The 224,004-nt window shown below is 61.3% G+C and carries 231 protein-coding genes, 1 pseudogene and 2 riboswitches (1 of these 234 only partly in view); of the genes and pseudogenes, 118 read left to right on the forward strand and 114 right to left on the reverse strand.

Features of this window, described 5'->3' with window-relative positions; genetic code table 11:
- Both V0U79_RS02505 and V0U79_RS02510 read left to right on the forward strand, forming a co-directional pair.
- Window positions 1-1,023, forward strand: a pseudogene (locus V0U79_RS02505) (hypothetical protein); the annotation flags it as partial.
- A 133-nt stretch (window positions 1,024-1,156) separates the two neighbouring features.
- On the forward strand, window positions 1,157-1,891 hold the full coding sequence (locus V0U79_RS02510; protein WP_330197886.1) for a hypothetical protein: 735 nt from the start codon (window positions 1,157-1,159) through the stop codon (window positions 1,889-1,891).
- Here the strand turns inward: V0U79_RS02510 and V0U79_RS02515 are convergent, their stop codons facing one another.
- The 11 genes from V0U79_RS02515 to V0U79_RS02565 form a co-directional block, all read right to left on the reverse strand.
- Window positions 1,892-2,623, reverse strand: coding sequence for a TlyA family RNA methyltransferase (locus V0U79_RS02515; protein ID WP_330197887.1), 732 nt, complete (start codon window positions 2,621-2,623; stop codon window positions 1,892-1,894). It abuts the gene before it with no gap.
- Between the two features lie 2 nt (window positions 2,624-2,625).
- Window positions 2,626-4,542: a 1-deoxy-D-xylulose-5-phosphate synthase gene (gene dxs, locus V0U79_RS02520; RefSeq protein ID WP_330197888.1), complete on the reverse strand. Its 1,917-nt coding sequence runs from the start codon at window positions 4,540-4,542 to the stop codon at window positions 2,626-2,628.
- A gap of 19 nt (window positions 4,543-4,561) precedes the next feature.
- Entirely contained in the window at window positions 4,562-5,449 is an 888-nt protein-coding gene (locus V0U79_RS02525) for a polyprenyl synthetase family protein (protein WP_330197889.1), read from the reverse strand.
- Window positions 5,449-5,694, reverse strand: coding sequence for an exodeoxyribonuclease VII small subunit (locus V0U79_RS02530; protein ID WP_330197890.1), 246 nt, complete (start codon window positions 5,692-5,694; stop codon window positions 5,449-5,451). Before V0U79_RS02530 ends, V0U79_RS02525 begins: the two co-directional genes overlap by 1 nt.
- 65 nt (window positions 5,695-5,759) lie before the next feature.
- On the reverse strand, window positions 5,760-6,353 hold the full coding sequence (locus tag V0U79_RS02535; protein WP_330197891.1) for a histidine phosphatase family protein: 594 nt from the start codon (window positions 6,351-6,353) through the stop codon (window positions 5,760-5,762).
- 43 nt (window positions 6,354-6,396) lie between these two features.
- On the reverse strand, window positions 6,397-7,335 hold the full coding sequence (locus V0U79_RS02540) for a histone deacetylase family protein (RefSeq protein WP_330197892.1): 939 nt from the start codon (window positions 7,333-7,335) through the stop codon (window positions 6,397-6,399).
- A gap of 41 nt (window positions 7,336-7,376) precedes the next feature.
- A complete protein-coding gene (locus V0U79_RS02545; protein WP_330197893.1) occupies window positions 7,377-7,781 on the reverse strand; it encodes an SET domain-containing protein in 405 nt (134 codons plus the stop codon).
- A 136-nt stretch (window positions 7,782-7,917) separates the two neighbouring features.
- A complete protein-coding gene (locus tag V0U79_RS02550; protein ID WP_330197894.1) occupies window positions 7,918-8,790 on the reverse strand; it encodes an SDR family oxidoreductase in 873 nt (290 codons plus the stop codon).
- A 21-nt stretch (window positions 8,791-8,811) separates the two neighbouring features.
- The gene (gene lepB / locus V0U79_RS02555) at window positions 8,812-9,579 is read right to left on the reverse strand and encodes a signal peptidase I (protein WP_330197895.1); all 768 of its coding nucleotides are present in this window, start codon (window positions 9,577-9,579) and stop codon (window positions 8,812-8,814) included.
- The gene (locus tag V0U79_RS02560; protein WP_373696430.1) at window positions 9,579-9,881 is read right to left on the reverse strand and encodes a YbjQ family protein; all 303 of its coding nucleotides are present in this window, start codon (window positions 9,879-9,881) and stop codon (window positions 9,579-9,581) included. The genes lepB and V0U79_RS02560 overlap by 1 nt, the downstream gene beginning before the upstream one ends.
- A 14-nt stretch (window positions 9,882-9,895) precedes the next feature.
- Window positions 9,896-10,120, reverse strand: a complete 225-nt coding sequence (locus tag V0U79_RS02565; RefSeq protein WP_330197897.1) for a hypothetical protein — start codon at window positions 10,118-10,120, stop codon at window positions 9,896-9,898.
- A 102-nt stretch (window positions 10,121-10,222) separates the two neighbouring features.
- Here V0U79_RS02565 and V0U79_RS02570 point away from each other — a divergent pair, with 102 nt between their 5' ends.
- Window positions 10,223-10,600 carry a magnetosome magnetite crystal formation protein family gene (locus V0U79_RS02570; RefSeq protein ID WP_330197898.1) on the forward strand — a complete coding sequence of 126 codons (378 nt, stop codon included), beginning with the start codon at window positions 10,223-10,225 and terminating at the stop codon, window positions 10,598-10,600.
- On the opposite strand, the gene V0U79_RS02575 is transcribed toward V0U79_RS02570, so the two are convergent.
- Window positions 10,597-12,375 carry an acyl-CoA dehydrogenase gene (locus V0U79_RS02575; RefSeq protein WP_330197899.1) on the reverse strand — a complete coding sequence of 593 codons (1,779 nt, stop codon included), beginning with the start codon at window positions 12,373-12,375 and terminating at the stop codon, window positions 10,597-10,599. The two genes, V0U79_RS02570 and V0U79_RS02575, sit on opposite strands and share 4 nt — an antisense overlap.
- A 209-nt stretch (window positions 12,376-12,584) precedes the next feature.
- Here V0U79_RS02575 and V0U79_RS02580 point away from each other — a divergent pair, with 209 nt between their 5' ends.
- Genes V0U79_RS02580 through V0U79_RS02605 form a run of 6 tightly spaced genes read left to right on the forward strand, consistent with a single transcriptional unit; the run spans window position 12,585 to window position 17,835 of the window.
- Window positions 12,585-13,175, forward strand: a complete 591-nt coding sequence (locus V0U79_RS02580) for a cytochrome b (RefSeq protein ID WP_330197900.1) — start codon at window positions 12,585-12,587, stop codon at window positions 13,173-13,175.
- Window positions 13,176-13,178: 3 nt separating this feature from the next.
- On the forward strand, window positions 13,179-13,733 hold the full coding sequence (locus V0U79_RS02585) for a YceI family protein (RefSeq protein WP_330197901.1): 555 nt from the start codon (window positions 13,179-13,181) through the stop codon (window positions 13,731-13,733).
- A gap of 41 nt (window positions 13,734-13,774) precedes the next feature.
- Window positions 13,775-14,731, forward strand: a complete 957-nt coding sequence (locus tag V0U79_RS02590) for an L-threonylcarbamoyladenylate synthase (RefSeq protein WP_330197902.1) — start codon at window positions 13,775-13,777, stop codon at window positions 14,729-14,731.
- Window positions 14,728-16,131: an FAD-binding oxidoreductase gene (locus V0U79_RS02595; protein ID WP_330197903.1), complete on the forward strand. Its 1,404-nt coding sequence runs from the start codon at window positions 14,728-14,730 to the stop codon at window positions 16,129-16,131. The genes V0U79_RS02590 and V0U79_RS02595 overlap by 4 nt, the downstream gene beginning before the upstream one ends.
- Before the next feature lie 59 nt (window positions 16,132-16,190).
- Complete coding sequence (gene yaaA, locus V0U79_RS02600) at window positions 16,191-16,982, forward strand: peroxide stress protein YaaA (RefSeq protein WP_330197904.1); 792 nt, start codon at window positions 16,191-16,193, stop codon at window positions 16,980-16,982.
- A 52-nt stretch (window positions 16,983-17,034) separates the two neighbouring features.
- Complete coding sequence (locus tag V0U79_RS02605) at window positions 17,035-17,835, forward strand: 3-hydroxybutyrate dehydrogenase (RefSeq protein WP_330197905.1); 801 nt, start codon at window positions 17,035-17,037, stop codon at window positions 17,833-17,835.
- Here V0U79_RS02605 and V0U79_RS02610 read toward each other — a convergent pair.
- Window positions 17,832-18,434, reverse strand: a complete 603-nt coding sequence (locus V0U79_RS02610) for an SOS response-associated peptidase (protein ID WP_330197906.1) — start codon at window positions 18,432-18,434, stop codon at window positions 17,832-17,834. The genes V0U79_RS02605 and V0U79_RS02610 overlap by 4 nt on opposite strands.
- Window positions 18,435-18,500: 66 nt before the next feature.
- Here V0U79_RS02610 and V0U79_RS02615 point away from each other — a divergent pair, with 66 nt between their 5' ends.
- Entirely contained in the window at window positions 18,501-18,890 is a 390-nt protein-coding gene (locus tag V0U79_RS02615; protein ID WP_330197907.1) for an NUDIX hydrolase, read from the forward strand.
- Between the two features lie 32 nt (window positions 18,891-18,922).
- Window positions 18,923-19,351, forward strand: coding sequence for a TIGR02301 family protein (locus tag V0U79_RS02620; protein ID WP_330197908.1), 429 nt, complete (start codon window positions 18,923-18,925; stop codon window positions 19,349-19,351).
- On the opposite strand, the gene V0U79_RS02625 is transcribed toward V0U79_RS02620, so the two are convergent.
- From V0U79_RS02625 to V0U79_RS02635, 3 genes are read right to left on the reverse strand one after another with little or no spacing between them, the layout of a single operon-like run.
- On the reverse strand, window positions 19,348-20,112 hold the full coding sequence (locus V0U79_RS02625; protein ID WP_330197909.1) for a hypothetical protein: 765 nt from the start codon (window positions 20,110-20,112) through the stop codon (window positions 19,348-19,350). The genes V0U79_RS02620 and V0U79_RS02625 overlap by 4 nt on opposite strands.
- Window positions 20,112-21,455 (reverse strand): dihydroorotase, encoded by a 1,344-nt coding sequence (locus V0U79_RS02630; protein ID WP_330197910.1) that lies wholly within the window; start codon window positions 21,453-21,455, stop codon window positions 20,112-20,114. Before V0U79_RS02630 ends, V0U79_RS02625 begins: the two co-directional genes overlap by 1 nt.
- Window positions 21,452-22,411 (reverse strand): glycosyltransferase family 9 protein, encoded by a 960-nt coding sequence (locus V0U79_RS02635; RefSeq protein ID WP_330197911.1) that lies wholly within the window; start codon window positions 22,409-22,411, stop codon window positions 21,452-21,454. The genes V0U79_RS02630 and V0U79_RS02635 overlap by 4 nt, the downstream gene beginning before the upstream one ends.
- Window positions 22,412-22,475: 64 nt before the next feature.
- On the opposite strand from V0U79_RS02635, the gene ygfZ reads away from it, so the two are divergent.
- From ygfZ to V0U79_RS02665, 6 genes are read left to right on the forward strand one after another with little or no spacing between them, the layout of a single operon-like run.
- The gene (gene ygfZ, locus V0U79_RS02640) at window positions 22,476-23,249 is read left to right on the forward strand and encodes a CAF17-like 4Fe-4S cluster assembly/insertion protein YgfZ (protein WP_330197912.1); all 774 of its coding nucleotides are present in this window, start codon (window positions 22,476-22,478) and stop codon (window positions 23,247-23,249) included.
- 46 nt (window positions 23,250-23,295) lie between these two features.
- Window positions 23,296-23,886 (forward strand): DNA-3-methyladenine glycosylase I, encoded by a 591-nt coding sequence (locus tag V0U79_RS02645; protein WP_330197913.1) that lies wholly within the window; start codon window positions 23,296-23,298, stop codon window positions 23,884-23,886.
- 2 nt (window positions 23,887-23,888) lie between these two features.
- Window positions 23,889-24,128: a hypothetical protein gene (locus V0U79_RS02650; RefSeq protein WP_330197914.1), complete on the forward strand. Its 240-nt coding sequence runs from the start codon at window positions 23,889-23,891 to the stop codon at window positions 24,126-24,128.
- Window positions 24,129-24,141: 13 nt separating this feature from the next.
- Window positions 24,142-25,263 (forward strand): beta-ketoacyl-ACP synthase III, encoded by a 1,122-nt coding sequence (locus V0U79_RS02655; protein ID WP_330197915.1) that lies wholly within the window; start codon window positions 24,142-24,144, stop codon window positions 25,261-25,263.
- Window positions 25,260-26,378 carry a beta-ketoacyl-ACP synthase III gene (locus tag V0U79_RS02660; RefSeq protein WP_330197916.1) on the forward strand — a complete coding sequence of 373 codons (1,119 nt, stop codon included), beginning with the start codon at window positions 25,260-25,262 and terminating at the stop codon, window positions 26,376-26,378. The genes V0U79_RS02655 and V0U79_RS02660 overlap by 4 nt, the downstream gene beginning before the upstream one ends.
- A gap of 8 nt (window positions 26,379-26,386) precedes the next feature.
- Window positions 26,387-27,370, forward strand: coding sequence for a TolB-like translocation protein (locus V0U79_RS02665; RefSeq protein ID WP_330197917.1), 984 nt, complete (start codon window positions 26,387-26,389; stop codon window positions 27,368-27,370).
- 2 nt (window positions 27,371-27,372) lie between these two features.
- Here the strand turns inward: V0U79_RS02665 and V0U79_RS02670 are convergent, their stop codons facing one another.
- Together V0U79_RS02670 and V0U79_RS02675 are read right to left on the reverse strand one after the other, a co-directional pair.
- Window positions 27,373-27,747 carry a hypothetical protein gene (locus tag V0U79_RS02670; RefSeq protein WP_330197918.1) on the reverse strand — a complete coding sequence of 125 codons (375 nt, stop codon included), beginning with the start codon at window positions 27,745-27,747 and terminating at the stop codon, window positions 27,373-27,375.
- Window positions 27,748-27,798: 51 nt separating this feature from the next.
- The gene (locus tag V0U79_RS02675) at window positions 27,799-28,641 is read right to left on the reverse strand and encodes a universal stress protein (RefSeq protein WP_330197919.1); all 843 of its coding nucleotides are present in this window, start codon (window positions 28,639-28,641) and stop codon (window positions 27,799-27,801) included.
- Window positions 28,642-28,796: 155 nt separating this feature from the next.
- On the opposite strand from V0U79_RS02675, the gene V0U79_RS02680 reads away from it, so the two are divergent.
- From V0U79_RS02680 to nadC, 5 genes are all read left to right on the forward strand, one after another.
- Entirely contained in the window at window positions 28,797-29,381 is a 585-nt protein-coding gene (locus V0U79_RS02680) for a hydrolase (protein WP_373696431.1), read from the forward strand.
- Entirely contained in the window at window positions 29,378-30,331 is a 954-nt protein-coding gene (locus tag V0U79_RS02685) for an NUDIX hydrolase (RefSeq protein WP_330197921.1), read from the forward strand. The genes V0U79_RS02680 and V0U79_RS02685 overlap by 4 nt, the downstream gene beginning before the upstream one ends.
- 142 nt (window positions 30,332-30,473) lie before the next feature.
- Window positions 30,474-31,607, forward strand: coding sequence for a quinolinate synthase NadA (gene nadA, locus V0U79_RS02690; protein ID WP_330197922.1), 1,134 nt, complete (start codon window positions 30,474-30,476; stop codon window positions 31,605-31,607).
- Window positions 31,608-31,614: 7 nt separating this feature from the next.
- The gene (locus tag V0U79_RS02695) at window positions 31,615-33,105 is read left to right on the forward strand and encodes an L-aspartate oxidase (protein WP_330197923.1); all 1,491 of its coding nucleotides are present in this window, start codon (window positions 31,615-31,617) and stop codon (window positions 33,103-33,105) included.
- Window positions 33,102-33,947: a carboxylating nicotinate-nucleotide diphosphorylase gene (gene nadC, locus V0U79_RS02700; RefSeq protein WP_330197924.1), complete on the forward strand. Its 846-nt coding sequence runs from the start codon at window positions 33,102-33,104 to the stop codon at window positions 33,945-33,947. Before V0U79_RS02695 ends, nadC begins: the two co-directional genes overlap by 4 nt.
- Here the strand turns inward: nadC and V0U79_RS02705 are convergent.
- From V0U79_RS02705 to V0U79_RS02740, 8 genes are all read right to left on the reverse strand, one after another.
- Window positions 33,944-35,497 carry a hypothetical protein gene (locus V0U79_RS02705; protein WP_330197925.1) on the reverse strand — a complete coding sequence of 518 codons (1,554 nt, stop codon included), beginning with the start codon at window positions 35,495-35,497 and terminating at the stop codon, window positions 33,944-33,946. The two genes, nadC and V0U79_RS02705, sit on opposite strands and share 4 nt — an antisense overlap.
- 76 nt (window positions 35,498-35,573) lie before the next feature.
- Window positions 35,574-36,341, reverse strand: coding sequence for a cell wall hydrolase (locus V0U79_RS02710; RefSeq protein WP_330197926.1), 768 nt, complete (start codon window positions 36,339-36,341; stop codon window positions 35,574-35,576).
- 197 nt (window positions 36,342-36,538) lie between these two features.
- Complete coding sequence (ppdK, locus tag V0U79_RS02715) at window positions 36,539-39,211, reverse strand: pyruvate, phosphate dikinase (protein WP_330197927.1); 2,673 nt, start codon at window positions 39,209-39,211, stop codon at window positions 36,539-36,541.
- Between the two features lie 131 nt (window positions 39,212-39,342).
- Complete coding sequence (gene glyS / locus V0U79_RS02720) at window positions 39,343-41,550, reverse strand: glycine--tRNA ligase subunit beta (protein ID WP_330197928.1); 2,208 nt, start codon at window positions 41,548-41,550, stop codon at window positions 39,343-39,345.
- A 6-nt stretch (window positions 41,551-41,556) separates the two neighbouring features.
- Window positions 41,557-42,150 (reverse strand): glutathione S-transferase family protein, encoded by a 594-nt coding sequence (locus V0U79_RS02725; protein ID WP_330197929.1) that lies wholly within the window; start codon window positions 42,148-42,150, stop codon window positions 41,557-41,559.
- Window positions 42,150-43,031 (reverse strand): glycine--tRNA ligase subunit alpha, encoded by an 882-nt coding sequence (locus tag V0U79_RS02730; protein WP_330197930.1) that lies wholly within the window; start codon window positions 43,029-43,031, stop codon window positions 42,150-42,152. The genes V0U79_RS02725 and V0U79_RS02730 overlap by 1 nt, the downstream gene beginning before the upstream one ends.
- Before the next feature lie 237 nt (window positions 43,032-43,268).
- Window positions 43,269-43,997 (reverse strand): tRNA1(Val) (adenine(37)-N6)-methyltransferase, encoded by a 729-nt coding sequence (locus V0U79_RS02735; RefSeq protein WP_330197931.1) that lies wholly within the window; start codon window positions 43,995-43,997, stop codon window positions 43,269-43,271.
- Entirely contained in the window at window positions 43,990-44,301 is a 312-nt protein-coding gene (locus V0U79_RS02740; RefSeq protein ID WP_330197932.1) for a putative signal transducing protein, read from the reverse strand. Before V0U79_RS02740 ends, V0U79_RS02735 begins: the two co-directional genes overlap by 8 nt.
- Window positions 44,302-44,442: 141 nt before the next feature.
- Between V0U79_RS02740 and V0U79_RS02745 the strand changes: the two genes are divergently transcribed.
- Entirely contained in the window at window positions 44,443-45,378 is a 936-nt protein-coding gene (locus V0U79_RS02745) for a polyprenyl synthetase family protein (RefSeq protein ID WP_330198342.1), read from the forward strand.
- Here V0U79_RS02745 and V0U79_RS02750 read toward each other — a convergent pair whose 3' ends face one another.
- The 4 genes from V0U79_RS02750 to V0U79_RS02765 are packed head-to-tail and all read right to left on the reverse strand — an operon-like array spanning window position 45,379 to window position 50,677.
- Window positions 45,379-46,380, reverse strand: coding sequence for an MraY family glycosyltransferase (locus tag V0U79_RS02750; protein WP_330197933.1), 1,002 nt, complete (start codon window positions 46,378-46,380; stop codon window positions 45,379-45,381).
- Window positions 46,377-47,240 (reverse strand): 4-(cytidine 5'-diphospho)-2-C-methyl-D-erythritol kinase, encoded by an 864-nt coding sequence (locus V0U79_RS02755; protein WP_330197934.1) that lies wholly within the window; start codon window positions 47,238-47,240, stop codon window positions 46,377-46,379. Before V0U79_RS02755 ends, V0U79_RS02750 begins: the two co-directional genes overlap by 4 nt.
- Window positions 47,237-48,958, reverse strand: a complete 1,722-nt coding sequence (locus V0U79_RS02760) for a tetratricopeptide repeat protein (RefSeq protein ID WP_330197935.1) — start codon at window positions 48,956-48,958, stop codon at window positions 47,237-47,239. The genes V0U79_RS02755 and V0U79_RS02760 overlap by 4 nt, the downstream gene beginning before the upstream one ends.
- Window positions 48,959-49,006: 48 nt before the next feature.
- Window positions 49,007-50,677 carry an electron transfer flavoprotein-ubiquinone oxidoreductase gene (locus V0U79_RS02765; RefSeq protein ID WP_330197936.1) on the reverse strand — a complete coding sequence of 557 codons (1,671 nt, stop codon included), beginning with the start codon at window positions 50,675-50,677 and terminating at the stop codon, window positions 49,007-49,009.
- Window positions 50,678-50,789: 112 nt separating this feature from the next.
- Between V0U79_RS02765 and V0U79_RS02770 the strand changes: the two genes are divergently transcribed.
- The 4 genes from V0U79_RS02770 (at window position 50,790) to V0U79_RS02785 (ending at window position 54,837) form a co-directional block, all read left to right on the forward strand.
- Entirely contained in the window at window positions 50,790-51,614 is an 825-nt protein-coding gene (locus V0U79_RS02770; protein ID WP_330197937.1) for a uracil-DNA glycosylase, read from the forward strand.
- 302 nt (window positions 51,615-51,916) lie between these two features.
- Complete coding sequence (locus V0U79_RS02775; RefSeq protein ID WP_330197938.1) at window positions 51,917-53,044, forward strand: PA0069 family radical SAM protein; 1,128 nt, start codon at window positions 51,917-51,919, stop codon at window positions 53,042-53,044.
- Between the two features lie 81 nt (window positions 53,045-53,125).
- Complete coding sequence (rnhB, locus tag V0U79_RS02780) at window positions 53,126-53,689, forward strand: ribonuclease HII (RefSeq protein ID WP_330197939.1); 564 nt, start codon at window positions 53,126-53,128, stop codon at window positions 53,687-53,689.
- 119 nt (window positions 53,690-53,808) lie between these two features.
- Window positions 53,809-54,837 carry a site-specific DNA-methyltransferase gene (locus tag V0U79_RS02785; protein ID WP_373696432.1) on the forward strand — a complete coding sequence of 343 codons (1,029 nt, stop codon included), beginning with the start codon at window positions 53,809-53,811 and terminating at the stop codon, window positions 54,835-54,837.
- Between the two features lie 6 nt (window positions 54,838-54,843).
- On the opposite strand, the gene V0U79_RS02790 is transcribed toward V0U79_RS02785, so the two are convergent.
- Window positions 54,844-55,911: an A/G-specific adenine glycosylase gene (locus tag V0U79_RS02790; RefSeq protein WP_330197941.1), complete on the reverse strand. Its 1,068-nt coding sequence runs from the start codon at window positions 55,909-55,911 to the stop codon at window positions 54,844-54,846.
- A 47-nt stretch (window positions 55,912-55,958) separates the two neighbouring features.
- On the opposite strand from V0U79_RS02790, the gene V0U79_RS02795 reads away from it, so the two are divergent.
- The 9 genes from V0U79_RS02795 to V0U79_RS02835 all read left to right on the forward strand — a co-directional run bounded on the left by V0U79_RS02795 (window position 55,959) and on the right by V0U79_RS02835 (window position 64,140).
- Window positions 55,959-56,474: a DciA family protein gene (locus tag V0U79_RS02795; protein WP_330197942.1), complete on the forward strand. Its 516-nt coding sequence runs from the start codon at window positions 55,959-55,961 to the stop codon at window positions 56,472-56,474.
- A gap of 4 nt (window positions 56,475-56,478) precedes the next feature.
- Window positions 56,479-57,258, forward strand: a complete 780-nt coding sequence (locus V0U79_RS02800) for a DsbA family protein (RefSeq protein WP_330197943.1) — start codon at window positions 56,479-56,481, stop codon at window positions 57,256-57,258.
- Window positions 57,258-57,983 carry a thioredoxin domain-containing protein gene (locus V0U79_RS02805; RefSeq protein ID WP_330197944.1) on the forward strand — a complete coding sequence of 242 codons (726 nt, stop codon included), beginning with the start codon at window positions 57,258-57,260 and terminating at the stop codon, window positions 57,981-57,983. Before V0U79_RS02800 ends, V0U79_RS02805 begins: the two co-directional genes overlap by 1 nt.
- A 58-nt stretch (window positions 57,984-58,041) precedes the next feature.
- A complete protein-coding gene (gene smc / locus V0U79_RS02810) occupies window positions 58,042-61,476 on the forward strand; it encodes a chromosome segregation protein SMC (protein ID WP_330197945.1) in 3,435 nt (1,144 codons plus the stop codon).
- A gap of 113 nt (window positions 61,477-61,589) precedes the next feature.
- A complete protein-coding gene (locus V0U79_RS02815) occupies window positions 61,590-61,916 on the forward strand; it encodes an AtpZ/AtpI family protein (protein ID WP_330197946.1) in 327 nt (108 codons plus the stop codon).
- Between the two features lie 16 nt (window positions 61,917-61,932).
- Entirely contained in the window at window positions 61,933-62,718 is a 786-nt protein-coding gene (locus tag V0U79_RS02820; RefSeq protein ID WP_330197947.1) for a F0F1 ATP synthase subunit A, read from the forward strand.
- Window positions 62,719-62,765: 47 nt separating this feature from the next.
- Window positions 62,766-63,002 carry a F0F1 ATP synthase subunit C gene (locus V0U79_RS02825; protein WP_109260931.1) on the forward strand — a complete coding sequence of 79 codons (237 nt, stop codon included), beginning with the start codon at window positions 62,766-62,768 and terminating at the stop codon, window positions 63,000-63,002.
- Window positions 63,003-63,075: 73 nt separating this feature from the next.
- Window positions 63,076-63,633: a F0F1 ATP synthase subunit B family protein gene (locus V0U79_RS02830; protein WP_330197948.1), complete on the forward strand. Its 558-nt coding sequence runs from the start codon at window positions 63,076-63,078 to the stop codon at window positions 63,631-63,633.
- 9 nt (window positions 63,634-63,642) lie between these two features.
- The gene (locus V0U79_RS02835; protein ID WP_330197949.1) at window positions 63,643-64,140 is read left to right on the forward strand and encodes a F0F1 ATP synthase subunit B family protein; all 498 of its coding nucleotides are present in this window, start codon (window positions 63,643-63,645) and stop codon (window positions 64,138-64,140) included.
- A gap of 46 nt (window positions 64,141-64,186) precedes the next feature.
- Here the strand turns inward: V0U79_RS02835 and V0U79_RS02840 are convergent, their stop codons facing one another.
- Window positions 64,187-64,495 (reverse strand): hypothetical protein, encoded by a 309-nt coding sequence (locus tag V0U79_RS02840; protein ID WP_330197950.1) that lies wholly within the window; start codon window positions 64,493-64,495, stop codon window positions 64,187-64,189.
- Window positions 64,496-64,688: 193 nt separating this feature from the next.
- Between V0U79_RS02840 and V0U79_RS02845 the strand changes: the two genes are divergently transcribed.
- Window positions 64,689-65,747, forward strand: a complete 1,059-nt coding sequence (locus V0U79_RS02845) for an acyltransferase family protein (protein ID WP_330197951.1) — start codon at window positions 64,689-64,691, stop codon at window positions 65,745-65,747.
- A gap of 68 nt (window positions 65,748-65,815) precedes the next feature.
- Here the strand turns inward: V0U79_RS02845 and gcvPB are convergent, their stop codons facing one another.
- The 6 genes from gcvPB to V0U79_RS02875 form a co-directional block, all read right to left on the reverse strand.
- Window positions 65,816-67,396, reverse strand: a complete 1,581-nt coding sequence (gcvPB, locus tag V0U79_RS02850; protein ID WP_373696427.1) for an aminomethyl-transferring glycine dehydrogenase subunit GcvPB — start codon at window positions 67,394-67,396, stop codon at window positions 65,816-65,818.
- The gene (gcvPA, locus tag V0U79_RS02855; RefSeq protein ID WP_330197953.1) at window positions 67,396-68,739 is read right to left on the reverse strand and encodes an aminomethyl-transferring glycine dehydrogenase subunit GcvPA; all 1,344 of its coding nucleotides are present in this window, start codon (window positions 68,737-68,739) and stop codon (window positions 67,396-67,398) included. The genes gcvPB and gcvPA overlap by 1 nt, the downstream gene beginning before the upstream one ends.
- A 16-nt stretch (window positions 68,740-68,755) precedes the next feature.
- A complete protein-coding gene (gene gcvH / locus V0U79_RS02860) occupies window positions 68,756-69,121 on the reverse strand; it encodes a glycine cleavage system protein GcvH (protein WP_330197954.1) in 366 nt (121 codons plus the stop codon).
- An 18-nt stretch (window positions 69,122-69,139) separates the two neighbouring features.
- A complete protein-coding gene (gcvT, locus tag V0U79_RS02865; RefSeq protein ID WP_330197955.1) occupies window positions 69,140-70,228 on the reverse strand; it encodes a glycine cleavage system aminomethyltransferase GcvT in 1,089 nt (362 codons plus the stop codon).
- 46 nt (window positions 70,229-70,274) lie between these two features.
- A riboswitch (glycine riboswitch) is annotated at window positions 70,275-70,370 on the reverse strand.
- 3 nt (window positions 70,371-70,373) lie between these two features.
- A riboswitch (glycine riboswitch) is annotated at window positions 70,374-70,464 on the reverse strand.
- A 48-nt stretch (window positions 70,465-70,512) separates the two neighbouring features.
- A complete protein-coding gene (argS, locus tag V0U79_RS02870) occupies window positions 70,513-72,276 on the reverse strand; it encodes an arginine--tRNA ligase (RefSeq protein WP_330197956.1) in 1,764 nt (587 codons plus the stop codon).
- A gap of 4 nt (window positions 72,277-72,280) precedes the next feature.
- Complete coding sequence (locus V0U79_RS02875; RefSeq protein WP_330197957.1) at window positions 72,281-72,844, reverse strand: hypothetical protein; 564 nt, start codon at window positions 72,842-72,844, stop codon at window positions 72,281-72,283.
- A gap of 94 nt (window positions 72,845-72,938) precedes the next feature.
- On the opposite strand from V0U79_RS02875, the gene ispH reads away from it, so the two are divergent.
- From ispH to rnhA, 3 genes are read left to right on the forward strand one after another with little or no spacing between them, the layout of a single operon-like run.
- Window positions 72,939-73,898, forward strand: coding sequence for a 4-hydroxy-3-methylbut-2-enyl diphosphate reductase (ispH, locus tag V0U79_RS02880; RefSeq protein WP_373696433.1), 960 nt, complete (start codon window positions 72,939-72,941; stop codon window positions 73,896-73,898).
- On the forward strand, window positions 73,895-74,323 hold the full coding sequence (locus tag V0U79_RS02885; RefSeq protein WP_330197959.1) for a DUF1801 domain-containing protein: 429 nt from the start codon (window positions 73,895-73,897) through the stop codon (window positions 74,321-74,323). Before ispH ends, V0U79_RS02885 begins: the two co-directional genes overlap by 4 nt.
- Window positions 74,323-74,775, forward strand: a complete 453-nt coding sequence (gene rnhA, locus V0U79_RS02890; RefSeq protein WP_330197960.1) for a ribonuclease HI — start codon at window positions 74,323-74,325, stop codon at window positions 74,773-74,775. Before V0U79_RS02885 ends, rnhA begins: the two co-directional genes overlap by 1 nt.
- A gap of 9 nt (window positions 74,776-74,784) precedes the next feature.
- Here the strand turns inward: rnhA and V0U79_RS02895 are convergent, their stop codons facing one another.
- Genes V0U79_RS02895 through V0U79_RS02905 form a run of 3 tightly spaced genes read right to left on the reverse strand, consistent with a single transcriptional unit; the run spans window position 74,785 to window position 76,713 of the window.
- Entirely contained in the window at window positions 74,785-75,237 is a 453-nt protein-coding gene (locus tag V0U79_RS02895) for an NfeD family protein (protein WP_330197961.1), read from the reverse strand.
- 11 nt (window positions 75,238-75,248) lie between these two features.
- Window positions 75,249-76,208, reverse strand: a complete 960-nt coding sequence (locus V0U79_RS02900; RefSeq protein ID WP_330197962.1) for an SPFH domain-containing protein — start codon at window positions 76,206-76,208, stop codon at window positions 75,249-75,251.
- 22 nt (window positions 76,209-76,230) lie between these two features.
- A complete protein-coding gene (locus V0U79_RS02905; protein ID WP_330197963.1) occupies window positions 76,231-76,713 on the reverse strand; it encodes a peroxiredoxin in 483 nt (160 codons plus the stop codon).
- 111 nt (window positions 76,714-76,824) lie between these two features.
- Here V0U79_RS02905 and V0U79_RS02910 point away from each other — a divergent pair, with 111 nt between their 5' ends.
- Entirely contained in the window at window positions 76,825-77,391 is a 567-nt protein-coding gene (locus tag V0U79_RS02910) for a YqgE/AlgH family protein (protein WP_330197964.1), read from the forward strand.
- Here the strand turns inward: V0U79_RS02910 and V0U79_RS02915 are convergent.
- From V0U79_RS02915 to coxB, 10 genes are all read right to left on the reverse strand, one after another.
- On the reverse strand, window positions 77,382-78,518 hold the full coding sequence (locus V0U79_RS02915; RefSeq protein WP_330197965.1) for an EAL domain-containing protein: 1,137 nt from the start codon (window positions 78,516-78,518) through the stop codon (window positions 77,382-77,384). The two genes, V0U79_RS02910 and V0U79_RS02915, sit on opposite strands and share 10 nt — an antisense overlap.
- The gene (locus V0U79_RS02920) at window positions 78,511-79,092 is read right to left on the reverse strand and encodes a GNAT family N-acetyltransferase (RefSeq protein WP_330197966.1); all 582 of its coding nucleotides are present in this window, start codon (window positions 79,090-79,092) and stop codon (window positions 78,511-78,513) included. Before V0U79_RS02920 ends, V0U79_RS02915 begins: the two co-directional genes overlap by 8 nt.
- 44 nt (window positions 79,093-79,136) lie before the next feature.
- Window positions 79,137-79,823 (reverse strand): SURF1 family protein, encoded by a 687-nt coding sequence (locus tag V0U79_RS02925; RefSeq protein ID WP_330197967.1) that lies wholly within the window; start codon window positions 79,821-79,823, stop codon window positions 79,137-79,139.
- A gap of 13 nt (window positions 79,824-79,836) precedes the next feature.
- Entirely contained in the window at window positions 79,837-80,202 is a 366-nt protein-coding gene (locus tag V0U79_RS02930; protein ID WP_330197968.1) for a DUF983 domain-containing protein, read from the reverse strand.
- Between the two features lie 3 nt (window positions 80,203-80,205).
- Complete coding sequence (locus V0U79_RS02935) at window positions 80,206-81,069, reverse strand: cytochrome c oxidase subunit 3 (protein WP_330197969.1); 864 nt, start codon at window positions 81,067-81,069, stop codon at window positions 80,206-80,208.
- A gap of 87 nt (window positions 81,070-81,156) precedes the next feature.
- Complete coding sequence (locus V0U79_RS02940; RefSeq protein WP_330197970.1) at window positions 81,157-81,720, reverse strand: cytochrome c oxidase assembly protein; 564 nt, start codon at window positions 81,718-81,720, stop codon at window positions 81,157-81,159.
- A complete protein-coding gene (locus V0U79_RS02945; RefSeq protein ID WP_330197971.1) occupies window positions 81,698-81,943 on the reverse strand; it encodes a cytochrome c oxidase system small membrane protein in 246 nt (81 codons plus the stop codon). Before V0U79_RS02945 ends, V0U79_RS02940 begins: the two co-directional genes overlap by 23 nt.
- A complete protein-coding gene (locus V0U79_RS02950) occupies window positions 81,940-82,929 on the reverse strand; it encodes a heme o synthase (RefSeq protein WP_330197972.1) in 990 nt (329 codons plus the stop codon). The genes V0U79_RS02945 and V0U79_RS02950 overlap by 4 nt, the downstream gene beginning before the upstream one ends.
- A gap of 52 nt (window positions 82,930-82,981) precedes the next feature.
- Window positions 82,982-84,634, reverse strand: coding sequence for a cytochrome c oxidase subunit I (ctaD, locus tag V0U79_RS02955; RefSeq protein ID WP_330197973.1), 1,653 nt, complete (start codon window positions 84,632-84,634; stop codon window positions 82,982-82,984).
- An 11-nt stretch (window positions 84,635-84,645) separates the two neighbouring features.
- Window positions 84,646-85,494: a cytochrome c oxidase subunit II gene (coxB, locus tag V0U79_RS02960; protein ID WP_330197974.1), complete on the reverse strand. Its 849-nt coding sequence runs from the start codon at window positions 85,492-85,494 to the stop codon at window positions 84,646-84,648.
- Between the two features lie 228 nt (window positions 85,495-85,722).
- On the opposite strand from coxB, the gene V0U79_RS02965 reads away from it, so the two are divergent.
- The 4 genes from V0U79_RS02965 (at window position 85,723) to V0U79_RS02980 (ending at window position 90,995) form a co-directional block, all read left to right on the forward strand.
- A complete protein-coding gene (locus V0U79_RS02965; protein WP_330197975.1) occupies window positions 85,723-86,277 on the forward strand; it encodes a tetratricopeptide repeat protein in 555 nt (184 codons plus the stop codon).
- An 84-nt stretch (window positions 86,278-86,361) separates the two neighbouring features.
- On the forward strand, window positions 86,362-87,774 hold the full coding sequence (gene tldD / locus V0U79_RS02970; protein ID WP_330197976.1) for a metalloprotease TldD: 1,413 nt from the start codon (window positions 86,362-86,364) through the stop codon (window positions 87,772-87,774).
- 115 nt (window positions 87,775-87,889) lie between these two features.
- Entirely contained in the window at window positions 87,890-90,004 is a 2,115-nt protein-coding gene (locus tag V0U79_RS02975; RefSeq protein WP_330197977.1) for a TonB-dependent receptor plug domain-containing protein, read from the forward strand.
- 67 nt (window positions 90,005-90,071) lie between these two features.
- Window positions 90,072-90,995 (forward strand): aspartyl protease family protein, encoded by a 924-nt coding sequence (locus V0U79_RS02980; RefSeq protein ID WP_330197978.1) that lies wholly within the window; start codon window positions 90,072-90,074, stop codon window positions 90,993-90,995.
- A gap of 79 nt (window positions 90,996-91,074) precedes the next feature.
- On the opposite strand, the gene V0U79_RS02985 is transcribed toward V0U79_RS02980, so the two are convergent.
- The 3 genes from V0U79_RS02985 to V0U79_RS02995 form a co-directional block, all read right to left on the reverse strand.
- Entirely contained in the window at window positions 91,075-92,889 is a 1,815-nt protein-coding gene (locus V0U79_RS02985) for a peptide MFS transporter (RefSeq protein ID WP_330197979.1), read from the reverse strand.
- Window positions 92,890-92,983: 94 nt separating this feature from the next.
- A complete protein-coding gene (locus V0U79_RS02990; RefSeq protein WP_330197980.1) occupies window positions 92,984-94,357 on the reverse strand; it encodes a glutamate--cysteine ligase in 1,374 nt (457 codons plus the stop codon).
- A gap of 72 nt (window positions 94,358-94,429) precedes the next feature.
- Window positions 94,430-95,176 carry a 16S rRNA (uracil(1498)-N(3))-methyltransferase gene (locus V0U79_RS02995; RefSeq protein ID WP_330197981.1) on the reverse strand — a complete coding sequence of 249 codons (747 nt, stop codon included), beginning with the start codon at window positions 95,174-95,176 and terminating at the stop codon, window positions 94,430-94,432.
- Between the two features lie 75 nt (window positions 95,177-95,251).
- Here V0U79_RS02995 and ubiA point away from each other — a divergent pair, with 75 nt between their 5' ends.
- From ubiA to V0U79_RS03035, 8 genes are all read left to right on the forward strand, one after another.
- Window positions 95,252-96,184: a 4-hydroxybenzoate octaprenyltransferase gene (ubiA, locus tag V0U79_RS03000; protein WP_330197982.1), complete on the forward strand. Its 933-nt coding sequence runs from the start codon at window positions 95,252-95,254 to the stop codon at window positions 96,182-96,184.
- Between the two features lie 70 nt (window positions 96,185-96,254).
- Window positions 96,255-97,736 (forward strand): M16 family metallopeptidase, encoded by a 1,482-nt coding sequence (locus V0U79_RS03005; RefSeq protein WP_330197983.1) that lies wholly within the window; start codon window positions 96,255-96,257, stop codon window positions 97,734-97,736.
- Between the two features lie 10 nt (window positions 97,737-97,746).
- Window positions 97,747-99,162: a M16 family metallopeptidase gene (locus tag V0U79_RS03010; protein WP_330197984.1), complete on the forward strand. Its 1,416-nt coding sequence runs from the start codon at window positions 97,747-97,749 to the stop codon at window positions 99,160-99,162.
- A gap of 57 nt (window positions 99,163-99,219) precedes the next feature.
- Window positions 99,220-99,876 (forward strand): class I SAM-dependent methyltransferase, encoded by a 657-nt coding sequence (locus V0U79_RS03015; RefSeq protein ID WP_330197985.1) that lies wholly within the window; start codon window positions 99,220-99,222, stop codon window positions 99,874-99,876.
- Between the two features lie 40 nt (window positions 99,877-99,916).
- Window positions 99,917-100,351 carry a MarR family winged helix-turn-helix transcriptional regulator gene (locus V0U79_RS03020; RefSeq protein WP_330197986.1) on the forward strand — a complete coding sequence of 145 codons (435 nt, stop codon included), beginning with the start codon at window positions 99,917-99,919 and terminating at the stop codon, window positions 100,349-100,351.
- A 70-nt stretch (window positions 100,352-100,421) separates the two neighbouring features.
- A complete protein-coding gene (locus V0U79_RS03025) occupies window positions 100,422-101,198 on the forward strand; it encodes an enoyl-CoA hydratase (protein ID WP_330197987.1) in 777 nt (258 codons plus the stop codon).
- Window positions 101,198-102,106, forward strand: a complete 909-nt coding sequence (locus V0U79_RS03030; protein WP_330197988.1) for an aminotransferase class IV — start codon at window positions 101,198-101,200, stop codon at window positions 102,104-102,106. Before V0U79_RS03025 ends, V0U79_RS03030 begins: the two co-directional genes overlap by 1 nt.
- Window positions 102,103-102,837, forward strand: coding sequence for a sulfotransferase-like domain-containing protein (locus V0U79_RS03035; protein WP_330197989.1), 735 nt, complete (start codon window positions 102,103-102,105; stop codon window positions 102,835-102,837). Before V0U79_RS03030 ends, V0U79_RS03035 begins: the two co-directional genes overlap by 4 nt.
- A gap of 1 nt (window position 102,838) precedes the next feature.
- Here V0U79_RS03035 and V0U79_RS03040 read toward each other — a convergent pair whose 3' ends face one another.
- Complete coding sequence (locus V0U79_RS03040) at window positions 102,839-103,918, reverse strand: MBL fold metallo-hydrolase (protein ID WP_330197990.1); 1,080 nt, start codon at window positions 103,916-103,918, stop codon at window positions 102,839-102,841.
- Window positions 103,919-104,017: 99 nt separating this feature from the next.
- Here V0U79_RS03040 and V0U79_RS03045 point away from each other — a divergent pair, with 99 nt between their 5' ends.
- Both V0U79_RS03045 and V0U79_RS03050 read left to right on the forward strand, forming a co-directional pair.
- A complete protein-coding gene (locus V0U79_RS03045) occupies window positions 104,018-104,317 on the forward strand; it encodes a GNAT family N-acetyltransferase (protein WP_330197991.1) in 300 nt (99 codons plus the stop codon).
- Between the two features lie 27 nt (window positions 104,318-104,344).
- Complete coding sequence (locus V0U79_RS03050; protein ID WP_330197992.1) at window positions 104,345-105,685, forward strand: serine hydrolase domain-containing protein; 1,341 nt, start codon at window positions 104,345-104,347, stop codon at window positions 105,683-105,685.
- Here the strand turns inward: V0U79_RS03050 and V0U79_RS03055 are convergent.
- Window positions 105,682-106,737: a serine hydrolase domain-containing protein gene (locus V0U79_RS03055; protein WP_330197993.1), complete on the reverse strand. Its 1,056-nt coding sequence runs from the start codon at window positions 106,735-106,737 to the stop codon at window positions 105,682-105,684. The two genes, V0U79_RS03050 and V0U79_RS03055, sit on opposite strands and share 4 nt — an antisense overlap.
- A 102-nt stretch (window positions 106,738-106,839) precedes the next feature.
- On the opposite strand from V0U79_RS03055, the gene V0U79_RS03060 reads away from it, so the two are divergent.
- Both V0U79_RS03060 and V0U79_RS03065 read left to right on the forward strand, forming a co-directional pair.
- Window positions 106,840-107,403: a helix-turn-helix domain-containing protein gene (locus V0U79_RS03060; protein ID WP_330197994.1), complete on the forward strand. Its 564-nt coding sequence runs from the start codon at window positions 106,840-106,842 to the stop codon at window positions 107,401-107,403.
- Window positions 107,404-107,499: 96 nt separating this feature from the next.
- Window positions 107,500-108,999, forward strand: coding sequence for a UbiD family decarboxylase (locus tag V0U79_RS03065; RefSeq protein WP_330197995.1), 1,500 nt, complete (start codon window positions 107,500-107,502; stop codon window positions 108,997-108,999).
- On the opposite strand, the gene V0U79_RS03070 is transcribed toward V0U79_RS03065, so the two are convergent.
- Window positions 108,996-109,523, reverse strand: a complete 528-nt coding sequence (locus V0U79_RS03070) for a hypothetical protein (protein ID WP_330197996.1) — start codon at window positions 109,521-109,523, stop codon at window positions 108,996-108,998. The genes V0U79_RS03065 and V0U79_RS03070 overlap by 4 nt on opposite strands.
- Before the next feature lie 33 nt (window positions 109,524-109,556).
- Here V0U79_RS03070 and V0U79_RS03075 point away from each other — a divergent pair, with 33 nt between their 5' ends.
- Together V0U79_RS03075 and V0U79_RS03080 are read left to right on the forward strand one after the other, a co-directional pair.
- Window positions 109,557-110,036, forward strand: a complete 480-nt coding sequence (locus V0U79_RS03075) for a hypothetical protein (RefSeq protein ID WP_330197997.1) — start codon at window positions 109,557-109,559, stop codon at window positions 110,034-110,036.
- Between the two features lie 211 nt (window positions 110,037-110,247).
- Window positions 110,248-110,685: an FKBP-type peptidyl-prolyl cis-trans isomerase gene (locus V0U79_RS03080; RefSeq protein WP_330197998.1), complete on the forward strand. Its 438-nt coding sequence runs from the start codon at window positions 110,248-110,250 to the stop codon at window positions 110,683-110,685.
- Window positions 110,686-110,701: 16 nt separating this feature from the next.
- Here the strand turns inward: V0U79_RS03080 and V0U79_RS03085 are convergent, their stop codons facing one another.
- Window positions 110,702-111,013, reverse strand: a complete 312-nt coding sequence (locus V0U79_RS03085) for a type II toxin-antitoxin system RelE/ParE family toxin (protein ID WP_330197999.1) — start codon at window positions 111,011-111,013, stop codon at window positions 110,702-110,704.
- Complete coding sequence (locus tag V0U79_RS03090) at window positions 111,010-111,279, reverse strand: hypothetical protein (protein ID WP_330198000.1); 270 nt, start codon at window positions 111,277-111,279, stop codon at window positions 111,010-111,012. The genes V0U79_RS03085 and V0U79_RS03090 overlap by 4 nt, the downstream gene beginning before the upstream one ends.
- A gap of 136 nt (window positions 111,280-111,415) precedes the next feature.
- Here V0U79_RS03090 and V0U79_RS03095 point away from each other — a divergent pair, with 136 nt between their 5' ends.
- The 9 genes from V0U79_RS03095 to V0U79_RS03135 all read left to right on the forward strand — a co-directional run bounded on the left by V0U79_RS03095 (window position 111,416) and on the right by V0U79_RS03135 (window position 118,995).
- A complete protein-coding gene (locus V0U79_RS03095; RefSeq protein WP_330198001.1) occupies window positions 111,416-112,225 on the forward strand; it encodes a hypothetical protein in 810 nt (269 codons plus the stop codon).
- Window positions 112,226-112,377: 152 nt separating this feature from the next.
- Window positions 112,378-113,718: a dicarboxylate/amino acid:cation symporter gene (locus V0U79_RS03100; protein WP_330198002.1), complete on the forward strand. Its 1,341-nt coding sequence runs from the start codon at window positions 112,378-112,380 to the stop codon at window positions 113,716-113,718.
- A 49-nt stretch (window positions 113,719-113,767) separates the two neighbouring features.
- Window positions 113,768-113,992: a hypothetical protein gene (locus V0U79_RS03105; protein WP_330198003.1), complete on the forward strand. Its 225-nt coding sequence runs from the start codon at window positions 113,768-113,770 to the stop codon at window positions 113,990-113,992.
- Window positions 113,993-114,055: 63 nt separating this feature from the next.
- The gene (locus V0U79_RS03110) at window positions 114,056-114,718 is read left to right on the forward strand and encodes a DsbA family oxidoreductase (RefSeq protein WP_330198004.1); all 663 of its coding nucleotides are present in this window, start codon (window positions 114,056-114,058) and stop codon (window positions 114,716-114,718) included.
- Between the two features lie 57 nt (window positions 114,719-114,775).
- A complete protein-coding gene (locus V0U79_RS03115; protein ID WP_330198005.1) occupies window positions 114,776-115,165 on the forward strand; it encodes a hypothetical protein in 390 nt (129 codons plus the stop codon).
- Window positions 115,166-115,174: 9 nt separating this feature from the next.
- Window positions 115,175-115,567: an MAPEG family protein gene (locus V0U79_RS03120; RefSeq protein WP_330198006.1), complete on the forward strand. Its 393-nt coding sequence runs from the start codon at window positions 115,175-115,177 to the stop codon at window positions 115,565-115,567.
- 44 nt (window positions 115,568-115,611) lie between these two features.
- Window positions 115,612-116,973 carry a TldD/PmbA family protein gene (locus tag V0U79_RS03125; RefSeq protein ID WP_330198007.1) on the forward strand — a complete coding sequence of 454 codons (1,362 nt, stop codon included), beginning with the start codon at window positions 115,612-115,614 and terminating at the stop codon, window positions 116,971-116,973.
- A 14-nt stretch (window positions 116,974-116,987) separates the two neighbouring features.
- Entirely contained in the window at window positions 116,988-117,230 is a 243-nt protein-coding gene (locus tag V0U79_RS03130) for a DUF4170 domain-containing protein (RefSeq protein ID WP_330198008.1), read from the forward strand.
- A 97-nt stretch (window positions 117,231-117,327) separates the two neighbouring features.
- A complete protein-coding gene (locus V0U79_RS03135; protein ID WP_330198009.1) occupies window positions 117,328-118,995 on the forward strand; it encodes an ABC transporter ATP-binding protein in 1,668 nt (555 codons plus the stop codon).
- Here the strand turns inward: V0U79_RS03135 and V0U79_RS03140 are convergent, their stop codons facing one another.
- A complete protein-coding gene (locus V0U79_RS03140) occupies window positions 118,996-119,661 on the reverse strand; it encodes a protein tyrosine phosphatase family protein (protein ID WP_330198010.1) in 666 nt (221 codons plus the stop codon). It abuts the gene before it with no gap.
- Between the two features lie 84 nt (window positions 119,662-119,745).
- Between V0U79_RS03140 and V0U79_RS03145 the strand changes: the two genes are divergently transcribed.
- The 4 genes from V0U79_RS03145 to V0U79_RS03160 are packed head-to-tail and all read left to right on the forward strand — an operon-like array spanning window position 119,746 to window position 123,697.
- Window positions 119,746-120,495 carry a lysophospholipid acyltransferase family protein gene (locus V0U79_RS03145; protein ID WP_330198011.1) on the forward strand — a complete coding sequence of 250 codons (750 nt, stop codon included), beginning with the start codon at window positions 119,746-119,748 and terminating at the stop codon, window positions 120,493-120,495.
- Window positions 120,492-121,760 carry a 3-deoxy-D-manno-octulosonic acid transferase gene (locus tag V0U79_RS03150; protein WP_330198012.1) on the forward strand — a complete coding sequence of 423 codons (1,269 nt, stop codon included), beginning with the start codon at window positions 120,492-120,494 and terminating at the stop codon, window positions 121,758-121,760. Before V0U79_RS03145 ends, V0U79_RS03150 begins: the two co-directional genes overlap by 4 nt.
- Window positions 121,757-122,767, forward strand: coding sequence for a tetraacyldisaccharide 4'-kinase (gene lpxK, locus V0U79_RS03155; protein ID WP_330198013.1), 1,011 nt, complete (start codon window positions 121,757-121,759; stop codon window positions 122,765-122,767). The genes V0U79_RS03150 and lpxK overlap by 4 nt, the downstream gene beginning before the upstream one ends.
- 9 nt (window positions 122,768-122,776) lie before the next feature.
- Window positions 122,777-123,697, forward strand: coding sequence for a lysophospholipid acyltransferase family protein (locus V0U79_RS03160; protein WP_330198014.1), 921 nt, complete (start codon window positions 122,777-122,779; stop codon window positions 123,695-123,697).
- Here the strand turns inward: V0U79_RS03160 and V0U79_RS03165 are convergent.
- The 3 genes from V0U79_RS03165 to xseA are packed head-to-tail and all read right to left on the reverse strand — an operon-like array spanning window position 123,670 to window position 126,284.
- Complete coding sequence (locus V0U79_RS03165; protein WP_330198015.1) at window positions 123,670-124,542, reverse strand: M23 family metallopeptidase; 873 nt, start codon at window positions 124,540-124,542, stop codon at window positions 123,670-123,672. The two genes, V0U79_RS03160 and V0U79_RS03165, sit on opposite strands and share 28 nt — an antisense overlap.
- A complete protein-coding gene (locus V0U79_RS03170) occupies window positions 124,539-124,769 on the reverse strand; it encodes a DUF2093 domain-containing protein (protein ID WP_330198016.1) in 231 nt (76 codons plus the stop codon). Before V0U79_RS03170 ends, V0U79_RS03165 begins: the two co-directional genes overlap by 4 nt.
- Before the next feature lie 30 nt (window positions 124,770-124,799).
- Window positions 124,800-126,284, reverse strand: coding sequence for an exodeoxyribonuclease VII large subunit (gene xseA / locus V0U79_RS03175; RefSeq protein ID WP_330198017.1), 1,485 nt, complete (start codon window positions 126,282-126,284; stop codon window positions 124,800-124,802).
- A 97-nt stretch (window positions 126,285-126,381) separates the two neighbouring features.
- Between xseA and purD the strand changes: the two genes are divergently transcribed.
- The 3 genes from purD to V0U79_RS03190 are packed head-to-tail and all read left to right on the forward strand — an operon-like array spanning window position 126,382 to window position 130,031.
- Entirely contained in the window at window positions 126,382-127,662 is a 1,281-nt protein-coding gene (purD, locus tag V0U79_RS03180; RefSeq protein ID WP_330198018.1) for a phosphoribosylamine--glycine ligase, read from the forward strand.
- A 27-nt stretch (window positions 127,663-127,689) separates the two neighbouring features.
- Window positions 127,690-128,967, forward strand: coding sequence for a metal-dependent hydrolase family protein (locus V0U79_RS03185; RefSeq protein ID WP_330198019.1), 1,278 nt, complete (start codon window positions 127,690-127,692; stop codon window positions 128,965-128,967).
- Window positions 128,967-130,031, forward strand: coding sequence for a phosphotransferase (locus V0U79_RS03190; RefSeq protein WP_330198020.1), 1,065 nt, complete (start codon window positions 128,967-128,969; stop codon window positions 130,029-130,031). Before V0U79_RS03185 ends, V0U79_RS03190 begins: the two co-directional genes overlap by 1 nt.
- On the opposite strand, the gene V0U79_RS03195 is transcribed toward V0U79_RS03190, so the two are convergent.
- Together V0U79_RS03195 and V0U79_RS03200 are read right to left on the reverse strand one after the other, a co-directional pair.
- Window positions 130,032-130,448 carry a hypothetical protein gene (locus V0U79_RS03195; protein WP_330198021.1) on the reverse strand — a complete coding sequence of 139 codons (417 nt, stop codon included), beginning with the start codon at window positions 130,446-130,448 and terminating at the stop codon, window positions 130,032-130,034.
- 99 nt (window positions 130,449-130,547) lie between these two features.
- Window positions 130,548-131,765 (reverse strand): acyl-CoA dehydrogenase family protein, encoded by a 1,218-nt coding sequence (locus V0U79_RS03200; RefSeq protein WP_330198022.1) that lies wholly within the window; start codon window positions 131,763-131,765, stop codon window positions 130,548-130,550.
- 91 nt (window positions 131,766-131,856) lie between these two features.
- Between V0U79_RS03200 and V0U79_RS03205 the strand changes: the two genes are divergently transcribed.
- Window positions 131,857-132,588: a TSUP family transporter gene (locus tag V0U79_RS03205; protein WP_330198023.1), complete on the forward strand. Its 732-nt coding sequence runs from the start codon at window positions 131,857-131,859 to the stop codon at window positions 132,586-132,588.
- A 9-nt stretch (window positions 132,589-132,597) separates the two neighbouring features.
- Window positions 132,598-133,173 carry a GNAT family N-acetyltransferase gene (locus tag V0U79_RS03210; RefSeq protein WP_330198024.1) on the forward strand — a complete coding sequence of 192 codons (576 nt, stop codon included), beginning with the start codon at window positions 132,598-132,600 and terminating at the stop codon, window positions 133,171-133,173.
- Here V0U79_RS03210 and V0U79_RS03215 read toward each other — a convergent pair.
- Both V0U79_RS03215 and V0U79_RS03220 read right to left on the reverse strand, forming a co-directional pair.
- Window positions 133,170-133,511 (reverse strand): TfoX/Sxy family protein, encoded by a 342-nt coding sequence (locus tag V0U79_RS03215; RefSeq protein ID WP_330198025.1) that lies wholly within the window; start codon window positions 133,509-133,511, stop codon window positions 133,170-133,172. The genes V0U79_RS03210 and V0U79_RS03215 overlap by 4 nt on opposite strands.
- Window positions 133,501-133,950, reverse strand: coding sequence for a nucleoside deaminase (locus tag V0U79_RS03220; RefSeq protein WP_373696436.1), 450 nt, complete (start codon window positions 133,948-133,950; stop codon window positions 133,501-133,503). Before V0U79_RS03220 ends, V0U79_RS03215 begins: the two co-directional genes overlap by 11 nt.
- 62 nt (window positions 133,951-134,012) lie before the next feature.
- Between V0U79_RS03220 and V0U79_RS03225 the strand changes: the two genes are divergently transcribed.
- Window positions 134,013-134,759, forward strand: a complete 747-nt coding sequence (locus V0U79_RS03225; protein WP_330198027.1) for a pseudouridine synthase — start codon at window positions 134,013-134,015, stop codon at window positions 134,757-134,759.
- A complete protein-coding gene (gene rsmD / locus V0U79_RS03230; protein WP_330198028.1) occupies window positions 134,759-135,322 on the forward strand; it encodes a 16S rRNA (guanine(966)-N(2))-methyltransferase RsmD in 564 nt (187 codons plus the stop codon). Before V0U79_RS03225 ends, rsmD begins: the two co-directional genes overlap by 1 nt.
- Here rsmD and mutL read toward each other — a convergent pair.
- The 10 genes from mutL to V0U79_RS03280 form a co-directional block, all read right to left on the reverse strand.
- A complete protein-coding gene (mutL, locus tag V0U79_RS03235) occupies window positions 135,319-137,136 on the reverse strand; it encodes a DNA mismatch repair endonuclease MutL (protein WP_330198029.1) in 1,818 nt (605 codons plus the stop codon). The genes rsmD and mutL overlap by 4 nt on opposite strands.
- 31 nt (window positions 137,137-137,167) lie before the next feature.
- Window positions 137,168-137,452 (reverse strand): TMEM165/GDT1 family protein, encoded by a 285-nt coding sequence (locus V0U79_RS03240; RefSeq protein ID WP_330198030.1) that lies wholly within the window; start codon window positions 137,450-137,452, stop codon window positions 137,168-137,170.
- Window positions 137,453-137,518: 66 nt separating this feature from the next.
- A complete protein-coding gene (locus tag V0U79_RS03245; RefSeq protein WP_330198031.1) occupies window positions 137,519-138,043 on the reverse strand; it encodes a DUF3035 domain-containing protein in 525 nt (174 codons plus the stop codon).
- Between the two features lie 67 nt (window positions 138,044-138,110).
- Window positions 138,111-138,632 carry a signal peptidase II gene (gene lspA / locus V0U79_RS03250; protein WP_330198032.1) on the reverse strand — a complete coding sequence of 174 codons (522 nt, stop codon included), beginning with the start codon at window positions 138,630-138,632 and terminating at the stop codon, window positions 138,111-138,113.
- Window positions 138,633-138,654: 22 nt separating this feature from the next.
- Window positions 138,655-139,575 carry a bifunctional riboflavin kinase/FAD synthetase gene (locus tag V0U79_RS03255; RefSeq protein WP_330198033.1) on the reverse strand — a complete coding sequence of 307 codons (921 nt, stop codon included), beginning with the start codon at window positions 139,573-139,575 and terminating at the stop codon, window positions 138,655-138,657.
- Between the two features lie 5 nt (window positions 139,576-139,580).
- On the reverse strand, window positions 139,581-140,024 hold the full coding sequence (locus tag V0U79_RS03260) for a MaoC family dehydratase (RefSeq protein WP_330198034.1): 444 nt from the start codon (window positions 140,022-140,024) through the stop codon (window positions 139,581-139,583).
- 58 nt (window positions 140,025-140,082) lie between these two features.
- On the reverse strand, window positions 140,083-140,928 hold the full coding sequence (locus V0U79_RS03265) for a TIGR01459 family HAD-type hydrolase (RefSeq protein WP_330198035.1): 846 nt from the start codon (window positions 140,926-140,928) through the stop codon (window positions 140,083-140,085).
- Window positions 140,929-140,970: 42 nt separating this feature from the next.
- Window positions 140,971-142,179 (reverse strand): EAL domain-containing protein, encoded by a 1,209-nt coding sequence (locus V0U79_RS03270; RefSeq protein ID WP_330198036.1) that lies wholly within the window; start codon window positions 142,177-142,179, stop codon window positions 140,971-140,973.
- A 163-nt stretch (window positions 142,180-142,342) separates the two neighbouring features.
- Window positions 142,343-143,422, reverse strand: a complete 1,080-nt coding sequence (locus V0U79_RS03275) for a hypothetical protein (RefSeq protein WP_330198037.1) — start codon at window positions 143,420-143,422, stop codon at window positions 142,343-142,345.
- 161 nt (window positions 143,423-143,583) lie between these two features.
- Complete coding sequence (locus V0U79_RS03280; RefSeq protein WP_330198038.1) at window positions 143,584-144,255, reverse strand: YiaD family glycine zipper/OmpA-like lipoprotein; 672 nt, start codon at window positions 144,253-144,255, stop codon at window positions 143,584-143,586.
- 230 nt (window positions 144,256-144,485) lie between these two features.
- Between V0U79_RS03280 and groES the strand changes: the two genes are divergently transcribed.
- The gene (gene groES / locus V0U79_RS03285; protein ID WP_330198039.1) at window positions 144,486-144,773 is read left to right on the forward strand and encodes a co-chaperone GroES; all 288 of its coding nucleotides are present in this window, start codon (window positions 144,486-144,488) and stop codon (window positions 144,771-144,773) included.
- A gap of 51 nt (window positions 144,774-144,824) precedes the next feature.
- Window positions 144,825-146,471, forward strand: a complete 1,647-nt coding sequence (gene groL / locus V0U79_RS03290; RefSeq protein ID WP_330198040.1) for a chaperonin GroEL — start codon at window positions 144,825-144,827, stop codon at window positions 146,469-146,471.
- Window positions 146,472-146,537: 66 nt separating this feature from the next.
- Here the strand turns inward: groL and V0U79_RS03295 are convergent, their stop codons facing one another.
- Window positions 146,538-147,626 carry a glycoside hydrolase family 3 protein gene (locus tag V0U79_RS03295; RefSeq protein WP_330198041.1) on the reverse strand — a complete coding sequence of 363 codons (1,089 nt, stop codon included), beginning with the start codon at window positions 147,624-147,626 and terminating at the stop codon, window positions 146,538-146,540.
- A gap of 298 nt (window positions 147,627-147,924) precedes the next feature.
- On the opposite strand from V0U79_RS03295, the gene V0U79_RS03300 reads away from it, so the two are divergent.
- Both V0U79_RS03300 and V0U79_RS03305 read left to right on the forward strand, forming a co-directional pair.
- Window positions 147,925-148,866: a hypothetical protein gene (locus tag V0U79_RS03300; RefSeq protein ID WP_330198042.1), complete on the forward strand. Its 942-nt coding sequence runs from the start codon at window positions 147,925-147,927 to the stop codon at window positions 148,864-148,866.
- Between the two features lie 103 nt (window positions 148,867-148,969).
- Window positions 148,970-149,116: a hypothetical protein gene (locus V0U79_RS03305; RefSeq protein WP_330198043.1), complete on the forward strand. Its 147-nt coding sequence runs from the start codon at window positions 148,970-148,972 to the stop codon at window positions 149,114-149,116.
- A 162-nt stretch (window positions 149,117-149,278) separates the two neighbouring features.
- Here V0U79_RS03305 and pgi read toward each other — a convergent pair whose 3' ends face one another.
- On the reverse strand, window positions 149,279-150,904 hold the full coding sequence (gene pgi, locus V0U79_RS03310) for a glucose-6-phosphate isomerase (protein ID WP_330198044.1): 1,626 nt from the start codon (window positions 150,902-150,904) through the stop codon (window positions 149,279-149,281).
- Between the two features lie 38 nt (window positions 150,905-150,942).
- On the opposite strand from pgi, the gene V0U79_RS03315 reads away from it, so the two are divergent.
- Window positions 150,943-151,404, forward strand: coding sequence for a hypothetical protein (locus tag V0U79_RS03315; RefSeq protein ID WP_330198045.1), 462 nt, complete (start codon window positions 150,943-150,945; stop codon window positions 151,402-151,404).
- On the opposite strand, the gene V0U79_RS03320 is transcribed toward V0U79_RS03315, so the two are convergent.
- The 4 genes from V0U79_RS03320 to V0U79_RS03335 all read right to left on the reverse strand — a co-directional run bounded on the left by V0U79_RS03320 (window position 151,401) and on the right by V0U79_RS03335 (window position 157,334).
- Entirely contained in the window at window positions 151,401-153,491 is a 2,091-nt protein-coding gene (locus tag V0U79_RS03320) for a protein-disulfide reductase DsbD family protein (protein ID WP_330198046.1), read from the reverse strand. The genes V0U79_RS03315 and V0U79_RS03320 overlap by 4 nt on opposite strands.
- Window positions 153,492-153,596: 105 nt before the next feature.
- Complete coding sequence (locus tag V0U79_RS03325) at window positions 153,597-154,373, reverse strand: SapC family protein (RefSeq protein WP_330198047.1); 777 nt, start codon at window positions 154,371-154,373, stop codon at window positions 153,597-153,599.
- Between the two features lie 144 nt (window positions 154,374-154,517).
- Complete coding sequence (locus V0U79_RS03330; RefSeq protein WP_330198048.1) at window positions 154,518-155,138, reverse strand: OmpW/AlkL family protein; 621 nt, start codon at window positions 155,136-155,138, stop codon at window positions 154,518-154,520.
- Between the two features lie 117 nt (window positions 155,139-155,255).
- The gene (locus V0U79_RS03335) at window positions 155,256-157,334 is read right to left on the reverse strand and encodes a TonB-dependent receptor (RefSeq protein ID WP_330198049.1); all 2,079 of its coding nucleotides are present in this window, start codon (window positions 157,332-157,334) and stop codon (window positions 155,256-155,258) included.
- 102 nt (window positions 157,335-157,436) lie between these two features.
- Between V0U79_RS03335 and V0U79_RS03340 the strand changes: the two genes are divergently transcribed.
- Window positions 157,437-157,865, forward strand: a complete 429-nt coding sequence (locus V0U79_RS03340) for a transcriptional repressor (protein ID WP_330198050.1) — start codon at window positions 157,437-157,439, stop codon at window positions 157,863-157,865.
- Between the two features lie 17 nt (window positions 157,866-157,882).
- Complete coding sequence (locus V0U79_RS03345) at window positions 157,883-158,800, forward strand: thioesterase family protein (protein ID WP_330198051.1); 918 nt, start codon at window positions 157,883-157,885, stop codon at window positions 158,798-158,800.
- On the opposite strand, the gene V0U79_RS03350 is transcribed toward V0U79_RS03345, so the two are convergent.
- Both V0U79_RS03350 and V0U79_RS03355 read right to left on the reverse strand, forming a co-directional pair.
- Window positions 158,797-159,648: a tetratricopeptide repeat protein gene (locus V0U79_RS03350; protein WP_330198052.1), complete on the reverse strand. Its 852-nt coding sequence runs from the start codon at window positions 159,646-159,648 to the stop codon at window positions 158,797-158,799. The two genes, V0U79_RS03345 and V0U79_RS03350, sit on opposite strands and share 4 nt — an antisense overlap.
- 35 nt (window positions 159,649-159,683) lie before the next feature.
- Window positions 159,684-160,493: a hypothetical protein gene (locus V0U79_RS03355; protein WP_330198053.1), complete on the reverse strand. Its 810-nt coding sequence runs from the start codon at window positions 160,491-160,493 to the stop codon at window positions 159,684-159,686.
- A 143-nt stretch (window positions 160,494-160,636) separates the two neighbouring features.
- Between V0U79_RS03355 and V0U79_RS03360 the strand changes: the two genes are divergently transcribed.
- Window positions 160,637-161,815, forward strand: coding sequence for an FAD-dependent oxidoreductase (locus V0U79_RS03360; RefSeq protein ID WP_330198054.1), 1,179 nt, complete (start codon window positions 160,637-160,639; stop codon window positions 161,813-161,815).
- 1 nt (window position 161,816) lies between these two features.
- Here the strand turns inward: V0U79_RS03360 and V0U79_RS03365 are convergent, their stop codons facing one another.
- Window positions 161,817-162,707 carry a LysR family transcriptional regulator gene (locus V0U79_RS03365; protein ID WP_330198055.1) on the reverse strand — a complete coding sequence of 297 codons (891 nt, stop codon included), beginning with the start codon at window positions 162,705-162,707 and terminating at the stop codon, window positions 161,817-161,819.
- A gap of 89 nt (window positions 162,708-162,796) precedes the next feature.
- On the opposite strand from V0U79_RS03365, the gene V0U79_RS03370 reads away from it, so the two are divergent.
- Window positions 162,797-163,573 (forward strand): DODA-type extradiol aromatic ring-opening family dioxygenase, encoded by a 777-nt coding sequence (locus V0U79_RS03370; RefSeq protein ID WP_330198056.1) that lies wholly within the window; start codon window positions 162,797-162,799, stop codon window positions 163,571-163,573.
- On the opposite strand, the gene V0U79_RS03375 is transcribed toward V0U79_RS03370, so the two are convergent.
- Window positions 163,570-165,072: an amidohydrolase family protein gene (locus tag V0U79_RS03375; protein ID WP_330198057.1), complete on the reverse strand. Its 1,503-nt coding sequence runs from the start codon at window positions 165,070-165,072 to the stop codon at window positions 163,570-163,572. The two genes, V0U79_RS03370 and V0U79_RS03375, sit on opposite strands and share 4 nt — an antisense overlap.
- Window positions 165,073-165,135: 63 nt before the next feature.
- A complete protein-coding gene (locus tag V0U79_RS03380) occupies window positions 165,136-165,972 on the reverse strand; it encodes a class I SAM-dependent methyltransferase (protein WP_330198058.1) in 837 nt (278 codons plus the stop codon).
- A gap of 239 nt (window positions 165,973-166,211) precedes the next feature.
- Here V0U79_RS03380 and V0U79_RS03385 point away from each other — a divergent pair, with 239 nt between their 5' ends.
- The 3 genes from V0U79_RS03385 to V0U79_RS03395 all read left to right on the forward strand — a co-directional run bounded on the left by V0U79_RS03385 (window position 166,212) and on the right by V0U79_RS03395 (window position 168,433).
- The gene (locus tag V0U79_RS03385) at window positions 166,212-166,808 is read left to right on the forward strand and encodes a hypothetical protein (RefSeq protein WP_330198059.1); all 597 of its coding nucleotides are present in this window, start codon (window positions 166,212-166,214) and stop codon (window positions 166,806-166,808) included.
- A gap of 659 nt (window positions 166,809-167,467) precedes the next feature.
- Window positions 167,468-167,848: an endonuclease domain-containing protein gene (locus V0U79_RS03390; RefSeq protein WP_330198060.1), complete on the forward strand. Its 381-nt coding sequence runs from the start codon at window positions 167,468-167,470 to the stop codon at window positions 167,846-167,848.
- A gap of 129 nt (window positions 167,849-167,977) precedes the next feature.
- Entirely contained in the window at window positions 167,978-168,433 is a 456-nt protein-coding gene (locus V0U79_RS03395; RefSeq protein ID WP_330198061.1) for a hypothetical protein, read from the forward strand.
- 143 nt (window positions 168,434-168,576) lie between these two features.
- On the opposite strand, the gene V0U79_RS03400 is transcribed toward V0U79_RS03395, so the two are convergent.
- From V0U79_RS03400 to V0U79_RS03430, 7 genes are read right to left on the reverse strand one after another with little or no spacing between them, the layout of a single operon-like run.
- On the reverse strand, window positions 168,577-170,766 hold the full coding sequence (locus V0U79_RS03400; RefSeq protein WP_330198062.1) for a 3-hydroxyacyl-CoA dehydrogenase NAD-binding domain-containing protein: 2,190 nt from the start codon (window positions 170,764-170,766) through the stop codon (window positions 168,577-168,579).
- 3 nt (window positions 170,767-170,769) lie between these two features.
- Window positions 170,770-171,018, reverse strand: coding sequence for a hypothetical protein (locus V0U79_RS03405; protein WP_330198063.1), 249 nt, complete (start codon window positions 171,016-171,018; stop codon window positions 170,770-170,772).
- A 5-nt stretch (window positions 171,019-171,023) separates the two neighbouring features.
- On the reverse strand, window positions 171,024-172,232 hold the full coding sequence (locus V0U79_RS03410; protein ID WP_330198064.1) for an acetyl-CoA C-acetyltransferase: 1,209 nt from the start codon (window positions 172,230-172,232) through the stop codon (window positions 171,024-171,026).
- A gap of 37 nt (window positions 172,233-172,269) precedes the next feature.
- The gene (locus tag V0U79_RS03415; protein ID WP_330198065.1) at window positions 172,270-172,650 is read right to left on the reverse strand and encodes a hypothetical protein; all 381 of its coding nucleotides are present in this window, start codon (window positions 172,648-172,650) and stop codon (window positions 172,270-172,272) included.
- Window positions 172,650-173,816, reverse strand: coding sequence for an acyl-CoA dehydrogenase family protein (locus V0U79_RS03420; protein WP_330198066.1), 1,167 nt, complete (start codon window positions 173,814-173,816; stop codon window positions 172,650-172,652). The genes V0U79_RS03415 and V0U79_RS03420 overlap by 1 nt, the downstream gene beginning before the upstream one ends.
- The gene (locus tag V0U79_RS03425) at window positions 173,817-175,595 is read right to left on the reverse strand and encodes an acyl-CoA dehydrogenase C-terminal domain-containing protein (RefSeq protein ID WP_330198067.1); all 1,779 of its coding nucleotides are present in this window, start codon (window positions 175,593-175,595) and stop codon (window positions 173,817-173,819) included.
- An 18-nt stretch (window positions 175,596-175,613) separates the two neighbouring features.
- Window positions 175,614-176,102, reverse strand: coding sequence for a MerR family transcriptional regulator (locus V0U79_RS03430; protein WP_330198068.1), 489 nt, complete (start codon window positions 176,100-176,102; stop codon window positions 175,614-175,616).
- A 149-nt stretch (window positions 176,103-176,251) separates the two neighbouring features.
- On the opposite strand from V0U79_RS03430, the gene V0U79_RS03435 reads away from it, so the two are divergent.
- From V0U79_RS03435 to V0U79_RS03455, 5 genes are all read left to right on the forward strand, one after another.
- A complete protein-coding gene (locus V0U79_RS03435) occupies window positions 176,252-178,219 on the forward strand; it encodes a hypothetical protein (protein WP_330198069.1) in 1,968 nt (655 codons plus the stop codon).
- Between the two features lie 273 nt (window positions 178,220-178,492).
- The gene (locus V0U79_RS03440) at window positions 178,493-181,738 is read left to right on the forward strand and encodes a peptidoglycan-binding protein (protein ID WP_330198070.1); all 3,246 of its coding nucleotides are present in this window, start codon (window positions 178,493-178,495) and stop codon (window positions 181,736-181,738) included.
- A gap of 12 nt (window positions 181,739-181,750) precedes the next feature.
- Window positions 181,751-182,686: a sulfite exporter TauE/SafE family protein gene (locus tag V0U79_RS03445; RefSeq protein WP_330198071.1), complete on the forward strand. Its 936-nt coding sequence runs from the start codon at window positions 181,751-181,753 to the stop codon at window positions 182,684-182,686.
- Window positions 182,683-183,483, forward strand: a complete 801-nt coding sequence (locus V0U79_RS03450; RefSeq protein ID WP_330198072.1) for a TIGR02186 family protein — start codon at window positions 182,683-182,685, stop codon at window positions 183,481-183,483. The genes V0U79_RS03445 and V0U79_RS03450 overlap by 4 nt, the downstream gene beginning before the upstream one ends.
- Before the next feature lie 4 nt (window positions 183,484-183,487).
- Window positions 183,488-183,934 (forward strand): DUF3429 domain-containing protein, encoded by a 447-nt coding sequence (locus V0U79_RS03455; RefSeq protein WP_330198073.1) that lies wholly within the window; start codon window positions 183,488-183,490, stop codon window positions 183,932-183,934.
- On the opposite strand, the gene pdeM is transcribed toward V0U79_RS03455, so the two are convergent.
- Together pdeM and V0U79_RS03465 are read right to left on the reverse strand one after the other, a co-directional pair.
- Window positions 183,931-184,626, reverse strand: a complete 696-nt coding sequence (gene pdeM, locus V0U79_RS03460) for a ligase-associated DNA damage response endonuclease PdeM (RefSeq protein ID WP_330198074.1) — start codon at window positions 184,624-184,626, stop codon at window positions 183,931-183,933. The two genes, V0U79_RS03455 and pdeM, sit on opposite strands and share 4 nt — an antisense overlap.
- Window positions 184,619-187,078, reverse strand: a complete 2,460-nt coding sequence (locus V0U79_RS03465; protein ID WP_330198075.1) for a ligase-associated DNA damage response DEXH box helicase — start codon at window positions 187,076-187,078, stop codon at window positions 184,619-184,621. Before V0U79_RS03465 ends, pdeM begins: the two co-directional genes overlap by 8 nt.
- 149 nt (window positions 187,079-187,227) lie before the next feature.
- Here V0U79_RS03465 and V0U79_RS03470 point away from each other — a divergent pair, with 149 nt between their 5' ends.
- On the forward strand, window positions 187,228-188,178 hold the full coding sequence (locus V0U79_RS03470; protein WP_330198076.1) for a hypothetical protein: 951 nt from the start codon (window positions 187,228-187,230) through the stop codon (window positions 188,176-188,178).
- Here the strand turns inward: V0U79_RS03470 and V0U79_RS03475 are convergent.
- From V0U79_RS03475 to V0U79_RS03485, 3 genes are all read right to left on the reverse strand, one after another.
- Window positions 188,175-190,088, reverse strand: a complete 1,914-nt coding sequence (locus tag V0U79_RS03475) for a M23 family metallopeptidase (RefSeq protein ID WP_330198077.1) — start codon at window positions 190,086-190,088, stop codon at window positions 188,175-188,177. The genes V0U79_RS03470 and V0U79_RS03475 overlap by 4 nt on opposite strands.
- Before the next feature lie 152 nt (window positions 190,089-190,240).
- A complete protein-coding gene (locus V0U79_RS03480) occupies window positions 190,241-192,145 on the reverse strand; it encodes a M23 family metallopeptidase (RefSeq protein ID WP_330198078.1) in 1,905 nt (634 codons plus the stop codon).
- Between the two features lie 209 nt (window positions 192,146-192,354).
- Window positions 192,355-193,986 (reverse strand): AbgT family transporter, encoded by a 1,632-nt coding sequence (locus V0U79_RS03485; protein WP_330198079.1) that lies wholly within the window; start codon window positions 193,984-193,986, stop codon window positions 192,355-192,357.
- A gap of 141 nt (window positions 193,987-194,127) precedes the next feature.
- Here V0U79_RS03485 and V0U79_RS03490 point away from each other — a divergent pair, with 141 nt between their 5' ends.
- From V0U79_RS03490 to V0U79_RS03520, 7 genes are all read left to right on the forward strand, one after another.
- Window positions 194,128-194,958, forward strand: a complete 831-nt coding sequence (locus V0U79_RS03490; RefSeq protein WP_330198080.1) for a mechanosensitive ion channel family protein — start codon at window positions 194,128-194,130, stop codon at window positions 194,956-194,958.
- Between the two features lie 39 nt (window positions 194,959-194,997).
- A complete protein-coding gene (locus V0U79_RS03495) occupies window positions 194,998-195,333 on the forward strand; it encodes a DUF6460 domain-containing protein (RefSeq protein ID WP_330198081.1) in 336 nt (111 codons plus the stop codon).
- Between the two features lie 63 nt (window positions 195,334-195,396).
- Window positions 195,397-196,221, forward strand: a complete 825-nt coding sequence (locus V0U79_RS03500) for a response regulator (protein WP_330198082.1) — start codon at window positions 195,397-195,399, stop codon at window positions 196,219-196,221.
- A gap of 51 nt (window positions 196,222-196,272) precedes the next feature.
- Window positions 196,273-196,767, forward strand: coding sequence for a PaaI family thioesterase (locus V0U79_RS03505; protein ID WP_330198083.1), 495 nt, complete (start codon window positions 196,273-196,275; stop codon window positions 196,765-196,767).
- Window positions 196,760-197,176: a PaaI family thioesterase gene (locus V0U79_RS03510; RefSeq protein ID WP_330198084.1), complete on the forward strand. Its 417-nt coding sequence runs from the start codon at window positions 196,760-196,762 to the stop codon at window positions 197,174-197,176. Before V0U79_RS03505 ends, V0U79_RS03510 begins: the two co-directional genes overlap by 8 nt.
- 261 nt (window positions 197,177-197,437) lie before the next feature.
- Entirely contained in the window at window positions 197,438-197,803 is a 366-nt protein-coding gene (locus tag V0U79_RS03515) for a thiol-disulfide oxidoreductase DCC family protein (RefSeq protein ID WP_330198085.1), read from the forward strand.
- Window positions 197,778-197,918 carry a DUF2256 domain-containing protein gene (locus V0U79_RS03520; RefSeq protein ID WP_330198086.1) on the forward strand — a complete coding sequence of 47 codons (141 nt, stop codon included), beginning with the start codon at window positions 197,778-197,780 and terminating at the stop codon, window positions 197,916-197,918. The genes V0U79_RS03515 and V0U79_RS03520 overlap by 26 nt, the downstream gene beginning before the upstream one ends.
- Here V0U79_RS03520 and V0U79_RS03525 read toward each other — a convergent pair.
- The gene (locus V0U79_RS03525) at window positions 197,915-198,820 is read right to left on the reverse strand and encodes a histone deacetylase family protein (RefSeq protein ID WP_330198087.1); all 906 of its coding nucleotides are present in this window, start codon (window positions 198,818-198,820) and stop codon (window positions 197,915-197,917) included. The genes V0U79_RS03520 and V0U79_RS03525 overlap by 4 nt on opposite strands.
- Window positions 198,821-198,822: 2 nt before the next feature.
- On the reverse strand, window positions 198,823-199,842 hold the full coding sequence (ahr, locus tag V0U79_RS03530) for an NADPH-dependent aldehyde reductase Ahr (RefSeq protein WP_330198088.1): 1,020 nt from the start codon (window positions 199,840-199,842) through the stop codon (window positions 198,823-198,825).
- 438 nt (window positions 199,843-200,280) lie between these two features.
- On the opposite strand from ahr, the gene V0U79_RS03535 reads away from it, so the two are divergent.
- Window positions 200,281-201,609, forward strand: coding sequence for an MATE family efflux transporter (locus V0U79_RS03535; protein WP_330198089.1), 1,329 nt, complete (start codon window positions 200,281-200,283; stop codon window positions 201,607-201,609).
- Window positions 201,610-201,753: 144 nt separating this feature from the next.
- Here the strand turns inward: V0U79_RS03535 and V0U79_RS03540 are convergent, their stop codons facing one another.
- Both V0U79_RS03540 and V0U79_RS03545 read right to left on the reverse strand, forming a co-directional pair.
- Window positions 201,754-202,794 (reverse strand): quinone-dependent dihydroorotate dehydrogenase, encoded by a 1,041-nt coding sequence (locus V0U79_RS03540; RefSeq protein WP_330198090.1) that lies wholly within the window; start codon window positions 202,792-202,794, stop codon window positions 201,754-201,756.
- Window positions 202,791-203,141 carry a DUF952 domain-containing protein gene (locus V0U79_RS03545; protein WP_330198091.1) on the reverse strand — a complete coding sequence of 117 codons (351 nt, stop codon included), beginning with the start codon at window positions 203,139-203,141 and terminating at the stop codon, window positions 202,791-202,793. Before V0U79_RS03545 ends, V0U79_RS03540 begins: the two co-directional genes overlap by 4 nt.
- Before the next feature lie 121 nt (window positions 203,142-203,262).
- Between V0U79_RS03545 and V0U79_RS03550 the strand changes: the two genes are divergently transcribed.
- Both V0U79_RS03550 and V0U79_RS03555 read left to right on the forward strand, forming a co-directional pair.
- Window positions 203,263-203,889 (forward strand): S24 family peptidase, encoded by a 627-nt coding sequence (locus tag V0U79_RS03550; protein WP_330198092.1) that lies wholly within the window; start codon window positions 203,263-203,265, stop codon window positions 203,887-203,889.
- 178 nt (window positions 203,890-204,067) lie between these two features.
- Window positions 204,068-204,427 (forward strand): PRC-barrel domain-containing protein, encoded by a 360-nt coding sequence (locus tag V0U79_RS03555; protein WP_330198093.1) that lies wholly within the window; start codon window positions 204,068-204,070, stop codon window positions 204,425-204,427.
- On the opposite strand, the gene V0U79_RS03560 is transcribed toward V0U79_RS03555, so the two are convergent.
- From V0U79_RS03560 to V0U79_RS03575, 4 genes are all read right to left on the reverse strand, one after another.
- On the reverse strand, window positions 204,428-204,649 hold the full coding sequence (locus tag V0U79_RS03560; protein ID WP_330198094.1) for a helix-turn-helix transcriptional regulator: 222 nt from the start codon (window positions 204,647-204,649) through the stop codon (window positions 204,428-204,430).
- A 3-nt stretch (window positions 204,650-204,652) separates the two neighbouring features.
- A complete protein-coding gene (locus V0U79_RS03565; RefSeq protein WP_330198095.1) occupies window positions 204,653-205,069 on the reverse strand; it encodes a hypothetical protein in 417 nt (138 codons plus the stop codon).
- Window positions 205,070-205,169: 100 nt separating this feature from the next.
- Complete coding sequence (locus V0U79_RS03570) at window positions 205,170-206,753, reverse strand: lysine--tRNA ligase (protein WP_330198096.1); 1,584 nt, start codon at window positions 206,751-206,753, stop codon at window positions 205,170-205,172.
- A gap of 82 nt (window positions 206,754-206,835) precedes the next feature.
- Window positions 206,836-207,282: an ABA4-like family protein gene (locus V0U79_RS03575; RefSeq protein WP_330198097.1), complete on the reverse strand. Its 447-nt coding sequence runs from the start codon at window positions 207,280-207,282 to the stop codon at window positions 206,836-206,838.
- 427 nt (window positions 207,283-207,709) lie between these two features.
- Here V0U79_RS03575 and V0U79_RS03580 point away from each other — a divergent pair, with 427 nt between their 5' ends.
- The 4 genes from V0U79_RS03580 to V0U79_RS03595 are packed head-to-tail and all read left to right on the forward strand — an operon-like array spanning window position 207,710 to window position 211,313.
- Window positions 207,710-208,360: a TetR/AcrR family transcriptional regulator gene (locus V0U79_RS03580; protein WP_330198098.1), complete on the forward strand. Its 651-nt coding sequence runs from the start codon at window positions 207,710-207,712 to the stop codon at window positions 208,358-208,360.
- Complete coding sequence (locus V0U79_RS03585; protein ID WP_330198099.1) at window positions 208,350-209,285, forward strand: HlyD family secretion protein; 936 nt, start codon at window positions 208,350-208,352, stop codon at window positions 209,283-209,285. The genes V0U79_RS03580 and V0U79_RS03585 overlap by 11 nt, the downstream gene beginning before the upstream one ends.
- Before the next feature lie 4 nt (window positions 209,286-209,289).
- Complete coding sequence (locus V0U79_RS03590) at window positions 209,290-210,213, forward strand: ABC transporter ATP-binding protein (RefSeq protein WP_330198100.1); 924 nt, start codon at window positions 209,290-209,292, stop codon at window positions 210,211-210,213.
- Window positions 210,210-211,313, forward strand: a complete 1,104-nt coding sequence (locus tag V0U79_RS03595) for an ABC transporter permease (protein WP_330198101.1) — start codon at window positions 210,210-210,212, stop codon at window positions 211,311-211,313. Before V0U79_RS03590 ends, V0U79_RS03595 begins: the two co-directional genes overlap by 4 nt.
- Here V0U79_RS03595 and V0U79_RS03600 read toward each other — a convergent pair.
- From V0U79_RS03600 to V0U79_RS03610, 3 genes are read right to left on the reverse strand one after another with little or no spacing between them, the layout of a single operon-like run.
- Window positions 211,310-211,504, reverse strand: a complete 195-nt coding sequence (locus V0U79_RS03600; RefSeq protein ID WP_330198102.1) for a helix-turn-helix transcriptional regulator — start codon at window positions 211,502-211,504, stop codon at window positions 211,310-211,312. The two genes, V0U79_RS03595 and V0U79_RS03600, sit on opposite strands and share 4 nt — an antisense overlap.
- Window positions 211,501-211,935, reverse strand: coding sequence for a hypothetical protein (locus tag V0U79_RS03605; RefSeq protein WP_330198103.1), 435 nt, complete (start codon window positions 211,933-211,935; stop codon window positions 211,501-211,503). The genes V0U79_RS03600 and V0U79_RS03605 overlap by 4 nt, the downstream gene beginning before the upstream one ends.
- 9 nt (window positions 211,936-211,944) lie before the next feature.
- Window positions 211,945-212,184 (reverse strand): hypothetical protein, encoded by a 240-nt coding sequence (locus tag V0U79_RS03610; protein WP_330198104.1) that lies wholly within the window; start codon window positions 212,182-212,184, stop codon window positions 211,945-211,947.
- A 197-nt stretch (window positions 212,185-212,381) separates the two neighbouring features.
- Here V0U79_RS03610 and V0U79_RS03615 point away from each other — a divergent pair, with 197 nt between their 5' ends.
- The 7 genes from V0U79_RS03615 to V0U79_RS03645 all read left to right on the forward strand — a co-directional run bounded on the left by V0U79_RS03615 (window position 212,382) and on the right by V0U79_RS03645 (window position 219,859).
- On the forward strand, window positions 212,382-212,867 hold the full coding sequence (locus V0U79_RS03615; protein ID WP_330198105.1) for a SixA phosphatase family protein: 486 nt from the start codon (window positions 212,382-212,384) through the stop codon (window positions 212,865-212,867).
- A gap of 115 nt (window positions 212,868-212,982) precedes the next feature.
- A complete protein-coding gene (locus V0U79_RS03620) occupies window positions 212,983-214,482 on the forward strand; it encodes a glycosyltransferase (RefSeq protein ID WP_330198106.1) in 1,500 nt (499 codons plus the stop codon).
- 221 nt (window positions 214,483-214,703) lie between these two features.
- Window positions 214,704-216,173 (forward strand): efflux RND transporter periplasmic adaptor subunit, encoded by a 1,470-nt coding sequence (locus V0U79_RS03625; RefSeq protein WP_330198107.1) that lies wholly within the window; start codon window positions 214,704-214,706, stop codon window positions 216,171-216,173.
- Complete coding sequence (locus V0U79_RS03630) at window positions 216,173-216,856, forward strand: ABC transporter ATP-binding protein (protein WP_330198108.1); 684 nt, start codon at window positions 216,173-216,175, stop codon at window positions 216,854-216,856. The genes V0U79_RS03625 and V0U79_RS03630 overlap by 1 nt, the downstream gene beginning before the upstream one ends.
- The gene (locus V0U79_RS03635; protein ID WP_330198109.1) at window positions 216,853-218,085 is read left to right on the forward strand and encodes an ABC transporter permease; all 1,233 of its coding nucleotides are present in this window, start codon (window positions 216,853-216,855) and stop codon (window positions 218,083-218,085) included. The genes V0U79_RS03630 and V0U79_RS03635 overlap by 4 nt, the downstream gene beginning before the upstream one ends.
- An 18-nt stretch (window positions 218,086-218,103) precedes the next feature.
- Window positions 218,104-218,805, forward strand: coding sequence for a DUF4197 domain-containing protein (locus V0U79_RS03640; RefSeq protein ID WP_330198110.1), 702 nt, complete (start codon window positions 218,104-218,106; stop codon window positions 218,803-218,805).
- 22 nt (window positions 218,806-218,827) lie between these two features.
- Window positions 218,828-219,859: an NAD-dependent epimerase/dehydratase family protein gene (locus V0U79_RS03645; RefSeq protein WP_330198111.1), complete on the forward strand. Its 1,032-nt coding sequence runs from the start codon at window positions 218,828-218,830 to the stop codon at window positions 219,857-219,859.
- Here V0U79_RS03645 and rfbA read toward each other — a convergent pair.
- From rfbA to V0U79_RS03660, 3 genes are all read right to left on the reverse strand, one after another.
- The gene (gene rfbA / locus V0U79_RS03650; protein WP_330198112.1) at window positions 219,856-220,740 is read right to left on the reverse strand and encodes a glucose-1-phosphate thymidylyltransferase RfbA; all 885 of its coding nucleotides are present in this window, start codon (window positions 220,738-220,740) and stop codon (window positions 219,856-219,858) included. The two genes, V0U79_RS03645 and rfbA, sit on opposite strands and share 4 nt — an antisense overlap.
- On the reverse strand, window positions 220,737-221,795 hold the full coding sequence (rfbB, locus tag V0U79_RS03655) for a dTDP-glucose 4,6-dehydratase (RefSeq protein WP_330198113.1): 1,059 nt from the start codon (window positions 221,793-221,795) through the stop codon (window positions 220,737-220,739). The genes rfbA and rfbB overlap by 4 nt, the downstream gene beginning before the upstream one ends.
- 224 nt (window positions 221,796-222,019) lie before the next feature.
- Window positions 222,020-224,004 carry the 3' portion of a M13 family metallopeptidase gene (locus V0U79_RS03660; protein ID WP_330198114.1) on the reverse strand. The gene runs 118 nt beyond the window's last position, so only the last 1,985 of its 2,103 coding nucleotides appear in the window; the start codon falls outside the window, past its right edge; its stop codon occupies window positions 222,020-222,022.

The following is a 224,004-nucleotide window of genomic DNA, read 5'->3' on the forward strand; positions in this document are numbered from 1 at the left end:
AGCGGAGGAGGACGCCGGACGGTCGGTACGCTTCCCAATGAAAGCGGTGGTTTCAGCCGTCATGAAGGCCGTGGCGGTGGCGACGGACGGGGCGCACGCGGCGGCAATCGCGGCGGTGCCGGTGGCCCCGGCGCACGCGGCGGCAATCGCGGTGGACGTGATGGCCAGGGTGCCCGCGGTGGAAATCGCGGAGGCTATGGTGCCCGTGGTGGTAATCGCGGCGGTAACACATTCCGCGGCTCCGGCGCGAACGGCGGACGCAGGGATGCCTATCGTGACGGATGGCGCGATGGCCGCACCGGTCAGCGCAATGGAATTCGTGACCAGCGCAATGGTCGCGGCACGGCTTACCGCAACGGTGTACGTGATGGCCGAGATGCCCGGCGTAGTCGTCACAACGGCTACCGGGGCTATAATGGCCGTCGGGATGCCTATCGGAATGGTTATCGCAATGGCCGCTATACCAACAGGGGTGGCCGCGCCGGTGCCTATCGCCGCGGCTATGTGAACGGCCAGTACGATGCCCGGTCCTATTACCGGAACTATCGCCGGCCGGCCCGTACGTCATGGCATTACCACACGCGCTATTACGATGCCGGCTATAACCGCTACAATAACTGGCACTATTATGACCGGGGCTGCCGTTCCAACGGTGATCAGGTCCTGGCCGGTGCCATTCTCGGTGCCCTTTTCGGTGCCGCTGTAGCAGATGATGACGCCGCAGGCGCACTGATTGGCGGCTTCTTCGGAGCCGGCCTGGGTTCGGCCCTGAATGATTGTGACCGCGGCCAGCTTCATTATGCGGTCAGCTACTCCTTCACCAACGGCTCGCCCTATTACTGGCACAACCCGTACACCGGTGTGCGCGGTATCGTGACCGCCCGTGATTATTACAATTACGGTGGCCGCCGTTGCCGCTGGGGTGATGCCGAAATCTACATGCCGGACGGCAGCTACGTCATCGACGAAGTCCGCATGTGCCAGGATGCTTACGGACGCTGGCAGGTCGCAAGCCGCCAGTAGGTCTCAGCCCTGAGCGAGCAGAAAGCCGGTTCCTGAACAGGAGCCGGCTTTTTGTTCATGCTGGGCTCATCACGACTGGCATAGAAGTTGAAGCAACGCCGGAAATGTCCGGCTTTGAAATCGGAGAAGTCAAATGATCGGTATCCGCACCCTCCTCGTTTCTGCCGCTTCGGCGATCGTGCTTGTGCCGGCTGCCCAGGCGCAGACCCAGTATCAGTCCCAGGCCGATTGCGAGAACAACCGTCAGGGCCGTCAGGTCGCCGGCGCCATTGTCGGAGCCATTATCGGTGGCGTGCTCGGCGCCGAGATCGAAGACGAGATCGATGATCGCGACAATTACCGCGGCCGCCATCATGGCGGTTATCGGGGTTATCGCGGACGTGGTGGCCGTGGCTACCACCGGGGCCGCCGGTATGAACAACGCCATGACAATGATGTCGCCGTTGTCGCCGGTGCCGGTCTTGGCGCGCTCGTCGGTGCAGGCGTGGCCGGTGGTCAACCCTGCGGGCCGGACTATCGCAATCGTGATACCGGTTATTATGGCGACAATTACGGCTATCAGGACCCGTATTACGACAATAGCTACAGCCAGACGGATTACGGATATAACCAGCCCTACAGCAACAATGACGGCTATTATCAGGATCCGTACAATTACCAGGATCCGTACAATAATAACGTCTATTACGGTAATGAGGGCCTGGCCGGAGCTCCGGCAACCCAGCCGCGTGTCTACCAGACCGCTACGCCGCAAACCGGCAATTGCCGCTGGATGACCACGCGCAGCCAGAACCAGTATGGCTCGGTAACGGCCAACGAGGTCTATATGTGCCAGGGCATCGACGGCATCTGGCGTCCGGCCCGGTAACTATCCCTTGCGGGCGTGGATGAGAAACTCACGGTTTCCATCCCCGCCTTTTATCGGACTGTCGGTCACCTTACGAATTTCAAATCCGTAGCGGCCGTTCAGCCAGATACGGAACCTTTCCAGCGCCGCCTGCAGGGCGGCGTTGTCCTTTACAATACCGCCTTTTCCGACGGCTGACCGTCCGACCTCGAATTGCGGTTTGAACAGGGCGATCAGGTCACACGGATCGGCTGCCAGAGACAACGGAATTTCAATGACCTTGGCGAGGCCGATAAAGCTGGCATCGCAGGTGATGACCGCCGGTCTCCCGACCATCGATTCTGTCAGATCGCGTGCATCCTGAGCTTCCAGCGAGGTGACGCGTTCATCCTCGCGAAGACGGGGATGCAACTGGCCGGATCCGACATCAACGCCGATGACACGCGCCGCCCCCGCTTCCAGCAGGACCTCCACGAAGCCACCAGTTGATGTGCCGATATCCAGACAGTGCTTTCCAGCGACCGCGACATCAAATGTCTCCAGCGCTTTCTTCAGCTTCAGCGCAGCACGGCTGACAAAGGGATGCAGAGCTTCGGCCTCGACCCGCGCCCCGCCGGTAACCGGCGTGGACGCCTTGCGTACCACCTTGCCGTCAAGCCTGACAAGGCCCGCCTCAATGGCTTCGCGGGCACGTGCACGGCTTTCGAATTGGCAGTGTTCGACCAGATAGACGTCGAGGCGGGACTTGCTCACCGCTATTGGGCGGCACCGATGACCGCCGCAGCCTCTTCATTTCGGCCCAGCGCATCCAGTGCACAGGCCACGATGTGCGGCGCGTTCAGACCGGCCTCGTCATACATGCGCTCGGGCGTGTCCTGATCCTGGAAAACATCCGGCAGCGTCATGGTCCGTATCTTCAGACCCTGATCCAGAGCACCGCGTTCGGCATAGAAGTGCAGAACGAAGGCCCCGAAACCGCCGCGGGCGCCCTCTTCAATGGTAATGACAACTTCATGTTCGCGCGCCAGGCGGGTCAGAAGGTCTTCATCCAGCGGCTTGGCGAAGCGGGCATCAGCCACCGTCGTCGAGAGGCCTCTGGCCGCCAGTTCGTCCGCAGCCTTCAGCGCTTCCTGCAGGCGCCCGCCCAGCGACACCAGCGCAATCTGAGTACCTTCGCGGACAATCCGGCCCTTGCCGATTTCCAGCGGCGCGGCAATTTCCGGAATATCAAGGCCGATGCCGGAGCCGCGGGGATAGCGGAATCCGCTCGGCCGGTCATCGATTTCAACCGAAGTGGCAACCATGCGGGCGAGCTCGGCCTCGTCCGCGGCAGCCATCAGCACAAAGCCCGGCAGCGCGCCCAGATAACCGATATCGAAGGATCCCGCATGGGTCGCACCGTCAGCGCCGACAAGACCTGCCCGGTCGATGGCAAAGCGCACAGGCAGTTTCTGGATCGCCACATCATGGACGACCTGATCATAGCCGCGCTGCAGGAAAGTCGAATAAATGGCCGCAAACGGCTTCATTCCTGCTGCTGCGAGACCGCCGGCAAAGGTTACAGCGTGCTGTTCGGCGATACCCACATCAAAGGTCCGCTCCGGAAACGCTTCGCCAAACAGGTCAAGCCCCGTGCCACCCGGCATTGCGGCGGTGACGGCGCAGATACGCTCATCACGCCTCGCTTCCTTGATCAGCGACTGGGCAAAGACCTTGGTATAGCTGGGTGGCCCGCCAGCAGACTTCTTTTGCTCGCCAGTGATGACATTGAACTTGGAAACGCCGTGATACTTGTCGTCCGACGCTTCCGCCGGCGCATAGCCCTTGCCCTTCTGTGTCACCACATGGACGAGGACAGGGCCCCGATCGAATTCCTTCACATTCTTCAGCACCTGGGTCAGGGCTTCCAGATCGTGACCGTCGATCGGGCCGACATAGTAAAAGCCCATTTCCTCGAACAGAGTGCCACCAACCGCCATGCCATGGGCATATTCCTCGGCCTTGCGGATCGTCTTTTCGAGGCCCACAGCCTTGGCGACTGCTTTGCCCATCTTGCGGAAGGAACGATATCCGCGCGACGAGACCAGCTTCGCGAAATAATGGCTCATTGCACCAACGGGCGGTGCAATCGACATGTCGTTGTCATTGAGGATGACGACCATTTTCTTGGCCATCGCCCCGGCATTATTCATCGCCTCATAGGCCATGCCTGCCGACATCGAACCATCACCGATGACAGCGATAACATTCTGGTCTTCGGACTTCAGATCGCGCGCTACGGTGAAACCCAGCGCTGCAGATATCGATGTAGAGGCATGAGCCGCGCCGAAAGGATCGTATTCACTTTCCGACCGCTTCGTGAAACCCGACAGGCCACCGCCCTGCCGCAACGTCCGGATCCGGTCACGGCGTCCCGTCAGTATCTTGTGCGGATAGCATTGATGGCCGACATCCCAGATCAGCACGTCCTTGGGTGTATCGAAGACATGGTGCAGCGCGACGGTCAGCTCGACCACGCCTAGCCCGGCGCCCAGATGGCCACCCGTGGTGGAAACGGCATCAATGGTCTCGGCGCGCACATCATCAGCCAGAAGCCGCAAACGCTCGAGCGGCATCCCCTTGAGGTCGTCGGGCGTGTTCACGCCATCGAGGATCGGGGTTTCTACAGCCATTCGAATTCGTTTCCTTCGTTCACGAGCGCCGTTCAAGCACATAATCGGCCGCGCGTCGCAAAAGCTTTGCACTTTCACCGAAAGGTTCAAGGTGATCCTTGGCTTGCGCGGCAAGACGACGCGCCCTGTCTCGCGCGCCTTCAAGGCCAAGAATGGTCACAAAAGTGGCCTTGCCTTGATTTTCGTCCTTGCCGACCGCTTTGCCGGTTTCATCCAGACTGCCTTCGGCATCCAGGAGGTCATCGCGGATCTGGAAAGCAAGGCCAACATCGTGCGCATAGCCTTCGAGAGCACGCCGGTCATCCTTTGTCGCTCCAGACAGTATTGCCCCTGCTTCCGCCGCAAAGGCGATCAGCGCACCGGTCTTCATACGCTGCATGCGCGTAATGATATTGATATCGGCATCGATCCGGTCGGCGCTCATATCAATCATCTGCCCGCCGACCATGCCTTTTGCACCGGACGCCTGAGCCAGTTTCGTTATCAGCTCGAGGCGACGGTTGGGATTCGCGTCCGTATCCGGATCGGCCAGCAGTTCAAAGGCGAAGGTCTGCAGCGCATCGCCAGCCAGTACCGCAGTTGCCTCATCATATTCCTTGTGCACGGTCGGACGGCCACGCCGGACATCATCATCGTCCATGCAGGGCAAATCGTCATGCACCAGCGAATAGGCATGAATGCATTCAATCGCCGTTGCAACGCGCAAAAGACCCGTCTCGTCAGCGCCAATCATCCGGCCAGCCTCGATCGCGATGAAGGGACGCAAGCGCTTGCCCGGCCCCAGCGCGGCATATCGCATCGCCGAGATAACACGCGCTTCCGGCCCGTTTGCGCGCGGCAGCAAAGCGTCCATGGCGACAGTGACGCGGTCGGCGGTCTCAGCCAGCAGCGCGCGAAAATCGTCCATCAGGCAAGATCTGCATCTTCGGTGCGCGCATTGCCGCTATCGTCGAGAACGATCTTTTCGACCTTCAATTCGGCTTCGCGGAGCTTCTTCTCGCAATGCGCTTTCAACGCCGCACCGCGCTCGTAGATGGCAATGGATTTCTCGAGCTCGACATCACCGGATTCCAGCTGCTGGACGATCGTTTCCAGCTCGGCCAGTGCGGCTTCAAAGCTCATGTCTTCTATTTTTGGGCCAGCATCGGACAAGGGTCGGCTCCTGTTAGACGGACGTCACATTAGGCAGGCGCTATGCGGACCGCAATCCGGCGCACCTAGCGAATTTTTTCATAGCGGCGGTTGGACCAATAGGTGTCTCCGCCATCCTGCACGCATCTCCAGCCACGCCGTTTCAGAGCCGGACGCAGCATCCGGTTGAACCAGCCATGGGCACACAGGACAACATTGCCCTCTTCGGCGGCAATCACCAGCTTGTCAGCAGCACGTTCAGCCCGCAACTCGGCCTCACGCCGCGTTTCAAGCCCGCGTGAGAAACCCAGCCACCAGAATATCCGGGCATAAACGCCCCAGGTTCCGGGCTTCAGCGTTCCCGACATTTGCGGTGGCGGCAATGGCGCCTCGACAAAGTCCGGATCAATCACCAGCCGGCGATCGGGTGCGGCGGCGCGGGCGGTCTCGATAGCCCGTGGCAGGGAACTGGCAAACACGACGCGGGCCTCGGCAGCGGCCTGCACCAGCTCATCCGGTGGCTCCTGGCCCGGCGCCAGGCCCGCCGCATCATAGCCCTTCCACCAGTGCTCATAACCTTCCCAGTCAATTTTCACCGTGCGATCAGCATCGGGCATGCCGTGCCGCGCAATGGTGATGGAACCGCAAACCGGTTCGGTTGGATGATTCGGATCGGTCATAAGTTCAGATCGGGGGGCGGACGGGCCGTTACCGGCAAGCCCCCTAACTCGCCAGCAAGGTTTCGACAAAGGCCGTGGCGGAACGCCCCAGCGCGCCAAGTTCGTAACCGCCCTCCAGACAACACACAAGCCGTGAAGACGCTATGCGTTGAGAAAGCTGTGCAAGCGAGCGGGCCGCATGGGCAAAGTCCGCTTCCTCCAGCATCAGCCCGGCCAGCGGGTCCGCCTCGTGTCCGTCGAAACCGGCGGACACCAGGATCAGTTCCGGCTGCTGCGCTTCCACCGCAGGAATCAACTCTTCATCCAGCCTGCGCTGCCAGATTTCGCCTCCGGTGCCGCCGCCGACCGTGACGTTGATGACATTGCCGTTCAGCCCCGTCTCGTGCTCATGGCCAGTCCCCGGATAGAGCGGCGATTCATGAATGGAGCCGAAGACTACACGCGGTTCGGTTTCGGCCAGCTCCTGGGATCCGTTCCCGTGGTGCACATCAATATCGATAATGGCGACGCGCGACAGCCCATGCCCGTCCAGCGCATGCAGGGCAGCAATGGCGATATTGTTGAAAAGACAAAAGCCCATCGGCCGGTCACGTTCGGCATGATGGCCCGGCGGGCGCGTTGCGCAAAAAGCCGCTTCGGCCTCGCCCGCCATCACCTTGTCTACGGCCTGGACCGCGGCTCCCGCGCCGCACAGCGCGGCCTCCAGCGATCCGCGCGACATGAAGGTGTCAAAATCAAAACCGTGAAAGGCTTCATGGCTGGCGGGTTCACCATTGAAGACCATGTCGACATGCGCCGGGCTATGGAAACGGGAGATTTCCTCACGCGTCGCGCGACGGGCGTCGATCCTCGGCAAGCCGCGGATTGCCGCACTGGCTTCGAAAGCATCCAGTACAGCGCCCAGCCGCTCCGGAGATTCGGAATGCGGCGGCGGAACACGGTGCTGGAAACCGGCATGCGAGGTGAGGATGACCGTTTTCATGACCGCTGATCTAGCGGTCCTGCCGGTCAGGTCAAAGCGCTTTAAAGGCGTTTGGCCTGAAAATCCCCGACCCGTGACGGGAGGATCACCAGCTGCGGCATGAATTCACTGTAATTGCAGGTCAGTTCCTGGCCGCGGCGGATGGCCCGGCGAGCATATCCGTCGCCATCGCTGCGAAACTCGATCAAGGCATCATCGCTGTGATTGAGGAAGCGGGAATGATCGCCATCCAGCAGATATCCGCCAAGGCCGGCATCGAAATAGGCATAGCGCTCGACGAATTTCTGGAAGACCGGGCTGGCCCGTTCCAATTCCTCTGCAGAGATCAGGCGATCAATGCCGAGATCCAGGGTCCAGACACGCGCGCCTTTTCGGACAGGCTGGGCTGCAAAAACGCCAACGCCCTCAATATGGCTGGGGCCGGCATAGGTATCAATCAGTAACATGTCAGGTCGAACGCCAGGGCGTCTGCGTCGACAGACCCATAATGACCAGCGGACTCAAACGTCCGCAGAGTACGACGCTCCAGCGTCCATATTGACGGTTTTACAGAAAACGCAAATCACATTTTTGGACGGCAGATCAGTGCGTCAGCTGAATGTCCATGATCTTCACCCCCGGCGGCGCCGGCGGGTTGTCCGGTACGAAAAAGTCCGGCAGCAATTCCTCTCCGGGAGACACCGAATACTGGTCCAGATTGGTGACGCCTTCCGACACCAGGAAGCTGTCATCAATCAGGAAATTCCCGGTGAATTCCGCCGCCGGCTTGTTCAGCACATGCCAGGCCGTATCCGCAAGAATGTCCGGTTTACGGCAGTTCTTGAAGGCTTCTTCGCCTGCCAGCACATTGGCGATGGCGGCGGTTGCAACAGCGGTGCGCGGCCAGATCGCATTGGCCGCGATTTTCCCCTTGAACTCGCCGGACCAGCCCAGAATACACAGGCTCATCCCGTATTTGGCGCTGGTATAGGCGACATGCGGGGCAAACCATTTCACCTGCATGTCCAAGGGCGGTGAAAGGGCCAGAATGTGCGGGTTGGACGATTGTTCCAGATGCGGCAGGCATTTCTGGGTGACCAGATAGGTACCGCGCGCATTCACCTGGTGCATCAGATCCCAGCGCTTGACCGGCGTGTCCTTCGTGCTCATCGGGAAAATCGCCGAGGCATTGTTGATCACGGCATCAATACCGCCAAAGTGCTGGGCCGCCTTGGCCACAGCTTCCTCGACATTCGCTTCATCGCGGATATCGACCACCAGCGGCAGCGCCTTGCCGCCGGCCTTCTCGATGGCCTCGGCAGCCGTGTAGATCGTACCTTCCAGCTTGGGATGGGGTTCGGCCGTCTTGGCCGCAATCACCACATTCGCACCGTCTCGTGCGCAACGTTCGCCGATGGCCAGGCCGATACCGCGGCTGGCCCCCGTAATGAAAAGCGTCTTGCCTTCAAGTGACATGCGATCCTCCCCTGGGATTGGTTACAGCCCCCGCCAGATCCGTCCTGTCGGGCAGTAAAGCCCTGCATCATTGCGGCAACGATTGAAGGTGAACATCACGGTTTCCGCGCGGCCCACCACTTCCGTCAATCGGATATCGCCCGGTCCACCCCGGTAGCGGTCCACACGGCTGTCAGTCGAGCTGTCCCGGTTATCGCCCATGGCGAACACATAGCCGTCCCGAACCGTGACCGGTCCGTAATTGTCCAGACTTTCCTCGTCGGACCGTTCGTAGATTTCGTGCTGAACCCCTTCAGGCAGGGTCTCGACATAGGCTGTGACTTCCACGACCCGGTTCGGCTGGGCATGTGGACGGTAGCGCCGCTGTTCGATCTCTTCACGCTCCACCAGCTCGCCATTGATGTAGAGGCGCCCTTCCTGAACCTGGATGACATCTCCGGGCAGGCCGATCACACGCTTGATCAGGTTGCGGCGCTGGTCTGGCGTGCGAAACACGATCACATCTCCGCGCTCCGGCGTCCGCGGAAAGAGACGGAAATCGACACTGTCCGGCACGTAATAGCCCAGGCCCAGCGGCAGCGAATGCCGCGAATAGCCATAGGCCCATTTCGACACCAGAACGCGGTCCCCGACTTCAAGTGTCGGCTGCATGCTTTCAGATGGAATGTGAAAAGGCGCAAACAGGAAGGTAATGATGGTCAACCAGACGCCGGCAACCCCGGCAAAAAACCTGATCGTATCCATGACTTCGCCAGCCGCGCCGCCAGCCATCCGTTTCAAAAAAGACATCACTTGAGCTTGACCGCCGTTCCGTATGCGAGAATTTCCGACGACCCTTCCATAATGGCCGACGTCGAAAAACGAAAGCTGATGATGGCATCAGCGCCGAGGCTTTGCGCATGCGTCAGCATTCGCGCATAGGCTTCCTCGCGCGATTCCTCCAGCAAGCGCGAATATTCATTGACCTCGCCTCCGATCAGGTTGCGAAGCGCTGCAAAGATATCCCGGACGAAAAACCGCGCCTTCACGACGCTGCCGCGGGCAATGCCGATAATTTCCGCCACTTCGCGGCCCGGGATTTCATGCGCCATGGTCACCGGAATGCTCAACGCGGTTTCTCCCTTTCAACCGGCCGCTCCTCGATGGCTGTCAGGAAGATCAGCGCGATTCCAGCGGACGGGATTATCGCCAGGAAGAACCAGATAATTGACAGCGGAAAGCCGAGCATTGCCCCGGAAACAGCGTCGATAATCAGCGCAAGAGCCAACAGGACGGCACCACCGAAGACCAGCCCGTAACCGAGCCACAAGCGCCTCTGGATCCTTTGCATTGATACCCTTTCCTGCTGACCTTTTCTGGCCATACTTTCATGGTGCGGTGACACCGCAACGAAAACAAGCCGCTAAAGGCATGAACATCGATTGAGGCTGAAATGAAGAACGTCACCCCTGCTGCCGAAACCGGCAGCGAATCCAATGAGCGCCTGCTCGCTGTGGTTGGCTACGTGCTTTTCCTGATTGGACCGGCCAACTTCCTGACCATGATCATCGCCGCGCTGATTGCCTGGTTCCGCCGGGAAAATGCGCCCGAATGGATCGCCAATCATTATGAGTTCCAGCTGCGCACCCTGTTCTATGCGATTGTCCTGCTGGTCATTGCAGCCGCATGTGCGCTGACAGTTATCCTGTTGCCGGTAGCCTTCCTGATCTGGCTGCTCTGGACGCTATGGGTCATCATCCGTGTCGTGGTCGGCCTCATCCGCCTGATCGACGGACGCCCCAACCCGGACCCGAAGACCTTCTGGGTCTAGGCGCCCAGCGCTGTATCATCGGCCAGAAGTCCGGCACCGCACTGGATGCCGGACAGAGCGGTCGGTGCCTGCGACAGGACTGTTTCGGCGAAATGCCGCGCGAGGGTGATTTTGCCATGAGCAAAGGCCGGGTCGCCCTCACCCATTTTCAGGAAGCGTTGCGCCGACACTGCGCCCACGCATAAAAGCCAGCCGCCAGTCACTTCGCCGGCAAGCTGCTGGAAGGCCGTGGCACCTGCCAGCATGTCTGACCGGTCGCGGCCCGGCTCGATCAACCATTTCGCCGCCGCTTCCAGAGCATCAGCGGCCGGGCCCAGACGGCGCGCCAGCTTGGGAAGTTCCGGATTGGACGAGGTCGAACAATCCTCCACCGTCTGGCGGATATCCTCCAGCAACTCGGCTAGCGGCGCCCCGCCAGCCATAGACAGCTTCCGGCCAACCAGATCGATGGCCTGTATACCGTTCGTGCCTTCATAGATCGGTGCGATCCGGGCATCGCGGTAATGCTGGGCCGCACCTGTTTCCTCGATGAAACCCATGCCGCCATGCACCTGTATCCCCAGCGACGACACCTCGACACCAATGTCTGTCGACCAGGCTTTAGAGATCGGCGTTAGCAATTCCTCACGGCGCTTGGCATAGGCCCGGTCTTCCTCGTCTTCCTCATATTCCGCTTCGTCAGCGGCGACCGCGCAGCAATAACAGACCGCCCTGGCGGCCTCGATCTTGGCCTTCATCGTGGTCAACATGTTGCGGACGTCCGGATGGTGGATGATGGCGTGTGGCGGCTCTCCGTCTGCACCCGGCGCGCGGCCCTGCTTGCGGTCCATCGCATAGGCCAGGGCTTGCTGATAGGCGCGCTCGGCAATACCGACGCCCTGCACGCCCACAGCCAGACGCGCCGCATTCATCATGATGAACATGGCGGCCATGCCGCCGAACTCCTCACCGATCAGCCAGCCTTTCGCATTCGTCATTTCCATCACGCAAGTCGGACTGCCATGGATGCCCATCTTGTGTTCCAGCCCGATCGCCCGGATCGAATTGCGCTCGCCCAGCGAGCCAGCCTCATTCACCAGGATTTTCGGAATCAGGAACAGGGAAATTCCCTTCGTGCCCGGTTGCCCGTCCGGGGTGCGGGCCAGCACACAGTGAATGATGTTCTCGGCGCAGTCATGCTCACCCCAGGTGATGTAGATTTTCTGGCCCGAGATTGACCAGCTGCCATCGCCATTCGGTTCCGCCTTGGTGCGCAGTGCCCCGACATCGGAACCGGCCTGCGGTTCGGTCAGCTGCATGGTCGCGGACCATTCACCCGTCATCAGCTTTGGCAGATACATCGCTTTCTGTTCGTCGGAGCCCTTTGCGATCAGCGCCTCAATCGTGCCGAAGGTCAGCATCGGGCCCAGGCTGAACGCCATGTTCGCCGATTGCAGGGTCTCCATTACGGCGGCGCCCAGAGCGCGCGGCAAACCCATCCCGCCATGCTCTGCCGGAAATTGCAGGCCCTGCCAGCCGCCTTCGACAAATTTTGCGTAGGCCTCCCTGATCCCCGGCGGCGTGGTCACCACACCGTCTTCCAGCTTGCAGCCTGCCAGATCGCCGGGGCGGTTCAGCGGCGCCAGCTCGTCATTGGCAAACTTGCCGGCTTCCTCGAGAATCGCCGCCGTCAGGTCCGAAGACAATTCAGGAAAGGCGCCGGTCGTCTTGAGGCCGTCCATGACGGCAATCTCTTCCAGAGCGAAACGGATATCTTCGATCGGTGCGCGATACATGCAATTCCCTCCAGGCCCACGGCGAACAAAGATAACGCAGCATTCCGGGGCGTCGAGCATCATGGTGCATCTATTGGCGGGCCTTCTGTCGCACCTTACGGCGCCACTTTGTTCTGCATGGGAAATACCGCACTTCCCGGGAATGGGGATGCGTCAGCCGCGGAAAGAGATATTATCCATTCAAACAATGCGAATGCGGAGCCAGGAATATGAGTGCACAGAATCGCTATTCCACTGTCGCCCTGACCCTGCACTGGATTCTCGCCATTCTTCTTGTGGGAATGGTATTTTTCGGCTGGCAGGCTGACGATGCCCGCGCGGCCCTGCTGGCCGGCGACGAATCGGTGACGCTCGAAGAGGTCCTTTTCCTCTTTAACTGGCACAAGACGGTGGGCCTTCTGGTTATTGTGCTGAGTCTTGGGCGGCTGGGCTGGCGTCTGACGCATCCGGCGCCGCCCCTTCCCGACGGCATGAAGCCCTGGGAGCGGGTGGTCGCGAAGGCCACGCACTGGGCATTCTATGCTCTGATGATCGGCCTGCCGCTCGGAGGCTGGCTCGCAGCTTCTACCGCTTCAGACGCCGATACAGGCCTGTTATTCAATATGGCATCTCTGCCCATTCCGGCCTTGACCGGCGAGAATGAGAGCCTGCACGAGATCGTCGCCTTCATGCATTCCAAAGGAGCATGGGCACTACTCATCCTGTTGGGACTGCATGTGCTGGCTGGCCTGAAACATCATTTTGTCGATCGCGACGACGTTCTCGCCCGCATGGTGCCATTCCTCAAGGTCAAGGGATAAAGAATGAAACTCCTCCCCCTGGGGCTCGCCCTTCTGGCGACAGCTCCTGCCATCGCTTCGGACTGGACGCTAGATCCTGCCGCAAGCAGCGTGACCTTCACCACCGAGGTCTTCAGCCGCCCTCTGACGGGTTCGTTTGGCCGCTTCGACGCCGACATCACTTTTGATCGGGCCGACCTCGAATCGGCGCGGATCGAAGGGCGTATCTTTGTCGCCAGCGGTGCAACCGGCAATGCCCAGTATGATTCGGAAATGACAGGCATTGACGGACTCGATGCAGAGCATCACCCGGTCGCCGTCTTTGTTTCGACACAGATCAGCGAAAGCGACCTCTGTGCCGACGCTGAAGGTGACTGCTATGTTGCAGATGGAAGATTGACGATCGCCGGAACAACGAAAGCCGCCCAACTGCCGTTTCGTCTGGTTATCGATGGCGATCGGGCAGCGGCGGACGGCCATTTTACGATCCATCGCGGTGATTTTGATGTCGGATCCGGTCTCTGGGGATCGGAAGGCGAAAATGTCGAGGTATGGCTCCATATCGAAGCAATCCGCTGAGCGCTCTTGATCGATCCGCCCTTGCGGCGCTAGCTGACATCATGCTTGCGCCCATTCTCTCCGGATCGTCCAGCTCGACGCTGGACAAAGCGGTTCAGACCCTGTCCGACGGTGGTCTCGTCGCCATCCCGACGGAAACCGTCTACGGGCTGGCCGCCGACGCGACCAATGGCACGGCGGTTGCTGCGCTTTACGCTGCCAAGGGCCGGCCGGCCTTCAATCCGCTGATTTCGCATGTCAGCGGACTGGCCATGGCGGAACAACTGGCCGAATTTACTCCGCTGGCGCGCCAGCTGGCCCAGCGTTTCTGGCCCGGCCCGTTGACCCTGGTCCTGCCACGCAAGCCCGATTGCCCGGTCAGCGAGCTGGCGAGTGCCGGGCTCGACACGATCGCTTTGCGCTGCCCCGGGCACGACATGGCGCGCGAACTGATCAGCCGCTTCGGCAAGCCGCTGGTTGCGCCCAGCGCCAACCCGTCCGGCGGTGTCAGTCCGACCACGCCGCTTCATGTGGCCGACGGTCTGGGCGAGAAAATCCAGCTCATTCTTGATGGCGGACCCTGCCGGGTCGGCGTTGAATCCACCGTCGTGGGCTTTGACGGCGAAACGCCCCTGCTTTTGCGCAAAGGCGGGCTGGCGCGAAGTGATATCGAAGCCATCACCGGCCCGCTGGCCAAACCGCCTGAAGGTTCACCGAAAGCCTCACCCGGCATGCTGAAAAGCCATTACGCGCCGCAGGCACCGCTGCGCCTCAATGCGACCACCGCCTATGATGGCGAAACGCTTTTGGGCTTTGGCAAGGTCAGGGGCACGGATCTCAGCCTCTCGCCGGATGGCGATCTGGCCGAAGCAGCCGCCAATCTGTTTGCCTATCTGCGCAAGCTGGACAAACCCGGCATCCGGCGGATTGCCGTCGCGCCGATTCCCGACGAAGGTTTGGGAGAAGCCATCAATGACCGCCTTCAGCGCGCTGCCGCACCGCGAGACAACACCTCATGACCAGCGACGCCATTGCCGCCCTCAAAACCGCACTCGGCCCGAAAGGCTGGAGCGAGGATCCAAACGATATTGCCGCACACACCCGCGACTGGCGTGGCCGCTGGCAAGGTGAAACACCGATCCTGCTGAAACCGGCCAATACCGAAGAGGTGTCGCAAGCCGTCCGCATTTGCGCCAAGGCCGGCATCGCCATCACCCCGCAGGGCGGAAATACCGGCCTTGTCGGTGGGTCCATCCCGCGTGGCGAAGTGCTGATCTCGATGAGCCGCATGCGGTCCATCCGCGAAATCGACACCGCGAATGATTCCATCACCGTGGATGCCGGCTGTATTCTGGAAACCGTGCAGGAAACGGCGGCGGAACAAAATCGCCTTTTCCCGTTGAGCCTCGGTTCACAGGGATCAGCCAGTATTGGCGGGCTGATCTCGACAAATGCCGGCGGAGTACACGTGCTGCGTTATGGCATGATGCGGGATCTGATCCTCGGCATCGAAGCTGTCCTGCCCGACGGGCGGATCTGGAACGGGCTGCGCGGCCTCAGAAAAGACAATTCAGGCTATGATCTGAAACAGGTCTTCATAGGTGCCGAAGGCACGCTGGGCATTGTCACGGCTGCCACGCTGAAACTCTTTCCGAAACCGGCCGAGATGTGCGTGGCCTTTGCCGGCATCCCCTCACCTGAAGCCGCAGTGGACTTGCTGGGCATCGCCAAGCAGGCCTCTGGCGGCAGCCTGTCAGCGCTGGAAATCGTACCGCGCAATGCACTGGAACTGGTTCTGGCGCACATTCCCGGAACCCGTGACCCGCTAGAACGCCCGCATCCCTGGTATGCCCTGCTGGAAATCGGCGCCGGCCGCATCGGCGAAGGCCGCACCGCCATGGAAGCCGCACTCGGCGAAGGCTTCGAGGCCGGACTGGTCCAGGATGCCGTGATTGCCGAAAACGAAACGCAAGCGCTGGCCCTTTGGCAATTACGGGAACCGATCGCAGAGGCTGAAAAGGCCCATGGCAAGGCGGCCAAGCATGACGTCTCCATCCCGGTTTCGCGCATCGCCGCCTTTATCCGCGAGGCGACTGACGCCTCCGAAAAACTGGTCGATGGCGCCAATGTCATCGCCTTCGGCCATGTCGGCGATGGCAATGTCCACTTCAACGTCGCTCACAGAAACGAGGGCGCCGGAGACGATTTTCTCAAGATCTGCGAACCGGCGACAGAAGCCATTTACGACCTTGTCCAGAAATACGGTGGCTCCATCGCTGCCGAACACGGTGTCGGCACGCTGAAATCCGGTGATCTCGCCCAGCGCCGGCCGCTGGAAGTCGAGCTGATGAAATCGATCAAGGCCGCGCTCGATCCCAAGGGGATCATGAATCCGCGCGTGCTAATCCCGGTGCGCTGAAGCCGGGGCCTTTAAACGCCGCGCCAATCGACCTAAGTCTGGGCCTCAGGAGGTCACCCATGCTCGTTCTGCTTTCGCCTGCCAAGCTGATGAATTTCGACGATGTCGCCTCGCCGATGCCGACCCAGCCGGAATTGCTGGACAGAACCGCGACGTTGTCGAAAACCACCCGCAATCTGACCAAGACAAAGATCCAGCAGATGATGGGACTGTCAGATGATCTGGCGCAGCTGAACTATGAGCGGTTCAAGGCTTTCGACCCGGAAAACCGCCATGGCAAACCCGCCGCGCTCACCTTCGCCGGAGATGTCTATCGCGGGCTGAAGGCGGAAGAACTGGAAGCGAACGATCTGGAATGGGCGCAGGATCATCTGCGTATCCTGTCGGGTCTTTATGGCGTGCTGCGTCCGTTGGACCAGATCCAGCCCTACCGGCTGGAAATGGGCACGAAGATCCACACACGCAAAGGCGAGACCCTTTATGATTTCTGGGGCTCCGACATCGCCAAGGCTCTGAACGCTTCACTGGAAAAGACCGGGTCGGATACAATCCTGAACCTCGCCTCGAACGAGTATTTCAAGGCCGTCGACAAGAAAGCGCTGAAGGCCAACATCATCGATGTCGCCTTCAAGGAAGAGAAAGACGGCAAATCCCGCCCGCTCTTCATGTTCACAAAGCTGGCCCGCGGCCTGATGGCGCGCTGGATCATCGAGAACCGGATTACCGATCCGGCCCGCCTGCGCGAGTTCGATGTCGAGGGATACCGCTTCGATCCGGAGGCTTCGTCGGGCGGCAAACTCGAATTCCGGCGTCCGCAACCGGCCCCGAAGAGCGCGAAGAAAGCCGCCTGACCCGTGAGAAGGCGGATGGTGCATCGCAACAAAGTTTGCTAACGGCACCAGCATGAATGCGATTTCGACAGATCTTGGCGGCCAGACGGCCGTTATTACCGGTTCGACCAGTGGTATCGGCGCGGCACTGGCCGATGGGCTGGCGGCGGCCGGCGCCAATATCGTGCTGAACGGTCTGGGCGACGAGGGCGAAATTGAGGCCCTGCGGGCATCACTCGCTGAAAAACACGGCGTCGAGGTCCGCTATCACAGCGCCAACATGATGAAGCCGGACGAGATTGCCGACCTTGTTGCCTATGCGCACAGTGAATTCGGCCGCCTGGACATTCTCGTCAACAATGCCGGAATCCAGCACGTTGCAAAGATCGAGGACTTCCCGGTCGAGAAATGGGATGCGATCATCGCGATCAACCTGACCAGCGCCTTCCACACGATTCGGGCCGCTGTGCCGGTGATGCGCGGACAAGGCCGTGGCCGGATCATCAATCTTGCCTCTGCCCACGCCCTGGTCGCCTCGCCATTCAAGGCCGCCTATGTCGCAGCCAAGCATGGCATTCTGGGCCTGACCAGAACCGTCGCACTGGAAGTCGCGGAAGCCGGGATCACGGTCAATGCGATCTGCCCGGGTTATGTGAAGACCCCTCTGGTCGAGGGACAGATTGCCGACACGGCGAAAGCGCGCGGTATCAGCGAGGAAGAGGTCGTCCGCGACGTCATGCTGAAAGCCCAGCCGACAAAGAAATTCGTCGAATATGACCAGCTGGTGGGCCTCTTGCTGTATCTCGCCAGCGATGCCGGCGCATCCTGTAATGGCGCAGCCTTCCCCGTCGATGGCGGCTGGACCGCAGCCTAGGCAGCGTCCACCTTCAGAGTTCCATCAGGGGCAGGCGCTGCCAGCGCCAGCAGGAATTGCGGATCCGCCTCCGGATCCAGCCAGATCTTCTGGGCATTGTCATCGAGGATGACCGGCATGCGGTCGTGATAATCGGCGGCATCCGCATTTGGCGTGGTCGTCAGGATCGTAAAGGTCAGCTGTTTCTGGCCGTCACCCCGGTCACGCGCCTCCCAGAGACCGGCGAAGATCAGAAGGTTGCCGTTCGGCCGCGAAAACCGCCACTTTGTCTTGCTGCCCGGCTTGCCCGTCCATTCATAGAAAGCCCGCGCCGGAACCAGCGCCCGCTTTTTCCTGAAGGCCGAGCGGAACATCGGCTTTTCGGCCACCGTTTCCGCACGCGCATTGAACATGGGCCGGGTTGGCTTTTCCTTCATCCAGCTGGGTTCCAGCCCCCAGCGCATCAGCACCACTTTCGTCTGGCCATCAGCGCCAACCGCAATCACCGGACCTGTGTCACCCGGCGAGAAATCCGCATCTGCAATAAAGTCCGGAACCTCCAGCCCGAGCATGGCGCTCAGCGTCTTGGGATCGATCTCGATGTCATAGCGTCCGCACATGAAAGCTGCCTTTGACCGGTTTTCGCTCTAGCTTTGCTGCAGAATGCGCAAGGTCAAGGAAACGCGATGAGTAAACAGGAACGCCCGATTGCCTGCGTGGGAGTGGTCTGCCGCCGGGGCGATGACGTCCTGCTGGTCAAGCGGGGCCGTGAACCCCTGAAGGGGAAATGGTCAATCCCGGGTGGGAAGATGGACTTTGGCGAGACCGTCCGCGAGGCTGCCTTGCGTGAACTGAAAGAGGAAACCGGCGTCGAAGCGCGGATCACCCGTCTGATTGATGTTGTCGATTCGGTCATGGGTGACCGGCATTATGTGCTGATCGATTTCGAGGCGGAATGGATCAGCGGCGAACCCGAGGCGGCCGACGATGCCGACGCCGCTGAATTCGTAGCCGTCGAGGAGGCCATGCAAAGGGTCAGCTGGGATGAGACACGGCGTGTCATCACTCCCGCCTAGACCTCGCCGCAATCATGGGACATGAACCGGCCATGCGATTGATCCTTCCTATCCTGTTGTTGATACTGGCCGGGCCGGCTCTGGCTCAGACCAAGCCAGATACGACACAAGTGCAGGAAATGCTGGAAGAGGATGCCGAGGACCGGATCGACCCCTACCGTGATCCGGGGCGCACCCTGCCCTATCTTGCCTATACGATGGGGCAGCTGCACTTCCTCGATTATGCCTGCGGCGGCAATGAGCAACAGGACTGGCGCAACCGGATGATCGAGCTGTTACAGCTGGAAGCGCCAATTTCCGGTTTCCGGCGAGACCGGCTGATCGACGCCTTCAATGATGGCTATCAGGCCGAACAGCGTGCGCGGATCCGGTGCGGCGCGGAAGCCGAGGCCGAGCGGCGCAATCTGGCCCGCCGCGGTCAGCAGATGAGCCAGGCCCTGCTCAACGAAGTGCTGGACTAGCCGTAATAATCGCCCTCGGCGGCCCGCAACTTGGATTCATCCTTGTGCGGCGGGAAGACTTCAAGCTTCACATGCTGGCGGCGATTGGTCGAAATCACGAAGAAGCGCTTGTCCGGGTAGTCGATCTTGCATTCCAGCATGGCCGACGTGATGAGATCGACATTCTTCGGATCATCGTCCGACATTCCGAAACTGTGCGGCAGTTCGCGGCCATAGGCATCGAGCCCGCGTTCCACGCACTGGCGGATGGCTTTCCGCTTCAGCCCGGCCGTCGTCAGATGCGGGCCCAGCTCGTTGCGCACATCCGGGTTCGACACACCGAAGATCGAGACATAGTTCGGGTTTTCGGGAATCTCGCCCGCCTCGCAAAGAAGATTGATCCCGGCCTTGATCGTGCTGCGCGAATGCTGACGCGCCGTGATCACTGCAATCGGACGCTTTTTCAGCACGGCATAACGGAAAATATCCCAGGACGGGCCCTTCCAGCTATCGCCCTTCAAGGCCTTGCGGATATCGCGGTGCAGATATTCCTCGCCATTCCGGTCCTGACCATCGGCGAACTCGCGGAAGGCCCGCTCGGGCGGGGCAGCCCAGTCTTCCCAGTCGCCAGCAACACCCAGATAGGCACGAATGCCTTCAAACTCGCGCTGTGACATGGATTTTTCTTCGCCCGTCACCGTGTTCAGCAGGTGAACCTTTGTCGGGAGGTGCAGGATGTTTTCGTCGATATCGAAGAAATAGAAACTGGTCCGATCGCTCATCAGACGGCCTCCTCCGGCAAGGTCTCCATAAAGCGGACCGGTTTGCCGGCGCCTTCGGTCACCAGCTCATCATCGCGCATAACGGTCTGACCGCGAATGATCGTCGCCATCGGCCAGCCTTTGACGGTCATGCCGGTAAAGGGCGACCAGCCACATTTCGAGGCCACCCAGTCCTCGGTGATTTCACGCTCGGCCTTAAGGTCGACAATCGTGAAGTCGGCATCCCAGCCGATCGCCATACGGCCCTTGTTGGCGATCGCGAAGACGCGTTGAGCGCCATGGCTGGTGAGATCAATGAAGCGCTCCAGGCTCAAACGGCCTTCCGCCACATGGTTCAGCATGATGGGCACCAGTGTCTGCACGCCGGGCATGCCGGACGGGCTTTGCGGATAGGGTTTGGCCTTCTCCTCGCGCGTGTGCGGGGCGTGATCCGAACCCAGCACATCGAACAGGCCCTGCTCGACGCCTTTCCAGAGGCCGGCGACATGATCGGCCGAACGGATGGGCGGGTTCATCTGCGCGAAGCCCTTCAGGCTTTCATAGGCTTCTGGCGCCGTCAGCGTCAGATGCTGGGGTGTTACCTCGCAGCTGGCAATGTCGCGGTGCTTTTGAAGGAACTCGACCTCTTCCTTGGTCGAGATGTGCAGCACATGGATGCGCTTGCCCGTTGCCCGCGCAATCCGCACCAGGCGATGCGTCGACATGATCGCCGCTTCGGCATCCCGAACGACTTCGTGGCTGGTCCAGTCGCCATCGACAGCAAGGCCACGGCGGTCGGCCAGACGATATTCGTCCTCGGAATGGAACGCCGCGCGGCGCTTGATCGCGCGCAACACACGCTCGACGCCCGCATCATCCTGCACCAGTAGCGAGCCGGTCGAAGCGCCCATGAACACTTTCACACCGCAACAGCCCGGCATCTGCTCCATGATGGTCAGAAGTTCGGCATTCTCGTTTGTGGCACCGGCATAGAAGGCATGATCGCAATGCATGCGCCCGGCGGCCCGCGCCAGCTTGTCATTCAGCATGTCGGGATTGGTGGTGGCCGGCTCGGTATTGGGCATTTCAAACACAGCGGTCACGCCGCCCATCACCGCTGCCAGCGAACCTGATTGAAGGTCTTCCTTCCACTCCAGACCCGGCTCGCGGAAGTGGACCTGGCTGTCGATCACGCCCGGCAGAACGGTCAGACCCGTGGCGTCGAAAACCTCGCCGGCATCGGCCTGGGACAGATCGCCAATCTGCGCGATCTTGCCGTCTATGACGCCGATATCGCCCTTGCCGCGCCCTGAATGGTTGGCGATTTCCCCGCCACGAATAATGAGGTCGAATGTCCGGCTCATTCCGTTTCCGTCCGTTCCAGTAATTGGGTCGCCGCCCCGATCACGGCTTCAACGCGCAGATCATCAAGCAGGCTCGAAGGATGCTGCCGCCAGTTCGGGAATTCCTTCTTGATCGCCTCAAGGCCGCGCGGCCCCCTGACCGTGGCGCATTGCTCGCCATAGGGACCATACAGCATTTCATCCGATGGCCCGAACAGGCCCAGCGTCGGCGTTCCCATGGCCGCTGCGATATGCATGACCCCGGAATCATTGCCGATGAACAGGCGCGCGCGCTCAACGACTGCGGCCACGTCTGACAGGTAAAGCTTTCCGGTCAGATCCAGAATGCCCGCATCGGGCAGGCAGTTGAGGATCGGCACTGCATGGTCTTCATCGCCCGGCCCGCCGACAATCACGACACCGGCCCCCGCCATTGCGCCATCCGGCGAGACCAGCGCTTTCACCATGTCGGCAAAATTAGTGGCCGGCCACATCTTGAACGGCAAGCTGGCCGACGGGCAGACCACCAGATAGTCCCGGCCGGGCGGCATCCATTCCATCGCCCGCTCGCGGGCATCTTCAGCCAGATAGATTCGCGGCGCAGGTGGCGGATCCAATCGCAGAACGCCAGCCGCCTCGCGGACCTTGTGCATCTTTACCTTGGTGCTCTTCAGCACTTTCCGCTCGCGGGCAGGCAGCAGGTAGACGATGGCCGACCCACGCAGATCAACGACCATATCCCAGTAGGTCGTCACAACACGGCGCCAAAGGCCCAGCCAGTGGAGGCCGAACGGCTTCTTGCGGACAATGATCATCCGTTCCAGACCCGGCGTATTTTCCAGCATGGGCTGGGCCAGTGGTCCGCAGGCAATGGTAATCCGGGCTTCCGGGTATTGCCGTACGAGATGATCCAGGACGCCGGAATTGATCACGGCATCCCCGATTCGCGTCGAGGTGATGAAGAGAATGCGCTTCATTGTCTGCGGATTAGCCCATGCCTGCCCCCTTGGCCAGCGGCAGGCTCAATGCCATATGGCAGGCATGACACAAAAGCCTTCCATTCTGGCCGACCGCGCCGTGATCTCTGTCCTCGGTTCCGAGGCCCATGAATTCCTGCAACGCGTGATCACGACCGACATGAAGTTGGTGACCCCGGGAATCATCCGGCCTGGCGCCTTGTTGACCCCGCAGGGCAAGATTATCTGCGATTTCCTGATCCACGGAACAGACGACGGCGTCATGATTGATATCCACGCCGATGCGGCCGAAGCGTTGGTGAAACGGCTAACGCTTTATCGTTTGCGCGCCAAAGCCGAGATTGCCTTGCGCCCGGATCTGAAAGTGATCGCCGGTGACGGCGCCACGGATCCGCGCTCCCCAGACCTGCCCTTACGGAAGATTGCTTCGGCAGACGGTGACGAGGCGGAAATTCCGAATCTTGCCAGTGACGAGATTACGGCGGGCATTCCCACCTTCGGCCGCGATTATGGTGAGGCCGAGGTCTTCCCCACCGACGTCAATCTGGACCTTTATGACGGTATTGGCTGGCGGAAGGGCTGTTTCATCGGCCAGGAAGTGCTCTCGCGCATGAAGCGCCGCGGTACGATCCGAAAACGTTCGGTCCGGGTCACAGCAGACAATAGCCTCGAAGCCGGTCACGACATCCTCGCTGGCGACACGCCGATCGGTACGCTGACCTCGGCCTCCGGCAATCAGGCGGTCGGGCGCATCCGGACAGATCGTCTGGAAACAGCGCAGGCGACGCCCACGGTCAACGGCCAGCCGGTCACGATCATTGTGCCAGAGCGCGACTGACTTCCACCACTCGCCAATCCGGTTTGCCGCCGTTAAAGCGGTGGGAATGTCATCCACGACGCTGACCCGCTGCCCCTGGGCCCCCGATTCAGACCCGCTCTATGCCGCCTATCACGACACCGAGTGGGGTGTGCCGGAGTATGATTCCCGGGCGCTCTGGGAAAAGCTTGTCCTCGACGGCATGCAGGCCGGGCTGGCCTGGATCACCATCCTCCGCAAGCGCGACACGATTCGCGAAGCCTTCGACCAATTCGATCCGGAAAAAGTCGCGAGATACGGCGACGCCGATATTGCGCGACTGCTGGCCAATCCCGGTATCATCCGCTCGCGGGCCAAGATTGACGCTGCTATCGGAGGCGCCCGGATCTTCCTTGATATGCGCGATGCAGGCGAGGATTTCTCTGATTATCTCTGGGCTTATGTCGACGGCCGGCCACTACAGAACCGCTGGAATTCCATGTCCGAAGTCCCTGCAAAAACAGCGCTGAGCGAGACCATCGCAAAGGACCTGAAGAAGCGGGGTTTCAAATTCTGCGGACCTGTTATCGTTTATGCCTTCATGCAGGCCGTGGGCATGGTGAACGACCATCTGGTAGATTGTCCTCGTCACGCGGCTGTCCGCGAACCGGGAGTTTGACCATGCGTCGTGTCCTGATGATCAGTCTGATCGCGCTAGGTGCTGCTTCCTGTTCCACGCTCGAATGGCCCACCAGCCGTGATGACGATCTGACCGCGCAGGAACTGGGCGAGCGGCATTGCCGCCAGTCCCGGCCCGGCGATCCGGTGGCACGAGGCGAATGGGTTTGCGAAAATCCGAGAACCGGTGAGGTCGAGCGCCAACGTGACAATCCGATCCACGATCCAGACAACCGCCGATAGGAACATCCGCGACATGAACACTGCCATTATCCGTTCAAGCGGCCTGTGGACGCCTCCCGAAAGCGTTTCCAACGATGAACTCGTCGCCTGCTTCAATGCCTGGGTCGAAAAATGGAACGCCGAGAATGCCGATGCCATTGCCGCTGGCGAACTGGAAGCGAAAGCGCCCTCCTCTTCCGGCTTTATCGAGAAGGCATCGGGCATCAAGTCCCGCTACACGATCGACAAGGCCGGCGTGCTCGACATTGGCCGCATGCGGCCGGAAGTCCGTCGGCGCAGCGATGACGAGGTTTCCGTCATGGCAGAGGCCGGCATCGCCGCCGCGCGGCAGGCACTGGAAGCGGCCGGCCGGGATGCGGCAGATGTCGACGGCGTGATCTGTTCCGCCACGACCATGCAACGCACCTATCCCTGTATCGCGATCGAAATTCAGGACGCGCTCGGGATTGACGGTTTCGGCTATGATATGAGCGTTGCCTGTTCATCCGGCACGTTCGGCCTGATCAATGCGATCAATTCCATCCAGACCGGTCAGGCGGATTCCATTTTGCTGGTCACGCCGGAAATCACCACGCCGCAACTGAATTTCCGCGACCGCGACAGCCATTTCATCTTCGGTGATGTGGCGGTCGCCCTGCTGATCGAGCGCGATGATGGCCAGGCCGATGGCTGGTCTATCGTCAATGCCCGGATGAAGACGTCCTATTCGAACAATATCCGGTCGAATTTCGGATTTTTGAATGCCTGCGAGACCCCCGAGCCGGTGTTCGAGGACCGTTATTTCGTCCAGGAAGGCCGCAAGGTCTTCAAGGAAGTCTGCCCCATGGTGGCCGAGTTGATCCTTGATCAATTGCAGGCGAACCAGCTAACAGCAGCAGACATGAAACGTCTCTGGCTCCATCAGGCGAATATCAACATGAACATGATGATTGCCCGGAAAGTCTACGATCGGGATTTCACCCCGGACGAAGCCCCGGTCATTCTCGATGAATTTGCCAATACGGCGGGGGCCGGGTCGCTGGTGGCCTTCCACCGCCACTCGGACGGGTTCGAGAATGGCGAGAAAGGCCTGATGTGTTCCTTCGGCGCCGGCTATTCGATAGGCTCGGTCATTCTGGAAAGACGCGCAGCATGAGAGATTGTATTATCCGCTCGGTGGGCTGGACGGTCCCTGACAATACCATTTCCAACAAGGAACTGGTCGAGGCGTTCAACGCCTATGCCGACAAGTTCAATGCCGAGAATGCCGCCGCCATCGCGGCCGGCACGCTGGACGCCAAGCCGCATTCCAGTGAGCAATTCATCGAACAGGCCTCCGGCATTCTGAATCGGCATGTTATCGACAAGGACGGGCTTCTCGACATCAACCGGATGCGCCCGCGCCTGCCGAGCCGCGGCAAGGACGCCATGGGGTTGCAGGCCGAATTCGGGCTGAGCGCAGCGAAAAAAGCACTCGCCAAGGCCGGGCGCACTGCCGCCGATATCGATGGTGTCATCGTCGCCTCATCGGCCCAGCAACGGAATTTCCCGGCGGTTGCCATCGAGATCCAGGAAGCCCTCGGCATCGAAGGCGGCTGGGCGTTCGACATGACCATGGCCTGTGCCTCGGCGATTTTCGCCATGCAGCAGTCGCGCGAGCTGATCCGCAACGGTCAGGCGGATGCGATCCTTATCGTCTGCCCGGAAATCATGAGCGCCATCAATGATTACAAGCGTCGCGATGTGCATTTCATCTTCGGTGATGCGGCAGCGGCCGTCCTGCTGGAAGCCGGCGATCGTGAGCCCGGCGGCTGGGAGCTGAAGGGCGTCAAGCTGCAGACCAAATGGTCGAATGCGCTGCGCTCGGATTTCGGCTTCATGAACCACACCGAATTCGAGGATGGTGAACATTTCGAAGCGCTGGTTGACCAGGATGGTCACCGCGTCTTCCGCGATGTCATCCCGATGGCATCCGCCCTATCCTCTCAGCTGATCAGCGAACTGGGCTACACGCCGCAGGACATTCGCCGCGGCTGGCTGCACCAGGCCAATATCCGCATCGTCCAGGCCGTCGTGAAAAAGGCCCTGGAACGCGAGCCGGATGCCGATGCGGCGCCGATCATTCTCAACGAGTACGGAAATACGTCCTCTTCCAGCGTGCTGATGACATTCGATCTGAATTCGGATGATATGGCCGCCGGGGAACGGGGACTGATGTGCGCCTTTGGTGCCGGTTATGGCTGCGGAGCTGCCATCGTCGAAAAGAGATAGGGGCTACCATGCGTAATCTGCTTTTGTGTTCGACCATTCTGTTGGGCCTCGCCGCCTGTAGCGCGCCGGAAGCCGCGGATGAGGCGATGGATGAGGCGGCGGAGAACGCAGCCGGAACACCAGCGGAAGACACCGCACAAGCCGATACCGGCGACGACGATGCCGCCGGTCTGCCGGATACCGATATCGCCGTTGCGCGTATCAGCTGGACAGACGGAATGCCGGAGATCACCACGCCGGTCGTGGTCACCATGCAGGGCCTGTACGACAACCAGCCCGCCTATGATGCCGCTGGCGGTTTCTATTTCACGACCGAGAGCGCGGATGGGAATACCGACATCCGCTACATGGATCGCTCCGGTTCGGTAAGTGTGATCACCAATACGCCGGGTGAAAGCGAATATTCACCGCGCCCCTCGCCGGATGGCCGCTCGGTCACCTATATCCACCAGCCGCCCGGTCAGGTCGGCGGTCAGGCCTGGCGCCTGATGCTCGACGGATCGAATTACGGCCCGATCCATGGTTATGGTCCCGCCGGCTATTACGCCCTGTCCGGTGACCAGACACAGATGCTGCTCTTTGCCCTGACCGATCCGTTCAGCCTGCTCTGGCTGGACCTGGAAAACGGTATCGAGGGGGAAATCACCACAGGCATTGGCCGCGCACTCTATTCAGCGCCTGACGGGCAATCAGCCTATTTCACCCTGCAGAACGAAGATGGCAGCTGGACCATCCATTCCTTCAGCTTTGAAGGCAATGGCGTCGGCGAAGTCATGGAACTGCCCGGTGAGACCGAGGATTATGCGGTCTTCACCACACCGGCTGGCGAGCTCGGCTGGTTTGCGTCATGGGATGGCGAATTGCTGTTCGCGACCGGCATGGATGGCAACTGGAGGCCGGTGGCCAATCTGTCCGGCCTCGGCGATGGCGGAGTTTCCCGCCTCGCCGTAGCCGCTGATGCCGATCACATGGCGATCGTCTTTACCGAATAGGCTCAGACTTTCACGACATCCGTGATCTTGTAAGTCAGGTCCTCGCCATCGGCTTCGTGGATGGTGAGATATTCACCCTGCCTGAGCAGGTGATCGCCGAGACGGAAGACCGGTTCATCCGGACCTTCATCCTCCTCGTCATAGCGGAAATACCAATGGCTGCCGCGATGGGTCAGCCAGCCATCAGCCTTTTCATCCTCATCGGGGGAAAAGCGCAGCACAGTGCACTTTTCCTTTTCCGCTCTCCAGAGTTCCAGATCGAGATGGCCTGAAGCATCAAGCGGCGCCACGACCGTATAACCGCGGTGATCATCACCGTCGGGATGGCTGGTACCCGGATTGCGGGACAGGCGCATGACAACGCGATAAAGGCTCATTCAATCCTCCCAGAATTGTCGTATGATTTAAGGGCGTTCCAAATGCCGACGTCAATGCGCCAGCAACATTGCCGGACCATCTGACGCAGACAACAGCGTGCGCGTCACCCCGCCAAAGACAAACTCTCTCAGCCGCGAATGCCCGTAGGCACCGGCGATCAGCAGATCCATGCCTTCAGCGCCCTTCAGGAGCCGCTCGCCGACGGTACCGTCGAACTGGTCGATATCCACCGTGTCCGACCTTTTGCCGCGCACCGACAGCCAGTCATACAGCCGGTCGACGGAAGCTGCGCGGCGGTCCCGGTATTCGAGACCGCGATTCGATTGCAGGATTACGACTTTCTCGGCTGCCGAAATCAGGGGCGCGCCGGCATAGATGGCGCGGGCTGCCTCGCGCGATCCGTCCCATGCGATCGCAACACTGGCCGGGGGCTCGTCATTGTCGCTGGCGATATAGACCGGCGTCTGCTCGTCTATCAGGACCGACGTCACCAATTCCGCCAGCGGGCCATTGCCCTCTGCGGCAAACCGCGACGTCACAACCAGTCGCGAGAGCCGGGTTTCCGCGGCTGCATCAGCGGGTTGGTCGGAGATCCGCAAAAAGCGTCCACGGACCGCCGTCAGTTCGGCATATTCCAAGGCATCAACAAACGTGTTCTTCGCCCGTTCGGCGCACTCATCCGATTCCTGCTGGATCGTGGACAGGGCGCCCGCCATGACCGATGCAGCGGCCCCGCTGGGGCCGGCCCACATCATGAAATCGCTGGGGTCGGGTTCGAGAAGAACGGCATCCAGCGTCGCATCAAATCGCGCTGCCAATCGTGCAGCCACACGCGCAGGAACAATATCAACCTCATCACCTTGTAAAGTAATGATAATTCGCTCTTTAGCCATCAAATTTCCTCAAACCCTACCGCTTTACCCCGCTTGATATGAGCACTATCAGGCGTAGGACTTAAAACTGTTCATAGCGACACTTAAATCAGGGATAAAGGGAATTGACCAAGCGGACACCCGTCAAGGATGCAAAGCCGCGCGCCTGGCAGAGAATGCTGTCAGGACGCCGGTTGGACTTGCTGGATCCATCACCGCTCGACATCGAGGTCGAGGACATTGCTCATGGCCTTGCCAGAGTGGCGAGGTGGAACGGCCAGACCAGGGGTGCGCACGCTTTTTCGGTGGCCGAGCATAGCGTTGTGGTCGAGCAGATTGTCGGCATTCTCTATCCCAAGTTGCCGGTGAAATGGCGGCTGGCGGCGTTGCTGCACGATTCTTCGGAATATGTGATCGGCGACATGATCAGCCCGTTCAAGGCCGCTCTCGGCGTCAATTACCGGGCCTTCGAGGACCGGCTGGAAGGTGCCGTCCACATCCGTTTCGGCCTGCCGCCGAAAACGCCTGTGGAGGTCAAGCGCAAGATCAAGAGGGCCGACCGGATCTGCGCCCATCTGGAGGCAACGCAGATCGCCGGCTTCAGTGAGAAGGAATCCCGGCAGTTCTTCGGGCCGGTACCGCCAGAGATCGATATCTCCATTGCACCGCTACCGCCGCGCAAAGCCCAGGCTCTCTTTCTCGAGCGCTTTAACACGCTGCTGGAGGAATTTGACGGCGCCAAAGGAAAGAAGGCCGCATGAGCCTGCCACCCGTCGCCGTCGGTCTGAACGCCGTCGTCATGGCGGCGGGTGAAGAGGCGCCTCAGGTTCTGGTCGTCTCGCGGAAAGGAGAGTCCCCGGCCCTGCCCTTCGGACCATTCGATCCGGCCCGGCACAGGACGTTCGAGATCGGCCTTCGGGAATGGGTCAACGAGCAGGCCCGTTTCCAGCTGGGATATGTCGAACAGCTCTACACCTTCGGTGATCAGGGGCGCGAGGCACCGCTGGCCGACCTGCCTGCGTCTGATGAAGCGCGGATCATCTCGGTCGGCTATCTCGCCCTGACCCCGGAAGCCGCAGAATTGCCATCCGGTGGCGGAGACTGGCAAAGCTGGTACAGCTTTTTTCCCTGGGAAGACTGGCGTCAGGGCAAGCCGGCAATCGTCAGCGAGATGATCGAACCCGCGCTGCGCCGCTGGATCGATGAAGCCGAAACCGAAGGACGGCGCGATTCCCGCCGCGACCGGGCGCGCATCGTCTTCGGACTTGATGGCCGCGGCTGGAATGAGGAGCGCTGCCTTGATCGTTATGAATTGCTCTATAGCGCGGGCCTGATCGCCGAAGCCGCACGTGACCGGGGCGACGCGCCGCCCGAAGCCGTTCCGGGGCGTACGATGGCATCCGATCACCGGCGGATCATGGCCACAGCGATCAGCCGGTTGCGCGGCAAGATCAAATACCGGCCTGTTGTTTTCGAACTGATGCCGGAAACCTTCACCCTCTCCCACCTTCAGAAAATCGTGGAAGGCATTGTCGGTTTCTCCCTGCACAAGCAGAATTTCCGGCGTGCGCTGGATCGCACCGGCTTTGTCGAGGGGACCGGCAAGATGCTGGCCCAAACAGGCGGTCGGCCTGCCGAGCTGTTCCGTTATCGCCGCGAGGCACTGCGCGAAGCCCAAGCGGCCGGCATTTCCACACCCCGCTCAAAATAACGTGACAGCGTGAGGTAGCAGCTTGACGATCGTCATGCCCACACCTATTTAGGCTCATATGGAGCAAAAGGTGGCCATCCTAGTTGGTCGCCTTTCTCTGGCCCCTATTAATGCTCATTTTGAGCATATATGGAGAAGTGTCATGGACCGCATGGATTGGACGAGCCCCACCTGGACAAGCGAAGGCGGGGTGACCACCTCGCCGGCGAACGACACGCTGGTCTATGATGATGCCGTAAGAGCCGAGACCGATCATCTCTATGAACGCGTGAAGGACGTCATCCTTCCGGAAGAATGGCCGGCGCATGCACCGCTGATCGCAGCCATCAACCGTCTGAAGAAAGAGCGCGGTGCCATCATTCTGGCCCACAATTACATGACGCCGGAAATCTTCAATTGCGTCGGCGATCTGTCGGGCGACAGTTTGGCCCTTGCGCGCATGGCGGCCGATGTCGAGGAGGACATCATTGTTCAGGCTGGCGTCCACTTCATGGCGGAAACGGCCAAGATCATGTGCCCGGACAAGACGGTCCTGATCCCCGACATGCAGGCCGGCTGTTCACTCGCTGAAAGCATTACCGGCGAGGATGTCGCAGCCATCAAGGCGAAATACCCTCACCTTCCAATCATCACCTATGTGAACACGTCGGCGGCCGTGAAAGCCGAGGCTGATGTCTGCTGCACCTCCAGCAATGCCATTCAGGTCACCGAATGGGCCGCGAAGGAATGGGGCACCGATACGGTCATCCTGATCCCGGATGCTTTCCTCGCAAAGAATGTCGCGGCCAATACCGATATCCGCATTCTGACCTGGAAAGGCAGCTGCGAAGTCCATGAACGATTCACCGCCGAAGATGTCGACGCGTTACGCGAAGGTCATCCCGGTGTCGTCGTTTTGACACACCCGGAAAGCCCGGTCGATGTGGTGCAAGCTGCCGACTTTGCCGGCTCCACCGCTGCCATGGCGCAATACGTCCAGGACAAGCAGCCCGAGAAGGTGGTGCTACTGACCGAATGTTCGATGAGTGACAATGTCGCCGTCGAGAATCCGGGCGTGAATTTCATTCGTCCCTGCAATCTGTGTCCGCACATGAAGCGGATCACCCTGCAAAACATTCATGACGCGCTCCGCTACAATCAGTTCGAGGTCGAGGTAGACGAAGACACCGCCGCTCGTGCGCGCGTCTCTATCCAGCGGATGCTGGATCTGCCCAAGCCGGATAAGCCGGCACACTTTGATCGTCACCAGCCGGCAGTCACGGTCGACTGGGTCTAGCCCGCCCATGACCGCGCCTGTCATCATCGTCGGGGCCGGCATTGCCGGCCTCTGGACAGCGCTCGAGCTGGCGCCGCATCCGGTTACCCTGCTGACCGGTGCACCGCTGGGGACCGGCGCCGCAACCGGCTGGGCGCAGGGCGGGATAGCCGTTTCGGCAGGTGATTCAGACTCCATTCATTCACATACGAAAGATACGCTCGCCGCGGGCGCAGACCTTTGCGATCCGGCTGCCGCAAGAACGCTGGCAGCGGATATCGAACCGCAGGTCCGCGCCTTGCAGACACTGGGCGTTCCCTTCGATCTGGATGGTCAGGGCGCGCTTTCGCTCGGCCTGGAAGCGGCCCACAGCCATGCCCGTATTGCCCATATCAGCGGCGATCAGGCCGGGGCTGAAATCCTCGCCACGCTGGTCAGAGCCGTCAGAAAGTCCGCTCACATCGACATTCGTGAAGGCTGGCGGGCCGTAGCGCTGCTTCCTGACGCCACAGGTGGATGCGCCGGTGTCCTGGCCCGTAATCACAACGGCATCGTGCAGGATATCTTGGCCTCCCGGACCGTTCTGGCTACTGGCGGTTTTGGCGGCATATTCGCGGACACGACCAGCCCGCCGGGTGCTATCGGATCGGCGGTCGCCATGGCCCACCGGCTCGGCGCCGAGATCGCCAATCCGGAATTTGTCCAATTTCATCCGACTGCCATCCGCACCGGCGCTGATCCCCTGCCCCTCGCCACTGAGGCGTTGCGCGGCGCCGGCGCAAGTCTTGTGAACAAGAACGGCCAGCCCATCACCGACGATGATCTGGGTCCGCGAGACAAGGTTGCCCGCGCCGTGCATCGTGCGGCCCGGTCGGACGATGGCGCCTGGCTGGACTGCCGGGAGGCGGTCGGTGATCGTTTCCCGGAAGCCTTTCCCGGAGTGTTCGCTGCCTGCATGGCTGCCGGAATTGATCCACGGACTACACCCATTCCGATCGCGCCAGCCGCGCATTACACGATGGGCGGCATTGCCACCGATCTGGAGGGGCGCACCAGCGTGGACGGGCTCTGGGCCGTCGGAGAATGTGCCTGCAACGGGCTTCACGGCGCCAACCGGCTGGCCTCCAATTCGCTGGCAGAAGGCCTGGTCTTCGGCCATCGCGCAGCAGCGGCGCTGGCTGCCGCACCCGTGCGGCGTGTCCGGCCCGGCCGGGCAGAGATCCCGCCGGCCCTGCCACCGATAGTGCTGCAGGGGCTGCGCCTTGCCATGTCACAGCTCGCCGGCGTGGAGCGCAATGCCTATGAGCTTCAGGATTTGCTGGCGCGGATTGACCGGCTGACGCGCCGCTTCGGGGAGTCAGACGCCATTCTAACGGCGCGCTTGATTGCCGGAGCCGCGCTGGATCGCCGGGAAAGCCGGGGCAGCCATTTCCGGACCGATTACCCGGATCGCTTGCCCAATGCCCGGAATACGATTATCCGGCAGACCAATCCGCAAGAACTGGTCGCCGCCGAATGATTCCGATCCTGCCCGCCCAACTGGTCCGCGACATCGTCCGCCGCGCCTTCCAGGAAGATATCAGCGGCGCGGGCGATATCACCTCGCTCTGTGTCATCCCGGAAGGGGCGACTGGTGAATTCGAGATCCGCGCCCGCGCCAATGGCGTGGTTTGTGGCATGCAGGCTGCCATTGAGGCCTTTACCCAGGCCGGCCCCGGCCTGTCGCTGGATGTCCTGGCCAGTGATGGCGATCCGGTTGAACCGGGCGAAAGCATTCTGGGCGTATCCGGCCATGTTCGTGACATCATGCTGGCGGAACGCACGGCATTGAATTTCCTGGGCCGGATGAGCGGTATCGCGACGCTGACGCGCCGCTATGTCGATGCCGTTGTCGGCACGAAAGCAAAAATAGTTCACACACGAAAGACAACGCCCGGTCTGCGCGCGCTGGAGATTCAGGCGGTGCGCGCCGGAGGCGGTTCAGCCCATCGCTATAACCTCTCCGATGCCATTCTGATCAAGGATAATCATATTGCCGCTGCCGGCAGTCCGGCGTCGGCCGTCCGCGCCGCCCGCGCCGAAGCCGGCCACATGGTCCGGATTTCCTGCGAGATCGACCGGCTGGAAGACCTTTCAAGCGTCATGAAGGCGGGCGCAGATGTGGTGCTGCTGGATAATTTTTCGCTGGATGATCTGCGCGCCGCTGCCGTGCAGGCCGCCGGCCGCATCACCCTGGAAGCCTCAGGCGGTGTTACGCTGGACAGTGTCGCCGACATCGCTGCCACCGGAGTCGACATTATCTCGGTGGGCGCGCTGACCCACTCGGCGCCGAATTTCGATTTCGGACTGGACGCGGCCTAGTCCGGCGGGCTGACCGTTGTTACGGCGATCGAGGTCATGCCCCTATTGTCGCCCTGGCTATCGATAAAGTCGACAAATATCCGGTTGTTGGCCGGATTGTCGGCAATCTCGCTGCCATTGCCCTGCACAAAGATCGAATAGGTTCTGACGTCATTGCTGGCGAACGCCGATTGCACCGACGCTGACGGTGCCGCCAGACAGGTACCGGCAATTGAGTTGGTGGTTTCGCAGATCAGCACGCTGGCATCGACGGTTTGGGCGGATTGGGGCGCTGACAATTCGGGACTGCTGGCGGTGGTTGCCAGTCCGGCCCGTGGCTGAACGGTGACGGTCCCCGCCGCACCGATGTCGAGGCCGGCCACCCCGAATGCTGCCACACCGTCTGCATCACCGAGCCGCACATATCCGTCGCCGGATGCGCTCGCTGTAATCGCAATCACATCAATGGCCTGCGTGGTGTCCGCCGAGAGAAGGAGCGTATTCACGCCGGGATAGGTCGGCGCCGGTGTTGCACCGGTGCAGGAGAAAAGAAACTCCACTTCAATCGGCGGGAAGGCCTGGGCATCACCAAAGAAGGTCTCCTCGATGGGTGTCAGCGCGATCAGGAAGCTCTGCGATCCACCCGCCGGAATGCTGACGGGCGTATCAATGCTTCCCGTCAGCGCATTCGTGGACGGATCTGTTGTCTGATAGGACAAGGTTGCGGTCAGCGAGGAGGCCGGGCTGATCCCGCAACCGTTCAGCACGCTGGCACCGCTATTGCTGATCGTTGCGAAGGCCGTAGCTGGCTGGCCAAAAACCACACTCCGGCTGGTCGGCAGCACCGCAGCTCTCAGGGGCGAGTTGGCGATCGACAGGGTTTGCTGGACCTGCAGCATTTCAGGACCTTCGCCGGCATTGTCATTGGCGCCATCCGTATCCGGGTCCACCGAGGTGAAATCAGCCGTCACCACATAGTCGCCAGCTGTGCCAGGGTTGGTCAGAAAGCCACTGAACAGCGAAAGTATGATCCCGGAATCAAAGAAGGCGGTAATGGTACCAGCCGATCCGTCCCCACCGAGCGGGATAGTCGCCGTCAACAAATGGTCGCCGTTCTGGGCCTGGGAATAGTCGATCACAGCGTCGGTATCGGCCTCATATGCTCCACTCAGGTCTGTGTCGGCATAAATCTGCGTCGCATTGACCGACCGGAGCGGAAGCACACGGTCCGGTACGCCGGGCGTCGAATTGTCAAAATCGAAGCCATAAGAGCCAACCCGGCTTCCAGCGGGACCCAGCGCATCGAACCCGTTGAAGGTAAAGGCCTGCGGAATGGTCAGAACAATCTGGTAGGTCTCCAGCTGCCCGAATGTCATTTGCGTGGTCGCACGAAAGCCCGTCGGTTGACCGGGCGAGTAATTCGTCAAAGTCAGCGTCCGCTCTGCCGGCAGATCATAGGGCTGTGTGGCCTGTGGTGGGGCCGTGTCACCATCCCTTGGCAAGCGCCTCTTGGGCGCATCGGCACAAGCGTTCAGCAAAAGCAAGGACGACAGGACCAGGGCCTTGCGCATGGCATATCTCCAGCAGACGAGCGCTGGCAGGGTAACACTTCAGGCTTGGAATTTTGAGTCTGGTCCCGAAACGGGTCTAGAGATTGCTCTCGCGCTCACGCATTTCCTGGCGTTCCCGGCGGTTCGGGAAGCGGTAGAAAACGTGGGTGCCGATCTGGCCGGTCTGGACCAGCGAGTCATTCCAGTGCGGATCAACCGCCGTGGTGTGATAGTGGGTGGCACGGCGCGTGCGCGGCGGGGCAAAGCCCAGCGCAACGTGCTCAGCAACCAGTTGCGAGCGGCGCCAGGCGCGGCCACGCGGGGCACGATCCATGGACCCGTCGCAGGTAAAGCTGAACTGACAGCCCGTCGTGCGTTCGGAACCTTCATAAACCACGCCACAGATCGTATCCGGATAGACCCGGTGGTTCACGCGGTTCATGACGACTTCGGCTACAGCCGCCTGACCGGAAAAACTCTCGCCGCGCGACTCGTAATAGACAGCTTCCGCGAGGCAGTTCACTTCCGCCGCACTGAAGCGCGCGCGGGTGATATGTGAGGCATCAAAGGTCCGGAGGTCTTCGCTGATCGGACGCATAAGCACCCGAGCACCTTCCAGCTCGTCTGACGCCACGCTCAGCGAAGCCGCCTTGAGACCGTAAGGTGCAGACCAGCCGAGCAGATCATCCGCCTCGATATGGCGCTGTGCCAGTTCCTGCCAGTAGGCGGCGTCGTTCTGCACGCTGGCGCGCATACCCGCCATCGGCAACAGGGCAGCAAACAGGACAAGACACGCCACGGCAAATCCGCCGCGCGCAATCTCCGGCCAGCGGCCGGTCAGCCTGTTTGTCTTCATGGCGCTCATCAATCGCCCCTGAATAACTTCGTGCCGTCCCGGAAACCAGCGGAACAGTTGAACTGCTCCGTTAATGCAAGTTCCAGACCGGGCGCGCTCGATTATAGGCCCCTTATGAGGCCGTCAAGTAATAGTCGCGATTACAAATGGGTTAGCTATACGATACTTTCAATATCGCATCAGTATTCCAGCCTTGATTCAAATGCTTAGCCCCGGGCGTTCAAAGCCGCCTGGGCCGCCGCCAATCTCGCAACAGGCACGCGGTATGGCGAACAGGACACATAATCGAGACCGACCGAATCACAGAAGTGGATCGAAGCGGGATCGCCACCATGCTCTCCGCAAATACCCAGCTTCAGCCCATTGCGGGTTCCGCGGCCCCGCTCGGCGGCAATGCGGACCAGATCGCCAACACCGGACTGGTCCAGCGTCACGAACGGATCCTTCTCGAAAATGCCCTGCTCGATATAGTCCGGCATGAATTTCCCAGCATCGTCACGCGACAGGCCGAACGTGGTCTGGGTCAGATCATTCGTTCCGAAGGAGAAGAACTCCGCCTCTTCGGCAATCTCGTCGGCACGCAGCGCGGCGCGCGGCAGTTCGATCATGGTCCCGATCAGGTATTCCGGTGCCTTGCCGCTCTCGGCCTCGACTTCGGCTGCCACTTTCGCAACGGCGGCCTTCAGGATGGCCAGCTCCTTCGGCATGGCCACCAGCGGGATCATCACTTCGGCGACCGGCTTGATCCCGGTCTTCTTCTCGACATTGACCTGCGCCTCGAAAATCGCGCGCGCCTGCATCTCGTAGATCTCCGGGAAGCTGATGCCCAGACGGCAACCGCGATGGCCCAGCATCGGATTGGACTCAGCCAGTGCGCCGGCGCGCTCCATCAGCGCAGCGGCAGACAGGCCTGTGGCCTCGGCGACAGCGTGAACATCCTCCTCGGTATGCGGCAGGAATTCGTGCAGCGGCGGGTCCAGCAGGCGGATCGTGCACGGCCGGTCCTCCATGATCTCGAAGATCGCCTCGAAGTCCGAGCGCTGCATGGGCAGGATTTTGGCCAGCGCCGCAACACGGCCCTCTTTGGCATCCGACAGGATCATTTCGCGCACGGCGGCAATCCGGTCGGCATCGAAGAACATGTGTTCGGTCCGGCACAGCCCGATGCCTTCCGCGCCGAAATCGCGCGCGGTCTTCACATCCGCCGGGGTTTCGGCATTGGTGCGGACCTTCATGCGGCGCACCTTGTCGGCCCATTCCATCAGGCGGGCGAAATCGCCGGTCACTTCCGGCTGGATCATCTTCACTTCGCCCGACAGCACCTCGCCGGTCGCGCCATCAATGGTGACGAAATCGCCTTCCTTCACCGTGCGGCCACCGGCGGTGAACTGCTTGGTCGCGTAATCGATCCGAATGGATCCGGCTCCCGACACGCAAGGCCGGCCCATGCCGCGCGCCACCACGGCCGCGTGAGAGGTCATGCCGCCGCGTGCGGTGACAATGCCTTCGGCCGCATGCATGCCGTGAATATCTTCCGGGCTGGTCTCGATACGTACCAGGATGACCGGATCGCCCTTGGCAGCGCGCGCTTCGGCATCATCGCTGTCGAACACGACAACGCCGGCCGCCGCGCCGGGCGAAGCCGGCAGGCCGGTTGCCAGCACGTCGCGCCTGGCGTCCTCGGCGATCATCGGGTGGAGAAGTTGGTCCAGCTGGGACGGATCGACCCGCATTACCGCTTCTTCCTCGGTGATCAGGCCTTCGCTGGCGAGATCGACCGCAATCTTCAGCGCCGCCTTGGCGGTGCGCTTGCCATTGCGGGTCTGCAGCATCCACAGCCGGCCGCGTTCCACCGTGAACTCGATATCCTGCATGTCGCGATAATGGCGCTCCAGAATGTCGAACACCCGCGCCAGCTCGTCATAGCTGTCGGGCAGGGCTTCCTGCATGGAGGGCTGGGTGTCGCCCATCTCCTCGCGCATCGATTGCGTCAGGCATTGCGGCGTGCGGATGCCGGCGACCACGTCCTCGCCCTGCGCATTGATCAGGAATTCGCCGTAATAGCTGTTCTCGCCGGTCGACGGATTGCGGGTGAAGGCCACGCCGGTGGCCGAGGTTTCACCCATATTACCGAAGACCATGGCCTGCACATTTACCGCCGTGCCCCAGCTTTCCGGGATGTCGTGCAGCTGGCGATACTTGATCGCGCGCGCCGTCATCCAGCTATCGAACACGGCGCGGATGGCGCCCTGCAGCTGCTCGCGGGGGTCGGACGGGAAGTCGCGTCCCAGCGCTTCGGCCGCCGCGCGCTTGTACTCGCCGACAATCTCGACCCAGTCATCGGCCGACAGCTCGGTATCGAGCATGTAGTCGCGCTCTTCCTTGAAGGTCTCCAGGATTTCCTCGAAGATCGAATGATCGAGGCCCAGCACGACATCGGAATACATCTGGATGAAGCGGCGATAGCTGTCATAGGCAAAGCGCTTGTCACCCGCCAGCTCAGCGAGGCCCGCCGCGGTCTCGTCGTTCAGACCCAGATTGAGCACCGTATCCATCATGCCCGGCATGGAGGCACGCGCGCCCGAGCGCACCGAGACCAGCAGCGGGTTGGCCGGATCACCGAATTTTTTATCCGTGGTGGCTTCCAGCGCGCCCAGCGCCGCCTCGATCTGGGCTTCCAGGTCCGACGGCCAGGTCTTGTTGTTGGCGTAATACGCCACGCAGACCTCGGTGGTGATGGTAAAGCCCGGAGGCACGGGCAGGCCCAGCTTGGCCATCTCGGCGAGATTGGCTCCCTTGCCGCCGAGCAGATCGCGCATATCGGCATCGCCTTCGCTCGATCCGCCGCCGAAAGCATGGACCCACTTGGTTGCGCTCATGGCCTGTCCCTTTTTCTTCCTATCCTTCGAGGCATTCGTGCCGAATGCACCTCAGGATGAGGTAGAGCCTGATTTCCTTTTCACCTCATCCTGAGGAGCCCGCGCAAGCGGGCCTCGAAGGACGAGGTGCACTATCCCTCGATGCGGCTGAAATCCGCCACGGTGTGCGCTGCCTTGCGGATCATCGCCAGAAGGCGCAACCGGTTGCGGCGCAGCGTCTCGTCTTTATCGTTCACGGTGACTTTGTCAAAGAAGGCATCAACGGGTGCGCGCATTTGCGCCAGGGCCGCCATCGCGCCTTCGAAATCCTCAGCCTCGACGGCTTTCGATGCGGCAGGCCGCACCTGATCCAGTGCCGCGATCAACGCCTTTTCCTCGGCCTCGACCGGTGCGTAATCACCGTCGAGATCGCCCTCGAACGCGCCCTCGCCGTCTTTCTTTTCTTCCGCTTTCAGAATGTTCGCCGCGCGCTTGTAACCTGCCAGCAGCGCCTTGCCGTCTTCCGTATCGAGGAAGCCCTGCAGGGCGCGAGCGCGGTTGGTGACACGCACCAGATCATCATCGCCGAGAGCGAACACGGCATCGATCACGTCATGCGAGATGCCATCATCCTTGAGATGGACTTTCAGACGGTCGGCGAAGAAGGCGAGGAGGTCGCTAGTTTCGTTTATTTCAAAAGAGAACTTGGCCTTTACAAGGCCAACTTTCCGCTCTTGCGAAGAAACTGCTATCTCTAAATGAACAATACCATTGTCGATCGTCGAATCTAACAAGGTGATGTTCTCAAAAGCCGCAAAACGCGACGCGATATGTATGTATTGCTTTCTGAAACCTTCTAGCAGGATTGTTCTCAAGCTGATCGCTGAATCCGTGCCTGATACAATCCGGATCACCCCCAACGCCGCCCGGCGCAGGGCAAACGGGTCTTTCGAGCCGGTCGGCTTTTCATCAATCGCCCAGAAGCCGACCAGCGTGTCCAGCTTGTCGGCGAGCGCCACGGCGGCACTGACCGGCGCGGTGGGGACGGCATCGGACGGGCCCTGCGGCTTGTAATGATCGCGGATCGCATCGGCGACTTCCGCCGGTTCACCCTGTTCCAGCGCGTAATAGCGGCCCATCACGCCCTGCAGCTCGGGAAATTCATAGACCATTTCCGAGACCAGATCGGCCTTGGAGAGACGCGCGGCCTTCTCCGCCAGATCCGGATCAGCGCCGACCGACGGCGCCAGTTCGCGTGCCAGGGCGGCGACGCGCTCCACCTTGTCGGCGACCGTGCCGAGTTTCTGGTGGAAGGTGACCTTGCCCAGCTCACCCGCCATATCCGACAGCGGCGTCTTGCGGTCATTGTCCCAGAAATGGCGTCCATCCGACAGCCGCGCCGAGAGCACGCGCGCATTGCCCGCGGCAATCGCCGCACCGCCATCGGGCGCTTCCTGGTTGGCGATGACCACGAAGTTCGGCGCCAGCTGGCCCGTCTTCGGATCGCGCACCGCGAAATATTTCTGGTGCGTTTTCATGGACAGCTGGATGACTTCCGGCGGCAGGTCCAGGAAGTCCGGGTCCATCTGGCCCAGAAGCGGCACCGGCCATTCCGCCAGCCCGGCGACTTCGGTCAGCAGGCCCGCATCCTCGATCAGTTCCAGACCGGCTTCGGCGCAGACCTTTTTCGCCCCCGCCAGAATGATCTCTTCGCGGCGCTTCCGGTCGAGCAGAACATGCCCCTCGCCTTCCAGCTGCGCGGTGTAATCGGCAAAATCATTCACCGTGAACGGGCCCGGCCCGTGAACGCGATGGCCCTCGGTGACATTCCCGGCGGTCAGGCCGAACACTTCGACGGGCACCACCTCGCCGCCGAACAGGCAGACGATCCGCTGCAGCGGCCGCACCCAGCGCTGGGCCTTTTCATCCTCGCCGAATTTCATCGATTTCGGCCAGGGGAAGTTCTTCACCATGTCGGGCACGACATTGGCGATGACATCGGCGGTCTTCACGCCCGGCTTTTCAATCACCGCGACGTAGAAGGCGCCCTTCTTGTCCTCGCGCACCTCGCATTGATCGATGCTGTCGATCCCCGCCCCGCGCATGAAGCCGGCCAGCGCCTGTTCCGGCGCATCGGTGCGCGGACCCTTGCGTTCCTCGCGCACGGCATCGGTCTCGGCCGGCAGGCCTTCGATCACACAGCCCAGACGGCGCGGACCGGCGAAAGTCCTGAAGCTGTCCCAGCCCAGCCCCGCCTCTTTCAGCGCAGCCGACAGCAGGCGTTCGAGGTCAGCCTCGGCCCGCGGCTGCATCCGCGCCGGGATTTCCTCGGAAAAGAATTCAAGCAGCAGCTGGGGCATCTTATCCTAACCGGCAAAGACTTTCTGGAAGGCCGGGCGCGATTGCACCGCCTTGAGGTAATTTTCAAATCCCGGACGCATCTCGAACAGGCCGAACTGGACCGCCCAGCCCAGCGTGCCGCCGACCAGCACATCCGCCGCGGTGAACCACTCGCCCAGAAGATATGGGCTGGCCTCGGCCAGACGCGTATCCAGCACATCCATAACCAGCTCGACATTGCCCCAGCCAGCCGACTGGCGCGGAATGTCGACCTTGGTCGAGGCCTGCATCATTGCCGGATCGATCGCCCCGGCCTGGAAGGCGATCCAACGCAGATATTCCCCGCGTCGCGGATCATCGATGGCGGGCGCCAGATCGTGCGGTGTCTTGTATTTGTCAGCCAGATAGATCGCGATGGCGGTCGATTCCGTAACAATGGTCTCGCCATCCCTGATGGCCGGGATCTTGCCCATCGGGTTGATCGCCAGGAATTCCGGCGAGCGCATCGAACCGTCATCATAAGCAACCGGCTTGATGGTGTACTCACAGCCGATCTCTTCCAGCAGCCAGTGCGTCATTGCCGCGCGCGATTGCGGATTGTGATAGAATTCAAGCGCCATCAGGCCGCCTCTCCCTTTTCCTGGGCAACCCAGGCTTCCGCGCAGCCCTTCGCCAGATCGCGCACCCGCGCAATCCAGCTGGCCCGCTCGGCAACCGAGATCGCGCCGCGCGCATCGACCAGATTGAACAGGTGCGAGGCCTTCAGGCAGTAGTCATAGGCTGGCAGCGGCAGAGGTTTATCCAGCGACAGCAACGCCTTGCACTGGTTTTCCGCGTCCGAGAACTGGCGGATCAGCATGTCGACATCGGCATGCTCGAAATTGAAGGCGGAATACTGGCGCTCGGCTTCCTGGAAGACATCGCCATATTTCAGACCGGCCCCATTGAAGTCGAGATCATAAACGTTTTCAACGCCCTGAACATACATGGCAAGACGTTCCAGACCATAGGTCAGCTCGCCTGAGACCAGGTCCACATCCAGCCCGCCAACCTGCTGGAAATAGGTGAACTGGCTAACTTCCATCCCGTCACACCAGACTTCCCAGCCCAGCCCCCACGCTCCGACTGTGGGGTTCTCCCAGTCATCCTCGACAAAGCGGACATCGTGTAGCTTGCGGTCAATCCCGATCGCATCCAGCGAGCCGAGATACAATTCCTGCAGATTGAACGGGCACGGCTTCAGCAGGACCTGAAACTGGTAATAGTGCTGCAGGCGATTGGGATTTTCGCCATAGCGGCCATCCGCCGGGCGGCGCGAGGGCTGGACATAGGCGGCGCGCCAGGGCTTCGGACCCAGCGAACGCAGCGTCGTCGCCGGGTGCAGCGTGCCGGCGCCGACCTCGACATCATAGGGCTGGAGAATCGCACAGCCTTGCTCGCCCCAATAGCGTTGCAGGGTGAGGATCAGTTCCTGGAAGGAAGGTGCGCGCTTGGCGGTCATGGAATTGTCGGCCCCGATGGCCGGGAAATCGGCCGGAAATCTGTTGGCCGGACACTAGAAAAGCCGCCTTGCGCAATCAAGCAAGGATGGCGGTAAAACTGGTTTCTTCTTGGTCCTTCGAGGCTCCCCCGGATCAAGTCCGGGGTCGCACCTCAGGATGAGGTTTAATTTGAATCATCTCAGTTACCTCATGGTGAGGCGCTTTCCGTCAGGAAAGCCTCGAACCACGCAATCAAATTACCGCAACTCGATCCGGTCGGACCCGCGCAGGATCGATTCGGCTTCCTCGGTGTATTTGCGGTCCGAGCCATCATGCAGGACCAGCGGCGGCAGGATTTTCATGTCGCCAAACGTGCCCTTCTTCGCCGAGACCAGGATCCGCTTGGCGGGCCGGTCGGCATAGGGGCTGATGGGCTTGATCACCACATCGCCGAACCATTTCTTCGAGATACCCAGAATATCGCCCAGCCGGTCGGCCCGGTGAATCAGGGTCATCCGCCCCTTCGGGGTCAGCACCTTGTTGGCCAACCTGATCCAGACTTCCAGCGGCGCATCGCCAGACATGTAGGCGGCATGTTTCTGGAATTTTGGCGGCACCATCTTTTTCGGGTCGTCATAGAAGGGCGGGTTGAAGAAGACCTGATGCGCCATGCCCAGATGACCGGGATTGCCGACATCGGCCTGGAAGGCGACCACGCGGTCACTCCAGCCATTGGCTGCAATATTGTCCTCGGCAAAGCCCACCAGCGCCGGCATCTTGTCGAAGCCCTGAAAGCGGCTGACCTTGTTGTGATGCGCTGCCACCAGCATGGCCGCGCCCGACCCGCAGCCGAATTCGATACCGACATGCTCGGGCTTGATATCGATGGAGGCGCCCAACAACACCGCATCCAGACCCGAGCGGAATCCCGCATCGGCCTGATTGGCAATCACCTTGCCATCCAGCAGCGTGACCGGCTCACTCATCCGGCAAATCCTTGAAGGCTTCTTTCAGGACGGATTTGGCCAGATGCGCCTCTTCATCAATCACCATGATCCGCCGCTTGATGAAGGGCAGCGCGCCGCCATACATGTTGGCGGTCTCGCCATCCAGAATGATCGGCTCCAGCCCCGCCTCGCGCAGCACGGTCTCGGCGAAATTCAACTGGATGGGATCATTTGTACGGAAGACCTCGATCACGGCAGGCTTTCTCCTATCTGGTGCATGTGCGACGATCAGCGCAGCGCTCTTGGCTTGCAGCAGCATCGGCGCGTTTCTATTGTCGCTCAAGTCTTCGAGTGACAAGGGCTGTCAGAGGAAAACGGCTTGGATATCAGCGCCATTGCCAACCGCGCGCTCAAGAGCGCAGGCGAAGCGGTCGCGTCCGAACCCAATGCGGCCGAGAAACTGGCCCATCTGGCGGCGGGCGAGATGCGCGCCGTCAATGCGCTCATTCTTGAGCGTATGGGCAGTCCCGTCCCGCTGATTCCCAAGCTCGCCAAGTATCTTGTCGAGGCCGGCGGCAAGCGCGTGCGCCCGCTGGTGACAATCGCGGCCGCCAAGATGATCGGCTATTCCGGAGATGCGCATCTGAAGCTGGCGGCGGCCGTGGAATTCATCCACACCGCCACCCTGCTGCACGATGACGTCGTCGATGAGAGCGATCTGCGCCGCGGCAAGAAAGCGGCCAATCTGGTCTGGGGTAATGCACCCAGCGTGCTGGTCGGCGATTTCCTCTTTGCCCGTGCCTTCATGCTGATGGTCGATGCCGGTTCGATGGATGCGCTGCATTCGCTGTCGCGCGCGTCCAGCATCATCGCCGAGGGCGAGGTGCGCCAGCTGGCCGCCAAGGGTGACATCGCCGCTTCGATCGGCTCCTACATGGAGATCATCGAGGCCAAGACCGCTGCCCTGTTTGCGTCCGCTGCCGAGGTCTCGGCCATTGTCGCCGACCGACCGCAGGCAGATATCACCGCGCTGGATACCTATGGCCGCGAACTGGGCCTCGCCTTCCAGCTGGTCGACGATGCGCTTGATTATGGTGGCCTTTCCAAGGATCTCGGCAAGAATACCGGCGATGATTTCCGCGAGGGCAAGATCACCCTCCCGGTCGTGATCGCCTTGCAGAATGGCGACGAGACTGAAAAGCGCTTCTGGTCGCGCGTCATGACCGACGGCGAACAGGACGACAGCGATTTCGACACGGCGATGGAATTGCTGGAGAAACACGGCGCACTGAAAGCCACGCTCGCCATGGCGGAAGAGAAAGCGCAGATCGCCAAGGACGCGCTCTCAGGTTTCCCGGATAATGAGTGGAAGTCCGCGCTGGAAGAACTGGCCGACTTCGTCGTCAGCCGCGCCAGCTGATCAGTTTTTCAGATCGATCCCGGAGGCCGCCGCCCGGCGGCGCACCAGCGTATGTAGCACGGTCAGTCCGATGACCGCGCCCCAGAACGCCGCGAACGCGTTCAGCCAGCCAGCGGGTCCCGCGAGGATCACCAGAACCGCGCAGACCGACGATAGTCCCAGATAGACCAGCGCGACCTGCCAGTGCGGCCATCCCATCCGTACCAGCAATTGGTAGGCATGCGTGCGGTGCGGGGCGAGAAAGCCGATCCCGTTGCGCAGCTTGCCGGTCAGCGTCAGCAGCACATCGGCCAGCACCGGCAGGATCAGCAGTGGATAAAGCCAGACATCCAGCCCGTCCTGAATACCCATAAGCGCGGCTGCGGCGAACACCGCGCCGATCGCCAGCGAGCCGACATCGCCCATGAAGAGTGAGGCACGCGGAATATTGAACACGGCAAATCCGGCCAGACCGGCCGCCAGAGCCAGCCCCGTCAGGGCGACCGCTCCGGGCTGAAGCACCAGCAGCGCCAGTCCTGCCGGCAGGAAATTCGCAATGGTCAGCCCGTCCGACCCGTCCATGAAATTGGCAGAGTTCGCCACCACGAATATCCACAATACCGATCCAGCAAAACCGGCCCAGTAAGGCAGGCTGGCCGACAGGCCGTCCGTCATGGCGATGGCGCCGACCGGCCCGGCCAACCAGGTGATCACGCTGCCCAAAAGCACGACAGTCAGGAATTTGAGTTTCGTACCCAGCGCCAGCAAATCATCCGCCAGGCCCAGAAGGCCGAACCCCATCGCTGCCAGCACGACCGGGCGCGCATCAATATTGAACTCCGGCACCAGGGCCGGCGTCAGTCCGATCCCGATCGCCGCCAGAATACCCAGCCCGCCGCCTCTTGGCGTGGGTGTGGAATGGCTGGAGCGCGCATTGGGATGATCCAGTATCGCAGCGCGGCGGACCATCCAGCTGACGCCGGCGGCCGCGATAAAGGCTGCGAAGACCAGGACGATGATCATGTCGGCGTTATCGCCGATACACCCCGGAAAACAATCGGAAAGACGTGCCAGCCAGGCTGGACCTGCCTGATAGCGCCTGCGGCGGCATCCCGCGCAGCCTCATCGGGATAGATCGCAAAACAGGTCGCGCCTGAACCGGACATGCGAACCAGCTGGGGGTCTTTCGTCGCCGCCAGCGCGGCCAGCACGTCGTCGATAACCGGGGCAATCGCACAAGCCGGCGCCGTCAGATCATTGGTCGCAACCTGGAGCGCTCCGATCAGATCGCCCTGCGGCCGGAAGGCAGCACCCGTCTGTGGCGCTTCATCGAATTTCGCAAATACCGGCCCGGTCGCCACACTGACCCCCGGATTGACCAGCAGGGCCGGAAAATCCGGCCAGTCATCAATCAGGCGGATGCGCTCACCCCTGCCGGTCATGCGCAAGGGCTGCGACCAGACGCAGGCAGCGATGTCCGAGCCGATCTGCGATCCCAACCCGGCCAGCATGTCCAGCGGCCAGTCGAGTTCCCAAAGCCGGTTGAAGGCCCGCAGCGCCGCAGCAGCATCGGCAGAACCCCCGCCCAGACCGGCGCCCGCCGGAATTTCTTTCACAAGCGAAATATTGCCTTTGGCATCCTGCCCGGAGGCTTGCGCCAGCAAGCGGACGGCGCGCAGTACGAGATTGTCTTCACCGCCGGGAATGGCTTGCGACATAGGGCCGGACACCTCCAGCGACAGCGCATCAGACGGCGTAACCGTGAGCGCATCACCCCAGTCCGCGAAAACGACGATGGAATCGACGGGATGATAGCCATCCTCGCCCAGGGCTCCGACGCGAAGGCTCAGATTGACCTTCGCGGGCGCAAATTCCGTGATCAATTGGCGTCGGCCGCGTCAGCCATCTGCGTGGCAGGCGTTTCCGGCTCTTCCCCTGCGAGGCGCGCCATCAGGCCGACGCGCTCGTCTTCATCCGGATCAAGCGTCAGGGCTCTTTCCCACTGGAAACGGGCTTCAAGGTGCCGGCCCACCATCCAATAGGCATCGCCCAGATGGTAATTGATGGTCGGCGCTTCCGGCGAGTATTCAACCGCCTCCTCGAGATACTGGACAGCCAGCTCGTAATTGCCGCGCACATAATGCGCCCAGCCCAGACTATCGAGGATATGCCCCTGCTCCGGTGACAGGGCGGCCGCCCGTTCGATCATGTCGAAGGCTTCGGCGATATGCTCGCCGCGGATTACCCACATATAGCCGAGATAGTTCAAAACCTCGGCCTCATTCGGCGACAATTCCAGCGCCGAGCGGAAATCCGCTTCGGCCAGCGCCCAGCGATTGGTCTGCTCATAGCTGATGGCGCGGAAATAATAATACCGCCAGTCCGGGACCATGCCCTGAGCTTCGCGGGCCGCCAGCGCTTCGGTGTAGACTTCTGCAGCCCGGCCAAACTCACCCGATGCGCGCAACAGATCGGCATAGACCAGCTGGGCTTCGACCGCGTCATTGGTCTGGTAGAGCTGGCGGGCTTCAGCCAGGGCTGCCTCGAGCTCGCCCTGACGGGCCTGCAGCCAGATCCGGTCGATCCGGGCCGGCAGCCGGAACGGGCCGGAGGGCACGGAGTCATAAGCCTCGATCGCAGCATCAACCAGGCCGGTCCGGTCCAATGACCCTGCCAGCAGTACAACACCCGGCGCGTACGCCTCGTCCAGCCGCTGGGTCAAGCGGAGATAAACGACAGAGAGGTCAATATCGGCTTGTGAAGCCAGCGCCGCAGAAGGGCCGAACACAGCCCTTGCTGCCATCTGGCTGACCGATGGCCGGCGTGGGATCCGCCGGGTTTCGGCGGCAATCCGGCGCGCTTCGGTAATGCTGCGCTCGAGCGGTTGTTGTTGCAGATAGCGGTCATAAAGCGCGATCGCATCTTCACGCCGGCGCTCGCGCAGCAGGAAATCGCCATAAAGGGCGATCGCGATCCGGGTGAACGGGCTTTCGCTGACCGCGGCCTGATAGGCGGCATCAGCCTGCACGGTTTCACCGGCAAAATCGGCCAGAAGCGCACGATGCACTGTCAGATACGCGGCGGCATATCCCGGCACCGAAGCCGCTCTTGCGCGTTCCAGCGCTTCGGCGGCATTGCCCTGTCCTGCTTGCGCCCAGTCCATCAGCAACTCGGCGATGAACTCGTTGAACGGGCCCAGCTGATCACTGGACAGATAGGTTTCAGCCTCGGAATAGCGGCCGCGCGCCATGGCGTCGGCTGCCAGGTAAAGCCCGGCCAGTCTGGTTTCGTCACCGGCAGCAACCGACACGCGCCCGGCATTGACGGCCCGTTCGACATCGCCGGACAGAACAGAGGAGAGAAAGGTGCGCTCGGCCAGGATGGCGCTGTCCGGGCTCTGCTCAAACGCCGTCGCGAAATAATCCGACGCCCCGTCCGCATCCCGGGAAGTTCCGGCGAACCGCCCCGCAAGGAAGGCGCCATAGGCGGACGGACCTTCATCCTCGGCATTGATGACCGGAAGAGACGGGTCGCCGGACGTGGTCTGGCAGGCCGCCAGCAGCAGGGCTGACAGGAATAGGAGGCCGAGACGAACAATCATGCAGACAACGATACGCCTCTATGTCTTACGAACAAGTCAGCACAACTGTTACATATTGGAATAGATCGGCCCCTGCCCGCCTTCCGGCGTGGTCCAGTCGATGTTCTGGTTCGGATCCTTGATGTCGCACGTCTTGCAGTGAACGCAGTTCTGCGCGTTGATCACGAAGTTCCGCTCGCCGGAATTCTCATCCTCGACCCATTCATAAACGCCGGCCGGGCAATAGCGGCTGGACGGGCCGGCAAAGACCTCCCATTCGCTGGATTTCTGCAGCGCGGGATCCGCCAGTTTCAAATGGATGGGCTGGTCTTCCTCGTGATTGGTGTTCGAGATGAACACCGAAGACAGCCGGTCGAACGTCAGCACACCGTCCGGCTTGGGATAGTCGATCTTCTTGTACTTGTCGGCAGGCTCCAGAGAGGCGGCATCGCTCTTGCCGTGCTTCATCGTCCCGAACAGCGAGAAGCCGCCAAGGATGTAATTCATCCACATGTCCATCCCGCCCAGCATGATGCCAAGGAAGGTGCCGAATTTCGACCAGAGCGGCTTTACATTGCGGACCAGCTTCAGATCCTTGGCCACCCAGGAATTCTCGTAAGCTGTCTGGTATTCGGACAGTTCATCGCCCTGACGGCCTGACTGGACGGCAGCAAAGACACTTTCCGCCGCCAGCATGCCGGTCTTCATGGCGTTATGACTGCCCTTGATACGCGGCACATTCACGAAGCCGGCCGAACACCCGATCAGCGCCCCGCCCGGGAAAGCCAGTTTCGGCACCGACTGGAACCCGCCTTCGGTAATGGCGCGCGCACCGTATTCAAGCCGCTCGGCGCCTTCGAACAGGTCGCGGATTTCGGGGTGGGTCTTCATCCGCTGGAATTCCTCAAAGGGCGAGATCCAGGGATTCTTGTAGTTGAGGTGCACCACAAAACCGACCGACACCAGATTATCACCCCAGTGATAAAGGAAGCTGCCGCCACCGGTATTATTGTCCAGCGGCCAGCCCATTGTGTGCTGGACCGTGCCCGGCTTGTGCTTCTCCGGCTTCACGCGCCACAGCTCTTTGAGCCCGATGCCGAATTTTTGCGGATCACGCCCCTCGCCCAGATTGAAGCGATCCATCAATTTCTTGGCGACCGACCCGCGCGCGCCCTCGCCGATCAGCGTATACTTGCCACGCAGCTCCATGCCCGGCTGATAGCCATCCTTGTGGCTGCCATCGCGGGCAACACCGAAATCGCCGGTGACCACGCCTTTGACGACGCCATCTTCCTCGATGAAGTTCGCCGCCGGGAATCCGGGATAGATCTCCACGCCCAGCGCCTCGGCCCGCTCGCCCAGCCATTTGCAAACCGCCCCCAGCGAACCGGTGTAGCAGCCATGATTGGTCATGAAGGGCGGGAAGGCGAAATTCGGGAAGCGGAAGCTGGAATGTTCCGATAGCGCCAGGAAGATATCGTCCTTCACCTCGGTGGTCAGCGGACAACCCTGCTCCTTCCAGTCCGGAATGAGCTCGTTCAGCGCCTTGGGATCGACAACCACGCCGGACAGGATATGCGCCCCGACCTCGGCGCCCTTCTCCAGAACGGCGACCGATATCTCGGCCCCGGCCTCAGCGGCCAGCTGTTTCAGCCGGATCGACGCGGCCAGTCCGGCCGGCCCCGCTCCGACGATAATGACGTCATATTCCATCGACTCGCGCTGAATATCGTCTGACATTTCCTGGCTGCTCCCTTGCCCCGCAGTCTTTCGCTTTGTGATGTTTCTGTCTTAGCTTAGCTCTTCTGTCACAGCTAGGGCGCGATGAAGCGCCATCCAGGGTCCACACCGAATGCCTGCCACCGATACGCGATCCGAGGCGATGAAAGCCCTCACCTCCTGGTGGGAGGATATGGGTATCGAGGCTGAATCTGTGGTCCCGGAAAAGAAGGCGGCAAAGCCGGCCCTGCGCCAGCCCGACCCGCTGAAGGACCAGCCCAAGCCCGCCATCGCCACACCGCAGGCGGCCCAGGCCGCCGGCTTCGGTCAGGCCGAGGGCGATCCGATGGATGCCCGCAAAGCGGTCGCCAAGGCCAATTCGCTGGACGAGCTGAAAGCCGCAATTGAAGGCTTTGATGGCTGCGCCCTGAAACGCACCGCTCGCAACACCGTCTTCGCGCGAGGCAATCCGCAGGCCCCGATCATGATTGTCGGCGAAGCCCCGGGCCGTGACGAGGACGAGCAGGGCAAGCCTTTTGTCGGCAAGTCCGGCCAGCTGCTGGACCGGATGATCCGCGCCTCCGGCCTCGATCCGGAAACCGATGTCTATATCTCCAACATCCTCAACTGGCGCCCGCCGGGCAATCGCACCCCCTCGACCGAGGAGATTGCCGTCTGCCTGCCGCTGATCGAGCGGCATATCGCGCTGGTTCATCCCAAGGTGCTGGTCTTTGCCGGCGGCGTCTCGGCGCAGGCGCTGTTGCGGGCCACCACCGGCATCATGAAACTGCGCGGCCGCTGGTCGGAATACCGCATCAAGGATGCCGAGGGAGAACCGGGCGAGCATGTCGACGCCATGCCCCTCTTCCACCCGGCCTATCTCCTCCTCCGCCCGCAGGAAAAGGGCCGCGCCTGGCGCGACTGGCTGGAAGTGGTGAAACGCGTGGAGGGGGCGTAACCCCCTCACCCTGACCGCTCATCGCTTCGCGAATTCGCGCTCCTCCCTCTCCCTCGAGGGAGAGAGAAAGGGTGCGAGGCAAAGCGAGACAAACCAAAAAGGCCGACCCCGCCTTACAATCCATGCCGGCCAGTCTTTCGTGCGCGCAATCGGCGTGGCGGTGACGCTTGCGGCTGATTGGCTCGGGGCGTGCCGGTGGAAATTGCGCAACTGGGTCCCTGCTTTCGCAGGGATGACGGGTGTGTGGATATCAACATCACAAGTTCTTGATTTGTTCTTTTCCTAGGAACATAATCCTGAGCATGACCAAAGCCCCCCGCACGCCCCCTTGCATTCACACCGATCTGGTCGGTGATCCGCTGCCCCAGCCCTTGCAACCCAGGGGCAGAGGCGCGCGCTCGAACCGGACCAACCGCTTCGAGGACAAGGCCTATGAACCCTTCGACGATGGCTGGCGCGACAGCGACCCGGAACCGCAGCAGCTGCGCACGGTGACCCTGATCGATGCGTCCCGCTCCATCGTCACACGCAATCATTCGCCGGACATTTCCTTCAATCTCTCGATCAATCCCTATCGCGGCTGCGAGCATGGCTGCGTCTATTGCTATGCCCGCCCCAGCCACGCCTATTGGGGCTATTCGCCCGGCCTCGATTTCGAGAGCGTGATCTTCAAGAAGCCCGAGGCCGCGCGCCTGCTGGAGCGCACCTTCCTCGACCGGCATTACCGGCCCGAACCGATTGTCATCGGCGCCAATACCGATTGCTATCAGCCGATCGAGCGTACCGAAGAGATCACCCGCGACCTCCTCAAGGTCTGCGCCGCTTTCAGCCATCCGGTCAGCGTGATCACCAAGTCGGCCCTGATCCTGCGCGATCTCGATATCATTGCGCCTATGGCCAAGAAGGGCCTGTTCCGCGCCGCGATCTCCATCACCACGCTGGACCGCCGCCTGGCGAGGGACATGGAGCCGCGCGCGGCCACGCCCGGCCGCCGGCTGGAGGCAGTCAAGCAGCTGGCCGAAGCCGGCGTGCCCGTCACCGTCATGGCCGCCCCGATGATCCCGGCGCTGAATGACCGCGAACTGGAAGCGATATTACAGGCCGCCGCCGAGGCCGGTGCCATCTCTGCCGGCTATGTGCTTCTTCGTCTGCCGATGGAGATCAAAGGCCTGTTCAAGGAATGGCTGGCAACCACACGGCCGGATGCGGCCTCGCATGTCATGTCGCTGGTGCGTCAGACCCGTGGCGGCGAGGAATATGATTCAGCCTTTGGCAAACGCCAGCGCGGCGATGGCCCCTATGCCCGCCTGCTGGCCAGCCGCTTCCGCAAGGCGATCGAGCGTTTCGGCCTGAAGACAAAGGGCCCCGGCCTGCGCTGTGATCTGTTCGAACGCCCCCTCGCCCGCGGCAATCAGGGGAGTTTGTTTTGACTTTTCTTCCCCTCACCCTGCACATCCACCTTCCTGTCGGAAGCTGAATGCGCTTCCCTCTCCCTCGAGGGAGAGGGGGAAATGGCAAACACCATCGCCGGCATCGATGAAGCAGGCCGCGGGCCGCTGGCCGGGCCGGTCGTGGCGGCAGCGGTCATCCTGCGCGAGCCCATCGACGGGCTGAATGATTCCAAGCAATTGAGCGAAAAGCGCCGGCTGGCCCTGGCCGCACAGATCCGTGAGACCGCACTTGTCGGCGTCGGCATTGCCGAGCCGGAGGAGATCGACCGGATCAACATCCTGCAGGCCACCATGACCGCCATGCGCCGCGCCGCGCTGAATCTTGGCGAAGTACCGGCTGAATTCCTGATCGATGGCAATCGCACACCCGAAGGCCTGCCGGCAGCCGCCCGCTTCATCATCGGCGGCGACGCGCTGGAACCGGCAATTTCCGCCGCCTCCATCATCGCCAAGACGCTGCGCGATGATCTGATGATCCGCGCTGCCGAGCGCTATCCCGCCTATGGCTTTGAAGGGCATAAGGGCTATGGTGCCCGCACCCATCTGGACGCGATTGCCGCCCACGGACCCTGCCCGATCCACCGCATGAGCTTCTCGCCCATGCGCCAACCCGCACTTGTTTAACCCGTCATTAGGGCTGCACAGGCGATTCTTGGCTGCTAAGGTGGTCCTATGGGTGGAGTATAGCGGTGCGGGAAAAGCTACCGGTCAACCAGATTTTGCAAGGCGAATGCGTGGAAATCATGCGTACGCTGCCGGACGAGTGCATCGATCTCATCTTTGCCGATCCGCCCTATAATCTGCAGCTTGGCGGCGATCTGCATCGCCCCGACAATTCAAAGGTTTCGGCTGTCGACGCCGAATGGGACCAGATCGGCGATCACGACGATTACGACCTCTTCTCCTGTGCCTGGATGGAAGAGGCGCGCCGCATATTGAAGCCGAATGGCGCCATCTGGGTGATGGGCGCCTATCACAATATTTTCCGGCTCGGCACCTTCCTGCAGGACATGGGCTTCTGGATCATGAATGACGTGATCTGGCGAAAGACCAATCCGATGCCGAACTTCAAGGGCACGCGCTTTACCAACGCGCACGAAACCCTGATCTGGGCGGCCAAGACCAAGGATGCCAAGCCGACCTTCAACTATGCCGCCATGAAGGCGCTGAATGATGGTGTGCAAATGCGCTCCGACTGGGTGCTGCCAATCTGTTCAGGCGGCGAGCGCATCAAGGCCAGCGATGGCAAGAAGGCGCACCCGACCCAGAAGCCGGAAGCCCTGTTGCACCGCGTCCTGCTGGCAACCTCCGATCCGGGCGACATCATCCTCGATCCCTTCTTCGGCACCGGCACGACGGGCGCGGCGGCCAAGCGGCTGGGCCGGAAATATATCGGCATCGAGCGCGAAACAGACTATGTGCAGGTGGCGACCGAGCGGCTGGAAGCGATCCGCCCTGCGGCCGATCAATCCCTCGCCGTCACCCGTTCCAAGCGCGCCGAACCACGCATTCCCTTTGGAAACCTGGTCGAGCGCGGCATGGTGAAGCCGGGCGACATGCTCTACGATTCCAAGGGCAAGCGTACGGCACGCGTCCGCGCCGATGGCTCCATCATTTCCGGCCGGGTCGAAGGCTCTATCCACAAGGTGGGCGCCGAAATCCAGAACGCTCCGTCCTGCAATGGCTGGACCTTCTGGCACGTCCGCAAGAAGGGTGGTCTGATGCCGATCGACACGCTGCGGGCGGAAATCCGCGCCGCGATGGAAGCCTAGAGCCCGCTACAGCGCTCCCAGCACCGCTTTCTTCATCAGGCTCGGCAAGGCCAACTGATCGACATCCCCGAGCGCATGCCACCCACCCTCATCGGGCTCCCAGCCTGTGGGCGCTTCAGCACGCCACATCGCCATCTCCAGCGAGAAATGCGTGAAGACATGGCTGATAATGGCCCGCTTCGCCCATTGAACATCCAGTGGCGCGGCAGCACGCGCTCTGGTCAGTGACCATTTTTCCGTGCGCCATTCGGTTGAGGGCACTTCCAGCATCCCGCCCAGCAGGCCCCTGGAGGGCCGTTTGCGCAGCCAGATCGTTTCACCCCGGAAAACCGCAAAGCCCACCGCGTGCTTGTGCGGTTTCGCCACTTTCGGTGCCTTGACCGGGTAGGCTTCCGGATGGCCCTCCGCCCGGGCCGCACAAGCAAAGCTCCACGGACAGCCCGCGCAATCCGGTTTGCGCGGTGTGCACACTGTGGCACCCAGATCCATGATCGCCTGGGCATAATCACCGGGCCGTCCGGGGTCCGCGATCTCTGCTGCGATCTGCCGGATCTCTGGCTTCGACGTCTTCACCGGTTCGGGGATGGTGCACAGCCGGGTGATCACCCGCTCGACATTGCCGTCGACAACGCTGGCGGGCAGATCAAATGCCGCCGCCCGGATGGCCGCAGCCGTGTAGGCACCAATACCCGGCAAGGCGAGCAAATCCTTTTCCGCTTCCGGAAACACACCGCCTGCTGCCGAAACCGCCCTGGCACAGGCGATAAGATTACGGGCGCGGGCGTAATATCCCAGCCCCGCCCAGGCGGCGAGCACCTCATCTTCATCCGCCGCGGCGAGATCATGCACGCTCGGCCAGCGGTCGAGAAATTTGAAATAATAGGGCGTCGCATGCGGAACTGTGGTCTGCTGCAGCATGATTTCGGACAGCCAGACAGCATAGGGATCGGCAATCTGCCCGGCCGCGCGCGCTTCGGGCCGGATCCGCCACGGCAGATCGCGTCCTTCGGCATCATACCAGTCCAGCAGCGAGTGGCGCAGCTTTTCGATGGGCAGGTCTCTCACCGGTTTCATGGCGATGTAACTTGTCTTCGATTGCCCGTCAGGCAACGATAATTCACATGAGCCGATCGAAAGACACTTCGCTGGAAACCCTGGCTGCGCGTTATCTACGCGACCGGCGCGGGCGCGCCGCCATCAAGGGTGCGCCGCCGGCGGGCCGGGCCGCTGCGAAAGTGCTGAAGCCATTGTCGGACAAATTCGGGCCGAGCACCGACCGTCTGGCCGAGAACTGGAAAGATATTGTCGGTGAGCGCCTGGCAGACTGGACAGCGCCGGAAGCCATTCGCGGCGGCGTGCTCTATGTGATCGCCCGGGGGCCGGCCGGCACGCTGATCGAGGCGGACGCACCCCGCATTCTCGAGCGGATCAAGCCGCTGGCGGGCCGCTCCGCTCCCACACGATTGCGGGTCAGGCAGGGTGAGCCGAGAAAGCTGACGGGTGCCGGACACACACAGTCGAACCGGGAAGTGCCGTCAAACGTGCAGGAAAAGGTGGAGATCGACCCGGATGCGCGTCTATCTTCGGCATTGAACAGATTTGAGCGGGCGCGGGAGCGCCGCGAACGGGGAGAATAACAAGATGAAGTTTTCGCGTCGGGTATTTACAGCGTCCGCGATTACCGCTGCGGCATTCCTTTCGGCCTGCGGAGGCGGGTCCTCGTCCGGCGGTGGCGGCGCCACGCAGTATGAACGTTCCGGCGATCGCGCCATCGGTTCGGCCGAGGCTCCGGTCACGGTGATCGAATATGCCTCGACCTCCTGCCCGCACTGCGCCGAGTTCCACGAAGAAGTCTATCCGGCCATCGAGGAGAATTTCATCGAGACCGGCCAGGTCCGTTTCGTATTCCGCGAGATGCTGACCGGCTCTCCCAGCCTGGCCATGGCGGGTTTCATGCTGGCGCGCTGCGCACCGGAAGACCGCTATTTTGATACGATCGACCTTCTGTTCGAACAGCAGCAGGCCATTTTCCAGTCCGCACAGAGCCCCAACGGGCCGCGCGGCGAGTTCTGGAATATCGCCCAGACGGTCGGCCTGTCGCGTGACGAATTCAACGCCTGCATCACCAATGCCGAGCTGCGCCAGGCGGTCAGCGAGGCTCACGATCAGGCCATTGCAGACGGCATTGACGGTACGCCGCGTTTCATCATCAACGGCCATGTCCTCGATGCCGACCGGTCGGGTAGCCAGCTGGTCTATTTCTGGAATGGCGAGCCGCTCCGGATTGATGGTGAAACCGTGCCGGCAACGGTAGATGAGCCGACCTTCATTGCGATCCTCAACCATTTCGTGAGCGAAGCCGGTGGCGAAGCATCCATGGAGGAGCCCGCTGAAGACGCTACTTCGGAAGGCACTGAATAATGAAATTGTTGCGTATTCTTGCCCTGATCCTTCTGCCCGCCGCCCTGTTCTCCACAGCCCAGGCGCAAACGCCGCATCCGGGAGAGGAAAGAGAGGGCGACCGGGCCGTTGGCAATGTCGATGCGCCCATCCGCATGGTGGAATACGCTTCAGTGGCCTGCCCGCATTGCCGGTCATGGTATGAAAGCGTCTGGCCGGTTGTGCAGGACGAATTCATCAGCACCGGCGAGATGCGCTTCATCTACCGGGAAATGCTGACCGGTCATGTCCAGCTCGCGGCGATCGGCTTCATGATCGCCGACTGCGCGCCGGATGATCAGTATTTCAACGCGTTGCACCTTCTGTTCGAGACCCAGCAGGAGGTTTTCGGTCTGGTCCAGGAACAGCAAAGCCCGGCGCCGGTTTATTACCGCGTGGGCGAGGCTCTGGGCCTGACCCAGGAAAATGTCGATGCCTGCCTGGCCAATCCCGAGGTCCAGCAGGGCGTCATTGCCCGCCATGAACAGTCGGTCGCTGATGGCGCAGACGGCACACCGGCCTTCTTTATCAACAATTATTTGCTGACGACCGACCCGACTCCGGACGGTTTAGCCTATGTATATCATGTAGATGGCGAACCTCTGATGTTTGACGGCGAACTCGTCCCATCCACCCATGATGCAGACATGTTCCGCCGAATCATTTTGTATCTGGCCTATGAGCACGGTGAAAACACCGGCGATTAGGATGGTTTGGAACGGCAGCGACAACGCGTAGGACCGTTCTTTTGCTGACGGGGACTGCGTGGAGTTCAACTCACTCAGGCTGACAGGCTTCAAGTCTTTCGTGGATTCGACCGAGCTTTCGATCGAACCCGGCCTGACGGGCGTTATCGGGCCGAACGGCTGCGGCAAGTCCAATCTGCTTGAAGCCCTGCGTTGGGTAATGGGCGCGACATCCGCCAAATCGCTGCGCGGTTCCGGCATGGAAGACGTGATCTTCTCGGGAACGGATGCGCGTCCCTCACGAGAGCATGCCGAGGTCAAGCTGGTCATCGCCAATGACGACCGCACGGCACCGGCGCGCTTCAACGAGAACACCATTATCGAGGTTGTCCGCCGCATCGTTAGAGGCGCCGGCTCCACCTACAAGGTCAATGGCGAGGAGGTCCGGGCCAAGGATGTCCAGCTGCTGTTCGCCGATGCCGGTACCGGTGCCAATTCGCCGGCACTGGTCCGCCAGGGTCAAATCAGCGAGCTGATCAATGCCAAGCCGGAAAACCGCCGCCGCGTGCTGGAAGAAGCCGCTGGCGTTTCGGGCCTGCGGGCGCGCCGTCATGAAAGCGAGCTACGCCTGAAAGCGGCCGAATCAAATCTCGACCGCTTGCAAGATGTGATCGACGAGCTGGAAAGCCGTCAGAACGATCTTCAGCGCCAGTCCCGGCAGGCTGCCCGCTATCGCAAGCTCTCCGCCGATATCCGTTCGCTGGAAGCCGCGCTCTGGCTGCGCCGCTACCGCGATGCCGAAACCGCCGTTGAAACGGCGGTCGAAGCTCTGCGCGCGTCTGATTCGGTGGCCACCGAGGCTGCCGAAAAAGCCGCCGCTGCCAGCGTTCAGGCCGAACAGGCCGCCGCCGGACTTGAACCGGCCCGTCAGGCGGAAGCCGAAGCCAGCGCTGCCCTGCGCCGGATCGAACGCGAACGTGACACGCTGGACCGTGATGCCGCTGATGCCGAACGCCATGTCGAATCGCTTGAACAGCGCTTGCGCGATCTGGCCGCACAGATCGAACGCGAAGGCCTTATCGGTGAGGATGCAGAGGCCGCAATCGAACGGATTCGCGTCGCCATTGCCGCGCTTGAAGCTGAAGCCGAGGGTGAAACCGCTGCTCTGGAAGCTGCGGCAACGCGTCGGGACGAGGTTGCTGCGGAACTGGATGCCAGACGGACCGAATTCGATGCGGCAGCGGCAGCTTTCGCAGAGATTCGCGCCGAGCGGGAAGCGGCCACACGAAACCGCACCCAGGCCGAGCAACGCGTCTCTCGCCTGTCGCTGGAGCGCGACCGCGCCAACCAGTCCTTTGCGCTTCTGGGGTCAGGTGATGAAGGCGAACTCAACGGCATCATCACAGCCGCCGAGCAAGCCGAGAAAGATGCCGAAACCGCCCGCCAGGCCCGCGAAGCCGCCGAGGCTGATCGCCTGCTCAAGGAAGCCGGAGAGCGTGCCGCCGCCGAACCCTTGAGCGCGCTGAAAGCCGAAGCCAGCGCTCTGGAACGCGAGATCGCAACGCTGACCCGCATGCTGGAACAGGATGAGGTCGAGGACCGCGCGCTCGACAAGCTGCGCGCGAAAGCCGGTTACGAAAAAGCCCTCGGTGCGGCCCTTGGCGATGATGTCGAAGCCTCGCTGAACCCTGACGCCGCCCGGCACTGGTCGGCCAATAGTGTACGCGCCGAGGCCCTTCCGGCAGGCTGCGAGCCGCTCGGCAAGTTCGTCGAGGCGCCCTCTGTTCTGACAGCGCGTCTCGAATCGATTGGTGTCGTCGAGGCTGAACACGCGCATGAGATCGCGGCACAGCTCAAGCCCGGCCAGCGTCTGGTGACACGGGAAGGGGATCTCTGGCGCTGGGACGGTCTGGTTTCCGGAGCCGATGCACCCACGGCTGCCGCCGCTCGCCTTGAACAACGTAACCGGCTGGAGGCTGCCGAGGCCGAGAATGCCGACCTGCTAAAGCGGGTCGCTGCGGCCAATGATGCGCTGGATGAAGCCTCCATGGCGCTGACGCAGGCCCGTGAACATGAGCGCGATATCCGCCGCAAGGCGAGCGAGGCCGAACAGGCGGCGCGATCGGCCCAGTCGGCAGCCGCGTCAGCCCGGGAAAAGGTGGCGCGCGACAATGAACGTCGCTCCGCCCTGTCGGCCGAAATCGACCGTCTGACATCCGAGCTGGAAGAAGCCCGCGCGGCGCTGAAACAGGCCGAAGATGCGCTGAAGGATGATGCCCGTCTTGCATCGGCTGAAACCGCTCGTGACGAGGCCAAATCGGTCGCGGATGCTGCTCGCGAAGTCTCCGACGAAGCCCGTCAGGCCTATGACGATATCGCCCGCGCGGCGGCCATGCGTACCCGGCGGATCGCCGAGCTGACCGCCGAGCGCGAGGACTGGCAGAAGCGTTCCGGCGAAGCCCGGGAGCGTCTGGATGCGCTTGCCGGGACGCGCACAGAGATCGAGACCCAGCTGGAAGCTGCCCGCTCCAGGCCGGGAGAAATCCGCGCGCGTCTGGCGAATATTGCGGAAACCCTGACCGAAGCCTCCCGGCTCGCCGATGAAGCCCGCGACAAGGCCCTCGCCGTGGAAGCTGCCGCCAAGGGCTCGGACGCCGAAGCCCGGGCAGCCGAACGCGAAGCCTCGACGGCGCGCGAACGCCGCGCCGCTGACGAAGCCCGCCTGGCCGGTGCCCGCGAACGACTCGATGAAACCGATTCCCGCCTGCGCGAAGCCACCGGCGAAACCGCGAAAGTGCTGGCCGAAAGGGTCGATGAGAAATTCGAGGAACTCGATCTCGATTCGCTCGATCAGAAACTGGATTCGGCCCGCCAGTCGCGTGAACGCCTGGGCGCAGTGAATCTGCGCGCTGACCAGGAAGCCGAGGAATTGCAGGCCAAGCGCGAGGAGCTGACTACAGAGCGGGACGATCTGCTGGCCGCCATCGACCGGCTTCGCAAGGGCATTGATGCGCTTTCCCGCGAAGGCCGCGCCCGCCTGCTGGAAGCCTTCGAGCAGATTGATGCCAATTTCCGGCAATTGTTCGAAACCCTGTTTGAGGGCGGATCTGCCGAGCTGGCCCTGACGGAAAGCGATGATCCGCTGGAAGCCGGTCTGGAAATCTTCGCCTGCCCGCCGGGCAAGAAGATGGAGCGTATGTCGCTGATGTCGGGTGGCGAGCAGGCGCTGACTGCTTCTGCCCTCATCTTTGCCGTCTTCCTGTCCAATCCGGCCCCGGTCTGCGTACTCGACGAGGTTGATGCTCCACTGGACGATGCGAATGTCGACCGTTTCTGCCGGATGCTGGATGAAATGCGCCGCCTGACGGCCACGCGTTTCCTCGTGATCACCCACAACCCGCTGACCATGTCGCGCATGGACCGGCTCTATGGCGTCACCATGGCGGAACGCGGTGTTTCGCAGCTGGTTTCGGTCGATCTCGCACGTGCAGAACAACTGATTGCCGCAGAATAATATTTTCTGTTTAATATCAATAACTTGACATCCGCACAGGTGCGCTTGACTTGCCATCCCCCCTTGTCTAGCTTGCGCGCGCTTTCCGGGGGTCCGGGGAGCACCTGATCACTATGTCTGACAACGACGATCCAGACCGGAGCCAACCTGACGCTCAACTTGCCGAATTCGAGAAGCGGCTGAACGCCAAACTCGAAGCCCGGCGGGCACAGGAAAGCAAGTATGACCGACCCAATTCGAACGGATGGGCCATCGGTTTTCGTTACGGTACGGAATTCATTGTCGGGGTTCTGGTGGGCGCCGCGCTTGGCTTTCTGGTCGATCGCTTTCTGGGAATCGCCCCCTTTGGCATCCTGATCGGGACACTAATCGGATTTGGCGCAGGCACGCTCAACGTGGTCCGCGCCGCGAAGGAACTGGGCGAGCGCTCACAGCGCTGAAATCAAGGGGCCGGACGTGGCAGACACGAACCCGATCACACAGTTTGAAATCCACGAAGTCGCCCCGCTCGAAGTGGCGGGCTTAAATCTGGCTTTCACCAATTCGGCCTTTTTCATGGTGCTGGCAACGGTTTCCGTGACGCTGCTGATGGCTCTCGCCACCAACAAGCGCGCCCTGGTGCCGGGCCGCGGCCAGTCGGTCGCCGAGATCCTTTACGGCTTCGTTGCCGACATGGTCCGCTCGTCGGCCGGAAATGAAGGCCTGCGCTTCTTCCCGTTCGTCTTCACGCTCTTTATCTTCATCCTGGCCGGCAACATGTTCGGCATGTTCCCCTACCTGCCACTGCCGATCCACGGCGTGGACAATCACGGCTTCACAATTACCAGCCACATCATCGTGACGCTGACCCTGTCCATGCTGGTCATGGCGATCGTTGTGGGTTTCGGCGTGTACAAGAACGGCTTCAACTTCCTGAAGCTCTTCGTACCGGCGGGTGTGCCGCCTGTTCTCTACATCATCGTGACGCCGATCGAGGTGATCTCTTTCCTCTCGCGTCCGATTTCGCTCTCCGTTCGTCTGTTTGCGAACATGCTGGCCGGTCACATCCTGCTGAAAGTGTTCGCCGGCTTTATTGTGATGCTGATTGCCACCGAATCCGCCATGGGTCTGGTTGGTATCCTTCCCTTCTTCATGGTTGTTGGCCTGACGGCGCTGGAATTCCTGGTGGCATTCCTGCAGGCATACGTCTTCGCCATCCTGACCTGCATCTATCTCAACGACGCGCTTCACCCGGCACACTAGGGCGAGGCAAGAACTTCTCACCGGACCGCTTATCAAGGAGCTCCAAAATGGAACAAGGTCTTATCGATCTCGGTAAATACATCGGCGCTGGCCTGGCTTGCCTCGGCATGCTCGGTGCCGCTATGGGCGTGGGCAACATCTTCGGATCGTTCCTGCAAGGCGCCATGCGCAACCCGGCAGCTGCCCAGCAACAATTCGGCACGCTGATCTTCGGCTTCGCCGTGACCGAAGCCCTGGGCATCTTCTCGCTGCTGATCGCCCTGCTGCTGCTGTTCGTCGTCTAATCAACGACACTTGAAATTGCCGCGGGCATCCGGCCCGCGGCACCCGGCTTTAGCTAACGGAAAGAGTCGTCCCATGACGCTCATATCCCTGATGAGTCTGGCGGTTGCGGCCGCGGAAGAAACGCACGGTGAAGAAGCCGGCGCCTTCCCGCCCTTCGACCCGACCTATTTCGCTTCCCAGATTTTCTGGCTCATCCTTTCCTTTGCGGCACTCTACTTCCTGATGTCGCGCTGGATCCTGCCGCGCATCGGCGGGATCATCGAGGAACGCCGGGACCGGATTGCCGACGACCTCGACGTGGCCCAGCAGGTCAAGACCGAGGCCGAGGAAACCCGGACCGCCTATGAGAAGGCACTGGCAGACGCGCGGGCTCGGGCTCACGCTCTGGCGGCGGAAGCCAAAGCCGAAGTCGACCGCGAGATCGCCGACGAGACCGCCGAGGTGGATGCCGAAATCGCCGCCAAGTCGGAAGAGGCCGAAAAGGCTCTGTCCGAGGCGCGCGAGAAAGCGCTGGCAGAGGTCCGCACAATTGCTGCGTCGAGCGCTGCAGAAGTGGCCAACCATCTGGCTGCCCTGTCGCTGACCGATAAGGACGCGGAAAAAGCCATCGCTGCGATGGACAAGGACTAGGGGGCCGTCATGATCGGATATCTTCTCGCCGACACCTCCTTCTGGGCCATGCTGGGCGTGGTTATCTTTTTCGGGGTGATCATCTACTTCAAGGTGCCGGGCATGATCACCCGGCAGCTGGATGATCGCGCCAGCAAGATCAGCAATGATCTAGACGAAGCGCGCCGTATGCGTGAGGAAGCCCAGGAATTGCTGGCCAGCTTCCAGCGCAAGCAGCGCGAGGCCGAAGCCGAAGCGGAAGCCATCATCGAACAGGCCAAGGCGGACGCCAAGAATCTGCGCGAGGAATCACGCGCCGAGCTGGCCGCCCGCCTCGAGCGCCGCACGGCCATGGCCGAGCAGCGTATCGCTCAGGCCGAAGCGCACGCCGTCGCAGAAGTGAAAGCGTTGGCCGCCGATCTGGCGACTGATGCCGCTGCCAAGCTGATTTCGGATAATCTGAAAAAGGCCGATCACGCCAAGCGGATCAAGGATGATCTGGCGGATCTTGAAGGCAAGCTGAACTAGGCCTCACCATCAGAATTGACAAAGCCCCGCGAAAGCGGGGCTTTTTTTATTCCGGGCGGGTCGGGTTTTCGTCCTCGTCCTTGTCGCCGAACAATTTGCGGACCCTTTGCCAGAGACCGGGGTGGCGCTTGAGGAAGCCTGTGATCACGCGATGAGCTCTTGCGGAACTGCCTGCCAGCATCAGCAGGCCGAACACGAAGAGCGGCAAGCCCACCGGTACAAAAGGCGTCACGATTGCCAAGGGCAGGGAGATGAACATCAACGCCAGTCCGAGCGCGACGCCAATCATGCGCAGGACGGTGACGATCACACCACCGATCGGCCCCCTGCTCATATTGTTCAGCGTCTCATTCATCTGGCGACATAACTCCCGGACCTCAGATGTGGGTCTGATTAGTCGAAGCTCAAGCCCCCCGATAGGGCCTCACCGACACAATGGCAGTGAAAAACGGCGAAATTCTGTGGGTTTCAAGACTTTGTCATCGGCGGAATCACAGCTTAACTGCTAGCAGTGGTGACGGGCAAAGCCCGGTCGCAGGAGTTTTTCGATGGCTGCACGCCAACTGACCTCGATCCAGGTCCTGCGGGGCCTTGCCGCTCTGGGCGTGGTAATCGGCCATCTCTGGCAGATTGAGGTCCGGTTTCTCGGGGACGAACTGAGTTCATCCACTTTCCTCATCGGCTTTGCCGGTGTGGATCTGTTTTTCGTTCTGTCCGGCTTCGTCATGGTGCATGTGACACGGGATTTCGTGCCCGGCCCGCGGAATAATGCCTATTTCCTCTACAAGCGGATCACGCGGATCTACCCGCCCTACTGGGTGTTTACGGCGCTGATGCTGCTGGCCATATTTCTGGGCCCCAACACGAGTGGTGAGCCTTTCGATCCTTCGGTTTTGCCGCCATCACTCCTGTTGCTGCCGCAGGCGAAACTGCCGGTTCTGGCCGTTGGCTGGACGCTGGTTCACGAGATGTATTTCTATCTCGTCTTTACTGCCTTGCTGTTTCTGCCCCGACATTGGCTGATCCCGGCGCTCGCGGCCTGGCTCGGTGTGATTGTGGCAGGCACCTATTTCGGGCTTCTGCGGCAAAACCCCACCACCATCCTCCTGCTCAACCCGTTGACCGTGGAATTCCTGCTGGGAGCCGCCATTGCCTATTTCCAGCCGCGGCTTCCTGGCTGGGCGTCCCTGGCAGCGATCGGGGCGGGCATTCTCGGCCTGGCGGCCACCGCTATCACCCTCTACCCCTTTGCCATCGAGACCTTCCCGGCCTACTGGACGCGCCTTCTGGTCTTCGGGCTTCCCGTTACACTCATCGTGCTGGGCACGGTCCAGTTCGAGCCTGAAACCCCCTCACCGCTCTATCAGGCCCTGGTCAAGCTAGGGGACTGGTCCTACAGCCTCTACCTCGGACACCTGATCTTCCTCGCCGCCGGTGCCTATATCTGGAATCTGCTGATTCCGGATATCGGCTGGATCGACAATCTGGCGATGATGGTGCTCGGCGTTGCCGGCTGCATCATTGCAGCAGGGCTGACCTACACCTTCATAGAGCAACCCCTGCTTGCCGCCACCCGGCGGCTCGGCCACAGGCTATTCCGGAACTGATCTGTGCGCGGGCAGTTAAGCCCGATCAGCAGGACTGACGGCGCCAGTTTACGGCGCCGTCATCATTCCTATTCCGCAGCGTCCGCGACCGGCGGTGTCCAGCGCAGAACCGGCTGACGGGCCGCCAGCGTTTCATCCAGCCGCCGCATCGGCGCGTGGACCGGTGCCGCACGGAAACGATCGGCTTCACCGGCCTTTGCCGCTTCTGTCAGACCCCGCAGCACATCGCAGAACCGGTCGAGACCCGATTTCGACTCGGTCTCGGTCGGTTCGATCAGCATTGCCCCGTGAACAACCAGCGGGAAATACATGGTCATCGGGTGATAGCCCTCGTCGATCATCGCCTTGGCGAAATCGAGCGTGGTGACACCGGTATCCTTGAGGAAACGGTCGTCAAACAGGGCTTCGTGCATGCAGGTACCTTCGAACGCCGGCGTCATCACATCCTTCAGCGAAGCGAGGATGTAATTGGCGTTGAGAACGGCGTCCTCGGAAGCCTGCTTCAGGCCATCCGAGCCATGGCTCATCATGTAGGTCAGGGCGCGAGTGAACATGCCCATCTGACCGTGGAAGGCGGTCATGCGGCCGAACGGCGTGGCGCCCGTCCCGTCCACATCGCACTCGTTCTCGGCCATTTTCAGCGATGCACCATCCTTGGTCTTCACCACGAAGGGCAGTGGTGCGAAGGGCGCCAGCGCTTCGGAGAAAACCGTCGGACCGGAACCCGGACCGCCACCGCCATGCGGGGTGGAGAAGGTCTTGTGCAGATTGATGTGCATCGCATCAATGCCCAGATCGCCTGGGCGCACCCGGCCGACAATGGCGTTGAAGTTCGCGCCGTCACAGTAGAAATAGCCGCCCGCCTCGTGGATCAGATCGGCAATCTCGCGGATATCCCGCTCGAACAGGCCACACGTATTGGGGTTGGTCAGCATGATGCCGGCGACATCATCGCCCAGCTTCGCCTTGAAAGCCTCCATGTCGACCCGGCCGGTTGCATCTGCCGGAATGGCATCACAATAAAAGCCGCACTGCACAGCCGTCGCCGGATTGGTCCCGTGAGCCGATTCCGGCACCAGGACGCGGCGGCGGTTCTTTTCACCTCGCGCATCCAGAGCGGCACGTATCGCCAGCATGCCGCACAGCTCGCCATGGGCGCCGGCTTTCGGGCTCATCGCCACCGCCGGTGTGCCCGTCAGCACCATCAGCCAGCGGGCCAGCTCCTCGATCAGCTTGTAGGCGCCCTGCACCGTCTGTTCCGGCTGCAGGGGATGAACATCGGCAAAGCCCGGCAGGCGGGCCATTTTCTCGTTGAGGCGGGGATTGTGCTTCATCGTGCACGAACCCAGCGGATAAAGGCCCAGATCGATCGCGTAATTCTTGCGCGACAGGCGCACATAATGGCGCATCGCCTCCGGCTCGGAGAGACCCGGCAGTCCGATAACGCCTTTCCGCTCGACATTGCCGAGGCGCGATTGCGTACCTTTCGGTTCCGGCAGATCGACACCGGTCACATCCAGTGAGCCGCGCTCGAACAATAGCGGTTCAGCCTGTTCCAGGCCGCGCGAACCCGAGAGCGTGTCATCATAAGCGCCTGGGTCGACATCCTGCGCCAGGCGCGTCGGACGGCCTTGTGTGTTCATTCCCATCACAACACCTCCCGCAGGGCGGTCTCGAAGGCCGCGAGGTCATCATCGGAATTGGTCTCGGTCGCCGCGACAATGAGGATATCCTCCAGTTCGCCCGGATAGAGGCGCGAAGCGGCAATCCCGCCCAGAACGCCCTTCTCGACCAGTGCATCCAGCACGCCGGCGGCCGGCTTCGGCAGGCGCAGCGCAAACTCGTTGAAGAAACTGTCTGTCACCAGTTCGACACCATCGATGGATGACAGCCGGTCCGCCAGATCGCAGGCCGTTTCGTGGTTGATCCGGGCCAGACGGGTCAGCCCTTTCTCGCCCAGCAGCGTCATGTGGATGGTGAAGGCCAGCGCGCACAGGCCGGAATTGGTACAGATGTTGGACGTCGCCTTGTCGCGGCGGATATGCTGTTCCCGCGTCGATAGCGTCAGCACATAGCCGCGGCGGCCATCGGCATCCACCGTCTCGCCGGCCAGACGGCCCGGCAGATTGCGGATAAAATTACGATCATTCTTGCAGGCAAACAGTCCAACATAAGGCCCGCCGAAATTGAGGCCGACACCAATGCCCTGGCCTTCGCCCACGGCAATATCCGCGCCCATCTCACCTGGCGACTTTACCAGGCCCAGCGATACCGGCTCGGTAAAGACGGAAATCACCAGCGCGCCATGCTGGTGCGCCTTCTCGGCAATGTCGGTCAGATCGTGCAGGCGGCCGAACACATCCGGCGTCTGGATCACCACACAGGCGGTTTCATCATCGATCAGCTCGGCGATCCCCGCGAGACCGGAAAGGTCCGGCGCAGAGGATACGATATCGATGTCCATATACTTCGCGGTCGTCCGCGTCGTGGCGGCATAGTGCGGATGCAGCGAACCGGCCAGAACGGCCTTTTTGCGCTTGGTCACGCGGGCCGCCATCAGAACCGCCTCGCCGCAAGCGGTCGAGCCGTCATACATGGAGGCATTGGCCACATCCATGCCGGTCAGGAGCGCCACCTGGGTCTGGAATTCAAACAGGGTCTGAAGCGTGCCCTGGCTGATTTCCGGCTGGTAAGGCGTATAGGCGGTCAGGAATTCCGACCGCTGGATGAGATGGTCCACCGTCGCCGGCACATGGTGCTTGTAGGCCCCTGCCCCGACAAAGAAAGGCACGCTGGACGCCGGCGTGTTTTCCGCCGCCATTTTCGACAGGGCGCGTTCAACCTGCAGCTCGGTCTGGTGAGCGGGCAGGTCCACCGGCCCGTCCAGGCGCGCGGCTTCCGGCACGTCGGTAAACAAAGCATCGATCGACGTAACGCCAATCTTGCTCAGCATGGCCTGCCGGTCTTCCGGCGTCAGCGGGAGATATCTCATCCGGTAGTTCCTTTGATCAGGAAATGTGCGCCTTGTAGGCGGCTTCATCCATCAGCGCGTCGAGCTGGGATTTATCCGACAGCTTCAGCTTCACAAACCAGCCCGCACCATCCGGGCTTTCATTGACCTTTTGCGGTTCACCCTCGAGGTCGCCGTTGACGGCGGTCACTTCGCCGGAGACCGGCGCATAGACTTCCGAAGCAGCCTTGACCGATTCAACGACAGCCATCTCGTCGCCCTGGCCGAAACTGGCTCCGACTTCCGGCAATTCGACGAAAACGACATCGCCCAGCTGCTCGGCCGCATAGGCGGTGATGCCGACTGTGGCCTCATCGCCCTCGACTTTTACCCATTCATGATCCTTGGTGAATTTCACGCTCATGGCGTCCTCCCCTGAAAGCTAGTTGCCCCGGTAATAACGTTGTTCGACGAATGGCATTTTCGCGATCCTGGCCGGGCGGGCCTTGCCGCGCAGCAGGATTTCAATCTCCGTGTCCGGCACGGCCAGTCCGGTATCGACATAGGCCATGCCCACCGGGCCGCCCACCGTCGGGCCGAAACCGCCGGATGTGACCACGCCGACGGTCTTGCCGTCCTTGATAATTTCCGCGCCTTCACGCGCCGGAGCGCCGTCCATGACAAAGCCGACGCGCTTGCGCGCCGGCTTGTCGGCAAACATCTGCATAACGCGCGCAGCCCCCGGGAAATCCATCCGCTCGCGGCGCGGCTTGGCCACTGCCCACATAAGCGTTGCCTCGGCCGGCGTCTTTGTCTCGTCCATGTCGTGGCCATAGAGGCAGAGCCCGGCTTCCAGGCGCAGCGAATCACGCGCGCCGAGGCCGATCGGCTTCACCCGTCCGTCACTCAAAAGCTTGCGGACAATGGCCTCGGCCTGGCCCGCCGGAATGGAAATTTCATACCCGTCCTCGCCGGTATAGCCGGAGCGCGAGACATAGATCTCGACACCATCCAGCTCGAACACGCCGCACTGCATGAATACCAGATCGCCCGCGCCCGGGACCATGGCGCTGAACACGTCAGCCGCCTGCGGGCCCTGCAGGGCCACCAGCGCCCGGTCCTCGATCACGTTCAACGGCCCACCGGTCTTTGCTTCGATATGGGCAAAGTCATTGGCCTTCATTGCCGCGTTGACCACCAGGAACAAGCCATCATCGCCGAACGGGCGCGAGACCATCAGATCGTCCATGATGCCGCCCTGATCATTCAGCAACAGCGTGTATCTCTGCTCGCCCGGCGCCAGTGCCGACAGATCCGCCGTGATCAGCTTTTCCAGCGCGGCTTCATCACCGGTGTAATGCGCCTGGCCCATGTGCGAGACATCAAACAGGCCGGCCGCATCCCGCGTGTGATTATGCTCGGCCATGATGCCTTCATACTGCAGCGGCATGTCATATCCGGCAAAAGGCACGATTTTCGCGCCCAGCTCGACATGAAGGTCATATAGCGGTGTCCGCAGCGTATCGGTCATGTTGGCGTGCCCCGTTGCCGGCTTGTCCGGCGTACCGGACGGCCCCCGCTGTCGGATGGACCTGAGAGATTCCGCAAGAGGAAGATGACCCTCCCTTGCTTGCTCCTTCGGTGGAGCAGCCTGCGCTGCCCGCTTTCCAGCGTTTCGTCATCCCGCGGTCCTTCTGCCTGAGCGTTTCCGGGGCGGTTGCGCCTTCGGCGCCGGCCTTATTCGCCGGTCTCTCCCGCGGGGACGGGATTTGTCGAGGTTTAGAGTGCGCGCAATAAGAGTCAATCGCGATTGCGCTACATCTTCTCCGGAGCATCCAGCCCGATCAGCGACAGGCCCAGCTCAAGCTGGCGCAGCGTGGCTTGCGCCAGTGCCAGACGCGAAGCACGGATGGCAGCGTCCTTTTCCGGCAGGATCGGACAGGCCGCATAGAATGACGAAAAGGCCTGGGCGAGCGAATAGACATGCTCGCAGACATGGTTGGGCGCACGCTGTTCATAGGCGCGTTTCAGCGCCGCATCGAACCCGTCCAGCTTGCGCACCAGCGCCGCCTCGGCGGCTTCGCCGACAATGATTTCGCCCGGCTTCAAGCCTTCCGCGTCAGCTTTGCGCATGATCGATTTCACCCGCACTGCCTGATACAGGAGATAGGGGCCGGTCTTGCCCTCGAAGGACACAAACCGGTCGAGCTCGAAAATGTAGTTCGTCGTCCGGAAATTCTGCAGATCGGCAAACTTGATCGCCGCATTGGCCACCATGCGCGCCACGGCGTCGAATTCGCCCGCCGGCAATTCCTCGCCCAGCCCGGCCTCGTGCAGGCGGGACTTGGCGCGCTCGAAGGCCTCGCCGATCAGATCGGCCAAACGAAATGTACCACCAGCCCGGGTCCGCAGACGCTTCCCGTCCGGCCCGTTGACCGTGCCGAACTTGATATGCTCCAGCGTGTCTTCTTCCGCGAGGCCGGCCTTGTAGGCGGCGCGGAAGACCTGTTCAAAATGGTCCGACTGGCCGAGATCAACCACATACAGGATAAGATCCGGGTCCTGGTTCTGCCGGCGATTGAGAATGGTCGCCAAATCGGTCGTGCCGTAGAGCGCGGAACCCTGCGACGAAACGAGGATCAGCGGCGCCAGCTCCTTCTTGTCATCCTCGCGGGCGACGCGGACGACCCATGCCCCCTCGGACGGTTCGGCAACCTTGCGCGCCTTGAAATCCTCGACCAGTCCCGGGATCAGATCATTGACGTCGCTTTCGCCCTTCCACAGGTCGAAATGCACGCCCAGCGCGTTGAAATCCTGTTTCAGCGCCTCGATCGAAACCGCAATGAAATGCGCCAACAGGGCGCGGTAGCCGCGGCGTCCGGCCTGCAGCTCCGCCGTCGCTTTACGGGCTTTCGCGGCGCGCTCCTCGTCTTCCTTCGCCGCAGCGGCCGCTTGCGGGTAGAGCCGCGAGAGATCCTCGATCGTTACCGGCGGCTCGGTCGGGTATTCACCCTGAAAATCCGCATCAAAATAGGGAAGGTCCGGCTGTTCGGACTGAAGCTCGGTGACCAGCAGGCCCATCTGATAGCCCCAGTCACCCAGATGGATGTCGGAGATCACCGTATCACCGCGGAAACGGAAGAGGCGTTGCAGGCTGTCGCCGATCACCGATGAGCGTAGATGCCCGACATGCATCGGCTTGGCCACATTGGGACCACCGAAATCAATCATCACCGTTCGCGGCTCGGCGACAGCAACCGCCCCGGAGCGATCATCGGCAGCGATTTCATTGGCCCGGCCGGAATAGACAGACGCAACCGGCGTGAAGTTCAGAAAACCGGGCCCGGCAATCTCGACCGTTTCCAGCAGCGGATCGCCGGCGAGCTGCGCCAAGACCTCCTCGGCCACAGCCCGCGGTGCCTTCTTGGCCAGCTTGGCGGCCGCCATGGCACCATTGCACTGATAGGGCGCCAGATCAGGCCGGTCTGATTCCAGGCATTGTCCCAGCTCTTCCGGCAGTCCGATGGCCGAAAACGCCGCGCCAACCCGCGCGGTGAGCTGTTCGACAATGCTGGTCATGCCATTAATCCTGGGATTGGCCCGCATTCACGCGGAAACGCTGGCCGGACCGGTTCCAGGCCAGCTGTTCGTCGGTCAGAACAAAACCGACGATGATCTCGAAATTTCCGCCGGATGTGGTGGCCGTCGCACGGGGAATGGTGATGCGATCGATTGTCTCGGTCATGTAGACGCGGTCCTGCCCTTCCGGGAATCGGACACGGATCGGGAATTCCTCGCGATGGATCACAACGCGGTCACGGCGTGTGACGGCAACGAAATAGGTATAGGTATGTTCCGAACCTGCGGCAGCCTGTCCCCGTCCGAAGCCGAAATCGATCTCGAGATTGGAATTGATCGGCTGTTCCTCGAAGTAGCGGCAAAGCGAACGCACGCCATTGATCTCGCCTGTAAAGGCAACCGACTGGATGGTGGCCGGCTCCTCTGTCACCTCGACAATGCGGTGCGCATCATAAAGGGTCAGGGCAGACGGGCATGGGCCCGGATTGTCCGGAGCGGACGCGATGATATCGGAAGCAGTGCTGCACCCGCCAAGAATTGCTGCAACACAAAGAACAGACCAACGCATGGATGATGACTCCGGACAGACGGTTTATTATGTGAGGGTCTTACGATGCCTATAGGCATGCCGCAACGGCATGACAGCAGATGATGGACCGGAAATGACGTCTCGACGCAAAATGAACGTTGTCCTTGCCGCCCCGAGGGGGTTTTGCGCGGGCGTGGATCGGGCCATCCAGATTGTTGAACAGGCCATCGCCAGGTTCGGGGCGCCCGTCTATGTGCGCCATGAAATTGTCCATAACCGGCACGTTGTAGAGCGCTTGCAGAAAATCGGCGCTGTCTTTGTCGAGGAACTGGATGAGGCGCCGACCGACCGTCCGGTCGTGTTTTCCGCACATGGCGTGCCGAAATCCGTGCCCGCCGAAGCCGAACGGCGGAACATGATCTATGTCGACGCCACCTGCCCGCTTGTGTCCAAGGTCCATGTTGAAGCCCAGCGCCATTATAACAATGGCGCTGAAATCGTGCTGATCGGTCATGCCGGGCACCCTGAAGTCGTCGGCACGCTGGGGCAATTGCCGGACGGTGTCATCCAGCTGGTCGAAACGGTCGAGGACGCACGGAATTTCCAGCCAAAGCAGCCGGACAAGCTGGCTTTCGTGACCCAGACAACGCTGTCAGTGGACGATACGGCCGAAATTGTCGGCATATTGCAAGAACGCTTCCCGGCGATTGCCGCGCCTCACAAGGAAGACATCTGTTACGCCACCACAAACCGCCAAGCGGCCGTCAAGGCGATGGCGGAGCGATGCGATGTGGTTCTGGTGATCGGCTCTGAAACCTCTTCCAATTCCAAGCGCCTTGTCGAAGTGGCAGTGCGCGCGGGTGCGCGCCATGCGGCTCTGGTCGAGGATGCCGATGCTGTTGACTGGCCGATTCTTGATACCGCCGGAACGGTCGGCATTACCGCCGGAGCCTCGGCTCCCGAGACGCTGGTCGAAAATCTCATCACAGCCATCGGCGAGCGCTTCGAGACCTCGGTTGAAGAACTGCGCGTCACCGACGAGGATGTGGTCTTCAAGCTTCCGAGGATTCTCTCCAGCGAGGCCGCCGAATGAGTGAAAACAAGACGCAGAAGACAGATGTGACACCGCGCGATTTTCTGGCCGGAATCGAACCGGAAAAACGCCGCGAACAGAGCCTTGTTCTGCTGGAATTTTTCGAAAGAGTCACAGGTTGGAAGCCCCGCATGTGGGGACCCTCCATCATTGGTTTTGGTGAGTATCACTACAAGTATGACAGCGGCCGGGAAGGCGACTTCATGGCCACCGGCTTTTCCCCGAGGAAAACCAGCCTCACGGTTTACATCCTGCCGGGATATCAGGATTACGGACCGATCCTGGCGCGGCTCGGCAAACACAAGCTGGGCAAGTCCTGCCTCTACATCAACAAGCTGGAAGATATCGATATGGACGTGCTCGAAGAGCTGGTGAAAGCGGGGATTGCCGATCTATCGAAGAAATACCCTGTGAAGGCCAGCTGATGGGCCTGATCACCATCCACACGGACGGGGCCTGTTCCGGCAATCCCGGCCCCGGCGGCTGGGGCGCGATTCTGGAATGGAAGGGCCACCGCAAGGAAATCTCGGGCGCCGAACCGGAGACGACCAATAACCGGATGGAATTGATGGCCGCGATCCAGGCGCTGAAAGCCATCAAGGGCAAAGGAAAGCCGGTCAGGCTGGTCACCGATTCCACCTATGTGAAGGACGGCCTCACCAAATGGATCCATGGCTGGAAGAAGAATGGCTGGAGAACAGCCGCCAAAAAACCGGTCAAGAATGCGGATCTCTGGGTGGAGCTGGAAGAGGCCGCCGCCCGGCATGATGTGACCTGGGAATGGATCAAGGGCCATTCCGGCCATCCTGAAAACGATCGCGCCGATGAACTGGCCCGGCTGGCAATTGCCCAGATGCGCGATGCCAGCCTGATGTAGGTTCGGCCGCTAGGCCTTCACCACCAGACGCGTTCCATCCAGCGCATCGACGATCGCGCTCGTGCCTTCGGCTAGGTCCGACCCGTCATGGGATTTGGCCGCCCATTCCGTGTCGCCATGACGAACCCTGCCCTTGCCTTCCGTGAAGGCGCTGACAATGGTCACCCGTTCACCGACGAGATAGGTCGCACGGCTGTTCAGCCCGCTATCGGAACCGCTTTTCAGACGGGGTTTCACAAAGCGGTCGCCGAGCACAAGGAAAGCAACGCCCAGACCGGCAAAAATGAAGAGCTCGACCGGCCAGCCGACAAAGCTGGCAATCAAGGCTGTCACAAAAGCCGAAGCCGCCGGCCAGAGGATATAGGTGGTCCCGGTGAGCAGTTCCGTAATCAGCAGAGCTGCGGCAATGCCCAGCCACCACCAGAGATTCAGGCCTTCAAGAAACCCGATAAGAATATCCATTCAGACCTCCCCTACTCGGTTGGCGGAACGCTGCCGCGGCTCTGCTGAGCCGCATCCTTGGCTGCATCGCGCGCCGCCTTGGCCAGCTCGCCAACACCCATGACGGTAGACACGATGTTCGAGAATTCCGCCGGAATGATGACGGTTTTCTGCTGATCGCTTTCCGCCAGCTTGGCGAAAGCCTCGACATATTTCTGACCCAGAAAGTAGTTCACCGCGTTCAGGTCGCCCTCCGAGATCGCCTTCGAGACGGCCTCGGTGGCCTTTGCTTCCGCTTCGGCCAGGCGCTCACGCGCCTCGGCGTCCCGGAAGGCGGCTTCCTTGCGGCCCTCGGCCTCCAGGATCTGGGACTGTTTCTGACCTTCAGCGCGCAGGATTTCCGATTGCTTCTCGCCCTCGGCTTCCAGGATTTCCGCACGCTTCAGGCGCTCGGCTTTCATTTGCCGGGCCATGGCCTCGGTAATGTCCGGCGGTGGTGACAGGTCACGGATCTCGATCCGGGTGACTTTCACACCCCAGGGATTGGTCGCCGCATCGATCACTGACAGCAGACGTGCATTGATGTCATCACGGTTGGAAAGGACCTGGTCGAGATCCATTGATCCGACCACGGTCCGTACATTGGTCATCGCCAGATTGACGATTGAGAAGTCCAGATTGTCGACCTCATAGGCGGCCCTTGCAGCCTCGATCACCTGGATGAACACCACGGCATCAACCGAAACCATGGCATTATCCTTGGTGATCACCTCCTGCTTGGGCACGTCGAGCACGCGCTCGCGCATGTTGATCTTGTATCGGACGTCATCGATGAACGGCACGATGAAGTGAAGCCCCGGCGTCAGCTTTCGCGTGAAGCGTCCGAAGCGTTCCACCGTGTATTCCATGCCCTGAGGCACCGATTTGATCGTTCTGGAAATAAGAACCAGCGCCAGAACGACGATAACACCGATAAAGATCAACTCACCCATGAGGTCTCTCCCCTTCTGTCTTCTAGAGCTGGCTCAGCATGTGTTCCGCGCTCGAATTGCGGAAATCACCCGGCTCTTCCGTATTCAGGATCTCGACGACCCCGTCCTTGACCAGCATGGAAAAGCGTTGCGACCGCAGGCCCATGCCGAAACCGGAACCGTCCATCATCAGGCCGGTGGCCTTGGCGAAATCGCCATTTCCGTCCGCCAGCATCACAATATCCTCGCCAACGCCCTGGTCCTTGCCCCAGGCATTCATGACGAACACATCATTCACGGACACGCAGGCGATCGTATCGACGCCCTTGGCCCGCAATTCATCGGCTTTTTCCACAAAGCCCGGCAGGTGCTTGGCCGAGCAGGTGGGCGTGAAAGCCCCCGGCACAGCAAACAGCGCCACGGTTTTTCCGGTAAAGATGTCGCCGGTCGAAACCTGTGTCGGCCCATCTGCTGTCATTTTTCCGAACTTGACGTCCGGCAGCTTGTCACCCTTGGCAATCGTCATGGGAGAATCTCCTCGCAATCTCGCGTTTGAATTGATCTTGCCTGATCACTTCTTGTCTGAATAGCGGGAACACGGCTTTACGTGTCCCCTTTTTCGGTGGAGCATGTGGTCATGCCCGGCGAAGGATATCTCACTGGAAAGCTGCTGATCGCAAGCCCTGCGATCGGTGATCCGCGCTTTGATCGCGCCCTGATCTATATTTGTGATCATGACGACGAACACGCGATGGGCATCGCCGTCAATAATCCGGTCGAGGATTTACGCCTGCCCACCCTGTTCGACCAACTGGGCATTGAAAGCGATATCGTTCTGCCCGACCGCGCCGTCCTGAATGGCGGTCCGGTCGATGCCGATCGTGGCTTTGTCCTGCACACACCGGATTTCTCTCATGAAGCCGCCACAATGCGGGTATCCAGCAATATCTGCCTGACCGCCACGCGCGAGGTTCTGGATGCCATGGCGTCCGATCATCCACCACGGCAGGCCGTTCTGGCGCTGGGCTATGCAGGTTGGGGGCCTGGTCAGCTGGAAGATGAATTGCAGGCCAGCGCCTGGCTGGTAGCCGACCCGGATGAGGGCCTGATTTTCGATGACCGGTTCGAGAACAAATGGGAGCGGGCGCTGGAGCAGATCGGCGTCAATCCGGCCCATCTCTCCGCGATATCAGGTCATGCCTGACCGGCGGGCGGCCTGATCCGCCCTGTCAGTCCCGATTTCACGATTTCTGAAGCCAGTTGCGGTGCCAGCGCTCCGGCAAAGCGGAATCCCTGCCCGTAATCGCAGCCCATATCGGCGAGGAGGCGAGCTGTTTCTTCATCCTCGATGCCTTCGGCGACCACGGTCATGCCGAAATGGCGCGCCAGCTGCAGGACAGATTCGACGACTTTCGTGGCACTCGGCGAGGACGCCATGGCGCGCACGAAATAGCGGTCGATCTTGACGGTATCAAAGCTGAATTCATCCAGCCGCGACAGTGAGGAATAGCCGGTACCAAAATCATCCAGCGCCAGCGTGATGCCGGCCGCCTTCAGCTCGGCCATCACTTTTTCGGCCGCTTCGGGCTGTTTCATGATTTCCGTCTCGGCGATCTCCAGCTTGTAGCTGCCTGCCCGCAGATCCGCCTGTCCGACGGCGTCGATCAGGGCCGCTGCAAAACCGTCCGACAGCAATTCACTGACTGTCGCATTGGCCGCAATGAACAGGGGTGCTTCGGGTGCGGCGGCTTTCCACGCGGACAAATCATTGGCGGCCGTGCGGCGCACCTGCGCACCGATCTTGCCCAGAAGATCGAGATCATCGGCCAATGGTATGAAATCATCCGGACCGATCAGGCCGACACCCGGCCGGTCCCAGCGGGCCAGCGCTTCGAAACCGGCCAGCTCGCCGGTCTCCAGCGAAACGATGGGCTGGTAGTGCGCCAGGATCTCTCCGTCCTCGACGGCGGCGGCCACCCGGTTCTCGCGGTTCAGCTGGTCGCGGGCATCGAGCGAGAACAGGCCAGCCGGCAGCACCAGCCCGGTCAGCGGGCCATCACCCTCCCGCCGGCCAATAAAGCGCAGATAGCGAACAGCCCCCTTGTCCCCGACAAGGCGGACACGCAGGTCAATCGCGCCGGCGGCAATCGCATGTGCGAAATCCGCCCGCTCTGCCGGCGCCAGCTTTTCCGCCAGGGCTGCCAGCGCGTAATCACTTTTGAGAAGTCCCAGGCTCTGGATATTGCCCTCGAATTGCACCCTCTCCCTGTCGATCAGGAAGGCCACGGCCCCTGATGCCCAGGCGGCTGCAACGAGGATCGGCTCAGCCATCGCCGCGGTCCCTCGCCAGATAGGAGAGCCGGTCATGATCACGCCATTCGCCAGCGATTTTCAACAGGCCGCGCGCGCAGCCCTCATACTGGAAGCCGATATCCTCCAGCAGCTTGCGCGAGGCGGCGTTCTGAGGCTGCACAGCCGCTTCCACCCGGTTCAGCGCCAGCTCGTTGAAGGCAAAGGCCAGCACACGGCGGATGGCCTGACGTGCATAGCCCTTGCGCACATAGGGCGTGCCGATCCAGTAGCCGATATCGGCTGATTGCATAACGCCGCGTCGGATATTGTTGAGATTGCACGCCCCGATGAGGATCTGGCCCTCCTTGCGAATGATGAAGAAGGGCGCCCCGCGCCCGTCCTTCCAGTCGAGATCATACCGCCGCAACCGGCCGCGATAGGCGGTGCGCGTCAGCTCGTCCTCGGTCCAGGCCGGTTCCCAGGGTTCGGTATTGCGGCGGCTCGCCGCCCGCAACTTCGCCCAGGCCTCATAATCATCAGCTCTGGGCGCTCTCAGCACCAGATCACGGGTCTCGAGTTCGATCGGGGAATATTCCTCGCGCCACAGCGCCATGAGCCTGCCTCAGGATTGGAGAAGCCGCTTCTAGCAGAAACCCGCTAACGCCGGGTGAAGCGCAACCGGCCCTGCTGCACATGCAGCACCAGATAGACGCCCATCAGGCCGAGCGCGATGCCCCACCACGTCAGCGCATAGCCCAGATGCTGGCCCGGCGGCACCTGCGCCAGCTCGGCGGGCAATTCATCCGACCCTTCAATCAGCCAGAAAGTGGTCTCGATATTCTCGACACCAAGCGCTGCGCCCAGCTCGTCCGGTTCAAACCGGTAGAATATCCGCGCCTCGACCTCGTTGGGCGGCGTGAATGCGCCGGCTGCTGACGGCGTGGTAATCGTCAGCGTCTCCGAGATTACCGTCTCGCCGCCCCGCAGGGGCTCGAACCCCCATTGCACCAGAACAGGCGCGCCCATCCCGTCACCAAAGCACGCCGGAAGCGGCACGGCATGAACCAGACGCCAGCCCGGCTCACCGGATAGCGATCGTCCCTGGTATCGGATAGACCGCTCATCAGCCTCGCGCGGCGGCAGAACCAGACGGCCAATAACTGGCCCCGCATCGCCGCATAACGCTTCTTCAAGCGATACCGGCGCGCTGATCGCCCGCATTTCCCAGGCCGCGATCGCCTCGGCCTTGTCACCCATGCGCCCCCATTGCCAGGCCCCCAGCCAGATCAGCAGGGCCAGCGCAGGCAGGGTGACAGCGGTCAGGACGGGGAGCGGCCGGAACATCGTGTTCCTTGTGTCAGTGCTCGTCGTTGAAGCGGGCTTCCTCGGCAGCGTGCTTGTACTGCAGCGCGAAGAGGACGCCCTTGAAAGGACGCAGCAGCAGGATGCAGATCAGCAGCGTCAATGGCAGCCATAACAGCATGTGAACCCAGATCGGCGGGCGCACCGAGACTTCCAGCAACAGTGCCGGGATCACCACGGCAAATCCGGCCGGAAACATCACGAAGACGGCGGGGCCGTCGCCGGCATCTGCAAAGCCGTAATCGAGGTCGCAGACCTCGCAGTGATCAGCGATTTTCAGGAAGCCATCAAACATCTGTCCTTCGCCGCAGCGCGGGCAGCGGCCCTGCAAGCCTGCGGCGAAGGGAGAGACGTTGGTCATGCCTTACTGGAAGGTGACGTAGACGAAGGCAAACAGGAACAGCCAGACCACGTCGACAAAGTGCCAGTACCAGGCCGCAGCCTCGAGACCGAAATGCTTCTGCGGTGTCATGCCGCCGCGCAGAAGGCGGATCAGGCAGACAGCGAGGAACAGCGTTCCGATGATCACGTGCGCACCGTGGAAGCCAGTCGCCATGAAGAAGGTCGCACCATAGAGATTGCCGTCAAAGGCAAAATGGGCGTGCGTGTATTCGTAGAACTGGACGCCGGTAAAGCTGAGGCCCAGAAGAACGGTCAGGATCAGGCCCTGGATGGCACCCTTGCGGTCACCATGCTGCAGCGCATGGTGCGCCCAGGTCACCGTCGTGCCGGACAACAACAGGATCAGCGTGTTCATCAGCGGCAGATGCCAGGGATCAAAGGTCTCCACGCCCGGCGGCGGCCAGCTTTCCCAACCGGAGAAATCGGCGCCGATGGCGATGGCATCCCAGCTGCCGCCCGCGCGGACATCGTAGAACAGCGCCGCCTCGAAGAACATCCAGAACCAGGCCACGAAGAACATGACTTCCGACAGGATGAAAAGGATCATGCCGTAGCGCAGACCGATGTCGACGACCGGCGTGTGGTCACCCGCGCGCGATTCCTTGATCACGTCGCTCCACCAGCCATACATCGTATAGAGAACGCCCAGGAAACCGATCGCGAACACGATCGGCTGGCCTTCTCCAAACCAGAAGCTGCCTTCCACCAGGCCCTTCATCCAGATGACGGCGCCCAGCATCATGATGAAGGCGAACATCGATCCGACAAACGGCCATGGGCTCGGATTGACGAGATGGTAATCGTGTTTGACGGCGTGACCGGCCATGTCCTTGTCTCCTGCGAGTCGTCGTCCCCGGACGATTTGAAAGTCTGATACCTGCGCTCTGGTTACGGATCAATGCCCGCTTGCCGCCTAGCGGCGACCTGTCGCGGATGATTCGTCCGATTCCTGTTCAAAGAAAGTATATGACAACGTGATGGTGCGGACATCGTCCATGCGGCGCTCCTCGTCGATCAGCGGATCAACGAAGAACAGGACCGGCATTTCAATGCTCTCACCGGGTTGAAGGGTCTGCTCTGTAAAACAGAAGCATTCGATCTTGGAAAAATACGGTGCCGCCTTGAACGGCGTCACATTATAGGTCGCCATGCCGGTGATCGGATGGTCCGAATTATTGGTCGCGCGGTAATAGGCCAGCGCGGTTTCACCAACCTGCACCGTCATCGAGGTCTGCATCGGCTCGAACGTCCACGGCAGATCGCGCGCGCGGCTGGCATCGAAGCGCACCTCGACCGTCCGCTCGATCACATGATCGGCGCCGGTCTCGGCCACCTGCGTGGTGCCGCCATAGCCGGTCACCTGACAGAACAGATTATACAGCGGCACCGCCGCATAAGCCGCGCCGACCATGGCAATCGCGACGCCGGAAAGCGTTATCAGCAGGCGCGAATTCTTATTCTGCAGCCAGCGATTCATCACTTTCCTCCTCCACGATTGCGGCCTCACGCGCCGCCATGTTTTGCGTCAGCCGGATCGCCGTGATCGAGAACACGATCACCATGAAGGCCACCAGTGACCACGCGATCATCACATTACGGCGGCCACGCGCCTTGATGAAATCCTGACGGGCCTGCGCGTTGTTTGCCGGGGGCTTTTCCGCTCCGGTTTCCTCGACGGTCGGGGGCGTGGTCTCGCTCACAGCAGGCCTCCCAGTGGCGTCGCCGCATAGGCACCCAGCGCGTGCTCGGCGATCAGCGCCGCAAACAGCGCGGCGAGATAGCCGATCGAATAGGCAAAGAGATCGCGGGCCGCCTTGTCCCCGGCGCGCACCGCATAGAGCGCGCCCTCTTCCGCAGAACCGGCCTCACCCGCACGGGACACAAAGATCCGCCAGGCGAGAAGGAGGAAGATCGCACCGCCAAACACGGCAACGGCCCCATAGAGCCATCCGCCCAGACCGGTCAGAACCGGAGCCAGCGCAAACGGCGTCAGCACCAGCGAATAGACCAGGATTTCCAGACGGGTCCGCTTGGCGCCCTTGGCGACGGGCATCATCGGCACTTCCGCGGCGGCATAATCACCGGCCTTGTAGAGCGCCAGCGCCCAGGAATGTGGCGGCGTCCACAGGAAGATGATCGCAAACAGGATCACCGCGTCCAGCGTGACCGTGCCACTGGCAGCAGCCCAGCCGATCATTGGCGGGAACGCGCCGGCGGCACCACCGATCACGATATTCTGCGCGGTGCGGCGTTTCAGGATCATCGTGTAGATGATCGCGTAGAAGAAGATCGAGAAGGCCAGCAGGCCGGCCGCCAGATAGTTCGACGCCAGCGCCATCAGCAAGACAGAAATGGCCGCCATGACCAGGCCGAAACCGTAGGCGTCTTCCTGGCGCACGCGGCCCAGCGGAACGGGACGCAGGCGGGTCCGGCGCATGGTGGCGTCAATGTCGGCATCATACGCCATGTTCAGCGCGCCGGCAGCTCCGGCTCCCATGGCCAGCGCCAGAAGCGAGATCACCGCCATGACCGGGTGCAGGCCTGTTGGCGCAGCGATGTAGCCGGCAAAGGCCGTAAACACGACAAGCGTCATCACGCGCGGCTTCATCAGCGCGATATAGTCCCGCCATTCAGCGGGGGAGGACGCGGTATTACCCGTCACAGCGATGTTTGTTCGCGTGGCCATAGTAGGTTCAATGACAGTCCGGGGCGAGATTGCCCTCGCCCCGGTTCCGTTTCTAGTGATTGTCCGACTTCACCACCGGCAGTTCATTGAACTGGTGGAAAGGCGGCGGAGAAGACAGCGTCCACTCCAGCGTGGTGGCACCCTCGCCCCACGGATTGGCGACACCCTTGCGGCGGCGCAGGAAGATATCTGCCAGCATCACGAAGAAGACCAGCGTACCCACAGCGGTGATCAGATATCCCACCGAGGAGACATGGTTCCACAGCGCATACGCGTCAGGATAGTCAACATAGCGGCGCGGCATGCCCTGCAGGCCCAGGAAGTGCTGCGGGAAGAAGATCAGGTTCACACCGATAAAGGTGATCCAGAAGTGCAGCTGTCCGAGGAATTCGGAATACTTGTAGCCGCTCATCTTCTCGATCCAGTAGTAGAAACCGGCAAAGATGGCGAAGATCGCACCCAGCGACAGCACATAGTGGAAGTGCGCCACCACGTAATAGGTGTCGTGCAAGAACTGGTCGATACCGGCATTGGCCAGCATCACACCCGTCACACCGCCAACGGTGAACAGGAAGATGAAGCCGATAGACCAGACCATCGGGGTCTTGAACTCGATCGAACCGCCCCACATCGTCGCAATCCACGAGAAGATCTTGATGCCCGTCGGCACGGCAATGATCATCGTGGCCGCCACAAAATAGGCCTTCAGGTCAACCGCCATGCCGACCGTGTACATGTGGTGCGCCCACACGATGAAGCCGATGAAGCCGATCGCGATCATGGCATAAGCCATGCCCAGATAACCGAAAACCGGCTTGCGCGAGAAGGTCGATACGATGTGCGAGATCATGCCGAAGCCCGGCAGGATCATGATGTACACTTCCGGGTGACCGAAGAACCAGAACAGGTGCTGGAACATCACCGGATCACCGCCACCGGCCGGATCGAAGAAGGTCGTTCCGAAGTTGCGGTCGGTCAGCAGCATGGTGATGGCGCCTGCCAGAACCGGCAGAGCCAGTAGCAAAAGGAAGGCGGTAATCAGCATCGACCAAACGAACAGCGGCATTTTGTGCATGGTCATGCCTGGTGCACGCATGTTGAAAATGGTCGTGATGAAGTTGATCGCGCCGAGAATGGAAGAGGCACCGGCGAGGTGCAGCGACAGGATCGCAAAGTCCATCGACGGTCCGGGGTGTCCCGATGTCGATAGCGGCGGATAGATCACCCAGCCACCGCCAAAACCGTTACCGGCACCATTGCCCGGAACGAACAGCGAGATCAGCAGCAGGGCGAAAGCGAACGGCAGCAGCCAGAAGGAAATGTTGTTCATCCGCGGGAACGCCATGTCCGGCGCGCCGATCTGGATGGGAACGAACCAGTTGCCGAAGCCGCCAATCATGGCCGGCATGACAACAAAGAACACCATGACCAGGCCGTGGCCGGTCACGAACACATTATAGGAGTGCTCATTGGCCGCCAGCTGTCCGAGGATGGACGTGCCGTTGAACACCTGGATGCCTGGCTCTGCCAGCTCCCAGCGGATGACGCCGGACATGGCAAAACCGATAATTCCCGCGACGATCGCGAACACCAGGTACATCGTGCCGATGTCCTTGTGGTTGGTGGAGAAAAGCCAGCGGCGGGGGTCCCACATGCTGGGCGTGTGATCGTCGTGCTCGTCGTGATGAGTTACAGCGTCAGACATATCTCTTCTCCTCAGCGCGCGGCCATTTGCGTTTCGCGAACGCCGGACTGGTATTCGGCAATCAGAGTGCGGCCGGCATCAACATCTTCAGCCGCCGCCTCTGCCCAGGCATCAAAGACGTCCTGGGGAACAACATGAATTTCGATCGGCATGAAAGCGTGGCGCAGCCCGCACAATTCCGAACACTGGCCGTAATAGACACCTTCCTGCTCGGCGCGGAACCAGGTCTCGTTCAGACGGCCCGGAATGGCATCCATCTTCACGCCGAAATTCGGCATCGCCCAAGAGTGGATCACGTCAGCAGCGGTAACGTTCAGACGCACCGTGGCATTGACCGGGACCACCAGCGGGTAATCCGTCGATAACAGGCGCAGCTGACCGGCCTCTTCGTCGATTTCCTCATCGGGAACCATGTTGGCGTAGAATTCGCCGATACCCAGATCAGCGTATTCATAACCCCAATACCATTGGTAACCGACCGCCTTGATCGTCAGATCCGCCTCGGGGATCTCATCCTGCAGGTAAAGCAGGCGGAAGGACGGCACGGCAATGACCACCAGGATCAGCACCGGGACAGCCGTCCAGATGATTTCGATCAGCGTATTGTGGCTGGTCTTCGACGGGTTCGGATTGGCCCGGCGGTTGAAGCGGATCATCACGAACAGCAACAGCGCCAGAACAAGAATGACGATCGCCGAGATGATGTACATGACCAGGCTATGGAAGGCGACGGCCGATTCCATGACCGGTGTCACGGCTTCACGTATATGAATGGCGTCCGGTGTCGGTGCTCCGGGTTGGGCCAGCGCTACAGCTGCCAGACCTGTCCAAAGAGCAAAAAGTGCGGTGAGAAATCGCATGGCTTCCCCAAGATTTTGCTTTGCCACGAGTGCCCCCTCGCGGAATGTGGCGGAATATAGAGACCTCGACCGGCCCTGTCAGGCCGATTTCAGCGCTTTTTTGTCGCATACGTGGACCAGCCGGAAATGTCGATGGAAAACATCTGTTTCATCCGCCAATTTCCAATTGCACGCAGGTCTGCTAGGTTCGGAATGTCTATTTAGGTACTCGTTAGCGGAGACACCGTCATGATCCGGTTCGTGATCGCGGGAATCGCAGCTTCTGTCATCTCTGGCGCCGCTATGGCGCAGTCCATGGTCGTGATCGGCAACACGCCCGCCAGCCAGTGCTATGAGAATGCGCTCTGGCAGCGCGCCTACAGCTCGGCGCTTCAACCGTGCGATCTGGCGCTGGCCTCCGACGAGCTCAGCGCCCGCGACCGTCACCGCACTCTGGTGAACCGGGCGGTGATCTTTTTACATCTCGAGCGACCGGAAGAAGCCCTCGCCGATCTCGACCTGGCCCATGATTCGGGATTCGTCGCTCCCGAGATCGATATGAACCGCTCCGCCGCGCTGATTCGCCTCGAACGCTATGAGGAAGCGGTCGAGGCCGCGACGCTGGCGCTGGAAGGTGGCCTGCGCGACGAGGAGAAAGCCTATTTCAACCGGGCTGTTGCCTATGAGCGCATGGGCCGCATCGCTCAGGCCTATGACGATTTCCGAGCCGCGACCGCCCGGGCACCCGACTGGGACGAGGCCCGCGAACAACTCGAACGCTTCCGCGTCAGCAACGGAATCTGATCTTTCCTGCAAGTTGTGCAGTGGCAGGCTCGCAAGCGCGGGCTGGCACGGCTATGTCTGTAGGAGACTGTCAGGAGCCAACCCATGTCCAGCGATCCGTTCTCGCCCTTCGAGTTTGATGCCGACAGCGCGCGCAGCGCTTTCGCCGATGCGCTCGACGGGGCCGATGACGGCGAACTTTTCCTCGAACACGGGACATCGGAAACCCTGGCCTTTGATGATGGCCGCCTGAAGACGGCATCCTTTGATGCCATTCGCGGATTCGGTCTGCGCTGTGTGTCGGGCGAGGCCGTCGGCTATGCGCATTCAAGCGACCCGACGCTCGACGCGGTAAAACGCGCCGCCGGCGTTGTCGGTGCTGCACGGGAAGGCCGCTCGGGCCAGATGGCCGAGGCGCCTGCCCGGACGAACCGCCATCTCTACGAGGCACTGGATCCGGTCGGCGAACCGGGCTTTGAAGCAAAATCGGCCCTCTTACAGGAGATCGACGCCTATCTGCGCGCTCGCGACAGCGAAGTTGTCCAGGTCACCGCGTCTCTTGCCGGCTCGCGGCGGATCATCGGTATCCTGCGGCCTGACGGAGACCTTCGCACCGATGACCGCCCGCTGGTGCGTCTGAATATTGCCGTCACCGTGGAGCGTGCCGGCCGGCGCGAATCGGGTTCGGCCGGGGCCGGTGGCCGCGATGCGTTCGAGGTCTGGCTGAAGCCGGAAAGCTGGAAGGCCATGGCCGAGGAAGCCCTGCGGATTGCCAAGGTCAATCTGGACGCTGTCGACATCAAGGCCGGCCAGATGGATGTGGTGCTCGGCCCGGGCTGGCCCGCAGTACTTCTTCACGAAGCCGTCGGGCACGGGCTGGAAGGTGATTTCAACCGCAAGGGCACGTCTGCCTTCGCCGGCAGGATCGGCCAACAGGTGGCGGCCAAAGGCGTCACCGTCATTGATGACGGCACGCTGGAAAAGCGCCGTGGTTCGCTGACGATTGACGATGAGGGCACGCCGACCGAGCGCACCGTGCTGATCGAGGATGGCGTCCTGGTCGGCTATATGCAGGACCGGCAGAATGCCCGCCTGATGAATATGGCGCCGACCGGCAATGGCCGCCGCGAATCCTATGCCCACATGCCGATGCCTCGCATGACCAACACCTATATGCTGGCCGGCCAGCACGATCCCGCCGAGATGCTCGAAAGCCTCGACGATGGCCTTTACGCTGTCGGTTTTGGCGGCGGCCAGGTCGACATCACCTCCGGCAAGTTCGTCTTCCAGTGCACCGAGGCCTATCGGGTCCGTGACGGCAAGGTCGCCGAGCCGGTCAAGGGCGCCACGCTGATCGGCGATGGGCCGACGGCGCTCACCAGGGTCTCGATGATCGGCAATGATTTTTCCATGGATCCCGGCGTTGGCGTCTGCGGTAAGGCCGGACAGGGCGTACCGGTGGGCGTCGGTCAGCCCTCGCTGAAGATTGGCGGCCTGACAGTCGGCGGCGCAGGCTGATCACGGCCTCTCGCAGCTTGGTGATTGAAATTACCGGCATTTAATCCAGTTCCCGGCGAAAGCCCCCTATGTTCCCTTCCATTCGGGCGGGGGGCCTGAAAAGGGATAGGGTTTCATGCGAGGGAAACTTCTAACCGGCGCATTCGCGCTGGCCACGGCGTTTGGCTGTGCCGGCCTGGCGGCCGCTCAGGACACCGCTCCGGACATCGACATGTCGCGGTCCAATCCGGTCACCAGCACGGCGATTGTCGGCTTCGGCGCCGAGTTCTTTTCCGCCTACAATCCGGTCACCGCGATGGACATGGTAAGCCGCGTTCCCGGCTTCTCACTGTCTGCAGGCGACACCGAACGCCGCGGTCTGGCCGACAGTTTCGGCAATCTGCTGATCGACGGACGGCGCCCTTCGAACAAGACGATTTCTCCGGAAACCATCCTGCAGCGGATCTCCGCTGAAGATGTCGAACGCATTGAACTGATCCGCGAGCCGGTGCCCGAATACGAGATGCGCGGCCATGCGCGGCTGGTAAATGTCATCCTGCGCGAAGGCGCCGGCTCCGCCGCATCCTGGCGTTTGCGCGCCTCGCATTTCGACGGTTCACGCATCGGCGGTATTGGCGAACTGGCCTATTCTTTCACCCGAGGCGAAACCGACATCAATCTGGGGCTGGAGACGGATGTCAGAGGCCCGCGCATCCGCCGCTATGAATCGCTTTTCGATGGCGCCGGAAACCAGATTGAATCCCGCTATGATAATGAACAGCGCCGTTACGCGGAAACGATCGCCACCGCCTCGCTTGCGCGTCATCTGGGCGACAATACGCGCATCCAGATCGACGGCCGCGCCTACACCTGGGTCTGGCAACGCCATCAGACATCCGAGGTCACGGGCTTTGCCGGCAACATGCCGTCTCTCATCCGTTTCGAACAATCGCAGACCACGAATTACGGCAGCGGCGGATCACTGACCGGCACGCTGAACCATGATTTCAGCGACCGCCTGTCCTCGACATCGACCGTGCTCTGGCGGCGTTTCTTTTACGATGACGGACCCGAGCCCTTCGAGACCTATGATCCGGGTAATTTCGTCGACGCCATTATCTATGTCGCCAATGCGCACAATTCCGAGACGGTTTTCCGGCAGAGCTTCAACTTCACCGCCAATGACCAGCACACGATCGAGTTCGGAGCCGAAGCCGCCGTCAACTGGCGCGATACCTATCTCGACCTGCAATACGATGACGGCAACACCGTCACACCGATTGCCCTGCCGGTGGCCAGCACCCGCGTCGAGGAACGCCGCGCCGAAGCCTTCATCAATCATGTCTGGGCCATCAGTGACAGCCTCAATCTCGAATCCGGCCTGCGCTATGAATTCTCGCTAATCGAGCAGACCGGCGATGCCGTTCAGTCGCGCGAGTTTTCCTACCCCAAACCATCCATCACGCTGACCTGGCAGGCCAGTGAGCAGACCAGCTTCCGCCTGGCTACACAGCGCGATGTTGCCCAGCTCGATTTCGGGAAATTCGCCAGCTCGCTGGACGTCGCCGATAACAATGCCGTCGTTGGCAATCCCGATTATGAGCCCCAGCGCATGTGGTCGCTGGAGGCCGAGGTGGAGCGCCGCTTCGGCGAGGCCGGCTCCTTTACCTTCCGCATCGGTCAGGACTGGATCGAGGGCGTTGATGACTTCGTCTCGATCACCACACCGAACGGCGTCTTCGATGCGCCGGGCAATATCGGAGACGGCACGATTTTCCGTCTGACCTGGGAAACCTCCCTGCCGCTGGATTCCATTGGTCTGTCCAATGCGGTGCTGGATGGTTTCCTCGAATGGTTCGACACCAATATTTTCGATGATCTGACCCAGCAGGACCGGCATCTCTCCAACTTCCGGGAATGGGAAGTGCGGATCGATTACCGCCAATCCTTCCCGGACCTCAACCTGGCCTGGGGCTTTGACTATTCATGGCTGACCGATGGCGAAGTCTACCGCGCACGCGAATACCGGCGTGAGGGTTTCACCGATGGCGATCTCGACATTTATGTCGAAACCACGCGCTGGGCTGGCCTGACTGCGCGCCTGGGTATTGATGGTGCGCTGGATCGTGGTCACACACGGGAACGTGTTTTCTATAACGGCTCACGCGCGCTCGGTATTGTCGATACGGTCGAATACCAGCGCCGCCGGCAGGGACCACTCGTCTATCTGGAACTGCGTGGGACGTTCTAACGCTGACGTTTTTGTGTTTTCGACTTGATCCGGGGCTGAGCGTAGCCTGAGGCAAATGGAGGTCGACATGCGATTATCTGCAGCACTTCTTGGAATCGGTCTGATGGCCAGCGCCCCGGCTCTGGCCGGAGACGTCATCGAGTTACGTCAGTCCTATGCGGGCCACTATGTGGTGCCGACCACGATCGGCGGGCGAGGCCCTTTCCCCTTCATCCTCGATACCGGGGCCAACCACACCGCCATCCTCGAAGCCCTGGCCTATCAGCTGAACCTCTCGTTCGAGGACGGCATCCCCGAGACCTATCACGGGCTCACCGGTTCGGCCTCGACCGTGATCCTGGGCCTGTCTGCCCTCGATTTCGGTGCCGGACCGTCGCCCATCGACCGCGCCATCACCATCGATGCCGAGATCAATGCCGACCTGGTCGCGTTCGGCATTCTGGGAACAGATGTCTTCGGCGACAGCCGTGTCGAGATCGACCTCGCCGAATACACGCTGGAAATTGATCCATCCGAGGATTGGGGTCAGGGCCGCTTCAACGGATATATCGACCGGCTGGGCATGATGCGGGTGAACGGATCGGTGAACGGGATCGAGACGGTCTTTGTCGTTGATACCGGCGCTACCCGCAGCTTCATCAATGAAGCGCTCGCCGAAGCCATCATGACCGACCGGCAGTTCCGCAATATCGAGGTGATGGGCCTTGGCCCGCAGACCGGCCGGGCCGGCGAAGTGCATGTCGGCACGATCCGCTTTTCAGACCTTTGCGTGCGCAATGCCCGCGCCCTCGCCACGGATTTTCCGATCTTCGAGACCTTCGGTCTGCATGAAACACCGGCCATGATCATCGGCCTGGATCTTCTGGATCATGGTCAGATCAGGATCGATTTCGGCGCGGGCACTTTCAATGTCGACAGCTCGGCTGCCTGCCGCCGCCGCTCGACCAGCCTGTTCGAGCGCAACGCCGTGATAGACCAGTGGCAACGCTGACCCGGCAAAACATCCGGTAAAGAAAAACCCGCCGCGGAGTGATCCGCAGCGGGTTTGTTTTGGTTGGTGACAGCCCTGATCAGGGCGCGTCGGACGATCGGTCCATGGACGGACCTCCGGCCTCGGTTTCCGTGGGATGTGGCTGACGCGTATCGTCGGCATCGCCCATCAGCTTCTTGATGACCGGAGACAGGATCAGCATGCCGACCGCGATCGCCATCGCGATCAGGCCCACCTGCGTGTAGACCTCGGTATAGGTCGCCTTCGCAGCGGCCACATCAGTCACTTGTCCGCCGATTGTTTCCGCCCCCGTAGTGGAGGCAATAATGCCTGCCAGGAAGTTGGACAGACCGGAATACAGGAACCAGGCGCCCATCGTCATACCGACGACGCGCGCAGGGGCCAGCTTGGTCACGGCCGACAATCCGACCGGAGACAGCATCAGCTCACCCATGGTGTGGATCCAGTAGATCAGGAAGATGAAATAGACGGCCGTCATTCCGGCTGTCCCACTCACATTCATGCCCAGAACCAGCGCCAGGAAGCCCAGACCGACCAGGAAAACGCCGAAGGCGAATTTCACGGGTGTCGAGGGATTCATGCGGCGCTTGGCCAGCCAGATCCAAAGCCAGGCAACCAACGGTGCAAAGATGAAGATGAAGCCGGCATTCAATGCCTGGAAGACCGGCGCCGGCACTTCCCAGCCGAACATGCTGCGATCGACCAAGCGGTCAGTGAACAGGTTCAGCGACGAACCGGCCTGCTCGAACAGCGCCCAGAACGGGATCTGTGCCAACACGAAGTAGATAGCGGCGAACATCTGGCCGCGTTCCTTGCCGCTCGTCTTGATGAAGGCATAGAGAACCAGGAAGGCCAGCATGATCAGGCCCAGCGGACCAAGAATACCGCCCATATATTGAGGGTTCATCACGGCCAGCATGGAAATCGCGATAATGCCGAGCCCGGCGAGATAACAGGCCCACTCGACATTGATCGGGCCGAACACCTTCTTTTTCAGCTTTTCGGCATCGGGCGGATCCGCCCGGCCTTCAAGCCAGCCCTGGAAGAAGAGGAAGGTTAGCAATCCGACCAGCATACCGATCCCGGCGAGCCCGAAACCCCATGCCCAGCCATAGACAATGCCGATAATCCCGACGGTGATCGAGGACAGGAAGGAGCCCAGATTGATACCCATGTAGAACAGGGTGAAACCGGAATCCCGCCGCGTATCACCAAGCCCATAGAGCGTTCCGACAATGGTCGAGATATTGGCTTTCAGAAAACCGACGCCTGCAATGATCAGGGCCAGAGCAAGGTAGAGGATATTGACGTAGAGCTCTTCCTGCTCGACCCGCGTCATGTCCTCGGAGAAGGAGAAACTGCTCGGCAGGCCAACCGCATCCGGGTCGGCAACATTGATCGTCGAACCGCCATCGCCATAGGTGATGATCGACTGACCGGTCTCGGAAATGATGATCGCGTTGACGTTCTCGCCGCTGCCACGACCGTCCAGCGTCAGCTCGTATTCGGCGCCTTCATAGGTGAGTATCTGACGGGATCCGGACCCTTCGAACGCCATCATGCCATGACCCAGGACGAGTAGAATCGCCCCGAATGTCACGGCCTTTCGCTGCCCCAGATACCGGTCGGCCAGCGTGCCGCCGATGATCGTCATCACATAGACCAAGGCCGTATAGGCACCGTAGATGATGGTCGATTGCTGATCCGAAAACAGGAAGTGCTGGGTCAGGTAGATGATCAGCAGGCCACGCATCCCGTAATAGGAAAAGCGCTCCCACATCTCGGTGAAAAACAGGATCGCCAGCCCCTTCGGGTGGCCAAAGAAACTGGTGTCACGCGAAGCCGGTGACGTCGCAACAGGTGTATCGGTCAAATTTTCCTCCCCGATACCGGTAAAGACCGGTGTGTCGGGCGGCACTTGACCACGGCGTTAACCGTCACTCAAGCCTCAACCTGTCACGAAGTTGTCAGTAAGCGCAGTCGGTAAAAGCCGGTTCCACAGAGTGCTCCCAGCCCGAATTATAGCGCTGCAGCAGCTCCTCCGCCGGGCTGCGGCCACTGGCAGCGATGGCGTCAAGATCATCCAGGAAGATGGCTTCGTTCTCGCCATGTCCGTTCAGCTTCGACCGGGCCCGCAGACCATCGCGGGAGATCGCCAGCGCCTGCTTGGCGAGGTCCTGGATCGTACCGTTGCGGAAGGGCGCTTTCAGCGCGAACTTGGCCGCGGCCAGGCGCAGACAGCTGCGCTCCTCACGCGACCAGTCCTTCACCATCTGCCAGGCCGCTTCCAGCGAGGCATCATCATAGAGAATGCCCGCCCAGAAGGCCGGCAGCGCACACAGACGGTTCCACGGACCGCCATCGGCACCGCGCATTTCCAGGAAGGTTTTCAGCCTCACCTCCGGGAAGATCGTCGAGAGGTGATCATCGAAATCCTCCAGCGTCGGGCGCTCTCCCGGCAGGGCCGGCAGCTTGCCCGCCATGAAGTCGCGGAAGCTCTGCCCGGTGGCGTCGAGGAAGACGCCCTTGCGCTTGACGAAATACATCGGCACGTCGAGCGCGTATTCGACATAGCGCTCGAAACTCATCCCGTCCTCGAACACGAAGGGCAGCATGCCCGTCCGGTTATTGTCTGTGTCGGTCCAGATATGGGCGCGGTAGGAAAGGAAGCCGTTCGGGCGGCCATCGGCAAAGGGCGAATTGGCGAATAGTGCCGTGGCAATGGGTTGCAGCGCCAGCGAGACGCGGAACATCTTGACCATCGTCGCTTCGCTGTCGAAATCGAGATTCACCTGCACCGTACACGAGCGGAACATCATCTGATGGCCCAGCGAGCCGACCTTGGGCATGTAGGCCTTCATCAGCCCGTAGCGCCCCTTCGGCATCATCGGCGTTTCTTCCAGCGACCATTTCGGTGAAAAGCCGAGACCCAGGAAGCCTGCGCCGATCTCGTCGGCAACTTCCTTCACTTCCTTGAGGTGGCCATTCACTTCCGAACAGGTCTGGTGAACGCTTTCCAGCGGCGCGCCGGACAGTTCGAACTGGCCGCCGGGTTCCAGGCTGACACTGGCGCCATCGCGTTTCAGGGCGATCGGATTGCCATTTTCCAGCACCGGCTCCCAGCCGAAACGGGTCAGGCCCTCCAGCATCTTGCGGACGGTCGGGCCATCGCCTTCATAGGGCAGAGGGCCGTGATCGCTCAGCCGGAAACCGAATTTCTCGTGTTCCGTACCCAGCCGCCATTGCTCGCGCGGCTTACAACCCTTTGCCAGGTGCGCCGCCATCTGTTCGACAGATTCGATTACCGGCCCGCCGCCGCCATCAGAATAGGATCCGCTCAAAAGCTTGCCGCTCCCCTTGTCCGTTCCGCCTAGTTAGGCAGCTGATACCGGCTCGGCAAGGCGAAGCGCGGATTATTCACGCGGTTGTGCATCACCGGCCCAGTCGCCGCAAATGGCCTGGAACAGGGTCAGGGCAGCGGCTGCAGCCGTATCCGCGCGCAAGATGCGCGGGCCCAGCGAAACCGGAATAGCCGAGGGAATGGCGCGGATAATCTCGCGCTCTTCCGGCGTGAACCCGCCTTCCGGACCGGTCAGGATGGCGACCGGCCGGCCGCCCAGCCCGGCCAGTGCCTGTGCCATGGGCGCCGCATCCCCGGCTTCATCGCAGAAGATCAGCACACGCTCTTCCGGCCAGCCGGCCAGAACGCGCTCCAGCGCCTCAGCCTCGGCAATCTCCGGCAGATCGAAACGCTCGGTCTGTTCGGCCGCCTCACGGGCCAGCGCCGCCAGCCGGTCGGTGCGCACCCGCTCGGCAATGGTGCGCCGCGTGATCACCGGGCGAAGGCGGCGTACGCCCAGCTCGGTGGCTTTTTCCACAATGAAATCGGTGCGTGCCTTCTTCACCGGAGCAAACAGCAGATCGACATCCGGAACGCCCGCCGACGCCCGTAATCGGGCCTGCACGGTCAGCAGCGCGCCCTTGCGGTTGGCGGTGCTGATCTCGGCCGTCCACTCACCATCCTTGCCATTGAAAAGACGGACGGTTTCGCCTTCACGCCGGCGCATGACGGAGACCAGATAATGGCTGGCATCCTTGTCCAGCGGAATGCTGGCACCCTCGCTGAGGGCCAGGTCACAATAAAGGCGCGGATCGCTCATGACTTGCGGGTAGGCGGTGCGGGAGGCGGCGTCAACACTCTTGCCTCGCCGCGCCGGAGCAGGGCAATTAATCGCATGACCACTGCTTCCGATCGCCGCGTCGCCGACAGCCTGCCGACCAGCTGGGTCGACCGGGCACCGTTGCGGGTTCGTCCCTTCCTGCGTCTGGCACGTTATGACCGGCCGATCGGGTTCTGGCTCCTGGCCATTCCCTGCTGGACCGGGCTGTTGCTGGCGCGGCTGGCCAGCGGTGATCCGGCGACCCTTGCCGATCTCGGCTGGGCGGTGCTGTTCGGCGTGGGCGCCATCGCCATGCGCGGCGCCGGCTGCACCTATAACGACATTGTCGACCGCGATCTGGACCGGCAGGTGGCGCGCACCGCCGATCGTCCGCTGGCCGCCGGCACGCTGAGTGTCCGCTCGGCCTGGCTGTTCCTGCTGGCCCAATGCCTGGTGGGTTTCGTGGTGCTGATGCAATTGCCGGATCTGGCCAGATGGGTGGCGCTGGGATCGCTGGTTCTGGTGGCCGCCTATCCCTTCATGAAGCGCATCACCTGGTGGCCGCAGGCCTGGCTGGGTCTCACCTTCAACTGGGGGGCGCTGGTCGGTTATGCGGTCATTGCCGGCGAAATCGATGGCGCGGCGATCGCGCTCTACATCTCCAGCCTGTTCTGGACGCTCGGCTATGACACCATCTATGCCTGCCAGGACATGGAGGATGACGCCATGGTCGGGGTGAAATCCACCGCCCTCGCCCTCCGCTCCAATCTCGAAACCTGGCTCTGGGTCTTTTATGCGGTGGCCGCCATGCTCGCTGCGCTGGCGGGCGTGCTGGCCGATGCGCCGCTCTGGTTTGCCCTCCTCATTCTGCCATTCACCTTCCATCTCTTCGATCAGATCCGGAAGGTGGATGCTGCTGACGGACCTGCCTGTCTGGCGGTCTTCAAGAGCAACCGGACGACCGGCCTTCTGCTCGCATTGTCATTTCTTATCTGTTCATTCATTTGACCTTTCCCCGGACGCATGGCGGGATATGTCCCGGGCTGCGTCGAGGGGACGCAAAGTGAGGGAGGCTTTCATGGCAAGACGGCTCTGGGCCGTATTGGGCGCGTGCGCACTGGTGGCGTGCGGCGAACCCGCCAATCCGCCGGGCGATGATAATGTCGTCATCACGGATAATGTTTCAGGCAATTCCGTTCCGGCCGGCATCGAGGTCGATGTCAGCTATCACACGCTGGATAACGGGCTGCGCGTCGTGCTGTCAGAGGACCATACCGTTCCGACGGCAACCGTCGCCGTCTATTACGGTGTTGGGTTCCGCAATGAGCCGCGCAACCGCACCGGCTTTGCCCACCTCTTCGAACACCTCATGTTCCAGGGCTCGGAAAATCTGCCCAAGGGCGATTTCGATGCGCTGATTTACGGATCGGGCGGCGTCAATAACGGGTCCACCCGCTTCGACTTCACCAATTACTATGAGGTCGTACCCTCGAACGCGCTGGAAGCCATACTCTGGGCCGAAGGTGATCGCATGCGCGCGCCGATCATCGACCAGGAGGTGCTGGAAAACCAGCAGGGCGTGGTTACCAATGAAGTGCTGGTGAATGTCATCAACCAGCCCTATGGCGGCTGGATCTGGATCGACCTGCCCATGCTGGCCAATGAAAACTGGCACAACGCCCATAATTTCTATGGTGATCTGTCAGACCTTCAGGCCGCCAATCTGGAAGACGTCCAGGCCTTCTTTGATACCTATTATGCGCCGAATAACGCGGTAATCGTCGTGGCCGGTGATATTGATTCCGCGCAGACGCTGGAATGGATCGAGCGCGAGTTCGGCAGCATCCCGGCCAGCGAACCTGCCCCGCCGGTGGATATTTCCGAACCGCGGCAGGAAGAAGAGAAATTCGGCGAGATGTATGACCGCCTCGCACCGCAACCGGCGCTGGGCTTCGGCTATCACATGCCAGAACGCGGCACGCCGGAATATTATGCCATGGCCGTGATCGACCAGATCCTGATCCAGGGCGATGACAGCCTGCTCAACCAGCGTCTCGTGAATGAGGAGGGCTATGGTTCCAGCGTCTTTGGCGGGATCAACCTTCTTGGCAACATGTACAATTACAACGGTCCGATGCTGTGGTCGGTCGGCATGATCCACGATGACGATTATTCGCACGAGGACATCATGACCACGGTCGACGAGGTCATAGAAACGCTGCGCACCGAGCCCGTCACCCAGGAACAGCTGGACCGGGCCATCACCAAGCTGCGCTCGCAATTCTACGGTTTCGTGGATTCCTCGACCCGCTTCGGCCTGGTCGATCTGCTCGCCGTCTTTGCGCTCTTTGATGATGATCCCGGCCGGATCAACCGCATCGAGGAAGGCTTCGATCAGGTCACGCCGGAACTGGTTCTGGCCACGGCGCAGGAATATCTGCGCCCCACAAACAGGTCGGTTCTCCGGGTGATCCCGGATCCGGACGGCAGTCTATCCGGCGACGAAGCGGACGAGGCATCCGACGAGCCTGCAGACGTTTCTCCCTACGCAGATCAGTGAGGCTAGAAAAATGACGATCATGACATTGAAGTCGATTGTTTGTGCCGCCGCCTGCCTGCTCATTACGCCGGCCGCCATCGCGCAACAGAGCACGCGCCCGGAGATTGGCCCGGCCCCGTCCTTTGAATTACCGGATACCTCGACGGTCACGCTGGAAAACGGGCTGGAGGTGACCTTCATCGATTTTGGTCTTGCACCGAAGGTCAACATCTCCATCCGTGTCATGGCCGGCAATGTCTTTGACGGCGAGGCCACCTATCTGGCGGATGTTGCCGCGGCAATGATGGAAGAAGGCGCTGGTGGCGAAAGCCCGGATTCGATTGCCCGCGCCTTTGCATCCATGGGCGGCGACATGAATGTCGGCGTCGGCATGCACACCACGAATTTCTCGGCCAATGTGCTGTCGGAATTCGGACCCGAGGCGATCGCCCGCATGGCCAGCGTCATCCGCGAGCCGGATTTCCCTGAATCCGAGTTCGACCGCATTCTCCAGAACCAGATCCGCAATATGACCGTGGCACGCTCCCAGCCGGGCCCGGTCGCAACCGAAGCCTATGTCGGCCTGCTCTACGGAACCGATCACCCTTACGGTCAGGGCATGCCCGATGTCGGCCAGATGGATGGATACACGCTCGATCAGGTTCGCGAATTCTATGACGACAATTTCGGCGCCGGCCGTACGCGCATCTACATTGCGGGCCGTTTTGACCATGCCGAGATGGAAGCGGCTATCCGCGAGGCTTTCGGTGACTGGGAGGGCGGGCCGCAGGTCGACATTCCGCCGGCGACGCCTCGTTCCGGCCCGATTGTCCGGCTGATCGATCGTCCCGGTGCACCCCAGACCACGATCCGGCTTGGGGCCCCGGTTGCGGCCATTGGCAGTGATGATGCCTATTCCATGGCGGTCATGAACGCCATTCTTGGCGGGTCCTTCACCTCGCGTCTGGTCCGCAATCTGCGGGAAACCAATGGCTGGACCTATTCCCCCGGTTCCGGCGTCTCAAATCTGATGGGTTCATCCTACTGGACCTTCAATGCAGACATCATCACCGAGCACACGATCGAAGCCTTCACCGAGATCTTCAGCGAGATCCAGCAATTGCAGCTGGCGGCCCCCTCCGATGAGGAAGCCGGCGGCATGAGGACCTGGCTGGGGGGTATTTTCATCCTCCAGAATGCCTCGACGGGCGGTCTGATCGGGCAGATTGCCAATCAGGACCTCTATGGTCTGCCCGGCGATTATCTCGACACCTATGTCGAACGGATCAATGCGGTCAGCAATGCGGATATCTCCGCCGTTGCGGAAGAATACCTGCAATCTGACCGGCTGGTACTGGTGGTCGTTGGCGATCTGGCCCAGATCGAGGACGGCCTTCGCGCCTTCCCGCAGCTGGCCGATGCGGAATTCATCACCGACGCCGACTAGGCTGCGTCTGACAGGTCAACGGGGCCGGGCCCATCGCCCGGTCCCCGTAATCTTGCCATGCTGAAATCGAACGAAAGCCATGCCGGTTTCATCCGGCGCACAACGCGGGTCCTTTCTCCGCCCCTCGTGCCGGAGATGAATCTGCATCTGGCCGAGGAAAGTATTGGCCTTTGGTCACAGACCGAGGAAGCGCTGGGCGAAGCCGGTCTGCCACCTCCCTTCTGGGCTTTCGCCTGGGCCGGCGGCCAGGCGCTCGCCCGCTATGCACTGGACAATCCGGACCAGTTCAGCAGGCGCAGCGTGCTCGACTTTGCAGCCGGCGGCGGTATTGCCGGTATCGGCGCCGCCATGGCCGGGGCCAGCCAGGTGGAGGCAGCCGAGATCGATGATTTCGCGGTTGCCGCTATCGATCTGAATGCCGCACTGAACGGCGCCAGCGTAACCGCTGCCAACCATGACATCATCGGTGAGGACCGGGGCTGGGACATCGTGCTTGCCGCGGATGTCTTCTATGAAGACCGGCTGTCGCGCCGTATCGAATCCTGGCTGCGCGGTCTGCACGATCGCGGTGCGCTGGTGCTGATCGGAGATCCGGAACGCCACTTCCTGCCGAAAGCGACGCTCGACTGTCTCGCCGAATACACGGTGCCGGTGACCCGGGACCTCGAAGACCGCGAAATCCGCAACGCCAAGGTCTGGACTTTCCGCGCCTGATTTTCTTTCGGAACCGAAGGAATCATGACACCAGACTGGCATGGCAAAAGTTCGGGCCGTTGACCGGCGATTATTCCTGCTGATCGAGATTGCAGCGCGCAAGCTGAACCGCGATGCCGACAAGCGGCTGAAAGCCGAGGCTGGCGTTTCAGCATCGCAAGCGAGCGTCCTGTTCCTGCTCTTGCGGCGAGGCGATCGGCGCATGGGCGATCTCAGCCGGACCCTTTCGCTCAATCCGCCAGCCATGACCGGTCTGGTCGACCGCATGGCCAAGGCCGGCCTGGTCAGGAAAACCACCGACAGATCCGACGCCCGTGGCGCGATGGTGGCTTTGACAAAGGCGGGGCAAACTGCCGCCGAGCAGGCCGACGCCACGCTGAAATCGCTGAATGCCGAGCTGGAACAGCGCCTGGGTGATGACGTGTCAGATGTGCTTCATGACGCTTTGACGCGGATCGCGATCGAGGAAGGTTGACGTCAGCGCGAACTGGATTTGCCCCGGCTTCTTGCCTACAGAGTGGGCAGATCAGTTGCGGAGTCACGCCATGAGCCAGTTTGTCACCATCGAGACGTCCGATGGCGTACGTACCATTCGCTGGAACCGCCCCGACAAGAAAAACGCCCTGCTGCGCGAAATGTACACCGCCGCGGCCGAGGCGCTGGAAAGCGGCGAGACCGAGAAAGACGTGAAAGTCTTCATCCTCGGCGGCACGCCGGGCCTGTTCACGGCCGGTAATGATCTCGTCGATTTCATGGAGGCCCCGCCGCATATCGGTTCCGATGACACGCCGCCGGTCGAGCGCTTCATGCGCGCACTGATGAATGCCAAAAAGCCGGTGATTGCCGAAGTCGACGGGCTGGCCATCGGGATCGGCACGACGCTGCTGATGCATTGCGACCTCGCCTATGCTTCCGAGAACGCCGCTTTCAAGACACCCTTTGTCGATCTGGCGCTGGCACCGGAATTTGCCTCCAGCCTGCTCTTCCCGACCCGGCTGGGGCGCGCAGCAGCCTCTGATCTCCTGATGCTGGGCACGGTCTGGACCGGCGAGCGCGCCAAACAGGCCGGCCTCGTCACCGATGTCTTCCCGTCCGCCAGCCTGTCGGAAGAAGTCCGCAAGCGGGCCCTGGCCCTGGCTGCGAAATCGCCGGGCGCCGTGCGCATGGCCAAGCAATTGATGCTGACACCGGAAGAGCCCGCCGAACAGCGGATGACACGCGAAGGCGCTATCTTTGCCGAAATGCTGCAATCGCCGGAGTTTGCCGAAGCCGTGACAGCTTTCATGGAGCGCCGCGCTCCGGATTTCTCGAAGTTCGGCTGATGGGCAAGGGCGCGCATTCCTATCTGGACGATCCGCGCAATGCGGATGTGAGAGTCTGGATCAATGGCGAGCTTTTCCCGCGCGCCGAAGCCAAGGTGTCGGTGCTGGATTCCGGCTTCGTCCTGGGCGATGGCGTCTGGGAAGGCCTGCGGGTTCACAAGGGCAGGATCGCCTTCCTCGATCGCCATCTCGACCGGCTGGAAGAGGGGGCCAAGGCGCTCGATTATGATCTCGGCCTGTCCCGCCAACAGCTGACCGACGCCCTTTATGCCACGCTGGAAGCCAACGGCATGTTGGAGGGCGATGGCGTCCACATCCGGCTGATGACAACACGCGGCCTCAAGGCCACGCCCTATCAGGATCCGCGTGTGACCATCTCGCCGGCCACCATCGTGATCCTGCCGGAATGGAAGACGCCCGATCCGGCCGTTGCAACGAAGGGCCTGCGCCTGTTCACGGTTCATGTCCGCCGCGGATACCCCGACATACAGGACCAGAAGCTGAACTCGCATTCCAAGCTCAATTGCATCACCGCCTGTATCCAGGCCACCAAGGCTGGCGCGGACGAAGCCCTGATGCTGGACCCGCACGGTTTTGTCGCGACGTGTAACTCCACCCATTTCTTCATCGTCCGCAAGGGCGAGGTCTGGACCTCGACCGGCGATTACTGCCTTGGCGGTGTGACACGCGGCGTGATTATCGAGCTTTGCCGCGAAGCCGGCATTCCGGTGTTTGAAAAGAACTTTTCCCTGACCCAGGTCTATTCGGCCGACGAGGCGTTCACCACGGGTACTTTCGCCGGCCTGGTTCCGGTGATCGAGGTCGATGGCCGAAAGATCAGCGAAGGCCGCGGTGAAATGGTCGAACGCCTGCAACAGCTCTATGCGGCCCGGATCGCTGCGGAGTGAGTGAGACGATCCGCATCTGCCTGTGGTCGGGACCGCGCAACATCTCGACGGCCACCATGCGTTCCTTCGAGAACAGGCACGATTGCGAGGTCTGGGACGAGCCCTTCTACGGCCCCTATCTGGTGAAGACCGGGCTGGACCATCCGGGCCGCGACACAATCCTCGCCAATGTCCCGAAAGACGCCGCAGAGATCGCCTCACGCTGTGCCGGTGAAGCGCCAACCGGCGCGCCGCTCTTCTTCCAGAAGCATATGTGCCAGCACATGCTGGATGATATCCCGCGCGACTGGATGGCGGCTTGCCGCCATGTCTTCCTGATCCGCGATCCGGCCGAAGTCGCCGCCAGCTGGATCGCGACAACAGGTTCCGTCACGCAGGATGATCTCGGCGCGATCCGCCAGTCAGAACTCTACGAATATGCCTGCCAGCTGACCGGCCGCGCCTGGCCGGTGATCGAGGGCGCCGATGTTCTCGCCGATCCGCAAGCCATGCTGACGGCCTTGTGCGCCGCGCTGGAGATCCCCTTCGATGCCGCCATGCTCAGCTGGCCCGCCGGACCGCGCGACAGTGACGGCGTCTGGGCGCCCTTCTGGTACAAGCGCGTGGAAGCCTCGACAGGGTTTGAACCGCCGCAACCCAGCCCGCATGACCTTCCCGAAACCGCCCTGCCCGTTGTCGCGGCCTGCCGGCCGCACTATGAAGCGCTGAAGGCCCGCAAGCTGACAGCGTGATCTACTGGCCCTGGATGATCGGATCGCCGGTCGCCTCCTGATAGGCGACGCCAACAAAGGGCTGCACCCACCAGGCATTGAAACGGTTGGCAATCCAGTCATTGCCATTGGCGAACAGCGCCTGCTGGTCCGAAAGATCAATGGCGGCGCGGACCTCCTCTAGGCTCATGCCGGCATCCGCCAGTGGTGCGACTTGTGAGCGGACTTCCGCAATCAGGGCGATGAGCTGATCCACATAAATGGTATCGGTCTGAACGGCGCCATGGCCCGGGATCAGATAGGCATAATCCAGCGCATTGATTTCGCCGAGCGTTTCAATCCAGTCGGCCGGATAGCTGCCGAAACCGAAGGGCGTCGGATTCACGACCAGATCGCCAGTGGCAACAACGCGCTGTTCCGGCAACCAGATCACCGTATCACCATCGGTATTTCCGCGGCCGAAATAGTGCAATTCCACCGGGCGCTCGCTGTCCTCCAGCACCAGGATGTCGGCATAGCCACGCGACGGCGCCACGATCTCGACCGCCGAATTCGCCGCTATCAACACGTCCAGATCACCGGCTAGCAGCGTATAGTATTCCGCCAGTCCTGCCGGCACCTCTGTTCCGTCTGGCAGGGCACCGGTTTCAGCCACCGCCTCGACCACCGGCCGCGCGCCTTCCAGCTGTTCGGCAGCACCATGGATGTAATCCATCGCTTCACCGCCGATATGCGTGATCGTGTTTTCCTGCGCGATGATCTCGGCATCGGGCCAGGCGGCCAGGAAGGCGGCATTGCCCAGATGATGATCACCATGCCAGTGCGTGTTCACTAGATAGCGGACCGGCGCATCGCTGATTTCGCGGATCTGCGCGATAATCCGCTCGCCGGCCATGGCACTGCCACCGGAATCCACAACCACCAGCCCGCCGGACTGTTCAATCACCACAATGTTGGCTTCAACAGGCAGACGTACCGGATCGACGCGGTAGATGAGGTGTATCCCCTCGGCGACGGTCTCATGCCGGTATTCAAACGGATCCGCGAACGCAGCAGACGCGCAAACCCCCGTCAGGACCAGGGCCGGAATAAATTTGTACATGACACTCCCCTCATAAAGTCCCGGATTGATGCCATGGCCAGCGCCGCTACGGTGTGAAACTCCGGAAAGCCGCTTCAACTCTCTGTGAAAGGATCTTCCATGAAACCGGCGGAAAATCACCCTGTGAGGCATGAATCGTCTGACGGAGGTGGCCGGTTCGTGATTGATTTGGGCATGGGCGTCTTTGCCGAATTGCTCTACCGCACGCGGCCCGGGAATGTCTGGGATGCCTACCGGACCTATGTGCCGGAGGCCTCGGAGGGACAGGGTTTGGCCAGCCAGCTGGCCACGGCACTGGTGGACGCGGCGAAGGCAGAAGGTGTGAAGATCAAGCCAGCCTGTTCCTACATTGCCGCATGGGCTAAACGCCATATGGAGCACGCCGACCTGTTCGTCTGAACCGGGCGGCCGCATGGAGGGAATGACATGACAATTCTGCGCTGGATAGGGGCCGGCCTGGCCGTCATCATCATCGCCGGACTGGTCTGGCTGAACACCTCCACGATCGGCCGCATCTATCTGCCCACCGCCACCGGAATTACCGCCAAGCAGATCTGCTCGCTGACTTTCGTGTCGGGCATGGATCCCGACCTGGCGCGCGAGCTCTACATCGACCCGCTGCTGGGCGGCGCGTCTGTTCTGGTCAGCGCAAATGTCGACCGCGACGATCATTCCGTTCATTCGCGTGTCCTCGGTCTCTGGCACAATGAGGCCGTCTGGCGCGAGGGTCTGGGTTGCACGCTCACGCATGGATCGCGCGACTTCGACCGCGATCTGCGCATGCCCTGGCAACACGCCCCGGAATACTACACGCTCGACACGGTTCATCGCGACGAAGCCTTTGATACCGCAGCGCTGGATGCAGCGATCGACGGCGCTTTTGACGAGAGCTTCAGCCCCCGTAACACGCTGGCAGTTGTCGTCCTGCACGATGGCCGGCTGGTCGCTGAACGCTATGCGCCGGGCTTTTCCCGCGAGAACCGCCTGCATTCCTGGTCAATGGCCAAGTCGGTCGCCGCCACTCTGGCCGGCGCCATGACGCTGAACGGCCAGCTGGACGTTTACGAGCCCGGCACGATCGAGCTCCTCGACGGTCTCGGCGCAGAAGGCGAAGCCACAACGATCGACGACCTGTTGCGGATGACTGGCGGCCGGGCGGCGCACGAGATCAATGATGGCACGGATCCCAATTCCGACATGCTGTTCACCGAGACCGACATGGCGCGCTTTTCCGCCACGCGCGAACGTCTCTTCGCGCCCGGCGAGCACTGGGAATACATGTCCGGCGATACGGTGCTGGCGACCTGGGAAATGCAGTCCCGGCTGGGCGAAACACTGGAACAGCAGGTCCGCGCTGTCCGCGCGCTCATTTTCGAGCCGGCCGGCATCCATTCACCCGTTTTCGAGGCGGATGCCTCGGGTACGCTGCAGGGCTCATCCTATGTCTATGCCACCCCGCATGACTGGGCCCGGCTGATGCAAATCTATCTCGATGACGGCATGGCCAATGGCCAGCGCATCCTGCCCGAAAACTGGCGCGATTATGTCACCACGGAAACACCCGGCTCGGACGGGATTTACGGCTCCGGCTTCTGGCTGGCACCGGAAATCACGCCGCAGGCTTTCTACATGTCCGGCTTTCAGGGCCAGACCACTCTGGCCATCCCCGAGCACGGCCTGGTCATCGTGCGCATGGGCGCCACCACCTACACCGGAACCGGCACCTGGACGATGGCCCGCAGCGTGATGGCCGCGCTGAACGATTAGCCGCCAGCGCATTGCGGATAGTCCGCAAGCACGGCCCGCACGTCAGCCACCAGCTCGCTGAAGCCGGATTCGTCATACGCATTGCTGGTGATGGTGAAGAAGCAGTCGCTTTCCGGCCACCACTCGGCAAAGGCGACAAACACCATATTGCCGCCGGAATGGTTGATGCGGACAGTGCTGCCACTGGTGTCGACATTCCAGCCATAGCCATAAGACCGCGCCCGTTCTGCATCGCGGACGACATGGGGCTGGAACAACATGACCGTGTGTTCTGCATCCAGGACACTGCCGCCGGTCAGGGCCACGACCCAGTGATAGAGCGTCTCAGCCGACGCCAGCAGGCCACCATTGCCGCGCAGATTCCAGGATGGACCGTCCGGCAGCCAGGCCTGTTCGCGCGGACGCCCCATGGCCTCACCGCCATAATAGCCCACCGCTTCCGGCACTTCCGACGGCAGGCCGGTATAGCCCATCGCTTCGATACCGGCGGGTTCGAACAGGGCTTCGTGCAGATAGGCCTCGAAGTCTTGGCCGCTGCGCATCTCGATGATCCGCGCCAGGATGGAATACCCCGGATTGGAATAGTGGAACCGGCCCGCTTCTGCTTCGCTGGAAGCGGCCTGCATCAGCCATTCATCAAAGCCGTCACGGTCCAGCAAGTCGTAATCTTCCCCGGAATATTGCGGCAAGCCGGCAAAATGGGTCAGCACCTCGTGGACGCTCCGCTCAGCGAATTCGGGCGGAATGTCCTGGAAGAAAACCGACAGGGTTTCATCCAGCGACACCTGCCCGTCCTGGACCAGACGCAGCACCCCTGCGGCCGTGACCTGCTTGGTCAGGGAGCCGATATCGAAGAGGGTTCCGGTGGTCACAGCTTCGCCCGCCTCTCGGTCGGACAGTCCGTAGCTTCCGGCCAGCAACACCTGCTCGCGCGTGCCGAGAACGATCTGACCGGAAAAGCTTGCGGCCGGCTGTAAGTCTACAGCCGCCGCCTCGGGCCTGTCGTCTCCGCCTGCCATGGCCAGTCCGATCGCCGCGATTATACCCAGCATGAAAGTCTCCCATTGCATGGCCCGTCCCCCGATATTGATGGACAGGAGCATTTGTTCATATATTTCGTATTATATGAACATGAGTCAATTCACGAGATCGCGATGACCAACGCCGACAGCTACTGGATCGAAAAACCGGAGCAGCTCGCCTGCCTTGCCTCCAGCCGAAGGCAGGCCGTGCTGGACCTTGTCGCGACCTTCGGCCCGATGTCGGTGACGGATCTGTCCAGATTGTCACGCCTGCGGCGCACGACGCTGTATCAGCATATCGGGAAACTTCTGGAGACCGGCCTGGTCCTGCCGGCCGGGCAGCGCGGCAAGGGACCGCGTGCCGAACAACTCTATCGAACACCCGCCCGCCGGATGCGCCTTGCCCGGGCACTGGCCGAGGACGCCAATGCCGTCCCGGTCGGAAAGATCGCCGGCGCCATGCTCCGCCAGGCCCAGCGCGATATCGATTCGGGCATGATCAGCGAGCGCAAGCAGGTTACCGGCCCGCAGACCAACCTGCTCTTCCACCGCCTGGCCGGAGCGCCGCCGCCTGAAAAGCTGGAAGAGATCAATCGCAAGATCGATGAGCTGAAATCGCTGTTGATGGACGCAGGCCCGGATTCAGGCGCGCCAATCGCTATCACCATCGCCATGGCGCCGGTCGATCAGGCCTGAACGGCACCGCTGCCATCCGGCGATTGGCCGCAGGCGCAGCGCTGGACTTTCCCGGCCAGAACAGCAGATTGTCACGCAGACTGGAGGAAGCCCGGCATGGCGTACAAATCCCTGCGTGATTTCATTGATATGCTCGAGGCCAGAGGCGATCTGAAGCGGATCACCGCCCCGGTCTCGACCGACCGCGAGATCACCGAGATCCACCGCCGTGTGCTGGAGGCCGGTGGCCCTGCCCTGCTGTTTGAAAATGTCGTCAACGAGAAGGGCGAACCATCCTCCATGCCGGTGCTGGCCAATCTGTTCGGCACGGTGGAACGGGTGGCCAATGCCGTCACCCTGGGTGGAGAGCCGCGCTCCACCGCCACCGATCTGCGTGAGGTGGGCGAGCTTCTGGCCTTTCTGCGCCAGCCCGAACCGCCGCGCGGCATCAAGGACGCGCTCTCCATGCTGCCGCTGGCGAAAACGGTGATGAGCATGCGCCCGAAGACGGTACGAAATGCACCCTGCCAGCAAGTCGTGCTGACCGGCGATGACATTGATCTCGACAAGCTGCCCATCCAGACCTGCTGGCCCGGAGAGCCGGCGCCGCTGATCACCTGGCCGCTGGTGGTCACCAAAGGCCCCTCGGATTCGCGCGAGGATGATTACAATCTCGGCATCTACCGCATGCAGAAGCTGGGCAAGGATAAAACCCTGATGCGCTGGCTGAAGCATCGCGGCGGCGCCCAGCAATATCAGCGCTGGAAGAAGGAAAAGCCCGAGCCCCTGCCCGCTGCCATCGTGCTGGGCGCTGATCCGGGCACCATTCTCGCCGCCGTAACGCCGGTGCCGGACACGCTCTCGGAATACCAGTTCGCTGGCCTGTTGCGCGGTGCCAAGGCCGAGCTGGTGGACTGCAAGACCGTGCCGCTGAAAGTGCCCGCCGAGGCCGAGATCATCCTGGAGGGCCATGTCCTTCTGGATGAGTATGGCGATGAAGGCCCCTATGGCGATCACACCGGCTATTACAATTCGGTCGAGCCCTTCCCGGTCTTCCAGATCAGCGCCATCACCATGCGTGAAAAGCCGATCTATCTCTCCACCTATACCGGCCGCCCGCCGGATGAGCCCAGCGTTCTGGGCGAGGCGCTGAACGAGGTCTTCATCCCCCTCTTCCAGCAGCAATTTCCCGAAGTCGTGGATTTCTGGCTGCCGCCGGAGGGCTGCTCCTACCGCATCGCCGTGGTGTCCATGAAGAAGGCCTATGCCGGCCATGCCAAGCGGGTGATGCTGGGCGTCTGGTCCTATCTTCGCCAGTTCATGTACACGAAATGGGTGATCGTCGTGGATGACGACATCAATGCGCGCGACTGGAAGGATGTGATGTGGGCGGTCTCGACCCGCATGGACCCGGCGCGCGATTGCACGATCATCGAAAACACGCCGATCGATTATCTCGACTTTGCCTCACCCGTCTCCGGCCTCGGCTCCAAGATCGGGCTGGATGCGACCAACAAGCTGCCCGGCGAGACCAACCGTGAATGGGGCGATCTCCTCGACATGGACGAAGCGACGAAAAAGCGGGTGGATGAGATGTGGGCGGAGTTGGGGCTTTAGCTGATTTCAAAAATCAGATTACGGATTGAAGGGTCGTTTTCATCTACTGCGTATGCTTTCCAACGATCATATGCCGCGACCGGACCAAGAAGTCCTCGTGAAAGCAGTCTTCCAGAAGTCAAAAATTTTCCGGAATCTCCAGTAATCCGGGTCGATGAAACTTCAAAATAGCTTCGATGGGCAATCGTATAAAGAGCAGATGGATTGTGGGCATCCACATAACTTCGCTCGCCAATTTTCATCGAGGAATAATCAACTTCAATGAACACATTTGGGAAAGTTACGGATGGAAGCGTTCCCCAGTCGTGTTCTCCGTCAGTCGCATGAACCCAATAGGGCCGAACTTTCTTATCGTCTTCCCGCATTTTTCCGAAAATGACTGCGATCGGCATACTATTGCTAGTGCCGGCATCCGCCCTCATTACCAAGCAAACCTCTTTATTCGAGGGATGAATCGCTAATCCAAATTCACCTAGACCCATCTCGTGAATCGATTTTGTAATGCCGTGATTGGATGTAATCATCGATTGTAAGTCCAAAAATCGTCACAAAGTCAGATGCTTCAAAAGTGGACCCTAAAATATCTATCTGATTCTACGCCAGATGCCACCTTAACGGAGGACGGACAATTCTGGTTCAGGCGCTTTTTCACAAGTTTATCAATTGGTAATGCCGCCGCCATTTTGGCTCTTGGTGCGTACCTCAATTCATCTCAAGACCAAGCCTTAGCGGCGAGCCAAATAAAGTTGCCATTCGTTGTATTTTCGCTCGGATTGGCTCTCGCTGCCTTTACACCATTGACGCTATGGATTCGCTTTGAAGCGAAAAAAGCTCCCGAAAGGCTAAGTTTCGCAAAAAGCACAGACGATGGGTCGGGCGAAGACAAGTTGCCCGAATCCGTAGGCTATGATCATCCGATATTTTGGGCGATTTCCCATTTCATACTGGTCAATGCGCATTATCTGATCGCATTGATCTCATCCGCCTGTTTTGTTTGCGGGTTGGCAATATTAAATCTCGGCGTCTCGGCTTTATAGGTATCAAATAGGCTTCGCGGGCAGTTGAAACTGGACCAATCTTTGCCGATCATCGCACGGCGTGCCGAGTTTACGAAGCGCTCCTAGCCATCCCCTCAATTTGACTCCCTCGCCTCCTCTTGCGACCAATGGCGTCTAACGGCGTCACCTGAACGCCCATGCCGCCGCGCGATGACGCGCCCGATCTTTTCACGCCCAACAGGATAATTTCATGCCAGCTGCAAAGAAGGGCGACACCGTCCTTATCAACTACACCGTTCGTATCGCTGATGGCACGGTGGTCGGAAAAACCGAAGACGACGCGCCTGTGTCCCTGACCATTGGCGACGCCCAGATCTTCCCGGAAGTCGAAGCCGCGCTCGACGGGATGGAAGTCGGCCAGGTCGGCGAGGCCGTGGTGAGCTCGGATAATGCCTTCGGCCCCCGGCGCGACGACAGGATCATCGAGATTCCCCGCACCCAGCTGCCCGGTGACATGACACCCGAGCCCGGCATGACGCTGGGCGCCCAGCAACAGGACGGCTCGACCGTGCAACTGACGGTCACGGCAGTGGGTGAGGAAACGATCACCGCCGACGGCAATCACCCGCTGGCCGGCCAGGATCTGCATTTCGGGCTGAAACTGGTCGAGATCAAGACAGCGGCCTGAGGCGATATCGCCCCTGCTACCGCGCGCGTCTGCGCGCCATCCAGTCCGCCCCCGCATAGGTGACGGCGTGGATGAAGACCTCGCGGGCCGCGTCATCTACACTAAAGGCGATCACCGCCTTGCGGCCCGCCGGAATGGCGCGCAGGCCCGGCGCGATCTCGTCCCGGACACTGCCCTTGTGCGGAAGGTCGGCCAGGCTGGCGATAGCGGTTTCGATCTCGTCCAGCCGCCGGGCTGCGGCGTCCGGGCCGGCATAGTCGATCAGCCATCGGGTGATTTCATCCAGATCATCCGCGACCGCCGGATGAAACCGCAGGCGATAGCTCATGCTTTGCGCGCGTCTTCAAGCCGGGCCCGTGCCCCGGCAAAGGCGTCATCGGCCGATACATAATCTTCACGCGGCGTTTTCATTCGCGCGCGGATCTCGCCAGCCATGGCCTGAAGCGACAGTTCGCGCTCTTCTTCATCGCGGATCATCTGTTCCAGCGCTGACGCCACCGCAGCGCTTTGTGAGGCGAAAACGCCCTCGCCCACCTTGTCGAGCAGAAATTTGTGATGGCGCTCGGTAAAGCTGAGTGTGGTTTTGACTGTCATGACCGCCTCCATGGTATGACTTGATCATACCATTCTGATCGCCTGGCAGCAAGGCGGCGCCCGCCACCGGAATTGCCATCATCCAATCCCGCCTGCCGGCGCATCACAGGATCAACGACGCTTTTCGGAGATCCTCATGCCAGTCCGCCCCATTGCCCTCTTGTTCGCCTTTGCCTGCCTGACACCGTTTGCGATTGCCGACGACGCCTTTACCCGCAATCCGGATCGCGACGCGGTCGGCCGCCTTCTCACCTATGAACGGTCCAACCAGGACGGAACCCGGCCCGAGCGGATCGACGTCTATCGCGCCAGCGAGACCCGGCTGGAAGTCATGAAATCCGTCGCGCCGTGCACAAACGCCGCCCTGGTATCCGCCGAACTCGACTTCGAAACCTGGAGCGCCGACACCATAACCGGAGGCGCGCTCCTGCCCGGCGCGGAGGTGATGGAGTTTGCCTTTCTCACGCATGACCGCGCGGCAAACCGGCTGGACGTCGAGGTGCGCCTGCCGGACCAGACGCTGACGTTCGAGATGGAAACCGGAGGTGGCACGCTGCACGTCTATGATTTCGATCTCGCGAGCCTGACCGCGCTGACGCCGTATCTCGCCGATCCGGAAGCCGGCTTCTTGACCCGCTTCGCGCTGATGTGGCCGGATCCCGAGGATCCCGGCATATCTATGATGGGCGAAGCGGTCTTCGCTTTCGACGAACGCGGCGTCGAGGGCGGCCGCGAGGTTCTGACCTACACGACGAGCGGGAACGCGCTCGGCGACGGTTATCTGTGGCTCGATGCGGAAGACGGCTACATCGTCGAGGCCGCCTTCGAAGCCCCCAACCATCCAGGTTATGATGATTTCCGGCTGCGCCTCATCGGCGCGAGCGATATCGGCGCCGAGGGCTGGCGCGGCCATCTCGCGGCTCACTTTGAAGGATGCGGCGGCTAATCCGCTCCTTGCGATAACCGGTTAGACTCCCGCCACTGCGGCATTGCTGCGCCTTCATCCGCGCCGCAATCGGAGTAGTAGTCGTAGTAGTAGGAGACGCCGGGCTCTGGAAAAACCGGAATCTCCGGCAAGCGAGGAAAACAGACCCGCAAATGACCGAAGCCAGGCGCATCCGAACCCGAGAGCTCCGCAAGAAGCTGGAATCCTGGATCCGGGCGCGCCTGTGGGCACAGGTGATCGCGGCCCTGCTGATCGGCGGGGTAACCGGCTTTCTGATCGGACCGGATACCGGCTGGATCACTCCGGAAACCTCCGAACTGGCAGGCCGCTTGCTGGCTCTGCCGGGCGGCATTTTCCTCAACCTGATCCAGATGGTGCTGATGCCGCTGGTTGCCGCCTCCATCGTGCTGGGCCTGGCCGCAGGGGCGTCCGACCCGGAAAAACTGCGCCGGCTGGGCGGTCGGCTGGCTCTCTATATCGGTGCCACCACCCTGTTTGCCGCTTCGCTGGGCGCGGTCATGGCGCTGTGGCTGCGGCCGGGCGCTTCGGTGATCGAGCCGGACTGGCCGATGCCGCGCCTGCGGCCCGATCCGGACAGCCTCACCGACCCTGTCATGCAGGCCGCGACACAGGCACCCGACCTGATTGCCCGGGTCGTGCCTTCCAACCCGCTGGCGGCGGCGGCCGACAGCGAAATGCTGGCCGTCGTCGTCTTTGCGGTTTTCGTCGGCATGGCTTTTGTGGCCTCTGGCAACCGGGAACGGCTGGAACCGCTGAAGAAACTGTTCGAGGCGATGCTGGAAGTCGCCATGACGGTGGTGAAATGGGCAATGCATTTGACCCCGCTGGCCGTGTTCGGACTGACCGCACAGCTGGTTGCGCGGATGGGCCTGTCGGCCATCACCACGCTGGCCGCCTATGTCGGCCTGGTTCTGGCCGGACTGGCCATTCTGCTGACCCTTTATCTCGGCCTTGTCGCCATTCTCGGGCGTATGAGCCCGCTTGCCTTTCTGAAAGCCGTCTTCCCGGTTCAGCTGCTGGCCTTCTCCACCTCGTCCTCTGCCGCCGTCATGCCGCTATCACTGGAAACCGCCCGCAACCGGCTCGGCACGCCGGGTGACACCGCCAGCTTCATCATTCCGCTGGCGGCCACCATGAACATGGCCGGCACCGCCCTTTATCAATCGATCGCCGTGGTGTTTGTCGCCCAGGTCGCCGGGGTCTCGCTGGCCCCGCCGGAAGTGGCGCTGATCGTGATGAGTCTGGTTGCGGCCTCCATCGGCGCGCCGGGCGCACCGGGCGTTTCCGTGGCCATTCTCTCGGGCATGCTGGCGACCTTCGGCATTCCCGCTGAGGGCCTCGTCTTTGTGCTGGGCGTCGATCGCCTGCTCGACATGTCCCGCACGGTTGTCAACGTCACCGGCGATCTGGCCGCCTGCCGGATTCTCTCGCGCAGCGAGGTCAATGAGGAAACCGCAGCAACCCGGGATTAACCCTGTGGCGCAATTTGGCTCGCAATTTCCTGCGCTTGCGGCAGGATTGATGCTGATGAATACCGCCTACAACATATCCTTGGCGGCGATGCAGGCCGCCCATGCGCAAATCGCCAATGCTGCGCGGCAGATCGCCAATCCGCGCGCCGATGAGAGCAACATCATCGACGCCGTGATCGCCATCAAACAGGCCGAACAAACCCATGATGCCGCGACGGCGGCCATGCGCACCGCTTCGGACATGAGCGAACAGCTGATCGACATCCTCGCCTGATCGCTTGACCCGCATGCCCATCCTGTCACGCTGACCCCAGCCAAGACAGGAATCAGCGCCATCATGACAACTCCCGTCCGCATTGATCTGGTCGCCGACTTTGTCTGCCCCTGGTGCTGGCTGGGCTGGCGCAATTGGCTGGCGGCGAAGAAGATTGCCAATGATATCAAGACCGAAGTGACCTGGCGCCCCTACGAGCTCGACCCCAGCCTGCCCGAAGAGGGCGTGCCCTATCGCGACTACATGAAAGCGAAATTCTCCGGCGAGAATGAGGAGCGGTGGAAAGCCATGCGCACCCATCTGGAAGCTGCCGGCCCCGGCGTGGGGATCGATTTCCGTTTCGATTCCATCCAGCACCGGCCCTCCACCGTGAACGCTCACCGGGTGATCCGCTGGGCGCGCGGCCAGAGCGCCAAAAAAGCCGACGCTGTCGCCGAAGGTCTGTTCGAGGCGTTCTTCCGGGATAATCGCGACATTGGCGACATGGATGTTCTGGTTGGCATTGCCGAAGCTGCCGGGCTCGACCCGGTGATCGTTCGGGACCTGCTGGCAACCGATCGCGACAAGGCCGAGGTCCGCGAGGAGGAAGCCTTTTTCCATCAGATCGGCGTAACCGGTGTGCCGACTTTCATCTTCGAGGGCCAATTTGCTGTGCCGGGCGCCGCCGACCCGCAAGTGCTGGCCAATGCGCTGAGGGAAGCCGCCAGCCTGCCGGGACGGGAATAGGCTTTGCCTTCGCGATTTTCGCTGTCCATACTCGCCCTGACGGGACAGGAGACCGACATGAAATGCTTCGCACCAATTGCCATTCTCGCCGCTTTCGCACTGGCCGCCTGCAACAACAGCCCGGCCGAAGACGCTGGCGATGACCCCGCCGAAACGCCGTCCGGCGCAACCGAAACCGCCGCAGCCGGCGCAGATGGATCTGAAGACCTGTTTGTTGCGGCTTGCCTCGAAGCGTCCAACAACACCCCGAACATGTGCGAATGCCTGTCTGAAAAGGCGCAGGCCGATCTGACCGATACGGGCCGCGATTTTCTTGTCGCCTCCATGCTGGACCAGGAAGACCGCTTGATGTCCTTGCGGGCGGATATGGATGGCGAGGAAGTCATCGCGACCAGCCGGTTCCTTGTCGACGCCTCGGTCGAATGTGCCCGTGAAGGCCGCCAATAGGAGAACACCATGACCGCCATGCAAGCTGTTGCGCTCTATGCCGGCATCAATCTGCTGATCCTCGCCCTGCTGTCAGTGCCGATCGGACTGAACCGGAACAAGAAAAAGATCAGTCTGGGCGATGGTGGCGACACCGAAATGAACACTTTGATCCGGGGACACGGAAATGCGGCGGAATGGATTCCGGGCGCACTTTTCGGTCTGTTCCTGCTCGCCACTATGGGCCTTGGCAACCTGGTGATTCACGGGCTGGGTCTGGCGTTTTCGCTAGCCCGGGGCGCTCACGCCTATGCGTTCATCAGCGGACAGACAACCGGCCCGGCACGGGTTTTTGGCGCCAGCATTACATTTCTTGTCTACCTGGTGATTGTCGGATTGCTGTTCTGGAAAGCGCTGACCTGAACGAGTGATTGCCCCCACGGGCCGGGGCAGGCTAGTTGAGGGCCATGAGCACACCTGCCGAACCAATAGATACCAACGCCCTGCTTGATATTGCCGCCGGGCTTGTAAAACGCGCCACCCGGCTGGGAGCGGAAGCGGCTGAAGCTTCCGTCGTCCAGTCCCGTTCAACGGAAGTCGCGGTTCGCGATGGCCATCTGGAAGCTGTTGAAGGCTCGGAAAGCCGCGATGCCGGCTTGCGGGTGTTCTTCGGAAAGCGGCAGGCCGGTGTCAGCTTTTCCGATCTGTCGGAAGATGGCATGTCCCAGGCCGTAGAGCGTGCCATCGCCATGGCCAAAGCTGCGCCGGAAGACAAGTGGGCCGGTCTCGTCGATGAAGCGCGGTTGGCCACCGAATTTCCGGACATTGCGCTCTACGAACACCCTTCCTGGTCCAGCGAGGAAATGGCTGATATCGCACGCGGTGTCGAAGCTGCGGCGCGCAGCGTCGAGGGTGTCTCCATGACGGAGACAGCCTTTGCCAGCAATGGTGAGACCGCCTCTGCAAGTGTTGCAACAAATGGTGTGTCACACACGGCTCGGCGATCGAGTCACGGATATGGCGTGAGTGTGATTGCTGCGCGCGACGGAGTCATGGAGCGCGACTATTCGATGACCAGCGCCCGCCGGCTGGCAGATCTTCGCGCACACGACGAGATCGGCGTCGAGGCAGGGCAACGCACGATCGCCCGCCTCGGCGCAAAACAGATGGCGTCCGGCATACGGCCGGTCCTGTTTGACCGCAGGGTATCCGCGCGCTTCCTGGGTGCGCTGGAAGGGGCCATCGCTGGCCCCGCCATTGCCCGTGGCGTCTCTTTCCTCCGCGACAAGCTGGGAGAGCAGGTGTTTGGCGAGCATATCAACGTCATCGACGATCCCCATCGCGACTGGGGTCTGGGCTCGCGCCCGGTCGATGGCGAAGGTGTCGCCAATGCAAAGCAGCACATCATCGAAAATGGCGTTCTGACAACCTGGCTCCTCAACTCACCCTCGGCACGGCAGCTGGGACTGGATGTCAACGGATACGCCACCCGGTCTCTTGGCGGATCGCCGGGTGTTTCCACGACAAACCTCCATGTCGAACCGGGTTCGCGATCGCGGGAAGCGATTATTGCCGATATTCAGGACGGGTTGCTGATCACCGAGATGTTCAGCCCGTCGCTTAATGCGAACACCGGCGACTGGTCGGTCGGGTGTTCGGGTTTCGCCATCCGGTCAGGGACGATCGCCGAGCCGGTCAGCGAGATCACGGTTGCCGGAAATCTGCTAGATATATTCAAACGACTCGAACCGGCGGATGACCTCAAATTCTGGTCATCCGTGAATTCACCCAGCCTGCTGGTCGATGGCCTGTCCATCGGCGGCGCATGACAAGAGATGTTGAAATGAGCAATCCACAACTCCTTCACCTCGTCATTGGCGGGGAATTGACCGATCTCGGACCCAAGGCCACCGAATTCAAGGATCTGGATTCGGTGCATTTTGTCGGCGCTTACCCGAACTATCAGGAAGCGCGCAGCGCCTGGAAGTCAGCCGCGCAAAGCACGGTGGATAATGCCCATATGCGTTATTTCATCATCCACGCTCACAAGCTGCTCGATCCTTCAACTGACGGGCACGATCATTAGCCAGGACGTCACTGCCCCGCCTGCGAAAGCAGCGCCGTCTGTCCGGACACTGATCGGACGCTTCTGGCGCGACCGGATAGCACCGCGCTGGCGGCTTGTGACATTGGCCGTCATTCTGTCAGCCACGACTGCGGCTGCAGCCTCCAGCTATGCTTTCATGATCCGCTGGGCCGTCGATCTGCTGGAGCAGCAGGACGCCCGCGTCATCTGGCTGGCACCCATCGTCATCATCGCCATCACCGCCATCCGCGGCGGGTCCTTGTTCCTGCAGACGGTTCAAACCAACCGGCTCGCCCTACGCGTCATGCAGGATTTGCAGGAAATTCTTTTTGCCCGGTTGGTGCGTGCAGATTATGCCCGGATTGTCGCTGAGCCGGTCGGCTCGATCGTCTCGCGTTTTACCAACGACATCACCATTCTCCGCGACCTGCTGGTTCGCGCTTCAAACAATCTGTTGCGCGATACGCTGACCATTGTCGGCGCAGTCGCAGCAATGTTCGTCTTCGACTGGATGCTGGCGATCCTGGTCCTCGTGGTTTACCCGCTTGCCGCGCTGCCTGTCATCCGCATTGGCAATCGGCTGCGCAAGACATCTGGTGAAGCTCAAGCCCAGATGGGTCAGGTCACCAGCTTCCTCGAGGAAAGCTTTTCCGGCGCCCGCATGGTGAAAACCTACCAGCTGGAAGACGAGGAGATCGATCGCTCACGCAGCGCTTTCCTCCAGCGCTTCCGCCTTGCTTTGTCTATTGCCGCATCGAAAGCCCGGGTCGATCCCATCCTCGAAGTGGTTGGCGGGGCAGCTTTCGCCGGCGTACTGGGATTTGCCGGTTGGCGTATCTCGCAGGGCGCAGCCTCGATCGCCGACTTCACCGGTTTCATCGCCGCCATTGGCGTCATGGCACCCGCCGTGCGGGCTGTCGGAACACTGGGGGCCGCGATGCAGGAGGGCGTCGCCGTCCTCAATCGCATCTACGACGTGCTTGATGAAAACGATCAGGTAACAGAAGCGGAGAACGCCAAAGCCTTGACCATCGGCAAGGCAGAAATCCGGTTCGAGGGTGTCTGCTTTGCTTACGGTGATGGCGAAACAGCGCTGGACCACATCGATATCGTCGCTGCCCCCGGCAAAACCACCGCCATCGTTGGCGCGTCCGGGTCGGGCAAGACGACGCTGCTGAACCTCATTCCGCGGCTATACGATCCCACGCGCGGACGCGTTCTGATTGACGATCAGGATATCAGGAAGGCCACCATCGCTTCGGTACGAAACGCATCCGCTCTGGTCAGCCAGGATGTCGTTTTGTTCGACGATACGATTGCGGCGAATATCGCCTTCGGGCGTATGGATGCCAGCCATGACGAAATCGTCGCCGCAGCGAAAGCCGCCGATGCGCACGGCTTTATATCGGAGATGCCCGACGGGTATGACTCCCATGTCGGACCACGCGGCAGTCAACTCTCCGGTGGTCAACGCCAGCGCATAGCCATTGCGCGGGCCATCCTCGCCGATGCGCCCATCCTGCTCCTCGACGAAGCGACCAGCGCGCTGGACGCAGAGGCAGAAGCCCGCGTCCAGGCCGCGCTGAAAACCCTGTCGCAGGGCCGCACCACGATTGTCATTGCTCACCGTCTTTCGACCGTACGCGATGCCGACCGGATTTATGTGATGGAGAAGGGCCGCGTCGCGGAAACCGGACGTCACGATGAACTGTTGGCGCAGGACGGGATTTATGCCCGCCTCTCACGCCTGCAATTCACCGACTGATTATTCGCGGCGCAGGATTTTTTCTGTCAGCAGACTGCCCCACCAACCGGCCATGAAGCCATCATGGACAGCCTGCCGGTCATAGCGCGTTCGTACCCAGTCGAGGAAAGCGATCGGCTCTGATTCATTCGCCAGCCGGTATTGCTCGAAGAAATAATCCAGCATGCCTGTCTTGCCCTGCTTCACATGCAAGTACTTGAAAGAGAGATGTTCGATGGCTTCCTCGAACGGGGCGCCCTCATGCAGCAGCATATACATGACAGCAACAATGCCGGCCCGGTCCGCCCCTGACTTGCAGTGCATGATTGCCGGATATTCGATCGTATTGAACACTTCGATCAGGTGCTCGATGCGCTCGACATAGGGCGCCTCACGAGACCCCCACGGCAGATCGTGAATCGCCAGCCCCAGGCGGTCGCAAGCCTCATGTTCGAGATCGTAATAGGACCGGCCCGGCTGAACACCGCGCAAATTGAGAATGGTCTTGAAGCCCTGATCCTTCAGCCAGGCCAGACGATTGGGCGAAGGCTGATTGGCTCGCCACATGCCCTTCGTGCCGACCGGATGCATATTGTGGAATTTCAGGCGGAGCACGCCATGATCCTTCCACAGATAGTGGTTCCAGGCGCGTTTGTAGTCCGCAGGATTGCTCAGATCATAACTCATCCGCATCGTTTAGGCGGGCTTCGCGATTGCAGCAACCGCGACGAACGCTTGACGCCTGCGCCAATCGAAGCAAGCAAAGGTGAAATGCTGCGTTCGCTGACATCTTCCGCTGTTTTGCAGACCGCCCTTTCCTGGGTTCTGGCAAAATACATGCAGGTCTGCGCGGCTTCCAAACGATGGGAGCGGCGCGGGACGGAGCACCGCGACGTCTGTACTCAGACCGGTGATGGTTTCATCGCGGCATTCTGGCACTCGCGCATTACACTCAGCTTCATGGGATGGGACCGCAAAGCGCCTCAGACTCCCACCATGTTGATCTCGCGATCGAAAGAAGGTGATTTCATTGCGCGCTTTGCCCGCAATCTGTCGATCGCCACGGTTCGAGGGTCGTCACGAAATACACGCAAGACCAAACAGAAGGGCGGGTTGACGGCCTTCCGCGACATGGTCCGGGCCATCGAGAACAGGGCCTGTATGGGTCTGACCGTCGACGGTCCCCGCGGACCACGGCAACGCGCCAGCATGGGCGTGATCCAGCTGGCCCGAACGACCAGTAAACCGATCATGATTTTTTCCTTGTCGGTCTCGAACAAGAAAGTCTTCAACTCCTGGGACCGTTTCATCCTGCCTTTTCCGTTCGGCAAGGGTGTCGTCATCTGGAAGGAGCCGCTCTACGTGCCGCCCGACGCCGATGACGACATGATGGAAGCGCTTCGCCTTGAACTGGAGATGCGCCTGAACGATGCGACGAGGGAGGCAGATGAGGCGGTGGGCGGTCCATTGATCGAGCCGGCAGAACCGCGCCTTTCCCGCAAGGCGGAGACAGGCCGTTGAGACTGCCGGTCGCCTTACGTCTCTATCGCTGGCTGACCGCGTTCAGCGCGCCATTATCAGGATGGCTGCTGAGCCGCCGGGCCTCGCGTGGAAAGGAAGACCGCCAAAGGCTTTCCGAACGTTTCGGGCGCAGCAGCACAAAGCGGCCTGCCGGAACTCTGCTATGGTTGCACGGAGCCAGCGTGGGCGAGTCCCTGATTTTGCTGGAACTCGTGCGGCGACTGTCGGAAACGACGGGTTGGCGCTTCCTTGTGACCACGGGCACAACCACTTCGGCCGGGCTTATGCAGCGCGAATTGCCCGATGGCGCCATTCATCAGTTTGTGCCGATCGACCGCCCTGCCTGCGTCAAACGGTTCCTGGATCATTGGCAGCCGGACGCTGCGGTTTTTGTCGAATCCGAGCTTTGGCCCAACCTGCTTATCGAAATCAGGCGCCGGGCCATTCCGGCTACGCTGGTCAATGCGCGCATGAATGCCAAATCTCTGGATAGTTGGCGGAAGCGCCGGTCCAGCGCCCGGTACCTGTTGGCGGCCTTTCGATGGATCGGAGCGGCCGATCAACGCACTGCGGCAGGCCTGTCTGCAATCCTCGGTGAAACTGTGGCACATCCCGGCAATCTGAAGCTCCAGATTGGAAGCAGCGGCGCGCAACCGGACAATCTGTCAGCGCTTGTCGAAGCCCTCGGCAACCGGCAGATCTGGCTGGCCGCCAGCACACATGACGGCGAAGACGAGATTGTGTTGGAGGCCGCCCGGAATTTCAGGGAAGCACACGGGAACGCGCTGCTGATCCTGGCGCCACGCCACCCCGAAAGGGGAGACGATATTGCCCGCCTTATCACCAGCCGGGGCGAAACTTTTGCGCGGCGCTCGAACGGCGAAATCCCTGCTCCGGACGATCAGGTCTGGCTGGCCGACACGCTGGGTGAAATGGAGCTCTGGTATGGTCTGGCCGCCACGTCTTTCATCGCCGGCAGTCTGATTGACGGGATTGGCGGTCATAATCCGATTGAGGCCACCCGCGCGGGCAGCGCAGTGGTCACGGGCCCATTCACCGCAAGCTTTGATGACATCTACACCGCATACAGGGAAAATGGCGGCGTGATGATTGCCCAGAATGCAGATCATATAGCCGAGGCCCTCGTATCCGACAGCCAGACGCTTGTGGCGGGCGCACGCGCAGCGCTCGCACAGTTGACCTCCGGCGCCATGGAGGAAACGCTGACCGCCATCGAGGCACTGCTTGTGGAGCCGGGCAAATGAAACCGCCGCAATTCTGGTATGGCGAACCGGCCTCGCTAATGGACCATCTGACCGCGTTTGCGAGCCGGGCATTGTCGCCGATTTACGCCGCCATGGGCGCCCGAAGGATAGCCAAAGCTCAGCCCGCTTTTGCCGAGCCGGCTGTCATCTGCGTCGGCAATCTCACGCTGGGCGGAACCGGTAAGACGCCCGTCACGATCGCCATCCTCAAGGAAGCCCTGTCCCGCGACATCAATGCCCAGGCGCTCAGTCGTGGTTATGGTGGCAAGCTGGCAGGCCCCGTCTGTGTAGACACAACCCGCCACTTTGCGCGCGATGTCGGAGATGAACCACTGCTGATTGCCAGCGCTGCGCCTGTCTGGGTCAGCCGGGACCGCGTTGGGGGCGCCCACGCTGCTCAGCTTCACGAGGCCGATCTGATCATCATGGATGACGGTCACCAGAATCCGGACCTCCACAAGGATGTGTCTGTTGTCGTCATTGATGCCGCCGCTGGATGGGGTAATGGCCGGGTTTTTCCAGCCGGACCTCTGCGTGAACCGGTCGATCGCGGCCTGCAGCGGGCCGATGCCGTTGTCCTCATGGTTCCGGAGCCGGACTTTGAACCTGATTACGCAGGACTGGGTCTGGCAGATATTCAAATACCGGTCCTCAGGGCCTGGCTGAAACCAACAGCGCCGGCACCGGACGGTCCAGTCGTCGCGTTCGCCGGCATCGGGCGTCCAGAAAAATTCTTCAACGCTCTCACAGCAGCCGGTGCCCGGCTGGCCGAGACTTATAGCTTTCCGGATCACCATGAGTTCACCCGTGCCGAGCTGGATCAGTTGCGCCAGGAGGCCGCTCGGCATTCAGCAAGTCTGGTCACAACCGAAAAGGATTTCGTACGCATCCCGGCGACCGGGAGAGATGGTGTTCTTGCCTGGCCCGTCAGAGCCGTCTTTGCTGAACCGGCCCGGCTGACAGCGCTGGTCCAACAGGCATTGGACGCCGCTGCAGAGCGGCGCTAAACCGCCAGCATGAGCGCAAATATCTTGCAGCATATCGGCTGGCGGCTTGAAGCCTTGGCCTGGGACATGTTCCAGGGTTCATTTCAAGCCATGGGGCTGGAACGAGGGTCGGCTTTCGGCAGTGCCGCCCTGCGCCGCATCGGTCCGCTGACGCCGGTCCACAACGTGGCCCGCATCAACATGCAGCGATGTTTCCCCAACGCCAGCGAGCCGGAAATCAATCGGCTGCTGGACCGGATGTGGGACAATTTCGGCCGCCTTGTCGGCGAAAATGCCAATATGCGCGATTATCGTCCGGAAGTGTATGACGAGCGCGGCGAGATCGCCGGTGAAGATATTGTTCTAGATCTGGAAAAGCAGGGGCAGCCCTATGTGCTGGTCGCCGGCCACTTCGCCAATTGGGAAGTCATGGGCGCAGCCATCGCCAAGCTGAACCTGAACTGCAACATCACCTATCGGCATGCGAATAACCCGCTGGTCGACAAACGAATTCTGGATTCCCGCCATGCCTACGGCATCAAGCTGCTGACCGCCAAAGGCGGTGTCGGCGCCAAGCAATTGCTGGCCAATCTGCGGGAGGGAATGTCGGTCGCGCTGATGAACGATCAGAAGATGAATGACGGCATTGCCGCCCCCTTTTTCGGGTATGAAGCCATGACTGCATCAGGCCCGGCAAAGATGGCGATGCGCTTTGGTGCTCCTATTGTGCCAATCGGCGTAAGGCGGCTCGGCGGCACCCGGTTCCGGGTGACCTTCTATGAGCCGATCCCGCATTCAAAGCTGGAAGACAAGTCGGCCGCCCTGCTGGAAACCGTGACCCTGATCAATCAATGGGTCGAGGCCCGCATCCTTGAAGCCCCTGAACAATGGTTCTGGGTGCATCGCCGCTGGGACAAATCGATTTACCGCAAGGAAGCCGGGTCCAGCTGAAGCACCAGCGCTGGATCGATATAGCGATTGCGCCATTTGATCCGCCAGTCGAGATGCGCGCCTGTCGCCCGGCCACCGGAACCGATCTCGCCGATCACATCACCCTGGGCAACCACATCGCCGACTTCGACATGCACGGCCCCCAGATGAAGAAAGGCGCTGGTAAAGCCCTGACCATGATCGATGAAAATCAGACCACCTTCATAATACATGTCCGGATGGGCCAGGGTGACGATGCCTGCAGCCGGGGCATGGACAGGCGTTCCGGCATCATTGGCATAATCCAGCCCGTAATGCGGACGGCGCGGCTCACCATTGTAAAAACGCTGTGAGCCGTAAACACCGGAAATAATGCCCTCGGCGGGCGCTATGAAGCCGCCGGCAAACCCTGCCTCTTCCCAGCGGCTGGTATAGGCTGCCGCTTTCATGCGCGATTGCTCTCGGATGAGCGCCAGCGCTTCTTCCGGCGGCGTCACAGTGCGTGGCGGCACGCCATCGACCCGCTGGATATCGTATTCGCGTTGCTCAACCGGATGAACCTGGCGGATTTCTTCACCCGATGGCATGCGAGCACTCAATGTCATCTCTGCATCGGCGTCGCGATTGATCCCGAGGATCAGCCAGCCTTCATCATCAGCCGTTGCAGACTGATCGCCCAACGCCATCACAGTACCCGGTGTTGCGCGGCAAATGATGGCAGCACCTTCAATGTACTCGCCAATGCAGGAGAACGGCTCCATGGCCTCCTCGACCGCACCGGCAACCGGAAATTCCGAATCCTGCGCCAGAACATCGGCAATCGGATCGCCGGCCTGCAACGCCATGGCCATCAGAAATCCAATCATCGGCCGGGCTCCGCGTGAACCGATTTCCAGCGTTCAGCCGACGCATAGCCATCCTTATAGGCTTCCTGCAATTCAGCGCTCCAATAGCGCAGATCCTGCAAGGGAATTTCCTCACCGGTTATGGCGCATCGGACGAAAGCGCCCGGCTTGAGGATCATGAAATCCGCGTCGCCGAATTCAAGCACGGCTTCGCCGGAAAACTCACTGCTGAATGGTGTTTTCATCATGGCGTCAAATCTAGCACGGCTTTCGCCCGCCTAGAACAGGCGTCCCTGCTTTTCAGGCGACGCCGGCTGCCGAGGCTTTGCCTTTTTACGGACCGGTCCACCAGAGCCAATGACGGCCTCCGTTTTTCCGTCTGCGAACTGGATCGATACGGCCTCGCCGGGATGAGCCTGGCTGGCTGAGCGCACCAAACCGCCATCCACATTCCGCACCAGCGCATACCCTCTCTGGAGAACGGAATCATGGCCCAGCAATGCGTGCCGGGCCGCAACAGAAGCAAGATCGCGTTGCTTGCGGTCCATTAGCTTGGCGCCCGCCCGTCTCAGGCGGTCGGTCAGCTTTCCGATATCCCCCGACGAGCGCTGCATCTGCCTTGTCGGGCTGGCCCGGCGAAGGCGCTCCATGATGCGGGAGAGATTCTCGCTTCCCAGCCGTGACTGCCGGCGCAGACTGGATTGCAGCCTCTGCCCATTCGCGGACACCCGTTCTGTCTTGATCAGGATATCCCGCCGCAGGGCCTCCGGCCGCAGACCGGCAGCGGCCAGATCCAGACGCTGGCGCGACGTTCCCAAGAGGTTTTGAGGTGTCGGAAAGGCCCGCGCTGTTGCCCGGAACTCCGAACTCCGCTGTGAGATGAGACGGGTCAGGGACCGCGTCAGACGCTCTCCCTGGCTCCGGACATCCTGCATCAAATCCGCCCGCACCGGCACCGCCATTTCGGCAGCTCCCGTCGGGGTCGGCGCCCGCCTGTCTGACGCAAAATCGATCAGCGTGGTATCGGTTTCGTGACCGACGGCGGAAATCAGCGGGATATCCGACTCCGCGGCGGCACGAACCACATCCTCGTCATTGAAGCACCACAAATCCTCAACAGATCCGCCGCCCCGCGCGACAATCAACACGTCCGGCCGCGGAATGCTGCCGTTTCCGTCTAGCGCATTGAAACCACGGATCGCGGCTGCGATCTGGCCTGCCGCGGCATCGCCCTGCACCAGGACGGGCCAGAGAAGGACATGACGCGGAAACCGGTCCTCCAGCCTGTGGAGGATGTCCCGGATGACCGCACCGGTCGGCGAGGTGACGACGCCGATGACTTTCGGCAAAACGGGGATGGCTTTCTTGCGCGAGGCTTCGAACAAGCCCTCAGCGGCAAGCTTCTTTTTGCGATCTTCCAGCAATGCCATCAGCGCGCCGGCACCGGCAGGTTCCATCCGCTCGATGATAATCTGGTATTTTGACCGCCCGGGATAGGTGGTCAGCTTGCCTTCACAAACGACTTCCAGGCCTTCCTCGGGCTTGAAATTCAGCCGTTCGACCATGCCTTTCCACATGACCCCGTCGATCACGGCCTTGTCGTCTTTCAGGTCCAGATAGGCATGGCCCGAACGCGCAATGATAACCCGGCCAAGCTCTCCGCGCACGCGCACATGTCCATAAGCGTCCTCGACTGTGCGCTTGAGGGAATTCGCCAGTTCGGAGACCGAAAATTCCGGCGTATTGGTTTCGGCAGAGCTCATGACCTGTTGGTAAGCGCTTGTTGGCGCAGCAGCAATGGCGGTGGCGGACTCGCCAACAGCTTTTCAATGCGCTAGCCGGAAGAACAGGAGGAAGGCCATGAAGATTCTGGTTGTCGGCGGTGGCGGACGCGAGCACGCGCTCTGCTGGAAAATCGCAAAAAGCCCTCTGGTCGAACAGCTCTGGTGCGCGCCGGGCAATGCCGGAATCGCTGACGTGGCAGACTGCGTGGCGATTGCCGCTGACGATGTTCCCGCCCTGGTCGATTTCAGCATCGAGAACGCCGTCGATATGGTGGTGATTGGCCCCGAAGCCCCTCTGGTGAAGGGGCTGGGTGACCGGCTGCGGGCCATTGGCATCGCGGTTTTCGGTCCGGACGCCGCCGCTGCGCAGGTGGAAGGTTCGAAAGCCTTCACCAAGGCATTGTGCGACAGGGCGAATATCCCGACCGCGCGCTATGGCACATTTACAGATCCAGCGAGTGCCAAGGCCTTTCTTGACGGACTGGAGCCACCCTATGTCCTCAAGGCCGATGGTCTCGCGGCGGGCAAGGGTGTGGTCATTCCTGAAACCCGCGAAGAAGCCGAAGCCGAAATTGATGACATGATGTCCGGCCGCTTCGGCGACGCCTCCAGAACGCTGGTGATCGAGGAGTTTCTGAACGGCGAAGAGGCATCGGTTTTTGCGCTTTGCGACGGCAATACCGCCATTCCCCTGACTGCCGCGCAGGATCACAAGCGGGCTCATGATGGAGATCAAGGCCCCAATACCGGGGGGATGGGTGCCTATTCGCCCACCCCCATTGCTGGCAACGCCATCATCAGGGAAACCATGGACCGGATTATTCTTCCGGCCGTGAAAACTTTGAAAGCGGAGGGCATGCCCTATTCCGGCGTGCTTTATGCCGGGCTGATGATCGGCAAGGACGGACCAAAGCTGATCGAGTTCAATGCCCGATTCGGCGACCCGGAATGCCAGATACTGATGATGCGGATGTTGAGCGACATCGTGCCGTATCTGAAAGCCTGCGCTGATGGCAAAATCGATCAGATGCCCCCCATCTCCTGGCATGCGAGCGCGGCCGTAACAGTGGTATTGGCTGCCAAGGGTTATCCAGAAACCTACAAAAAAGGCACGGAAATCAGAGGTGTGGACGCAGCCAATGAGCTGGCACAGGTAGTGGTCTTTCATGCTGGAACGAAGCGCAGCGATGATGGCCACCTGCTGGCCAATGGCGGCAGAGTGCTGAACGTCACCGCCATGGGATCAAGCTATCGCGCAGCTATCGACCGGGCCTATGAGGCTGTGGACCTCATTGACTGGGCAGACGGCTTTTGCCGCCGAGATATCGGCTGGCGTGCGCTGGAACATTCGGGTTAGGTTTCGGGAAATTCCGGGGAGGATGTCATGAGAGTGCTTGTTTCAGCCATTGTAGCGCTGGGCTTTGCGTCGCTGGCGAGCGCGCAGGACGATATCACGGTCATTCACGCTGGCTGGCTGCTGGCTGTGCCGGGTGAAGCGCCCGCCGAAGAGCAGTCGATTGTCATTTCCGGCGACCGGATCGAGCGGATTGAAGACGGTTTCATCGAGATCGATGGAGCAGAGATTATCGACCTTTCCGATCAGTATGTTCTGCCCGGCCTGATCGACAGCCATGTGCATCTGCTTTCCGAACTGGGCCCTGACAGCCGGCTCATGGAAGTCACCATGTCTTCGGCTGACTGGGCGATTGATGGTGTCAGAAATGCACGAACAACGCTGATGGCCGGCTTTACCAGCGTTCAGGATGTTGGCGGCGACCTGGATGCCATCGTCGCGCTGCGCGACGGCCAGCGCGATGGCGATATTGTCGGGCCGCGCATGCGTGTCTCGGGGCCGGCTGTCACACCGACCGGTGGTCATGGTGATATCAATGGCTTCAGCGACGACATCATGCATGCCTTTACCAGCCCGGCGGCATGCAATGGCCCGGCCGACTGCCGCCGTGTGGTTCGCGAACTGATCCGCGCCCGCGTGGATGTCATCAAGATCACGGCAACCGGCGGGGTGCTGTCCCAGACAGCGGCCGGAACCGAACAGCAATTCTTCAATGACGAGCTGGAATCCATCGTCGAGGCCGCCCGTATGATGGGCCGCTACGTCACCGCGCACGCACACGGTGTGACGGGCATCAATTCGGCACTGGACGCCGGCGTGCACTCCATCGAGCACGGAACCTATCTCGATCGCCAATCCATCCGCCTGTTCCGGGAGAATGGCGGTTATCTGGTTCCGACCCTGCTGGCTGGAGCCACGGTGGCGGAGATGGCCGAGACCGCTGACTGGATGACCCCGGAAATCCGGCAGAAATCCATTGAGGTCGGGCCGCGCATGCTGGAAATGGCCCGCATGGCGCACGAAGGCGGCGTGATGATCACTATTGGTACGGACAGCGGCGTTTCCCTGCACGGCGATAATGCCCGCGAATTCGCATTGCTGGTGGCCGCCGGCCTGTCCCCGATGGAGGCGATTACATCGGCGACCGTGACCGCTTCGGAACATCTGCAGATGTCCGATGACATCGGCACGATCGAGCCAGGCAAATACGCCGACATCATTGCGGTATCCGGCAATCCGCTCGAGGACGTCACCGAGCTCGAAGACGTTGATTTCGTCATGCAGGGTGGCGAGGTTTATTCGGACTGATGGCTGATCTCGACGAAACCTTTTCCGGCACAAAAGATGTTGCCGAAGCGCTGCGTTTTGACGAGGCCGCGCTGGCCAGCTGGATGAACGACAATGTCCCCGGGTTTAGCGGCGACCTGAATGTCAGCCAGTTCAAGGGCGGCCAATCCAATCCGACATATCGGTTGGAGGCCGGCAGCAAAGCCTATGTTCTGCGACGCAAGCCGCCGGGAAAACTCCTGCCGTCGGCACACGCCGTGGACCGCGAATTCCGGGTGATGAAAGCTCTGGGTGAGAACGGTTTCCCGGCACCGGAAATGTACGGGCTTTGCGAAGACCCTGACGTCATCGGCACAGCATTCTATGTCATGGATTTTGTCGATGGACGGATCTTCTGGGACCCCTACCTGCCCGGCGTCGACGGTGAAGAACGCGCCGCCATCTATGATTCGATGAATGCCACGCTGGCCGCGCTTCATGCCTTCGACCCGGACAGCATTGGCCTCGGCGATTATGGCAAGTCCGACGCCTATATACCGCGCCAGATCGCCCGCTGGTCAAAGCAGTACAAGGCCTCCGAAACCCGCAAGATCGCTTCAATGGATCGGCTGATTGAATGGTTGCCGGAAGCCGCTCCGGAACAGGACCGGTCCAGTATCGTGCACGGTGATTTCCGCCTCGATAACATGATCTTCCACAGGACCGAGCCGCGGGTCATTGCTGTGCTCGACTGGGAATTATCGACGCTCGGCGATCCGCTAGCCGACTTCACTTATCAGCTGATGCAATGGCGGACACCCAAGGAGATGCGCAACGGTTTCCTGGGAGCCGATCTGGCAGCGCTGCAGATTCCCGACGAAGCCGCCTATGTCGAGGCCTATTGTCGGCGCACCGGCCGGGAAAGTCTGCCCAAGCTGGACTTCTACTTTGCCTATAATCTGTTCCGGCTCGCCGCCATCGTGCAGGGCGTCTATCACCGCTCCACACTTGGCAATGCCTCGAACGCCAAGGCAAAGGAATACGGCGCGATGGTCGAGCCAATGGCCGACTACGCGTGGTCATTCGCAGAAAACATGGGCAGCTGATCAGCGGCCGATGTGAGCCAGAAATGGCGCCCAGAGCGCCAGCCCCATCAGGGATTCAAAACCGACCGCCACATAATTGTAGGCGGTCCGCGTTTCGTATTCCCGGTCATCGGCAACCATAGACACCACCCGGCCGATCGCCATACCCATCCACAATGCGCCCATAGCAAAGCCCGTGCCCATGAGCGCCGCTTCACCAGCCTGAAAACGCATGGCGTAGGTTAGAAGCACGGCAGCATGGCCCAGCAGAAACGCTCCGCCATAGCTGGCGCGGAATTCAGACCATCCACCTTTCCAACGTGGATCGGGCTGCAATCGCACGACGGACGCGCCCCAACGCGGCACCAGCAGGCTGGCACCGCCCATGGCACACCCGACCAGTGCCGCCAATACGGTCGGTAACAGGACCATTTCCATTCACCTGTCTCCTGCAGATCTCTCTGATCGGAATCTAGAGCGACTTACGCACAAGTCAGGTGTCTGGATGTTTCCGGGGGTGATTTAATTGTCGGTCGATCAGGCCTCGTTGGACAAACGCTTCATTTCCAGACGCGCAATCGCCCGTTCATGTACCTCATCGGGACCATCGGCCAGACGCAGTGTGCGGATGCCGGCATAGGCGCTGGCCAGCGGCGTATCCGCCGAAACCCCGGCACCGCCAAAGATCTGGATCGCATCATCGATCACCTGCAGCGCGACACGCGGTGCCGCCACCTTGATCATGGCGATTTCCTTCTGGGCAACCTTGTTGCCGACCGTGTCCATCATCCAGGCGGCTTTCAGCGTGAGAAGACGGGCTGATTCGATATCAATCCGCGCCCGGGCAATCCGGTGATGCCAAACCGACTGGTCAGCCACGCGCTTGCCGAAGGCCACACGGCTCATGCCGCGCTTGATCATCAACTCCAGAGCCCGCTCGGCAGCCCCGATCGTGCGCATGCAATGGTGAATACGGCCCGGTCCAAGCCGGCCCTGGGCAATCTCGAAGCCCCTGCCCTCACCCAGCAGAATGTTCGAAGCAGGCACACGGACATCCTTCAGCTCGACCTCCATATGGCCATGCGGTGCATCGTCATAGCCGAAGACCGGCAGATGCCGCTTGACCGTAATGCCCGGTGTTTCAGCCGGCACCAGGATCATGGATTGCTGGACATGCCGTTCGGCTTCCGGGTCGGTCTTGCCCATCAGGATGTAGATCTTGCAACGCGGATCACCCGCACCCGACGACCACCATTTGCGGCCATTGATGACGTATTCATCGCCATCGCGTTCGATCCGGCACTGGATATTCGTTGCGTCGGACGATGCCACGTCCGGTTCGGTCATCAGGAAGGCCGAGCGGATTTTGCCGGCCAGCAACGGCTCCATCCATTCCTTCTGATGCTCGGGCGATCCATACCGCGCCAGAACTTCCATGTTTCCGGTGTCGGGCGCAGCGCAGTTGAATACTTCTGACGACCAGGGCACACGGCCCATTTCCTCGGCCAGCGGCGCATAATCCAGATTGCTGAGCCCCGCGCCCTTGTCCGATTCCGGCAGGAAGAGATTCCAGAGGTCCGCCGCTTTGGCTTTCTCTTTCAATTCCTCGATGATGGGGATCACCTGCCAGCGATTCTGGCCGAAACCGGCCAGCTGTTCCGCATAGGTCGATTCATTCGGATAGATATACGCGTCCATGAACGCCCGCAGACGATCCAGATAGTCCTGACAACGCGGCGAATAGGAAAATTCCATAAGGGCACCCCTCCCGGTCCGATCCCTCGAGTTTTGCAAACGATCCAACACGGACTATAGCGCGGTCAATCCTTTTGAGGGGATGATTCACATGATCTGGCCGCTCATCCTGCTGGCAACACTGGTGACCGCTTGCATCTCCGGCATTTTCGGAATGGCAGGCGGGCTGATCCTGATGGGCGTGCTGGTCCTGCTGCTGCCGGTCTCGGCCGCCATGGTCACTCATGGCGCCATCCAGAGCGTTTCCAATGGTTGGCGCGCCCTGCTCTGGCGGGATTTCATCTACTGGCGGGTGCTGGCAATCTATCTGGCCGGATCCCTTGCCGCTTTCCTGATCCTGATTGGCCTTGCTTTCGAGCTCTCCAAGCCATGGCTTTATATCATTCTCGGCCTCGTCCCGGCTCTGATCTGGATTCCCCGCAGGCGGCTGGCGCTGGATGCACGCAAGCCAATCCATGCCGTGATCTGCGGGTTTGCCGTAACGGGATTGAACATCATTGCCGGCGTTTCTGGCCCGCTGCTGGACATTTTCTTCATTGCCGATGGCATGGATCGCCGCTCGATTGTTGCCACCAAGGCCGCGACGCAGGTCGCCGCCCACGCGGCCAAGATCGCCTTCTACATCATGCCGGCCCTCGCCGCAGGGTCGCTGAGCCAATGGCCATGGCTGCTGGCAGCCGCCCCGTTGGCTATTATCGGCACGACGCTTGGCGCCCGGGTCCTGAAGCTGATCAGCGATGCGGATTTCCGCAAATATACGAAATGGATCGTGACGGGTGTCGGCATGATCTATGTGGTACGCGGCGTCCTCCTGCTCAGCTGAGGATCATCCATGCAACTTGTCCCCAAGACGCTCGAGAATGACTGGCTCCGTCTGGAACCACTTCAGGAACACCACCGCGAAACCATGCGTCCACTCGCAGATGATCCGGCAACCTGGGAATGGACGACGCTACGCGGAGATGGAGACCATTTCGACACCTGGTTCGATTTGATGCTTTCCGAACAGGAAGTTGGCCGCCAGATCAGTCATGCCATCTACCGCAAGGAGGATGGCGAACTGGTGGGCCATTCTGCCTATCTCGTCATTTCTCCGCGCAACAAGCGCGCCGAAATCGGCTGGACCTGGTACACGAAGGAAGCGCGCGGCACCAAGGTGAACCCGGCGGCCAAGTTGGCCTTGCTAAGCAATCTGTTCGAAAGCGGAGCTGAACGAGCCGAGCTGAAAACCCATGGAAAGAACCTTCATTCGCAGGCTGCCATGCGGAAAATGGGCGCCCAATATGAAGGTACATTCCGCCGCCACACCCTCACCTGGAAGGGTGATTTGCGCGATACGGTCTGGTTTTCGGTGTTGAAGGAAGACTGGCCCGGCGTCCGGCGTGGCCTGTTGGCCCGGCTGAGCTAGGCCTGCTTCTTTGGTGGCAGGGTCCTTACAAAGGCAAACGCCTTCTCTGCCCATTCCGAAAGAGCCGCCTCGGAGAGGTCAGCGGCCCCTTCGATCGTCACCCAGCCCGTCATGACACGGCCTGTCATGTCCATAGGACCTGCATCCGGGTGAGCGAGCGTCTCTTCATAAGCATCCAGCCCGACCCTGACATGAATCTCGTCCCGCAGTGTGCCAAAGGCCATATGCCCCTCGATCATGAAGGCGATACCGCCGAACATCGGCTTCCGGACCGGATCGGCACCAAGGCCGCGCAAGGCAGTTTCCATACGATCGGCAAGATCCGGATCAAAGGCCATCCTTGATTCTCCTCGCCTTGAAGAATGATTTCAGCAATAGGGACGCGTCCTCCGCCATGACACCGCCGGTCACGTCCGGCCGCCAGTGACAGGTCGGCTGCTCGAAAAAGCGGGGCCCGTTGATGATCGCCCCGCCCTTTTCGTCGGCGGCACCGAAAATCACACGGCGGAGCCGGGCAAAGCTGATCGCTCCGGCGCACATCGCACAGGGCTCCAGCGTCACATAGAGGTCGAGCCCGGTCAGGCGGTAATTGCCCAGCGCCGTTGCGGCTTCCCTGATCGCGCGGATCTCCGCATGAGCCGTCGGGTCATGGCCGGCAATCGGCGCATTTCCGGCAGACGCAATGATCTCGCCGCTGGCCGGATCGACAATCACGGCACCCACAGGAACCTCGCCAGCTTCAGCTGCCGCTTGCGCTGCCTCCAGCGCCGCGCGCATATAGGGGATCATTTCCTCCGTCATGATCTGGCGGTAGGCGCAGCGCGCTGAAGGGTCAAGCCTTGTCGAACGAACAAAAGAGCGGCGAACGCATCGCAAAAGTCCTGGCACGGGCCGGGGTGGCCAGCCGCCGGGGGGCCGAAAAGCTGATCGAGGAAGGCCGTGTCACGGTCAATGGACAGAAGCTGGCCAGCCCGGCGCTCAATGTCACCGAACGCGACAGGATCACTGTCGACGGAAAGCCGGTCGGCGAACCGGAGAAGACGCGGCTTTGGCGCTATCACAAGCCAACCGGTCTTGTGACCACGCACAAGGACCCGGAAGGCCGCGAAACCGTCTTCGACAAATTGCCCAAGGAGCTGGGCCGGGTGATTTCCGTCGGCCGTCTCGATCTCAATTCCGAAGGCCTGCTGCTGCTGACCAATAATGGCGAGTTGTCGCGCGCGCTGGAACTGCCTTCAACCGCCTGGGTGCGCCGTTATCGGGTGCGCGCCTTCGGCAAGGTGGGCGAGCCAGAACTGAACAAGCTGCGCAAGGGCATCACCGCCGAAGGCGTGAAATACGGCCCCATTGAAGCCGAGGTGGAACGCGAACAGGGCGGCAATATCTGGCTGAATGTGGCGCTGAAGGAGGGCAAGAACCGCGAGGTCCGTAAGGCTCTGGCCGCCGTCGGCCTCACCGTGAACCGGCTGATCCGTATTTCCTATGGTCCCTTCCAGCTAGGCCATCTGGAAAAGGGTGAGGTCAAGGCCGTGCCGGAACGCGTGCTGCGCGATCAGTGCGCCCACCTGCTCAAGGAATTGCGCTGATGCGCATTGTCGCCGGCCGCTTCAAGGGCCGTCCCCTCGCCGCTCCCAGGGGCGACAGGACACGGCCCACATCCGACAAGGCCCGCGAAGCCCTGTTCAATGTATTGACTCATGCCGAATGGGCGCCGGAGCTTGATGGCGCGCGCATTATTGATCTGTTTGCCGGATCAGGTGGGCTGGGCTTCGAAGCCATCAGCCGCGGCGGCGCCTTTTGCCTGTTCGTCGACATTGATGCCGGTGCACGCGGTGCAATCCGCGACAATATCGAGGCCTTCCAGCTGTTCGGGAACACCCGCCTGCACCGCCGTTCGGCGACCGATCTGGGTGAAAAACCCGCCAAGTTGGGCAATCCGTTCGATCTCATCTTCCTCGATCCGCCCTATGGCAAGGATCTGGCACCACCTGCCCTGGCGGGCCTGATCGAAGGCCACTGGGTCACCGAAGATGCGCTGGCCGCGCTGGAGGTTGCTGCAAACGAAGCCGTGCCGGATTTTCCTGGCTGGTCTCAAGTTGATGAACGTATCTGGGGCGCGGCGAAAGTGGTGTTTCTGAAGCGGGGTTAGCGCCTGCCAAACAAGCGTTCGATATCCGCCAGTTTCAGCTCGACATAGGTCGGGCGGCCATGATTGCACTGGCCGGAATGGGGCGTGGCCTCCATCTCGCGCAGCAAGGCGTTCATTTCCTCACCCGTCAGCCGGCGGCCGGACCGGACCGAGCCGTGGCAGGCCATGGTGCCGACTACCTCTTCCAGCTTTTCCTTGAGCGACAGGGCCGCATCGAATTCCGCCAGATCATCGGCGAGATCGCGGATCAGCCCCTGTACGTTCAGCTTGCCCAGCAGGGCCGGCACTTCGCGCACGGCGATCGAGTTGGCGCCAAAGCCTTCCACGACCAACCCCATCTCGGCGAGTTCTTCTGCGCGGGACAGGACCCGCTCGCATTCGGCGGCATCGAGATCGACAATCTCCGGGACGAGCAGGGACTGCCGCGTCACACCGGTCTCGGCCATCATCTTTTTCATGCGCTCATAGACAAGGCGTTCATGCGCGGCATGCTGATCGACGATCACCATTCCGTCCTGCGTCTGAGCAATGACATAGGTCTCGTGCACCTGCGCCCGCGCCACGCCCAGCGGCAAATCTGCCGCCGCCGATGGCTGGTCTGCCAGCTCCTCCGCAGTCGGGACATCGGGTCGAATGAAATCCGGCTCGACCCGCGCCGAACGCTCGCCGACCAGCGTTCCGCTTTCCGGCGCCGCCGGACGCCCCCAGGCGGCCATGGCATGATGCGGCTGGCCCGCCATGGCGCCCTCGGCCCGGGCCCGGCCCAAGGCGAACCCGGCCACAGTGGTGGAGGCCCTGTGGCCCGCACCAGCCAAAGCATGCCGCAAGGAACCGACAATCAATCCTCGCACCAGGCCCGGATCGCGAAACCGCACCTCGGCCTTGGCCGGATGGACATTCACATCCACCTGATCGGAGGGCAGGTCGACATAAAGCGCCACGACAGGATGCCGGTCGCGCGCCAGGAAATCCTGATAGGCGCCGCGCACGGCACCGCCCAGCAGCTTGTCGCGGACGGGACGGCCGTTGACGAAAAGATACTGGTGCTGGGCCGAGCCACGATTGAAGGTCGGCAGCGACGCCAGTCCGGTCATCCGGACACCGTCTCGCTCCTGATCAATCTCCAGCGCATTTTCGCCGAAATCCGATCCGAGGATAGCCGAGAGACGTTTCCGCCTTGCGTCCTCGCCGGTCTCCGCGCGGAGAGACAGCCGGCTACGCCCATCCAGCGTCAGCGAGAAGCCCACATCCGACCGCGATAGAGCCAGACGTCGGACCGTGTCTGCGATGGCATTGGACTCTGCCCGTTCCGTCTTCATGAATTTCAGACGTGCCGGCGTGGCATAGAAGAGATCGCGGACATCTATCCGCGTCCCTCCCAGGCCAAACGCCGGAGCCGGCTTTACGCCAGAGCACTTCCCACCCTCGACTGACAAGGCATAGGCATCGGACTGGCCGCGTGCCTGGGTAACAATGGCAAGGCGGGCAATGGAGCCGATTGATGGCAACGCCTCGCCGCGAAATCCCATGGTCGAGATGTTGAGGAGATCATCGCCACCGTCGCTGACCGGCAGTTTCGATGTGGCGTGGCGTTCGATACTGAGCGCCAGAGTCTCGGCGTCCATGCCGATACCGTCATCCGTCACCGTCAGGCGTGCCAGCCCGCCCTGCTCGGCGAATATTTCGATATGCCGAGCCCGCGCATCGAGCGCGTTCTCGACGAGCTCCTTGATCACGCTGGCAGGCCGCTCGACAACTTCGCCGGCGGCAATCCGATTGACGGTTTCAGGACTGAGTCGGCGGATCACACTCATCTGCCAAGCCTCGTGAGTCGCTCCTTCCGGGTCAAGCGGTGGACGCCCGGAAATGCTCCGCCAATGTGAAAAGACCCACAAGAATGAAGCCGATCCCGGCCAGCAGCTTTAGCGGCAAGAAACCCAGCCAGCGTTCGGCCGCCGTTCCCAGCAAAACCGCCAGAGCCGTGGACAGGATCAGAGCGCCCGAGGCTGCGATGAAGACGAATAGAGGTGAGGTTTGCCGCTCGGACGCAAACAGAACCGTCGCCAGCTGTGTCTTGTCGCCCAGCTCGGCGAGGAAAACGGTGACGAAAATGGCGAGAAGTTGGGACATAACGAAAATCCAAATGAAAACGGCGGGATCAGATCCCGCCGTTCGCTAATCCGGTTTGGTATTGAACTACAGGCCCGGCAGTTTGCCGATCGTGCTGCGGTCCTGCTCGATCTCGACATCGCTGCCGCCGGTCACCTGATCGCTCAGGCGAAGGCGCTCGGCCTCGGTTTCGGCATCAATGGTCACCGCGTCCTCGCCCAGACCTTCGGAATCACGGCCCCAGAACAGGATCTGGTTCGAGAAGGACGTCGACTTGCGGACGATGGCCGCCGACTCGCCGTCGATGATGGCCCGGATGAACGGATCCGCTTCGCCGCCACCCGCACGGGCGACCAGCAGGGCTTCACCATCCGTACCTTCAAATTCGGTCCTTGCGCCGATCAGCGCAGCACGGGCCGCCTGATCCGGGAAAATCTCTTCCGGACGCGGCTCACCCGGGCGGGGCGGACGCAGATTGTATTCCGGCGGAACAGTCAGCGGAGCAATCGTGACCACGCGGAATTCATCCGGCTCGGCACTGCGGCGGTTGGCACAGCCAGCTACGGCGACCGCAACGGTCAGGACAGCAAGCGTGAGAAGACGCTGACGCATTGTGAAACTCCTAGAACTCTAAGCCCCGTTTTCTAACGGAACTGGACCGCGACCGCTAGCCCGCGGTTCACCTTGCATCGCGCTCATTCAATAGCAGGTCGATCACCAGGATGGCCACACCGATATTGATGCAGATATCGGCAACATTGAAAACCCAGCTAAAACTGAAACCGAAGGGGAGCGGCAGGCTGGAAAAATCGAGAAAATCCGCCACCGCGCCATAGATCGCGCGATCAATGGCGTTCCCGACCGCACCGCCCATGATCAGCGCATAGGCGCTGGCCTGAAGCCATCGCGAAGCGCTCATCAGCCAGACGCCGAGTAATCCCGTCACGCCCAGCGAAAAGGCGATCAGCAACCAGCTCTGCCAGGCGGCATCGGCCTGCAGAAAGCCGAAGCTGATCCCGCGATTCCACACCATGGTCAGATGGAAAAACGAGAAGATTTCCTCGCGCTGCAATGGCGGCTGGTTGATCAGTTCCAGACCGTAAAGCACCCACGCCTTGCTGGCCTGATCAAGCGCCACAATCAGCGCAGCAATGCCAAATCCTGCAAACGGGATCAGTCTCGACCTGCGGCGTTCAAACATGTCTCACCTGACTATTCATCTCTCACAGATTGGCGAGAATTTTTCGCGCGGCATCTGCATCGCTGGCAATCTGCGCCTTCAGCGCATCAAGTCCATTGAACTTTTGTTCAGGACGCAGGAATTCCACCAGTTCGACACTGACCGTTTCGCCGTAAATGTCTTCGGCGAAATTGAAGAGATGCACTTCCAAGCGCTCTTCTGCGCCATCAACGGTGGGCCTCACGCCAATATTGGCAACACCGGGAATGACACGATCCCCGAGCTGCATGCGCACCGCATAGACACCAAATTTCGGACGGCAGTATTCGCCCAGCGGGATATTCGCGGTGGGGAAGCCGATGGTTCGGCCGCGCTGGTCACCGCGATCGATCTCGCCGCGAATGGCCCAGAAACGCCCCAGCAACCCAGCAGCCGCGGCGACCTTGCCATCCATCAGTAATTCGCGAACTCGGCTGGAGGATATCTTGCTGTCGCCGGCGGATTTCAGCTTCATCCCGGAGACAGAAAAACCGATCTGCTCGCCAATGCCGGTCAGAATGGCGACGTCGCCGCTACGGCCTTTGCCGAACTCGAAATCCGAACCCACATAGACATGCTGGATGTTCGCCCAGCCCGACAGGACGGTCTCGGCAAACTCGCGCGGCATCATACTGGCCATGTTCGTGTCGAAAGGCAGGACATGCATCCGGTCAAAGCCCAGATCGGCCAGCGCATCGGCTTGCTGCGTATCGTCCATCAGCCGGAAAGGCGGTGCATCCGGCTGGAAAAACCGTCTCGGATGCGGGTCAAAGACAGCCACAGCCGCCGCCAGCCCCATATCTGCGGCCCGCTCCAGTGCCGCGCCCAGAACCACCTGGTGCCCCAGATGCACGCCATCAAAATTGCCCAGCGCCAGCGCGCAGGGCGGATACAATGTCTGTGGAGATCCATAAACGATCTGCATGGAAATCAGGCGTCTGTTTTCCGCTTGCGGGTCCGGACCATCACGCTGGCTTTTGACGCCATGACTTCCTTTTCCCCGACCCGGCATGAACAAGCCAGCTCGACCATGCGGGTCTTGAGATCAATTGAAACGATCTCTGCCCTTGAGACCACGATATCACCAATCCGGACGGGATGCTGGAAGGCCAGATCCATGCTGACAAATATCGAGCCAGGTCCCGGCAATTCATTGCCCAGCAATGCCGACAGATAGGAAGCAATCAGCGCCCCGTGGGCAATACGCCCGCGATAGGGCGTGCGGCGGGCAAACTCCTCGTCCAGATGAAGCGGATTATGATCGCCGGATACCTCGGCAAAGGCGCGGACCGTTTCGTCATCAACCAGCCGCGTCAGCTCGGCCGACTGGCCGACAAAGAAATCTTCGAGGGGCGTTGGGGGTCTCGCCGACATGCCGTTATCCTTCGTTTGACGTCTTTTGACGCGAAGTGACGATTTCTGTCCAGTTGCGTTACCAGATCAACCGTGACGTGAACCAGCGCGCATCGGCGCCATACTCGGCAAGAACCGCCTTCGCGGCCGCGATATCCGAACCACCAATCGCTCCGCCGACGATGCCGTCCCCGACGAACAGGGCATCCACACCGATCCGCTCTGCGCCGGCGATATCGGTTTCTGGCCCGTCACCAATGGCCAACACGCTGTTCCGCTCTCCGGACCAGCCAGCGGCTTCCAGCGCCTTGTAAGCGAGTTCATAGATCGGCTTGTGCGGCTTGCCGGAGATGATGCTTTTTCCGCCGAGTTCACGGTAGAGCCGCGCCAGCGCCCCTGCACACCAGACAAGCTCGTCACCGACCTGCACGACGATATCCGGGTTGGCGCAGACCATGGGAAGATTGCGGCCCGCCATCGCGGTCAGCAGATCCCGATAGTCCTCGGGATCCCAGCCGATCTCGGGCGTCAGCCCCGTACAGACGATGGCGCGGGCCTCCTCAAGGTCGGAAAAGTGGATATCCAGCCCGTCGTAAAGCCGGTCGTCTCCGCCCGGAGGGCCAATCTTCACGAACGGGCCCGGAGCCAGCTCGGACAGAGCCAGACGCGTTGCATCCCCGGAGGTCACAATGCCGTCCCAGGCATCGTCGGGGGCCCCCATGAGGTTCAATTGGCGGTGTAGATCGGATGCCGGCCTCGGGGAGTTCGAAACCAGGATTGCCGGCTTGCCATGGCGCCTGGCTTCCTGCAGCGCCCCGATCGCTTCGGGCAGCAGCGCATGGCCGTCCCGGATCACGCCCCAGACATCACAGAACAGGGCGGAATATTCGTCGATAATAGCAGATAGTGCGGGCGCGGATTTCATGGCGCCTGCCTAGCTGACCGTTAGAGCAAAGCAAGTCCTGATTTAGGCGGATCGGCGGATCGGTTCGGCGATCGTCTCATCCAGGATATCGTCACGCACCGGGCGTGGCTCCCCGAACAGATGCCCCTGGGCAAAGCCGATATCGATATCCAGCAATTCGACCACCGTATCTTCCTGCTCGATACGGTCGGCAATCAAATCCATGCCGTATTTGGCAAACAGGCTGGGAATGTCTTCGGCCAGAATCGCACCGGCCTCGATACCGGCAATGGGTTCTTCATTGCGGATTGCGTTGATCAGGCGATCACCGGTCACCTTTGCGAATCGCACTCCTGCACGCTGCATGTCGGCAAAATTCGTGTTGAGATCAGCCATCTGGTCGACCGAGAACCGGAAACCGTAATCAGCCAGACGCGCCATGTTGCGGGCCGCTGCGGTAGAACGCGCTTCAAAGGCCGGCTGGGAAATCTCGAAAATCAGCGAGCTGGCCAGGTCGGAATTGCGCCGCATGTAATCGAGGAAGTTCGGGAAGAATTCCTCGTCCGCCATCGAGCTCATCGAGATGTTGCAGAAAATACCGATACGCCGGTCCGACTGGGTCAGGCGGCGCACGATCTGGACACAACGGAAGAGCAGCAGATTGTCGACTTCGGCCACGATCCCCGCTTCTTCAGCGGCACGGATGAAGGCCGCTGGCGTGATGATATTGTCAGCCCGGTCACGCAACCTCGAAAAGCTCTCGTAGAAATACGTCTTGCGTTGAGGCAGCGAAACGATCGGCTGGAGGTAGAGATCCACGCGATTGTGTGCCAATGCGTCCTTGACTATATCGATGCCGACGCCTCGCATCGTATCGCCAGAACTGACCGGCGCAGGCTGCGCAGGAGCGCCGCCCATCTTGCGGACCAGGCTTTCCAGCACCCGCACCTCATTGGTCAGGGTTTCCTCGCGTTGAGCGGCTTCGGCGCGGATGGTCTCGGCAATGGTGTCGAGGCGCGACTGGGCTTCGGCGACTTCTTCAGTGAGATCGAGATTGGCCGCCTTCAGCGCCTCGATCTCCTCCATCATCTCGCTGCGTTCGATCGAGCGAGCGGCTGCGGAGTGGGCCTGGCTCGCGATCAGGAAGACGACCGCCCCCATCATCCAGGCGAAACTGGTCGACATCAGCCCGAACCGCTCGAACGCCAGCGCCGCCACGATCGCGATCATGGCGTAGGTCAGGACGATCAGCATGTCGCTGGCGCGAGGCATCGGCGCTCCAAAACAATCCAGGGCGAATCAATACGATTAACCCGAGATTACGTTGAACCTGCCCGCATTGTCAGATCGTTAACGAATTGATGGCGGCGGCAAACAAAAAAGCCCGGCCGAAGCCGGGCTTTTCCGCTGTCATTATCAAGCTGAACGAACCCGCTCAGTAACGGAGCCTGACACCCAGCCGCCAGAAGTCCCGCTCGACCTCGTCAGTGGTAAACCGGACAGGTTGCTGATTGGGATTGGCCGGCGTTTCCACAAAGGTGACATCGCCCAGCCAGGACTTCTCATAATTCAGTTCCAGACCGAAATTGTTCGAGAAGCTGTATCCGTAGCTCAGCCTTGCACCATAATTGAACGTCGTATTCGACTCCGAATAGTTGAAGTTCTGGCTGACTGATGCCACCGGACTCATTGATCCGCACAAGCCACAAATGGTCATCTGGCTAAAACGCCCGCTGCCATCGCGGCCGGCAATCTGGCCAAAACCGCCCGCGCGGATATAGCTGCCGCCCAATGATGGCAGCCGCCATGTCCATTGACCCTGGACATTGAGGCCGAAGTAATTGTCTTCGAGGTCGACCTGCGTGCTCTGATACAGGTCCCCTAATGGCGTCCCGTTTAATGTCGCATCGACACGCGCATCGTGATCCTGGTTGAAGTCCTCGAAAAACAGGGAAACGCGGCCGTCGAATACGGCATTCTCACCAATTGGCATGTGGCTGCCGATCCCGAGATGTGTCGCGCTCCAGGTGTTGTTGGTCAGTATTTCACCGCGCAGCCCGTAACTGTTGCCGAGGAAAATTCCCGTCGAGCTACCACCGGAATAATTGAACAATCCGCCGTAGGTGAGACCGTGATCCGTGGTTCCCCCTTCGCCAACCGAGCCATAGGCACGGCCATCGCCTTCTGCGCTCTCAAAGCTTCCGAAACCGTAGAATTTGCGGCCTAGCGGGATACCGAGGCCGATGAAGCCTCCGCTCCTGTCGAGGTCTTCTTCACTGACAAGCAGGTAATCCTCATCCGAACCGCTCACGACAGTACCGAAGCCAACGCTTCGGATGTTCACCTGTGAATCGCCATACCCGCCGACGAGTATGAAATCCTCGCCTTCCCGCAGACCAAACCACTCCGCTGCTTCGTGCGCTTCTGATCCGCGCTGCAGGATGCAGCCGGACAATGAAACTGAAATACCAACTAAAAGAGCGATACGCCCTGCCAGCCTGTACATACTGTTCATGACATCCTCCCATGTATTCTTATGCGGGAAGACTATCCGCTTTTTGCTTTTCAGGCGAATCTGGCATTCCGAATACGCCCCTGAAGATAGCAAATGGCATCCTAATGCAAACAAAAAGCCCGGCCGGAGCCGGGCTTTTCATCATCAGGATTCAGCCGGGACTAGCTCGCGACATGCGGGCGGACCCGGATTTCAACCCGGCGGTTCATGGCCCGGCCGTCCGGCGTGTCATTGCTGGCAATCGGAGCGGTTTCGCCCATACCACCTACGTAGAAGCGGTCGCGCAAAACCTGCTGACCAATCAGATATCCGGCTACCGATTGAGCCCGGCGCTCGGATAGGCGCTGATTGTAATCGGCTGCACCGGTCGAATCGGCATGGCCGATCACATCGACATAGGTTGCGGGATACTGGTTGAGCACCTCGGCCACATCATTCAGCACCTGATAGAAGCGCGGCTCGATGTCCGACGAATTCGTCGCGAACGTCACATCACCCGGCATGATCAGAAGAATGTCATTGCCCTGACGGCGCACGCCCACGCCGCTGTCACGCAAACGTTCGCGCATCGCCTGTTCCTGGCGATCCATGTAATTGCCGATCGCGCCGCCGGCCAGCGCACCGATGCCGGCGCCGATCAACGCATTGGTCCGGCCCTCGGAGGAATCATTGGTATTGGTCAGATATCCCAGCGCCGCACCAGCAGCCGCTCCAATCAGAATGCCCCGCCCGGTATTATTCGGCCGGGTCTCACCCGTGTAAGGATCGGTTGTTGTACAGGCGACGGAAAACGCGAGCGCCGAAACTGATACGACAAGAGCGCGGAAAATCATGTGGGTACTCCCATTTTGTCCTGAAGCGGATTTATACGCCAATTTGGGCGAAATAACGAGCAAGAGTTCAATTTTTCTCGCTGAACCCGCGATGAATATCGCCGGCTAAGCGCTTCATTTTCTGCGGCTTGGCCCCTTGACGCCTCGCCTAGCCATGCCTATCTGCGCGATCGTTAGCAGCCGGGGCACGAGAGTGCTAACGGCTGGTGGAATTAAACAGGGGTATGAACATGTCATTTCGTCCGCTGCACGATCGAGTGCTCGTGAAACGCGTTGAAGAAGAAGCGAAAACCAAGGGCGGGATTATCATTCCTGACACCGCCAAGGAAAAGCCGCAGGAAGGCGAAGTCGTCGCTGTAGGCGGCGGTGCCATCAAGGACGACGGCTCTGTCCGTCCGCTGGACGTGAAAGTCGGCGACCGCATTCTGTTCGGCAAATGGTCCGGCACCGAAGTCACCCTTCAGGGTGATGAGCTGATCATCATGAAAGAGTCCGACATTCTGGGCGTGATGGGCTAGGCCCCGCCTGATCGTTGAAACCCTAAGAAACAAAAGAAACGGAAGACACAAATGGCTGCCAAAGAAGTCAAATTCTCCGCTGATGCCCGCGAGCGCATGCTCAAGGGTGTCGACACGCTGGCTAACGCCGTGAAGGTCACGCTGGGCCCGAAAGGCCGCAATGTTGTGATCGAGAAATCCTTCGGCGCTCCGCGCACCACGAAGGACGGTGTTTCTGTCGCCAAAGAAATCGAACTGTCTGACAAGTTCGAGAACATGGGCGCCCAGATGGTCCGCGAAGTTGCGTCCAAGACCAATGACGCAGCCGGTGACGGAACTACGACGGCCACGGTCCTGGCTCAGGCGATCGTGCGCGAAGGCATGAAATCGGTTGCCGCCGGCATGAACCCGATGGATCTGAAGCGCGGCATCGACAAGGCCGTCGCCACGGTTGTTGGGCAGATCAAGGGTGTTGCAACCCCGATCAAGGGCTCTGAAGAAATCGCTCAGGTCGGCACGATTTCTGCCAATGGCGAAAAAGAAATCGGCGAAATGATCGCCGAGGCCATGGGCAAAGTCGGCAATGAAGGTGTGATCACCGTCGAGGAAGCCAAGTCGCTGGAAACCGAGCTGGATGTCGTTGAAGGCATGCAGTTCGACCGCGGTTACCTGTCGCCCTACTTCATCACTGACGCCGAAAAAATGCAGGCCGAACTGGAAGATCCGTTCGTGCTGCTGTTCGACAAGAAGCTGTCCTCTCTGCAGGCCATGCTGCCGGTCCTCGAAGCTGTTGTTCAGTCGGGCAAGCCCCTGCTGATCATCGCCGAGGACATTGAAGGCGAAGCCCTCGCAACCCTGGTCGTCAACAAGCTGCGTGGCGGCCTGAAGATTGCCGCTGTGAAGGCTCCGGGCTTCGGTGATCGCCGCAAGGCGATGCTGGAAGACATTGCCATTCTGACGGGCGGCACGGTCATTTCCGAAGACATCGGCATCAAGCTGGAAAACGTCACGCTCGACATGCTGGGCACTGCCAAGCGCGTCACGATCACCAAGGACGACACCACCATTGTGGACGGTGCCGGTTCCAAGGATGATATCGAGGCTCGCGTCGGTCAGATCCGCAAGCAGATCGAGGATTCCTCGTCCGAATACGACAAGGAAAAACTGCAGGAACGTCTGGCCAAGCTGGCTGGCGGCGTTGCCGTGATCAAGGTTGGCGGCGCCACCGAGATCGAAGTGAAGGAGCGCAAGGACCGCGTCGACGACGCCCTGAACGCAACCCGCGCTGCGGTTGAAGAAGGCATTGTTCCGGGTGGCGGCGTTGCGCTGCTGAAAGCTTCGGCTGCGCTGAACGGTCTGAAAGGCGACAATCCTGATCAGACCCAGGGTATCGGCATCATTGCCCGCGCCCTGCAGGCTCCGATCCGCCAGATCTCCGAAAACGCCGGTGTTGAAGGCTCGATCGTTGTCGGCAAGGTGCTGGAAAATGACTCCGCCACCTTCGGCTACAACGCACAGACCGAAGAGTATGGCGACATGCTGGCCTTCGGCGTGATCGACCCGGCCAAGGTTGTCCGTCACGCTCTGCAGGATGCGGCCTCGATCGCCGGCCTGCTGATCACCACGGAAGCTGCCGTCGCTGAGAAGCCGAAGAAGGAATCCGCCGGCCCGGATATGGGTGATATGGGCGGAATGGGTGGCATGGGCGGCATGATGTAATCATGTCATCCGGGCATCCTGCCTGAAAGAGAAAGGGCGGCTCGATCGAGCCGCCCTTTTTTTGTCTCAGCCGGACCGTCTTGCCAGCACGTCCAGACGCGCCATCGACTGATCGATGCGGCGTTCGGTTAGTTCACCGGCAGCAACGGCTTCTTCCACCCAGCTGGCAAAGCGCTGCGGCAATTCCGGATCCGGGGCGGCGGAATTGGACATCATGATGATGTCGTTTCCGGCCTGGATGGAACGGATCACAGCCTCGCGCTGCGCGTAATTCTCTCGAATAGCCCCCATATCCAGATCGTCCGTAATCAGCGCACCCGTATATCCCATCTGCCCACGCAGCAGATCGGTCAGGATCGGGCGCGAAAAGGTCACCGGATCACCGGCCGGATCCAGCCCGCTATGGGTCAAGTGTCCACCCATAATCAGATGCGCCATGCCGGCATCGATCAGCCGACGGAATGGCTCCAGCTCGGCTTCCGACCAGGTTTCGGAGATATCGACAAAGCCGTGATGGCTGTCGCCAGACGAGGTGCCGTGCCCCGGAAAATGCTTGATGGCACAGCTGGCACCGGCCCGCTCGAAGGCTTCAATGAATGCACCCGCATAGGCTGCGATGCGTTCGCCATCCCGGCCATAACCCCGCCCCCAGCGGCCTATGACGCCATTTTCATCATCCTGGACATCAGCCACCGGTGCCAGGTTGAGATTAAAGCCGGCGGCCCGGAATTCACGCGCGGCTTCGCCGTATAACGCGGCCGCGTCCTCGATACTGCGCTCCTCGGACACCACAAAGGCCCGGGGGATGGGCGAATAGCCAAGGTCGCTGGACAAGCGCTGAACGGCGCCACCCTCCTGATCCACAGCCATCCAGGCATTCGGAGCGATTCCCCTGAATTGCGCTGTCAGACCTTCAACGCCTTCACGTGACCGCACATTGTGACGCAGGAAAAGCACACCGCCGACACGGCCGGCCTCCAGATGCGCCGCGACAGCACGCGCCCCATCAGTGTCGACATTGTCGCCGATAAAGCCGAGCAACAGCATACGCGCCGCCTTCTGGCGCAGCGAAAGCGGCTCTTGCGTCATGGCATAGGGCGCGAACGGCAAAAGGCTGCCGGCTGCCACACTCTTGAGAAAACGCCGTCTGTGCATCAGGAACTCCGGAACTGTCAGTTTGCATTATTGCTGTCCGGCCCCTCCCTGCAAGCCTTGCGCCGCTTCATGGACACAGCCTGTCAGTTTCGTCACCACGTGGCCAAACAGCTGTAATCTGCAGCTGTGCACCTTGGCGTTGCCTTCAAGAAAGGCCCCTTCCCGCGGCGGTGCATGTTCCCCAAATCCCCATGCACCGCCGCATTTCGTTTCCCTCAAATGACGAAAAATTCAGCGAACCGAACGGGTTCGGTAATTCCCACAGTGAAATTGTGCCCTCACCAAATTGGAGGGACATATGAAAAAGCTTCTCGCTCTGACCACTGCTTCAGCCGCCCTGATCGGCGCCGGCTGCTCGACCGCTGCCATGGCTGCTCAACAGGATGCCGTAGCCGACCGGCATGAAAACGTGCAGGTCTTTGTGACCCGCCATAGCGGTGACAGCCAGTCTGTGGTCATCCGCGGCGTCGACGTCGAAATCAATGGCGAGGACATCGTCATTTCCGGCGACGACGTCCGGACGACGCCGGATGGGCGCGTGATCATTTCCAGCGATAATGCGGACATCATGGCCTGGACCGGAGAAGGTGATTTCGAAATCGAATTCTCAGGGGCCGACCATGAGCTCCGTTTTGCAGAGATCGAAGCCGAACTGGAAGCCGAACTTGGCCGTCTGGAAGACATGCACGTCATCGTTGACGAAATTCATGTCGAGGGCCTCGAAGAAGCATTTGCCAATATCGAACGGGAGCTGGGTGAACTCGAAGGCCGCCGTTTCGTCGTCGTTAACGGCGAACGCCGCGATCTGACTGATGAGGAACGAGAGCAGATCCGCCGCGAGCTGGAAGAGGCACGAAATGACATCCGCGAATCCATGGCGGATGTCGAACGGGAAATGTCAGAAGGCCGCGAGGAACGCCAGGAAGCCCTTCGCGTCATGCGGGTTGAACTGGCCAATGCGCGGGAAGAAATGCGCCGTGCTGAACATGAAGCCCGTCATGTGCGCGTCGAACTCGCTCGTGACCATGGCCGGCACAGTGAAATTGCCCGTCAGGTCCGGGAGGCCGGTGCCAGCGAAGTCCGAATCGAATCGGAAAATGGCGAGCATCGCGTATGGGTCGATGGCGAAGAACTCGAGGGTGATGCCCGCACCGAGTGGCTGAACCGCCTTGAAGTCGAGCGCCTCGAGGGCGGTGAAGGACGCCGCCATATGGTGATCGAGCTGGACGACGAGGAATAGCTGTTTTCACCCGGCCGGATCGAGGGGAATCGAACCGGCCAGGCACAAACCGGAAAGGGCTCACCAAGAAGGCGCTGTGCGCTTAAACGAGGGAGTCCTGAATATGCGCTTGAAGAAAATCCTGGCCATGATGGCCGTTTCCGTGTTCGCCGCCACCGCTGTGGCGTGTGCGAGTGTCCCGGCCGACGAGTCCGCCTCATCGCGGAGCGATGCGTCCCACAGTGATCGTCAGCCGCCCGAATTCTACTGATCCGGAATGCTGTCTGTCAGCGGCAGGCGCAAAAAAAGCGGGCCGGCAATTGCCGGCCCGTAATTGTTTGGTCGATTGAGGCGTCTCCTCCCCGAAACGCCGAAAGGACTGAACGGTCAGGTCCCGTCCTGTTCATTACTTTGGCGTCACAAAGAGGGGACGTCAAGCATCTGAATCCCCCCGTTTGCTGTGAGGCCCGGATAACCGCTCCAGCAAGGCGTTCGTCGATGTGTCATGACCCGTAGACGGGGCGCCACGAAGTTCTTTTTCAAGCCGGGCTGCCAGCTTTTTCCCGAGCTCCACGCCAAACTGGTCGAACGCATTGATTCCCATCAGCACGCTCAGCGCAAAAGTCTGATGTTCATAGAAGGCCAGCAGGGCGCCCAGCGACCGGGCATCCAGTTTGTCTGCCAGAATGAAAGTCGATCCGCGGCCGCCAGGCATCACCATGTGCGGCGTCAGGACTTCTTTTTCTGCGTCAGCCAAACCGCTTGTTTCCAGCTGAGACCGAACCGTATCTCCGTCGCGCCCAGCGAGAAGCGCTTCGGCCTGAGCAATAGCATTGGCAAGAATGGCAGGCTGCCTGTCACCCCGGGGATCATTGGCAAAAGCGATAATGTCCACCGGCACCGCAGCAGCGCCCTGATGCAGCAATTGGAAGAAGGCATGCTGTCCATCCGGACCTTCACCGCCCCAGACAGCCGGCCCGGTCGGCCCCGCAACGCTCTCGCCGCTAAGGCTGACGCCCTTGCCCAGAGATTCCATGAATAATTGCTGAAGCCAGGCAACAAACAGGCGCAGATGAAAAGCGTAGGGCACAACAGCCCAGGACCTCACCCCCCGCGTAAGCTGATGCCAGTAAATCGTCAGCGCTGACATGGCCGGCGCATTGTTTTCAATGGCTGCTGAAGAGAAATGGGAATCCATGTCTCTCGCCCCCGCCAACAATAAATCAAAGGACTTCGGGCCGATCGCCGCGATAACTGACAGCGATACAGCCGACCAGAGCGAATAGCGTCCGCCAACCCAATCCCACATATCGAAAATGCGGGCCTCTTCGACATCAGTCGCGATCGCGGCGGACCGGTTGGCCGTCGCTGCGACGAGATGGCGGCCGGCGTCTTCGCCGAGTTCGGCCTTCAGCCAATCAAGAGCAAGTTTGAAATTCTCCGTCGTTTCCGGCGTCCCGAATGATTTGGAAACGACGAAAACCATTGTTGTAGCAGGGTCCAGCCCCTCGATCGCCGAGGCAAAAGCTTCGGGGTCAACGCTCGACAGAAATCGAACCGCCAATGGATCGTCGTTTTGCCGCATCGCTTCATAAAGCAGCCGGGGCCCGAGATCCGAGCCCCCGATTCCAATATGCAGAATGTGGGTGAACGGCTTGCCGCTGGCAGTTGCGATCTGACCCGAGCGCAGCTTTTCGGCAAAATCATAGGCTCGCTCGCGTTCGGCAGCCGCTTGTTCGATCTTTGCCTTGTCAATTCCTCCACCGCGCAAGGCAACATGCTGCGCAGCCCGGTTCTCGGTCGTATTCACGACATCACCGGACAACATCGCTGCGATCTGTTGCTCAAGGCCGCAGGCAGCAGCGAGCGTCAGCAGGGCTGACAGGTCATCCCGGCCATAAGGCTGTTTGGAAAAATCAAAATACAACCCTGCTGCATCCAGTGTCAGAGCATCAAGGCGGCCCTCGTCCCGGGAAAAGTGGTCACGCGCATCATTTCCCATGGTCTTCCGGCCGAGTTCGATGATCGCTTCAACGGCTTGTTCACGCGTCATCGCCATGCTGATCGCTCCAGGTCATCAAGAAAGCCCACAAATCCATGGCCCTTGTTTCCGCTGCATTCCTTCTTCTGTCCAGCCTGCAGGCAAACAGTGGCGCAGCCTTTGCCGGTCTGGCAGGAGAACTCGCAGCGATCGTTGATGCCCGCACCGAGCAGGCTATCGCTTTTCCGGCGCAAACTGCCGACAGGCTGGATGCCGATGACGAACTGATGATCGGACTGACCGAGTTTTCCGGGCAGGCGATGGGCTTGTCATTGCAGATTGAAGTATCCGGCGGACCTGAAGATCTCCGCTGTATTTACCGCGGAATGGCTCAGGACGCCCTGCTTCACCGTAACGCGCTCTACGATGCTGAGGTCAGAGCCGACCGGCTGTCCGTCTATGCCGAGCTCGACTATCTGCTTGGGCACGCGCGGGAAATCGGACCCATTGCTGACCAGGACGACATCGAGCCGTTTACCGGTGTTGATCCGGGGTGCCCCCGGGGGCCCCTGACCTAATCCTGGCTGACCAGTTCGATCAACTGGCCTGTATTCAGAAGCGGTGGCAAGATCACGGGCTCCTGCGCCCCGGCCGGATAATAAACGTACAAAGGAATACCGGCAGCACCATAACCGCGTATCGCATCAGCAATCCGGTCATCCCTGTTTGTCCAGTCGGCGATAAGAATCTGGACCTCATTCTCCTCGAAAGCCTGCAGAACCGAGCGCGAGTTCAATGTGACCTGCTTGTTGAACTGGCAACTGACGCACCAGGCCGCTGTGAAGTCGATGAAAACCGGCCGGCCCTCGGCTAGCAGCATATCCACGCGGTCTTGCGACCAGGGCTCACCGGAATATTCGCCGGGCACAGCGCTCTGAGCGACACCGTAGAGCGTAAAGGCCAGCGCAACAGCCCCGGCGCCAGTGGCAATCCGCGATAAAAGCCCCGATGACTTCAGCGTCCAGATCAGAAAGCCCAGCGCCAGATAGCCGATCATCAGCATCAGCACTCCTTGCGGCCCGGCCTGTATCGCCAGGACCCAGATCAGCCAGATGCCGGCACCAAACATCGGGAAAGCCAGGAATTGCTTGAAGCGAACCATCCACGGTCCCGGTTTTGGAAGCCATTTTAGCAAAGCGGGGAAAAACGACAGGATCAGATAGGGTAGCGCCAGGCCGATCCCCAGCATCAGGGAAACCAGCACCAGAACATATCCCGGTTGCGAAAATGCCAAGCCCAGCGCACCCGCCGCAAAAGGCCCGATGCAGGGCGCGGCAACAACAACAGCCAGCAATCCGGTCATAAAGGCACCGGCATCACCGCTCATATTCGACCAGCGGCTGCCAACCCCCTGAACGCTGGTGCCCACCTCGAAGAGGCCAACAAGGTTCAGACCGATCGCGAACATGATCATGGACAGTATCGACACGGCGACGGGATTCTGAAGCTGGAAACCCCAGCCAATCGGATTACCGATGCTCTTGAACACCAGCAGCACAGCCGCCAGGACGAGGAAGGTTACCAGAACACCGGCCAGAAACAGCAAGCCGTGGCGGCGTAACTCACCCGGCGCGGAGTGCGCACGTTCAACAAAGCCCAGCGCTTTGATGGAAAGGACCGGGAAAACACAGGGCATCAGATTGAGGATCAGCCCGCCCAACAGCGACAACAGCAATGTCACAACGAGACCGGCGGCCGTTACGGGAACCATGGCTTCCATGAACGCCTCGGACGGCACATCAATGACCGCAGTCCCCGGCTCCGGTGTAATCACGATGGAACGCTCTGCCCAACCGTTGTTTTCTCGGATTTCAAAGGTCAGGACACCGCGCGGCGCCCAGGTCAGACCCGACCGCGATTCCTGCGCCGGCGTCAGCCGGAGAGCAATGCCCTCGTTCGAAACATAGGCACGCTGATCAGCCGCATGACTGATGACGGTGTCAGCGTAAGGGAAATAGGCTGGATTCCGGATACCGGCGTCGTCGGTTGGCAGCGCCACCGTTAGCAGAAGCGCCTGGCCGTGACGCTTGATACCGGCTGATGCATCGCTCTCTGCCGGAACGCGTTCGAGACCGGCCCGGATGAGCGCGGCCCCGCCTTCGTCCACAACCGCTTCTTCATTGACCGTCAGGAACAGATCGACTTCGGCGGATTCCGGAATGCAGACCTCTTCACAAACCAACCAGCTGACATCGGCCCGCAGCCCCAGGAAGCGATCATCAAAATCGGACGGAACAGTTATGGAAACCGGCAGGACGATCTCGCCGCCATAGCCGTAATTCATCAAATGCCCGAATTCATAGGCACTCGGAGCAGGCCATATGATATCGCTGGCTTCCACACCCTCCGGCAAACGCCAGTTGATCCGAGTGGCTTCGCCGGAATCGCCGGGATTGCGCCAATATGTGTGCCAGCCTGGCTCGATATCCATCAGCAGACCGACATGAAATGTCTGACCCGCCTCGACAGTCACGTGGTCGGCAACCAGTTGCACGTCCACCATCGCATCCTGTCCCATCGCCGAGCGCGGAATCGAACTCGATTGAGCGGCCGCCAATCCGGCAGCAGTCAGGAAAACGAGAAGGAGGCTGAAAAAACGGATCATGTCCCGATTGTGTCTGGCTGTTTCCAGAGGGGATATATGAAAAGTGCGAGAGGTGAGTAGGCCTCTCGCACTTTTGTGATCAGTTATTATGTCAGTTCAAGCAGGTTATTGCTTGGCCTGAGCTGCGTTATTGCGCTTGATCGCGCGGTTCAGGATGCGATCCCAGCGGTTGAGCGAGATCAGGTGCGAATAGATCGGCGCCAGATATCCTTCATTGCGAAGCTGGTTATAAGTCTCGTCGGGCAGCGCATTCAGCTTTTCTTCGGAAATGCCGGAATACTCGGCAATGGTCCGCGACTGACCCGTGGATTGATCATTCAGCGTAACGTCCTTGTTTTCGAACAGATCCAGGTCGATCAGCTTCTGAACAAAGGTTTCGGTCGTACGGGCATCGGCCTCGAACGCGCTGACAAAGTCGATCGCCTGCTGGAGAGCCTGGGTGGGCTCACCGTTATCGTCAAAGAACGGCATGCTCGGATTTTCGGAAACAATGCCGTCCGCTTCAACGTCGATGCAGACAGTGGCCGGCTGGTCCGGACCATTGCTGGCGCTGACGAACGGATAGCGGCGCACGAAAGCCGGCAGCATCGCTTCATCATCAAACGTGCCGTCTTCCTTCACGAAAAGATTCTGTCCAGCCTGCAGGCCCATGACTACGACCGGCATTTTCCGATCACCGAGGAAGATGACCGGGAAAAATCCGGCATAGAGCGCAAATTCGCCTACGATCGCCGGCACGAAATGCGCTTCGGACATGAATTTGAATGGTTGCTCCGGCGGGGTCATGCCGAAGGTGCGGTGCTTTTCCTTGTTGAGCGGCTCCGGGCGCTTGTAGAGCGGAACCTGGCCGGAAAGCTGTTGGTTGGCGGGTGCGTCAGCCATGTTTACGTCCTTGTAGATAATCGGAAGTCGGGGGCTCCATACTCAATTCAGCCCCCGATCACAATGGAAAGGGTCACCCTGCAAGGAACGGGCCGCCCGAACGACTGTCGAGCGGCCCGCAAGTGTTGCATTTCGAAAACGCTTCTAGAAACGCCTTCCGATGCCGATTCCAAAGATCCATGGATCAATGTCCACATCCGCCATGATCGTGTTGTTGATCGTGACATCTGTATTGATATCGACCCATTTCAGATCAACGTTGAGAAACCAGGTCTCGTTCAGATCAATGTCAGCGCCAATTTGTGCGGCCAGTCCAAAGCTGTTGTCATAGCTGATCGAAGTGGCCGTTCCGCCGGTGGGAAGGGCGTCATTGAAGAAGACCGTGTAATTGACACCTGCGCCAACATAAGGACGGAAGCTGGCTTCCGGCTGGAAATGGTATTGAAACGTCAGCGTCGGCGGCAGCAATGTGACGCTGCCGAGATCGACATTCCCGGCCGCCGTATTGACGGCCATCACATCATGGGGTGTCACGCCGAGGATCAGCTCAGCTGCAAAATGGTCGGTGAAGAAGTAGGAAATATCCAACTCCGGAACGACGCTGTTGCTGATATCAACATCACCGCCGATTGGCGTGATGGTGGCGCTTTCGCTTGGCGCGACACTGAGAGCCCGAAGACGGAAAACCCAGTCGCCTTCAGCCGCATCAGCGGCACTGGCGGCGGCAAGGGCAACGAGTGCAGTGGTCAGGAAAAGCTTGTTCATGCGAACCCCCTAAGTCCATATTTGATGTAGGGGTATTACGCCTGTTTCCGGCCTGCGGGGATCGTGCATTCTGCCGCGCGGCAGCCTGTCGCGCGGCAGGCCGCCGCACCGGCAATTCTAGAAAGCGACAGAAAGAGCCGCGCGGAAATTCCGTCCGGGCAAGGGCAGGAGGTCCTTCAGGAAGCTGGTGTGTAGCCGCGCTTCCTCATCGGTCAAATTTCGGGCCTCAAGGATCAGCCGCACATCCCGGTCAGCAACAGGCCGGAAGACCGCCTGTGCATTGATCATCGTGTAGCTGTCCGTCGGCAATTCAAAACTGGCGATCCGGTCCTGCTCGGAGGCCCAGACGGCTTCGACATGAGCGGTTACCCAATCGGTTTCGGCTTCCACCATGGCTGACAAGCCGAGGGGTGGAATACGCGGCAAATTCCCGCCGCTATCCAGCTCGCCGCGCACATACTCCGCCGTTACCTCACCGCGAAAATCCCACTGCCCTGCCGATCCGAGATCACGCTCAGCACGCCCCTCAAAGCCCCAGATCGTCGCATCACGCTGGTCATAGGCAAAGACGGGTAGCTCGTCCTGTTCCGCACCGGTCGGGAACAAGCCGATAAATCCGTCATAGTCGGCGAAGAACACAGCGCCCTCCAACGACCATTCCGGACCTTGCAGCCGGGCGGTCAGGTCAATCGACGCTGCACGCTCCGGGCTGAGGTTTGCATTGCCGATCTCATAGGATTGAGTGGCAAGATGGGCACCCTCTGCAAAGAGCTCGACATCAGTCGGTGCCCGTTCGGAGATTGCTGCTGTGGCGGCCAGAAACACGTCCTGTTCCGGACGGAAGAAAACAGAGCCAGAGGCACTGAACGTTTCAAATGACCGGGAAGCCGTCGCGATTTCAACATCGCGCATTTCTACTCGCGCGCCACCCTCCAGCCCCCAGTCACCAGCATCAAAGCGCTCGACCACAAATAGGCCGGTGTCCTGTGTCTGGACCGGAACAATATAGGCTTCGGCTCCTATCGCCGCAAAATCCTTGGAGAAACTCTGGATACCGAAGGCGCCTTCCACAGAACCAATAGGACGGTGCCGGAGTTCCAGACGGCCTTCCCAGCCCTCATTCTCGAAGACTGTCCCGACCGCACCGTCTTCAATCTCGCGGTGACGGTAATCACCTGTACCGAACGAGAAACGCACCCGCTCGATCGGCGCACCGGGAAGCTCGATATCACCGCGTGAATCCCAGCGATTCTGGGTGAGGATCAAACAAGAGCCTTCCTCGCCCTCGGCTTCAGCACAAGCCAATACCGGGAAATCCTCTGCATGATCTTCATCATGGCCATGAGCATGACCCGGCAAACCGTACTCGCCGTCCATGGTCTTGTACGCGATGCCGAAGAATCCCCAATCTCCGATATAGGACGCTCCAATCGAGCCGCTGGCGAATTCCAGATCACTCGACGGCACGACGCCATAAACATGCTCTTCCTCTTCTTCCGCGAAGGCGATCAGCGCGTCATCATCGTGATGATCTTCTTCCTCGAGCGCCCGCTGTCTTGCCGATTCCGCATAACCTGGAATTTCGTAGTTTTCCGACGCGCGTTGCATTGCTTCCAGATGGAAAACGATGGGACCGGTCGCGAACCGGGCACGACCGGCAAACTGATAGCCATCATCAACACTGGTCGCGCCGGCATAGAACCGCCCTTCCAGCCCGTTATCCGGCGCCCGGTCGGGCACTCGCCCGTCAATAACATTGACGACACCACCAACCGCACCACCGCCATAGGCGATAGCCGCCGGTCCACGGAGGATCTCCACGCGCTCGGCTTCCAGCGCTTCGGAAGACACGGCATGGTCAGGACTGGCCGCAGATGCATCTGCCAGGCCCACGCCATTGACCAGAACCCGCACGCGATCTGATCCCAGCCCCCGGATCACCGGTCGGCTGGCCGCTGGCCCAAAGAAGGTTGTTGTCACGCCCGGCTCATGCGCGATCGTGTCGGCCAGACTGCCGGAGAGGTTTTCTTCCAGATGATCAGCCGTAACCACGTCGGCCGAACCGACAATCTCGTCCGCCAACACCTGAAGGGGCGAAGACGTAACAATAATCCGGTCAAACTCCGGCTCTTCCTGAGCCAGAGCAGGCGTTGTCATCAAAGCCAGAAGGGATACCGAGCCAAGTAGAATACGCATGACAGCCTCTCGAAAATTCGGCCGTGTGATATTATAACATAACGAGACGTGCAAGATCGGAGGCTCGCTTTCTGCAGCCGGATTGGATTAAATCTTCGCAAGATGACCCATACTGATTCCATCTCCGCCGCGCTTCATCACGCGGACACGCATTGCGCCAGCAGGGGTGTAAGGATGACGCCCTTGCGTCGTAATGTACTGGCTTTGCTCGTTGAGGCGGGTGAACCGGTGAAGGCCTATGATCTGCTGGACAGGATGAAATCCTCCGACAAGTCGGCCAAGCCGCCCACAGTCTACCGCTCGCTCGACTTCCTTATGGAAGTGGGACTGGCGCACAAGGTCGAAGCCTTGAACGCCTACATTGCCTGTGCGCATTGCCACGATAAGAGCGGCGCCGAACTCTACATCTGCAAGGTCTGCGGCGATGTTTCCGAACGCCATGGCATCCCGGAGCCCCAGAATGCCCCGGACGGCTTCGTAACCGACCGTTCAGTGGTCGAGCATTACGGTATTTGCTCCAACTGCCGCTAACCGGATCGGGGCCCATCATGATCGAGCTCTGGCGTGGCTGTGCCAACGCATGGGAATGTGACGAGCTCGGCCATCTCAATGTCCGCTTTTACCTGGCCAAGGCCTGGGAAGCAGTCGGTGACCTCGCCGACCGTATCGGCATGCCGGACGCTTTCCAGCCAAGCGCGACGTCGACTTTGCGGCCATCAGACATCACGGTCCGTTATCTGGCAGAATTGCGCCCGGGTGCGCCGATATTCATTACCGGCGGCGTGACCCAAATCACGCCGGAATGTGCGGACATCGTCTTGATTGTCCATCATTCAGCAAGTGGCAAAGTCGCGGCGGTTTTCAGGATGACGATTGATCATTGTCTGCCCGCTGGCGGCGGCGCCTTCAATTGGCCACAACGGGCTGCATCGGCGCTCGAAGGCTTGCGAACACAGCTACCGGAAATCGCCAATACGCGCAGTCTGACAGATGAAAACCCGTCCCGTGGCATTCGATTGGCCGACGCAGACCAATTGGGCCTTGCCGAGATCGGCCGCGGCCGTATCAACCCGGAAGATTGCGACTTCACCGGGCTGATGATGCCCGAGCACCTGCAGGGCAAGGTCTCCAACTCCGTCGCCAACTATGCCGCTGCTTTTCCGGAGCAGTTCAAGGACCATGCGGGCGCCGGTGGGACTGTCGGCGGCGCTCTTCTGGAGGGAAGAATTGCCATTCGCCGCTGGCCACAATCTGGTGAAGGCTACACTATCCGAACCGGCCTGCGCTCTGCTGACAGGAATGTCCGGAAGATCGTCCACTGGGTCTTCGATCGGAATGGCCGCCTGCTCTGGTCGATGGAAGGTGTCGCAGCCATCATGGACCTCAAGGCCAGAAAACTGGTCAAGGCAGACGATGCAACCCTCGCCGCTTTCCAGAACGAAATCCGTAAAGAACTAAGACTTTAGTTTGTCAGTTGGCGTGCCCGCGCACGTGCCGCTACAGCCTGCCCATCCGTAGCAGCGACCATTGCCGCCTGTTCGTAAAGCAGGCGGGCGTTCTCGACGTTGCCGACCGCCTCATTGGCCTCGGCCAGCGCGATCACTGCCTCGAACCGGCCAGGCTCGAATGCGATGACCCGCTCCAGCATAACAATGGCGTCATCGGTGTCGCCGGCCGCAATACGGCAACTCGCGGAAACCGTCAGCGCATCAATATCCCAGGAATCGACTTCCAGCGCCGCGGCAGCCGTCACGCATTCATCGGCACTTGCACCGCTTTCCTGAACCGCGTCCTCATGCGCGGCAGCCCCGGACTGTGTCAGGACCGGCGTATCCGCATCGGCGCTATCGGCTATTTCCGCCTCGGCTGGGACGACAGTATCGCCGGATGCCATGGCCGGCATATCGTCTTCGACCACCGGGTTTTCAGGCATGGCAGGCCAGTCACCTTCAGCCGCAACCGGCGCCCAGCTCAGACGCAAACCGGTTTCAGTCCGAACCACCTCAACAGCGTCAGCACCCTCGACAAGCTCCAGGCGGATGGTCTGGTGGCCCTCAATTGCCAGGGTTTCGATAGACGATATCCATCGGCTGCGGGCCGGTTCTATCCGCCGCGGATGATCGATTGCCGCCATCACATCCAGCTCGATCACACGGCCATCGACCCTCGACGCGAGAATCTCAGGGCCCACATCGAAACCGATGAAGATATCGGGCTCATGACCATTTCCGAGCTCTCGCACATCAACCAGATCAGCAGCCGCTGAGGCAGTGCCAGCAAGGAAAACTGGAAGGAAAATGGTGAACCGGCGCATGCTCAACGAGGTGAGCCGCGCCGGTTAATGAAAGCCTAACTGACGGGCGCTCTCGGGCCGGCGCAGGAATCGTATCCGAATGCGCCGATCAGCACACCATCAGCATCGCGGACGGACTCGTAGATGAAACAGGCATCGCCGCGAGCCGGCATTTGGGACCGCACAAAAATCGGATCCGACTCACCCAGCCTCACATCCACGGCGCTCAGGGGAAGAATGGCATTCACGCGTTGATCGTTGACCGTGATGCATTCCCAGCGATTGCCGGAATGATCGGCCATTCGAACCGCCGTTCCGCTGGCGGTTGAATAGGCAAAGGTCACGTGCTCGGCCTCATTTCGGAGTTCGGCCACACAAAGGTCAATTGCCGGCATCCAGTCAGAAAGATAGTTCGACCAGCGATCATTGACCGCATTCTCTGACGCGCAGCCACTGAAACGGTCGCTGCCGATGACCAGAGTCGCGAAATAGCTGTGGTTGCCATCACTGCAGGGGCCAGCCTGCAGCATCACAAATACATCCTCACCATCCGGCGTCTGGCCGGTAAACCGGCGCACACCACCGTTCAGATAGGGCTCTTCCATTTCCAGGTTTGCACTCTGTGCCCCACCCTCGCCAGAAAAGGAAAAGTCGACGTCGATACCGCTGCCGCTGGTCTCATAGACCATCGATCCGCTCCAGCCTGCATCGCCTTCCATCTCATAACTGAAATGACTATCCGGCAGTTCATTGCTTCGCGTTGGCTCGTAATCGAAGGCACTGCTGGCCAGCCCGCCGCCGGGACTCGTGGTCGCGCAGGCCGTCACACCGACCGCGACAAATAATACCAAGAGAATTCGTTCCATTTTACGCTCCCCTGCGCGATAGTCCCCATATCCGGAACGATACTGCCATGAAGCCCTGCCCAATGCATCAATCATCTCGCCAAACGGGAAGTCGGGGTCTGCCGCACCCGTTGCGCTGGCTGTACGGTGGGGGCTGAGCGAGCATGCGTCTGGCGGTCATCGGTTGCGGAATTGGCGGCATGGCCAGCGCCACCCAGCTGGCGCGCGATGGTCATGATGTCACCGTCTTCGAAACGTTCGAGCGAGCCCGGCCTCTGGGCGCTGGTCTGTTGCTTCAACCCACGGGCCTTGAAGCATTGAGCCAGCTGGGCCTGCGCGATGAAATCCTCGCGCGAGGAGCCGAGATCGACGGCTTGAAGGGCCACACGCCGGCGGGCCGTCTGATCATGGATCTACGCTATCAGTTCGGCCGTAAGGGCGATATCGGCATCGGCATTCACCGCGCCACCCTGTTCGACGCGCTCTACAAGGCGATGACTGGAGAGGGCGTCACTTTGCAGACCGGGCGCGAGGTAACGGCCATTACGGATCCGGAAACGCCTCGTCTCGAAGTCGGGGGCGCAGTCATTGATGGCTTCGATGCGGTTATCGTTTCCGACGGCGCCCATTCCAACCTGCGCCGGCAAATCTGCCCTGATGCCCGCGATCCCGTCTATCCCTGGGGCGCTGTCTGGACAATCCGACCGGATACAAGCGGCGAATGGCACGATCAGCGCTGGCTGGCACAAATCTATGCCGGAACGCGGATCATGATTGGCGTTCTGCCTGCCGGCGAGAACCCCGTCGATCCGGACGGCCCGAACTGTGTCAGCTTCTTCTGGTCACTCCACACATCCCGGTTCGACGATTGGCGCGAGGCCGGTTTTGTACCGTTTTACAGCGATGTTGATCGCTACTGGCCAGAAGCCGCCAGCTTGCTCGACGGTCTTGGCTCGCTGGAAAGCTTCGCCGCCGCAGCCTATCGCGATGTCCGGTGCCCGCGCTGGCATGATGGCAAGGTTATCCTGATCGGCGACGCCGCCCACGGTGCCAGTCCGCAATTGGGACAGGGCGCCAACATGGCCATCTGCGACGGGCTCGCACTGGCCGCTGAACTCAAGGAACAGGCACCTGCGAGGGCTTTTGTTGCCTACACAGGAAAGCGGCGGCCTGTCTTGCGGTATTACAGCTGGATGTCCTGGGCGCTCACACCGGTCTTCCAGGGGGATTCGGACTTTCTGGGCAGCTTGCGGGACCTTTTCTTCGGGCTGGTCTGTCGTCTGCCCGGCATCCGCAATCTGATGACCTGGACTCTGGTCGGTCGTGGCCGCTGGTTCTGGTAGCCTAGAGCCCGTCCCTGAAATGCTCTGCCAGATGGTCAACGAACAGCCGAACCCGATGAGCCAGATAACGGCTGGACGGATAGACCGCCCAGAGATCTCGATGATCCGCTTCCCATCCCGGCAGAACCGATACGACGCGCCCGGCCGACAATGCCTCCCGCGCTGCCCAGCTGGGGCTGCAGGCGATACCGGCGCCCTGGGCCGCAGCCTCGATGGCCGCGGTCGCTCCATTGAGCGTCAACCGCCCCGACACCTTCACCTCTTCGCTCCTGCCGTCTTTCTCGAACTTCCAGAGCTGTGATGCCGGCTTGTTGCGATCGATGATGCAATCATGGCCGGAAAGATCAGACGGTTCCAACGGCGAACCGGCGGCACCGAGATAATCAGGCGAGGCCACCAGCGACATACAGGCCGGGGCAAGGCGTTTGGCAATCAGGCTGGAATCGGCCAGATGCCCGATCCGGACAGCCACATCAAAGCCTTCATCCACCAGATCAACCATGCGATCGGCCAGCGATAGCCGCACGTCCAGCGCAGGCCAGTGCTGCATGAATTTTGTGATCGCCGGCATCAGGATGTGTGCACCGAAATCGACCGGAGCCGACACCCTCAACACACCTGCGGGCGCCGCAGTCTCCTCGGCGAAACCTTCCTCGATCACCTCGAACTCATTGAGCCAGGGCCGGATCCGCTCCAGCAAGGCCTCACCGGCATCGGTCAGGCGGACAGACCGCGTCGTCCGCTCGAGCAGTCTGGCCTGCAACCGGATTTCGAGCGCAGTGATCTGCTTGGAAGCAGCCCCCGGCGTCATGCCTTCGCGTTCAGCGGCTTTGGTGAAGCTGCCCAATTCGGCCACTGAAACAAACAGGCGGAGCGTATCGATGCGATCCATATTTCCTCTCCGGAAATAGTGATCTTCAAATTTAGCCGTTTATTCCGAACATTCAACACTCCATCTTGCAGGCATTGATGGAGTCTCCGATGAATTACCCGATCCTTTTCCTTTCTCATGGCGCGCCTAGCCTGCTGACAGGTCAGTCGGACGCGAAAGCATTCTTGAGCGCCCTCGGCGCGGAACTCGACCCACCGAAAGCCTGGATCATCGTCTCGGCGCACTGGCAACAATCGCCGATCGGTGTCACCGCCTCCGCCGCGCCGAGGACCATCCATGATTTTCGGGGCTTCGGCGATGATCTCGCGCGTTTCGAGTACGCTGCGCCGGGCAATCCCGCTCTTGCCAGGCAGATTGTTGAAGCGCTCAACGCTGCAGGCCTTGCGGCTCGGGAAGATCCTGACCGCGGCTTCGATCACGGCGTCTGGGTGCCAATGGCATTGATAACGCCGCGAGCTGCACACCCCGTTATCCAGGTCTCACTTCCTGCGCCGGATGCCAACGGCGACCAGCTGACGCGTCTGGGCGAGACGCTTGGCCGGTTTGCAGAAGACGGTCACCGGGTCATCTTTTCCGGTTCGCTGACCCATTCCCTCCAAGACTCCATCGGTGCGCCGGAAAATGCACCGGTTCTCGAGGAAGCCGACATTTTCGCCGGCACGATACGGCAGGCGCTACTGGCCGGAGACAGGGAGGCATTGGCGAACTGGCATACCCTGCCTTTCGCGCACAGAAATCACCCGACGCCCGAGCATTTCGAGCCCTTGATCGCAGCAGAGGCCGCCGGTCATTCGCCGCATCAACTGCATCAGAGCTGGACCCATGGCGCGCTGGCCATGGATGTCTGGTCATTCCGTCCGCATTAGTCCTCGTCGGTAATGAACCCGTAGTAGGCATTGGACGGATCGGCGCCTTCGCGACGGTATTCGGCCTTGTGTTGGGACAGGCGGTCCCGGGCATAGTGGGCCACGGTGCGCTCAGCATCAGAGAAACCGTAGATATCAGCCGAGTTCAGCCCAAAAATCCGGCGCTTGGTGTCACCGTCTGATGGCCCCAGCGGCGGCAGTCCAAAGCGTTCCTGCAAATCGTCGGGCACCTCGATCCGGCGGAAGGCCTCGATCTGCCATTGCGGCGCTCCCCACCAGACGGCATCCGTCCCCCAAAGCACGTGATCGGCACCCAGTCCGCGCACCAGGATCGACATCAGAGCCGCTGCAAGGCGCGGCTGGGTGATTGCACCCTGGCCAAAGCTGGTGCCAACATCGGCATACACGTTCGATACGCCGTACTGCGCGGGAATATCGGCAAGCTCGCTCGCCCATTCCATGCGGCCAGTGTCCTCGAAGTTCTGGACGAAACCGGGATCGAACATCACAACCGGGCGCAGGGCCGCGTGATAGATAATGAAATTCAGCTGCGGCCAGTCCTGCGCCGCCTTGCCGACATCATTCACGGTCGCATACGGCCAGAGATCCGGCATCCGCGTGGTATAATCGGCCGGCATTAGCCCCTTGTGGATGCAGACATTGGTGATGCCTGCCTCGACCATGCGCTCGAAGGCCGGATAGACGAGGTCCTCATCGTCCAGTCGCCAGGGCGCAACCGATGTCGGCGACAGAGGATCGCCCACTGTATAGCCCTTCCACGAAATCGGGCGGTGGATTTCGATCGCTTCTTCCAGCGCTTCCCACCAGTTTTCCGCGCCCGGATGGAAAGCCGCATGCCCCATCAGCCGCCTGGAACCGGCGGCCGTATTCAGGCGTTCGACATCGCGTGCGATCTGCTCATTGGAGAGAAATCGCCGGGCCGGATCATCGGATGTGGCGGTCGATATGATCCCCACACTGGTGTCGGAATCGAAATAGACTTCCTTCACGAAGTTGAGGAATTTCACGTCTTCGAAACCGGGATCGCGCTGGGGAATTCCGTCTGCCTGCATCATTCTCGCCGCATTCCGGAAGCCCAGAATCCCCGGCCAATCGTAATCCTCATGCACGAAGTGCAGATGCCCGTCGAAGATAAACTGGTCGGCATGGCGCGCAGCCCAGTCCGCGGCGGCTCCGGCATCCGCCATCTCGTCCTGCGCGACAGCATAGCTTGGCCCGAAAACCGAGTTCAGCGCGGTGAAGGCAGCTGCCAATCCGAAGCTGGATTTCAGGAAGCTCCGCCGGTCCATGGACAGTTTGGATGCCCAATGCTCGGCGATATCCAGCAGCGAGGCCTCGACCCGCCTTTGTGCCACCGTTTGCGGCAGCGGCGAATATTCGCCGTTCGACATGATCCGCGTCGGGATCGGCAGTCCGGCTTCGGTTTCGCCGGCCAGCCTTGCCCTAGCCTTGTCGTCGGATCGGAACCAGTCGCTCATTACGTTCTCCCCTTTTTCAGGAGAGACTAGGCGCCCGGGATAAATTCAATAAATGAAATCGGATTAATCCGTTCCCTTCCGGGCGATCACCTCGATGACCATCGGCGTGGTGAGAATACTCATCGGGTCGGCGCAGCGCTCATCAACGAAGGCGTGGAAGCGCTCCGCATCTTCGGCGCTGAAGAATCCCAGTTCGACCAGCCGGTCGATGCCGTCCGATTTCAGCCAGCCGATCGGCCATTCCCACACCATTTCCCCCGGCCGCGTGGTGAATACATGGGGCGTCATGTATTCGGTTTTCCACCCCACAGAGGCGCAGATTTCCGGCAGCTGCTTGGCGATATCGGGCTCGCCGCCAAAAGCGCGCCAGCTGGCCTGAACCGCATCAATAAACCGGTCGAGCGTCTCGTGCCGCGGATGAAGTCCGAACGTGGTGTAATCACCATATTCATGCGCCACGAACACCCCGCCCGGACGCAAGGCCGGGCCCAGCCGGGTGATCAGATCCTGCGGTGCCGACAGGAAGGACATCACCCAGCGCGTCCAGATGAAATCGACAGCTTTGGCCGGCAGTTCGAACTCGGCCAGATCGGCCTTCATGGTACGGATATTCGTCAGGCCCCGTGCCCGCGCGCCTGCCTCCACGGCTTCGAGAAAGAGCTCGGACTGGTCGACCGCGATCACCTCGCCGGACGGGCCGACCAGCTGGGCGAGATCGAAGCTGGCATGACCCGGCCCGCACCCCATGTCGAGCACGCTCATCCCTGGCTTCAGCCCCGCCCGGCGCCAGGCGGCCAGCGCCCGTTCGCGCCAGATCGCGTGCTGCTGGCCCAGCCGGGAGACCTCCCGCTGGCTGGCACCGATGATGTAGTCGTCTTCCGGAAGGGCTTGCTGGCTCATTTTATCCTCGACCAATCCCGTGGACAGGACTCCGACGGTTTTTCTGTTTCGTCTCCTACTACTACTCCTACGATCCTGCCCATCACAGGGCGGTGAGCAGGGTAGGTCGAACGGCTCATCATCAGCAGCCAGCGCGCAGTCTACCACCCGATACTTGCGGTACGGACAATCCGTTAGCGATGGCTGCCCGCCGCGCCGCGTGCCATAATCTGAAGGGACTCAGCGCAGGAAGGCCAAGCATGAAACGCGACATCAACGAGCTGGTAGCGAAAATCCGCGATCTGGAAGCCGAACTGGAAGAAAAGCTGATCGAGCGGCGCCGCGACCTCGAATACAAATGGTCACATGGCCGGGCCGTTTTCAGCCGCGAGGTCAAGGAACGCCAGCGCAAGCTGAAGATCAGTGCCGGGCGCTTTTTCGCGACCTCGGGCTTCTGGGAAATCCTCACCTCGCCTTTCATTTACGCCGTCACCATCCCGTTGATCCTGCTGGATATTTTCGCCAGCGCCTTCCAGGCCGTCTGTTTCCGCGTTTATGGCATCCGGCAGGTCAAACGCCGCGAATATGTGGTCTTCGACCGCCACCGCCTCGCCTATCTGAATGTGTTGCAGAAGATCAATTGCACCTATTGCGCCTACGCCAATGGCGTCCTCGCCTATGTCCAGGAAATCGCCTCGCGGACCGAACAATACTGGTGCCCGATCAAGCATGCAGAACGGGTGAAGGGCGCCCACAAGCGCTATAATGCCTTCCTGGAATATGGCGACGTCGCTTCCTATCCGGACAGCCTTCAGGAACAGCGCAAGGTGCTGAAAGCGGAAAACGAGGACGACTAGACGCGCGGCCTCACGCTGCGCGATCAGATCAGCAATGTCAGGAAGCCAAACACACCAACCGCCCGTCTCTTTCCCTCTTTCGAGTTCAGCGGCGGGCGGCGGCGCGGGGGGATCTGCCGTGAGGCTTTTCCCCTTTGCAGTCCCGGTGGGTGTACCGGGATGCTCTTACTGGCGTTGCTGTTCGCTTCGCTTTCGGAGCTGCTCTTTCCGGCCTGGCTTTTGACGGCCCTGCCTTTTGAGAGCTGCCCTCTTCCACGTTGCTTTCGCTTCGTTTCGAGAGCCCCTCTTCTCCGGTTCGCGGTCAACCGCGCGACCAGTTGGAGGGATCGGTTTCCGTTGACTTGCCTGGTGGGGCCTGCCCCGGTGTGTTCCGATGACTGGATGAAACGACCGAACCGGGTTCGGGTCAATAAAAGCCCATTCGATTCGTGTGGATAACGAATCGCTTTTGGTGGAAAAGTCCAAATACGGACGATTTTCCGGGTGGCTAGAGAGTGCGATTTTTTGCCCCCTCACCCTCGGGCGCTCCGCCCTCGCAGGGAGGAAAGAGAAATCTACTTTTAGTTGATACGTAATTGGCTGCTTGCTATTTCTCCCCCCGTTTACGGGGGGAGTGTCGCGCCTATCCCCGCGAAAGCGGGGAAAGCGACGAGGGGGGCATGCGGAAAAGCGAACAAAGATCCCGAGCATTCGCCAAAAGGCTACGAAACAATCTGACCAATGCCGAAACCATTCTCTGGTCCCGGCTTCGCCGCGGCGGCCTGAATGGGCAAAAATTCCGCCGTCAGCACCCGATTGGCCCTTACATCGTGGACTTTGCCTGCATCCAGGCGCGGTTGGTGGTTGAAGTAGACGGCGCCACTCACTCAACACCGGATGAAGTCGCTTATGACCGACGGCGAACGCGCTTTCTCCGGAAGCATGGCTGGTTCGTCTACAGGGCGACCAACCCGGACATCTACGAAAACCTCAACGGCGTTCTGGAAGGGATAGCGGCGCACCTCCCCCCTCCACCACTGCGTGGTCCCCCTCCCCCGTAAACGGGGGAGGAAACCCTCTCACCTCTTTCTCCCCCGTTTACGGGGGGAGTGTCGCGCCTATCCCCGCGAAAGCGGGGAAAGCGACGAGGGGGGCTGGGCAAACACTCGATTCTCGACCAGTTTCCGCTCATGAAATTCGGCGAACTCAAATCCGTCGGCCACAATCTGGCGGCCTCCTTTGCCAGCGGCATCGGAATGATGGTGGGGCAATACCTTGATGACGTTCCATACGCCGAAATAAGGAAAGCTGACGGCGATTTCTTGGAGATCGATTTTCTTAGCGGCACGGTCTCCGGGATAAAGCCGTCCCCTCCGCTCGAGACTTATATAGATGTGTTCGTATCGAAGGGGCTGCAGCATCTATGCGACAGACACGGCCTTCAGCGTGCTGACTTCGCCGGACTGAAAGTCTGCTTCTTCAGCGGGCCGGGCGGCTCGGGCTTTATTGTCACCGTCACCGATAAGAACGGCAACACGTCAAGCGACGAATATGCTGGCTATGGCGAACGCGTCTGGGAAATCGATGATTACGGACGCGCGCGGCGGAAGCCCGGCGAAAAAGGTCGCATCGAGCCGTCGGAATAGAAAAACCGGGCGGTTGCCCGCCCGGCTTTAACAATGATCCTTCGAGGCTCACTTCGCTCGCACCTCAGGATGAGGTGCATTATTAGCCAAACCTACCTCATGCTGAGGTGCCCGGCGGACGCCGGGCCTCGAAGCACGCAGCTTTAAGCCGCCTTCTTTTCCCCGCCGAAGCGCTTGTAGAAAGTGTCGCCCTTGGCGGCCATGTCACGCAGGAGGTCCGGCACCTGGAACGGATCGCCGAAGGCTTCCGCCATCTTGTCGGCATTCTCGACAAATGTCTTCGCCCCGATCGTGTCGATGAAGGACAAGACCCCGCCGGTATAGGGCGCAAAGCCCCAGGCCAGGATCGAGCCGACATCGGCTTCGCGCGGATCCTTCACCACGCCTTCTTCCATGCAGCGGGCCGCTTCGATGGCCTGGGCATAGAGGATGCGGTCTTTCACTTCCTGCACGTCCGGCTGGACCGATTTCAGACCGTCCACGGCGAACTGGTTCAGCTCCGGCCAAAGCTTCTTCGAGCGATCCTCGCCATAATCATAGAAGCCCTTGCCGGTCTTCCGGCCATAGCGGCCCTCGGCATAGAGTTTCTCGATGATCGGATCGCCCTTGCCCGGCACATAGGCGTCGCCAAGGTCTTTCTTGGTCTGCTGCTGGATCTTCCAGGCCAGGTCGACCGCGGTCATGTCGGTCAGCTCCATCGGGCCCATCGGCATGCCGGCCATGCGCGCACCGTTTTCGATCAGCGCCGGGGCATAGCCTTCCGACAACATGTCGAGACCCTGCTGGGCAAAGCGCATCACGCAGCGATTGCAATAAAAGCCGCGCGTGTCGGACACGACGATCGGCGTCTTCTTGATCCTGGTGACAAAATCGATGGCGCGGGAAATCGCCCGGTCACCGGATTTGTCGCCGACAATCACTTCCACCAGCATCATCTTCTCGACCGGCGAGAAGAAATGGATGCCGCAGAAATTCGCCGGACGCGAAGAGGCTTCCGACAGCGAGGTGATCGGAATGGTCGAGGTGTTGGACCCGAAGATCGCATCCTCAGCCATATGTTCCTCGGCCATTTTGGTGATCTTGTGCTTCAGCTCGGAGTTCTCGAACACGGCCTCGATGACCAGCTCGCAATCCTTCAGCAGGGAATAATCCGTCGTCGCCGTGATCAGCGCGGCCATACCGTCGGCTTTCTCCTGGGAGAGCTTGCCGCGGGAAACGCCTTTGGCGAAGTGATCAATGGCGTGCTGCTTGCCCTTGTCGGCGCCTTCCTGGTTGACGTCGATCAACACCACTTCCAGCCCGGCCTGCGCCGAGACGGTGGCAATGCCTGCGCCCATGAAGCCCGCACCGATGACGGCGATCTTCTTCAGATCCTCGCGCTGCGTGCCGGCGGGACGCGCCCCGCCCTTGTCCAGCGCCTGCTTGGACAGAAAGATCGAGCGGATCATGTTGCGGCTTTCCGGCCGCATCAGCAGCTTGGTGAAATACCGGCTCTCAATGCGCAGACCGGCATCAATCGGCACCTGCAGGCCTTCATAGACGCACGACAGGATATAGCGCTGGGCCGGGTAATTCCCGTAGGTTTCCTTGCGCAGCATCGGGCTGGCGGCTCCAAACGTCTGCATGCCGCCGGGCGTATAGACCGCGCCGCCCGGGATCTTGAATTTGTCCTGGTCCCAGGGCTGCTTGGCCCCCATCGGGTCGGCCTTCACCAGTTCCTTGGCCTTGGCGACGATGTCGGCCAGCGGGGCGATCTCGTGCACCACGCCCTGTTCCTTGGCCTTGTTGGCATCCAGCTGCTTGCCTTGCAGCATGATTGGTGCGGCATTCATCACACCGACCAGGCGCGGCAGGCGCTGCGTGCCGCCACCGCCCGGCAGGACGCCCACCATGGCTTCCGGCAGGCCCAGCTTGGCGCCGGTATCGGTCGCCATGACGCGGTAATGACAGGCCAGCGTGACCTCGAACCCGCCGCCCAGCGCCAGTCCATTGATGGCGGCCGCGATCGGCTTGCCGCAGGTTTCCAGCTGGCGCAGTTGCGCGTTCAGGCGGAAGGCCACGTCAAACAGGGTCTGCTTGGCTTCTTCTTCCGACATGTTGGCGAGATCCGCCATGCCGCCGCCCAGCTCGGAAAGGTCGGCCCCGGCGCAGAACGCCTTCTTGCCGGAGGTGATGACGGCGCCCTTGATGGCGTCGTCGGACGAGATTTTCTCGACCAGTTCGCCCAGCTCGGCCATCACGCCGGCGGACAGAACATTCATCGAGACATTCGGGCTGTCGAAAATGATCAGCGCAATGCCGTCAGCGTCGAGTTCAAACTTGAAATGGTTCATGGATCAGTCTCCATCGCCGGAAGGTGTTTCGTCCGGCTTGTCTTGTTTCTTCTTGTCTTCCGAGATCATGGCTTGTCCGAGTGAGAGCGCGAAACCGAAACCGAGGGCTGTTCCGACACCGATCCCGACGGGCAGATTGTCGGTGCCGACACCAATGGCGACACCGATGCCCATTCCGATGGCGAGACCGAAAGGCAGGCCCTTCAGCAGGGCCGCCTCGGTTTCCTGCTTTTTCGCGTCTTTATCGGACATCAGGCCTAGACCCGCTCGATGATCGTGGCTGTGCCCATGCCGCCGCCGACGCACAGCGTGGCGAGGCCGGTGGACTGGCCCGTGCGCTCCAGCTCGTCGAGCAGCGTGCCGAGGATCATCGCACCGGTCGCACCCAGCGGGTGACCCATGGCAATCGCGCCGCCATTGACGTTCGTCTTGTCGTGCGGGATGCCCATATCGTCCATGAAGCGCAGGACAACGGAAGCGAACGCCTCGTTCATCTCGTAGAGATCGATGTCGGACGCGCTCATGCCGGCCTTGGCCAGCGCCTTCTTGGCCGACGGAGCCGGGCCGGTCAGCATGATGGTCGGTTCAGACCCGATCGACGCCATTGCCCGGATCCGCGCGCGCGGCTTCAGGCCCAGCTTTTCGCCCATCTCCTTCGAGCCGACGAGAATGGCGGCTGCGCCATCCACAATGCCCGAGGAATTGCCCGCATGGTGGACGAAATTGATCTTCTCCACCTGCGGGTATTTCTGGATTGCGACTGCATCGAAGCCGACAAAGGCCGAGAGATCCTTGAAGGCCGGGTTCAGCGAGGCCAGCGATTGCATGTCGGTCTGCGGACGCATCAGCTCGTCATGGTCGAGCTGGGTCAGGCCCAGCTGGTTCTTCACCGGCACGATGGATTTATCGAAGCGGCGCTCTTCCCACGCCTTGCCGGCGCGGCGCTGGCTTTCCACCGCATAGGCATCGACATCATCGCGCGAATAGCCGCCCAACGTGGCGATCAGGTCTGCGCCCACGCCCTGCGGGACGAAGTAATGGTCGAACGCCATTTCCGGATCGGCAACCATGGCACCGCCATCGGAACCCATCGGCACGCGGCTCATGGATTCCACACCGCCGCCGATCGCCATGTCGGCTTCACCCGACATCACCTTCGCAGCGGCCATATTCGTGGCTTCCAGGCCCGAGGCGCAGAAGCGGTTGATCTGCACACCGGCCGTCGTTTCGGCGAAGCCGGCATTAATCACCGCGGCGCGGGCAATGTCGGAGCCCTGCTCGCCCACCGGCGAGACCACGCCGAGGATGACGTCATCCACGTTCGCAGTGTCGAGATTGTTGCGGTCGCGCACGGCCTGCAGGGCCTGCGTAGCCAGCTGCAGCGCGGTGATCTCGTGCAGGCTGCCATTCTTCTTGCCCTTGCCGCGCGGCGTGCGCAGGGCGTCGTAGATATAAGCTTCGGTCATTTCGGTTTGTCCTTTCGGAACGCGGAAAGTCTCTGGTTCAGTCTTGAGCGGTGCAGCGCCAGGCGGCGGGGTTGAAGCCGGCGACTTCATTGCCGGCATTCACCACGCCGTCCTCGACGATCAGCACGGTGATGTCGCGATCGGCACCGGGACACTGAAAGCCGATGCGGAAGCCGGCCGTGTGCGGATCGCGGATCAGGTAATCGATCGGGCAGAAATCGCCCTCGGGATTGGTGAAGCCCGCATGCGTGACCTCACCGCCTTCGGCGCAGTCTTCCTCATAGCCCCAAGTCCCGGCGAAACAGCGGTCGAACTGTTCCTCGATCGTGCCATTGGTCGAATAGCCACAACCGGAATCGGTATGGCCGTGATGATCGGCGGCGAACAATGCGAGGGTGGAAAAAAGAACGCCCAGCATCACAGCGTCCTCGAAATCAGCAGCTTCATGATTTCGTTGGTGCCGCCATAGATGCGCTGCACACGGCTGTCCCGCCACATGCGGGCGACCGGGTATTCATTCATGAAGCCATAGCCGCCATGCAGCTGGACGCATTCATCGATCAGCTCGCACTGGATGTCGGAGACCCAGTATTTCGCCATCGAGGCGGTGGAGGCATCCAGCTCGCCCTTGATCAGCAGGTCCGAGCAATACTGGCAGAACACTTCGGCGATGGTCGCCTTGGTCTTCAACTCGGCCAGCTTGAACTGGGTGTTCTGGAAAGCGATGACCGGCTTGCCGAACGCCTGGCGCTCCTTGACGTAGCGGATGGTCTCGTCCAGCGCGCGCTTCATCATGCCGACGCCCTGCACGGCGATCTGCAAGCGCTCCTGCGGCAACTGTTCCATCAGCTGGATGAAGCCTTTGCCCTCTTCCGGGCCGATCAGCGCATCGGCGGGCACCCACATATCATCGAAGAAGAGCTCGGCCGTGTCCTGGCCCTTCAGCCCCACCTTGTCGAGCAGACGGCCGCGGCGGAAGCCCTCCAGACCGTCGGTTTCGACCATGAACAGCGAGGTTCCCTTGGCGCCGGCAGCCGGATCGGTCTTGGCCACAACGATGATGAAATTCGCTGTTCCGCCATTGGTGATGAAGGTTTTGGACCCGTTGATCCGGTAACCATTGCCGTCCTTCCTGGCCGTGGTCTTGATGCCCTGGAGGTCGGAACCGGCGGCCGGTTCGGACATGGCGATCGCGCCGACATATTCTCCGGAGACCATCTTGGGCAGGATGCGCTTTTTCTGCTCCTCGCTGGCATAGTGCCAGACATAAGGTGCCACGATGGAGTTGTGCAGCGAGGCTCCCCAGCCATCGACACCCAGCTCGGCCACCGCCATGTGGAAGACATAGTCATGGCGCCAGTCACCGCCGGCACCGCCGTATTCCTCCGGGCAGGCCGGGCACAAAAGACCGGCCTCACCGGCCTTGGTCCAGACATCGCGGTCGACAACGCCTTCCTTCTCCCAGCGCTCGCCATGCGGCAGGCATTCCTTCTCCACGAAGCCGCGCACGGCATCGTAGAAAATGTTGACGTCTTCCTGGTCCAGCCATTCCGGACGTTTCACGTTGAGGGGATCTGCGAGCATTTAGAAAGCCTCCGCTTCAAGAGCCATCATCGACGCTGCGCCGGCTTTCACCTTGGCCAGGTGCATGCCGCCTTCGGGCACCCAGCGGTCAAGGAAATAGCGGCCGGTCTTCAGCTTGTTGGAATAGAAAGGATCAGACGCATCGCCCGCCTCTGCCGCCTTGGCCATCAGGCCCCACATATAGGTCAGGCAGGTCAGGCCGAAGAGTTGCAGATAATCGTGGCTGGACGCACCGGCATTGTTGAAGTCCTTCAGCCCGTTCTCCACCAGCCAGTCTGTCGCCTCTTTCAGCTGCGCCTTGGTGGCGGCCACCGCGTCCAGGAAGGGCTGGGTCGCCTCCGAACCACCGGAGGCGGCGAACGCATCCAGCTCGGCAAAGAAGGAATTGATCGGGCGCATGCCGTGCATGGCCAGCTTGCGGCCGACCAGGTCCAGCGCCTGGATGCCGTTCGTGCCTTCATAGATCAGCGTGATCCGCGCATCGCGCAGGAACTGGCTCATCCCCCATTCCTCGGTATAGCCGGAGCCACCGAAGACCTGCAGGCCGTCGGAAACGGACTTGAAGCCCTTGTCGGTCAGATAGGCCTTCACGATCGGGGTCAGCAGCGACATGTAGTCTCCGGACTTCTCGCGCTGGGCCGGATCGTCGGATTTCTCCTCCAGATCACCATGCAACGCCGTCCAGGAAACAAAGCAGCGCGAGGCTTCCACAAAGGACTTCTGATCCATCAGCATGCGCCGCACATCCGGGTGAACGATGATCGGATCCGCCGGCCCATCCGGATTTTGCGGCCCGGTCAGCGAACGGCCCTGAAGGCGGTCTTTCGCAAATGCCAGAGAGTTCTGATAGGCGACCTCGCCCAGTGCCAGTCCCTGCAGGCCGACGCCGAGACGCGCCTCGTTCATCATGACAAACATGATCTTGAGGCCCTTGTTCTCTTCGCCCACGAGCCAGCCGGTCGCCTCGTCATAATTCATGACGCAGGTCGAATTGCCGTGAATGCCCATCTTTTCTTCCAGGCCACCGCACTGAAGCGAGTTCCGCTCACCCGGATTGCCGTTCTCGTCGAGAATGAATTTCGGCACCACGAAGAGCGAAATGCCCTTCACCCCTTCCGGCGCGCCCTCGATCCGGGCCAGCACCAGATGGATGATGTTGTCGGCCATGTCGTGCTCGCCCGACGAAATCCAGATCTTCTGACCGGAAATCCGGTAGCTGCCATCACCGTTGGGAACGGCCTTGGTCCGCAACAGGCCCAGATCCGTGCCGCAATGCGGCTCAGTCAGGTTCATCGTGCCGGTCCATTCGCCCGAAATCATCTTCGGCAGATAGGTCTGCTTTTGCTCTTCCGATCCGCCCGCCAGCAGGGCACGGACATTGCCGCCCGTCAGACCCGGATACATGCCAAACGCCATATTGGCTGCGGACGTCATCTCGCCGGTCGCCAGCCCCAGAACCTGCGGCAGGCCCTGACCGCCATATTCCTGCGGCTGGGACAGGCCCATCCAGCCGGCTTCGGCGAACTGCTTGTAAGCCTCCTTGAAGCCGGTCGGCGTGGTCACCGAACCATCGTCGTGGCGGGTGCAGCCCTCGACATCGCCAACACGATTGAGCGGCGCCAGAACCTGCTCGGAAACCTTGGCGGCCTCCTCGAGAATGGCATCCACCGTATCGCCATCGGCATCGGCAAAGCCCGGCAAATTCCCGTATTTGGTGATATTCAGAACGTCGTGCAGGACAAATTTGTAGTCCCGCGTCGGGGCGGTATAGACCGGCATCAGAGTGGCTCCCTCATATCAGCTCTGTGTTTCATGGGATCCGGGTTCGGGCGACGCGCCCGTCCAGACATTCATCCGCGCCGTTGCCAGCGCTTCAAAAGCGCGGGCCCGGTGCTTGATTTCCTCGGAAGGTTCGCGATTGGCGAGCCTGTCTTCCAGCCAGATCCGGCCAGCCTCCAGCTCCTCGATCGCGGCATCGATATCCTCGCGCTGGCTGTGCAGCGCGGCGATCCGCTCGTTGAAGCGCTCGAGCGTATCACTCAGCGCAGACGGGTCGCGCGTGGTGATCGCTTCCAGATCGAGCATTTCGCGGATTTCATCGAGCGAGAAACCGACCCGCTTGCCACGCAGGATCAGGACCAGGCGGGCTCGGTCGGCCAGAGAATAGACGCGGCTGGCACCCTTGCGTCCGGGATTCAGCAATCCCTTCTGCTCGTAAAAGCGCAACGTGCGTGCCGTGACGCCGAATTCGGACGCCAGATCGCGGATCGAAAACTCTGTCTTCAAGTCCGGTTTCTCCCTCATGAGGTGAATTTGACTCACGTTAACGCGAACGTCAACGTCAACTTCATGACATTTCTTAACCGTCTGAGACTGTTGACCCAATCGCCGGTCCGGGCTTGTGTCTTTTCAGGCCACGTCAACCCGGAAGTCACATGAAACGCGTTCTCGCCAGTATATTTGCGCTCGCTATCGCCTTGCCCGCAGCGGCACAGGAGAACACTCAGGCCGAGGGCCCCTCCGAGGACGCCATCCAGGACCTGCTCGATCTGCTCGATGAAGGCGAGACCTGCGAAGGCGAGGATTGCGATGTTGACGCGTCGGAAGATGACGGCACCCCGGACACCAGCGAAGACAGCGAAGCCGTAACAGGGGAAAGCCCGGACGCTGCCGCGGAAGGCGATGTCGAAAACGGCGAGGAACCGGCAGCGGACGAGGCTGCCGATGAAGACGCTTCTGAAGCGGCAGAAAGCACTGGCGCCGAGGCCGCGTCAGAAGACGTCACCGAAACAGAACCGCACGCCATCACCACGTCGGCCCCTTTTCTGACCAGCAGCGAATACGCGGCCCTGCGCGATCACGAAGAGGTGGACGTTCTCCGCCTCGAATGGCGGGTCGAGACCTTCACCTCTAGCGGCCTGCGTTCCGGTGAGCCGGCAACCCGCATTCTCTATCTGGCGCCCGGCTATGTCCGCGAAGAGAACGGCAATGCGGTTTCCGTTTATGATTTCGCCCGCAACCGGCATCTGACGCTGGATCTGGCCGCACAAACCATGACCAATATTGCCTTCGAGGCAGAGGTAAGGCGGCGCACCGACACCTATCTCGGCCTGTCGCAGGCCGGCCGCCTGGAACAGATCCCGCTGGGTCCGGACCGGTCGTTTGACCGCTTCTGGCTAGAAGCCGCCATGGGCATCCGCCGCGAACCGGTGGAATTGCAGACCGGTTATGCCAGCGGAGAACTGACTGTGACACGCGGCGATGGGCCCACCCTTCTGGCCGCCAGCTTCGATGTCGAGGACACCGCAGCATCCGGTGAGGACAACGCCGACACGGACGACACTGGCGAAGACGCGTCAGAAGACGAGATGGATGCCATTCTGGCCATGGCCACGCCGATCGATCTGTCCTCCGGGGAATCCGTCGTTTTTGATCCCTCCGAAGCAGCGGCACCGATCACGCTGGGCGGCAACAATCCGGTTTTGTCCTTCCCCGACAGCTCGCCGGAAGCGCAAGCCCAGGCCGAGCTTTTCCGGCGCTGGATGCGCCATGCCCTTCCGCTTCACCCTGACGTATTGGCCACTTTGCGCGGGGCGCCGGCCATCCCCGAAACCTTCTCCTATTTTGTCATCAGCCCCGACAGCCCGTCCGGCCGCCGCGAAGTCTGGACATTGCAGGGCATCGAACCGGTCGAGGACGGTTTCCGGCTGGAAGAGGGATTGACCGCGCATGCCGGTCCGCCAACGCTCTTGATGCAAACGGTATTTCCCATTGCAGCGCGAGCCGCACAACAGGCGGAAGCGCCGGGCGAAGATGCCTTCCTCGAAGCCATCGCCGCTTATCGCGAAGAAGGCGATCTGGCTCGCGCCTATCTGGTGACTTTCCAGGAAAGCAGCCGCAATGGTCCCTGTCCGCCACCCGGTCAGACCGGAATGCGAGACGTTTGCCGCGAAGTCAGCAGCCTTGTTGCGGCTGGCATCGGCAATAGCGGCTTCGAAAGCGTCTTTGCCGCTGTGACCCAGATCGGCGGCGAGGAAGGCGAGGTCATTCTGGAAACCCTCTCGCCCTATCTGGAAGAGGACACTCTGGCCGGTGCAGCCGCCCGCACCATCGTTGCCAACGAGCTTCTGGCATGGGCCGTGCGCGATCCCGATGGTCCGCCTGAAGACCTGAACCCCCACACGCTTCTGGCCGAGGCCCTTGTGATCGATCCCTTTGCAGGCGCCAATTATCGCTATCTGGGGAATGCGATCCTGACGCTGCGCAATCCGGTCGGCGCCTGGACCGTCTTTGATGCCGGCCGCGCCGTCCCCGGTGCCGCCCGTCATCCCATGCTGCTAGAGGTCGGCGTTCAGGAAGAAAGATTGCAGGGTCTCGCACCGGATTTCTTCCTGCCGCGTTAACCGGTCTTTACCGGCGATTAACCGAAACCGCGCTGATTAACGTTTGCGTATGGTCAGATGGCCAGCGCTCAGGCGCCGAAGACCCGTGACTGAAGTTGTGGAAATACCACATCTTGGGCCCACAGGGTCGGTTTACACAATATTAAGGCGTCCGCTAGCTTAGGCCATCGGAACGGAGTGCGATTCGTCATGCCCTCGGGGGGACCCTGGAGTGTCAAAGGAATAGATCCCCGCGCCCGCGCCCGCGCGAAAACCGCCGCGCGTCGCGAAGGCATGACTCTGGGTGAATGGCTGAACCGCGTTATCCTTGATGACGGCCCCGATGATGGCGACGACCCACGCTGGGAAAACCACCTCGAATCCTATCCCGGCTTCTCAAATCGCGACAGCGAGGGCGATGCCCTGTTGCGCGGCATGGTCGAACGCCTGACCCAGCGAGTTGAATCGACGGAACAGCAATCCTCCACCGTCCTGAACGAGGTCGACCGGTCCATTTCCGATCTCGCTGAGCGGGTCGAGAGCGCCGATCAGTCCTGGCGCCAGGATCAGGAAAAAACCCGCGGTGTTGCCGAAGCGGCCCGCAAGGCGGCAGAAGCGCTCGCGCTTCGCGTCAAGCGGATCGAGGAGGCTGGCGGCACGGCCGATCCACAGGCCATGCAGGCGTTCGAAAACGCTTTCGGAAAGCTGGCCGCCCGCGTCTTCCGTAACGAAAACAGCTCCCAGCGTTCCGCCGAGATCATGCAGGAAGCGCTGGAGGATTTCGGCCAGGCCACCGAGCAGGTCACCCTGTCCCTGCAACAGCGCATCGACTCCATCGAGAAAGGCCAGCAGCAGCTGTCCGACGATCTGCGCAAATCCGGCGACCGCACCCAGAATACCGGCCGCGTCCTTCACGGCCTGCATAATGCTGCCGACCGTTTGCGCCGCCGCGTTGAAGAAACCGAGCGCCTGACAGCTGATGTCGCCAGCTCTTTCGAACAGTCCGTCGCCAGGATCGACAGCCGACTGCGGTCGCTGGAAAACCGTCCTTTTGGTACTGACACCGCCTCGATCGACCGCCGCTTCAACCAACTGTCCGACGAGCTGGCCCGCGTTGTTGCTGACACCCGCGCGCAAGTCGCCCAGGAATTGGAAACCGCAGCGTCCGAACCCCGTGTTGACCGGCTCGAACGCGCGCTCAAATCGGCCGAGGCGCGGATTGCCCAGGCCGAGACCGCCCATTCTGACAGCCTGTCGCGCATCGGATTGGAAATCACCCGCCTCGCCCGTGTGATGGATGACCGCATTACTGAGAGCGAGAAGAAGGCGGAGAGCACGCGGCTTGGCGAAAAGGCCGAGCGCGAAATGGAAGAGCGTTTTGCGGCCGTGCGCGAGGAAAACCGCAAATCGGTAGAAGCCCTCGGCGAAAGCCTTTCCGCCCGCATGGCGGCCACCGAATCCCGAACCGCCGATGCGATCGAGACGGCGACCCAGTCCATGGCAGAAGCGCTGGGCCGGATCGAATCCCGCGAACAGGCGAAAGCCCGCGAAGACGACCTCGAAGCCCGTCTCCGCGCCTCAGAGGAACGTACGGCCCAACGGATTGAGGAAGCCATCAGCGGGATTTCCCAGCGCCTCGAACAGGTGCGTGGCGAGGCCGAGGAAAGCCTTTCCCCCGTCCAACGGGCCATGAATGCTCTGGCCGACCGCCTTGAAGCCATCGAGAGCCGCAAGGCGGAAGCCGAAGCCGAGACGCCGGCGGAACCCGCGCCACAGCGCAATGCGTCGCCAGCGCCCGCTCTGCGCCAGTCCGCCTATGAGCCGGACTTCGACACGCCGCTGTCGCCGCCGCCGGACGCTGAAACGCCGCCCGGATATGATGATGACGAGGTCGACGATCCTTTCATCATTGCCGAGGCCCCCACCCGCCACGAGCGGCAGGCAGAACCGGAAGACGAGTTCCTGCAGGACCAGCCGGCAGAGTCCCGGCCGGCACCGGCCATGGATGAACTGGGCGGCCAGTATCAACCGGACGAGGATGGTCTCGCGGATCATTCCGATCTGGAATCCGAGCTGACGGAAATCGAGGAAGAAATCGCCGCCCGCGGCCCGACCGCTGATGGCGGCATGATCCTGCAGCCCATGGAGCCGGTCGACGAACCCCTTCGGCCCCAGCGCCCGTCCCAACAGCAAGAACAGCCCCGCCCGTCCAGGCCGCGCGCACCGCTGGGCGCCACCGCTGATGCGGACTTCCTCGCCGCCGCACGCAGCCGCACACGCGGTGACCGCTCGGCCAATTTCGATCCCTATGCCAGCGAGGGCAGCTCTTCGGGCGGCGGCCGCACAGTAATGATCGCAGCCAGCATTCTCGGCTTCGTCGCCATCGCGGCAGCTGCCGGACTTCTGCTCTCCGACAGTTTCAGCGAGCCGCCAGCCAGCACGGCCCAGGCCCTGTCAGCCGATGTTCTCGGCCATGACAGTCCGGCTTCATCGCCGGTGGAGGAAACCAGCCTCGCCAGCAGTGATCAGAGCGTGCCAGCCGAAACTGTTGAGGCGCCGGCCGCTGAACCGGCCACGCCAGAGCCAGCCGATACAGAGGCCCCGGAAACGGACACTGTCGAGGCCCGGACGACCCCAACCGCCAGCGAAACGGATAATCAGCCGCGCGAGGCGGATCTGCAATCGCTCGCCAGCAACACACCTCCGCCGGGCGAGCCGGAAGTCACTACAATCCGCATACCGTCCATGCGCGAAGCCGCAGCGGCCGGTGATCCTGTCGCCCGCTATCTGCTCGGCGAGGAGCGTCTGGCCGAGGGCAATACCGCCGCAGCCGTCGCGTTGATCCGGCGCGCAGCGGAGCAGAATGTCCCCGCCGCCCAGTATCGCTACGCCAAGATGCTGGAACGCGGCGAAGGCGTGTCGCAGGACACCACGGCCGCCCGCCAGTGGACGCGCCGCGCCGCCGAAGCCGGCCATCGCCGGGCCATGCATAATCTCGGTGTGATGTACGCCACCGGCTCGGGCGGTGAAGAGAATATTGAGGAAGCCTTCCGCTGGTTCGAGGAAGCCGCCCTGCACGGCCTGACGGATTCGCAATACAACCTCGCCGTCCTGTTCCAGCAGGGACGCGGAACGGAGCAGAGCGCCGCCGACGCCTATGCCTGGTTCTCGATCGCCGGAAACGGCGGAGACAGCGGTGCCGCCCAGCAGGCATCGACCATCGCACCAACGCTCAGCGATGAGGTCCGGGCCGAGGCAGACCGCGTCATAATGTCTTTCTCAGCCAGACCCGTTGATGCCGAAGCCAATGGGCAATATGACCGCGCCTGGGGTACGACCATTACATTGGACCGTGAAATGATTGCGGCGGCTCAGGCTCGTTTAAATGCGCTCGGATATTCGGCCGGACCGGCTGACGGACAGATGGGTCCGCAGACGCAAGCGGCTGTGCGCGCCTTCCAGGAAGCCAGCAATTTGCCAGCAACCGGAATCATCGACCAGTCCCTGATCGGGCGCCTGGAAACCGCCCGCGCCGGCTAGGGGCGCGAGGCGATGCAGATATACCTGCCGATCGCCGAAATTTCGGTCAACATCTTCATCCTGCTGGGACTGGGCACGGGTATCGGATTCCTGTCCGGCATGTTCGGTGTGGGCGGCGGCTTCCTGATGACACCGCTTCTGATCTTTATCGGCGTGCCGCCCGCGGTCGCCGTGTCGACCGAAGCCAACCAGATCGTCGCCTCCTCCGCGTCCGGCGCCATTGCGCACTGGCGGCGCAGGACGCTGGACATCAAGATGGGCGTCCTTTTGCTGATCGGTGGTTCGGCCGGCTCCATTGCCGGTGTGCAGCTCTTTGCCTTCCTGAGAAGTCTCGGCCAGATCGATCTCATCATTTCGCTCTGCTATGTCGGATTCCTCGGCATCATTGGCGGGCTGATGGCGATCGAGAGTGTGGGAGCCATTATCAAGCGGAACCGCAGCGCCCACTCGGCACAGCCCGTATCAAAGCGCCGCAAGCGGCGCATGATCGACCGCCTGCCTTTCAAGACCCGCTTCCCGGCATCAGGCCTCTATCTCTCGGTGATCCCGCCAGTCGTGATCGGTTTCTTCGTCGGCACGCTGGCCGCCATCATGGGGGTGGGCGGCGGCTTCATCATGGTGCCCGCAATGATCTATGTGCTGCGCATGCCCACCAATGTCGTGGTCGGCACATCGCTCTTCCAGATCCTGTTCGTGACCGCGCTGACCACTTTCCTCCAGGCCACACAGAACCAGACCGTCGATATCGTGCTCGCGCTCCTGCTGATTGTCGGTGGCGTCGTTGGCGCTCAGATTGGCGCCCGTGTTGGCCGCCACGTGAAGGCCGAGGAATTGCGTATCGCCCTGGCCCTGATGGTGCTGGTGGTCTGCGCCAAGCTGGGCTGGGATCTGGTCGCCACGCCGAGTGATCTCTTCGCCATCCTTCCGGCACGGGAGGGCGGACATTGATCGCCGAACTCGCCGCCGCTGCCCTGATGCTGCAAGGTCAGGCCGATCCCGTCACCGGGGCGGATAATGCGCCGCGCGTCGTTGCGGCACTCAGCCAGGAAGTGGTCGAAATCCGATCCGACTTTGCCGGCGCGGAAATCATCCTGTTCGGCGCGGTCACCGGAATGGAGGAGGATGACGATCTTGTCGTTGTCGTCCGCGGACCGGCGCATGATCTCCGGGTGATGCGCAAGGAACGCACTTTCGGCATCTGGATCAATCGCGCGCCTGTACGATTCGAGAATGTGCCGAGCTATTATTCGGTGGCCTCCACACGGCCCCTGCAGGAGGTCGGCGCTTTCTCTGCGCTTCGCCGGGAAGGCATAGGGCTTCAGCATCTGCGCCTGGTCGCGCCGGACACCGAGCACACCGAAGTGCGCCTCGGGGTCGAGGTGACGGTCAGCGAGATCGGCGAAGAGGCTGCCGAATACCGCGATGCGATCAGCCGCGACCGCCGCCGTGACCGCCTGTTTGCTGAAACTACATCCGGCGTCACCATGCTCGAAGGCGGGCTGTTCCGCGCCAATGTCGCCCTGCCCCCGGCCACGCCTGTTGGCGATTACACGGCCGATGTCTATCTGTTCCGCGATGGGCGCCCGGTCGCCTCCGGCACGGTGGAACTCGGCGTTCGGAAGGCGGGACTGGAACGCATCATCTACAATTTCGCCCACGATTATGCCTGGCTTTACGGCCTCGTCGCCATTGCCCTCGCCCTCCTTTTCGGCTGGGGCGCAGCGGCCATCTTCAGCCGGAGATAACCGGGTGAGCCAGAGGCCCGTCCTGCCCTATGCGCTCGGCATCGCCGGTCTGGTGCCGTTTGTGTTCTTTGGCTGGCAAGCAGTAGTCAAAAGTGATCCCGAAGCCGCGATTGTATCGAGCTTCTATCTGGCGGGTTATGGCGCTGTAATCCTGTCATTCCTCGGCGGGGCGAGATGGGGTGCAGAGATCCAGCGCAACCCGTCAAATCCGGATTCAATGACGCTTTGTCTGGCAATGGCTCCGCCACTTGTTGGCTGGGCCGCCATCATCCCGACCATGTGGGATCGCTGGCAGGTCGTTTTGGGGCTGCTGTCAGCGGGTCTCGCCTTGCAGCTGATCTGGGATGTCGTTGCTGTCCGGCGTAGCGAATTCCCGGCCTGGTATCTGCCCTTGAGAATTCTGCTGACGACGATCGCCGTTCTCAGCCTTATGGCTGCCGCCTTCCTCTAGCCCACCAACCTTTTCGCCGGCACCGGATAAATCGCATCCCTGCCGATTACCCAGGCATCAGGGCAGCGTCCGAAGACGGATTTGATCGCTTCATCGCGGACCGACAATCCGCCCGCATAGGCGCCGAAAGCCGGCAGGATCATGCGCGCACCATCGGTCGCAAAACAGCGCAGACGGCGCGAGCGCCCCACCACTTTCGCCGCCGGATGAAGGTGGCCGCACACCTCACCGGGTGCCGCACCCGGCACCGGTTCGTGGCGCAGAACCAGACCGCCCAGTGTCATGTCCGGACGCGTAATGCCGCCAAAGCGGGCGGGCGGTTGCGGATCGTGATTGCCCTCGATCCACACCCATTCGGAGACCGAGCGCACCAATGCGGCGAGACGGTCCGCATCCGCGTCATGGATGCGGTTGTCCGCCCCCAGATCATGGAAGCTGTCGCCCAGTGCGATCACGGTTTCCGGCAAAAAATGCGCAATCGCTTCGGCCAGCCGCCCGATGGTCTTGCGGGTATCATAGGGCGGCAAAAGCTGTCCCGACGCGGCATAGGCCGAGCCCTTTTCAAGGTGCAGGTCGGCGACCAGAAGTGCCGAAAACTCCGGCACGTACAGCGCACCCGTCAGGTGCGGAACAACGGCAACGCCATTCAGCGAGCCGGTCAGTTCTTCCGCTTTCCGTGCGGGCTCAGCCATCGCCCATCATCTCCGACACCAGATCCTCGGCCGCATCAGCCAGAATGCTTTCCTGCGCCTCGCCATAAACCGCTTCGCGCCCGATCTCGAGCATAACCGGCACGGCCAGCGGTGAAACCCGCTCCAGATCAATGCTGTGGATATGGCCCTTTACCCGCTTCAGTGCCTCACCCAGCCGGCGAATGTCGAGCAGGCCCGTTGCTGCATCGCGCCAGGCCGCCTGCAGCAAGATGTGATCAGGATCATGCTCCCGCAGCACGTCATAGATGAGATCGGCCGAGAAGGTGACCTGGCGGCTGGTCTTTTCATGACCGGGCAGGCGCCGCTCGATCAGGCCGGAAATGATCGCACACTGCTTGAAGGTGCGCTTCATCAGCGGGCTTTCCGCCAGCCAGGCGTCCAGATCATCGCCCAGCATGTCCTCTGAAAACAGCGCGTCCATATCGGCATCCGCCATATTGCGCAGCCCCCAGACGGCCAGTGCGTATTCATTCGCCACAAAGCCGGTGGGACGCAGCCGCAACCGCTCCAGCCGCCGCGTCAGCAACATGCCAAGCGACTGGTGTGCCAGCCGGCCCTCGAACGGATAACAGACCAGGTAGAATTTCCCGTGCTTGGGAAAGGTCTCGACCAGAAGATCATCCGGTTGCGGAAGGCGCGATTTTTCCTTTTGCAAGCGCAGCCAGTCCTGCACCTGATCCGGCAGTACATGCCATTGCGCCGGATCGTGTGCGATCTCCCGCACCCTCTTGGCCAGATAAGTGGATAGCGGAAATTTTCCGCCCTGATAGGCCGGCACTTTCGGTTCGGGATCGGCGGACCGCGTCACCAGTGCCGCGTTCTCTGCAATCCCCTGGAATTCGAGAATTTCGCCAGCGAAGACGAAGGTGTCACCGGGTGCCAGCTGCTCGATGAACCATTCCTCGACCTCGCCGAGAGATCGCCCTCCTCGGCCTCCCCGGCCCTTCAGGCGAACGGGCAACATCTCGGCCTCGATGATGGTACCCACATTCATGCGGTGACGCTGCGCGACCCGCGCATTCCGGGCTTTCCAGAACCCCTCCCTGTCGCAAATCAGCCGGCGGAAGCGCTCATAACTGTCCAGCGCATAGCCGCCATTCGAACAGAATTGCATCAGGTTATCGAATTCTGCGCGGGTCAGCGCTGCATAGGGCGCTGCAGCGGTTACCTCGGCAAAAAGATCATCAGCCTTCACCGGCTCACCGCAGGCGCGCCCGGTCATATGCTGGGCGAGAACATCCAGCGCTCCGGCGCGTAAGGGTTCACCATCCAGCACGCCTTCGGCGACGGCAGCGCGGGCGGCTTCGCATTCCAGGTGTTCAAACCGGTTGGCCGGGGCCAGCAGCGCCCTTGAGGGTTCGTCCAGCCGGTGATTGGAACGGCCGAGCCGCTGGATCAGCCGTGCCGAGCCCTTGGGCGCTCCCATCTGGATGACGAGATCCACATCGCCCCAGTCAATGCCGAGATCGAGAGTGGAAGTACACACCACCGCTTTCAGCTTTCCCGCCGCCATGGCGGCTTCCACCTTGCGGCGCTGTTCCACCGCCAGCGAGCCGTGATGCAGCGCAATCGCCAGCCCGTCATCATTCAGACGCCATAGCTCCTGGAAAGTATGTTCGGCCTGGCTGCGCGTATTGACGAAGATGAGGGAAAGCCGGGCCTGCCGGATCGCCTCATACACCTCGCCCATGGCATGGCGGCCCGAATGCCCCGACCAGGGAATACGTTCCCGGCTGGAGAGAATGTTGATCTGCGGCTTGGGGCCTTCCATCCCGCGAACGATGCGGGCAAAGCGGGGGGCATCGCCCTGCGGCGTCAGCCAGCGGGCCAGCCCGCCCTCGTCCGACACCGTCGCCGACAGGCCGGCCCGGCGGGCTTCCGGCGCCCATTGCGCCAGCGTCGCCATTCCCAGTGACAGAAGGTCGCCGCGCTTTTGCGGGGCCAGCGCGTGGATCTCATCAACAATGATCCGCTTCAGATCGGCAAAGAAGGCCCGCGCATTGGGAGAGGCGCAAAACAGGGCGAGCTGTTCCGGCGTGGTCAGCAGGATATCGGGTGGCTTGTCGCGCTGGCGCTGGCGTTTGGAAACGGGCGTGTCACCGGTCCGCGTCTCGATGCGCAAATCCAGCCCTATCTCCTCGACCGGGATCATCAGATTGCGCGCAACATCGACCGACAGGGCCTTTAGGGGCGAAATATAGAGTGTGTGCAGGCGATAGGGACGCTTTGGTCCTTCCGCGGCGACATCCGCCAGATCGATCAGGCTGGGCAGAAAACCACCCAGCGTCTTGCCGCCACCCGTTGGCGCAATCAGCAACGCATCCTCTCCGGCGCCTGCCGCCCCGATCATGTCCAGCTGGTGCGGCCGGGCCTGCCAGCCGCGGCTGGCGAACCATTGCGAAAATCGATCAGGCAGGATTGGCGCGCTCATTATCGTCAAATCTAGCTCGCCCGTGCCAAAGCAACAGGCGTTTTGCCATGTCGGGGGGGATAATGTGAATCCCGTTCCCCCTGCAGGCCGTGTGGATATTTGCTAGGAATAGCCTTGCTCGGGGGAGCGCAGACGTGTGAGGGACACACATGACGCACGCCGCCATTGAACGGTTCAAGGCGCTGGAAACCGCCTTTTTCGAGAATACCAAGCGATCCGAACGGACACAGGCGCGCTTTGCAGCCGCAGCCTGTCTGAATGCCGATGATGACCCGGCCACCATGGTGCGCCGCGCCCTGCGCGAACGCGATGCCATCAACCAGGAGCGCTCGGGCTGGCGCAGCCCGTCGACCTCTCTGCGCCTCGTCTATGGCGCGGCGCTGGCGTCGGCCCGCAAGGATGGCGGCGGCCTGATCCGCATGATGGAAGCGCTGGAAACCGAGCGGAAACGCCGCGGCGGCCGCAGCCTGTCTTCCGGCGGAGCGCCCGCTGCGCTGGTCATGATGTGTGCCGGCGGCAGCTTTTCGCAGGCCGGCATGTTCTATGATGTGCTTTCGGAAATTTCCGCGCCCTGGTGGCGGCGTACGCCCGCGAGTGAGGAATCCTATGCCGCCATCATGACGGCAACGGGGGAAATTCCGGCCACGGCCATGGACCGCCTCGACAAGGCAAAAAATACGCTGCGGACAGCGAGGGTTCCGCGTTCGGCGTTCAATACCTGCCTTTACGAGGTGGCCGTGGCGGACCCCCGAACCGACGATTTTGTCTCGGCCTGGATGTCGCTGAACGTCGCCGCTCGTCAGCGCTCCGGCCTGCAACGCCGGGCCACGTGGGCAGGACTGGCCACGCTGGCTGCCCAGGTGGAGGACGGCTCGCAGGCCGGTGATGCCCTGGTACAGGCCGATGAATTCGTGCAGGCCCACCGGCCACGGATCACCAGTATCGCAGCCGGACGTCTGACTGTGCGCCTCGCAGCCAGCATGACCGGTTTGAAATCACCTGGCGGTGCCGCAGCCGATTATGCCGCCGTGCTCGCCGCGCAGGCTGCAATGATCGCCGCAACGACAGCGGCTACGGCGGCCGTGGTTGCTGCCACCTAGTCGGTACGGACCGCAACGCTGGTCGCCCCGCGGATCACGCCAGACGAATCCCTGGCCTCAACCCGGATGCGGGCCGAGCCCGGGGCAAACGGAATGCCTTGACCGCGAGGCAGGGCGAAAATGGCAAAGCTGGCCATCTCGTCCTGCGCAAAGGTTCGGGTAACAGCATTGCCGGCATCCGCCAGGCAGGCGCCTGTTCCCGGATCGGTCTCGCAAATCGTGAGCCCGATACCACTGGCAGAACCCGCTGCAGCCGGCTGTACGGTCAATTCGCTCGATGCACCGACATTGGCGACCGCAACGGCGAAAGCGCCATTGGTGTTCTCGTCCGCCAGCCGCAGGATCCCGTCCGAGGTCGGTGTCAGGGCGATCGCGATGAGATCGGGCGGTGCGACCGGTCCGAACGATAACAGGACGGAATTGATCCCGGGCAGGATCGCCGCAGCATCACCATTATCGCACTTGTAGCGGATTGGCAGGTCAAACCCTTCGCCACTGGCTGTTGCCTCAGGCGTAAAGCTGAGAACAAAGCTGCGCGATCCGCCAGCAGGCACATCAAAAAGGCGGTTTTCCTCACCGAACGCGGCGTTGGTCGCTGGGTCGGTCATCCGGTAGCGGAACCGGCCCTCGAACGGCGCGCCGGGTCCGATCCAGCAGCCTTCCGCGAGCACGCCGGAAGGATTGATCACGGTCGCGAATACTGTTGCCGGCTGACCGGCCTGCACCGAACGGCTCAGCGGGAGGATCGCCGCGCCCAGCTGTGCGCCGGCATCCGGCGTGCGTCCGACATAGAAGGCGCGCTCGCGCAAATCTCCTTCGAAACGGGCCCGAATGCGCCAGACACCGGCCGCGGCATCCACCGGCAGAGTGTAGGAAAACACCGAGTGATTGGTCTCGGTGACCGGAAAGGTCGAACCGGTAAATTCGTGACTGGCGACGATCGCCCCGGTCGGATCGATCATGTCGGCGCTGACCGCGGCACCGGAAGCCTGATCGCGCACGAAGACGCTGGCAAACACCTCGTCACCCGGATCGAAGCGCTGCCGGAAGCTGGGCACCTCTTCCGGACCATAGCGCGCCGGACGCACCGGCGCCGCGCTGTGGGTGAAAATCCCGGTAATCGCTGGGTCGACATAAGCGTGCTGATGCTGCCAGACGGTTTCCGGCCCGTTCGAACAGGGTCCGCCATACGGGTCAACAATCCGCTGGAACAGCGCCGGATGGTGCATCTGGAAATGCAGGTGCGGCTCGCTGGACGTGCCCGAGCTGGCGGCGATACCGAGATAATCGCCCGCCTCAACCCGATCACCGATCTCGCCCGGGATCACGCTGTTCAGCGCGAGGTGATAGTAGAACACCTCCATCCCGTCATCCTGGCGAATGATGACATAGTTCGACGTCAGGGATTCATTCCGGCCCTGCGCATTGCGGTCAGGCTCACCGTCATGGCGGTCCAGGATCACACCTCCGGCTGCCGCGATGACCTCCATCCAGCTGTCTTCTGTGCTCAATTCCTGGAAGGTGGAAGCCACATAATCCGTGCCGGCATGATCATATCCGCCGGGCAGGTCATAGGTTCGCAGACCGCACTCATAATCCTGCAGGAAGCCGGGCCCATAGGCGTCGTGATCCACGAAATTCTCGACCAGATGGACACGGAAGGGTGTCGCATTTGCACTGGCCCTGACCGGGAACAGGATGCGCTCGAACGTGTCGCGTCCGGGTTCCTCTCTGGCGGCATCCAGACCCAGCGCAGCCCGGTTGGCCGCAAGCCGCGCCTCGATCAGCTCATAGGGAATAGGCGGGTGCAGCGCCTCACCTCGCGGGCTGTCCTGAGCCTCCGGCAAATCATCGGCAAACGCACCGCTCCAACCGGCCAGCACCGGCACCAGTATCGGCCAAAATCGCATCGTCACCCTCTCCCGCTGGCGATCAATCGGACATACGGACATGTCCGCTCAGGCCGGCCCCGAAAGAGTTCTAGGCACAGCTTGCCAGCGAGCTCAATTCGAGTTCTCAATTCTGACGCGGAATTAATATTCAATATTAATGGCTTGCGGTCTCAATCCGTCCGCACGGCGACGCTGGTGGACCCGCGAACCACACCGCCCCCATCCTCGGCGAGCACACGGATGCGGGCAGTGGCCGGATCAAAGGGAACAGCCAGTCCATCCGCGAAGGCGAAAACCGCAAAGCTGGCGGTTGAATCGCTGGAAAAATTACGTGTCACGCTGGCCGCCGGGTCTGCCAGGCAGGCACCACTTCCCGTATCTGTCTCACAGACCAGCAGGCGCAATCCGGATGCCGCGCCCAGACCGTCCGGCCGCACGGTCAGCGCTCCTTCTGCCCCGACATTCGAGACGGCAGCGGCGAAGGCTGCCGCCGAATTCTCGTCCGCGATCTGAAGGATACCGTCCGCTGACGGCGTTACCGCAATCGCGATTAGATCCGGCACCGCATCGGGCCCGAAGGACAGGAGGACGGAATTCACCCCGGGCAGGAGGCCGGCCGCGTCCGAGTTATCGCACTTGTAGCGCAGTGTCAGATCAAGCGAGTCCGCCACCGAGCCGGCATGCGGCGTAAAGCTGATCACAAAGCTGCGGGCTCCACCCGGCGCAATATTGAACAGGGCATTGGAATTGCCGATCACAGCATTGGTTGCCGGATCGGTCTCCCGGTATTCGAAGGCTCCCGCAAAAGGCACAGCGGGTGAAATCCAGCAGCCCTGCGCCGCCACGCCGGAATAATTCAACACGGTCGCAAAGACAGTGGCCGGCTGGGTGGCCTGTACCGAGCGGCTGGATGGCAGTACCGCCGCGGCCAGCGCCGCGCCGGCTTCCGGTTCGCTGCCGACATAGAAGGCGCGCTCACGCACATCGCCCTGGAAATTTCCCCGGATCGTCCACTGGCCTGTGGGAGCATCAGCAGCAAGAGTATAGCGGGTCTGGTAATCACCGGCCGCCGAAAACACCGTTGCCGCCGGAAAATTCTGGCTGAAAACCTCGGTTCCGGACGGATCCCGCACAGACACAGACGACATCGCGCCGATCTCCCGGTCCCGGACATAAAGACCGAGATGAACGGTATCACCGGGATCAAAGCTGGTGCGGAACCGCGGATATTCCGGCTCGCAAAACGAGCCTGATACATTCACCGGCGTGTAATTATGCGTGTAGATGGCGGTGATAACCGGATCGGTATACTGGTGCTGATGCCGCCAAAGCGTTTCGCTGGCGCCGCATGTCCCCGCATAGGGATCGACGACATTGCCGTCCGGATCCCGTAACTCGAAATGCAGGTGCGGGGCGGTTGAAATACCCGAGCTGCCCACCAGGCCCAGGAAATCGCCTGTCTCGACACGGTCACCCACCTGACGGTCGGTCAGCGAAGCCCGTGCCAGATGCCAGTAATAGGCTGTCAGCCCGTCATCCTGCAGGATTGAGACATAATTGGCGCGCTGATCAGCTCCCAGCCCCCCGCAATTGCGGTCCTGGGCATCATCATTCCGGGCAATGATCACGCCGGGCGCCGCAGCAATGACCTCCACCCAGCGCCGGTTCATGGCATGAGCGCGGAACGGCGTTGTCGAGATATCCGTGCCGGCATGGTCATAGCCGGTATTGAGGTCATAGGTGCGGGCGCCGCAGGCCCAGTCCATGCGGGAATTCGGGGCCACCGGATCCAGATCGACGAAATTGCCGCTGAAATTGGCCCGGTAAAGATCCGCATTGGGACGCGCCCGCACAGGATAGATGAGACGATCATAGTCACCACGGGCGGCTGTGCCATCGAGTTCCGAACGGTCGATCCCGAGACGCTCCAGATTGGCTTCGATCTCGGTCTCGATTCGCGAATGGTCGATCGGTTCGTGAAGCGGCTCCCGGACCGGGGAATCCGCAGGCGTCTGCGCGGATAGCGAGGCACTGCCTCCAAGAAAGACAAGACTGGCAAGGAAAGAACGGAACATGGCAAACCCGCCTGGCCGGCTTTCCTCCGGCAGGCCCTCTTCATGCGCCCTTTGTCTGTGTCCACAGCCCCCTGCGGACCAACACCCTATCCGGTTTTCCCGCCCTCGCAAATCACGAAGGTGTGGGGACCGGAAAAGCCTGTCAGAAACAGTTCCGGCGCAGACCGAAGCCTGCGCCGGATACCGCAATTGGCTGTTGGCACGCCGTGCTAGCCACCGACGGCCGGTGCGACGTATTCCACGCCGGCACCCGGTCCCAGCGGCCAGCCGAGATAGACCCAACCCAGCATCATGATGAAGCCGATGATCAGCATCAGCACCGAATAGGGCACCATGATCGCCGTCAGACTTCCCAGGCCGAAGCCCGGGATCCAGCGGCGTGCAAACACCAGGATCAGCGGGAAATAGACCATCAACGGCGTGATGATGTTGGTGGCGCTGTCGCCAACCCGATACGCAGCCGTCGTTGCTTCCGGTGAAACGCCCAGCAGCATGAACATCGGCACGAAGACCGGCGCCAGAAGCGCCCATTTGGCACTTGCCGAGCCCACGAAGAGGTTGATGAAACCTGTCAGCAGAACCAGCGAAGCCAGTACCAGCGGCAACGGCATGCCGGAGGCCTCGATGGCTTCTGCCCCCGTAACCGCCGTGATCAGACCGAGATTTGACCAACCGAACATCGCCACGAAGTGCGCGGCCGCATAGGCGAGAACAAGGTAATAGGCCATATCGCCCATGGCCTTGGACATCATGCCCACCAGATCGCGATGGTTCTTGATCGTCCCGGCACAAACGCCATAGGCCGTTCCCGCGGCCAGGAACAGGATGAAGAAGCCGGCAACCAGCGAGGTGAAGAGCGGGGCCAGTGCCGCCGTCACTGAATCGGCACTTTCATTGTAGAGCGGCGTGCCCGGTCCGATGGTCAGGAAAACCCAGACGCCGATCACACCCAGGGTAGCTATACCGGCCCATTTGAGCCCCTTGCGCTGGCCATCGGTGAGCGGTGCGTTGGGATCATCGTCCTGGTCGGCCTCGCCGCCGGGAGCGACGCCCCCGGTCCACTTGCCCAGACGCGGCTCGATAATCCGGTCGGTGACGTACCAGATGATCGGCAGATAGAGCGCCAGAAGCCCGATAATGAAATACGTATTGCCGGCAATGTTCACCAGATAGTTCGGGTTCAGAAGGTCCACGCCGGCCTGGGTAATCCCGAATAGCAAGGCATCGAGCTGGCCCGGCGCGATATTCGCCGAGAACCCGCCGGAGACACCCGCAAACGCCGCGGCGATCCCGGCAACCGGATGACGGCCGGCAGCGGCGTAGAGCACGCCCGCCAGCGGGATCAGCACGACATAACCGGCATCGGCGGCGTGATTGCCCAGCATGGCGATCAGCGCCACCACGGGCGTCAGAAGGAATTTCGGCGCATTGCGGACACCGGCGCGCATCGCCGTGCCGAACAAGCCGGCACGTTCCGCGACGCCCGCCCCCAGCATCACCACCAGCACATAGCCGAGCGGGTGGAAGTGGGTGAAGGTCGAGGGCATCTGGGTCAGCAATTGCTGGATATTGGCAGGACTCAGCAGGCTGGCGACCGATATGACACCATCATCGCCAATACCGAAGCGTGCGCGCCCGGCCTCGCCCAGCCCGGCCAGGATCTGGTCATTCAGCTGGACCGAAACACCCAGCAGGGACAGGACCACGCTGATCACCACAAGGGCCAGGATCAGGTAGAAGAAGATGAAGACCGGGTCGGGAAGCGCGTTTCCCGTTTTCTCGATCCAGCCGAGAATCCCCTTCTGGGCTTCAGGTTGCTTGCTTGTCGTGTCAGACGCCATGTTTCTCCCCGGAAAATCTGCGATTGCGAAGGGTTAGCAGGCGCGGCCGGAAACGCAAAGCGCTTCCGTCTTTGGGCTTGCACGGTCACGCCACAGTGATAATCAGGCACCCGAAACGCCAATCAGCCGGAGCACGCAGCCGTGGAACAATTTTTCAGCGACAATGAAGCCCTGATCAGCCAGATCACCCAGATCGTCACAGAGGGCGGCGTCAATCTGATCCTGGCGATCGGTATCCTGATTGTCGGATATATGATTGCCGGTGCCGTCAAGCGCGCCATTGTCCGGATGACCGAGAAGAACCCGGCCTTCGACCGCACACTGGCGACATTTTTCGCGTCCATGGCCCGCTATGGCATTCTGGTGGTGGTCTTCATTGCGGTTCTGAACCGGTTTGGTGTCGAGACCACGTCGCTGGTCGCCGCCATCGGTGCCGCAGCGTTCGCCGTCGGCCTCGCCCTCCAGGGTACGCTGTCCAACGTCGCCTCAGGCGTCATGCTGGTTTTCTTCCGGCCCTATTCTCTGGGTGATTTCGTTGAAGTGGCCGGCGTATCGGGCACGGTCAAGGACATCAATCTCTTCACCACCGAACTGGCCACACCGGACAACAAGACCATCATCGTTCCCAATGGCCAGGCCTGGGGCGGGGTGATCACAAACTATACGGTCAAGCCGACGCGGCGCGTCGATATCACTTTCTCGATCTCCTATGATGACGATATCGACAAGGCCATGAAGGTCATCCGCGATCACTACGAAGCGGATGAGCGTGTCCACAAGGATCCCGAGACCTTCATCGGGGTGATCGCCCACGGTTCGTCTTCGATCGATATCGTGGTTCGCGCCTGGACCGATACGACGAATTACTGGCCGGTCTATTTCGATGCCATGAAGTCGATCAAGCAGGACTTCGACAAGAACGATATCGAGATCCCCTACCCGCACCAGGTGGAGATCCAGCGCAAGGCCTAAGGCCTCATATCCGCCTCAATCGGCTGGCAAGGAAAGCGTATGTCAGAGACTGGAAACACACCGTCAGACGAGACGCGCGAGCGCGAGCCGAAGAGCCGGGTTCAACGACTGTTATCGATAACGCCCGGCGATCTGGTCCGGGTGGCGCTGATCTCGGTCATCGTCGGCCTGGTGCTCGCTGCCTTCCGGGTGGATCCGCGCCGCCTGTGGGTGGATTTCTTCGGTACGATTGCCGAAGCCTGGAGCGAATTCATCAATATTTCCATGGATCTGGTTCGCTGGTCCGTGGACTACCTTTTCCTCGGCGCGGTACTGGTCGTTCCCATCTGGCTGGTCATCCACATCGTCCGCTCGTTAGGAAAGCGTTCACCCTAATCACCGAAATCGCGTGAAAAATCCGAAGCTTGCCGTTAAGTATGGCTCGTTTCGGAGGGGTGTATGGGCGCAGCCGCTGCCATCGAGAGTTTTGCTCACTGGTCATCGACCGGTGACACGTGGCGTGACCGCCCGGTTCTCGTGCTTGAGCGGGGAGCCCTGATGCGGCGTCTCCTTGTCGCCGCGCTTAAAAACGCCGGCGCGCAGACGATTATCACCGCCAGCGACGACGCCGAGGCTCGCGCCATCATTGAAGCCGATTTGCCCGGCACGGTCGTAACCGACTGGCGTGCCGATGCCAGCAATCATCGCGAAGCCCTGTCTCTGGTGCGTTCGATCCGCAGCAGCGATAATCCGGCCTTCAGGGATGTGCCGATCGTCCTGACCAGCCAGTTCACCTCCCGCACCGATGTTGAACGCGCCCGCGATGCCGGCGTTTCCGAATTCCTGAAGAAGCCGCTCTCGACCAATCATTTTCTCGAGCGCGTGCAATCGGCGGCCCTGCCCCGCCAGTTCGTCCGCGCCACCCGCTATTCCGGCCCGGATCGCCGCCGCAAACCGCGCAGTCCGATCGAGCCCTCCTTCAAGCGTCAGCGCGATGTCGAGAATGGCCTCGTCGATTCCTTGCAGGCCGCTCGGAATGCCTGCTATGCGCTCGCTGTCGAGGTTGCCCGCGATGGCTGTCAGCATGCCCGCCGCGTGTCCGCCTCGCTGAAACGCTATCTGACGGCGGTTGATGAATTCGGCCCGACCGAGAACGAGATCGTGGAAATGCATCGCGCCGCTCTGGTCCAGCTCGACGATGTCCGCGATGAAGGCGCGCCGGTGCGTCTGGCCGTGGTCCAGAGCCTGGAAGAAGTGGTGCAGATGCGCCTCTCCCGGCTCTAGCCTCCCCCCGTTTTCCCGCCTATGTGTGAAGCCTCACCAAGAGGAGGCTCCATGCCGGAATCCCTTCAGGATCTGCTTGATCGATTGGCGCCACTGATCGTCGATGGCTCGCCGCATGCCCAGGCCCTGGGTCTGGCGCTCGACGGGCTCGGCCCGGGCCGCGCCACCATGCGCGCACCCTATCGCGAGGATCTGATCGGTGATCCTGAAACCGGCGTCCTGCACGGCGGTGTGGTGACCGCCCTGCTCGATCATGCCTGCGGCGTCGCGGCGTTCTCCGGACTGGGCGGCAAGGAAACCCCGGCCACGCTGGATCTGCGCATCGACTACATGCGCCCTGCCGAGCCCGGCAAGGATATCATCGCGGAAGCCGAATGCGTCCGCGCCCATGGCCTCATCGCCTTTGTCCGTGCCACCGCACATGATGGTGATGAAAGCGATCCGGTGGCCATGGCCTCGGCCGCCTTCATGGTCACCCGCCCGTCAAAGGCCGCCGCCGAGAAGGCCCGCAAGATCATGGAAACCGGGACGATGCCCCATGAGTGACGATCTCATCCAGGCCCTGCTGGAAGTGCCCTATGTCGCCAAGTTCGGCATCCGCTTCGAGCGCAAGGGCGACGAGCTGACCGGTATTCTGCCCTATGACGAGCATCTGGTTGGCAACCCGCTGGTGCCGGCCCTGCATGGCGGAGCAGTGGGTGCCTTCATGGAAGTGGTCGCCTCGGGCGCCCTGCTCGCCTCGCAGAAACTGGTGCGCCTGCCCAAGCCGATTGATGTGGCGGTGGATTATCTGCGCCCGGCCCGGCCGGTGGATGTCTATGCCCGCGCCCTGATTGGCCGCTCCGGCTCGCGCGTCGCCAATGTCCGCGTCGAAGCCTGGCAGGGCCGCCGCGAAGCGCCGGTCGCAACGCTGCATGGCCACTTCCTGATCAAGCCGGAACCGGTGGCGGGGTAAGCATCAAAGAAAGCTCCAGTGGAGCTTTCGACATCCGACGGGAAGACGGCGCAGCCGTCAGGGTGGGGTGAGATATGGAACCCTCCTTCGAGGCTCGCTGACGCGAGCACCTCAGGATGAGGTGTTTGTCTGGTTCCTGCTTACCTCATGCTGAGGTGCTTTCCGCAAGGAAAGCCTCGAAGCACGCAAGAACTGCGGCGGGGCGCCGCGAGGCACCCTGTCACATTGGATTTGCTTGAACACCGCCCTAGCTTGCGCCTCATGAAGACCGATAAAGTCATCGCCTATTATGACGGGCTCTGCCCCTTCTGCGTGCACGAGATGAAAGTCTATGAGCGCCGCGGACAGGGCCGTGTTGTCCTGCACGATGTGAACGGCGATATCCCGGATGATGTCGACCGCAAGGCCGCACTCGATGCGCTCTGGGTCCGCAAGGCCGATGGCGAGCTGGTCACCGGCTGGGATGCCTTCATTTCCATATGGGAGCGCAGCCCGGGCTTTGGCTGGCTGGCCGCCCTCACCCGCCCGGCTCTCATCAAATGGCCGCTGGATAAAATCTATCGCTTCCTCGCCCCTTACCGCCCCCGCCGGAAATGTGCCGATGGCGCGTGCCAGATCGAAAGCTGATCTTCCCTCGAAAACCTGCGTGACCTGCGGCCGGCCTTTCACCTGGCGCAAGAAATGGGAACGCGTCTGGGACGAGGTGAAATACTGCTCGAAGCGGTGTGCGGGGCGGCGTTAGATCGCCCTCGCCACCTCCGCAAACGCCAGCGCATGACGTTTGGCCAGTGCCGTAACATCCCGCGAATAGCCACCGCCCATGACCACGCAGAGCGGCACAGCGGCGCGTTTGACCGTCTCGGTCACAAAGGCTTCCCGCTTCGCGAGGCCTCGGTCTGACAGATCCAGCAGGCCCAGCCGGTCATCGCGGTGCGGATCGACCCCGGCATTGTAAAAAACGAGGTCCGGTTTTTCCTGCGCAATCAGGTCCGGCAGCGTGTCGGCGAGGACGCGCATGTAAGCCTCATCTCCCAGCCCTTCCTCCAGCCCGATATCAAGATCGCTCGGCACCTTTCGGCGCGGCCAGTTCTTCTCGCAATGCAGGGAGAAGGTGAAGGCGCGGGGCTCATCCGCGAAAATCTTCGCCGTCCCATCGCCCTGGTGCACGTCCAGATCAACGATCAGGATTTTTCCCAACGAGCCTTCATCCAGCAAGAGCCGCCCAGCCACGCCGACATCGTTGAAAACGCAGAACCCCGCCCCGCCTTCGGGCATGGCATGGTGCGATCCGCCCGCCAGATTGCCAGCCACGCCATGCTCCAGCGCCAGCCTCGCAGCCAGCACCGTTCCGGCGACGGAATGCCGGGTGCGGTGCTCGATGAACTTCGTGACCTTGAAGCCGATCTTCCTCTGGGTCGCTTCATCCAGCGTCTGGCCGAGCACGCCTGCCACATAGTCGGCATCATGGACCAGCGTCAGCCAGCTTTCCGGGGCGAGGATGGGCGCGTGGTAATCGTCCAGCGAGCCCACCACGCCATCATCGACCAGCTGCTGGGCCGTGGCCCGGTATTTGTCCATGGGAAAGCGGTGCGTCGGCGGCACATCCTTCGCAACATAGAGCGGATGATAGACCAGTGGCAGCAAGGTCAGTCGAAATCGGCTTCCAGCACGAAGCGGTAGCGGACATCGCCCTTCTTCAGGCGCGCGATCGCCTCATTGATCTTCGACATCGGCAGATGCTCGGTCTGCGGCGTGATGTCGTGACGCGCACAGAAATCCAGCATGGTCGCGATGGTGGCCGGCGCCCCGACGGATGATCCCGTCACGCTGCGCTGATTATCCATCAGCATACCGGCCGCCACCGGCATCGGGTCCATCACCGCACCCACCATGTGCAGCTTGCCGCGCGGCGCCAGCGCCGCGATATAACGCGACCATTTCAGCGGCACATTCACGGTGGAGAGCACCATGTCATAGCGGCCCCGCTCGGCTTTCAGCGCAGCTTCGTCCCGGCTGTTGACGATACGATGCGCGCCCATGGCGCGGGCTTCTTCGGCCTTGGCCTCGGTGGAGGTAAAGGCCGTTACCTCACAGCCCCAGGCGCGCAGGAATTTCACCGCCATATGACCCAGACCGCCAATACCGATCACGCCCACCTTGTCGGTCGGCTTGATATTGTTCTGGACGATCGGATTGAAGACCGTGATGCCGCCGCAAAACAACGGTCCGGCTTTTGCCGCATCCACGCCCTCGGGCAGTTTCACCGCCCAGGCGGCCTGCGAGCGGACCTTGTCGGCAAATCCGCCAAAGCGCCCCTGATGCGCCGCCGCGACGCCCTTGGCATCAGAGCACATATTATGATCACCGCTCATGCAGGTATGGCAGGTCAGGCAGGAATGCGCATACCAGCCAACACCCACCCGGTCGCCGATTTTCAGATGGGTGACATGGGCACCCACTTCGCTGACCCGGCCGATCACTTCATGGCCCGGCACCAGCGGATATTGCGAGACGAACCACTCATTATCGATCAGGGACACGTCGGAATGGCAGAGCCCGCAGGTCTCGACCGCAATCTCCACCTCGTCCGCCGGTAGCGGCCCCGGATCATAATCATAACGCTCCAGCGCGCCGCCCTGCTCTTTCGCTGCCCATGCCCGGATCATCGTGTCACTCCCCGCAATGCTTTCCTGTCTCAGACGTTACTACACCGCTCTCTCGGACCAGTCGCAACAACCGATCTAATTCGCAAGGAACTAACCGTAGCGGACGTGAGATTGATCTAGATTTTGAATATGTCCGCGGCGAGCCGACGCAAGTAAAATATCCCCATCATGGATGCGGGAACCCACCATAAAATTTCCCAGCTGCCATAGAGTAATTTTGAAATCAGTAACGAAAGGATGCAGGAAAACGCCAAAACGAAAACTGGAATAATGACATAATCCAGTACCAAGCGGCCCAGACCAGACGATTTCGCGTAAAATTCAAAAATTGCCAGCAACACTCTCAAGCTCCAAAAGCGGAAATGCCCGCAATGCTTTGTGAACAGCATATAGGGTGCGGGCGATTGCGTCCCACCCCTTTGCCGCTAAACCGCAGTCATGGATCCTGTTGCCCTCACCCGCAAAGACGTGCTGATGCGCGCCTGGCCGCTGGTGTTTGCCAATGCCGCCGTGCCGCTGGCCGGCGTGGCCGACACCTTCGTGCTGGGCATTGCCGGGGACGAGACCGATCTGGGCGGGGTGGCGCTGGGGGCGGCCCTGTTCAGCGCTGTTTACTGGAGCTTCTATTTCCTGCGCATGGGCACGACCGGCCTCACCTCGCAGGCCGACGGCGCCGGCGATGAAGCCGAGGTCCAGCGCTCGCTGATCCGCGCCCTTGTGCTGGGTGTGGCCATCGGCGCCCTGATCATGGCGCTACAGGGCGTGGTCTCGGGCATCGGCTTTTCCATCCTGCAGGGCGGAGAGACGGTCGAGGCCAATGGCGCGCACTATTTTCACGCCCGCGCCTGGGGCGCGATCGGGGCGTTTGGCGTCTTTGCCATTACCGGCTGGCTGATCGGGCTGGGCCGCTCGACCGAAACCCTGATGATCCACGGGCTGATCAGCCTGGTGAATATCGTCCTCGATCTATGGTTCGTGCTGGGGCTGGGCTATGCCGCGGGCGGCGTCGGCGCGGCCACCGCCATCGCCGAATGGTCGGGGCTGCTCCTCGGCATTGTCTTCATCCTGCGCGTCATCCCCAGGCGCGGCGGCTGGTGTGCCGATATTTTCGACCGCGCCCGCCTGCTTGATGCCGCGGCACTCCGGAAGATGATCGACGTCAACGCCAATCTGATGATCCGTACCTTCGCGATGCTGATCGGCTTTACCTGGTTTGCCAATGCCGGGGCCCGGCAGGGCGCGGCCGTGCTGGCCGGCAACCATGTCCTGTTGCAGGTGATCACTGTCACCGCCTTCGTGCTGGATGCCTTCGCCTATATCTCGGAAACCGAATCCGGCCGCGCCGTGGGTCAGAAATCGGTGAAGAGATTGCGCCGGGCGCTGATCCTGACCGCCGAACAGGCGCTGGTAACCGGGGCGAGTTTCGCTGTCCTTCTGCTCGCCTTCGGTGATGATCTGCTGGCGCTGGTGCTCGGGGACGAGGACGCGCGGCGAGAGGCCATCCGCTACCTGCCCTGGTGTGCCGCCGTGCCTTTGATGGGCGCCATGGCGTGGATCTTCGACGGTATCTTCATCGGTGCGACGCGCGGCGCCATGTTGCGCAACGCCGCCATCGGAGCCGTGCTGATCTATCTGATTGCCGACTATTTCCTGGCCCCCGCCTTTGCCAATCACGGCGTCTGGGCCGCTTTTCTGATCTATTACATTGCCCGCGCGGCAACGCTGGCTGTGCAATATCCGGCGTTGGAGAGAAGGTTGGCGGGATAATGCACGGGCCGAGGCTGATCTACGATCAGCACCTCACCATGAGGTAAGATGAAGCTTCAAAACTCACCTCATCCTGAGGTGCGACCCCGGACTAGCTTGCACCCGCGAAAGCGGGTGATCCGGGGGAGCCTCGAAGGACCCACCTTAGACGTCAGCCCCCACAGCCTCACCAACACTGGAATACCCGTCCGCTTTCAGCCGATCGGCGAGGCCGCGATTGATGCGGGCAACCAGGCCGGGGCCTTCATAAACGAGGGCGGAATAAAGCTGCACGGCAGAAGCGCCCGCGCGGATCTTGGCATAGGCGGTGTCCGCATCCTCGATCCCGCCAACGCCGACCAGCGGCGTCTTTCCGCCGAGGGATTTCGCAAACGCCTTGAGCAAGGCCGTCGAACGTTCAAACAAGGGCCGCCCCGACAGGCCGCCCGTTTCGGCCCGGTCCGCACTGGCCAGCGTGTCCGGCCGCGCAATCGTCGTGTTCGAGACGATCAGCGCATCGATTTCATTCTCGACGACACTGGCGGCGATATCGGCCAGGTCCGCGTCTTCCAGGTCCGGTGCGACCTTCAGGAAGACCGGCGCAGCGCCTTTGGCCGCCATCACCCGCTTCAACAGATCATCCAGTGCCGCTTTTGACTGCAGGGCACGCAGACCCGGCGTGTTGGGTGAGGAAATATTGACGGTGAAGAAATCCGCCAGCCCGTCCAGCGCCCGCAGCGAGGTGACATAATCCTCGGTCCGGTCCTCCGAATCCTTGTTGGCACCCAGATTGACACCGACCACGCCGGGGCGGCCGATCCGGGCCGACAGGCGTTCCTTCAGGGCCACCAGACCGGCATTGTTGAAGCCCATCCGGTTGATGACCGCGCGATCCGGCGTCAGACGGAACACGCGCGGCTTGGGATTTCCGGCCTGAGGGCGCGGCGTCACCGCACCGCATTCAACAAAACCGAAGCCCAGCTTCAACAACGCGTCGATCACTTCACCATTCTTGTCATAGCCGGCCGCCAGCCCGACAGGATTGGGTAATTCGATACCGGCGAGGGACGTCTGCAGGATAGGGTCCGGCACGATATGCGGGGCCGGCACCAGCCCGGCCTTTAGCGCTTTCAGACTGGCCTGGTGGGCCGCCTCCGGCGGCAGGGCGTGCAGTAAACGGGTGCCGAGCTTGCCGAACTCACTCATGAGGACAGATCGTCCGGCAACAGCCAGCCGCCCTCATCGCCCTTGCGCAACAGGCGCACTGTGCGCACTGCGATCATCGGCAATTCGTCATAGAGATGCGGGAAGAGATCACCGCCCCTCGCCTTCTCCCAGACCAGCTCGTCGCCGAAATGGCGGGTATCCACCTCGATCAGGGCCAGCCGGTCGAAATCGGCAAACCATTTCTCAAGCGTTCCCGGCAATTGTTCGGCGGTGGAGAAATGGATGTAGCCATCTTCCAGATCGACACCCGCCCCTTTGAAAACGCCCGCGCTCATCGCCTCCGCCCAGACCCGCGGATCGACCAGCTTGTAGATCGGTTCACTCATTGCCCGCCCCTCCCTTCGGAGCGCTTGCGGAATATTTTCCGGCTGATACTCTATTTGTGGTTGTGGTCAAGGAATATATTCCTGTAGTAAGGATCGACTCAGCTTGAGCGGAATAAACACCATGCTCACCCATAATCAAATCTGGAAAGGCGTGGACCGCCTTGCCGCCCGGGCCGGGCTGACCACATCCGGCCTGGCGCGCCGGGCCGGGCTGGATCCGACAACGTTCAACGCCTCAAAGCGGATGAGCGCGGATGGCAGCCGTCCGCGCTGGCCCTCGACCGAGAGCATTGCCAAGGCGCTGGCGGCAGTGAGGGTCGACTTCGAGGACTTTGCCGTGCTGGCCAGCGGCGCCGCGCAGACCCGCTCTGTCCCACTGATCGGCTTTGCCCAGGCGGGCAATGACGGCTTCTTCGACGATGCCGGCTATCCTGTCGGCGAAGGCTGGGAGGACGTGGTCTTTCCCGGCGTCGAGGACGCCCACGCCTATGCCCTGGAGATTTCCGGCGATTCCATGCTGCCGGTCTTCCGCGATGGTGACCGAGTCGTCATCGCTCCCGGCGAATTGCCGCGCAAGGGCGATCGCGTCGTCGTCCGCACGATTGACGGCGAGGTCATGGCCAAGGAGCTGGCCCGCTTTACCGAGGGCGGCCTCGAACTGGCTTCGCTCAACCCGGATTACCCGGACCGGCGGCTGGACGCGTCCGAAATATCCTGGATCGCAAGAATTGTATGGGCGAGCCAGTGATCCACTAGATGTGGTGTTACGTAATGGTTAATGACATTGGCCGTTTCGTCACATTCTCGACATGGTCATGTCACTGAAAAGTCGCCGAATCAGCGGCGTAAGAGGCTTGCGTAAGGGAGCAAATCAGAACGCCCCGGCGCGCAAGGTTGATCTGCCACTCTTAGAAAGGAGTCCGGCCATGTCTATCCTCCCCCGAATCTCCTCCGCCACCGCCCTTCATGGCATTTGTGTTGTCAGCCCGTCCGGCCGCAAGCTGGGCCATCTCGATGATGTCGTCGTTGGCGTCACCACGGGCCGCGTCATGCATGCCGTCATCCGGCTGGATGAAGCCAGCGAGCTGGGTGAAAGCCTCTATGCGGTTCCCTGGGAAGCGCTGACGCTGGATCCGGCCTATGACCGTTGCGTGCTGAACGTGCCGATCGAGACGCTGCGCGCCGCACCGGCCTTTCCGACCCGCGATGCCGTCAACGATGCCGATCCGCGCCTGCGCCGTATGCTGAACCAGCATTTCGGCGAATACCGGCCGGCCGCCGCCTGATCAGGCCTCTTTCGGGTACTGGAAGACCTCTTCCAGTGGCACCCTGAACACATTCGCGATCTGGAAGGCGACTTCCAGCGACGGGGAATATTTTCCCTGCTCGATGGCAATGATGGTCTGGCGGGTCACACCGACCCGCCTGGCCAGCTCCGCCTGGGTCAATTCCTGCGAATGAAAGCGCAGCTCGCGCAGGCGATTGGTAATGCGGGTGGGTTTGCCCATGGCTTACACCCCCCGCCGGCAATCGATCAGCTTGGAGATGGACTTCACCAGCTCTCCGGCGACCAGCCCGCCCAGCGCCGCATGGGCAATCCAGAACAGCGAACCACCGGTCAGCGCCAGCGTCAGCGTCCCCAGCAAGCCCAGCGCCATGATGAAGCCGCCGCGCTGATCCCCGCGCAGATCGATCAACCGGTCACGCTCATCGCTCTCGTCCTCCGAGCGCGTGACGATGGCAATGGCGATATGCGCCACAATGCTGATCACGATCATCAGCCCGACCGTCCCGATCAGCCGCATATTGTCCGCTGTTTCCGGCACCCCGCTTTCGGCCAGTCCGCCGAAGGTGGCGCTGGCATACCAGCCATAGACGGCCAGCATCGCCGCCAGCAGCACCCACGTACTTTTCTCCTGAAAACTCATGTCAAACCTCATCGACCTAGTGTTAGTTATTTTTGACATGACGGGATGTAAGGCCTCGCTGACGTGATGTCAAATTTTTCTGACATAGGTCAGAAGTGCGTCAGGATTTTACCAATTCTCCGGCCAGGCCCTGCTCGATCAGGGCGATGGTTTCCGGGATGCCGTAGATCGCCACGAAGCCGCCAAAGCGCGGGCCCTGTGACTGACCCAGCAGAACTTCATAGAGGCCCTTGAACCAGTCGCGGAGGTTCTCGAAAGGCTGTTCCTTGCCAGCGGCATAGACCTCGTTCTGGATCGTTTCCGGATCCTTCTCGTCGGCGCCCAGCGCCTTCAGCCGTTCGACCAGGTCCAGCATTGCCGCGCGCTCCAGCTCGGAGGCTTCGCGATAGACTTTCTCCGGCGCCACGAAATCCTCGTAATAGGCCACGGCGCGCTCGGCCAGACCATCGAGGACCGGATCGGATTCCGGCGTCGCTTCCGGCGCATACTTGGTGATGAAACCCCACAGCGTCGCCTTGTCATGCGCGCCCGCCACCGAGGCGAGGTTGAGCAGCATGGCAAAGCTGACCGGCGTTCCATGGTCGGGCGGATTGCCGTCATGGATATGCCAGACCGGGTTTTCCAGCCGCTTGGCCTCGTCCTGACCCTGATAGGCGGCGAGATGCTGGTAATACTCGTCCACCGCCTTGGGAATGACATCGAAATAGAGACGCTTGGCCGTGCGCGGCTTGGTGAAATTATAGAGCGACAGGCTCTCCTGCGTGCCATAGCGCAGCCATTCCTCGACCGACAATCCATTGCCCTTGGACTTGGATATCTTCTCGCCCTGCTCGTCCAGGAACAGCTCGTAGACGAACTGCACCGGCGGCTCGACGCCGAGGATGCGGCAGATGCGCGAATAGATCGGCGCATTGGTCTGGTGGTCCTTGCCGAACATCTCGAAATCAACGCCCAGCGCGGCCCAGCGCATGCCGAAATCCGGCTTCCATTGAAGTTTCACATTGCCGCCCGTGACCGGCAGGGTGACGTCCTCGCCGTCCTCGTCGGTGAAGGTGATCGTGCCGTCGGACGGGTTGGTGGCCTTCATCGGTACGTAAAGCACATGGCCGGTCTTCGGCGAGATCGGCAGGAAAGGCGAATAGGTCGCCTGCCGCTCCGCCCCCAGCGTCGGCAGCATCACCTTCATGATGTCGTCGTATTTTTCCAACGCGCGCAGAAGCATCTCATCGAACGCGCCGGAGCGGTATTGCTCGGTCGCCGACAGGAATTCGTATTCGAAGCCGAACCCGTCGAGGAAGGCGCGCAGGCGCGCATTATTGTGCTGGGCAAAGCCGTCATGCGTGCCGAACGGGTCGGGCACATCGGTCAGCGGCTTTTGCAGATATTGCTGCAGCATTTCCTGTTGCGGAACGTTGGTGGGCACCTTGCGCATGCCGTCCATGTCGTCGGAAAAGCAGATCAGGCGGGTTTTGATCTTGTCATCCGTCAGCACGCGGAAGGCATGGCGCACCATGGAGGTGCGGGCCACCTCGCCGAAGGTCCCCATGTGCGGCAGGCCGGACGGGCCATAACCCGTCTCGAAAATCACCTCGTCCTTGCCCGTCTTTTCCACGCGTTTCAGCAATTCCCGCGCGAGCTCGAACGGCCAGGCTTTGGCGTTGGCGGCAGCGGCGGAAAGGGACATGGGATCAGGCTTTCTGTGATTGCAGGGATATGGGCCCCGGCAACTAGGCCCCGCTTGGCCTTTCGTCAATGGTGGGAGGACCTCACCCCTCCACCAGCGACCAGCCGCCCTTGCCGGAAAACTTGCGAGTCAGGAGATAGATCGCCAGCCCGATCGGGCCGAACATCAGCGTGAAGAACAGCGCTGGCAGGACGATCCATTTGTTGAGGCCGACGCGCAGCGCATCGCGCGCAATCCACGCGCCGACAAAGAGGTCGAAGACCAGATAATGCGTCCAGCCGGTCAGCACGCCGACCGGATGCGAGAACAGCGCCATCACCGCCGCCAGCGAGGACATGCCCGCCTCCGGATCGGACTGGCCGAATAAGATGCCAGCGGAAAGAAAAGCAAGATAGATCGCCGCCAGGATCAGCGGATAGAAGGCCGCATGCACGATGCGCCGCGTCCAGACCCAGCCGGGCGCCACGGCCAGCAAAGCCCACGCCGGCGCGATGAGAATGTGCAGGGCGGTGTAATAATGCTCGTACATGGCAGCCTCCGGTTTTCCGGGCGATGCTAGCGGGATGTGGGCGCGTTGCCACTCTGTTGATTTCCACGCGCGTCATTCCGGGGCGCGCCACAAGCGCGAACCCGGAACCCATGCCGTGACGGCGACAGTCCGGAATGGGTCCCGGATCAGGCTATCGCCTGCCTGCGATGACGAGAATTCGATCAGTCCAGCGAAATAACATCCACCTCATGGTGAGGTGCCCGGCATGGCCGGGCCTCGAACCACGCAGCACGCTGGACCGGGTCCTTCGAGGCCCACTGCGTGGGCACCTCAGGATGAGGTGAAATTTTAGAGCTCGATTTCGCCCCGCCTTACGTCCCTCTCTCCTCCACTACCCCGCTCCCCCTCTCCCTCTTCCCTGCCACGCTTCATTGCAACTGACTGACCGGTCAGTTATAAGCGGGGCATGAACACCTCCATCAAGTCCCGCCCTGCCCGGCGCCGCCCGGAAGACCGGCCTGACGAAATCCTCTCCGCCGCCCTGGAAATCTTTACCGAGAACGGCTTTGCCACCGCCCGGGTGGAGGACATCGCCAAACGCGCCGGCCTCTCCAAGGGCGCCGTCTATCTCTATTTCGATAGCAAGGAGGCGATGCTGAAAGCGCTGGTAGAGCAATCCGCCGGGCGTATCGTCAATGCCGCTTCCACCCTGTCCATGATGGGCGCAGAACAGGACCCGGAAGCCACATATCGCGCCATTTTGAAAATGGCGCTGATCGCGCTGGCCGACCCCGACATATCGGCCGCACCGCGTCTGGTGCTGGCCGAGGCCGGCCAGTTCCCCGAACTGGCGCAATTCTACCGCAAGCGGGTGATCGAGGTCGGCCGCATGGCGATGCGCCATCTGGTGGAGGAGGGCCGGAAAAGCGGCCGCTTCCGCGACATCCCCAGCGAGGCCGCCCTTCTCACCTTCATCGGCCCGGCGGTCGCCCAGATGATGCTGTCCACTGTCTTTCGGCTGGAGGATGATCCCGAACCCGACCCGTCCGAACTGGCCGATGCGATTGCCGATATTGTTCTCAATGGTCTCAAGACCCGGAGCGCGAATGATGCGTAGAGCGGTTCTCCTCCTGCCCCTGCTGATCGCCGCCTGCGGTGAAACACCAGACCCGCATTATCTGGGATATGCCGAGGGCGATTACCGCCTGATCGCGCCACAGGTTGCCGGACAGATCGAGACGATTGCCGTCACCGAGGGCCAATATATCGATGCGGGCGATATCCTGTTTGAACTGGATTCCTCGGTCGATGCCGAGCAACTGGCCGCCGCACGCGCCCGGCTGGAAGCGGCCACGGCGCGTTTTGATGATGCCGCCGCCGGCGGGCGTGAGCCGGAAGTCGAAGCCGCCCGCGACCAGCTGGCCGCCGCCCGGGCCTCCCAGCGCGAAGCGACCGAAAATCTCGACCGCCAGCGCGAGCTTTTTGCCCAGGGCATTGTGCCACGCGCCCGGCTCGATGAAGCCGAGGCCGCCGCGAGTGCTGCCAATGCGCGGGTTGCGGAAATGCGCCAACGCGTGACGCTGGCCTCCCTGCCCGCGCGAGAGAACCAGTTGCGCGCGCTGACCGCCGAGATCGCCGCGGCCCAGGCCGAGGAGGACCGGCTGGAAGTCTATCTGGAGCGCTTCGCTGTCCATGCACCTGCTGCCGGCCTCATCGAGCGCCAGATCCGGTATGAGGGCGAACTGGCAGGACCCGGCCAACCGGTCTTCCGGTTACTACCCGATGGCGCCCTGCATGCCGTGATCTTTATCCCGGAAGCCGAAATCGGTGACTGGGCGCCGGGCGATACGCTGTCGGCTGATTGCACATCCTGTGCGGACGGGCTGTCTGTTACGCTGACGCGCATCGACCCCCAGCCATCCTTCACCCCGCCGGTCATCTATTCCGAGGACCAGCGCGAGCGCCTGGTCTTCCGCGCGGAAGCCGGATTCAACGGTGCGGTCCCGCCCGCCGGCACGCCTTTGACCTTCCGCCCGGAATAGAGCGGTGAGCGAGGCCGCCATCCGGGTCGAGGGATTGACCAAGCGCTTCGGCGACAAGACCGTCGTCGACGGGTTTTCCATGGAAGTACCCAAGGGCGCGATCTACGGCTTTCTCGGGCCGAACGGCTCGGGCAAGACCACCACGATCCGCATGATGTGTGGCCTGTTGAAGCCGGATGCGGGCGGCGGTGAGGCTCTGGGCCTCGACATCCGCACCGAGGCCCGGGCGATCAAGTCGCGTGTCGGCTACATGACCCAGAAATTCTCGCTCTATGGCGATCTGACTGTCCGCGAAAATCTCGACTTCATGGCCCGCCTGCACGCCCTGCCCGATGTGAAACGGAAGGTCGAGGGAGCGCTGGAAGAATACAATCTCGCCCCGCGCGCGAAACAGCTGGCCGATACGCTGTCAGGCGGCTGGAAGCAGAGGCTGGCACTCGCCGCAGCCTCATTGCACGCGCCCGGCCTCCTTTTGCTGGATGAACCGACCGCCGGCGTCGATCCCAAGGCAAGGCGCGATTTCTGGGACCGCATCCGCAAGCTCGCCCGCCAGGGCGTCACCGTGCTGGTCTCGACCCACTATATGGACGAGGCCGTGCAGTGCGATTTCATCGCCTATATCGCCTATGGCCGAAAGCTGATCGATGCGCCTTCCGGCGAGATTGCCGATCAGGTCGGCCTGCATACCTGGCGCATTGAAGGCAAGGGGCTGCAACCCATCCAGGACGCGCTGGAAGGCGCGGACGGGGTGGACCAGATCGCCCGTTTCGGCTCGGCCATGCATGTTTCCGGCAAGGATGAGGACAAGCTGCGCCGCGCCGTTGAACCCTTCGCCGATCGCGACGGCATCACGGTGTCAAAGGCCAGGACCGGGCTGGAAGAGGCTTTCATCTATCTGATGAGCGGGGCGGAGGACAATTTCTCATGATGGCCTCGCTCTCCCGCATCCTCGCTGTCCTGATGAAGGAATTCATCCAGATGCGGCGCGACCGGCTGACTTTCGCGATGATGGTCGGCATCCCGCTCGTCCAGCTTTTGCTCTTTGGCTATGCGATCAATACCGATCCGCGTCATCTGCCCACCCTGATCGAGCTCGGCGATGACGGACCGGCCGTGCGCGCCATCATCGAGACGATGGAAAATTCCGAGTATTTCGACATTCAGGGCACGATCGGACCGGGCGAGGCAGATGCCGCCATGCGCACCAACGAGACGATTTTCATTCTCGTCATACCGCCCGATTTCGAACGCGATCTGATGCGCGGCGAACAGCCTGACATTCTGCTGGATGTGGACGCGTCCGATCCGGTGGCCGCAGGCGCCGGCGCCGGGGCCTTTCCCCAGATCGTGGCGCGGGCCCTGGCGGAACAGGGGGCCGGCCCGCCAGCGGCCAACGCCGTCATCCATCGCCGCTATAATCCGTCCGGCGAGACGGCGATGAATATCGTGCCCGGTCTTCTGGGCATCATCCTGACCATGACCATGGCGATGATGACCTCGATGGCGATCACCAAGGAAGCCGAACGCGGCACGCTGGAAACCCTGCTCGCCACACCAACACGGCCACTGGAAGTGATGGCCGGCAAGATCGCGCCCTATGTGCTGGTCGGCGCACTGCAGGTAGCGCTGATGCTGCTGGCGGCGCGATACCTGTTCGGGGTCCCCTTCTGGGGCGATCCGCGCGCTTTCCTGCTGGCGGTGACGCTGTTCATTCTCGTCAATCTGTCGCTGGGCTTCCTGTTCTCGACCCTGGCACGCACCCAGATGCAGGCCATGCAAATGACCTTCTTCGTCTTCCTGCCCTCTATCCTTCTGTCGGGCTTCATGTTCCCGTTTTCGGGCATGCCGGCCTGGGCCAGGACGATCGGCGAGGCGATCCCGGCCACGCATTTCATCCGCGCCGTGCGGGCCATCATGCTGAAAGGCGCCGATACAGCCGAAGTCCTGACCGATCTCTGGCCGCTGGCGGTTATCTTTGCGGTGATCGCCACACTGGCGCTGACCCGCTACCGCCGGACGCTGGATTAGGCCTCGTCGTCAAAAATCTCTTCTATCGGCATCCCGAACTGCCGGGCGATCTTGAAGGCCAGTGGCAGGGACGGGTCATACTTGCCATTCTCGATCGAGATGATCGTCTGGCGCGACACACCCAGCGCATCGCCGAGCGCCTGCTGGCTCAGCCCTTTCTCACCCCGCAGCTCCCGGACGAGATTCTTCATTCGTAGCGCCGTTTCACAAGGTGAAGGGCGACGTAATAGGCAATGATCCCCAACGGCATAGCCATCGTGCCGAACAACCCCAGCACGCCGTCGCGCAAAACCGAGATATTCCACAATTCCAGCGTCATACCGCCAATGGAGATGAGCAGGGCGACCGCACCGAAACCGCAGGCCAGCGCCGTGATATGGATCCGCTGTTGCAACTCGTCCAGCTGGCGCATCAGGTGAACGAATTCATAGATCAGCCATAACAGCGCCAGCATGCCGGCATATCCCATGACGAGTACGACCAGCCGTGATGTGCCGGCATCCTCGGCGATCTGCGAACCCAGATAGAACGGCAGAAAGAGCAGGCCGGCGGTCAACGAGCGCCAGACATAGCGCCGTTTTGCAGCCTGCGGGGCCGAACTGGCTTCGGGCATCAGGTCCATGACTGCCTCCTATCCTGCGTCGCCGGTAAGCCTGTCCCAGAGTTTCCGCCGGTTCGCGAACAGGGTCCAGCCGCCAATGATCGCCAGCGCCCAGACCAGGATTTCTGTCGCCAGGGCCGCGACAGTAACCGCAACCGTAAAGGCCGCGATCGAGTCAGTCGAAAAATAGGTAATGATAACGCCCGCCCATGCGGCAACGAAGAAAAGCACAGACATGGCAAGCCCCAATTGGCGGATTAACTTTGTCATTTCGGTTTCCATTCCGGGGAAGTTCAGGGCGTTGTTTCGCGCCCAGTTTGTTAAGTTACCTTGACATGTGTATTGCAAAGCTTCCTTTACGTCAAGCGTCCTTAACATAATTTCCGGAACCGTGGAAAACCGCATTGGAAAGTGGCCTTTTGGGCAAGCTGCGGGCAAAATCCGGTCATCTGTCAGAAGGAAACCGGATGCCGCGCCTGATCCTCGTCCGCCATGCCAAGGCCGTTGACCGTTACGATGCCGATGATGATTTCGAGCGCGGGCTGACGCCGCGCGGGCGTGAGGACGCCGCCGAGACAGCGCGCCAGCTTCAGGCTGCCGGCATTGGCGCCGACCTGGCGCTGGTCTCACCCGCCCAGCGGACGCTGCAGACCTATATCGCCATGCGCGAAATGATCGGTAATCCGGGCTTCGAGGATCCGATGGCGCTCTATCACGCCTCACCCGACATGCTGCTCCGGGCTCTGTTGGACGCACTGGACCGCGCCACATCCATCCTGCTGGTCGGACACAATCCCGGCATTGGTGTGCTGGCCCAAAATCTCGCCGAGCGCGCAGGCCGGCTGCAGGACATGCCGGATGGATATCCGACTTCGGCCGCTGCCGCTTTCAGTGTGCCGGATGCCAATCTGGACACCGTCACGCTGGACCTGATCGTCAATCCCAAGGCCTGATCACCGGCCAGACTCGCCTGCTGCTGAAATAAACGCTATAGTTGCATTTCGTCAGCATCGGGGGTGGGCGGTGGACGGTCATGGTTTTGCCGCGGGTCAGGAGACCCGGAGGGTCATGCGCGCGGTTGAGCGGCTGGTCCCGCACAGGCTGGCTGACAGCTTTGCCGATCACGCCGCCAATGGCCTGTTCCGGCAGTCCCCGGAAGCGTCCGCTCGCGCCGGCCTGACGGTAAGCCAGAAGAAACTGATCCTGTTGGCCGGCTTCATGCTTGTTGCCACCGGCCTGATCTGGCCGGCCATCGTTTGGGCCAGTGTCCAGATCGCCGCAGCCCTGTTTTTCACCTTGCTGATCCTGTTCCGGCTGGCGGCTGTCATCCTTCCACCGCGCCTTGCTCCGTCGCGCCGGCTCGACGACGCCGACCTGCCGGTGATCACCCTGCTGGCACCGGTGTTTCGTGAAACCGCCATTCTCGATCAGCTGATGCGGGCGCTGGGCGCGATCGACTACCCGCCGGCCCGTCTCGACATCAAGATCATTCTCGAGGAAGGCGACGCCGGTACCATCAGAACGGCCCGGCAACTGGCCTTCGACAGCCGGTTTGAACTGGTCATCGTTCCGCCGGGCGTGCCGCAGACCAAGCCGCGTGCCCTGAATTATGCGCTTCGCTTTGCCCGTGGCGATATTATCAGCGTCTATGATGCCGAGGACGTGCCTCACCCCGCGCAGCTGCGGGCGGCCGCCGAAGCCCTCGCCGCTGGCGACGAGCGTCTCGCCTGCGTCCAGGCGCCGCTTAACTGGTATAATGACCGCAAATCCTGGCTGACCCGGCAATTCGCGCTGGAATATGCCGTTCAATTCCAGGCCATCCTGCCGCTGCTGACCAGATGGGGCATGCCTTTACCCCTGGGTGGAACCAGCAATCATTTCCGCCGATCGGCGCTTGAAGCCGCCGGCGGCTGGGACGCCTATAATGTCACAGAGGACGCAGATCTGGGCTTCCGCCTCGCGCGGATGGGGTATCGCAGCGAGGTCATTGCTCCGCAGACGCTCGAAGAAGCCCCCGAAACGCTGGCGCCATGGGTGAAGCAACGCTCGCGCTGGCTGAAAGGCTTCCTGCAAACCCTGGCGGTTCACTGGCGCAGTCCTGCCCGGCTTCCGGTCAAAGCGCATCTGTCACTCATGCTGACCATCGGGGCCGCCTGCCTTTCCGCCATGTTGCATTTGCCACTGCTATTACTGGCCGCCCTTTTGCCCCTGACCGGTATTGCCGACTTTCATGCTCCGGCGGCGGGCCTTCTTTTGTGTGGTTATGCGGCAAACATGCTGTGTGCAGGGATCGCGATCCGACGCGCCGGAATGCGAACCCGCCTGATTGATATCCTGCGTATGCCCCTTTATTGGCCTCTCCAGACCGCGGCAGCGTTCAAGGCCATGGCGGAATTGCGCACAAACCCCTATTTCTGGGCCAAGACCGAACACGGCTTTTCCCGGGCCCCGGAGACCGAATGTCCCTCACCCTCACCCTCATCCTGCAGGTCGTCTCCCTTGCCGCCTTTGCCTTCTGCGCATGGCAGACCCGCCACGAGCCGGATCCGGCCAAAGGTCCGCGCCTGATTCCCTGGACATTTCTGGCGATCACGCTGGGTTTCTGGAACCTTTTGCTGGTCGCTCATCTTTTGTCCTTTGTCGGGATCGAGACCGGAGGGCGCTTCCGGGACCGCTTCGGCATCTAGCCGCAGAATGCTAATTCACTTGAACTCACCGCCAACTGCGTCAAATACGACGGGGACAGGGGCTGAACGGCGTTAACCGTTCACAGATCGGGGCAGACCTTGATGAACAAATGGTGGTGGGGCGGAATTGCCGCCGCAATCCTTCTCGTAGCCGCAGGCTGGTTCATGTTCGGCCGCAGTGCGCCTGTGGGCGAGCTGACCATCGAAACCGAACCGGCGGCGCTGGCAGACATCCGCCGCTCCGTCGCCGCCACCGGCTCCGTGCGCGCCCGCGTAACAGTAGAGGTCGGTTCCCAGCTCTCCGGACAGGTGGCCGAGCTGAATGTCGATTTCAATTCGCCCGTGGAAGAAGGTCAGGTCATCGCGCGGATCGACCCGCAGACCTTCGAGACCCGTGTAAGGGAAGCCGAAGCCGCTGTCTCGACCGCCGAGGCCCAGGTCTCGCTGCAACAGGCCGGCCTGCAGCGCGTCAACGCCAACCTTCGCGTCGCCGAGGAAGAATTCGAGCGGGTCGAAAATCTGCACGAGCGCGGCATTGCTTCGGCGGCCGCCTATGAAGCCGCAGAGGCCGCTCTGGAATCGGCCCGCTCGGAGCGCGCTGTCGCCATCGCCCAGATCCAGAACGCCCGCGCCACGCTGCAGCAACGTGAAGCGACGCTGGCCGGTGCCCGCATTGATCTGGAACGCACCGTCATCCGCTCGCCGATCGATGGCGTCGTCATCAATCGCGCGGTCGATATCGGACAGACCGTCGCCGCCAGCCTTTCCGCACCCGTCCTCTTCACTATCGCCCAGGACCTGTCGGTCATCCAGATCGATGCCCAGGTGGATGAGAGCGATATCGGCCAGATCCGCGAAGGACAGCTGGCGACGTTCAATGTCGATGCCTTTCCGGGCCGCGACTATGAAGGCCGTGTCGACCAGGTGCGCCTGGCCGCGACCAACGAGGCCAATGTCGTGACCTATACTGTCGTGGTCACCGCGGAAAATCCGGGCCAACGTCTTTTGCCGGGCATGACCGCCAATATCGACATCGTGACGGGCGAGCGGACCGGCGTTCTGACCGTACCCAATGGCGCGCTTCGTTTTCGGCCTTCGGGCGCTCTGGAAGCCCTTGCCCGCCCGGCCGAGGTAACTGAACAGGGTCAGCGCGGTGGTGGACGCGGCGCTGGCGGTGGGCGCGGTGGCGGCATGATGGACCGTCTCGCCGAGCAGCTGGACATGACCGAGGCCCAGCGCGAAGAGGCCCAGCAAGCTGTCCGTGCCGCTTTCTCGCAAATGCAGAGCCAGATGCAGGCCGGCGGCAGCCCGCCTGACCGCGCCGCCATGAACCAGCTCTTTGCCAATGCGATGCGCGACGTGCTCACCCCCGAACAGATGGACCGCTTCCGTCAGATCCAGGCCGAAAATGCAGAGACCCGCACCGCCAGTGTCTGGGTCGAGGCCGAAGATGGCATGCTGGAAGAGCGCCGCCTTCGGGTGGGTGTCGGTGACAGCCGCAACACCGAAGTGGTCGCCGGACAGCTGGAGGAAGGCGAAGCCGTCATTACCCGCGCCCGAATGGTGGAATAATGGCAGCACCGTTGATCCGCTGCCGCGATCTCACCCGCGTTTACAGGATGGGGGATAATGAGGTCCACGCCCTGCAAGGCGTCTCGACCGATATCGCGGAAGGCGATTATGTCGCCATCATGGGACCGTCGGGTTCGGGCAAATCGACATTCATGAACATGATTGGCGCACTCGACCGTCCGACGTCCGGCACACTGGAGATCGACGGCGAGCGCCTCGATAATATGAAGCCTGACCAGCTGGCCGCTTTCCGAGGCCGGCGCGTTGGTTTCGTCTTCCAGCAATTCAACCTCCTGCCGCGGACCAGCGCTGTCGAGAATGCCGGCCTGCCGCTGATTTATGCCGGGATCGAGGCCGCCGAGCGCAAGGCCCGCGCCGAAGCCCGCCTGAAACAGGTCGGTCTGGGCGAACGCATGGATCACCAGCCCTCACAACTCTCTGGCGGACAGCAACAGCGCGTCGCGATCGCGCGCGCTCTGGTCAATGACCCGGCCATCCTGCTGGCTGACGAACCCACGGGCGCGCTCGATTCGCAGACCTCCGAGGAAATCCTTGATATCTTCGACCAGCTGAACCGCGAGGGGATGACGATTATCCTCGTCACTCACGAGGCGGAAGTCGCCGAACACGCCAAGCGGCAGATCGTCTTCCGTGACGGCGAAATAGTGGAGGACAGGTCATGAACCTTCTGGCTGCCATCCGGGTTGCACTGGTCGCCTTGCGCGTCAACGCGCTGCGGACCGCCCTCGCCATGCTGGGCGTTATCATCGGTGTCTCGGCCGTAATCGTCATGGTCTCCGTCACCGAAGGCGCCAAGGCCGCAGTCGAGGAACAGATTGCGTCATTCGGTGCCAATCTCCTGATCATCCGGCCAGGCTCAAGCGCCTTTGGTGGGCGCCATGGCGGGGCCGGTACAGCCACTTTCCTAAACGACGAGGACGTCAATGCCATTGCCACCGAAATCGATGGCGTGCTGGGCGCTTCCGGTGAGATCAGTGGCAATACCGCCATTGTGGTTGAGGGGGAGAACTGGACGACCCGTGTCCAGGGCGTGCATGCCGCCTATTTCGAGACCCGCGACTGGTTCCCGGCAGAGGGCCGTCCCTTCTACCCGGAAGAGGTCAATTCCGGTGCCCGCGTCGTGGTGCTGGGCCAGACCGTGGTCGAGGAATTGTTTGGCGCTTCCGATCCGATCGGACAGACTGTGCGCCTCGGCTCCACACCGATGGAAGTGATTGGCGTGATGAGCGAAAAAGGCCAGTCCAGCTGGGGCTCTGACCAGGATGATGTTGTCCTTGTTCCGGTCACCACGGCCCGGGACCGCATACTGGGATATCAGCTCGGTGTCCGCGATCCGGTTTTCTCGGTTTATGCCGAAGTCTCGCCTACAGCGAACCCGGACATCGTCACCGCCGACATCGAGGATCTGATGCGGATCCGGCGTGATATCCAGCCCGGCGCAGAGGATGACTTCAATGTCCGCAATCTGGGTGAATTCATCCGCGCCAGAAACGAGACGGAAAACCAGCTTGGTCTTCTACTGGCCGCCGCGGCCGCCATCTCGCTGCTGGTCGGCGGGATCGGCATCATGAATATCATGCTGGTTTCAACAACAGAGCGCACGCGGGAAATCGGCCTGCGATTGGCCGTCGGTGCCAAACGTGCCGACATTCGCAACCAGTTCCTGATCGAGAGCGTCATGCTCTGTTTTACCGGCGGTCTGATCGGTCTGGCGATCGGCGTCGGGGCGGCCGCCTACATAGATTCGCTGGATGAATTTCCCGTCCAGATCCAGCCCACAGTGGCGCTGATTGCCATCGGCGCATCGGCTTTCGTGGGCGTTTTCTTTGGATTTTATCCCGCACATCGGGCATCAAGGCTGGACCCTATCGAGGCACTGCGCTTCGAGTAACGGTCACAGGAGGTGATCATGATGCACCGCCGCCGCTTTCTGATTACTGCTTCAGCCACCCTGGCATGGCCAGCCACAGCCCACGCGCAGGGCGCGGCTCCAGCCATCCGCAACATGCTGGTGACCGCCACCCGGCTGGCCACCGAACGCCTCGGCCGTCGCGACGGGTTTTTCGGCGACTCGATTGTCAGAATACCGTTGCCGGGCCTTCTGGGGCGCACGCAGGACCGGCTCGAACCCATAGGTCTGTCCGGACCGCTGGATGATCTGGAAATGCGCATGAACCGCGCTGCCGAAGCGGTGATGCCGCAGGCGCGCGACCTGGTCGTCTCCGCGATCCGCTCGATGACGATATCGGACGGCATTTCCATCCTGCGCGGCCCTGACACCGCCGCGACGCAATATCTGCGCGGCCGCACGGAGACGTCCCTGACACGCTTGCTGCGCCCGCCCATGGAATCAACGCTCGCGTCTTCAGGCGCTTATGGCGCGCTCGATCAGGCGGCCGGACTGGTCGACACACGATCCAGCCTCGGCCAGCTATTCGGTGGCCGAGGCTCGCGCGGTGCGGCGCAGGACTTCCGCGGCGAGGTCACCGACTTTGCCGTTGAAAAGGCACTCGACGGCATTTTCCATTATGTCGGAGAGGAAGAGCGCGGCCTTCGCCGTAATCCGACCAACCGGACACGCGACATTCTGAGAGGTCTGTTCGGCCAGTAAATTATCAAACAGGGGGAACAAGATGGCACGGGTATTGGTGACCGGGATCAGTGGCTTTATCGCCAAGCATGTGGCCTTGCAGCTTTTGCAGGCCGGACATGATGTGGTCGGCACGGTCCGCGATACGGCGAAACGCGACCAGGTCAGGGAAACCCTCGTCCGCCATGGCGCCGATCATACAAAGCTGAGCTTTGTCGAAGCCGATCTGATGAGCGATGACGGATGGGAGGAAGCCGTCGCCGGCGCCGATTTTATCCAGCACCTCGCTTCGCCCTTTCCCTTGCAACAACCCAGTGATCGCGAAGCCCTCGTGCCACCGGCCCGCGACGGCATGCTGCGCGTTGTGAAAGCCGGGCTGGCCGCTGGCGCCCAGCGCATCGTTGTTACCTCATCGCTGGCTGCGGTCATGTATCACCCGAAGCACAAGGGCGATTTCGAGGCTGGACCGGACAACTGGACTGACCCGGAATGGTCGGCCATTTCCGCCTACATCGTCTCGAAAACCCGCGCCGAGCAGGCCCTTTGGGAATATCTTGATGCCCAGGGCGAGCGTGAACGGGCCACTGTCATCAATCCCGGCCTGGTCCTGGGCCCGGCGCTGGACGGACGGGCAGGCACCTCGCTCTACGTTGTCGAGGCGATCCTGAAGGCGGCCTACCCGGCGCTGCCACCAATCTCCTTCCCGACGGTTGATGTCCGCGATCTGGCCGCCCTGCATGTGGCTGCCATGGATTCACCCAACACGGCCGGGCAGCGCCTGCTGGCTGCGGCTGACACGCTGACCATGCAGGAAATTGCGCTGATCCTGAAAGACGCCTTTCCGGCTTTCGCCCGAAAGATACCGACCAAGGAGCTGCCGGCCTGGCTGGTCAAATTCATGGCGAATTTCGACAAGTCGCTGCGCTCGGTCACGTCTGATCTCGGCCGCCGCCGCAAGGCAAGGACGGCCTATGTCACGGAGAAGACGGGGATTGCTTTCCGGCCCGCCAGGGACGCCGTGATCTCAGCCGCTGAGTCCCTGATTGAATACGGCGTTGTCCAGCCGCCAGACTAGCGGCTGCGATCCAGCAATTCCTTGAGATATTTCTGATATTCCGTTTTCGGACTGTCATCGACCAGATCGGCCAGCCCGTTGCGGTCAATAAAGCCCATACGGAAGGCGATCTCCTCCGGACAGGCCACTTTCAGGCCGGTCCGTTCCTCGACCACCTTGATGAACTGGCCGGCCTCGAACAGGTCGGCATGCGTTCCGCCGTCGAGCCAGGCCACCCCCCGCCCGATGGTTTTCACATGCAGATCGCCGCGTTCCATATAGGCGCGGTTGACGTCGGTAATTTCCAGCTCGCCACGTCCGGAAGGCTTCAGCCCCCAGGCAATATCCAGCACATCGGAATCGTAGAAATAGATACCCGGGACCGCCCATTTGGATTTCGGCTTTTTCGGTTTTTCCTCAAGCGAGACCGCGCGGCCATCGGGGCCCAGTTCGACCACGCCGAACGCTGACGGATCAGCGACCTCATAGCCGAAAATCGTCGCGCCTTTTGTCTGCTTGGTCGCTTCCTGGATCCGCTTGGACAGCCCATCGCCGTAGAAGATATTGTCGCCGAGAATAAGCGCGATATTACGCCCTTCCAGCTCATTGGCCGCGACGCGGAAACCCTCGGCAATACCGCCCGGACGATTCTGGGCAACATACTCGAATTTCAGACCCCATTTGGCGCCATCGCCCAACAGCGACTGGAGCTGGGGGATCGATTCCGGATTGGAGACGATCACGAATTCCCTGACCCCGCCGAGCATCAGCGTGGTCAGCGGATAGTAGATCATCGGCTTGTCGAAGACCGGCAGCAAATGCTTGTTCACCGCATGGGTCAGCGGATAAAGGCGGCTTCCCGTCCCGCCCGCGAGGATCAGGCCCTTCCACGACGTGCTCATGTGCGAGCTCCTTCTTCACGGGCGAGGCCAAGGCGGGCGATTTCGGCCGGATCGCGCGACAGCCAGTCCGGATGCGCCAGATACCAGTCGAGCGTCGCCGACAATCCTTCATCGAGGCTGACCGATGGCGTCCAGCCCAGCTCATCCTTCGCTCGGCCTGCATTCACCGCATAGCGCAGATCATGACCGGGCCGGTCCGTCACAAACCGGATCTGGTCTTCATATTTTCCGGCACCGGGGCGTTTGTCATCCAACAACCGGCAGATCGTCCGGACCAGGCCGATATTGGTGCGCTCGGCATTCCCGCCGAAATTATACTTGCGCCCGGTCCGGCCGGTTTCAGCGGCGGTCATCATGCCCAGGACATGATCGTCCACGAACAGCCAGTCGCGGACATTCTCGCCCGAACCATAAACAGGTATGTCCTGCCCCGACAGAGCCGTGCGGATCACGGTCGGGATCAGTTTCTCCGGGTGCTGGAAAGGACCGTAATTGTTCGAACAATTGGTGATCAGCGCTGGCAGGCCATAAGTCTCCACCCAGGCCCGGACCAGATGATCTGCACCGGCCTTGGAAGCCGCATAGGGGCTGTTGGGCGCATAGGGTGTATCTTCGGTGAATGCCGGATCAGCCGCTTGCAGTGTTCCATAAACCTCATCGGTCGAAACATGAATGAAGCGGAAAGCCTGCCGCTCATTCTCTGGCAGGCCGCGCCAGTATTTCAGGGCCGCATCCAGCATCACGGATGTGCCAACCAGATTGGTCTTGATAAACACGCCCGGCCCGTCGATTGACCTGTCGACATGGCTTTCGGCCGCGAGATGAAACACGCGTTCTGGGCAGCTGGCCGCGAAGGCTTCCGCCATGGCCGCGGCATCGGAGATATCTGCCTTTATGAATTGGTAGGCGTTCGATGATGCCGCCTCGGCCACGGCGCGCGCATCGCCGGCATAGGTCATGGCATCGACATTGGTGACGAGATGGCCGTCGGCGATCAGCCGGCGGACCAGCGCAGACCCGATAAAGCCGCACCCCCCTGTCACGAGAATACGCATCTAGACGCCACCCCTTTCGTATTCCCGTCCAGAAAACAGGCCCTGACCCGAAAGGCAACCGCCTATCACACGATTAACCTCAATCGCAGCCACGATTATTTGCAACCTTGGAGCGGAAAGTGCGCACGCCAACGGCGCGGTTGACAGGGCCGGATGAGATGGAGGCCGCATAAAGAAAAAGGCCCGGCACAATGGCCGGGCCCCGTTCTAATGGCAGCTGGTGTCTACCAGATGCTCACCCGTTGATCGGGCGGCAGGTAGAGATCATCATCCTCGGTAACATTGAATGCCTCATACCAGGCATCCATGTTCCGGACGACACCATTGGTGCGGTACTGGTTCGGGCTGTGCACACCGGTCAGCAGGCGCGTACGCATCGAATCCTCGGTGCGGATGCCCCGCCAGACCTGAGCCCAGGCCATGAAGAAGCGCTGTTCCGGCGTATAGCCATCAATGTCTTCACCACCACCATGGTCTTCCAGATACATGCGGTAGGCATGCAGGGCGATGGAAAGCCCGCCCAGATCACCGATATTCTCGCCCATCGTCTGGTCACCGCGCACGCAATCACCTTCGATCGGACAGAACTCATTGTACTGCGAGCCCAGAACCGAAGTGCGGTCCTCGAATTGCTCGCGGGCGAACTCCGTCCACCAGTTGCGCTGCAGGCCGGTGCCGTCGGAGCGGCTACCCTGATCGTCAAATCCGTGACCCATCTCGTGACCGATTACGCCGCCAATGGCGCCGAAATTCACGGCCATGTCGGCATTCGGATCGAAGAAGGGCGGCTGCAGGATCGCGGCCGGGAAGACGATTTCGTTACGCGACGGAGAGTAATAGGCGTTCACCGTCTGCGGGCTCATGAACCAGGCCCATGTGCGGATCGGACCGCCCAGACGCGAGCGGGAATCCTCACGGCCCCAGTCACGCACCGCATTGGAATTGGCAATCAGGTTGCCCGGTTCCATGCTGATCGTGGAATAGTCACGCCATTGTGTCGGATAGCCGATCTTGGGAATGAAGGCTTCCAGCTTGGCAAACGCCTCGGCCCGCGTTTCGTCATCCATCCATTCCAGCGTTTCCAGCCGGTCGGCAAACGCACGGCGCAGATATTCGACCAGCTCGGTCATCTGGTCGCGATAGTCTTCCGGGAAGTATTGCTCGACATAGACCTGGCCGATCAGCTCGCCCAGACGGCCATTGACGAATTGCACGGCGCGCAGCTCGCGCGGGCGCTGCTCCTCGGTGCCGTTCAGACGCGTCGAATAGAATGCAAAGGACGCATCATCGAAGGCCGCTGGCAACATGGAGGTGTGATTGTCGATGAAGTGAAAGGCCAGATAGGAGCGCAGCGTCTCTACCGGCGTTTCGGCAAACAGCTGGGCCAGGCCCTGCACTGCCGTATCGGTGTTGACGATAATCTCGCTCTGATCGCCGACCATTTCCTCTTCCAGGAAGGCCTGCCAGTCAAAGCCCGGCGCATATTCGATCAGCTCGTCAACGCTCATCAGATTGTAGTTGGCGATCCGGTCGCGTGCCTGGGCCCGCGTCCAGTGAATTTCGGCGATCGCCGTTTCCAGCGCCAGAATGGCTTCTGCACGCTCGCGGCCATTATCGATACCGGAACGCTCAAACAGGCCGGCCATATAATCGACATAGGCTTCGCGATGGCCCGGGAAGGGTTCGTCATCACGCAGATAGAAATCGCGGTTCGGCAAGCCGAGCCCGGTTTGGCCCGTCGAGATCACATAGCGGGTCGGGTCGCCCGGATCGATCGTGACGCCCAGCGAGAACATCGACATTTGCGACGGACGGCCGAACCAGCGGGCGATATCCGCATGCGTCTCGGAGGCGAGGATAGCATCGATATCCGCCTGCAGCGGCGTCAGGCCCAGCGCCTCGATCCGGTCGGTATCGAGATAGTCATTATAAAGCGTGCCGATCTGGTATTCCGCCGAGCCCGGCTCGGCATCCATTTCGGCCGCGGCACGGATTATTTCCTGCACGCGCTGTTCGGTCTCGAGATAAAGCTCGGTAAACCCGTTCAGGCTGGAGAAGCCCGGCGGGAATTCCGCAGTTTCCAGCCAGCCTTCATTGACATAGCGGAAGAAATCGTCGCCCGGATCAATCGTCTCGGAGACGTGCTGGGTCTCAATGCCCCAATCTCCGAGAATGGCCGACGCCATTTCGTCATTGGCCGCATCCGTTG

The sequence above is a fragment of the Hyphobacterium lacteum genome (genome assembly GCF_036330345.1).
GTDB lineage: Bacteria > Pseudomonadota > Alphaproteobacteria > Caulobacterales > Maricaulaceae > Hyphobacterium > Hyphobacterium lacteum.

Bases quoted from the DNA above. Each gene is read 5' to 3' on its own strand.
- V0U79_RS02510 (WP_330197886.1), top strand. From the start codon at position 1,157: ATGATCGGTATCCGCACCCTCCTCGTTTCTGCCGCTTCGGCGATCGTG.
- dxs (WP_330197888.1), bottom strand. From the start codon at position 4,542: ATGGCTGTAGAAACCCCGATCCTCGATGGCGTGAACACGCCCGACGAC.
- V0U79_RS02525 (WP_330197889.1), bottom strand. From the start codon at position 5,449: ATGGACGATTTTCGCGCGCTGCTGGCTGAGACCGCCGACCGCGTCACT.
- V0U79_RS02535 (WP_330197891.1), bottom strand. From the start codon at position 6,353: ATGACCGATCCGAATCATCCAACCGAACCGGTTTGCGGTTCCATCACC.
- V0U79_RS02540 (WP_330197892.1), bottom strand. From the start codon at position 7,335: ATGAAAACGGTCATCCTCACCTCGCATGCCGGTTTCCAGCACCGTGTT.
- V0U79_RS02545 (WP_330197893.1), bottom strand. From the start codon at position 7,781: ATGTTACTGATTGATACCTATGCCGGCCCCAGCCATATTGAGGGCGTT.
- V0U79_RS02550 (WP_330197894.1), bottom strand. From the start codon at position 8,790: ATGTCACTTGAAGGCAAGACGCTTTTCATTACGGGGGCCAGCCGCGGT.
- lepB (WP_330197895.1), bottom strand. From the start codon at position 9,579: ATGTCTTTTTTGAAACGGATGGCTGGCGGCGCGGCTGGCGAAGTCATG.
- V0U79_RS02560 (WP_373696430.1), bottom strand. From the start codon at position 9,881: ATGGCGCATGAAATCCCGGGCCGCGAAGTGGCGGAAATTATCGGCATT.
- V0U79_RS02565 (WP_330197897.1), bottom strand. From the start codon at position 10,120: ATGCAAAGGATCCAGAGGCGCTTGTGGCTCGGTTACGGGCTGGTCTTC.
- V0U79_RS02570 (WP_330197898.1), top strand. From the start codon at position 10,223: ATGAAGAACGTCACCCCTGCTGCCGAAACCGGCAGCGAATCCAATGAG.
- V0U79_RS02575 (WP_330197899.1), bottom strand. From the start codon at position 12,375: ATGTATCGCGCACCGATCGAAGATATCCGTTTCGCTCTGGAAGAGATT.
- V0U79_RS02580 (WP_330197900.1), top strand. From the start codon at position 12,585: ATGAGTGCACAGAATCGCTATTCCACTGTCGCCCTGACCCTGCACTGG.
- V0U79_RS02585 (WP_330197901.1), top strand. From the start codon at position 13,179: ATGAAACTCCTCCCCCTGGGGCTCGCCCTTCTGGCGACAGCTCCTGCC.
- V0U79_RS02590 (WP_330197902.1), top strand. From the start codon at position 13,775: ATGCTTGCGCCCATTCTCTCCGGATCGTCCAGCTCGACGCTGGACAAA.
- V0U79_RS02595 (WP_330197903.1), top strand. From the start codon at position 14,728: ATGACCAGCGACGCCATTGCCGCCCTCAAAACCGCACTCGGCCCGAAA.
- yaaA (WP_330197904.1), top strand. From the start codon at position 16,191: ATGCTCGTTCTGCTTTCGCCTGCCAAGCTGATGAATTTCGACGATGTC.
- V0U79_RS02605 (WP_330197905.1), top strand. From the start codon at position 17,035: ATGAATGCGATTTCGACAGATCTTGGCGGCCAGACGGCCGTTATTACC.
- V0U79_RS02610 (WP_330197906.1), bottom strand. From the start codon at position 18,434: ATGTGCGGACGCTATGACATCGAGATCGATCCCAAGACGCTGAGCGCC.
- V0U79_RS02615 (WP_330197907.1), top strand. From the start codon at position 18,501: ATGAGTAAACAGGAACGCCCGATTGCCTGCGTGGGAGTGGTCTGCCGC.
- V0U79_RS02620 (WP_330197908.1), top strand. From the start codon at position 18,923: ATGCGATTGATCCTTCCTATCCTGTTGTTGATACTGGCCGGGCCGGCT.
- V0U79_RS02625 (WP_330197909.1), bottom strand. From the start codon at position 20,112: ATGAGCGATCGGACCAGTTTCTATTTCTTCGATATCGACGAAAACATC.
- V0U79_RS02630 (WP_330197910.1), bottom strand. From the start codon at position 21,455: ATGAGCCGGACATTCGACCTCATTATTCGTGGCGGGGAAATCGCCAAC.
- V0U79_RS02635 (WP_330197911.1), bottom strand. From the start codon at position 22,411: ATGAAGCGCATTCTCTTCATCACCTCGACGCGAATCGGGGATGCCGTG.
- ygfZ (WP_330197912.1), top strand. From the start codon at position 22,476: ATGACACAAAAGCCTTCCATTCTGGCCGACCGCGCCGTGATCTCTGTC.
- V0U79_RS02645 (WP_330197913.1), top strand. From the start codon at position 23,296: ATGTCATCCACGACGCTGACCCGCTGCCCCTGGGCCCCCGATTCAGAC.
- V0U79_RS02650 (WP_330197914.1), top strand. From the start codon at position 23,889: ATGCGTCGTGTCCTGATGATCAGTCTGATCGCGCTAGGTGCTGCTTCC.
- V0U79_RS02655 (WP_330197915.1), top strand. From the start codon at position 24,142: ATGAACACTGCCATTATCCGTTCAAGCGGCCTGTGGACGCCTCCCGAA.
- V0U79_RS02660 (WP_330197916.1), top strand. From the start codon at position 25,260: ATGAGAGATTGTATTATCCGCTCGGTGGGCTGGACGGTCCCTGACAAT.
- V0U79_RS02665 (WP_330197917.1), top strand. From the start codon at position 26,387: ATGCGTAATCTGCTTTTGTGTTCGACCATTCTGTTGGGCCTCGCCGCC.
- V0U79_RS02670 (WP_330197918.1), bottom strand. From the start codon at position 27,747: ATGAGCCTTTATCGCGTTGTCATGCGCCTGTCCCGCAATCCGGGTACC.
- V0U79_RS02675 (WP_330197919.1), bottom strand. From the start codon at position 28,641: ATGGCTAAAGAGCGAATTATCATTACTTTACAAGGTGATGAGGTTGAT.
- V0U79_RS02680 (WP_373696431.1), top strand. From the start codon at position 28,797: ATGCTGTCAGGACGCCGGTTGGACTTGCTGGATCCATCACCGCTCGAC.
- V0U79_RS02685 (WP_330197921.1), top strand. From the start codon at position 29,378: ATGAGCCTGCCACCCGTCGCCGTCGGTCTGAACGCCGTCGTCATGGCG.
- nadA (WP_330197922.1), top strand. From the start codon at position 30,474: ATGGACCGCATGGATTGGACGAGCCCCACCTGGACAAGCGAAGGCGGG.
- V0U79_RS02695 (WP_330197923.1), top strand. From the start codon at position 31,615: ATGACCGCGCCTGTCATCATCGTCGGGGCCGGCATTGCCGGCCTCTGG.
- nadC (WP_330197924.1), top strand. From the start codon at position 33,102: ATGATTCCGATCCTGCCCGCCCAACTGGTCCGCGACATCGTCCGCCGC.
- V0U79_RS02705 (WP_330197925.1), bottom strand. From the start codon at position 35,497: ATGCGCAAGGCCCTGGTCCTGTCGTCCTTGCTTTTGCTGAACGCTTGT.
- V0U79_RS02710 (WP_330197926.1), bottom strand. From the start codon at position 36,341: ATGAGCGCCATGAAGACAAACAGGCTGACCGGCCGCTGGCCGGAGATT.
- ppdK (WP_330197927.1), bottom strand. From the start codon at position 39,211: ATGAGCGCAACCAAGTGGGTCCATGCTTTCGGCGGCGGATCGAGCGAA.
- glyS (WP_330197928.1), bottom strand. From the start codon at position 41,550: ATGCCCCAGCTGCTGCTTGAATTCTTTTCCGAGGAAATCCCGGCGCGG.
- V0U79_RS02725 (WP_330197929.1), bottom strand. From the start codon at position 42,150: ATGGCGCTTGAATTCTATCACAATCCGCAATCGCGCGCGGCAATGACG.
- V0U79_RS02730 (WP_330197930.1), bottom strand. From the start codon at position 43,031: ATGACCGCCAAGCGCGCACCTTCCTTCCAGGAACTGATCCTCACCCTG.
- V0U79_RS02735 (WP_330197931.1), bottom strand. From the start codon at position 43,997: ATGAGTGAGCCGGTCACGCTGCTGGATGGCAAGGTGATTGCCAATCAG.
- V0U79_RS02745 (WP_330198342.1), top strand. From the start codon at position 44,443: ATGCGCGCCGTCAATGCGCTCATTCTTGAGCGTATGGGCAGTCCCGTC.
- V0U79_RS02750 (WP_330197933.1), bottom strand. From the start codon at position 46,380: ATGATCATCGTCCTGGTCTTCGCAGCCTTTATCGCGGCCGCCGGCGTC.
- V0U79_RS02760 (WP_330197935.1), bottom strand. From the start codon at position 48,958: ATGATTGTTCGTCTCGGCCTCCTATTCCTGTCAGCCCTGCTGCTGGCG.
- V0U79_RS02765 (WP_330197936.1), bottom strand. From the start codon at position 50,677: ATGTCAGACGATATTCAGCGCGAGTCGATGGAATATGACGTCATTATC.
- V0U79_RS02770 (WP_330197937.1), top strand. From the start codon at position 50,790: ATGCCTGCCACCGATACGCGATCCGAGGCGATGAAAGCCCTCACCTCC.
- V0U79_RS02775 (WP_330197938.1), top strand. From the start codon at position 51,917: ATGACCAAAGCCCCCCGCACGCCCCCTTGCATTCACACCGATCTGGTC.
- rnhB (WP_330197939.1), top strand. From the start codon at position 53,126: ATGGCAAACACCATCGCCGGCATCGATGAAGCAGGCCGCGGGCCGCTG.
- V0U79_RS02785 (WP_373696432.1), top strand. From the start codon at position 53,809: ATGCGTACGCTGCCGGACGAGTGCATCGATCTCATCTTTGCCGATCCG.
- V0U79_RS02790 (WP_330197941.1), bottom strand. From the start codon at position 55,911: ATGAAACCGGTGAGAGACCTGCCCATCGAAAAGCTGCGCCACTCGCTG.
- V0U79_RS02795 (WP_330197942.1), top strand. From the start codon at position 55,959: ATGAGCCGATCGAAAGACACTTCGCTGGAAACCCTGGCTGCGCGTTAT.
- V0U79_RS02800 (WP_330197943.1), top strand. From the start codon at position 56,479: ATGAAGTTTTCGCGTCGGGTATTTACAGCGTCCGCGATTACCGCTGCG.
- V0U79_RS02805 (WP_330197944.1), top strand. From the start codon at position 57,258: ATGAAATTGTTGCGTATTCTTGCCCTGATCCTTCTGCCCGCCGCCCTG.
- V0U79_RS02815 (WP_330197946.1), top strand. From the start codon at position 61,590: ATGTCTGACAACGACGATCCAGACCGGAGCCAACCTGACGCTCAACTT.
- V0U79_RS02825 (WP_109260931.1), top strand. From the start codon at position 62,766: ATGGAACAAGGTCTTATCGATCTCGGTAAATACATCGGCGCTGGCCTG.
- V0U79_RS02830 (WP_330197948.1), top strand. From the start codon at position 63,076: ATGACGCTCATATCCCTGATGAGTCTGGCGGTTGCGGCCGCGGAAGAA.
- V0U79_RS02835 (WP_330197949.1), top strand. From the start codon at position 63,643: ATGATCGGATATCTTCTCGCCGACACCTCCTTCTGGGCCATGCTGGGC.
- V0U79_RS02840 (WP_330197950.1), bottom strand. From the start codon at position 64,495: ATGAATGAGACGCTGAACAATATGAGCAGGGGGCCGATCGGTGGTGTG.
- V0U79_RS02845 (WP_330197951.1), top strand. From the start codon at position 64,689: ATGGCTGCACGCCAACTGACCTCGATCCAGGTCCTGCGGGGCCTTGCC.
- gcvPB (WP_373696427.1), bottom strand. From the start codon at position 67,396: ATGGGAATGAACACACAAGGCCGTCCGACGCGCCTGGCGCAGGATGTC.
- gcvPA (WP_330197953.1), bottom strand. From the start codon at position 68,739: ATGAGATATCTCCCGCTGACGCCGGAAGACCGGCAGGCCATGCTGAGC.
- gcvH (WP_330197954.1), bottom strand. From the start codon at position 69,121: ATGAGCGTGAAATTCACCAAGGATCATGAATGGGTAAAAGTCGAGGGC.
- gcvT (WP_330197955.1), bottom strand. From the start codon at position 70,228: ATGACCGATACGCTGCGGACACCGCTATATGACCTTCATGTCGAGCTG.
- argS (WP_330197956.1), bottom strand. From the start codon at position 72,276: ATGACCAGCATTGTCGAACAGCTCACCGCGCGGGTTGGCGCGGCGTTT.
- V0U79_RS02875 (WP_330197957.1), bottom strand. From the start codon at position 72,844: ATGCGTTGGTCTGTTCTTTGTGTTGCAGCAATTCTTGGCGGGTGCAGC.
- ispH (WP_373696433.1), top strand. From the start codon at position 72,939: ATGACGTCTCGACGCAAAATGAACGTTGTCCTTGCCGCCCCGAGGGGG.
- V0U79_RS02885 (WP_330197959.1), top strand. From the start codon at position 73,895: ATGAGTGAAAACAAGACGCAGAAGACAGATGTGACACCGCGCGATTTT.
- rnhA (WP_330197960.1), top strand. From the start codon at position 74,323: ATGGGCCTGATCACCATCCACACGGACGGGGCCTGTTCCGGCAATCCC.
- V0U79_RS02895 (WP_330197961.1), bottom strand. From the start codon at position 75,237: ATGGATATTCTTATCGGGTTTCTTGAAGGCCTGAATCTCTGGTGGTGG.
- V0U79_RS02900 (WP_330197962.1), bottom strand. From the start codon at position 76,208: ATGGGTGAGTTGATCTTTATCGGTGTTATCGTCGTTCTGGCGCTGGTT.
- V0U79_RS02905 (WP_330197963.1), bottom strand. From the start codon at position 76,713: ATGACGATTGCCAAGGGTGACAAGCTGCCGGACGTCAAGTTCGGAAAA.
- V0U79_RS02910 (WP_330197964.1), top strand. From the start codon at position 76,825: ATGCCCGGCGAAGGATATCTCACTGGAAAGCTGCTGATCGCAAGCCCT.
- V0U79_RS02915 (WP_330197965.1), bottom strand. From the start codon at position 78,518: ATGGCTGAGCCGATCCTCGTTGCAGCCGCCTGGGCATCAGGGGCCGTG.
- V0U79_RS02920 (WP_330197966.1), bottom strand. From the start codon at position 79,092: ATGGCGCTGTGGCGCGAGGAATATTCCCCGATCGAACTCGAGACCCGT.
- V0U79_RS02925 (WP_330197967.1), bottom strand. From the start codon at position 79,823: ATGTTCCGGCCGCTCCCCGTCCTGACCGCTGTCACCCTGCCTGCGCTG.
- V0U79_RS02930 (WP_330197968.1), bottom strand. From the start codon at position 80,202: ATGACCAACGTCTCTCCCTTCGCCGCAGGCTTGCAGGGCCGCTGCCCG.
- V0U79_RS02935 (WP_330197969.1), bottom strand. From the start codon at position 81,069: ATGGCCGGTCACGCCGTCAAACACGATTACCATCTCGTCAATCCGAGC.
- V0U79_RS02940 (WP_330197970.1), bottom strand. From the start codon at position 81,720: ATGAATCGCTGGCTGCAGAATAAGAATTCGCGCCTGCTGATAACGCTT.
- V0U79_RS02950 (WP_330197972.1), bottom strand. From the start codon at position 82,929: ATGGCCACGCGAACAAACATCGCTGTGACGGGTAATACCGCGTCCTCC.
- ctaD (WP_330197973.1), bottom strand. From the start codon at position 84,634: ATGTCTGACGCTGTAACTCATCACGACGAGCACGACGATCACACGCCC.
- coxB (WP_330197974.1), bottom strand. From the start codon at position 85,494: ATGCGATTTCTCACCGCACTTTTTGCTCTTTGGACAGGTCTGGCAGCT.
- V0U79_RS02965 (WP_330197975.1), top strand. From the start codon at position 85,723: ATGATCCGGTTCGTGATCGCGGGAATCGCAGCTTCTGTCATCTCTGGC.
- tldD (WP_330197976.1), top strand. From the start codon at position 86,362: ATGTCCAGCGATCCGTTCTCGCCCTTCGAGTTTGATGCCGACAGCGCG.
- V0U79_RS02975 (WP_330197977.1), top strand. From the start codon at position 87,890: ATGCGAGGGAAACTTCTAACCGGCGCATTCGCGCTGGCCACGGCGTTT.
- V0U79_RS02980 (WP_330197978.1), top strand. From the start codon at position 90,072: ATGCGATTATCTGCAGCACTTCTTGGAATCGGTCTGATGGCCAGCGCC.
- V0U79_RS02995 (WP_330197981.1), bottom strand. From the start codon at position 95,176: ATGAGCGATCCGCGCCTTTATTGTGACCTGGCCCTCAGCGAGGGTGCC.
- ubiA (WP_330197982.1), top strand. From the start codon at position 95,252: ATGACCACTGCTTCCGATCGCCGCGTCGCCGACAGCCTGCCGACCAGC.
- V0U79_RS03005 (WP_330197983.1), top strand. From the start codon at position 96,255: ATGGCAAGACGGCTCTGGGCCGTATTGGGCGCGTGCGCACTGGTGGCG.
- V0U79_RS03010 (WP_330197984.1), top strand. From the start codon at position 97,747: ATGACGATCATGACATTGAAGTCGATTGTTTGTGCCGCCGCCTGCCTG.
- V0U79_RS03015 (WP_330197985.1), top strand. From the start codon at position 99,220: ATGCTGAAATCGAACGAAAGCCATGCCGGTTTCATCCGGCGCACAACG.
- V0U79_RS03020 (WP_330197986.1), top strand. From the start codon at position 99,917: ATGGCAAAAGTTCGGGCCGTTGACCGGCGATTATTCCTGCTGATCGAG.
- V0U79_RS03025 (WP_330197987.1), top strand. From the start codon at position 100,422: ATGAGCCAGTTTGTCACCATCGAGACGTCCGATGGCGTACGTACCATT.
- V0U79_RS03030 (WP_330197988.1), top strand. From the start codon at position 101,198: ATGGGCAAGGGCGCGCATTCCTATCTGGACGATCCGCGCAATGCGGAT.
- V0U79_RS03040 (WP_330197990.1), bottom strand. From the start codon at position 103,918: ATGTACAAATTTATTCCGGCCCTGGTCCTGACGGGGGTTTGCGCGTCT.
- V0U79_RS03045 (WP_330197991.1), top strand. From the start codon at position 104,018: ATGAAACCGGCGGAAAATCACCCTGTGAGGCATGAATCGTCTGACGGA.
- V0U79_RS03050 (WP_330197992.1), top strand. From the start codon at position 104,345: ATGACAATTCTGCGCTGGATAGGGGCCGGCCTGGCCGTCATCATCATC.
- V0U79_RS03055 (WP_330197993.1), bottom strand. From the start codon at position 106,737: ATGCTGGGTATAATCGCGGCGATCGGACTGGCCATGGCAGGCGGAGAC.
- V0U79_RS03060 (WP_330197994.1), top strand. From the start codon at position 106,840: ATGACCAACGCCGACAGCTACTGGATCGAAAAACCGGAGCAGCTCGCC.
- V0U79_RS03065 (WP_330197995.1), top strand. From the start codon at position 107,500: ATGGCGTACAAATCCCTGCGTGATTTCATTGATATGCTCGAGGCCAGA.
- V0U79_RS03070 (WP_330197996.1), bottom strand. From the start codon at position 109,523: ATGATTACATCCAATCACGGCATTACAAAATCGATTCACGAGATGGGT.
- V0U79_RS03075 (WP_330197997.1), top strand. From the start codon at position 109,557: ATGCTTCAAAAGTGGACCCTAAAATATCTATCTGATTCTACGCCAGAT.
- V0U79_RS03080 (WP_330197998.1), top strand. From the start codon at position 110,248: ATGCCAGCTGCAAAGAAGGGCGACACCGTCCTTATCAACTACACCGTT.
- V0U79_RS03085 (WP_330197999.1), bottom strand. From the start codon at position 111,013: ATGAGCTATCGCCTGCGGTTTCATCCGGCGGTCGCGGATGATCTGGAT.
- V0U79_RS03090 (WP_330198000.1), bottom strand. From the start codon at position 111,279: ATGACAGTCAAAACCACACTCAGCTTTACCGAGCGCCATCACAAATTT.
- V0U79_RS03095 (WP_330198001.1), top strand. From the start codon at position 111,416: ATGCCAGTCCGCCCCATTGCCCTCTTGTTCGCCTTTGCCTGCCTGACA.
- V0U79_RS03100 (WP_330198002.1), top strand. From the start codon at position 112,378: ATGACCGAAGCCAGGCGCATCCGAACCCGAGAGCTCCGCAAGAAGCTG.
- V0U79_RS03105 (WP_330198003.1), top strand. From the start codon at position 113,768: ATGCTGATGAATACCGCCTACAACATATCCTTGGCGGCGATGCAGGCC.
- V0U79_RS03110 (WP_330198004.1), top strand. From the start codon at position 114,056: ATGACAACTCCCGTCCGCATTGATCTGGTCGCCGACTTTGTCTGCCCC.
- V0U79_RS03115 (WP_330198005.1), top strand. From the start codon at position 114,776: ATGAAATGCTTCGCACCAATTGCCATTCTCGCCGCTTTCGCACTGGCC.
- V0U79_RS03120 (WP_330198006.1), top strand. From the start codon at position 115,175: ATGACCGCCATGCAAGCTGTTGCGCTCTATGCCGGCATCAATCTGCTG.
- V0U79_RS03125 (WP_330198007.1), top strand. From the start codon at position 115,612: ATGAGCACACCTGCCGAACCAATAGATACCAACGCCCTGCTTGATATT.
- V0U79_RS03130 (WP_330198008.1), top strand. From the start codon at position 116,988: ATGAGCAATCCACAACTCCTTCACCTCGTCATTGGCGGGGAATTGACC.
- V0U79_RS03140 (WP_330198010.1), bottom strand. From the start codon at position 119,661: ATGAGTTATGATCTGAGCAATCCTGCGGACTACAAACGCGCCTGGAAC.
- V0U79_RS03145 (WP_330198011.1), top strand. From the start codon at position 119,746: ATGCTGCGTTCGCTGACATCTTCCGCTGTTTTGCAGACCGCCCTTTCC.
- lpxK (WP_330198013.1), top strand. From the start codon at position 121,757: ATGAAACCGCCGCAATTCTGGTATGGCGAACCGGCCTCGCTAATGGAC.
- V0U79_RS03160 (WP_330198014.1), top strand. From the start codon at position 122,777: ATGAGCGCAAATATCTTGCAGCATATCGGCTGGCGGCTTGAAGCCTTG.
- V0U79_RS03165 (WP_330198015.1), bottom strand. From the start codon at position 124,542: ATGATTGGATTTCTGATGGCCATGGCGTTGCAGGCCGGCGATCCGATT.
- V0U79_RS03170 (WP_330198016.1), bottom strand. From the start codon at position 124,769: ATGATGAAAACACCATTCAGCAGTGAGTTTTCCGGCGAAGCCGTGCTT.
- xseA (WP_330198017.1), bottom strand. From the start codon at position 126,284: ATGAGCTCTGCCGAAACCAATACGCCGGAATTTTCGGTCTCCGAACTG.
- purD (WP_330198018.1), top strand. From the start codon at position 126,382: ATGAAGATTCTGGTTGTCGGCGGTGGCGGACGCGAGCACGCGCTCTGC.
- V0U79_RS03185 (WP_330198019.1), top strand. From the start codon at position 127,690: ATGAGAGTGCTTGTTTCAGCCATTGTAGCGCTGGGCTTTGCGTCGCTG.
- V0U79_RS03190 (WP_330198020.1), top strand. From the start codon at position 128,967: ATGGCTGATCTCGACGAAACCTTTTCCGGCACAAAAGATGTTGCCGAA.
- V0U79_RS03195 (WP_330198021.1), bottom strand. From the start codon at position 130,448: ATGGAAATGGTCCTGTTACCGACCGTATTGGCGGCACTGGTCGGGTGT.
- V0U79_RS03200 (WP_330198022.1), bottom strand. From the start codon at position 131,765: ATGGAATTTTCCTATTCGCCGCGTTGTCAGGACTATCTGGATCGTCTG.
- V0U79_RS03205 (WP_330198023.1), top strand. From the start codon at position 131,857: ATGATCTGGCCGCTCATCCTGCTGGCAACACTGGTGACCGCTTGCATC.
- V0U79_RS03210 (WP_330198024.1), top strand. From the start codon at position 132,598: ATGCAACTTGTCCCCAAGACGCTCGAGAATGACTGGCTCCGTCTGGAA.
- V0U79_RS03215 (WP_330198025.1), bottom strand. From the start codon at position 133,511: ATGGCCTTTGATCCGGATCTTGCCGATCGTATGGAAACTGCCTTGCGC.
- V0U79_RS03220 (WP_373696436.1), bottom strand. From the start codon at position 133,950: ATGCGCGCGGCGCTGGAGGCAGCGCAAGCGGCAGCTGAAGCTGGCGAG.
- rsmD (WP_330198028.1), top strand. From the start codon at position 134,759: ATGCGCATTGTCGCCGGCCGCTTCAAGGGCCGTCCCCTCGCCGCTCCC.
- mutL (WP_330198029.1), bottom strand. From the start codon at position 137,136: ATGAGTGTGATCCGCCGACTCAGTCCTGAAACCGTCAATCGGATTGCC.
- V0U79_RS03240 (WP_330198030.1), bottom strand. From the start codon at position 137,452: ATGTCCCAACTTCTCGCCATTTTCGTCACCGTTTTCCTCGCCGAGCTG.
- V0U79_RS03245 (WP_330198031.1), bottom strand. From the start codon at position 138,043: ATGCGTCAGCGTCTTCTCACGCTTGCTGTCCTGACCGTTGCGGTCGCC.
- lspA (WP_330198032.1), bottom strand. From the start codon at position 138,632: ATGTTTGAACGCCGCAGGTCGAGACTGATCCCGTTTGCAGGATTTGGC.
- V0U79_RS03255 (WP_330198033.1), bottom strand. From the start codon at position 139,575: ATGCAGATCGTTTATGGATCTCCACAGACATTGTATCCGCCCTGCGCG.
- V0U79_RS03260 (WP_330198034.1), bottom strand. From the start codon at position 140,024: ATGTCGGCGAGACCCCCAACGCCCCTCGAAGATTTCTTTGTCGGCCAG.
- V0U79_RS03265 (WP_330198035.1), bottom strand. From the start codon at position 140,928: ATGAAATCCGCGCCCGCACTATCTGCTATTATCGACGAATATTCCGCC.
- V0U79_RS03270 (WP_330198036.1), bottom strand. From the start codon at position 142,179: ATGCCTCGCGCCAGCGACATGCTGATCGTCCTGACCTACGCCATGATC.
- V0U79_RS03275 (WP_330198037.1), bottom strand. From the start codon at position 143,422: ATGAACAGTATGTACAGGCTGGCAGGGCGTATCGCTCTTTTAGTTGGT.
- V0U79_RS03280 (WP_330198038.1), bottom strand. From the start codon at position 144,255: ATGATTTTCCGCGCTCTTGTCGTATCAGTTTCGGCGCTCGCGTTTTCC.
- groES (WP_330198039.1), top strand. From the start codon at position 144,486: ATGTCATTTCGTCCGCTGCACGATCGAGTGCTCGTGAAACGCGTTGAA.
- groL (WP_330198040.1), top strand. From the start codon at position 144,825: ATGGCTGCCAAAGAAGTCAAATTCTCCGCTGATGCCCGCGAGCGCATG.
- V0U79_RS03295 (WP_330198041.1), bottom strand. From the start codon at position 147,626: ATGCACAGACGGCGTTTTCTCAAGAGTGTGGCAGCCGGCAGCCTTTTG.
- V0U79_RS03300 (WP_330198042.1), top strand. From the start codon at position 147,925: ATGAAAAAGCTTCTCGCTCTGACCACTGCTTCAGCCGCCCTGATCGGC.
- V0U79_RS03305 (WP_330198043.1), top strand. From the start codon at position 148,970: ATGCGCTTGAAGAAAATCCTGGCCATGATGGCCGTTTCCGTGTTCGCC.
- pgi (WP_330198044.1), bottom strand. From the start codon at position 150,904: ATGGCGATGACGCGTGAACAAGCCGTTGAAGCGATCATCGAACTCGGC.
- V0U79_RS03315 (WP_330198045.1), top strand. From the start codon at position 150,943: ATGGCCCTTGTTTCCGCTGCATTCCTTCTTCTGTCCAGCCTGCAGGCA.
- V0U79_RS03320 (WP_330198046.1), bottom strand. From the start codon at position 153,491: ATGATCCGTTTTTTCAGCCTCCTTCTCGTTTTCCTGACTGCTGCCGGA.
- V0U79_RS03325 (WP_330198047.1), bottom strand. From the start codon at position 154,373: ATGGCTGACGCACCCGCCAACCAACAGCTTTCCGGCCAGGTTCCGCTC.
- V0U79_RS03330 (WP_330198048.1), bottom strand. From the start codon at position 155,138: ATGAACAAGCTTTTCCTGACCACTGCACTCGTTGCCCTTGCCGCCGCC.
- V0U79_RS03335 (WP_330198049.1), bottom strand. From the start codon at position 157,334: ATGCGTATTCTACTTGGCTCGGTATCCCTTCTGGCTTTGATGACAACG.
- V0U79_RS03340 (WP_330198050.1), top strand. From the start codon at position 157,437: ATGACCCATACTGATTCCATCTCCGCCGCGCTTCATCACGCGGACACG.
- V0U79_RS03345 (WP_330198051.1), top strand. From the start codon at position 157,883: ATGATCGAGCTCTGGCGTGGCTGTGCCAACGCATGGGAATGTGACGAG.
- V0U79_RS03350 (WP_330198052.1), bottom strand. From the start codon at position 159,648: ATGCGCCGGTTCACCATTTTCCTTCCAGTTTTCCTTGCTGGCACTGCC.
- V0U79_RS03355 (WP_330198053.1), bottom strand. From the start codon at position 160,493: ATGGAACGAATTCTCTTGGTATTATTTGTCGCGGTCGGTGTGACGGCC.
- V0U79_RS03360 (WP_330198054.1), top strand. From the start codon at position 160,637: ATGCGTCTGGCGGTCATCGGTTGCGGAATTGGCGGCATGGCCAGCGCC.
- V0U79_RS03365 (WP_330198055.1), bottom strand. From the start codon at position 162,707: ATGGATCGCATCGATACGCTCCGCCTGTTTGTTTCAGTGGCCGAATTG.
- V0U79_RS03370 (WP_330198056.1), top strand. From the start codon at position 162,797: ATGAATTACCCGATCCTTTTCCTTTCTCATGGCGCGCCTAGCCTGCTG.
- V0U79_RS03375 (WP_330198057.1), bottom strand. From the start codon at position 165,072: ATGAGCGACTGGTTCCGATCCGACGACAAGGCTAGGGCAAGGCTGGCC.
- V0U79_RS03380 (WP_330198058.1), bottom strand. From the start codon at position 165,972: ATGAGCCAGCAAGCCCTTCCGGAAGACGACTACATCATCGGTGCCAGC.
- V0U79_RS03385 (WP_330198059.1), top strand. From the start codon at position 166,212: ATGAAACGCGACATCAACGAGCTGGTAGCGAAAATCCGCGATCTGGAA.
- V0U79_RS03390 (WP_330198060.1), top strand. From the start codon at position 167,468: ATGCGGAAAAGCGAACAAAGATCCCGAGCATTCGCCAAAAGGCTACGA.
- V0U79_RS03395 (WP_330198061.1), top strand. From the start codon at position 167,978: ATGAAATTCGGCGAACTCAAATCCGTCGGCCACAATCTGGCGGCCTCC.
- V0U79_RS03400 (WP_330198062.1), bottom strand. From the start codon at position 170,766: ATGAACCATTTCAAGTTTGAACTCGACGCTGACGGCATTGCGCTGATC.
- V0U79_RS03405 (WP_330198063.1), bottom strand. From the start codon at position 171,018: ATGTCCGATAAAGACGCGAAAAAGCAGGAAACCGAGGCGGCCCTGCTG.
- V0U79_RS03410 (WP_330198064.1), bottom strand. From the start codon at position 172,232: ATGACCGAAGCTTATATCTACGACGCCCTGCGCACGCCGCGCGGCAAG.
- V0U79_RS03415 (WP_330198065.1), bottom strand. From the start codon at position 172,650: ATGCTGGGCGTTCTTTTTTCCACCCTCGCATTGTTCGCCGCCGATCAT.
- V0U79_RS03420 (WP_330198066.1), bottom strand. From the start codon at position 173,816: ATGCTCGCAGATCCCCTCAACGTGAAACGTCCGGAATGGCTGGACCAG.
- V0U79_RS03425 (WP_330198067.1), bottom strand. From the start codon at position 175,595: ATGCCGGTCTATACCGCCCCGACGCGGGACTACAAATTTGTCCTGCAC.
- V0U79_RS03435 (WP_330198069.1), top strand. From the start codon at position 176,252: ATGAAACGCGTTCTCGCCAGTATATTTGCGCTCGCTATCGCCTTGCCC.
- V0U79_RS03440 (WP_330198070.1), top strand. From the start codon at position 178,493: ATGACTCTGGGTGAATGGCTGAACCGCGTTATCCTTGATGACGGCCCC.
- V0U79_RS03445 (WP_330198071.1), top strand. From the start codon at position 181,751: ATGCAGATATACCTGCCGATCGCCGAAATTTCGGTCAACATCTTCATC.
- pdeM (WP_330198074.1), bottom strand. From the start codon at position 184,626: ATGGCTGAGCCCGCACGGAAAGCGGAAGAACTGACCGGCTCGCTGAAT.
- V0U79_RS03465 (WP_330198075.1), bottom strand. From the start codon at position 187,078: ATGAGCGCGCCAATCCTGCCTGATCGATTTTCGCAATGGTTCGCCAGC.
- V0U79_RS03470 (WP_330198076.1), top strand. From the start codon at position 187,228: ATGACGCACGCCGCCATTGAACGGTTCAAGGCGCTGGAAACCGCCTTT.
- V0U79_RS03475 (WP_330198077.1), bottom strand. From the start codon at position 190,088: ATGCGATTTTGGCCGATACTGGTGCCGGTGCTGGCCGGTTGGAGCGGT.
- V0U79_RS03480 (WP_330198078.1), bottom strand. From the start codon at position 192,145: ATGTTCCGTTCTTTCCTTGCCAGTCTTGTCTTTCTTGGAGGCAGTGCC.
- V0U79_RS03485 (WP_330198079.1), bottom strand. From the start codon at position 193,986: ATGGCGTCTGACACGACAAGCAAGCAACCTGAAGCCCAGAAGGGGATT.
- V0U79_RS03495 (WP_330198081.1), top strand. From the start codon at position 194,998: ATGTCAGAGACTGGAAACACACCGTCAGACGAGACGCGCGAGCGCGAG.
- V0U79_RS03500 (WP_330198082.1), top strand. From the start codon at position 195,397: ATGGGCGCAGCCGCTGCCATCGAGAGTTTTGCTCACTGGTCATCGACC.
- V0U79_RS03505 (WP_330198083.1), top strand. From the start codon at position 196,273: ATGCCGGAATCCCTTCAGGATCTGCTTGATCGATTGGCGCCACTGATC.
- V0U79_RS03510 (WP_330198084.1), top strand. From the start codon at position 196,760: ATGAGTGACGATCTCATCCAGGCCCTGCTGGAAGTGCCCTATGTCGCC.
- V0U79_RS03515 (WP_330198085.1), top strand. From the start codon at position 197,438: ATGAAGACCGATAAAGTCATCGCCTATTATGACGGGCTCTGCCCCTTC.
- V0U79_RS03520 (WP_330198086.1), top strand. From the start codon at position 197,778: ATGGCGCGTGCCAGATCGAAAGCTGATCTTCCCTCGAAAACCTGCGTG.
- ahr (WP_330198088.1), bottom strand. From the start codon at position 199,842: ATGATCCGGGCATGGGCAGCGAAAGAGCAGGGCGGCGCGCTGGAGCGT.
- V0U79_RS03535 (WP_330198089.1), top strand. From the start codon at position 200,281: ATGGATCCTGTTGCCCTCACCCGCAAAGACGTGCTGATGCGCGCCTGG.
- V0U79_RS03540 (WP_330198090.1), bottom strand. From the start codon at position 202,794: ATGAGTGAGTTCGGCAAGCTCGGCACCCGTTTACTGCACGCCCTGCCG.
- V0U79_RS03545 (WP_330198091.1), bottom strand. From the start codon at position 203,141: ATGAGTGAACCGATCTACAAGCTGGTCGATCCGCGGGTCTGGGCGGAG.
- V0U79_RS03550 (WP_330198092.1), top strand. From the start codon at position 203,263: ATGCTCACCCATAATCAAATCTGGAAAGGCGTGGACCGCCTTGCCGCC.
- V0U79_RS03555 (WP_330198093.1), top strand. From the start codon at position 204,068: ATGTCTATCCTCCCCCGAATCTCCTCCGCCACCGCCCTTCATGGCATT.
- V0U79_RS03560 (WP_330198094.1), bottom strand. From the start codon at position 204,649: ATGGGCAAACCCACCCGCATTACCAATCGCCTGCGCGAGCTGCGCTTT.
- V0U79_RS03565 (WP_330198095.1), bottom strand. From the start codon at position 205,069: ATGAGTTTTCAGGAGAAAAGTACGTGGGTGCTGCTGGCGGCGATGCTG.
- V0U79_RS03570 (WP_330198096.1), bottom strand. From the start codon at position 206,753: ATGTCCCTTTCCGCCGCTGCCGCCAACGCCAAAGCCTGGCCGTTCGAG.
- V0U79_RS03575 (WP_330198097.1), bottom strand. From the start codon at position 207,282: ATGTACGAGCATTATTACACCGCCCTGCACATTCTCATCGCGCCGGCG.
- V0U79_RS03580 (WP_330198098.1), top strand. From the start codon at position 207,710: ATGAACACCTCCATCAAGTCCCGCCCTGCCCGGCGCCGCCCGGAAGAC.
- V0U79_RS03585 (WP_330198099.1), top strand. From the start codon at position 208,350: ATGATGCGTAGAGCGGTTCTCCTCCTGCCCCTGCTGATCGCCGCCTGC.
- V0U79_RS03595 (WP_330198101.1), top strand. From the start codon at position 210,210: ATGATGGCCTCGCTCTCCCGCATCCTCGCTGTCCTGATGAAGGAATTC.
- V0U79_RS03600 (WP_330198102.1), bottom strand. From the start codon at position 211,504: ATGAAGAATCTCGTCCGGGAGCTGCGGGGTGAGAAAGGGCTGAGCCAG.
- V0U79_RS03605 (WP_330198103.1), bottom strand. From the start codon at position 211,935: ATGGACCTGATGCCCGAAGCCAGTTCGGCCCCGCAGGCTGCAAAACGG.
- V0U79_RS03610 (WP_330198104.1), bottom strand. From the start codon at position 212,184: ATGACAAAGTTAATCCGCCAATTGGGGCTTGCCATGTCTGTGCTTTTC.
- V0U79_RS03615 (WP_330198105.1), top strand. From the start codon at position 212,382: ATGCCGCGCCTGATCCTCGTCCGCCATGCCAAGGCCGTTGACCGTTAC.
- V0U79_RS03620 (WP_330198106.1), top strand. From the start codon at position 212,983: ATGCGCGCGGTTGAGCGGCTGGTCCCGCACAGGCTGGCTGACAGCTTT.
- V0U79_RS03625 (WP_330198107.1), top strand. From the start codon at position 214,704: ATGAACAAATGGTGGTGGGGCGGAATTGCCGCCGCAATCCTTCTCGTA.
- V0U79_RS03630 (WP_330198108.1), top strand. From the start codon at position 216,173: ATGGCAGCACCGTTGATCCGCTGCCGCGATCTCACCCGCGTTTACAGG.
- V0U79_RS03635 (WP_330198109.1), top strand. From the start codon at position 216,853: ATGAACCTTCTGGCTGCCATCCGGGTTGCACTGGTCGCCTTGCGCGTC.
- V0U79_RS03640 (WP_330198110.1), top strand. From the start codon at position 218,104: ATGATGCACCGCCGCCGCTTTCTGATTACTGCTTCAGCCACCCTGGCA.
- V0U79_RS03645 (WP_330198111.1), top strand. From the start codon at position 218,828: ATGGCACGGGTATTGGTGACCGGGATCAGTGGCTTTATCGCCAAGCAT.
- rfbA (WP_330198112.1), bottom strand. From the start codon at position 220,740: ATGAGCACGTCGTGGAAGGGCCTGATCCTCGCGGGCGGGACGGGAAGC.
- rfbB (WP_330198113.1), bottom strand. From the start codon at position 221,795: ATGCGTATTCTCGTGACAGGGGGGTGCGGCTTTATCGGGTCTGCGCTG.